This is a genomic window from Streptomyces millisiae (genome assembly GCF_031845425.1).
GTDB classification, from domain to species: Bacteria; Actinomycetota; Actinomycetes; order Streptomycetales; family Streptomycetaceae; genus Streptomyces; species Streptomyces millisiae.
In genome coordinates, this window is sequence record NZ_JAVREM010000009.1 from 1 (window position 1) to 169,252 (window position 169,252).

Here is a 169,252-nt window from a genome sequence, read left to right on the forward strand (position 1 = left end):
GCACCCGTTCCCGGGCCTGTTGCCCCTTCGGCGTCAGCCCGCCTCCCTGCGCATACCTCATGAACACGGCATACCGCAGGGATCACGAGCCGTCACGACCAGCCGCTATCGCGAGTTCAACCTCAGTGATTGAACGCACGATGTCCTGGCTGTCCGGCTACCGCCGCCTCTCACCCCGCTACGAACGCCATTCCCGCAACTACCTGGCCTTTCTCGGCCTCGCCGCCGCCCTCACCTGCTACAAACGCCTCCGCCGACTCACCATGTAGGACACGGTCTTAGCCTGGTTCGCCCGAGCTGCGTAGAACGCAATGCAGCACGTCCGCGTTCCAGTTCATTCTCCTCCATAGCCTGACCCGTCGTTGTCCTGATCGTGACGGCAGGAAGTGGAACATTACTCCGCTTTGGTGGTGGAATGGCGTCTACTGAGTACTCGGCCGATACGCGAGATGCAGGTCATCCTGCAGCAACGATGTCGTTGATGGCTTCCATGCGATGGCGATGTTCAGTGAGGGCGTCCTGAAGTTCACCTTCGTGCTCAGCGATCTGATCGGTTTGATAGCGGCTCTCTGTTCGTGACCAGATACCGATGAGGTCCGTCTCCTCCTTACAGTTGACGTCAGCCATTGCCATGTCGATCTCCGCTTCGGAAACGCGGGGATCATTTAGATCGAACGCGGGGTCTTCACCGACAGGTACGGAAACTTCGTAACCCGCCTCTGCCATGCACTGGGCCCATTCGGCGAATGCCGATATGACGTCGGCGTCAGTCCTGGATCTCTCGTAGGAGTCGGCTTTGATCTCGGCGGCCACCTGGGAGTAAGAGAAACCGCCGATTTCCTCGACTTCCGTAGTGGCTTCCTGTCCGCACCCGCCGGGAGGAACTTCCTCACCGTTCACTGTCAATCTCTCCCCGTCCGGCCCGCCGGCGAGTACGGTTCGAAATTCCTCCGATTCATGCATCCGGTCTTCCTCGGCGCCCGATGTCGCGCCTGAACGGGTGCCGGCCACCATGGACGGAAGATGGTAACCGTAACGTTGCGCGACAGACGCGTCGCTCACGCCATAGCGGCGCTTGTTGCCGTAGACTCCCACATCTAACACTCTGGCGTCGCTCAGATTAGCGGGCGGCCGCGGGAACGATAAACCGAATCGCCGCATACAGCGGTCGATGAGGATGGCCCTGGCTTGGGCGATGGCGTTTTCTTCAGCTGTGGTCGGTATGTAGATGTTAATGGGGAGCACCACCTCCCCAGCAGCCGGCGGCGCGGAAGCTCCAGCATCCACCTCGCTCTCAAGTGTGGAACAAGCCGATGCGGGCACGAGGATCAAGAGAATGACTACGACGAGTAACCCGTTGCGGGAAGCCATGTAAGCCCTCGGAATGCGTTCGACCTTCTGGTGCCTGCGAAGCGTGGGGGGGGGGGCCCCCGGGGCCCCCCCCCCACGCCGAGCCTTCACTACCTTGACTCGATGTAGACGGACGCGTTGTCGTTCCACGTGTAGTAGAGCTCGCCGTACTCGCCGCCCCAGAGCCAGTCGTAGTTGCCCTGCCAGCCGGGTGAGTAGTAGCTGAAGCAGCGGTTGGCCCAGGAGTCGCACTGGATCTTCCGGGCGTTGTTGCGGACCACCTGCCCGGCCCCTGAACCGCTGCCGGAGAAGAAGTAGTTGTTCCCCAGATCGCCGTCGTCCTGATTACCGCCCCAGTACGCCGCGGTCCAGGTGCTGTAGTAGTAACACACCCGGTAGCCTCGGCTCTGGCAGCGTGACTCGTTTCCGTAGGTACCGACGTGCTGCGACGCAGCCTGCGCCGGTGAGGCCGTGAGCGGAACGACCGATACGGCCATCCCCATCGCGAGTAAGGCGCCCATCAGCAGCCTTGTGAACCTCATCCACCTCTCCCGAAGTCGACTCGCCCCTTCCCCACCGCAGGGCGAGTGCCCTAGTGATGACGGGGCAAGTCTTTCGTGGTTCAACCCCTTCGTCATTGCTCCTCAGCGCCATCGGCTTAGCAGTGGGCGCCAACATGACGGCCCTCTGCTCCGAGGGATGACACTGCCATCCCCCGGGGATTGAAGGTCAAGGATTGAACGACCTGGTCATTTCGTGCCGGTATGCGCGGGGTGTCGCGCCGTAGGCTGTTCTGAAGGAGCGGGTGAAGTCGGCAGGGCGGAGAAAGCCGGCACGCTGGGCGATGGCGGCGATGGGCAGGTGTGCGAGGCGGGGGTCTTTGAGGTCGCGGCGGGCCCGTTCCAGGCGTTGGCGTCTGATGAAGGCGGCCACGGTGGTGTCCTGCCGCTCGAACAGTCGGTGCAGCGTCCGGGTGGAGATGTGGTGCGCGGCGGCGACCTTGGGCGGGGTGAGTTCGGGGTCGCCGAGGTTCCGTTGGATGAACTCCCGGACGCGCAGCGCGAGCACTCGTGGTTGGCTCTCGGGTGGCAGCGGGCGGTCGACGTGGTGGGCGAGGAGGGCGGCGATCAGGTCGACGGCGATGGTGCCAAGCGGCGTGGTGTCCGAATGGCCGTACTCCTCCGCGTCGGTGAGGACGTGCGTGAGGAACCGCACGAGCAGCGCCGCGAGCCCGCCGGTGGTCGGAAGGCTCAGGGTGAGGGTGTGGCTGGCCGCGCGCAGCGCGTCGGGCAGCAGGGCCCGGGGCACGATGAACTCCTCCACGACCGCCGGCTTCCCCGCGGTCCGCACGTCGCCGCGGTAGGCGAGCGAACTGCTCATGATCATCAGGTCGCCAGCGGCGGAGGCCTCCTGGCCGTCCTGCCGGGTGACGTCGAGGCGCCCGCGCCGGGGGAGCGAGACGTACAGCACCTCGGGATCCGAGTGGCGGATCAGCTTCGGTGTGCGGGCTGAGGTGACGGGCGGGCAGGTGAACGACGAGCCCGTGACGAGGCCGAGGTCGAGCAGCCGGAGGGTGGCCCGGAAGTCGTTCACGCGCTCGGTGCGCACCTCGCAGGGGCTGTGGGCGTCAATCGCCAGCTGCCGCCACCGCTCGAAGGTCTCGGCCGGAGTCAAAGCCTCACCGGTGAAGACGGTTTCGATCACTGCTCCGCCTTCCTCGCCGACGCGTTCCGCAGCGCCGTGTCGCGGTAGGCGCGCGGTGGGACGCCGAAGGCGGCCTTGAAGGAGCGGGTGAAGTCGGCCGGTCGGACGAAGCCGAGCCGCTGCGCGATGGCGCTGACCGGGACCTCGGCCAGGAGCGGGTCCGCGAGGTCGCGGCGGGCGCGCTCGAGCCGCTCGCGGCGAACGAACGCGGCGACGGTGGTGCCGTGCCGCTGGAAGAGCCGGTGCAGCGAGCGGGTGGAGACGTGGTGCGCCACGGCGATGGCGTCGGGGGTGAGCGACGGCTCCGAAAGGTGCGCGCGGACGAAGTCCCGCACGGTGAGGTAGAGCGCGTGCGGGTGCCGGTCCGCCGACGGCTCGGTGGCCTCGTCGAGCCGCTGCCCGATGGCCGCGGCCAGGAGGTCGATGAACACGGTGGCCAACCGCGGCCCGTCGGCCGGCCCGAACTCGTCCGGCCGCGTCGTCACCTGGACCAGGAACCGCCTCAGCATCTCGCCGAACCCCCAGTCGCTGGGCAGTGCGGTGGACAGCAGTGCCGTGAGTCGGTCGGGCTGGACCGGGACGAGGCGGCGCGGCAGTTGGGCGACGATCTGCCCCACGGCCTCCTCGCGGCCGGGGAGTGCGAAGCCGTCGAAGGGGTAGGACGAGTCGTAGAGCACGAGTTGGCCGTTGCCGAAGGCGACCTCGTTCCGGGACTGGGCGAGACGCATCTGCCCCCGCACGGTCAGGGACAGCTGCAGGTACTCGGGATCGCTGCGGCGAATCATCTTCGGCGTCCGCCGGACGCTGGTGATCGACGGATAGCTCATGGCCGAGATCTGAGCCAGGCCGACGTCCACGATGGTGATCGAGGCGAGGAAGTCGTCCTGGTGATCCGTGTACATGGCCGTGGGAATCAGCGCTGACATCGTCATGTCGTGCCACCACCCGAACCGGTCGGTCTCGGGTAAGTGCTCCGTGGTGAGAGTGTTCGTGATCAACTGGTCACCCTTTGCTTGAGCGGTGGTCAGCAGCCGGGGCCTGGGGACGCCCCCGCCCTCTGTACGAGTGACGCGCCGTAGGGGTCACGAGACATATGCTCGCCGACCTCCGGCGCGGTATCCGGCCTTTTCGTCCCATCGATTCGGCCCGCTGGCGTCGTCGAAGCGCCGGCCGAGGAGGTGAGCTCCTGAGCGTGCGGTCGCCTCGTGGAGGACGCAACGGTCGTCGAGGGCATCGGAGCGTAGAGCAGGGCTGCCGATGCCTGGGCCGAGACCGGGCCTGGGGGAACGAAGCCATCGAGGACGACAGAGATGTCCGCGACGATCTGAGTCATGTCAGGGCAGACCTGATCTGCTGCCCATACTCATCGCCCACACAGCCGCCGCGCCAAGGCCGAATTCATGGACGAGAGCAGAGCCGGTCGCCGCCCTCCCGGCCTGGAAAGAGGATCACAATCGCTCCCACAAGCGGGTCCGCGCTCGCGTCGAGCACGTCTTCGCTCGCATGAAGACCTGGAAGATCCTTCGCGACTGTCGCCTCAAAGGCGACGGCGTCCACCACGCCATGCTCGGGATCGCACGGATGCACAACCTCGCCCTCGCCGGATAGCGACCAGGCCGTACGGCAGTCCACCACGCCCAAGGCTACTCAAGATCGCTTACGGGACAGCCCTAGTCGTCCCGTCGCGCCCCTACGCGGCCACTCGGCCATGTGCCGCTCCATCCCCTCGTCGCTGAACCCGGCAGGCGTCGCCCCGGACGCGAGCGCAACCGGAGGCGGGGTGAACACCTGCTGGTCCAACTACTCCAGGTCCTCAGGCTTGCGGCAGCCGGCGCGTAGCCACGCCAGGACGGCCGCGCAGATGCGGTGCGCCGGCGCCCGGGGTCGAACCCCACGGTGACGGTCCACGCCTCCCAGTCCCGCCACTGGGCGTGGGCGACGGCGCACAGCCGGCACGCGGCCCACCACGGCATCCGGTACAGGGTGTCGGCCAGGCCCGTAGTCACCCGCCAGGTCGCGCGCCACCCGATGGGCTCGGCCGGGTCGCTCGGGTGCCGCATCCAACGCGCGGCGGATCCCGCGTCGAGCAACCCGGGCACCAGACGGGGCCAGTCGCCCGCGGCCGCGATGCCTGCGAGCACCCGCCCATCGTCCGGAACGAGCAGCGTGTAGGGCTCGCCGTCGACGGTGATGGCCAGGCGGACCCGGCTGGTGGGGCCGAACCTCACCGGGCGGCCGGCTTCTTGCCGGCTTCTTGCCGGCTTCTTCCTCGGGGTCTTCTTCGCGGCGCGGCGCTCCTCCCGGTTCGCACCCGGAGCTAGGCCGATCGCCTCGCTCTGTTCCTCCAGTTGCGGGGCGAAGTGGTCGACGATGGCCGGCAGGAGGTCGTGGACGACGTACCTCAGGCCGTACCCCCGAAACGCGGGATCGAGGGCCCGGGCAGTGATCTGCTCGGCGGCGTCGACGTCGAAGAGTGCTGACAGCACCTCCGCCAGGAGGATCCGAAGCTGCTGCAGGTCCCCGCCTTCGCGGACACGGTTCTCGATGTCCATGAGCGCGAGGGCGAAGGCGTCCTTGGGGCAGTAGGCGTGATACAGGGACCGGTCCGGGAGTTGGACGGGCACCGGAGGCACGTCGTCCCGGGCATAGCTGTCGGCCGGGGTGAGCACGAAGTCGACGTCGGCGGGTTCGGTGGTGGTCACGGGGTTCCCCTCAGGCTCGGTGCGCGATTGCCGGGAGGGTAAGGGCACGGATTCCCGTCGTGTGTCGCCGACGGACAGGGGCGCTCTGCTGGTGGGAAGCCGGTCAGCGACCGCTAGGACGGTGTTACCTACGTACTCGCGGCGCCCAAGTGGCATGCAAACACTCGCCAGTTCCCCAGGCGAGCGAAGCCCAGCCCGTCCCGGATGCGTCACAGGAACAATGCCGCCGACGACACGTCGATCAGCGAGACCAGCCTCGGACCACCTCACGCCGACGCGAGGGACCACCCTCGCGTCGGCCGGGGTCTGACACGCTCTCTCGGAACACCCCCGCCCGCGCGGGGACCACTGAGTCGGCCGGTTCAGCCCTTCGGGTTAGGTGCTTCGGCACCAACTCAGGGGGACCGACCGCGGACGTCCTGACGCCCGGGTCAGGTTCGGCCACGCGAGTGTCATGCGGTGATCGCGACGGGCTCGTCGGCGGGGACGGTGTGGCGGCGGCGGGTCGGGAGCATCAAGGTCGGGTGGGACATGCTCCAGGCCGCGCTCCTGCAGATGAACTCCTTGATGCGGGCGGCCATCGTGCCGGTGACCGCGGACGGTTTGGGCTCGTCGTCCGGGGTCACCCACTGCACGACGGCGTCGCGGCGGCCGAGGCTGATGCACTGCGCGGTGTAGCCGATCTTGTTCTGGGGGAGCTGGCGCCCGGTCAGCCGGGCGGCGATCGCGTCGGCCGCCTGATACGCGCTGGGGACGCCCGAGGCGCAGGACATCCGCAGCGGCGAGCCGCTCGCGCCCGGGGCGAGCGCGGCGTCACCGACGGCGTAGACGTCGGGGTGCGAGACCGACCGCATCGTGTCGTCGACGACGATCTGTCCCCGTGCGGAAACCCGCAGGGTCGTGGCCGCGGCGATGGGGTGGACGGCGAAGCCGGCCGTCCAGACGGTCACCTGGGCCGGGATCGTGCTGCCGTCGGTGGTGAGCGCGCCGGTCGGGTCGACGCTCGCGATGTCGGTGTGCTCGTGCAGCGTGATGCCGAGCCGGTCGAAGGCCGCGCGCAGGTGGCCCTTGGCCTTCTCGCTCAGCCAGTCGCCGAGGCTGCCGTGGGTGGCGAGCGAGACCCGCAGGTCCGGCCGGGCTTCGGCGATCTCGGTGCTGGCCTCGATGCCGGTGAGGCCGCCTCCGACGACGAGCAGGGGCGCGCCCGCGGCGAGGTCGGCCAGCCGTGCGCGCAGCCGCAGTGCGGACTCTTTGCCGGCGACGAAGTGAGCGTGCTCGGCCACACCAGGGACGCCGTGGTCGGCGGCGGTGCTGCCGAGGGCGTAGACGAGCGTGTCGTAGGCGATCCGGGCGGGGCCGTCGGCGTCGACGACCGCGACGGTCCTGTGTTCGGCGTCGACGGCGGTGACCCGTGCCTGCCGCACCCGCACGCCCGTGCCCGCGAAGACGTCGGTCAGTGCGCGGGGCTTCAGGTCCTGGCCGGTCGCGAGCTGGTGCATGCGGACCCGCTCGACGAACTCGGCGTCGGCGTTGACGAGGGTGATCTCGGTGTCGGCGGGGTGCAGTCGCTTGGCCAGGCGTGCGGCGGCGTTGGCTCCGGCGTATCCGGCCCCGAGTACGACGATCTGGTGCTTCATGGTTTCTCTCACTTCTGTCCGGCTGGTGTTGCTCCCTGAACCGGACAGCGGCGCGAAACCTGACAGCAGAAACCTGTGATCCAGGTCACCAGTTGTCGGCGAGCGGTTCTCCGTGCTCGATCGTCGCCCACTGGCGCGTCGCGCGGTCGAGCTTGGCGGGGTTCGCCTGGGTGTGGAAGGCCGCGATGCCGTCGGTGGTCACGTCCAGCGAGACGACGGTGGCGACCCGGTCGCCGACCACCAGCACCAGCGCCGGCATGCCGTTGGCGACCGAGGCGAACAGGACCGGCTGGCCGCCGATCATCGCCCACTTGGCCTCGCTTGGCTCGACCAGACCACGCAGGAACCTCGCCACCCGCAGCGCACCGGCGATCGGCGACGGCAGCGAGAAGACCACGCCGCCACCGTCACCGATATGGACCGCGTCGTCGGTCAGCATCCGCACCAGCGCGTCCGTCCGGCCGCTGAGTGCCGCGGCGAGGAACTCCTCGACGATCTTGCGTGCCGCGGCCGCGTCGACCTCCACCCGACGCCGGTCGGCGGCCAGGTGCTGCTTGGCCCGCCGGTAGATCTGCTGGCAGTTCGACTCGGTGAGGTCGAGCACCTCGGCGATCTCGCCGTGCGAGTAACCGAACGCCTCACGCAGCACGTACACGACACGTTCCTTGGCCGAGAGCCGCTCCATCAACGTGAGCATCGCGATCGAGACCGACTCACGCTGCTCGACCGTGTCGGACGGGCCAAGCATCCGGTCCCCGGCGAACACCGGCTCGGGCAGCCACTGGCCAACATAGGTCTCCCGCCTGGCCCGCGCCGAGGTGAGCCGGTTGAGGCAGATGTTGGTAAGCGCCTTCGTCAACCACGCCTCAGGCGTCTCGATCAGCTCCCGGTCAGCGGCCTGCCAACGCAGGAACGTGTCCTGCACGACGTCCTCGGCATCGTTCGCGGACCCCAACAGCCGGTAGGCGATCGCCTCCAACCGTGCCCTGGCCCCCTCGAACACCTCGACGTCACGTGCACCGATCAGCATGGTGGGAAAGTCAATCATCCCCATACGGCGATCACGTCGGTGGGCTGCCAGTACCCGCCGGAGATCAAGCGCCGGGGCGCGCGGCCGGCGCGGGACGCATTCGGAACGCGACGACCAGCGTCGCGGCGACGATGACGGCCATGGCGAGGAACACGGAGGTGACAGTCGACAGGAACAGGGCGAACAGCCCCATGGTCGTGAGGCCGGCCAGCACCAGCGGCCGGGTGCCGACACGGTCGGCGAGGCGACCGATCAGCGGCGAGAGGAGCGCGACGGCGACCCCGCCGGGATCATGACCAGGGCACCCGCCCCCGGGCTGAGGCCGTTGACGTCGACCACCAGCAGCGGCACGAACACCAGCCCGCCGAGGTTGACGGCCATGGCCAGGAACGCGCCGACGACCGCGACCCGGTAGACCCGGTTGGTGAACAGGGCAGGCGGGACGAACGGGTGCGCGACACGGACCGTGCGCCGCAGGAAGAGCGCGATCGCCACGACCGCCACCGCCAGGTTGCCCCAGGCCGAGAGCGCGGCGAAGCCGGCCACCTGGGCCTGGGTGACGCCGAACAACACCAGCCCGGAACCCGGGCCCAGCAGGACACCGCCGGGGAGGTCGAAGCGTCCCGCGCCCGCCGGAGGCTCGTCCGGCAGCACGCGCCACGCCGCGGGAAGCAGTGCCAACGCGACGACGAGCATGAGCCGGAACAGCGCGGGCCAGCCCGGGAAGACGACCGGTCCTCTGTGGATGACGCGACCGGCGGCCGGGCCATGTCGGTGCCAGGCACGGGCGATCAGCTGTCTGCGGAGTGGGCGTCGACGAGAAGTCGTGCCGTGAGTTCCATGCAGCGCATCCGGGCGGGAGAGAAGTCGTAGGGCATCTTGGTGGTCGCTGCGGAGGCGCTCATCTGCGTGTCTTCCTCCCCTCGCAGGTCAGCGTCGTAGATCTCGAAGAGCTTCTCCTCAGCCGTGTCGAGACCAGCTGCCTCGATGGCCTGTTCCAGGGCCATTTGTTGGGCGCATCGCTGTACGGCGAGCTCTTCGACGCGCGGGTCGTCGGGTTCGACGCCGTCGTCGAGGGCGGCCTCGGCGGCGTCGAGACGGTCCTGTTCGGCCCGCAGGTCTGGGTGGGTGGCCAGCACGATGAACACGCTGGCCTGGATGGCGGCGCCCAGCGGCCCGAAGATCCGTTCCGTGACCAGCAGCGCTTCCACGTCCGACGGTCGCAGTGCGCCCGGGGGCAGGTGGCTGAGCCGGTCCGTGACCAGTTCGGAGAGCAGCCCCAGCGGACTACCCACCGCCTGCAGGCGCTGGACAGCCGCGCGCCGACGCTTGATGGCGGCCTCCTGCGCCGCCAAGGCTTCCTCCAGCCTGCTCAGGATCTCCTCGATGTCCCGGGCCTCGTCGAAGGCGGCCCGCATGTCGTCCAGGCCGATGCCGGCCGCTGCCATCTTGCGGATCCACAGCAGGCGGATCATGTCGTCGTAGCCGTAGCGGCGGCGGCCGTCCCCGCCGCGCTCGGGCTCCGGCAGCAGACCGATCTCGTGGTAGTGGCGGATGGCGCGAGGCGTGGTCCCGGCGAAGGCGGCAGCATCACCGATCTTGACCTGGCGGGGAGGCATGACGGAGGGGTGCATCGCAGACAGAGCCTTTCGTGCTGTGGTGCCTCGACCACACCACATGCCGCTACGGCAGGTGCAACAACACCGTCTAGGTGTCACCGGAGCCAGGCCCTGGCGGCCGACGGAACCGATCGAGAACGACGAGACGTCCGGAACGCGGAGTGACCACCGGCGGCCAGACAGCTCCCCACCAAGTGGCCGCCGCTGGGGAATTCCAACGGGCCGCCGGCCCAAGTTCGGGATCGAGCCCGTCGACGCGCTGCTTGACCCGTTCGGTGATCGGGTCGTGGCCCATTCCGATCAAAAGCTGTGGCTGGGCCTCCGCCTCCTGGGCACCTTCGACCAGCTCGCCATGACCCAAACGACCCGGGCCCGAGCCGATCCAGAACCCTGGTGGCGCGCCCGCCTCGGCGTAGTAGCGGGTCAGCGGTGTGCGGAGACTCCGGTCGCCGGCCGGCATCACACGCATCGAAACCGGCATGGCCCGCATCCACGTGCCACGGCTCGGCCCTGGCCGGCCCGGACCCGGACCGCGCCTGCTCCTCCCGCGCGATCGGTGGAGTCCAGGAGGCGGGGTTCGGGGAACCAGGGTGCGCAGACCGGGCAGCAGGCGGGTGAGGACCAGGGAGTTCGCTCCCCCTGGCGGGAAGGGACGTTCGCTCCGTGGTGGTGGTCTCACTCGCCGGAGGGCGCGGTGAGTTGGACTCCCAGGGGTACCGGGATGCCGAAGTTGGGGGTGCCGTCGGCGTTCCAGGTGAAGCGTTGGGCGCGGGTCGAGCGGTTCATGTCGCAGCCGCCGGAGGCGGAGTCGTTGGCGTGGTAGACGATCCAGTCCTCGGTGCCGTCGGGCGACGTGAAGAAGCCGTTGTGGCCCGGGGCGAAGACGCTGCCCGCGTCGTCGCGTTGGAAGACCGGGTTCGGGTGTTTGGTCCAGTGCGAGCGGTTGAGCGGGTCGGTGCCGGTGAGGGTGAGCAGGCCGAGCTTGTAGTCGGGGCCCCAGCAGGCGCTCGCCGAGTACACGATCATGGTCCGGCCGTTGCGGTACAGCGGCTCGGCGCCCTCGTTCACCGCGCCGGTCTGCTGTTCCCAGGCCAGCGTGGGGGCGCTGATGGTGCGGCGGGAGCCGGAGAGGGTCCAGGGGTTGCTGAGCGGGGTGATGCACACGCTCTGGTAGCCGTCCATGTGGCTGCCCAGCAGGTACAGCCGGCCGCCCACGGTCAGGATGCTGGCGTCGAGTTGCCAGACGGTGTCCAGGTCCGCCCTGAAGGTGTACGGGCCCATGGGGTCGGTGCCGGCGCTCTCCAGGACGTGCAGCCGTTGGGTCGGGTTGTAGTCGGGGACGTTCTGCCCGGCCACGTAGTAGAGGTACCACCGGCGGCCGTTGGGGCCGTCGAGCAGGTGGAACTCCGGGGCCCACATGTTGCAGCAGCCGTTCGGCCGGCCGGAGAGGTCGAACACGGTGGTGTCGGTCGCGGAGGCCAGTCCCGCGAGGGTCCTGGACCGTCGCATGGTGATGGTGGAGTTCCAGGTGGTGGTGGCGAGGTAGTAGTAGCCGTTGTGGTACTGGAGCCACGGGTCGGGGCCGTTGCGCTTGACGGGGTTGCTGAAGGTGCCGGAGCCGAGCCGCACGAGTTGCCACTGCTGGTTGGCGCCGCCCAGGTCGGGCCACTGGACGACGCGGCCGCCGGGCTCGGGGGCGAAGTTGTAGACGTCCAGCGCCTTGCCGCTGTTGCGGTTGATCAGCCGGACGTGGCCGTCGGGCGAGTCGGCGAGCCGCCACTGCTGGCTGGCGCGGTTGGTGTCGGTCCACTGCACGACGGTGGCGCCGTCGGCGGTGGAGGAGTCCGCCACGTCGAGCACCTTGCCGCTGTGCCGGGACCGCAGCCGGTACCAGCCGCCGCCCGAGTCGAGGAACTGCCACTGCTGCCAGGCGCCGTCGTTGCGGGTCCACTGTCGGATCTCCGCGCCGTCCCCGGTCGCGAGGTTGTAGACGTCGAGCGCCCGGCCGCTGTGCCGGTTGACGAGGACGTAGGACGCGTTGGGGTCGATCACCGGGGCCGCCGCGGCGAACCGCGCGCCCGCGATGGTGACGCCGCCGAGCGCGGCGGCGGTGAGGCCGACGCGCAGAGCCTGCCGGCGGGAAGGCCGGCTGGAGGAGCTGCCGTTCATGGCCATGGTCCCTCCTGGGTGCGGGTGAGGTGTTAGGCGTCGCGCGCGAGGCGCCAGCGGTTGTCGGCGCTGCCGTCGTCCGGGGCCTGGACGGCGAACGCGCCGACGGCGGTGGAGTCGTTCTGGATGCCGAGCAGCTTGCCGCTGTGCTCGTTGCGGATCCGGTACGTGCCGTCTCCCTGGTCGAGCAGCGTCCACCGGTGGTCGGCGGTGCCGTTGTCGGACCACTGCAGGACGGTGGCGTTGTCCGCCGTCGACATGTCCTGGACGCCCAGCACCTTGCCGCTGTGGGCGTTGCGGATCCGGACGGCGGCGCCGTCCGGGACCAGCTCCCAGTCGTGGTCGGCGGTGCCCGAGTCGTGCCACTGGAGGGCGCGGCCGCCGTCGGCCGTGGACATGTCCTGGATGCCGAGCACCAGGCCGCTGGCCACGTTGACGAGGCGGACGGTGCCGCCGCCCTGGCCGCCGGTGTTCCAGTAGACGGTGTAGTTGTGGCCGTGCGCGTCGTGGAACGGGCCCAGGTTGACGGTCGAGCCGTTGGCGGTGGCGGTGAAGGCGAGCGAGCTGGTGCCGGTCCTGGTGATCGAGGAGGTGTTCAGGGTGGGGAGAGCCGCGAGGGTGGTGTTGCCGTAGTTGCCGGAGAGCACCACCGGGCCGTAGGTGATCGCGGCGACGTTCGGGTTGTCGTTGGCGGCGCGCAGGACGACCCGCATGGGCAGGCGGACGGTGACGGTGTCGCCGGAGGTCCAGGCGCGGGTCAGGGTGGCGTAGCCGCCGGGTGGGGTGGCGATGTTCTGCGGCGTGCCGTTGACGCTGAGGGTGGCGCCGGTGGTCCAGCCGGGGATGCGGACGCGCATGGTCCAGGTGCCGCCGACGTCGCCGGTGACCCGCAGGCTCGTGGTGTCGCCGACCGGGTAGGTGGTGGTCTGGGTGACCGTGATGCCGCGCTGCGACCAGTCGAGCACCGAGGGGACGAACAGGTTGACGGTCAGCGTGGTGGTGTCGCCGCCGAAGCCGTGGAAGTAGATCGAGTCCATCAGCCTGGTGTGCATCTCAAGACCCGTGCCCTGGCAGCACCAGAAGCTGTCGTAGTCGGTGCTCCAGGTGCCGCCGCCCCAGGCCGGCCCCACGCCCCGGCGGCCGCCGGGGTTGAGGGGGGTGAAGTAGGTGACGTGGCCGTGGGGGTCGGCCGGGTTCTGCTGGCCGATCATCTGGTTCAGCCAGGCCCGCTCGTAGTAGTCGAACAGCGCGGCGCGGCTCGGATCCAGGGTGTACAGCTCGCGGGTGAGGGCGAGCATGTTGAAGGTGTTGCAGCTCTCGCAGGTGTCCTGGGCGAGGTAGCCGGCGATGGCGTGGGGCGGGCGGAAGTGCTCGGCCTGGCTGTTGCCGCCGATGACGTAGGTGTGCGCGTCGACGCAGATGTTCCAGGCGTTGGTGGCGATGTCCCGGTAGCGGGTGGTGCCGGTGGCCTTGTACTCGCGGACGGCGCCGATCCACTTGGGCACCTGGGTGTTGGCGTGCAGCCCGTTCAGCCGGTCCTGGCCGGCGGCCAGCGGGTCGAGGACGGCGGCGTGGTCGAACCGCCTGGCGGCGGTGAGCCAGCGCGCGTCGCCGGTCGCCAGGTGGATGTCGGTCAGGACGGCGGTCATGCCGCCGAACTCGGTGCCGAGCATGGTCTGCATCTGCTGGGTGGTCAGCCGGCCGGTGCGCCAGTCGACCCAGCCCGCGAGGGCCAGGAGCACGTCGCGCGCCTGGGTGCTGCCCAGGTGGCGCCAGACGTCGAGGAGGCCGGCCAGGGTCTTGTGGATCGCGTAGTACGGCACGTTGCCGTTGGTGAGCGTGCGGTTCTCCAGGGCGGTGAACTCGGACTCGGGGAAGCCCGAGAGGTAGCCGCTGTTGAAGCCGGCGGTCCCGTTGTTCGCCTGGCACCTGGCCAGCTCCGCGACCATGCGCTCGGCCTTGTCGCGGCAGGTGGTGTCGCCGGTCACGGCGTAGGCCTGTGCCCATGCGGTGAGGAAGTGGCCCTGCACGTGGGTGCGGAAGGGGAACGTCGGCGCGTCCCAGCCGCCGCCGGGTGCGGCGCCGTTGGTGGACAGGCGGTGGTTGGCCCGGAAGTTGTACAGCAGCCGGTCGACGTCGACGAACCGCAGGTAGGCCCGGGTGCGGTTCTCGTTGTCCAGCCATCGGCTGGCGGTCAGGCGGACCCGGCCGAGTTCGAAGGGGTGGGCGGACACCCCGATCTCGGCGCGGGCCTGGGTGGTCGCCGCCCGGGCTGGCGGGGCGCCGACGGCGGTCCCGGCGGCGGAGGTGACGGCCGCGGCACCGGCGGCCTTGAGTAACCGGCGCCGACTGACTGATGAGGACATCTCGCACCCTTCCGTGGCGGAGGAAAGTGCCGTGCCGAACCGATCCGGCGGCGTTCGACATGCCGAACGTCGACCCGTAAATCGAACAGAAGATAGGGTCGGGCCAGGGGCATGTCAATAGACCGCGTCCGCGGCGGTCACTGGGCCGTGCCGGCCAACAGCCAGCGACGGACCGGCACTTCCAGCAGCGCCCGGCCGGCACCCGCGCGGTAGGGGGCGGTGACGTCCCAGCCGTCGTACTTGGCGGCGAACGCGGCGACGACGTCGGCGGGGAACCGGCCCTCGTGGACCCGCGCCTCACCCTCGGCCACGACCGGCGCCCAGCCGTCCTCCAGCGCGAGCGACACCCGCGGGTCACGGCGGACGTTGCGGACCTTCACGGCCCCGTCGTCGGTCCCGATCCACCACCTGTCGCGCAGGAACACGAACCACACGGGCGTCATGTGCGGCGATCCGTCGGGGCGCAGCGTGCACAGCCAGACGTTCCGATCCCGCGCCAGGCGGTCCAGGACGGCTGAGGCGGGCGGCGGCGGTAGCTCGTTCATCCGACCATCTCACTCGCACCACCCGCCGCCCGGCCTCGGCCGGTCGGTCGGACCTTCGACCTAGGGCCTGTCCGGGGTGCTCTTTCCGCCAAAGCGCGGGCGGCGGCCGGGCGCGGATTGAACGGAACCGGGCGGGCCTCCGTGTCATCCGGTGACCCCGATGAGCGGCCGGCGCGCCCGTGGACCGAGAGGACCAGTCGTGAGTGACTCCGTCAGCAGCAACCTTCCCATCCAGGCCCTGCCGAGCGGTGAGGCGGAGCTGCGCCTGGTGCTGCGGCTGAGCTGGGAGGACGTGGCCGCGCTCGGTGCCGAGGCCGGTCGGCTCGCCGCCCAGGCGCAGCGGCCGGTGAGCCTGGACGAGGCGGCCAGCCACCGGTTGCGGGCCAGGGCCGCCGCGCACGCCAGGCCGGCCGCGGACCCGACGCAGGGCCAGGCGCCGGCTCAGCCGCCGGCGCAGGCGCAGACGCAGGTACAGCGCCCGCCCCAGGCGACGGCCTCGGTCTCCCAGTTGGCCGGACGTTCGCCGCGGGAGCAGGCGCAGCAGGCGATCGACGAGATCAACAGCCGGGCGGCCGGGCTCGGCGGCGCCACGGCGCGCGGCTGACGCGACGCGCCCCCTCGCGATCCTTCAAGCACCCAGGTGTTTTCGGCCATCTCTCCGCGCCCGGACGCCCCGTCTGGGCGGAGGTGAGGGTGTTGCGGGTGTTCGTGGCGTGCCCGGACGGGTTGGCCGGTTAACGCCCGTTATCGCCGGGAGGTCCCCGCATGATGGATCTCAGTATGTTGGCGCCGCCGGCCCGTCCGGTCGGCGGCATGGGGGAGCCCGGGGGGGCTGCACGTGAAAGACGACAACACGACCAACGACAGATCCGGCACGGACGGGGAGCGCTTCGGGGGGCTCACGCCGTTCCTCGACCCCCTGCGGGTGCCACCGGTGCTGCGCCCGGGGCGCGGCGGGCACGGCGCCGAGGTCACGGTGGAGCTCGAGGCGGCCTGGGTGCGTCTGCACTCGCAGATGGCGCCGACCCTGGTCTGGGCGTACGACGGCCACTACCCGGGGCCGACCTTCGAGGTGCGGCGCGGCCAGCGGATCCGGGTGGCCTGGACCAACCGGCTGACCGGCGAGTTCCCGGTGCTGGCCGGTACGGCGCCGCTCACGGTGTCGCAGGACGGGGTGACCGTGCCGTCCACCGCGGTGCCCGGCACGGGGGACGGCTTCGAGGAGGTCAAGGAGGTCGCCGACCTGCCCGGCTGGTCGGTCACCCACCTGCACGGCGCGGTGACCGGCGGCGGCAACGACGGCTGGACGGAGAACGCGGTGTCCTTCGGCGACGCGCAGCTCTCCGAGTATCCGAACGACCAGCGGGCGGCGACCCTCTGGTACCACGACCACGCGATGCACATCACCCGGTGGAACGTCTTCGCGGGCCTGGCCGGAATGTACCTGGTCCGGGACGACGAGGAGGCGGCGCTGCGGCTGCCCGCCGGCCGCTACGAGATCCCGCTGGTGCTCAGCGACCGGAACTTCGCGCTCGACGCGGACGGCCGGCCCACCGGCGAACCGCTGCACAAGGTGGGGCGGCTGCCCAATCCGGACCCGGAGACGGGCCAGCAGGTCACCATCCCGTTCACCGGGCCCTACACGCTGGTCAACGGGGTGGTGTGGCCGCACCTCGCGGTGGAGCCGCGCTGGTACCGGTTCCGCCTGCTGAACGCGGCCAACGCCCGGATCTTCCAGCTCGCGCTCGTCGACGAGTCGGGGCAGCCGGTGCGTGGCGCGATCCAGCAGATCGGCACGGACGCCGGGCTGCTGCCCCGGCCGGTGCCGGTGGACTTCGACGAGGCGCAGCCGCGGCTGGCCATCGCCCCGGCCGAGCGGATGGACCTGCTGATCGACTTCGCCGCGCTGCGCGGCCGCCGGGTGCGGCTGGTCAACGTGGGTGGCAAGGCGCCGGGTGCGGCCGACCCGGCGGGGAACGTGCCGTTCCCACAGGTGATGGAGTTCCGGGTGGACGGCCGCCCGGTGCGTGACCGGTTCACCCTGCCGAAGGTGATCTCGGCGTCCTTCCGCGAGCTGTCCCACGACACCCCGCACGGGCACCGCCTGGTCGTGCTGACCCCGCCCGGCACCGTCGGCGGCGGGGGGCACCCGGAGATCTGGGAGATGGTGGAGGTCGACCCGGCGTCGGTCGAGATCCCCTCGGACGGCGTCATCCAGCTCACCGACGCCGAGGGCGAGACCACGACCTACCGGCGGGTGGCCCGGCGCTACGACGACACCCTCAACTTCAAGGTCGAGCACGGCGACTACGAGCAGTGGTCCTTCCTCAACCTGGGCGGGCCCACGCATCCGATGCACATCCACCTGACGGCGTTCCAGCTGATGGGGCGTGACCCGTACGTCACCACGGGCTTCGACCGTGCCCTGGGCGGCACGCGGGCGCCGGTGGCCTTCGACACCGACCCGGGCGCGGCGATCCCGCTGGCCCCCGGGGAGCGGGGGTGGAAGGACGTGGTCACCGTGCCGGCCGGCCAGCTGGTGCGGGTGCTCGGCCCCTACGAGGGGGCGCAGGGCCGGTTCATGTACCACTGCCACCTGCTGGAGCACGAGGACATGGGGATGATGCGGGCCTTCACGGTGGTGCCGCCCGAGGTGATGGTCTTCGACCACCACCGGGGGGACCACGGCGACCACTGACGCCCCGCGCCGAGATGCGGCCGGGCGCGCGCCGCCCGAGTATCGGTGGCATGAGCGAATGGCTGCCGGTGTTCGTGGTGCTCGGCGTGGCGCTCGCCGGGGTGGCGGCGCTGTACGGGGTCGGCCGCTGGCTGGCCGGCCCCGCACCGCCGGTGCCGGTGGGCGCCTTCGCGGGCGGGCTCGCCCCGCGGGAGCACGCCGTGTCCCGCTTCCATGTGCGGTGGTACGCGGTGGCGATGGTCTTCCTCGCCTTCGACATGGAGATGCTCTTCATGTACCCGTGGGCCGTCGTGGTGGCCGAGGTCGGCGCGGCGGCGGTCGTCGAGATGTTCGTGTTCCTGGGGATCCTGCTCGCCGGGGTGGCCTACGCCTGGCGTGAGGGGACCTTCCGGTGGGCGTGACGGCCACCGTCCGGCGGTGGGCGGCGGCCCGTCCCGCGGTGCTGCTCGTCCCGCTGCCCGGGGGCACGCCCAGCAGGCTCGCGGTGGAGCGGGAGCTGCGGGCCGCCGGGTGGCCGCTGGCCGAAGGGCCCGCGGCGGCGGATCTGCTGGTGGTGGCCGGGCGACCGGTGGCGGGGTCGACCGAGTGGCTCGACGAGCTCTACGCGCTGCTGCCCGGGCCGCGTGCCCGGGTCACCGTGGCCACGCCCGAGCGGGCGGCCCGGGAGCTGCGCGCCGGGCGCGCGTTGCTGCGGGCCGGCGGGGATCGGGCGAGCCACGGCGGGCCGGTGGCCGGGCTGTCGTTGGCCGAGCGCGGCGACGACCGGGACGGGCTGCGGCTCGACGTGCTGCGGCTGTCGCTCGGACCCGCGCTGCCGGACTGGCCGGCCGGTCTGGTGCTGCGTCTCGCGCTCCAGGGGGACGTGGTGGTCTCGGCCGCCGTGGCTCCTCCCCCGGCGGGCGCCGGCCCGCTGCCGTTCTGGAACGAGCCCTGGCTGCGGGCGGGGACGGTCGACCGCGCGGCGGCCGCGCGCCGGTCATGCGCGGCGCACCTGGACAGCGTGGCGCGGCTGCTCGGGGTCGCCGGGTGGCCGCAGCTCGCCCATCTGGCGCGCCGGTCGCGGGACGCGCTGCTCGCGGGGGCCGACCCCGCCGCCGTCCGGCATGGGCTGCGGACGCTGCTGCGGCGTGGCGAGCGGTCCCTGACGGCGCGTTCGATGCTGCGGGGCCTCGGCCCGTTGTCGGCCGCCGAGGCCGCCGGGGTCGGCGTCACGTGCCCGGTGGTGGCGCCGGGTGGCGACGCCTACGACCGGTTCCGCCGTCGGCTGGCGGAGATCGAGCGGACGGCGGGGCTGCTCGACGCGCCCGGCGTGCTGTCGCCGGGTGACGCGGTCGGGCCGCGCGGCCGGGTGGACGGTCCGCGACCGCCGTCCGCGGCGCTGCTCGACGTGCTGCCCGGGCTGCTCGTCGGGGCCGAGTTCGCGGCGGCCAGGCTCGTCGTGGCCGGCCTCGATCCCGACCTCGACGAGCTGTCCCGGACGGCGGTCGGGTCGGGGCATGGCTGAGCCGGCCCCGCTGTGGTGGGCGGTCGCGCTGCCGCCGGCGCTGGCGTTGGCGGCCGGGGTCACGGCGGCGCTGGCCGGGGCGGGGGCGGGGCGTCGTCCCGCGCCGCTGCGGGAGTTGGCGCGTCGGCGGCGGCACCCGGTGGCCGCCGACACGGGGCTGCGGACGCTGGGCGCGGTGCTGTTGCCGGTGGCCGCCGTGGCGGCGGCCGTGGTGCTGCCGTTCGGCTTCCGGTCCGTGAGCGACCTCGCGGTGGGCGTGGTGTGGTTCAACGCCATGGGGGCGCTGGCCTGGGCGGCGGTCTGGCTGGCCGGCTGGGGGGCGAACTCGGCGCTGTCGCTGATCGGTGGCTACCGGTTCCTGGCGCAGGGGCTGGCCTACGAGGTGCCGCACATGCTGGCCCTGACCACGGCCGCGCTCGGCGCCGGGTCGTTGCGGGTGGGCGCGGTGGTGGAGGCGCAGCGCGGGCTGTGGTTCGTGGTGTGGATGCCGGTGGCGTTCGCCGTCTTCCTGCTGAGCGCGGTGGCGATGGCGTTCCAGGGGCCCTTCGACCAGCCGGTGGGGCGGGACGTGGCGGGCGGCGCGGCGGGCGAGTGGGGGGGCGTGGACCGGTTGTTGTTCCTCGGCGGCCGGTGGCTGCTGCTCGTGGTGGCGGCCGGGATGGCGGTCCCGCTGTTCCTGGGCGGCGGGCACGGCCCGTGGCTGCCCGCCTGGTGCTGGACGCTGGGCAAGACGGCGGCGGTGCTGGGCGCGCTGCTGTGGCTGCGCCGCCTGCTGCCGGCGGTGCGGATGGACCGCTTCACCACCGTGGCCTGGACGGTGGTGACGCCGCTGGCGGTGGTGCAGGCGCTGTGGGTGTCCTTCGTCGTGCTGGGGCGCTGAGATGGCGGGGGATCTGCTGTTCTGGGCGCTGGCCGGCGTGGCGGTCGGCGGGGGCGCGCTGGTCTTCCGGTGCGACTCGATGGCCAGGGCGACCTACGCGCTGTTGGCCGCGCTGCTGGCGGTCGGGGGCGAGGTGGTGCTGCTCGGCCTCGACTACCTGGGCGTGGTCATCCTGCTGATGATGACCCTGGAGATGGCCCTGATGGCCGTCTTCATGATCATGTTCATGATGTCGCCGGGCGGGTTGACGCCGATGTCGATGACGCACGGCACGCGCAGCGCGGCGCTGGTGAGCGGTGGCGTCTTCCTGCTGCTGGCCGCCGGCGTGCTGCTCGCGCCGTGGCCGGGCCGCGCGGGTCGGGCGCCGGCCGATCCGACCAGGGCGCTCGGCCTGGCCCTGATGGGTCCGCAGATGCTCACCATGGCGGTCCTCGGCATGGTGCTGTTCGCCACCATCGTGGCGGTGGTGGTGCTCGCCACCCGGCGCGGCCGCTACGACCGGGGCGGGGAGGCCGGATGAGTCTGGAGGCGGTCCTGCTGGTGGCGGCGGCACTGTTCGCCGTGGGCCTGTTCGGGGTGCTCGGCCAGCAGTCCGTCGTGATGCTGATGATGGGTCTGGAACTGATGCTGGGCGGCGTGGTGCTGGCGGCGGCCGCCGTCCGGCACTTCGTGGCGCCGGCGGCGGACGAGGGCCAGGTGCTCGTGGTGCTGCTGGTGACGGCCATGGCGGTGGAGATGGCCGTGGGCTTCGCGGTGGTCACCGCCCTGTTCCGGGCCCGGGAGGTCGACACCGTCGACGAGGCGGCGGAGCTGCGGGAATGAGCGGGGCGGCCGGCTGGGTGCTGTGGGCGCTGGTCGGGCTGCCCCTCGCGGGTGGCGCGCTGCTCGCCCTGGCCGGGCGGGCGGCCGACCGGGTCGCGGCCCCGCTCGCGGTCGGGACCGCCGGGCTCGTGACCGGGCTGGCGGCGCTGGCCGCGGTGGGCCGGCCGCGGGTCGAGGCGCCGCTGCTCGCCGGGCTGCCGGTGCGGCTCGCGGTCGACGGGCTCTCGGCGTTCCTGGTGGTCACGGTGGCGGCGGTGACCTGGCTGATCCTGGGGTTCTGCGCCGGGGAGTTCGCGCGGGGGGCGGCGCGCGCCCGGTTCTTCGGGCTGATGCTGCTGTTCTCCGGGGCGATGATGACGACGGTCACGGCCGGCTCGCTGCCGGTGCTGCTGATGGCCTGGGAGGTGATGGGCGCCGCGTCCTGGGCCCTGATCGGCTACTGGTGGCACGACGCCGACCGGGTGCGGGCCGCCGGCACCGCGTTCCTCACCACCAGGGCCGCGGATCTCGGGCTCTATCTGGCGGCCGGCGCGGCGTTCGCCGGCGCCCCGACCGCCTCGCTCGCGCTGGCCGACCTGCCGGCCGCCGCCGAGCCCTGGCGGTCGCTCGCGACGGCCGGGGTGGTGCTGGCCGCGCTCGGCAAGTCGGCCCAACTGCCGTTCAGCTTCTGGCTGTCGCACGCCATGCGCGGCCCGGCGCCGGTCTCCGCGTTGCTGCACTCGGCGACCATGGTGGCGGCCGGCGGCTATCTGCTGCTGCGCGCCGGGCCGCTGCTCGACGCCTCGGGCTGGGGCGGGCCGCTGGTGGCCTGGACGGGCGCGGTCACCGCCGTCGCGCTCGGCCTGGTCGCGCTGGCGCAGACCGATCTGAAGCAGCTGCTCGCCGCCTCGTCCTGCGCCCAGCTGGGGCTGCTGGTGCTGGCCGCGGGCGTCGGCTCCCGGGCCGGCGGCGTCCTGCAGCTGATGGCCCACGCCGCGGCCAAGTCCCTGGCGTTCCTGGTCGCGGGGGCGTGGCTGGCCGCGCTCGGCGGCCAGGCGCTGTCCGGACTGCGCGGCGCGGCCCGCCGCGGGCCGCCGGGCACCGGGGTGGCCTTCACCGTGGCGCTCGCCGCGCTGGCCGGGCTGCCGCCGCTGGCGCTGTGGGCGGCCAAGGACGTGCTGCTCGCGGCGGCGCTCGCCGACTCGCCGTGGCTGTACGCGGTGGGTCTGGTCGCGACGGCGCTGGCGGCGGGGTACGGCGCGCGGGCGCTGTGGTTCGTGTGGCGGGACGCGGGCGACGCCACCGTCGGGCGCCTCTCGCGGCCCGCCGGAGCCACCCTGGCGCTGCTCGCGCTGGCCTGTTTCGGCCTGACCTTCGCCGCGCTGCCGCCGCTGGCCGGCGGGGTCGAGGCGGTGCTCGGCGGCGCGGAGACCGGCGCCGTGCGCGTCTGGGAGTGGGTGGTGTCCGGGGCGGTGGCGGTGGCGGGCGCGTCCGCCGCCTGGGCGTGGGGGGACCGGGCGCCGCCGGTGCCCGCCGGGGCGCGGCGTCGGCTGCTCGACTGGCTGGGGCTCGAACGGGCGGCGCGCGCCGTGCTGGTGGCGCCGGTGTCGCGGCTCGCCGACGCGCTGGCCCGCTTCGACGACCTGGTGCTGCACCGGGCGGTGACCGGCGCGGCGCGGGCCACCGGGCGGCTGGCCCTGGCCACCGAACGGGTCGGGGAGCGGCGGCTGTTCGGCGCGGCGGTGGCGGGGGTGGCCGCCGGCTGCGCCGGGCTCGGCCGGCTGGCCAGGCGCCCGCAGACCGGGCTGCTGCACCACTACCTCGCGCAGGCGGTCGCGGTCCTGGCCGCCGCCGCGGTCGTGCTGCTGCTGGTGAGGTGACCCGTGCTGCTCACCGTGCTGCTCTTCCTGCCGCTGGCGGTGGCGGTCGCGCTGCTCGCGCTGCCGGCCGCCGTCGCGCGCCGGGCCGCCTGGTGGGCGTGGACGGCGACGGCCACGGCGGAGACGGTGCTGGTGGTCGTGGTGTGGGCGGGGTACGAGCCGGGCGGCGGTGTCCAGTACGAGGCGCGGGCCCGGTGGATCCCGAGCGCCGGGGTCGGCTACCACGTCGGCGTCGACGGGCTCTCGCTGCCGCTGCTCGCCGTCAGCTGCGTGCTCTTCCTGGCCTGCGCCGGCTACTCGCGGCGCGAGACCCGGCGGGCCAGGGAGTTCGCGGCGCTGTTCCTGTTCCTCCAGACCACCTGCCTGGGCGTGTTCGCGGCGCTCGACCTGATCCTGTTCTTCGTCTTCTTCGACCTGTCGATCGTCGGCATGTACGTGGTGGTCGCCGGCTGGGGGCGCCGGCCGGCGGCGGCGCGCGCCGCGTTGACGTTCTTCCTCTACACCTTCCTGGGCTCGCTGGCGCTGCTGCTCGGCTTCATCGGCCTCTACCTGGCCGCGGAGCCGCACACCTTCGACATGACCGAGCTGACCGACCGGCCGCCCCTCCAGGGGCGGGCCGCGCCCGCGGCGCTGGTGTTGCTGGCGATCGGTCTCGGGCTCGCGATCAAGACACCGACCGTGCCGTTCCACACCTGGCTGCCGCCGGCCCACACGGAGGCGCCGGCCGCCGGCTCGGCGATCCTGGCCGGAATCCTGCTGAAGATGGGCACCTACGGCCTGCTGCGGATCGCCATGCCGATGCTGCCCGAGGCATGGCGCCGATTCGCGCTGGTGTTCGTGGTCCTCGGGGTGGTCTCGGTGCTCCACGGCGCGCTGGTGGCGCTCGCCCAGCGCGACGTCAAGCGGATGATCGCCTACACCTCGGTCAACCACATGGGCTACGTCCTGCTGGCGGCCGGCGCCGCGGCCACCGCGGGCGAGCGGGCCGGGCGGCTCGCGGTGGACGGCGCGGTCACCCAGATGGTGAGCCACGCGCTGATCACCGGCGCGCTGTTCCTCCTCGCCGGCGTGCTGTACGACCGGGGGCGCACCCACGCGATGGCCGACTGGGGCGGGCTCGCCGGTCCAGCGCCGGTCTTCGCGGCGCTGACCGGGATCGCCGCGTTCGCCTCGCTCGGCCTGCCCGGGTTCTCCGGCTTCATCGCCGAGTTCCAGATCTTCGCCGGCAGCCTGCCGGCGCGCCCGGTCGCCACCGGTCTCGCGCTGCTCGGGGTGCTGCTCACCGCCGGCCTCTTCCTGCGCGCCCTGCACCGGATCCTGCTCGGCCCGCCGCGGCTGCCGCCCGGGGTGGGCGCCTTCGCCGACCTGCGCGCCCACGAGGCGGCGGCGATCGTGCCGCTGCTGGCGCTCGCGACGCTGATCGGGGTGGCGCCCCGGTTCCTCCTCGACGTGGTGGAGCCGGCGGCGCGCGAGCTCGTCGGCCTGGTGGCCGGATGACGAGGGTCGACGAGAACCCGCTGGCGCTGCTGCCCGAGCTGCTGCTCGCCGGCTCCGCGGTCCTGGGGCTGCTGCTCGGCGCCTGGCTGCCGCGCGCGCGGCAGTGGCTGGTCGGCCTGCTGGCCACCGGCGCCTGCCTGGCCGGGGTCGTCGCCGCGGCCGTCCAGGCCGGGCTCGCCGCGCCGACGACCGCCTTCGGCGGCGCGTTCGCGGTCGACGCGGTGACCACCACCGCAAGGATCGTGGTCCTCGGCGCCGCCGTGCCCCTGCTGGTACTGGTCGCCGGGGCGAGCCGGGGCCACCGGCGGGAGACGGAGTACTACGTGCTGCTCCAACTCGCGGCCCTCGGCGCGCTGATGCTCGCCGGCGCCGCCGACCTGCTGACGCTGGCCGCCGCCTACCTGCTGGCCGGCGTCCCCGGCTACGCCCTGGCCGGCTTCGCGCGGGACGCCAGGGGCACCGAGGCCGCGCTCAAGTACTTCGTGGTCGGCGCGCTGCTCGGCGTCGTGCTGTTCACCGGCGTCACGCTGCTGCTGGCGGCCGGGCGGGCCACCGGCTACCCGGCGCTGCGCGCGGCGCTCCCGGAGGCGCCGGGCGCGCTGGTGACGGTGGGGCTTGTCGCGCTGCTGGCCGGCCCGCTGTTCAAGTCGGGCGCGGTGCCCGGGCACTTCTGGGTGCCGGACGCCGTGCAGGGCGCCGCGCCGCCGGTGGCGGCGCTGCTCACCACGCTGCCCAAGGTGGGCGCGTTCGCGGCGCTGTTCCGGCTGGTGTCCGGGCCGTTCGCCGGCCTGCCGACCGACTCGGTGCCCTGGCCCGGGCTGCTCGCGGTGCTGTCCGCCGCCACCATGACGCTGGGCAACCTGGCGGCGTTCTTCCAGGACGACGTCCGCCGGCTGCTCGCCTACTCGACGATCAGCCAGGCGGGCTATCTGCTGATCCCGGTCGCCATGGCGGGCCGCTCCGAGCTGTCCCAGCGGGCGCTGCTCTTCTACCTGGCCGGCTACGCGATCACCAACCTGGGCGCGTTCGCCGTGGTCTGCGCCCTGCCGGGCGCCCGGCGGCTCGGCGACTACCGCGGCCTGGCCAGGCGCCGGCCGGCGCTGGTGGGCGCGCTCCTCGTCTGCCTGCTCGGCCTCGTGGGCACCCCGCCGACAGCGGTGTTCCTCGGCAAGCTGGAGGCGTTCGGCGCGGCCGTCGACGGCGGCCACGCCTGGCTGGCCGCATTGGCCGTGGCCAACACGGTCGCCTCGCTCTTCTACTACCTGCGCTGGCTGGCCCCGGCCCTCCTCGGCCCGGCACGGCCGGGCGCCGGCCCGGATCCCGGCCGGCCGGCGGCGCTGACCGCGTACGCGGCGGCGCTCGGCTCGCTCGCCCTCGGCCTGGCCGGCGGCCCGGCGCTCGCGCTGCTCGACGGCTGAGCCGCACGGGTCGGGCGCCGATGGTGACAGAGGGTGGTAGGAGACCCGCCGCACTACGTGTACCGGCTCGATCGACCGAGCGTGACGGGTCAGCGGAGGCCGGCTCGGGCTTACCGTTCTAGGCTCGAAGGCGGAAGGGCGAGGAACCGCCGGAAGGGGTCCGCCATGGCCGAGCGACCCGAGTCGCGCTATCTGCCCATCGCCGACCACGGGCTGATCGGCGACCTGCGCAGCATCGCGCTGGTCGGCATCGACGGCACCATCGACTGGTACTGCTGTCCCCGCTTCGACTCGGCCAGCGTCTTCGCGTCGATCCTGGACGCCGACCGGGGCGGCAGCTTCCAGCTGGCGGCGGACGTGCCGGCGCGCACCAAGCAGTTCTACTTCCCCGACACCAACGTGCTGATCACCCGGTTCTTCGCCGGCGACGGGGTGGGCGAGGTGCAGGACTTCATGCCGATCAACGGCAGCTCGGACGGCCACGACGACCGGCACCGGCTGCTCCGGCGGGTGGTCTGCGTGCGCGGCACGGTGCCGTTCCGGGCGCGGGTGGCGCCCAGATTCGGCTACGGCGCGCAGCCGCACACGGCGCGCATCGAGGACGGGCAGGCGGTCTTCGCCTCCCCCGACCTGACGCTGGCGCTCACCTCCACGGCCCCGCTGGAGGGCGACGACCGCGACGTCTGGTCGCGGTTCACGCTGCTGGAGGGCCAGTCCGAGGTGTTCGCGCTGGACCGGATCGAGGACGGCCAGCTGCCCCGCGCCTGCCCGCGCGCCGAGGCCGAGGAGGAGTTCGCGGCGACCGTGGACTTCTGGCGGCGCTGGCTCCACGCCTCCCGCTACCGGGGTCGGTGGCGGGAGATGGTGCACCGCTCGGCGCTGACGTTGAAGCTGCTGACGTACGCGCCGACCGGGGCGATCGTGGCGGCCCCCACCACCAGCCTGCCGGAGCAGGTGGGCGGCGAGCGCAACTGGGACTACCGCTACGTGTGGATCAGGGACGCGGCGTTCGCGGTGTACGCGCTGCTGCGGCTCGGCTTCACGGAGGAGGCCGACGGGTTCATGGCCTTTCTCTCCCGGCAGATGGGCCTGTCCCGGCGGACGGGGCAGCAGGCGGTCGGCCCGGCGGGGCCGAAAGGGCCGCTGCAGATCATGTACGCCATCGACGGGCGGGCCGAGCTGCCGGAGCGTGAACTCTCCCATCTGGAGGGCTATCTGGGCTCGGCCCCGGTGCGGGTCGGCAACGCGGCGGCCGAGCAGTTGCAGTTGGACATCTACGGCGCGCTGATCGACTCGATCTACCTGTACGACAAGTGGGGCCAGCCGATCTCCAGCGACCGCTGGGACGAGGTCTGCGCGCTGGTGGAGTGGGTGTGCGGCAACTGGGAGCAGGCGGACGACGGCGTCTGGGAGACCAGGGGCGGCCCCAAGCGGTTCCTGTACTCGCGGCTGATGTGCTGGGTGGCGATCGAGCGGGCGATGCGGATGGCCATCCGCCGGGGGCTGCCGGCCGACATCCCGCGCTGGCGCGAGACGCGGGACACCATCTACCGGCGGATCATGAGCCACTGCTGGTCGGAGCGGCGGCAGGCGTTCGTCCAGCAGGAGGAGGGGGACGTGCTCGACGCCTCGGTGCTGATGATGCCGCTGGCCAAGTTCATCTCCCCCACCGACCCCAAGTGGCTGTCCACGCTCGACGCGTTGACGGACGAGCTGGTGTCCGACTCGCTGGTGTACCGCTACGACCCACGGGTCAGCCCGGACGGACTGCGGGGCGAGGAGGGCACGTTCTCCATCTGCTCCTTCTGGTACGTGGAGGCGCTGGTGCGGGCCGGCCGTCCGGAGGAGGCGAGGCTGGCGTTCGAGAAGATGCTGACCTACGCCAACCACCTCGGCCTGTACGCCGAGGAGATCGGCCACACCGGCGAGCAGCGCGGCAACTTCCCGCAGGCCTTCACCCACTTCGCCCTGATCAGCGCCGCGTTCAACCTGGACCGGGTCCTGGGGTGACGGGACTCGGCGCGGGCGCCGGTTCGTCGAACTCCTCGACGGCGTCGATCTCCAGCCCCATCGGGACGTTGGTGACCCGCTCCAGGACGACCTCCACCACCACCGGCACCCGGTACTCGGCGGCGAGCTCCCTGGCCTGCTCCAACGCCGGCCGGATCAGCTCGGGTTCGACCACCCGGACGGCCTTGCAGCCCAGACCCTCGGCCACCTTGACGTGGTCGACGCCGTAGCCGCCGAGTTCCGGGGCGTTGACGTTGTCGAACGAGAGCTGGACGCAGTAGTCCATGTCGAAGGCGCGCTGGGCCTGCCGGATCAGACCGAGGTAGGCGTTGTTGACCACGACGTGGATGTAGGGGATGCGGAACTGCGCCCCGACCGCCAGCTCCTCGATCATGAACTGGAAGTCGTAGTCGCCGGAGAGCGCCACCACGGTGGCGTCCGGGTCCGCGGTGGCCACGCCCAGCGCGGCCGGCACGGTCCAGCCGAGCGGGCCCGCCTGGCCGGCGTTGATCCAGTGCCGGGGGCGGTGGACGGCGAGCAGCTGGGCGGCCTGGATCTGGGAGAGGCCGATGGTGCTGACGTACCTGGTGTCCCTGCCGAAGACGCGGTTCATCTCCTGGTAGACCCGCTGGGGCTTGATCGGGACGTCGGTGTAGTGGGTGCGGCGGAGCATGGTGGCCTTGCGGTGGGCGCACTCGACGGCCCACCGGGTGCGGTCGGGGAGCGTGCCGGCGGCCTTCCGTTCCCTGGCCGCCTCGACGAACAGGTCGAGGGCCGCCCCGGCGTCCGAGACGATGCCGTAGTCGGGGGCGAACACCCGCCCGATCTGGGTGGGTTCGATGTCCACGTGGACGAAGGTGCGGCCGCGCGTGTAGACGTCGAGGCCACCGGTGTGGCGGTTGGCCCAGCGGTTGCCGACGCCGAGCACGAAGTCGGCCGCCAGCATGCTGGCGTTGCCGTGCCGGTGCGAGGTCTGGAGGCCCACCATGCCGGCGCACAGCGGGTGGTCGTCGGGGATGGTGCCCCAGCCCATCAGGGTCGGCACCACGGGCACGCCGGTCAGCTCGGCGAACTCGACGAGCTGTTCGGCGGCGTCGGCGTTGACGACGCCGCCGCCGGCCACGATCAGGGGGCGTCGCGCGGCGCCGAGCAGGTCGAGCGCGCGCTCGATCTGGGCGCGGCCGGCGGCCGGCCGGTGGACGGGCAGCGGCTGGTAGGTGTCGGGGTCGAAGGGGATCTCGGCCTGCTGGACGTCCACGGGCAGGTCGATCAGCACCGGCCCGGGGCGCCCGGACCGCATCAGGTGGAACGCCTGCTGGAAGGCGCCCGGCACCTGGGCGGGTTCCAGCACCGTCATGGCCATCTTGGTGAGCGGCCGGGCGACGGCGGCGATGTCGACGGCCTGGAAGTCCTCCTTGTGGAGCCTGGCCACCGGCGCCTGCCCGGTGACGCAGAGGATGGGAACGGAGTCGGCGGCGGCCGAGTAGATGCCGGTGATCATGTCGGTGCCCGCGGGGCCGCTGGTGCCGACGCAGACGCCGATGTTGCCGGCCCTGGCGCGGGTGTAGCCCTCGGCCATGTGCGAGGCGCCCTCGACGTGCCGGGCGAGTACGTGGGTGAGGCCGCCGTCGCGGCGCATGGCGGCGTAGAAGGGGTTGATCGCGGCGCCGGGCACTCCGAAGACGTGCCTGGTGCCCTCGCGTTTCAGGATCTCCACCGCCACCTGGGCAGCCGTCATCCGGGGCATGGGGTACTCCCGTCGGGGGTCGTGGGAAGGGGGTGGGCCGGGCCTGGGCGGAGCTCGGCGGCTCAGCCGCCGGCCAGCCGTTCGACGCCGCGCAGCAGCGCGGCGTGGTCCAGGCCGCCGTCGCCGTTGGCGCGGGCCGAGGCGACCAGTTGGGCGGCCAGCGCGCCGAGTGGCAGCGGCACGCCCAGGGCGCGGGCGGCCTCGGTGACGATGCCCATGTCCTTGTGGTGCAGGTCGATGCGGAAGCCGGGCCGGAAGTCGTGGTGCTCCATGGCGGCGCGTTTGCGGGCGAGGACCGTGGATCCGGCGAGGCCGCCGCCCAGCACGTCGAGCGCCGAGCCGAGGTCGACGCCGGCCCGCCGCAGGAACACCACGGCCTCGGCGAGGGCCTGGAGGTGCACGGCGACGATCAGCTGGTTGGCCGCCTTGACGGTCTGTCCGGCGCCGGTGGGGCCGACGTGCACCACGGTGGAGCCGAGCCGGTCCAACAGCGGCCTGGCGGCGGCGAAGTCGGCGGCCTCCCCGCCGACCATGATGGAGAGCGCGGCCTCGACGGCGCCGGCCTCGCCGCCGGAGACCGGGGCGTCCAGGACGCGGACGTCGAGCGGGGCCGCGGCGGCGGCGATCTCCAGGGCGATGCCGGGGGTGACGCTGCTCATGTCGATCAGCAGGGTGCCGGGGGCGGCGTGCGTCAGCACGCCGCCCTCCTCCAGCACGACGGACCTGACGTGTGGGTCGGCGGGCAGCATGGTGATGACCACCTCGGCGCCGGTGACGGCCTCGGCGAGGCTCTCGGCGGCCCGGCCGCCCTGGGCGGCGAGGCGTTCGACGGCGGCGTCGACGAGATCGTAGCCGGTGACCGCGTGGCCGGCCTTGACGAGGTGGCCGGCCATCGGGGCGCCCATGATGCCGAGGCCGACGAAGCCGATGGCGGTCACCGGAGTGCCTCCCGCCGGTCGGCGCGTTCCCCGCGCGGCAGCCAGTCGAGGCTGGCGGCGCTCGGTCCCGTCGGCCGGTACTCGAGGCCGATCAGGCCCGGGTAGCCGTGTGCCGCCAGCCGGTCGAGGAGGGCGGGCAGGTCGAGGGAGCCGGTGCCCGGCTGGTTGCGTCCTGGGACGTCGGCGATCTGGACGTGGCCGATGCGGTCGGCGTGCGCGTCGACGACCGCGAGCGGGTCCTCGCCCATCCGGGAGAGGTGGTAGACGTCGCACAGGAAGCGGGCGTTGCCGAGGCCCGTGACCTCGTTGACCCGGTCGACCACCGCCACCGCCGCCCGCGCCGAGACCAGCGGGTAGCGCGGCGACTCGTGCGCGTTGAGCGCCTCGACCAGCAGCACGGCGCCGATGTCGTGGGCGGCGCGGGCGGCCAGGGCCAGGTTCTCCAGGGCGAGTTCGTCCTGGTCGGCCGGGTCGAGGCCGGGTACCCGGTTGCCGTAGAGGGCGTTCAGGGCGGTGCAGCCGAGCTCCTCGGCGAGGCCGACGGCGACGGGCAGGTTCGCCCGGAACCGGTCGGTCTGGGCGGGGTCGGAGAGGGTGCCGCGCTCGCCGCGGCCGAGGTCGTCGAGCAGGTTGAGGCCGCTCAGCCGGATCCCGGCGTCGGTGAAGGCGCGGCGCAGCGCCGCGACGTCGGAGTCGGCGGGGCTCGGGTCGTCGTCGAAGGGCCACCACAGTTCGGCGGCGGTGAATCCGGCGGCGGCGGCCGCGGCGGGGCGGTCGAGCAGCGGGAGCTCGGTGAAGAGGATGGACAGGTTGACGGTCCACCGGGGGGCGGCGGCAGTGGTCATCTCGGGCACTTCCGGGACGAGGTCAGGTGGGCGGGTAGAGCGTGTACTCGGCGAAGTTGCCGGGCAGGCGTTCGCCGGGCGGCCCCTGGGTGACGGCTCGCACCAGGAGTTCGCCGCCGACGAAGGCGCCGTGCCAGGAGGCCCCTCGGCCGCCGAACGGTTCGGCGCGGTCGCCGCGCGAGCGGGGCGCGTTGATCCCCACCTTGAACGCCCGCAGCTGTGCCGCGAGTCGGCTCGCGGTGGCCGGGTCGTCGCAGGCCAGGGAGGCGACGAGGGCGCCGTTGCTGGCGTTCATGGCGGCCAGCAGCTCGGCCTCGGTGTCGACCAGCACGATGGTGTCGACGGGGCCGAAGGGTTCCTGGTGGTGCAGGGGTGAGGAGGGTGGTGGGGAGAGCACGGCCGCGGGCGGCAGATAGGCGGCGGTGTTCTGGCCGGGCAGGAAGCGGCCGTCGGCGAGCCGGCCGCGGTGCAGCGGGATCCCGCCGCGGGCCACCGCCTCGGCCACCACGCCGGCCAGTTCCTTGGCCTTGGCGTCGTTGATCAGCGGGCCGAAGGCCAGCTCGGGCGGCTCGTCGTCCGGGTGCGCGACGGCCAGCGGGTGGCCGAACTCCACGGCGCGGACCGCCGGCAGGTAGGCGGCGAGGAAGGCGTCGAAGAGGTCGCGCTGGACGACGTAGCGGGGGTAGGCGGTGCAGCGCTGCTTGCCGTACTCGAAGGCGCGGCGCACGTGTCCGGCCAGCAGCTCCCAGTCGCTGAACTCCCACACGCCCCAGCAGTTGAGGCCCTCCTGTTCCAGGATGTGCCGGGTGCGGGTGGCGGCCAGGGCGGCGGCGACCCGGCCGCCGGCGCCGCGCCCGCCGACGAAGTTGACGCAGCCCACGGCCGGGTCGCCGACCAGCGCCGGGGAGAGTTCGGAGCCGCTGCCGCTGACCAGGGTGAGGGGCAGGCCGTGCCGGGCGGCGAGGGCGCAGGCCAGCGTGAGGCAGGCGGTGCCGCCGTCGGTGGGGGTCTTGGCGACGGCCGCGTTGCCGGCGAGCACCTGGACCAGCATGGCGTGCATGAGCACGCTCATCGGGTAGTTCCAGCTGGCGATGTTGGAGACGGGCCCGGACAGCGGGGCGCGGTCGCCCAGCATGGGCCCGATCTCGTCGAGGTACCAGCGCACGCCGTCCAGGCAGCGGTCCACGTCGGCCCGGGCGAGCCGCCAGGGCTTGCCGATCTCCCAGACCAGGAGCAGTGCCAACAGGTCGCGGTGGGCGGCGAGTTCGTCGACCGCGCCGGCGACGCGGGCGCGCCGCTCGGCGAGCGGCAGCCGGCCCCAGGCGCGGTGCTGGTCGAGGGCGCCGCGGACGGCGGCGCGGGCGGTGGTCGGGTCGAGGGCGGGTGGGCCGACGATCGGGCGGCCGTCGACCGGGCTGGTGGCGGGGGCCGGGATGCCGTCCTCGTGCCAGCCGCCGCCGTGCAGGTTGAGCACCCGGTCCGCGCGGAACGCCTCGGGCGCGGCGGTCAGGCAACGGGTGAGGGCGTCGCTCCAGTCGGTGCCCGGCTTGAGCCGGTAGCCCGTCACAGCTCGACCTCCTCGACGTCCTGGATGGGCGGCCCGGTGCGCTGCACGTGCTGCCAGCCGAAGCGGCCCTTGATGCAGAGGTTGCCGTGGGTGACCGAACTGTCGTGTGGGGAGGTGACCTTGACGATCTGCTCGGCGCCGTCCGGGAGTTCCTGGACGTGCAGGGTGAGCGAGCAGCCGGTGCCGCAGAAGGTGCACAGCGTGGTGGTCTCGGTCTGCGCCGACTCGTCCCAGGTGCCGGCCTCGCGGTGGTCGTACTCGGCCTTGAAGCTGAGGGCGCCGGTGGGGCAGACCTCGATGCAGTTGCCGCAGTAGACGCAGGCGGAGTCGGGCAGCGGGGCCGCGTACTCGGTGGATATGCCGGCGTCGAAGCCGCGTCCGGCGACGGTCAGGGCGAAGGTGTTCTGCCACTGGTCGCCGCAGGCGTCGACGCACTTGTAGCACAGGATGCACTTGCCGTAGTCGCGGACGTAGAGGTCGTTGTCGACCTTGGCGGGCTGGGCGACGGTGGCCGCGGCGGCGCCGTCGGTCTCCTCGTGCTCGCCGGGCCTGGCCGGGCCGGTCCTGGGCGGTGCCGCGGGGCCGAAGCGCTCGGGGTCCGCGTCGTACTCGGCCATCCAGTCGGCGACCTTCGGGGTGGTGGACAGGTCGGTGGCCGAGCCGAGGAGTTCGAGGACCAGCTTGCGGCTGTGCCGGGCGCGCTCGGTGGCGGTGCGCACCACCATGCCGGGCTCGGCCCGGCGCGAGCAGGAGGGCACCAGGGTGCGGGAGCCCTCGACCTCGACCATGCAGAGCCGGCAGACGTTGGCCGGGGTGAGCGTGTCGCCGTGGCAGAGGGTGGGCAGGTCGCCGCCGGTGGCCCGGACGGCGTCCAGGATGGTGGCGCCCTCCGGGACCAGCACGGTGGTGCCGTCCAGGGTGAACTCCACCATGCGGCGAGGCAGTCCGAGGTCGATGGCGGTCATGCGGTTCCCTCCGTGCTGGTGAGCAGGCCGAGGCGGTCGAGGGCGGACTCGATGGCGTTCCAGGCGGTCTGGCCGAGGCCGCAGATGGAGGAGTCGCGCATCACCTGGCCGACCTCGCGCAGCAGCGCGGTGTCGGCGGGGTCGCCGCGGCGCACCAGGCGTTGCAGGGCCTCCTCCTGGCGGACGGTGCCGATCCGGCAGGGGACGCACTGGCCGCAGGACTCGTCGCGGAAGAACGCGGCGATGCGCAGCAGGATGCCGGCCAGGTCGGCCTGGTCGTCGAGGGCGAGCACAACGCCCGAGCCGAGGGTGGTGCCGGCGGCGCGGGCGTCCTCCAGGGTGAGGGGCAGGTCGAGCTCGTCGGCGCGGACGAAGCCGCCGGCGGCGCCGCCGAGCAGCACGGCGCGCAGGGTGCGGCCCTCGGCCACTCCCCCGGCCAGGTCGAGGAGTTCGCCGAGGGTGGTGCCGAAGGGCACCTCGTAGACGCCGGGCCGGCGGACGCTTCCGGAGAGGCAGAACAGCTTGCTGCCGGTGGAGCGTTCGGTGCCGAGGCGGGCGTAGGCGGCGGCGCCCTCTTCGAGGATCAGCGGGATGTTGGCCAGGGTCTCGATGTTGTTGACGGTGGTGGGCTTGCCGAACAGGCCCTTCTCCACGGGGAACGGCGGCTTGCTGCGGGGCTCGCCGCGGTAGCCCTCGATGGAGTTGAAGATCGCGGTCTCCTCGCCGCAGATGTAGGCGCCGGCGCCGCGTCTGATCTCGATGTCGAAGTGGAAGCCGGGGTGGCCCATGACGTCGCGGCCGAGGTAGCCGCGGTGCCTGGCCTCCGCGATGGCGTGCCTGATCCGGTGCAGCGCGCGCGGGTACTCGCCGCGCAGGTAGAGGTAGCCGCGGCGGGCGCCGACGGCGAGCCCCGCGATGGTCATGGCCTCGACGACGGCGAACGGGTCGCCCTCCAGCAGCACGCGGTCCTTGAAGGTGCCGGGCTCGCTCTCGTCGGCGTTGCAGACCAGGTAGTGCGGGGTCTCGGGCTGTCGGGCGGTGGCGTCCCACTTGCGGCCGGTGGGGAAGGCGGCGCCGCCGCGGCCGGTGAGCCCGGAGTCGGTGACCTCCCGGATGACGGCGCCGGGGCCGATGGAGATGGCCCGGCGCAGCGCCGTGTAGCCGCCGCTGGCCCGGTACGCCGCCAGGCTGGTGGGGTCCACGGTGCCGACCCGGCGCAGCAGGCGCAGCCCCGGCCGCCCGGCCTGGGGCACGGACTCGACGACGGGCGGCTCCGACGCGGTGGGGTCGGGCTCGGTGGCCGGCCCGGTGCGGGCCGCGGCCAGCAGTTCGGTGGCACCGGTGGGGGCCAGCACCTGCTCGGCCGCGACCTCGCCGGCCTCGAAGACCAGGGCCGCCGGGGCGCGTTCGCAGACGCCCAGGCAGGGGCTGCGCAGCCACTGGACGTCGCCCTCCGGCTGCCCCGGCGGGCCGAGTTCGCGTTCGGCCGCCGCGGCGAGCGCGTCGCCGCCCGCGGTCTTGCACGCCAGGTCGGTGCAGACGTGGAGCACCCGGCGGGGGCGGGGGGTGAGCGAGAACAGCGAGTAGAAGCTGGCGACGCCGTAGGCGCTGGCGGGCGGGATCTCCAGGCGGCGGCAGAGGTGTTCCAACGCGCCGGGGCTGATCCAGCCGATCCGCTCGTGCACCGCGTGCAGGGCCGGCAGCAGCAGGTCGCGGCGGTGCGCGGGGGCCTCCGGGTCGTCGGCCTGGGCGGCGAGCGCGGCGTCGACGGCGTCCCGTTCCTGCTCGGTCGCCGTGGCGCCGGAGAAGTGCAGTTCCATGGTGCGCTCCTTGGCGGGGGCGGCGGCTAGGGCCTGTCTTTGGGGTCTTCGTGGATCAGCGAGCGGCGGATGGCGCCCGGCTGGCAAGGCGCCTCACGCGGCGGAGCCGCATGTCGGCCGCAGCGCAGCTCGTACTTGGCCGTACTCGCGCGATTCGGCAACGCAGCCAGCCGGGATGCCTGGGGGCACCTCCCAGCCGCCAGGCTGGGGGCTCGTCGCGAGCCCACGAAGATCCGGAAGACAGGCCCCTAGCGAGCCGGGGTGGGGTCGAGGCGCTCGACGCGGATGGCGGCGGCCTTGTACTCGGCGGTGCCGGCGATCGGGCAGGTGGCCTCGATGGTGATGGTGTTGACGTCCACCTCGTCGGGGAAGTGGAAGGTCATGAAGGCGAGCCCCGGGCTGAGCGCGGCGTCCAGCCGGACCGGGGCGACGATGGAGCCGCGGCGGGAGCTGATCCGCACCTCCTCGCCGTCGGCGACGCCGAGCGCCTCCGCGTCGACCGGGTGCAGGTCCAGGGTCTCGCCGCGGCGCAGCGGGGAGTCGAAACCGCCGGACTGGACGCCGGTGTTGTAGGAGTCGAGGCGGCGGCCCGTGGTGAGCCGCAGCGGGAACTCCTCGGTGAGCTCGTCCACCGGCGGGCGGTGTTCGAGCACGGTGAACGGGGCGGGGCGGCCGCGCCGTTCCGGGTCCGCCTCCCACAACCTGCCGTGCAGGTAGGAGGGTTCGAGGGTGTCCTCGCTGTAGCAGGGCCACTGGATGCCGCCCGCCTCCAGACGGGCCCAGGAGATGCCGGCGTGGTTGGGGGCCAGGGAGCGCATCTCGTCCCAGGCCTGCTCGGGCGTGTAGTGCCAGTCGTGGCCGAGCCGGCGGGCCATGTCGCAGAGGATCGCGATGTCGTCGCGGGCGCCGGCCGGCGGTTTGAGGGCCTTGCGGACCCGCTGCACCCGCCGCTCGCTGTTGGTGAAGGTGCCGTCGGTCTCGCACCAGGCGGCGGTGGCGGGCAGCACGACGTCGGCGAGCTGCGCGGTCTTGGTGAGGAAGATGTCCTGGACGACGAGGTGGTCGAGGTTGGAGAGCCGCTTGACGGTGTGCTGGGCGTCGGCCTCCGACTGGACCGGGTTCTCGCCGATGATGTAGCAGGTGGTGAGGTCGCCGCGCTCGATGTGGTCGAGCATCTGGGTGAGGTTCCAGCCGTAGCGCGGCTGGATGGCGCGGCCCCAGGCGAGGCCGAACTTCTCGCGCACGGCGGGGTCGAGGATGTCCTGGAAGCCGGGGAGCCGGTTGGGGATGGCGCCCATGTCGCCGCCGCCCTGGACGTTGTTCTGGCCGCGCAGCGGGTTGAGTCCCGCGCCGTGGCGGCCGACGTGTCCGGTGAGCAGGCCCAGGTTGATGAGGGCGAGGACGTTGTCGGTGCCGTTGTGGTGCTCGGTGATGCCGAGGGTCCAGCAGAGTTGGGCGCGGTCGGCGCGGGCGTAGACGTGGGCGAGTTCGCGGATCAGGTGGGCGGGGACGCCGGTGACCTCCTCGGTGCGGGCCAGCGTCCAGGGCTCGGCGGCGGCCGCGTAGGCGGCGTGGTTCTCGGTGCCGCGCTCGATGAAGGTGCGGTTGGCGAGGCCGGCGTGGATGATCTCGCGGGCGATCCCGTAGGCGAGTGGGATGTCGGTGCCGACGTTCAACGGCAGGTGCCGCTCGGCGAACTGGGCGGTCGAGGTGCGGCGGGGGTCGACGACGAAGAGTCGGGCGCCGTTGCGCATGCCGCGCAGCACGTGCTGGAAGAAGATGGGGTGCGCCTCGCGGGCGTTGGAGCCCCAGAGCACGATGACGTCGGTGTCCTCGATCTCCTGGTAGGAGGAGGTGCCGCCGCCGCTGCCGAAGACGTGGGCGAGGCCGGCGACGCTGGGCGCGTGGCAGGTGCGGTTGCAGGAGTCGACGTTGTTGGTGCCGACGACGACCCGGGTGAACTTCTGCGCCAGGTAGTTCATCTCGTTGGTGGAGCGGGCGCAGGAGAACATGCCGAAGGCGTCCGGGCCGTGCTGCTCGGTGTTGCGCCAGAAGCCCTCGGCGGCCCGGCTCATCGCCTCCTCCCAGGTGGCGGGGCGCAGCACGCCGGAGTCGCGGACCAGTGGCTGGGTGAGGCGGGTGTAGTGCTCGCGGCGGCGCTTCCGGTCCTGCCGGGTGCGCTGGCCTGGGGAGTTGGCGGTCATGCTGGCTCGACCTTCCGTGCTGGGGGTTGGGGGTCGGGTGCGGCGGTGGGGCGGCCGGCGGCGGTGCCGGCGTGCGGGCGGGTGCTGGTGCGGGCGAGGAGGTCGACGGCGGCGTGCACGTCGCGCAGGGTGGGGGCCGGGACGCCGGTCAGCTCGGCGAGCTCGACCACCGCGCCGAGGATGGCGCCGGTCTCCATCTCCTTGCCGGCTTCCAGGTCCTGGAGCATCGAGGTCCTGTGGTGGCCGACGCGTTCGGCGCCGGCGAGCCTGCGGTCGATGGACACGCCGGGCGTGCTGCCGGTGGCCCGCGCCACCGCCAGGGTCTCGGCCATCATCGAGCCGACGAGGCGGCGGGCGCCCGGGTGGGTGGCGATCTGCACCATGGTGGCGCGGGTCAGGGCGCTGAGCGGGTTGAAGGCGACGTTGCCCATCAGCTTGACCCAGATGTCGTTGCGCAGGTCGGACTCCACGGGGCACTTGAGGCCGCCGGCCACCATGGCCGCGCTGAAGTCGAGGCAGCGGCGGGAGACGCTGCCGTCCGGCTCGCCGATGGCGAACCTGGTGCCCTCCAGATGGCGGATCACCCCGGGTTCGGCGATCTCGGTCGAGCAGTAGACGACGCAGCCGATGGCCCGGCGCACCGGGATCACGGAGCTGACGGTGCCCTCCGGGTCGACGGCCTCGATGCGGCGGCCCTCCAGGGCGTGCCCGGCCAGGCCGTGGAAGTACCACCAGGGGATGCCGTTCTGCGCGGCGATCACCGCGGTGTCGGGGCCGAGCAGCGGCTCCAGCAGGGCGCCGCAGGTGGCGTACTGCTGTGCCTTGAGGCCGAGGAAGACATAGTCGACGGGGCCCACCTCGGCGGGGTCGCCGGTGGCGGGCGGGCGGGCCAGGAAGTCGCCGCGCGGGCTGAGCACCGTGACGCCGCGCTCGCGCAGCGCGGCCAACTGGGCGCCGCGCGCGATCAGATGGACGTCGGTGCCGCCGCGGTGCAGCGCCGCTCCGACGTAGGCGCCGATGGCTCCGGCGCCGAGCACTGCCACTCTCATTCACTGCCCCCGATCTCGGTCGGGTGTGGGCCCCTGAGGGGCAGGGATTGCATACAGTATTCCAGTGATCGCCGCGCCGGGACAGGGGCGTGACACCTCGGACCGCCGTTCCGCTCAGATCACGCCGCTCGCCCGCAGCCCGGCCAACTGGCGGGCGCCGTATCCCAGTTCCGCGTACACCTCCGCGTTGTGCTCGCCGAGCAGCGGCGGCCTGCCGACCTCGACCGGGGAGTCGGAGAGCCGGAGCGGGGAGCCGACGGTGCGGAAGCCGCCGCGTTCCGGGTGCTCGACCTCGACGATCGCGCCGAGCGCGGCGAGCGTCGGGTCGTCGAGCAGCTCCCTGGTGGACATCACCGGGGCGCAGGGGACGCCATGCTCGGTGAGGATGTCCAACACCCGCCACTTCTCGTGCCGTTCGGTCCACTCCTCGACCAGCGCGAACATCTTGTCCAGTTTGGCGCGCCTGGCCTCCTGGCCCGCCCAGCCGGCGTCGTCGGCGAGTTCGGGCCGGCCGAGCAGCCGGGTCAGCGCCTTCCAGCCCTGCGGCTGCACGATCACGTACACGTAGTCGTTGGGGCCGCCGGGCGCGCAGCGCAGCGCCCAGCCGGGCTGCCCGCCGCCCGAGGCGTTGCCGGCACGCGGCACCTCGGGGCCCCGGGGGCGGCTCGGGTACTCGGCCAACGGGCCGTGGGCCAGACGCTGTTGGTCGCGGAGCTTGACCCGGCAGAGGTTGAGCACGGCCTCCTGCATGGTGACCTGGACCCGCTGGCCGCGCCGGGTGACGGTGCGCTGGTAGAGCGCGGCCAACACGGCCGCGACCAGGTGGACGCCGGCCCCCGCGTCGCCGATCTGGGCGCCGCTGGCGGTGGGCGGCCCGTCGGGGAAGCCCGTGGTGGCCATCGCGCCGCCCATCGCCTGGGCGAACACCTCGTAGCCCTTGAGCTCGGCGTGCGGCCCGGGCCCGAAGCCCCTGATGCTGGCGTAGACCAGGCGGGGGTTGAGCCGGCGCAGCACCGGCCAGGGGAAGCCGAGCCGGTCGAGCACGCCGGGGTCGCGGTTCTCGACCAGCACGTCGGCCGTGGCGACGAGCCGGCGGAACATCCGTTTGCCCTGTCGGGCCTTGAGGTTGAGGGTGATGCTGCGCTTGTTGCAGTTGAGCATCGCGAAGTAGAGGCTGTCGACGCCGGGCCGGTCGCGCAGTTGGGAGCGCGCGACGTCACCCCTGCCCGGCGGCTCCAGCTTGATCACGTCCGCGCCCAGCCAGGCGAGCAACTGGGTGGCGGAGGGCCCCGACTGGACGTGCGTCAGGTCGAGCACCCGCACGCCCGCCAGGGCCTTGGGGGCGTGGGTGCCGGCTGCCTCGGTCATGTGGACGTCCCCTCGTTGGTCCGGCCTGCCCCTGGGGGCACTGAACACGATCGGAGATTGCATACCGTATGCAGTAGCCCATATAGTCGCGGCATCCGCCGCGATGTGTCCAGGGGCGGGCGAGGGGTTTTCCCGCGCCTCCGGGGTCAGTTCGGGACGTCGATCCCGTTCCGGCCCACCCGGATCCGGTCGCCAGGCGCCGGATCCACCGCGATGGGCGGCACGTTGGCCGGGGTGAGCTCGGGCGCCCGACCCGGTTCGCCGCCGCGCGGGACGGTGCGGACGACCTGGCTCGGCGGCAGCCCGCGCCCGGTGGTCAGGTGGTCCCACATCAGGTCGAGGGCCTGCTGGTAGTAGTGGCCGAGCGGGACGTAGCGGTTGTCGAACCCGGCGGCGGTGCTGTCGCTGTGGTGGGCGTTGGTGACCTCCACATAGGACAGCCGGCCGGCCTCGCCCTCCGCCCGGGCGTTGAGCGCCAGGTAGGGGCGGGCGCTGTGGTTGACGGGCACCCGGGCGTCGTCCCGGCCCTGCACGATCAGCGCGGGCCGGCCGCCCAGGTCGCCGTCCCGCCGGGTCTCGTCGAGCCCCCGCGCCAACCGGTTCGCCCAGGCCCGCTCGGCGGCGGTCGCCGGCTCGCCGAACGCCAGCCGGTGGACGCAGCGTTCGCCGGCCAGGTTGTAGTCGGGTCGCCCGTCGGGGCCGAGGGAGCGGCGGTCGGCGACGGGGCCGCCGTGCGAGCGGTCGTTGATCAGCGTGCCAGGCGCCGGTGCCCGGCCGCCGCTGGTGGCGAAGGCGGCGGCCAACTGGGCCGCCGTGTAGGGGGCCGGCCGTCCCTCCGCGTCGGTGGCGGCCCAGCTGTAGCCGCACAGCGCGTCGGCGGCGGAGGCGCGGGCGAAGCTCATCGCATAGGAGACGGGCGTCTGCGGGTCGTAGTGACTGGCCTGGAGATAGCCGGACGCCGGCTGGAACCCGGCCCGCACCAGGGCCCGTTGGGCGAGCTCGGGCAGCCCGGAGGGGCCGGCGGCCGCCGCGTCCGCGCGGGAGATCAGCCGCGGGTCGTCGCCGACCAGCGCGGCGCAGCGGCGCTCCGCCGCCGCCTCGTCGAAGGAGTCGCGGCCCGGCGCCGCCGGCTCGGCGAGGATCGCGCAGGGCTGGAGCAGCGCGGCCAGCGCCCCGTAACGCACCAGCGGCGTGCCGGCCGCCGGCACCGGCGCGCCGCCCTGCCGGACCGAGACGCCGAGCGGCGACACGAGGTTGAGCTGCGGCGCGGCGGCGACCACGGCGTCGATCAGGCCGCGCCGGTCCTGCTCACCCGCGGCCAGCACGGCGCCGCCGCCGTTGGACACGCCGGCCGCGATCACCGTGGTGTTCTCCGGGGTGTAGCCGGCGTCCTGGCCGCCGGCGCGGTGGTCGCGGTCGAGCAGCGCCAGCGCGAGTTCGACGGCGCGCAGCGTGTCCCGCCCCCAGGTGGCCTGCGGATTGCGCCCCGAGTGGGCCTGTTTGAACGCGACCCGATAGGGGCTGCGGGCGTTGTACCGCTCGCGGGCCGGGTCGCTCAGACCGGCGTCGAACATGGCCCGGTCGCCGAGTTCGGCGCGCGGCCCGGTGGTGCCGTCGGCGGCCATCACGGTGTCGGAGGCGAGGTCGTGGAAGCCGGGGCCCATCCCCTTGTCGGTGTAGGCGACCGCGCAGCCCCGGTGCAGCGCCCAGGCGCCCGCGCCGCCGACCGCCTGGTAGACGCCGAGCAGCCCGGCGGCGGGTGCCGCGACCACGCAGGGCCGGGCCCGGTCGAGATCGTCCGGCACCTGCACGACGAAGGTGACCGAGTCGGCCCCGGCACCCGCGGTCGCGGTGTACTCGGTGCCCGAGATCCGGCCGTCGCCCGGCACCGGCCGGCCGTCCGGCCCGATGTCGGGCCCGTAGAGCCGGCCGAGGCCGCCGGAGTCGTCGCCGTACAGGCCGACCGCGCCCCAGATCGCCAACCGGCGCAGCTCGGCCGGGGTGGGGTGCTCGGGATCCGCGAGGCGTGGGGGCCGCGGGTCGCGCAGCCCTTCGAAGCCGAGCCCCGCGGTCAGCAGGTCGTCGGCGGTCCCGTCGAGGTGGCGGGCGGTCAGGGAGGTGACATATCCCGGAAGCCGGGGCGCGGCCGGCGGGGCGGCGCCCGAAGCCGGCGCGGCCGGCAGCAGGGCCGCCACGCAGAGGGCCAGGGCGGCGGATGCGCCGTAACGGCGGGGGCGGGCACGTACGTTCAACATGGCTGGGCTCCACTTCACGGCGCGGAAGCGCCGGAGACGGTCGCCCGCGCGGCTGGTGCCGCTCGCGCGGTGCGGGGCAGAGAGGGCGACGGGCCCTCAAGGAGATGCGAGGCATGCCGGCGCGCGGCGGGCCGGCTCACTGGCGAGAGCCCTCGTCAGAGGGCGAACGCGCCGGTCAGCAGGGCGCCCGCGGTCATCACCAGGGTGGTGGCGAAGGCCCAGCGGAAGATGAAGCGCTGGTGCTCGCCGAGGGACACCCCGCTCATGCCGACCAGGATGAACGTGGAGGCGGTGAGCGGGCTGAGCGGGAAGCCGGTGGTCATCTGGCCGAGGAGGGCGGCCCGGCCGACCTCCGCCGGGTCGCCGCCGGATCCGGCGGCGGTCTCCGCGAGCACCGGGAGCACGCCGAAGTAGTAGGCGTCCGGGGTGAAGACGAGGCTGAGCGGCATGCCGGTGACGGCGACCAGCACCGGCAGGCGGTCGGAGAGCGCGCCGGGTATCGCGTCGACCAGCGCCCTGGCCATCTCGTCGATCATCCCGGTGCCGGTGAGGATGCCGGTCAGCACCCCGGCCGCGAAGATCATCGTGGTGACCAGGACGACGTTCTTGCCGTGCCGCTCCAGGAGTTCCTGCTGGCGCTCCCAGGTCGGGTGGTTGAAGACCAGCGCCACCGTGAAGCCGAGCACGAAGAGCACCGGAAGCGGCATGACCTCGGCGATCAGCGCCATCAGCAGGGTGACGGTGAGGACCAGGTTGACGGCGGTGAGCCAGCGCGGCGTGCTGGGTTCGGGCAGCCGCAGCGTCCCCGGCCCCTCCCCCACCACCGCCGGCTCCCCGGCCGACTCCCCCGGCTCCACGGGGAGTTCGCCCGGGCCGAGCGCGGCGATCCGGCGCCGCTCACGGCGGCCGATCAGCCAGGACGCCACCAGCACCCAGCAGATGCCCATGACCATCGCGGGCAGCACCGGCGTGAACAGGTCGGAGCTCTCCAGGTCCAGCGCGGCCATGGCCCGCACCGTGGGCCCACCCCAGGGCACGATGTTCATCACCCCGGCGCCCAGACAGACCACGCCGGAGAGCACCAACGGGCTCATCCCCAGCCGCTGGTAGACGGGCAGCAGCGCGGAGACGGTGATCAGGAAGGTGGAGGCGCCGTCGCCGTCCAGGGCCACGCACATGGTGAGCACGGCCGTGCCGACGGTGATCCGCAGCGGATCGCCCTGCGCGAACCGCAGGATGGCCCGGATCAGCGGGTCGACGAGGCCGGCGTCCACCATCAGGCTGAAGTAGAGGACCGCGAAGGCGATCATGACGCCCGTGGGGGCCACCGTGGTCAGCCCGTCCAGGACCAGGTCGCCGAGTTCGCCCGCGTGCCCGCCGACGAGCGCCGCCACCACCGGCACCAGGACCAGGGCGACCAGCACGGAGACGCGCTTGGTCATGGTCAGCAGCAGGAAGACGGCGATGGTGGCGAAGCCCAGGGTTGCCAGCATGGGTGGCTCGCTTTCTCGGGGAACGGCCCCCGGCGGCACGCGGGGAGGCGGCCCGGGGCGGGCTGGCCCCGGCGCGTTGCAGGAGAGTTTCCGAGCCACCACAGATCGGCGTCCAGCATCAAACCGAGATTCTTTTATGCGATCTACGCATCACTGCGGCGTCGCGTGCCTATGCTCCCTGGCCATGGATGCCACCCTGCGCCAGCTCACGGCCTACGCCGCCGTCGCCCGCGCCGCCAGCTTCACCGCGGCGGCCGCCGAGTTGCACGTCTCGCAGTCCTCGCTCAGCCGGGTGGTCGCCGACCTCGAGCGGCTGCTCGGCACCCAGCTGCTGGAACGCAACACGCGCAACGTCCGGTTGACCCCGGCCGGCGTGGAGGCGCTGCGCATAGCGGAGCAGATCATCACCGCGCACCGCGCCGGCATGACCGAGCTGCGGCGCTTCCTGCAGGGCGAGTCCGGCACCGTCACCGTCGCCACCCTGCCCTCGGTCGCGGCCGTGCTGCTGCCTCGGGCGATCTCCGGCTTCCGCGCGGCGCATCCGCGGGTCTCGGTGCGGCTGCTCGACGGTCTCGAACGCGCCGTGCTGGCGCGGGTGTCGGCCGGGAACGCGGACTTCGCCATCACCACCATGGGCCGCCCCACCGACCAGCTGACGGGCCAACCGCTGATCAGGGACCGGTTCGTGGCCGTGCTGCCGGCCGGGGACCCGCTGGCCGAGCGGGCGGAGGTCCGCTGGGGCGACCTGGCGGGACGGCCGTTCCTCGCCGTGGGGCGGGACTCCAGCGTGCGCCGGCTCACCGACGCCGCCTTCGCCCAGATCGACGCCACGGCGGCGCCGGCCGCCGAGGCCGTCAGCGTCGCCACGGTCGGCGGCCTGGTCGCGGCCGGGCTCGGCGTCACGGCCCTGCCGGCGCTCGTGCTGCCGCTGCTCGGCGCCGGGCCCGTCGTCTGCCGACCGCTGGTGGAGCCCGTGGTCGACCGGCGGCTCGACCTCGTGCTGCGCACCCGGCGCTCGCTGCCGCAGGCCGCCGAGCGGTTCCTCGCCACCCTCGGCGAGTTCAGGACCTCGGGCGGGGAACTGCCGACCGGCGTCTCCTGGGCCGCCTGACGGAGCACCGCCCACCCCGCCCCGACTCATGCGAAAACCGCATGGCTTAAGGACCGTCTTTTGCTGGACGGGCATCGGTCGGGGTGGGCACGCTGAAGGCTCGACGACGGCGGTGAGGAGCGAGGCGTGCCGGACGGACAGCACGAACGGCGGGAAGTGCTCGACGGGCCCCGGCGGGGGCAGCTGCGCGGGCTGAAGGTGGTGGAGTTCGCCCACGTGGTGGCCGGGCCGCTGGCCGGCTCGATGCTCGCGGACCAGGGCGCGGACGTCGTGCACGTCGAACCGCCGGGCGCCGGCGACCCGGCGCGTGCGATGGGACCGCGCCGGGACGGGGTGCCGCTGTGGTTCAAGGTCGCCGGGCGCAACAAGCGGTCGGTGACGCTCGACCTGCACCACGAGGCGGGCCGGGCCGTGGCGCGCCGCCTGGTCGCCTGGGCCGACGTCGTCATCGTCACCATGCGGGCCGGCCGGCTGCGGAGCTGGGGCCTCGACTGGGAGTCGGTACACCGCCTCAACCCCCGGGCGGTGCTGCTCCAGATATCCGGCTACGGCGCCACCTCGTCGCGGGCGGACGCCCCCGGCTTCGGCAAGATGGGCGAGGCGCGCAGCGGCGTCGTGCACCTGACCGGCTTCCCGGACGGGCCGCCCGTGCACACCGGCTTCTCGCACGGCGACGCGGTGACCGGGCTGATGGGCGCGTACGCGGTGCTCGCCGCGCTGCACCGCCGGGCCACGGACCCGGAGTTCGACGGCGAGTGGATCGACCTCGCCCTGTTCGAGCCGCTGTTCCGGCTGGTCGAGTGGCAGGTGATCGTGCACGACCAGCTGGGCGAGGTGCCGGAGCGCTCGGGCAACCAGCTGGCCGTCGCCCCGGCGGCGGTGATCAACACCTACCGGTCGCGGGACGGCGAGTGGCTCACGGTCACCTCGGCCACGGTGCGCTCGGTGCGCAACGTGGCGCGGCTGCTGGGGCTGCCCGACGAGGAGTTCGCCACGGTCGAGCGGCAACACGCCGGCCGGGCCCGGCTGGACGCGGGGCTGCGGGAGTGGGTGGCCGAGCGGGGCACCGACGAGTGCCTGGCGGCGTTCGCCGAGGCCGAGGTGGTCGCCTCCCGGGTGTTCAGCGCGGCCGACATCGCGGCCGACCCGGTCTACGCGGAGCGGGAGGACATCGTCACCGTGCCCGACCCGGACCTCGGGCCGGTGCGGATGCAGGCGGTGATCCCGCACTTCAGGCGGCGCCCGGGCGAGGTGTGGCGCTCAGGACCCGCGCTCGGCCAGGACAACGAGCTCGTCTACCGGGAGTGGTTGGGGCTCGCCGAGGACGAGGTGGCGAGCCTGGCGGAGAGCGGGGTCATCTGATGGCGTCCGGGATCGCGCGGCCGCCGCTGCGCTCGATGCTGTTCGTGCCGGGCAACCGGACGGAGTGGCTGCCGAAGGCCGCCGCGGCCGGCGCCGACGCCGTCGTCCTCGACCTGGAGGACGCGGTCGCGGAGGCCGACCGGCCGGCCGCGACCGAGCGGGTCGCGGCGGCGGTGGCCGCGGCGGCCGAGCCGGCGACGGCGCTGTTCGTCCGGATCCCCCCGCTGGACGGCTGGCCGGCGGCGGCCCGGCTGCGGGCGGTGGCGAGGACCGGGCTCGCCGGCGTGGTGCTGCCCAAGGTGAGTGACGCCGAACAGGTGCGGCTGGCGGACCGGCTGCTCGGCTGGTGCGAGCAGGAACACGGCCTTGCCCCGGGCACCTTCGCGCTGGTGCCACTGCTGGAGACCGCGCGCGGGCTGCGGTCGGCCTTCGAGATCGCCGGGGCCGTCCCGCGCGTCGGCTACGCGGGCGCGCTCACCGCGCCCGGCGGCGACGTGGCGCGGGCCGTCGGCTACCGCTGGAGCCCGGAGGGCACCGAGACGCGCGAGCTGCGCTCCCGGGTGCTGCTCGACGTGCGGGCGGCCGGGGTGGCCCACCCGGTGGGCGGCCTGTGGACGCGGATCGCCGACCTGACCGGGCTGCGGGCCTTCGCCGAGCAGAACCGGGCGCTGGGCTACGCCGGCATGATGGCGATCCATCCCTCGCACGTGCCGGTGATCAACGAGGTGTTCTCGCCGAGCGCGGCGGAACTCGCGCGCTGCGCCCGGCTGGTGGCGGCCGTGGCGGCCGGCCGGGCGGCCGGCTCGGGGGCGGTCGTCTTCGAGGGCGAGATGGTGGACGAGGCGATGGCGGCCACGGCCCGCGCGCTGCTGGCCCGCTACGGGGACAGCGCCTGATCGGCCGGCAAGGCGTCGTGCAGGATCCGCTGGAAGAGCCGGTGGTCGCGCCAGGCGCCGTCGATGTGCAGGTAGTGCGGGGCGACGCCGATCGGCTCGAAGCCGTTCCTGGCCAGCACCCGCTGGGACGCGGCGTTGTGCAGCAGCGTGGCCGCCGCGACCCGGTGCAGGCCGAGCCGGTCCCCGGCGTCGGCGCAGACGTGCGCGACCGCCCGGCCGGCGAGGCCGCGGCCCGTGCGGTCGGCGGCCACCCAGTACCCCAGGTCCGCGCTCTGGAAGGGGCCGCGCACCACGTTGGAGAGTGTGACGGCGCCCACCACCCGGTCGCCTTCCACCAGCAGCCAGGGCACGAGCCGCCCGGCCGCCGCCTCCTCGGCTCCCGCGCGGATCCTGGCGGCCTGGCCCTCCGCCGTGTAGAAGCTCTCGGGCCGGCGGGGGCTCCAGGGCGCCAGGTGGGTCCGGTTGCGCCGTTGGGCGTCGGCCAGGGCGGTGTGGTCGCCCTCCTCGGTGAGGCGGAGCAGGACACCGCCCCCGAGATCGAAGATCAGGTCATCCGAAGTGCTCACGGCCGTAGCTTCGCACGGCCGCGGCCGCTCACCCCTTGCGGGCGACGCCGCCGACCATCAGCCGCTGGGCTATGGACAGCGGGGTGCCGACGGGGCCGTCGGGGCGCCACATCGGCAGCGCCACCACGCCGGGCTCCAGCAGCTCGTACCCGTCGAAGTAGGCCGTTATCTCCTCCAGGGTGCGGAAGCGGCCGGTGCCGAGGAACTCCAGCATGGTCTCCTGGACGGCGCGGGCCTCGGGCCCGGTGTCGCAGAAGGCGGTGATCATCAGGTGGCTGCCGGCCGGCACCGCGTCCATGTAGGCGTCGACGATGGCCTTCGGGCCCTCGTCGTCGTGCAGGTGGTGCAGGATCCCGACCAGCAGCACGCCCACCGGCCTGGAGAAGTCGATCAGCCGCCGCACGCTCGGGTGCGCGAGCACCTTCTCCGGCTCACGCAGGTCGGCGGTGACCACCGCGGTGTTCTCGTTCTCCTCCAGCAGCGCCCGGCCGTGCGCCAGCACGATCGGGTCGATGTCGACGTAGACCACCCGCGCGTCGGGGTTGTACCGCTGGGCCACCTGGTGGGTGTTCTCCAACGTCGGCAGTCCCGCGCCGAGGTCGATGAACTGGTCGATGCCGGCCTGCTCCGCCAGGAAGCGCACACCCCGGCCGAGCACGGCCCGGTTGAACCAGCCCACGTCGCTGATGTGCGGCATGTCGAGACGCACCTGGTCGGCGACCACCCGGTCGACCTCGTAGTTGTCCTTGCCCCCGAGCACCGCGTCGTAGACGCGGGCGATGCTCGGCCTGCTCAGATCGATGTCCGCCGACTGGACGTCCGCCGAGCCGCCATCCTGCTCCACCACCGAAGCTCCGTCCCTCAAGTTGCCACTGTTACCCGTGAGTTCATGCCGGGTCAGACTAACCCGGACGGGTGGTTCCCCGACCGAGGACCACGCGGGTCCTGGTAACCGTAACCTCCTTTGTTTCACAGCGGGTTACGGCCTCCAGCCTGGCCGGTTCACGACGGGGGTTCCGCCCGTGATCCGGATACCTTCCCAGGGAGCGAGAACCATGCGGGATCGACGCGGAGTCACGGCAACGGCCCGTGACACACCGGCCGAGGAAGGGCGGTCAGGCCATGACGCAGGAGGTACGGGGTGTCGTCGCACCCGGCAGGAACGAGCCGGTGCGGGTGGCGAGGGTGCTGGTGCCCGACCCGGGTCCCGGCGAGGCGGTGGTGCGGGTGCTGGCCTGCGGGGTCTGCCACACCGACCTGCACTACCGGGAGGGCGGCATCACCGACGACTTCCCCTTCCTGCTGGGGCACGAGGCGGCCGGCACGGTGGACGCGGTGGGGCCCGGGGTCACCGAGGTGGCGCCGGGCGACTTCGTCATCCTCAACTGGCGGGCGGTGTGCGGCCGTTGCCGGGCCTGCCGGCGCGGCAGGCCCTGGTACTGCTTCGACACGCACAACGCGCGGCAGCGGATGACGCTGGCCGAGGACGGCACCGAGCTGACGCCGGCGCTCGGCATCGGCGCGTTCGCCGAGAAGACGCTGGTGGCCGCGGGCCAGTGCACCAGGGTGGACGGCGCGGTGTCGCCCGCGGTGGCCGGACTGCTGGGGTGCGGCGTGATGGCCGGGATCGGTGCCGCCATCAACACGGGCGGCGTGGGCCGCGGGGACAGCGTGGCGGTCATCGGCTGCGGCGGGGTGGGGAGCGCGGCGGTGCTCGGCTCCCGGCTCGCGGGCGCGGCGCGGATCGTCGCGGTGGACATCGACGACCGGAAGCTGGCGGCGGCGAGCCGGCTGGGCGCCACCCACACGGTGAACTCCCGGGAGCAGGACCCGGTCGAGGCGATCAGGGAGCTGACCGGCGGGTTCGGGGCCGACGTGGTGATCGAGGCCGTGGGCCGCCCGGAGACCTACCGGCAGGCGTTCTACGCCCGCGACCTGGCCGGCACGGTGGTGCTGGTGGGCGTGCCGACGCCGGAGATGACGATCGAGCTGCCGCTGCTCGACGTGTTCGGCCGGGGCGGGGCGCTGAAGTCGTCGTGGTACGGCGACTGCCTGCCGTCCCGGGACTTCCCGATGCTGGTCGACCTGCACCTGCAGGGCCGCCTCGATCTGGACGCCTTCGTCAGCGAGACGATCGCGCTCGACGAGGTGGAGTCGGCCTTCGGCCGGATGGGCACCGGCGAGGTGCTGCGCTCGGTGGTGGTGCTGTGAGGTGGGGCGGGCCGGCGGCCGGCCGGGGGCGGGCCGCCGGCGGGTGGCCTCAGTCCAGGTAGGTCGCGGGCGCCCGGGCGGCGAGCGCGCCGCCGAAGGCGCTCTCGACGCGGGAGCGTTCGCTGCTGTTGGGGTAGGGGTTGGTGCAGGAGACGCCGGCGGTCGAGCCGGACATCAGGCTGCTGCAGGGCCCCGGCTTGATGTCCGGGAGGCCGAGGATGTGGCCGAGCTCGTGGGCGGCGATCCGGATGGTGTTGTACCCCTCGTTCACGGCCTGGCGCCCCATCCAGACGGTGCCGTTGCCCAGGCTGGTGGTCTGGGCGCGCGGCCAGCCGTCGTCGGCGACGACCCGGATGTTGGCGCGCTGGCCGGCCTGCACGGGCACCAGGTCGACGCTGCTGACGCTCTCGTTCCAGATGGCGGCGCCGCGGGCCACCGCGGCGGCGAACTCGGCGCTGCCGCTGGCGTCGTAGGTCAGCACCCGGGCGGCGAGCGGTCGCCCGTCCGCCTCCTGGGGCGCGGCCACCGCCTGGCCGCCGGTCCACAGCAGGGCCGCGAGCAGCGTGGTCAGCAGCAGCCTGGCAGCCTTGGCCAAGGTCACGATCAGCCTCCCGGAGGGACGAGACGAGATGGGGTCATGCGCATGACATTTCTCATGCCATCTCGGGTCTGCCCGCGCCCGGCTCCTTCCATGCGTGCGGCCGCCGGCTCCGGCCGGCGGCCGCACGCGCCGCCGATCAGACGGCGTCGGCCAACTCGGCGAACTCCGCGTCGCTGAGGACGATTCCGGCCGCGCCCACGTTCTCCTCGGCGTGCGACACCCGGGAGGTGCCGGGGATCGGCAGCATCACCGGGGAGCGGCGCAGCAGCCAGGCGAGCGCCAGCTGGGACGGGCTCGAGCCGTGCCGCCTGGCGATCCCGTCCAACGGGCCGCCCGGCCTCGCCAGCTCGCCGGTGGCCATCGGGAACCAGGGGATGAACGCCAACTGCTCGCGCTCGGCGTACTCCAGCACGTCCTCGGCCTGCCGGGTGGCGAGGTTGTACAGGTTCTGCACGGAGACGACGCGGGCGGTGCGCCGGGCCCGCTCGATCTCCTCGACGCTCACCTCGGAGAGCCCGATGTGCCGGATCTTGCCCTCCCGCTGGAGCAGCACCAGCTCACCCAGCTGGTCCTCCAGCGGCACCTTCGGGTCGACGCGGTGCAGCTGGAGCAGGTCGATCCGCTCGACCCCGAGGTGGCGCAGGCTCAACTCGACCTGCTGACGCAGGTACTCGGGACGGCCCACCGGGCGCCAGTCGTCGGGGCCGGCGCGGGTGAGGCCGGCCTTGGTGGCGATGACCAGGTCCTCCGGGTAGGGGGCGAGCGCCTTGTGGATCAGCTGCTCGCTGACGAACGGGCCGTAGGAGTCGGCGGTGTCGATGAAGGTGACGCCGAGCTCGACCACCCGGCGCAGCACCCGGACCGCCTCGTCCGGGTCGCGCGGCTGGCCCCAGACACCGGGCCCGGTCAGCTGCATGGCGCCGAAGCCGAGGCGGTTGACGACGAGGTCGCCGCCGATGGTCAGCGTGCCGGAGGCACCTGCTGGTCGGTCGTCGGGGTGCGTGCTCATGCTGCTCCCTGTCTCCCTTTCTCGGTTCAGCTCTCTCGGTGCGGCGTTCCCGGTGCCCACCCGGGGCGGCCGCCACGCCGTCAGCCGCTCGGGGTGAGGACCACGAAGTCGGCGCCGGCCGGGTCGACGCAGACGGCGAGGCGGCCCACGCCCTCGGCGTCCTCGGGGCCCATCTGCACCCGGCCGCCGTGCCCCGTGACCCGACCGAGCGCGGCGTCGCAGTCCGTCACATGGAACACCGGGTGCCAGTACGGCCGGCCGTCGGTGAGGGTGAGCAGGTCCGTGCTGACCTGCATGACGCCGCCCTGCATCCGCCCCTGGCCCCCGCCCTGGGGGCTGATCAGCCCGTAGCTGCCGCCGCCGCCCGGCAGCGTCATGTCCTGCGTCTCCCAGCCGAAGAGGCGGCCGTAGAACTCCTTGGCAGCGGCCGCGTCCGTCGTGTACAGCTCGGTCCACATCAGGGCGCCCGGGTCGTCCACCTTCTCCAGGCCCTGGTTGGCGCCCGGCTCCCAGACGGCGAACTGCGCCCCCTGGGGGTCGGTGAACTGGGCCATCCGGCCGGCGTCCCCGGCCGCCACCGGCGGGGTGCGCACGGCGCCGCCGGCGTCCTCGACCGCCCGCACCGCGGTGTCCGCGTCGTGCACGCGGAAGTAGATCATCCAGGCCGAGCGGGCCCCCTCCTCGGTGAGCCGACCGGCGGCCGCGACCGACCTGCCCTCGTGCCGGAAGACGCCGTAGCCGCCGGCGTCGGGGCCGAAGGACTCGAACTGCCAGTCGAACACGGCGCCGTAGAAGGTGGCGGCGGCCGCCACGTCCGGCGCGCCGAGATCGAGCCAGCAGGGTGAGCCGGTGACATAGTCGGTCGTGATCATGGGCCTTCCTTCCACCGCCCGAGGTCGGGTTCCCCGCAAGCCAGCGTTACACCCGGCACTGACAATCGCCCGCCGGCGGGGCCAGCCGGGGCACGGGGACTTGTGCCGCACTATTGCCAGCACCACGACCGCCGGGCTTAAATGCTGGGCAAACTTCTTGCATAGAGTGCAAGAACTAGGTCGGCCTGAACCGAGCGGACACCAGGGGCGCGCATGCGAGTGGAGAACAGCCACCAGCCACGCATCCTGGCCCTGCTGCGCACCGAGGGCCCGCTGCCGCCGGCCGGCCTCGGCGCGCGGGTGGGGCTCTCCCGGTCCAAGATCGGCCAGGAGCTCGGCCGGCTGGAGGAGTTGGGCTTCATCGAGAAGGCCGGGCACGCCGCGTCGAGCGGTGGCCGCCCCTCGGGCCTGGTCCGGCTCTCCTCGCGGCTGCGCTTCGTGGGCGTGGACGTCGGCGCCACCTCGCTCGACGTGGCCGTGACCGACGGTCGGCTGTCGGTGCTCGAGCACCTGGCCGAACCCTGCGACGTGCGGGCCGGCCCGGAGGCGGTGCTCGACCGGGTGGTCGAGCTCGTCGACCGGCTGCGCGCCTCGGGCACGGTGCCCGAGCTGCACGGCGCGGGCGTCGGCATCCCGGCCCCGGTCAGCTTCCTGCACGGCTGCGCCGTCACCCCGCCGATCATGCCGGGCTGGGACCGCTACCCGGTCCGGGACGCGCTGGCGGAGCGGCTCGGCTGCCCGGTGCTGGTGGACAACGACGCCAACACCATGGCGCTGGCCGAGAGCCAGGTGGGCCTGGCCCGGGCGGTGCCCGACTTCCTCTTCGTCAAGCTCGGCACGGGCATCGGCTGCGGCGTGGTCGCCGGCCGCCAGGTGCACCGCGGCGGCACCGGCAGCGCGGGCGACATCGGCCACATCGCGCTGGAGGACGCGGGCCCCGTCTGCGCCTGCGGCAGGACCGGCTGCCTGGAGGCGTGGTTCGGCGGCGCGGCCCTGGCCAGGGACGCGCACGCGCTGGCCGCGGACGGCGGCTCGCGGCTGCTGGCCGACCGGCTGGCCCAGCACGGCGAGCTCTCGGCCCGCGACGTGTCCTGGGCGTTGGCCTCGGGCGATCCCGCCGCCCTCGAACTCGTCAGGCGCGGCGGGCAGCGGCTCGGCCGGGTCCTGTCGGGCCTGGTCAACTTCTTCAACCCGTCCATGATCGTGGTCGGCGGCGGCGTCGCCGGGCTCGGCCACACCCTGCTCGCCGAGGTGCGCAGCGAGCTCTACCGCCGCTCGACACCCCTGGCCACCAGCGACTTGCCGGTGGTGCTCTCCGAACTCGGCGGCGCGGCCGGGGTGGTGGGCGCCGCCGGCCTCATCAGTGACCGGGTGTTCGCCTACCGGCACCCGGATTCCGCCACTCCCTGACCACCCCCGACCAATCGATCGGACTTCACGATGCAAGCTCTCGGTGTCGCACTCATCGGCCACGCCTTCATGGGCCGCGTGCACTCCCACGCCTGGCGTTCGGTGGGGGCCTTCTTCGAGCCCTCGCTCGAGCCGCGGATGACCATCGTGGCGGGCACCGACCGGGCCAGGACCGAGGAGGCCGCCGCCCGGCTCGGATGGCAACACGCCACGGACAACTGGCAGCAGGCCGTGCACCGGGACGACGTCCAGATCGTGGACATCTGCTCCCCCGGGGACAGTCACGCGGAGATCGCGATCGCCGCGCTGGAGGCCGGCAAGCACGTGCTGTGCGAGAAGCCGCTGGCCAACACGGTCGCCGAGGCCGAGGCGATGGTCGCCGCCGCCCGGCGGGCCAGGGAGCGCGGGGTGCGCTCGATGGTCGGCTTCACCTACCGCCGCACCCCGGCGCTCAGCCTGGCCAGGCGGATGGTGGCCGAGGGCAGGATCGGCCGGGTGTACCAGGTGCGCGCCGCCTACCTGCAGGACTGGCTGCACGATCCGGACGCGCCGTTCACCTGGCGTCTCGACCGGGCACGCGCCGGCTCCGGGGCGCTCGGCGACATCGGCTCGCACATCACCGACCTGGCGGAGCACCTGATCGGCGACCGTCTCGACGGGGTGTCGGGCCAGACCGCGACCTTCGTCGAGAGCCGACCGCTGCCCGGCGCCCCCGAGGGCACCAGGGGCGAGGTCACCGTGGACGACGCGGCCGTGTTCACCGGCCGGTTCACCGGCGGGGCGCTCGGCGTCTTCGAGGCCACCAGGTTCGCCGCCGGGCGCAAGAACGCGCTGCGCATCGAGCTCAACGGCACCGCCGGCAGCCTGGCCTTCGACTTCGAGTCGATGAACGAGCTGTGGTTCCACGACGCCACCGAGCCGGCCGCCGGCGCCGGCTTCCGGCGGATCGTGGTGACCGAGCCGGAGCACCCCTACGTGGCGGCCTGGTGGCCGCCGGGCCACGGCCTCGGCTACGAGCACGCCTTCACCCACCAGGCGCGCGACTTCCTCGAGGCCGTCGCGGCCGGCACCGACCCGGAGCCGGCCTTCGAGGACGGGCTGCACGTGCAGCGCGTGCTGGCCGCCGTGGAGGAGAGCGCCGCGAACGAGAGCCGCTACACCAGGATCGAACCTGACACTTCGTCCTCACAACCCGTAAGGAGTTGAGCCGCGATGTCGCGTCCCGTCACTCTGTTCACCGGTCAGTGGGCCGACCTGCCCTTCGAGGAGGTGTGCCGGCTGGCCGCCGGCTGGGGCTACGACGGTCTGGAGATCGCCTGTTCCGGCGACCATCTGGACATCGCCCGGGCGGTCGCCGAGCCGGACTACCTGCCCGCCAAGAAGGCGCTGTTGGAGAGCCACGGCCTGAAGGTGTTCACCATCTCGCACCACCTGGTCGGTCAGGCCGTGTGCGACCACCCGATAGACGAGCGGCACCGGGGCATCCTGCCGGGCCGGATCTGGGGTGACGGCGAACCCGAGGGCGTGCGCCAGCGCGCAGCCGAGGAGATCAAGAACACGGCCCGGGTGGCGGCCGCGCTCGGCGTGAACACCGTGGTCGGCTTCACCGGTTCGTCGATCTGGCACACGGTCGCCATGTTCCCGCCGGTGCCGGCCTCGATGGTGGAGGCCGGCTACCAGGACTTCGCGGACCGTTGGAACCCCATCCTCGACGTCTTCGACGCCGAGGGCGTCCGGTTCGCCCACGAGGTGCACCCGAGCGAGATCGCCTACGACTACTGGACGACGCAGCGCGCCCTGGCGGCCGTCGACAACCGTCCGGCCTTCGGGTTGAACTACGACCCGTCGCACATGGTGTGGCAGGACCTGGACTATCTGGGATTCATCTCGGACTTCGCCGACCGGATCTACCACGTGGACCTGAAGGACACCAAGAAGCGGCTCAACGGCCGTAACGGGCGCATGGGTTCGCACCTGCCGTGGGCCGACCCGCGGCGTGGTTGGGACTTCGTCTCGCTCGGCCACGGCGACGTGGACTTCGAGGGCATCGTGCGGGCGCTCAACGCGATCGGCTACGACGGGCCCATCTCGGTGGAGTGGGAGGACGCCGGCATGGACCGCCTCATCGGCGCGCCCGACGCGCTGGCGCGCGTCCGGGAACTGGTGGCCATCGAGCCGCCGACGGCCGCCTTCGACGCGGCGTTCAACACCGGCGACTGATTGACAGATACCACGGTAATATCGCATTACATCCCTGCGGTATTACCGTGGTTCGCCGGACACGGATTCCCGCCCAGCAAGTCTGAGCGGATCACTTCTCTCCTCCCGCCCCATCCATTCTGTTATCCGCGGAATCGGTTTCCCCGATCTCGAGAGCCGGGATAAGCACCCCTGCCAGGAAATCCTGGAACGAAAGGGGTATCCCATGTCCGTGTTTCGCGATGTCGTCCCGTTGACCCCGGTGGTGCCGACGGACGGAGAGCGGATCGACGTCGAGCGACTGATCGGCGAAGGCGAGGTGTCGACCAGCCACGGCGCCGGCTCCGCCCGGAACCTCGCCCTGCTGCTGCTCGCGGCCGCCGCCCTGCTGTCGGCCAACCCGCGCAAGAACGAGCCCGTCGAGGACTCGTTCCACGGCGCGGTCCAGAACCTCGCCTGCGCCGCGGTGTTCTGAGGTCCCAGCCCATGTCTCTCACGCATCAGCCGACACCGGGCTCCGTCGAGGAGGCCACCGGTGCCCTGGCCGGCTCACTGGCCAGGGCGCTGCGGAGCACGGGCGACGGCGTCGGAGTTCGCTCCTGCCTCGGCTCCTGGGACCAGCGGGCCAGCGGCCTGGCCGCGATCCGGGTGTTGGGCGCCGACGTACTCGCCCCCTTCCTGCTGACGGGCCAGCCCCTGCGGCAGGAGGAGGCGTCGCTGGTGCGGGCTGCGGTGCGGGCCTACCCCGCACCGCAGGTCCACGCGCCCGAGGCCACGCTGTGGGGCGTGCGGGACGCCGCCCTGTCCGCGGCGCTCGCCCGACTCGGCGTCGACACCGCCGGCTGGGAGGGTCTTGCCGCGACCTGCTCGGCGGGGCCCCTGGCCGCGGACTGGGTGACGCTCGCCGCCTACCTGGTCCGACTCTCCACGGCCGCCCACCCCCTGCTCGACCCGGAACTCAGCCGGAGCCTGGTGTCCCGCCGCCTGGACATCGAGCGCGGACTGGTGCGCGCGCTGCTCCGCCGCGACCTGCTGAGCTCGGCCCGCCTGGCCCGCTGGCTGCTGGCACTCGCCGCCGAGGGGCGGCCACCGCTGTCCCTTCCGCCGATGCTCGACCACCTGGAGGTCGTCGGCGCGCCCGATCCCCGGGTGCGGTTCGAGACCGCCATCGCCCGTCGACTGAGCGACTCGCGCTGAGACCACCGGAGGAGAAACGACATGGATGCCACGGCGGTGCGCCTGGCCCAACACGTCGGTGAGCGTGCCGTGGGCTGGCTGGGGCGGCTGCGCGCCAGCTTCGCGCTCGACCGCGACGTGCCGGACTACGACATCAACGGGGAGGGTCTGAAGTCACTCGGCGAACTCGCCCTGGCCGCCGGCGTGGTGGTCCGCGAAGCGGTTGCCGGGCCGCGCTGCGCCGAGACGGCGCGTTCGCTGCTCGACTTCGCCTGGTCCGAGTTCGACGAGGGGGCGCTGCTCCACCGGCTCCAGGCGCACACCCCAGCCGCCACCCACCCCATGGAGCTCTACTCGCACTTCATCCCCGCCGGCTACCGGCATCCGCCGCTCGACCGGCTCGCCGGCCACGTGCTCGGACTGCGCGCCGCCCCGGTGATCGAGCACGTGCCCAACCGGCGGCTGGCCGTCTACGCCGCCGCTCGGCGGATCGGGGTGGAGCCACCGGGCGAACTGTCCGAGCTGATCGACGCGACGTGGCTCGGCGGCACTCCTGAGCCCTGGATGATGGACGCCAACAACGCCTACGGCGTCACCCACACCGTCTTCCACCTGACCGACTGGGGCGCCGACCCGGCCGGCCTGCCCGAGCCGCTCCAGGACTACCTCCGGCTCTGGTTGCCGGTCTGGGTCGAGGTGTTCCGCGAGACCCGGTTCTGGGACCTGCTGCTCGAGTTCCTGATCGTCGGGGCCTGCCTCCCGGAGCCGATGTTCTTCCCCGCCGTCTGGGAGCGGGTCGCCGAGGCGCAGCGACCGGACGGCATGATGCCCAACGGCCTGACCGCGCCGCCGGCCGAGCCGGAGGACGCCTGGCTCAACCACCACCACCCCACCATCGTGGCCGCGGTCGCCGGCACCCTCACCGTCTCCCGGGCCCTGTCCACCGCGAGCACGGCCGGGAGTCGGGTATGAGCGCCACGGCCACCATCACGGGGCTGCTGAACAGGCACATCGGCGACATCGTCGCCGATCAGCACGCCCCGGCCGCGGTCGGCGCCGCGATCCGCGGCGCCGACCAGTCGGTCGCGGTCGCCGGTGACCGGCTGCGGCCGGCTCGCGCCCACCGGGACCGCGACCGGCGACCGGTCGGCCCCGACACGCTGTTCGCCCTCGGCTCCCTCACCAAGACCTTCACCACGCTGCTGCTCGCCGAACTCACGGCGCGCGGCGAGGTCTCCTACGACGACCCGATCGACACCCACCTGCCTTCCGGTGCCACCACCCGCCCCGGGCCCGACGCCCCGCGCACCCTGGTGGACCTGGCCACCCACACCGCGGGGCTACCCAGGCTGCCCCGCAACCTCTACCTCAGGGGCCTGCGCCATTGGTGGACCGACCCCTACGCCGCCTACCGCCCCGTCGACCTCTACCGGGCCACCGCCCGGCTGCCCCGCCACCGGAGGCGCACCACGATCCGCTACTCGACGTTCGGCGTGGGCCTGCTCGGCCAGCTGCTGGCCAACGCCACCGGCACCGGCTACGCCGAGCTGCTCGCCGAGCGGGTGCTGCGCCCCCTCGGCATGCGGGACACCCTGGTGCCCGACGAGGCGACGCTGGCCGAGCGCGCCGCCCACGGCCACCGGTACGGACGGCCGTTCCCGCACTGGCACTTCGACGCGCTCGCGCCCTCGGGCGCGCTCTACTCGACCGCCGCCGACATGCTGCGCTACCTGCGCGCCCAGCTCCATCCCGCGACCCTGGCCTCGGCCTCGCTCGCCTCCGCGGTCGTCGACTCGCAGTGGCCGCGGCGCGCCCATCCGCGCGGCCAGAAGGTCGTCGGCCTCGGCTGGGACATCCGGGTGGTGGAGGGCCGCACCCTGCTCTGGCACACCGGCGCCGCCGGCGGGTTCACCGCGTTCGCCGGCTTCAGCCCGGACGCCGACGCCGGCGTGGTGGTGCTGGCCAACACCACGCCCACCCACCGGCAGCCCGTGATCCGGGCCGGCCGTCGGCTGTTCAGGGCCCTGGCCCTGCCCTGACGGTCACCGCTCGGGACGCTCCAGCCGCCGCCCCTCGATGTCGGGGTCAGGTACCACCCGGCCGAACCAGGCCGGGTGGTACCAGATCCGGGAACCGGCGATGGCCATCACCGCGGGCACCAGGGTCAGCCTGACCACGAACGCGTCGAGCAGCACGCCGACCGCGAAGGCGAAGCCGATGGCCTTGATGGTCGGGTCGCTGGTCGCCATGAACGCCACGAAGATCGAGAACATGATCAGCGCGGCCGCGGTCACCACCCGGGCGGCGAGGGCCGTGCCGACCGCCACCGCGCGCCGCGGGTCGTCCGTCTCGCCGTGCACCTCCTTGATCCGGGAGACGACGAACACCTCGTAGTCGCTGGAGAGTCCGAAGATGATGGCGAGCATGATGATCGGCAGGAAGCTGATGGTCTCGGTCGGCGTGATGCCGAACAGGTGCTCGCCCCAGCCCCACTGGAACATGGCCACCTCGGCGCCGAAGGCGGCGGCCACCGAGAGCAGGAAGCCGACGATCGACTTCAGTGGCACCAGCAGGGTGCGGAAGGCGAACGTCAGCAGCACGAAGGCGAGTCCGACCACCACCAGGAGGAAGACCGGCAGCGCGCCGGAGAGCTTGGCCGAGACGTCGATGTTGGAGGCGGTGGTCCCGCCGACCGTGACATGGGCCCCGGTGCCGGCCGCGACCTGCTCCCGGTGGTCCCTGATGTGGTGCACCAGGTCGGCGGTGGCCGGGTCGTTGGGTCCGGTCACCGGCACCGCCTGGATCACCACCACGTCGTCCCGGGCGCCGATCGGCCGGGCCGAGACCACCCCCGGCTGGTCGCCGACCTCCTTCGCGATCCGGTCCGCGTCCCCCTCACCGTGGGCCCCGTCGGCCACCACCAGCAGCGGCCCGTTGGCGCCCACGCCGAAGCCCGCGGAGATCAGGTCGTAGGCGCGGCGCTGGGTGTCCGAGGTGGGCTTGGCGGAGCCGCTCGGCAGCCCGAGTTCCAACTGGGTGGCCGGCAGCGCGAGCACGCCGAGCAGCAGCACGCCGCAGAGCAGGGCCGGCCAGCGGTGCCGCACCACGAACCGCGCCCAGGCCGCGCCCCTGGTGCGTTCGGGCTCGGCGGCCGCCGTCCTGGCCACCCGCTCGGTCCAGCCGGGGCGCCCCGGGAGCCGCAGGAAGCGCACGACCCGCTCCCCCGCGAAGCCGAGCACGGCGGGCAACAGGGTGAGCGCGATCGCCATGGCCATCAGCACGGCGACCGCGGCGCACAGGCCCATCACGGTCAGGAAGGGGATGCCGACCACCGAGAGGCCGCAGAGCGCGATGATCACGGTGAGCGCGGCGAAGACCACGGCGCCGCCCGCGGTGCCCACGGCCATGCCGACCGAGTCCTCGCCCGCCATCCCGGCGAGCAGGTTGTTGCGGTGCCGGTAGAGGATGAAGAGGCCGTAGTCGATGCCGCAGGACAGGCCCAGCATGATGGCGACCGTGGTGGAGGCGGAGGCGATGTCGACCACCGCCGCCACGGCCGTGACGCCCATGATGGTGATCAGCACCCCGAGCACCGCGGTCACGATCGGCACCCCGGCCGCCACCACCGCGCCGAAGGTGATCAGCAGGATGATCGAGGCGATGACCAGGCCGACGAGTTCGGGCAGTTCGGAGACCTCGGTGCGCCATCCCGGGTAGACGCTGCCGGAGTACTCGACCTGGACGTCCGCGTCCTGGGCCGGCCGCACGGCGCGTTCGACGTCGTCGAGCGTGGACTCCTCGACGTTCCCCGGCTCGGCGGTGAAGTCCACGCTCCCGAGGGCGACCCGCTGGTCCGGCGAGACGGCCTCGGCCTGGAACGGGTCGGAGACCGCGCCGACCTGCGGCACGTCGCCGAGCCGCCGCATGGTCTCCTCGATGGCGGCGCGCTGGCGGTGGTCGGTCACCCTGGTCCCCCCGTGGGTGGCGAAGACCACCTGCGCCGAACCGCCGCCGAAGGCCGGCAGCTTGCGCTTGAGCAGGTCCGTCGTGCGCTGCGACTCGGTGCCGGGGATGGTGAAGACGTCGTTGGTCTGGCCGCCGCTGCCGATCGCCGACGCCACCGCGACCACGGCGAGCAGCAGCCAGCCGCCGAGCACCAGGCGGCGCCGACGGTGGGCCCAGCGGCCGAGCCTGAACAGTACGTGGGACATCGCGCTTCCTCCTGGCCGGCCGCGGACGACGTGACCGACCGCGCCCGCCCGGTCACCGGTCGATCCTTCACCGGAGGCACCGAGCGCGAGCTCCGCGACACGCGTGGGTGGCGCGTGGGAGAATCCGCCCAATTGTCATGCCCATGAATCTCCGTTCGGAGGACCGCATGCGCAAGCCCCGCACCACCCCACTCCTCAGACGCCTCGTCATCGCGCTGACCGTGCCACTGCTGGCGCTCATCGGCCCGGCGCTGCCCGCCCGGGCCGAGCCCGCCCCCGCCGCGTTCACCGCCGCCCAGCTGACCGCCGCCGGCGACGCCGTGCGCGCCGCCGACGTCGCGGGCACGGCGTGGGCCGTGGACCACGCCACGGGCACCGTCCTGGTCACCGTGGACGACACCGTCTCCGCCGCCGACCTCGCCCACCTCCGCCGCACGGCGGGCCCACTCGCCGACGCCCTGACCGTCGAGCGCACCCCCGGCACCCTCACCCCCCGGCTCCGCGGCGGCGAGTTCGTCTACGGCGGCGGGGCGCGCTGCGCGGTGGGCTTCAACGCCCGCTCCGGCTCCACCCGCCACTTCATCACCGCCGGGCACTGCACCGCGCTGGCCGGCACCTGGTACGCCGACCCGGGCCAGACCACCGCCGTCGGCCAGACCGTCGGCACCAGCTTCCCGAACAACGACTACGGCGTGGTCCGCTACCTCACCGCCCCGTCCCCCTGGCCGCCCGGCGTGGTCTGCAACGGCGTGCCGGTCGACATCATCGGGGTCGGCACGCCCACCGTGGGCATGAGCGCCGTCTTCGCCGGCCCGGTCAGCGGCTGCCGCTCGGGCACCGTCCTGGCCCTCAACGCCACCGTCAACTACGGCGGCGGCGACATCGTCTCCGGGCTGATCCGCACCAACATCTGCGTCGAGGCGGGGGAGAGCGGCGCGCCGCTGTACACCCCGGGCCGGCTCGCGCTCGGCATCCTCTCCGGTGGCACCGGCAACTGCGCCACCGGCGGCACCAGCTACTTCCAACCCGTCGGAGAGGTGCTCAGCGCCTACGGGCTGACCCTCCCGTAACGTGGCGGCATGCCCGAACTGCCCGATGTGGAGGAATTCCGGCGGATCCTGGCCTCCTGCGCCACCGGCCGCCGGGTCGAGCGGGTCGAGGTGGCCGACGCCGGCGTGCTGCGCGGGGTCACGGCGCGCCGGCTGCGCCAGCGGCTCACGGGCCGGACGTTCACCGAACCGCGCCGGCACGGCAAGTGGCTGCTCGCCCCCACCGAGGGACCCACCGTGCTCTTCCACTTCGGCATGACGGGCCGCCTGCGCTGCGACCCGGCCGACTCCTCACCCGCGCCCCACGACCGGGTCACCCTCGTCCTGGACGACGGCCACCGGCTCCGCTACCGCGACCAGCGCAAGCTGCGCGGCATCTGGTTCGCCGCCACGGCGGCCGACGCGGACCGGCTGCTCGCCGACCAGGGCCCCGACGCGCTGGCCCTCGCCCCCGGCGAGCTGGCCGAGCTGCTCGCCGGTCAGCGCCGCCGCGTCAAGGCGGCGCTGCTCGACCAGTCGACCGTGGCCGGGCTCGGGAACCTGCTGGCAGACGAGATCCTCTGGCACGCCAGGGTCCACCCGGCCCGCCGCGCCGTCGACCTGGGGGACGACGAGCGGCGCCGCGTCGACTCGGCGACCCGGCAGGTGCTGCGCGCGGCCGTGCCGACCGGCCACGTGCCCGCCAAGCGCTCCTGGCTGACGGCCAGGCGGGACACGCCGGCGCCGCACTGTCCGCGCTGCGACACCCCGCTCCGGCAGAGCCGGGTCGCCGGCCGTACCACCCTGTGGTGCCCCGCCTGCCAACCGGAGTGATCCCGGCGCGCGCCCTCGGCGCGGCGACCCGGTCGCGCTTCCGCACGCCTCCTTGCCATCCCTGACGTGCGGGCATCCCCCAGCTGTAGGGTTCACGGAGCCGGGAGGGCGCGATGGGTGGTAAACACAGCGACGGCAAGAACGGCGAGGAGGGGGACAGGAAGCAGTCCCCGCGCGAGAGCGACGGTCAGTGGCCGGGTCCGGTCACACCACCGTCACCTCCGTCTCCTCCCTCTCCTCCTTCGTCGCCGTCGCCGCCGGGCCCGCCGGAAGGGCAGTAGGCGGAAAGGACTCCTTCGTATGACCACGATGCGGCGGCTCGTGGCGGCCCTGCGGGACGCCGGTTCGCTCCCACCCCGGTGGGAGGACGCGGTCGCCGCCGTGGACCGCGCCGACTTCGTCCCCGACGTCTGCCCGGGCCTCGACCGGGCGGCGGACGAGGCGGCGTGGCTGGCGGCCGTCTACAGCGACCGGCCCGTGGTCACCCAGGTGGACGAGGGCGTGGCGGGCGGGCGCGGGATCCCCACCTCCTCCTCGTCCCAACCGTCGCAGATGCTGGAGATGTTGGAGCTGCTCGACGTCCACGAGGGACAGCGGGTGCTGGAGATCGGCACGGCCACCGGCTACCACGCCGCGTGGCTGTGCCACCGGCTCGGCTCCGAGCACGTCACCTCGGTCGAGATCGACCGGCGGCTGCACGAGGCCGCCAGGAAGAACCTGGCGGCCGCCGGGTACGCGCCGTGCCTGGTCCTCGGGGACGGCACCAGGGGCCACCCGGCCGGCGCCCCCTACGACCGGATCATCAGCACCTGCACCCTGCGCGAGATCACGCCCGAGCTGCTGGCCCAGACCCGCGACGGCGGGCGGATCGTCACCCCGTTCGGCAGCAGCCTCCACTCGTACTCGTACCTGACGCTCGACGTCCACGGCGGCGTCGGCGAGGGCCGGTTCTCCGGCCGCCCCGCGTTCATGTGGTCGCGCACCCAGGCCGGGCGGGGCGCGGACCTCTCCGACGTGTACCACGGCGAGCGCGGCGAGCGCGGCACCACCGACCTCGACCCGGCCCAGCTCAACGACCCCGACGCGATGTTCGCGATCTCGCTGCGCGTGCGGGACGCCTGGCCCCAGATCGACTGGGAGGACGACGGATCCGGCGAGTGGACGTACTGGCTGCTCTCCGACGACCGCCGCTCCTGGGCCAGGACGGAGTTCGTCCCGGGCCGCGCCGAGTTCACGACGGAGCAGCACGGCCCGCGGCGCCTCTGGGACGAGGTGGCGGCGGCCTACCGCCACTGGCGGGCGCTCGGCGCGCCCGGGCGTTCGCGCCACCGCCTGCGGGTCACGCCCGAGGGCTGGTCGGTCGACGTGGCGGGGGGTTCCTGACCTCGTCGAGCAGCAGCTTCGCGGCCACCGTCGCGCCGTCGGGGCGGATCGCGGCGGCCACGGCGCTCGTCCGTGCCCGGGTCTCGGGGGTCAGGGCGGTGGCGAGCGCGGCGGACAGGGAGTCGAGGGTCGGCGTCGGGCCGTCGTGAGCCGCGCCGATGCCCAGCTCGGACACCCGCGCCGCCCAGTACGGCTGGTCCGCGATCCGGGGGACCACCACCTGGGGCGCGCCGGCCCGGCCGGCCGTCGTCGTGGTGCCCGCGCCGCCGTGGTGCACGACGGCGGCCACCCGGCGGAACAGCGCCTGCTGGTTGACCTCGCCGACGACGAGGCAGTCCTCGGCGTCGTCGATCGGGGCCAGGCCGGCCCAGCCGCGGGCGAGGACCACGCGGCGTCCCCGCGCTCGGCTCGCCTCGATGGCCACCCGGGCGATGTCCTTCGAGACGTGCGCGGCCATGCTGCCCAGGCCCACGTACACCGGTGGCGCGCCGGCGGCCAGGAACGCCTCCAGCGCTGCCGGGAGCGGGCGTTCGTCGGGCAGGATCCACGCCCCGGTCTGCACCACGTCGAGGTCCGTCATGCCCCGCGCCGGGCACAGCGTCGGGTCCGCCGCCAGCCACGGCCGGTCGGTGAGGACGTGGTCGCGGACGTTGTCCACCGGGGGCAGGCCGACGGCCGCCCGCTGGCCGTTGAGCGCCTCGCCGTACAACGCGTTCACCCGCTGGGCGTCCTGCTCCCACAGCACCCGGTTGTCGGTCTCCTCCCGCGGCGACTGCCTGCCGGGACGCCGCCCCGGAGGGAAGTGCCGCGAGGGCAGTCCCAGGGTGTGGAAGCAGGCGAGCACGTAGTGGATGCCCAGTCTCTCGGCCACGTCCCGGGCGCCGGCCGGCATCAGTCCGGTCGCCAGCAGCGCGTCACATCCCTCCGCCGCCGCGGTGAGTGTCTCGAACCGCGTGGCGACCAACTCGCGGGCGAGCCGGAACGCGTCCTCCACGGTCGGCGGCCTGGTGCCGGCGACCACCGAGCGCACCGCGGGGCCCAACGGCACCAGCTCCACGCCGGCACGCGCCAGCAGCGCCACGAACTCCTCGTCCGGCGGCGCGCACACCCGCGCCTCGGCGCCGAGCCCCCGCAACGCCACCGCCAGCCCCACCAGCGGTTCGACGTCCCCGCGCGATCCCCATGTCGTCAGCAGCACACGCACGTCGCGACTCCCCGTTCTCGGCCATGAGCCGCCGATTCTGCGGCACGACCCGGGCCTTGCCGCAAGCCCCCCGGTGCGCTATAGGTTGAAAGTGGCAGGGAGTGCGCTCTCCTTGCCTTTGCTTTTTGTGCTGTCACCGGTGGACGGACAGCCTCCTCGCGAACCGGCGAACCGGCGGACCCCGGCCGGCGACGTGGCGAAGGGGGCGAGGCCGGTGCGGGCCGAGTGGGCGGAGCGGCTGTTACGGGAGGCGGGGCGGCAGGCGGCGCTCGACGCGGCTCCCGACGTGGGCGAGGTGCTGGAGTGGCTGGGGCGGCGGACCGGGGCCGAGGTCGCCCTGGTCGGTCCCGGGGGCGGCGTGGAGGTGGCGACCGGCGGGTTCCCCGCGCGGCTGCCGAAGGCGCTCGGGCCGGTGCTCGGGCGGCTGTCCGGCGGGGAGATGGCGGCCGCGGCCACCGAGGTGGACGGGGTGCGGGTGCGGTGCGAGGCGCTCGGCCCCGGCCGGCAGCGCCGGGTGTTGGTGGTGGCGGGGGCGGCCACGCGGAGCGGGGACGCCGCGTGGCTCGCGACGCGGGCCGGCGGGCTGATCGCGTTGCTGTGCCGCCTCGCGGACACGGAGGCCGCGGCGCGCGCCTACCACGCCAAGGCGGGCCAGGTGCGGCTCGCCGTCTTCATGGCGCTGATGGCCGGGGACCCGACGCTCGCCAGGCGGCTGACCACGGGTGCCGTGCCGCCGGTGCTGAACGCCGGGCCGCTGCGGGTCCTGCTGTTGCGCTGTCCCCCGGCCGACCGCGAGCCGCTGGCCAGGCGCTACCAGGACGCGGCCGGCTTCCACGGCCGGGGGCTGCTGGTGCGTTGCCCGGTGTACGAGGAGCACCTGATCTGCCTGGTGCCCGAGGGCGACGAACTCGCCGACCGGCTGCACGCCCTGGTGGCCGAGCGGCCCGGGTACGCGCTCGGCGTCAGCGCGCCCCGGCCGGCGCGGGCCACGGCCGAGGCGTATGACCAGGCCAGGCACGCGCTGGCCATGGCCCGCAACACGCCGGAGCGGGTGGCCGGTTACCGGGGCCAGGGCCCGTTGGAGCGTCTGCTGCCGCAGCCGGCGGCCCGGGCCTGGGCGCGCGCCTTCCTGCGGCCGCTCGGCACGGTTCCCGAGCAGACCGTCCACGTCACCCGGCTGGCGTTGAGCTTCCCCCGCGCGGGCGTGGCGCGGCTGCTCGGCATCGGCCGGAACACGGTCACCGCGCGCCTCGGGGAGGTCGAGCGCGCCCTCGGCCTCGATCTGCGGGACGTCGGCGCCCGGGCCTCGCTCGCGCTGGCGCTGGCGGTCGCCGCGTCGCCGGCCGGCGACGCGCGGGGGTCACCGGCCCCGACGCTGGACGAGCTGCTGCGGACCCCGGCGGCGACCGCGTGGGCCACGGCGCTGCTCGCGCCGCTGCGGCGGCCCGAGCACCGCGAGCTGTTCGCGACCCTGCGGGCCTGGATCGACGAGAACGCGGACGCGCGCCGTGCCGCGCACCGCCTCGGGATCAGCAGGAACACGGTGCGGGCGCGGCTCAGGGTGGCCGAACGGCTGCTGGGCCGCGACCTGTTGAGCACCGGGGCCGGGATCCACGACCTCGTGCACGCGCTGCGCTCGACGGGGGCGACCTGACCCGGCGCCGGGTGCGGCGTGCACGGTCGCCGGCGGCGGCAGGGCGGCGTGCACGGTGGTGGGGGTCTTTCGCACCTTCTAGCTTTGTGGTGCGACGGCGCCGCTCAGCTCACACCTCGGGGGAGGGCTGAGCGCGCCGGCCAGGGGGAAGACGCCCGGGCGCGGCCTGCGGGCGCGCCCGGGCAGGCGAGCCCGCCCACCGACCGGAGGGCCGTGGCGCCCCGGCGCGGGAGACCGCGCGGCGGCCCCTTCAGCCCGCCAGGGTTGAAACCGCGTCGACGAGCCGGGTGACGTGCTCCCGCGGGGTGCCGGCGCCGAAGCTGACGCGGAGCGCCTGGAGCGGTCCGTCGCACTCCTCGGTGGACTCCGCCGAGGCGCCGAGCAGCCTGCGGACCAGTGGCTGGGCGCAGAACATCCCGGAGCGCACGCCGATGCCGAAGCGCTCGGAGAGCTCCACCGCGAGCTGCCCGTTGTCGTGGCCGGCCACCGTGAAGGAGGAGACGGCGACGCGGTCCGCCGCCGGCCCGAACAGGGACAGTTCCCTGACCGCCGGGATCTCCGCCAGCCCCTCGCGGAGCACGGCGAGCAGCTCCTGCTCGTGGGCGACCAGCGTCTCGTGGCCGGCCTCGGTGAGGGCACGACAGGCGGCGGCGATGGCGAAGGCGCCGATGACGTTGGGCGAGCCGGCCTCGTGCCTGGCCTCGTCCTCGGCCCACTGGACGTGCACGCCGCCGTCGGTGCGCCGGTTGACGACGCGGGTGGCGCCGCCGCCGGCCAGGTAGGGCGCGGCGGTGGTGAGCCAGTCGGCGCGGCCGGCCAACACGCCGGCGCCGAAGGGGGCGTAGAGCTTGTGCCCGGAGAACGCCACCCAGTCCACGTCGAGTCGTCGCACGCTGACCGGCCGGTGCGGGGCCAGTTGGGCGGCGTCGAGCACGATCCTGGCCCCGTGGCGGTGCGCGGCGGCGGCGAGTTCGGCGACCGGCCACAGCTCGCCGGTGACGTTGGAGGCGCCGGTGACGCACAGCAGCGCCGGTCCCCCGGCCTCGGGGCGGGCCGCGAGCGCCGACTCGGCGATCTCGACGGCGTGGCGGGGCGAGTGCGGGGCGTCGAGGTAGGTGACCTGGTGGCCGTGGCGGGCCCACGGCAGCAGCGCCGCGTGGTGCTCGGTCTCGAAGACGAACACCCGGGTGCCGGCGGGCAGTGCGGCGGCCAGCAGGTTGAGCGAGTCGGTGGTGGAGCGGGTGAAGACCACCTGGTCGGCCGGGCGACAGTCGAGGAACGCGGCGACGGTCTCCCGGCTGCGCTCGAAGAGCTCGGTGGAGAGCCGCGAGAGGTGCCCGGTGCCCCGGTGCACGCTGCCGTAGTACGGCGCGTACTCGGCCACCTCCTCCCAGACGCGGCGCAGCACGGGCGCGGACGCCGCGTAGTCGAGCGCGGCGTACTCGACGTCGCCGCCGCCGGCGAGCGGGGCGCGGACGCCGGCGCTGAGCACCTCAAGGCTGGCGGGGACGGCGGTGGTGCTGGGGGCGGCGGGGGCGACGGGGGCACAGCTGGTGGTCATGAGCACGTCTCCGTGGGCAGGCGCGCCCGACGGCCTCGCGGGTGGCCGACGGCGCGAGAAGGCGGGTAACGAGAGAAAGGGAGGGTGAAGGGAAGGAAGACGAGGGGGGGGGGAGCGTGACGCTCTACCGCATTCGCATTCGCACGAGGGAGCTCCTTCTGGGCCGCACTTGCCGCGAGCCCTGCTGCTCGCGACCCGGTCATCACCCGGGGCACCCCGCCACGACGGAGGGTTGCCGGACAGCGGGCCGGGGCCGTGGTCGCTGTCACTCGTGACCTCGCCGAGGATTCTGGCACAGGGTTCGCCCGCCCGCCCGGGGTGTCTCACTCCTCGGACGAGCCCCCGCCACGCGGCCCTCGGGGGAAACCCGGTGGTCAGGCCCCCGCCAGGGCGCGGGCGGCCACCTTCAGGTCGGCCACGAGACCGGCGTAGGCGGCCTCGCGCTCCGCGTCGTCGGCGCGCAGCACGGCCGACGGGTGGATGGTGGCGACCACCGTGTCCGCGCCCTCGCCCGACCACGGCAGCCGTGTTCCGCGCTGCCTGGTCACCCGGAACGAGGAGCCGAGCAGCGCCTTGCCCGCGGTGGCGCCGAGCGCCACGATCACCTCGGGTTCGATCAGGCGGAGTTCGGCGGTGAGCCAGGGCCGGCAGGCGGCCGCCTCGCGCAGCGTCGGCGGCTTGTGGATGCGGCGCTTGCCCCGGGGCGCGAACTTGAAGTGCTTGACGGCGTTGGTGAGGTACGCGTCGTCCGGGTCGATGCCGGCGTCGACGAGCGCCCGGTCGAGCACCCGGCCGGCCGGACCGACGAACGGCGCGCCCCGCCGGTCCTCCTGGTCGCCGGGCTCCTCGCCGACCAGTACCAGGCGGGCCGTCGGCTCGCCGGCGCCGAACACGGTCTGGGTGGCGTCGCGGTAGAGCGGGCAGCCGTGGCAGTCGGCGGCGGCGCTGCGCAGCTCGGGCAGCCCGGCGCCTTCCGGGACGTAGGGGCCGGCGTCATAGGACTCGGGTTCCGACACGGCCCGCGAGTACCCGGCCGGCGGCGAGCCATCCCCCGGTCCACCCCTCGTTTCGGCGGTGTGTCCTCGGGCGCCGCCGGACGGCCGGCGTGTTACCTGCGGGTAAGAAGCATGGGTCGATCACGCACAGCCGCCGATGAGGGCCCGAAGCTCACCTAGGGTGACGGCTGGCCCGGGGCGGACCGCTCGTGCCCGGGCGGAACAGGAGCCCCACCATGAGCACCCCAGAAGAGCACGCCGCCACCGCCCGGGACACGCTGATCGCGGCCCTCGGCCGCCGCCGCTTCCTGCAGGCCGCCGGCGCCGTGACCGCGGCCGGCACCGCCACCGGCCTCACGGCCGCCGCCCCGGCCGCGGCGGCGACGCGCGACGCGGGCGCCGGATCGCGCGCCGACCACCCGCGCGAGATCCTGCAGCCCCACCGCGGCCCCATCCACGGCCGGCACTACCTGCCGTCGCTCCCCGACCAGGTCCGCTGGGGCTACACGCCGGCCGTGGACAGCGAGCCGGTGCTGCGGATCCGCTCGGGCGAGACGGTGACCGTGGACTCGCTCTCGCACGAGGGCCTCCTGGAGGATCAGGGCCGCGACCCGGTGGCCTTCTTCGGCGGCCACGACGTGCCCCGCGGCCAGGTGCTGAGCGACGCGATCGCCATCGCCGCCGAGTACGACCGCACCGAGCGCGACTTCGACGCCGACGGCCCGCACGTCATCACCGGCCCGATCCAGGTGGCCGGCGCCGAGCCCGGGGACGTGCTGAAGGTGGAGCCGCTCTCGCTGCTCCCCCGTGTGCCGTACGGCGTGATATCGAGCCGGCACGGCAAGGGCGCGCTCGGCCGCCGCCCCGACGGCTCGGCGCCGGACGGGATCACGCTCGACGAGGTGATGCCGCCGGTGGCCACGGACGGCCGCCCCGGCGGCGACCCGGCCGAGTACGGCAACGTCTCGGTGTTCACGCCGGTGCGGCGCGGCCGGGACGGCGCGCTGAACGGGGTGCTGCCGCGCGGCTCGCGGCGCGGCCGCGAGGTCACGTTCCCGCTGCGGCCGCACATGGGCACGATGGGCGTGGCCTTCGCCGAGGCCGCCGCGCTCGACGACCCGGCGCTCAACTCCATCCCGCCCACGCTCGGCGGCGGCAACATCGACATCAACCTGCTGCGCGAGGGCGCCACGCTCTACCTGCCGGTCTTCGCCGAGGGCGCCCTCTTCTACACCGGCGACCCGCACTTCGCCATGGCCGACGGCGAGGTGGCGCTGACCGCCGTGGAGGGTTCGCTGCGCTCGACGTTCCGGCTCACCGTCTGCAAGCCGGGCTCGGGCGACGCGCCCTCGGTCGCCTTCCGCTATCCCTTCGGCGAGACCGAGGACGCGTGGCTGCCGGTGGGTCTCTCCGACCCGGACGGCAGCCAGGGCGGCCAGATCGGCGACCTGGACACCGCCATGCGCCGGGCCGTGGTCAACGCGCTCGACTTCCTCGAACACGACCTGGGCATGGACCGCGCCACGGCCTACGCCTACCTCTCGGCGGCGGCCGACTTCCACATCTCCCAGGTGGTCGACCGCACGGTCGGCGTCCACGGCGTGATCCCCAAGGACCACTTCGGCGAGTGAGCGGGAGCCGCCCGGCCTACCCCGCGGTGGACGGCTGCTCGGCGAGAGCCCTGGCGTAGTTGGCCATGGACCGCTGGTAGCGCGGCAGGTGGGGGGCCAGGGCGGTGAGGGCGACGGAGACGGCCTCGCGTTCGCGGCCGACGTCGGTGAGGGCCAGCGCGAGGGTCGCGCGGACGGCGCCGTCCATGAGGTCGGAGGTGCGGGCCAGCTCCGCGGTCAGCAGTTCCACGCTCTCCTCGGGGCGGCCGAGGTTCCGCAGCGAGCTGGCCAGTTGGCAGACCGCGCGGCGCCGCCGCACCCCGGTCAGGCCGAGTTCGAGCGCCCGCCGGTACTCCGGCACGGCGCGCTCCGGCTGGCCGGTGGAGTCGTGGGCGCAGCCGCGCTCGAACGCGGCGAGCGCGCTGTCCTCGGGAAGCTCCGCCGCCAGGCTCTCGATCAGCGCCCGGAACTCTGCCTCGTCGTGCTCGTCGATCGAGAGCCACGCCTGGGCCACCCGGCGCTCCCAGTTCGGCTCGCCATGGAAGGCCCGGTGCAACTCGCGTACCTCCTCGGCCAGTTCGGGCACCGGGCCCTCGACCGTCACGCCCGGCGCCACCTCGGGGATCGGCAGCGTCCGCACCGGCGGCGCCGGGACGCCCAACGCGCCCAGCCACTCCCCCAGTTGTTCGGACGAGCTGGCGTAGACGACCCGCCCGAGACCGACCCAGGCGTGTGCGGCCGCGCACATCGGGCAGTGCTCGCCCGAGGTGTAGACCGTCGCGGCCGCCCGCTCGGCCGGGCTCAGGTTGGCCGCCGCCCAGCGGGCCAGCGCGAACTCCGGGTGCCGGGTGTGGTCGCCGCCGGCCACCCGGTTGTGGTCCTCGGCCAGCGCCGTCCCGTCGCCGGCCACCAGCACGGAGCCGAACGGCTCGTCACCCGCCGCCAACGCCTCGGCGGCCAGCTCGACGCAGCGTCGCAGATGCCGCAGGTCGGCCTCGTTCACCATCGTGTCCTCCCGCTTCCTACCCCGCGCCTGCGGGCGCGCGGCGGTCAGGATACGTCGCCGCCCTGCGCCGTTCGAACGGAAAACGGGCAGCTCGGCGGCGTCCCGGCGGCCGGGCCCGCGCCCCGCCCGCCTCTACTGGGGGCATGGAACGGGAGCGGAGCCCGCTGGCGGGCGTGCCGGACGCGGTGGAGCCGATACTGGCGGTCGACGGCGAGCCGCCGACCGGGCCCTGGGGCTACGAGTTCAAGTGGGACGGCTACCGCTGCTGCCTGTGCGCGGGACCCGCCGGCCGCACCCGGCTCACCAGTCGCAACGGCCACGACCTCGGCGCCACCTACCCGGAGCTCGCCGGCGTCGTGCCGGAGGCGCTCGGCGCGCGGGGCGGCCTGGTGCTCGACGGCGAGATCGTCGCCCTCGACGAGGCGGGCCGCCCGGACTTCGGGCTGCTCCAGCGCCGCCACCAGCGGCGACCGGCCGCCGGCCTGCTGGCCCGGGTGCCGGTGACGTACTTCGCCTTCGACGTGCTGCGGGTCGATGGGCGGCCCCTGCTGGACGAGCCCTACCGCGTCCGGCGGGAGCGACTCGCCGACCTCGGCCTCGACACCGCGCCCGGGATCGCGGTGCCGCCGCACTACACGGGCGAGGAGATCGAGCCGGCGCGGCTGGTGGACGTCGCCCGCGAGCACGGCCTGGAGGGGGTGATCGCCAAGCGGCTCGACTCCCGCTACCTGCCGGGGCGGCGCTCCCGGCTGTGGGTGAAGAAGGCGCTGTTCACGGCCAGGGAGGTGGTGCTCGGCGGCTGGCAGCCGGGCGAGGGCAGGCGCGGCGGCACCATCGGCTCGCTGCTGCTCGGCGCGCACGACGCCACGGGCGCACTGCGGTACCTCGGCCGGGTGGGCACCGGCTTCAGCGAGGCGGTGCTGGCCGACCTGGGCACCCGCCTGGCGCCGCTGGCACGCGCCACGAGCCCGTTCGACGAGCCGGTGCCACGCCCGCACGCGCGCCGCGCGCACTGGGTCGAGCCCCGGCTGGTCGGCGAGGTGGCGCACCGCACCTGGACCGCCGACGGCCGGCTGCGGCACCCGGTGTGGCGCGGGCTGCGCCCCGACCGTGAACCGGCCGAGGTCACGCTGCCGGCGCGGCCAGGTGAAGATCGGGAAGCGAGCGCCTAGCGTGGAACGGTTGAACGAGACGGGAGTTGAAGATGAGTGACGACGCCAACGCCGCCCACGACACCTACGACGTGATCGTGATCGGCGCCGGGCCGACCGGCGAGAACGTCGCGGACCGCACGGCCGCGGCCGGGCTGCGCACCGTGATCGTGGAGAGCGAGCTGGTGGGCGGCGAGTGCTCCTACTGGGCGTGCATCCCGAGCAAGGCGCTGCTGCGGCCGGCGGCCGCGCTGCGGGCCGCCAGGTCCGTGGAGGGCGCCCGCCAGGTGGCGGGCGAGCGGCCGGTGGACGCGGCGGCGGTGCTGGCGCGGCGCGACTCCTTCGTGGGCGACTGGCGGGACGACGGGCAGGTCTCCTGGCTGGACTCGGTCGGCGTCGAACTGGTCCGCGGCCACGCCCGGTTGGACGGCCCGCGCCGGGTCGTGGTAGGCGAGCGGCGGCTGACCGCGCGGCACGCGGTGGTGGTCTGCACCGGCAGCCGGGCGGTCGTCCCCGAACTACCCGGGGTGGCGGCGGCCCGGCCCTGGACCAGCCGGGAGGCGACGGCGGCGAAGCAGGTGCCGGGGCGGCTGGCCATCGTCGGCGGCGGCGTGGTGGGCGCCGAGATGGCGGCGGCGTGGAGCTCGCTCGGCTCGCGCGTGACGCTGCTGATGCGCGGGGAGCGGCCGCTGCCCCGGATGGAGCCGTTCGCCGGCGACCTGGTGGCCGACGGGCTGCGGGAGGCGGGCGTCGACGTGCGGCCCGGGGTCTCGGTGACCGGCCTGTCCAGGGGCGACGGGCCGGTGGAGGTCGCGCTCGACAGCGGCGACTCCGTGACGGCTGACGAGGTGCTCTTCGCCACCGGCCGGGCGCCGCGCACCGACGACCTGGGGCTCGAGACGGTCGGCCTGGAGTCGGGTTCCTGGCTGGACGTGGACGACAGCCTGCGGGTGACGGGGGTCCCCGACGGCTGGCTCTACTGCGTCGGCGACCCCAACCACCGGGCGCTGCTGACCCATCAGGGCAAGTACCAGGCGCGGATCGCCGGGGCGGCGATCGCGGCCCGGGCCGCCGGCGAGCCGGTGGACGACACGGCCTGGGGCCCGTTCGCGGCCACGGCGGACCACGCGGCGGTGCCGCAGGTGGTGTTCACCGAGCCCGAGGTGGCCTCGGTCGGCCTGACCGCCGCCGCGGCCGAGGCGGCCGGCCGTCGCTACCGGGCGGTCGACTACGACCTCGGCTCGGTCTCGGGCGCCGCGCTGTACGCGGACGGCTACCGGGGGCAGGCGCGGATGGTGGTGGACCTGGCCGACGAGCGCCTGCTGGGCGCCACCTTCGTCGGCCCGGGCGCCGGCGAACTGCTGCACGCCGCCACCATCGCGGTCACGGCGCGGGTCCCGGTCTCCCGCCTCTGGCACGCGGTCCCCGCGTTCCCCACGGTCAACGAGATCTGGCTGCGGCTGCTCGAGACCTACCGGGACCAGCCCGCTGCCTAACGCCTAGCCGCCCGCGTAGGGGGCGCAGAGGTCGCGCATCTGGTCGTCCCAGAACTCGCTCCACTCCTCGGCGGCCTCACAGAACGCCGTCATGGCCTCGTCCTCGGGGTCGGCGGGCTCGGTCGCGGGCGGGGGCTCGGCGGTGGTGGGGTCGGGCTCGGGCTCCGGTTCGGCGGTCGGCTCCTCCTGCCGCGGCTCGGGGACGGTGGTCGTCAGCCCCTCGTCCGGCAGGGGGTCGGTGATCTCCTGGTCCGGCTCGGGCGCCTCGGGGGTGGCGTCCGTGGTGAAGGCGGGGCGCGGTCCCCGGTCGGGTTCGAGCGAGTCGGCCGTGCCGCACCCTGCCGCGCCCACGAGCGCCGCAGCCACTATTCCCAACGTCCTCTGCCGAGCCCGCACTTGTTCCCTCCGCACTGATCGTCCGGCGTGTGGTGCGGACCACTCTGTCAGACGCTCAGCCGGGGGTCGGCGGCAGCCTGGAGAACGTCGGCGAGGGCGTTGGCCACGATATACACCGCTCCCAGGACAAAGGTGACGCCGGCCACCGCGGGGAAGTCGGAGACCGGCACCGACGCCCCCAGGTAGCTGCCGAGCCCCGGCCAGCTGAAGACGCTCTCCACCACCAGCACCCCGGCGAACATGAAGCCGATCTGCAGACCGCTCATGGACAGCGCCGCGTTGACCGAGTTGCGCACCACGTGCCGCAGCACGACGGCCCGTTCGGTCAGCCCCTTGGATCGGGCGGTGCGCACGTACTCGGCGTCCAGCGTGGTCAGCAGGCTGGAGCGGAAGACCCGGCCGATGGCCAGCGCCGGCCCCACCGCCAGGGCGAGCCCCGGCAGCACCAGGTGCCGCAGCGCGTCACCGGCCAGCGCGGGGTCGCCGGTCAACAGGCCGTCGAGCACCAGCAGTCCGGTGGGGCCGCCGTCCGGGGAGGACCCGGTGACCCGGCCGTTGGCCGGCAGCCAGCCCAACTCCCGGTAGAAGAGGATCAGGCTGAGGATGCCGAGCAGGAACGTGGGTGCGGTGGAGGAGAGGAACAGCAGGCCGCGGAAGGGCGCGGCGGCACGCCAGCGCAGCACGCTGGAGAGCGCGAACAGCACCGCCATGACCAGGGCCAGCAGGAGGGCGAAGAGGACGAGTTCCAGGGTGGCCGGCAGGTAGACGCCGATGTCGTCGGTGACCGGCCGGTGGGTGCGGAAGGAGGTGCCGAGGTCGCCGGTGAGCAGCCCACCGAGGTAGCCGAGGTAGCGCTGGGGGGCCGGGTCGTCGAGACCGAGGCGGGCGCGTTCGGCGGCGACGGCCTCGGGGGACGCGGTGGGGCCGAGCGTGGCGGCCACCGCGTCGGCGGCGGAGATCTCCTGCAGCACGAACAGCAGCAGGGAGAGCACCAGCAGCAGCGTGACGAGCGAGAGGAGGCGGGAGAGGGCGAAGCGGATCGTCATGGCGTCTGACCTGTGTCTCTCAACGGTTCTCAACGGCCGCGGCGGGCGAGGATGTTGCGTACGGCGTCGCCACCGAGGTTGGCGATCAGGCTCAGCAGCATCACGGTGAGCCCGGGGATCACGGGGATCCACCAGTGCGGGAGGAGTTCGGCGAGGTTGCGCGCGGTGTCGGCGCCGAGCTCCGGCGCCGGGGCCGACTGTCCGAGGCCCAGGAACGAGAGGCTGGCCAGGACGAGGACGACGCTGCCGACGTCCAGGCTCGCGGTCACGACCGCCGAGGGGACGACGCCCGGCAGCAGGTGCCGCAGCACGAGCCGGGTCCGGCCGACGCCGGCCATCCTGGCCGCCTCGACGTGGGGGCGCACCGCCAGGGCCCGCACCTCGCCGCGCACGATGCGGGCGTAGTAGGGCCACCAGACGACGGAGACCGCCAGGAAGGTGTTCCAGAGACCCGAGCCGAGCGCGGCGGCCACGGCGACCGCGACCAGCATGGCGGGCAGCGCGAGGAACAGGTCGGTGACCCGCATCAGCAGGGAGTCGAGCCAGCCGCCGAAGGCGCCGGCGAGCAGGCCGACGGTGCCGCCGACGAGGAGGCCGACGGCCACCACGACGAGCGCCATCAGCCAGCTGGTGCGCAGCCCGAGCAGGGTGCGGGAGAGCAGGTCGCGACCGATGCCGTCGGTGCCGAGCAGGTTCCCCTCGCTGCCGACCGGGGCGTAGAGCTGTCCCGCGGCCCGCACCGGGTCCTCGGGCGCGAGGAAGGGGGCGAACAGGGCCACCAGGGTGACGACGGCGACCAGGCCGAGGACGGCGTGGTCCACGACCGGTCCTCCGGAGAGGCGCGGGCGCGGGGTGGGGACGAGGGCCGCCTCGGCGGCGGTTGCTGACATCAGGACTCCCCTCGGTGGACGCAGGCGAGGCTGCGGCGGGCGGACGGCGGGGCGGTGCGGGCCGGCCCGGGCGGGCGGGGGCCGATGGGCACGAGCTGGACCCCGGTGAGGGTGCTCGCGCACTCGTCGCGCGCGACGGCGCAGCGCGGGTGGTAGGCGCAGCCGCTCGGCGGGGCCAGCGGGCTCGCGGGTTCGCCGACGATCTCGGGCAGGGTGACGCCGAGCCCGGGTACGGCCGAGATGAGCGCCCTGGTGTAGGGGTGCCGTGGGTCGGTGACGATCTCGTCGGCCGAGCCGATCTCGACGAGCCGCCCGAGGTACATGACGGCGATGCGGTCGGCGATGACGCGGGCCACGGAGAGGTCGTGGGTGACGAAGACGACGGTCATGCCCAGGTCGCGGCGGAGTTCGCGGATGAGGTTGAGCACGTTGGCCGCGAGCGAGACGTCGAGGGCGCTGGTCGGCTCGTCGCACAGCAGCACGCGGGGCGGCACGATGGTGGCCCTGGCGAGGGCGACGCGCTGCCGCTGGCCGCCGGAGAGTTCGGCGGGCCTGGCGTCGACGACGGACTCGGGGAGTCCGACGGCGCGCAGCGCCTCGGCGACCCGCTCGCGGGGGCGCCTGGTGGCGCGGTCGAGCCTGGCGAGGCGTTCGGTGAGGAGCTCGCGGACGGTGAGCCAGGGGGTGAGGGAGGCGCCGGCGTCCTGGAACACCATCTGGATGTCGGCCCGGTCGGGCCCAGCGACGGTGCCGTTGGTCGGCTTCTGCAGCCCGGCGAGGATCCGCAGCAGGGTGGACTTGCCGGAGCCGGACTCCCCGACCAGCGCGATCGACTCGCCCGCCTCGATGTCGACGGTGACCCCGCGCAACGCGGCGAGCCTGCCCTTCCGCCCGCGCTGGTCCCGGACGGTGAAGTCGCAGGTCAGTTCCGTGGTCTGGAGCACGACGTCCGGCACGGGTGGCCGCCCCCGGTCGGCGGGTCCTGGCCGCTCGCCGGCGGGCGTCGCGGGGGTGCCGGCCTGGTCGGCCAGGAGGCGGGCGGCCTCCGGGGCGCGGTGGCAGGCCGCGTGGTGGAGGGCGGTGCCCGGTACCGGCGACAGGGCCGGGCGCTCCTCGGCGCAGCCGGCGGCGGCGATCCCGCAGCGGGGGCGGTAGGCGCAGCCGGCGTCGGTGGGCCGGTGGGCGGTCGGATCCGCGAGAAGGGTACGCAGCGGCGCGTGGCGGTCGGTGGTGAAGTCGAGCCGGGAGGCGAGGAGCCCGATGGTGTAGGGGTGGCGCGGGTCGGTGAGGACCTGCTCGGTGGGGCCGGTCTCGACGAGCCGGCCGCCGTACATCACGGCGACGCGGTCGGCGATCTGGCCCGCGACGCCCAGGTCGTGGGTGATCATCAGCACCCCGCAGCCGACCTCGTCGGTCAGTCCGCGCAGCACCCGCAGCACCTGGGACTGGACGGTGACGTCGAGGGCCGTGGTGGGCTCGTCGGCGACGATCAGCCGGGGGCCGCCCGCGATGGCCATCGCGATCATGACCCGCTGGCGCAGTCCACCGGAGAGCTCGTGGGGGTAGGCGCGCATGCGTCGTTCCGGTTCCGGGACGCCGACCGCGCGCAGCAGCCGCACGGCCTCGGCGGCGCTGCCGGCGGCCTCCACGACCTGGCGGCCGACCCGCATGGTGGGGTTGAGCGAGGTCATCGGGTCCTGGAAGACGACGCCGAGGTCGCGGGCGCGGGCCAGCCGGCGGCGCTCCTGGTCGCCGCGCACCATGTCGGTGCCGCCCACGGTGAGGGTGCCGGTCACGCGCGGCTCGGCGGCGCGGGGCAGCAGGTCCATGAGGGCGAGGCTGAGCACGCTCTTGCCGGAGCCCGACTCGCCGACCAGGCCGAGGATCTCGCCGGGGGCGATGTCCAGGTCGATGCCGTGCAGCACGGTGGTGCGGGTGCCGTTGCGGACCAGGCTGAGTTCGAGTCCGCGGATGCTGGCGGCGGGTGTGACGGGGGTGGCGGTCTGTTCGTCGAGGGTGCGGAGCACTTCGGTTACCTCGCTTTCTGGACGGTCTCGTCCACCGGGCGCGCGCCGTCCGGCTCGTCCGTGTCCTGGGCGCCGTCGGCGCCCTCGGAGCGGGCGACGCGGTCCTCGCGGGAGCGGGCGGTGGCGGTCAGGAAGGCGGCGATCAGGACGCAGGCGGCGGCGCAGCCGAGCCAGAGGGCGGCGCTGCCCAGGTACTGGATGACGCCGCCGCCGACGAGGGGGGCGACCATGGTGGCGGTGGAGAACGCGAGGGCGTAGACGCCGAGGTAGCGGCCGCGGGCCCGCCGGTGGGACATGTCGGCGGCGATGGACTGGGCGGCGGGGTGGGCGCCCATCTCGCCCAGGGTCCACACGCCGACGGCGACCGCGTACCAGGCCCAGCTGGTGGCGAACGCCTGGAGCCCGACGCCGACGGCGGTGACGCAGAGCGCGACGGCGAGGATCGCCTCCCGCCGCCAGCGCGCGACGAGGCTCGCCGAGGGGATCCCCAGGGCGCACAGCAGCACGCCGTTGAGGGTGAGCAGCAGCCCGTACTGCTGGCTGGTGAAGCCCTCGTCCAGCATGGTGACGGGGAGGGAGACGGTGGACTGCACATAGACGACGGAGTAGACGAACATCCCGGCCACGAACGTCAGGAAGACGCGGTCGCGCAGCACCTCGCCGAGGCTGCCGGTGTCCACCGCGCGGTCGGCTCGCCGAGCCCGCCCGCCGAGCCCGGGTGGCGTGTAGGGGTCGCGGACGCCGCCGAGCACGATGGCGGCGGCGATCACCAGGACGCCGGCCTGGGCGTAGAAGAGGTACTCGAAGGCGCGCTCGGCGATGAAGCCGGCGAGCAGCGGGCCGATCGCGTAACCCAGGTTGACGGCCCAGTACTTGTAGGCGAACGCGGTCCGCCGGTGGGCGGGGGCCACCAGGTCGGTGACCAGGGCCGTGATGGCCGGCTGGGCGGCGCCGTTGACCAGGCCGAAGACGAACAGCAGCCCGGCCGTCGCGGCGGGGTGTGTGAAGGACGGGATCACGCCCATGGCCACGGCGGACAGCAGCATGCTGCCGAGGAGGGTGCGGCGGCGTCCGACGAGGTCGCACAGGACGCCGCCGCCCAGCGTGGAGACCACCACTCCCCCGCCGTACCCGGCGACGATCAGCCCGGCCTGGGAGGTGGTCAGGCCGGCGTCGCGGGTGAGGAAGAGGGTCATGAACGGGACGACGAAGCGTCCCGTCCAGGTGACCAGCACGGCGAGCCAGAGCCACCAGAAGCCGGTGGGGAGGTCCCGGGCGCGGGTGCGTGGTGCGGTCACCGACCGTCCTGGATGGTCAGGGTGTTGAAGTCGAGCGTGTAGGGCTCGGCGATGGAGTGCGACTCGGCGACGCCGCCGAGCCAGGGCTGGGTGACGACGAAGTCGTTGACGTAGGACCAGGCCGGGGTGCAGGCCGCCTCGGTGATGGCCCGTCCGGCGGCGGCGTAGGTGTCGGTGTCGCCGGTGCGCAGGGCCTCGGCCAGCAGGTCGCTGGTTGCCTGGTCGGAGCACTGGAGGTGGTTGAGGCCGCCGTCCTGGTCCCAGAACACGTGCCCGTACATGTAGGCGTTGCTGGAGTCTGGCCAGGTGCCGGAGGCGACGTAGAGGTCGGGGGCGTTCACCGGGTCGGCGGCGAAGGTTCCGAAGACCTGGGAGGTCTGGTAGGCCGAGACGGTGGTTTCCAGGCCGAGTTCCTGGAGTTGGGCGGCGACGATGGTGGCGATCTGCTGGTCGTCGGCGCTGCCGCCGTTGTGGCCGATCACGACGGACCGCTGGGCGGCCGGGAGGCCGGCGACGTACTCCTCCAACGGCGCGGTGTCGTAGGTGATCTCGCGGGCGTCGGCGCCGTCGGGTATCGCGCCGCGCGAGTAGGTGCCGGTGGCCAGCTCTGCCTTGTGGGTGACGACCTGGTCGATGATGGTGGCCCAGTCGACGGCCTGGAAGGTGGCGCGGCGGGCCGCGGCGTCGGCCAGCAGCGGCCGGTTGGGGTTCATGTAGAGGACGCCGACCTGGAAGGACGGCAGGCTGAGCGCCTGGAGGCTGTCGTCCGCCATGTACCGCTCCTGGGAGGCGGAGGGGACGGCGCCGATGATCGCGGACAGGTCGCCGTTGTCGAGCGCGAGCTGCATGGCCGAGGTGTCGGTGTAGACGGGGAGTTCGACCGTGGTGAAGGTGGGCTCCCCGCCCCAGTAGCCGTCGTGGGCGGTCAGCTCGTAGCGCTCGCCGACCCGGGCGGCGCTGAGCTGGTAGGGGCCGGTGCCGGCCGAGTGGGTGGCGAGGTAGGTCTGGGCGTGGTCGTCGCCGGCCTGTTCGCTCAGCACCTCGGGGCTGATCACGCGCGGGCCGTAGGGCGAGGCGAGGTAGTCGAGGAAGGCGGAGTTGGGCTCGTCGAGCGTGATGACGACGTGGGTGTCGTCGGGGGTCTCGACGGACGCGACCCCGTCGACCATGTAGGCGGGGCCGGCCGCGACGGCGGCGCGGCGGTCGAAGGACGGCTCGACGGCGGCCGAGGTGAAGGGCGTTCCGTCGTGGAAGGTCACGCCCTCCCTGAGGGTGAAGGTGAAGGTCGTGTTGTCCTCCGACACCTCCCACTCGGTGGCCAGGCTCGGGCCGATGACGGACTCCTCGGTGCCCGGCTCATAACGCACCAGGCCCTCGTACATGTTGGTGGTGAGGGCCAGACCGTTGCCCGCGTAGTAGACGTCGGGGTCCGGCGGTTGGCCGATGTCGTTCAGCAGGCCGACGCGGAGGACGCCGTCCGTGGGGGCGGCGGAGCCCGCCGTGCCGGCCGCTCCCCCGCCGCAGGCACCGACGGCCAGCGTCAGGGCCAGGGTGCCGGCGGCCAGGGCCGCGGCGCGCGCTCTCTTCATGGGGACGCTCCTTGCTTGCGTGCCGGGGTCACTGCGCCGGCTGGTCGGTTTCGCGGTCGCGCAGCGCGCGGGAGTGGCCGGGGCCGAGGGCGTGCGGGTGCAGGTAGTCGGGCTCGGTGATGCCCTTGCGGCGCATCGCGATGCCGGTCAGCGCCTCGCGGACGGCGCGGTTGGCGAGCAGCGCGGTGATCTCGCCGCGGTCGTCGTAGGGCGGGCTGACCTCGACGACGTCCATGCCGACGACGCCGACCTCCGCGCACAACCGGCGGACGGCGGTGAGGACGTCGGTGCTGGTGAGCCCGCCGGGTTCCGGGGTGCCGGTGCCGGGGGCGTAGGCGGGGTCGGCGACGTCGATGTCGAGCGAGATGTAGAGGTGGTCCGCCTGGTCGAGGGCCTCGTCGACGGCGCGTTCCAGGACGGTGGCGAAGCCGTACCGGTTGATCTCGGCCATGAAGTGGGTGCGCATCTCGCGCTCGTCCATCCAGTCGAGGATCTCCTGGTCGGGCCAGTAGCCGCGCAGTCCGACCTGGACGAAGTTCCGGCCGGGCACGGCGCCGCTCTCGATGAGCTTGCGCATGGGCGTGCCGTGGCTGGCGAGGCTCCCCGGGGTGTCGGGTCCCGTGTCGGCGTGGGCGTCGAAGTGGACGATGCCGACCTTGCCGTAGCCGTAGTGGTCGGCGACGGCGGTGGCGGACGGCCAGGTGGTGGCGTGGTCGCCGCCGAGGATGATGGGGATCGCGCCGGAGTCGACGATGGTGCCCACGAACTTCCGGATGCCTTCGAAGGTGTTCCAGGTGTTGCCGACCTTGATCGGGGCGTCGCCGTAGTCGCAGACCCTGAGGACCTCCAGGGCGTCGACATGGGTGTCGAGGGAGAAGTGGGCGCGGCCGTAACCGCCCTTGTAGTCACAGGCGCGGATGGCGAGCGGGCCGTGGTTGGTGCCGCTGCGTCCGGTGGCGGTGGCGTCCCAGGGGACCCCGCAGATGGCCACGTCCATCTCGCCGGCGACCAGGTCCTCGGGGGTGAGGCAGATGGGCAGCTTGGCGAAGGTCTGGATGCCGGCGAAGCCGCCCTCGCCCTTGCGGTTGACGAAGATCGGGCCCGGCGGGCGGCCGGTGTTGAAGTCGTCGACCGCGCCGTGCCCTTCGAGCCCCCTGCCGAGCCGGGGCGGCTGCTCGAAGAACCCCTCGGGGAAGTCGTGGTGGTGGTGACCGTGGTCGTGTTCGTGGTGGTGCGCTGTCAAGGAACCCTCTCAGACCCTCAGAACGGGGTTGGCAGGCAGCGAACCTAAGAACTGCCGAATCGATTCGTCAATGCGTTCCGGCCCTCCCGAGGCGGGTGTTTACACATCGCTCCCGGGGCGCCGCCGTCCGAAGCGCCGCCGACTCACGGCCGTAACACCGCCTCGTCGCGCGGCCGATGCGACCACGGCCCGGCGACAGGCCGTCCGTATGATGTGCGACATGAGGCGCCAGGCAGTCACGCTCAAGGACGTGGCCCGAGCCGCGAAGGTCTCCCCGAGCACCGCGTCCGAGGCCCTCTCCGGCACGGGGCGGATGACCGAGGCGACCAGGGAGGCCGTGATCCGGGCGGCCAGGGCACTCGACTACCGGCCCAACGCCGTCGCCCGCGGCCTGCGGACGGGGATCCTGCGCAGCATCGCGCTGCACCACGTGCACGCCGGCGACCGCTTCGCCTCCGACTACTTCAGGGAGTTCGTCACGGGCGTGCTGGACGGCACCCAGGCCCAGGACTACGACCTGACCCTGCTGTCCAGCAACCCGGCCGTGCCGCGCAACCGCGTGCCGCGCGTGGACGGCGTGATCATCGCCGACCCCATCGCCGACGACCTGCGCGCCCACGAACTGCTGCGCTCCGGCCTCCCGGTGGTCGCCGGCGAGCACTTCCCGCCCGGCATGCCCACCTGCCCCGTGGTGGCGGCGGACCACGGCGCCGCGCTGCGGGAGATCCTGGACCACGCGCTGCGCGAGGGCGCCAGGCGACCTGCCTTCGTCGGCCCGGACGCCAACAGCGGCTGGGGCGTGCTGCTGCGGGCCGAGTTCCTCGCCTGGTGCGAGGAGCACGACCTGCCCGGCATCACCCGGGAGAGCCGGTTCCTCAACCTCTCGGTGGCGGAGCACACGGCGATGCTCACCGAACTGCTGCTGGGTGAGCCCGAGATCGATCTGCTGGTGGTGTCCTCCGAGGCCATCGCCCTGGGCGCGCTCGACGCGCTGCGCGCCCTCGGGCGCGCGCCGGGGGCCGACGTGCTGCTGGCCTGCTGCGGCGAGGGCCGCACGCTGTCCGCCGTGACGCCGACCGTCACCGGCGTGGACATGCGGCCTCGGGAGCTGGGGCTGCGGTGCGCCCAGCTGCTGATCCGGCTGATCGAGGAGGACGAGTCGCCCGCGGAGCGGACGACCGTACTGCCGGCCCGGGTGCGCTGGCGCGAGTCCACGGCGCGGCGCGAGGCGGTCCGGGCGGGTTAGGCTCGGCCGCATGGCTTCCGAGGAGGAGAGCGGCAGCGTCCGGGTGGACAGCTGGATCTGGTCCGTGCGGCTCGCGAAGACCCGCTCGGCCGCCGCCAGCGCGTGCCGCGCGGGGCACGTGCGGGTGAACGGGGAGCGGGCGAAGCCGGCGCAGCCGGTGCGGGCCGGCGACGAGATCCGGGTGCGGCAGGAGGGCTGGGAGCGGGTCGTGGTGGTGCGCAAGCTGATCCGCAAGCGGGTCGGCGCGCCGGTCGCGGTCGAGTGCTACCAGGACAACAGCCCGCCGCCGCCTCCGCGCGAGGAGTGGGCCGCGATCCCCCGCCGCGACCGCGGCACCGGCCGCCCGACAAAACGCGAACGCCGCGAGACGGAACGCCTCCGCGGCCTCCGCTGACGCCGCCGAAGGCGGCGACCGGCGCCGCTGCGCGGCGGCCACGGCCGGGAACCCCAGCCCGCGGAGCCGAGCCGCCGCATGCGCCGGGCCGACCACACGACGGGTCACCGCCGACCGGTACCGCCGCGCAGCGCCCCAGGCGGAACCACGGCCACGGCCCGACCCGGCCCAGAGCCACGAACACCGCGCGGCCACGCCCGGCCAAGCCGATCACCTGGCCCCCGGCGAGCCGCCACAGGCGCCGGCCCGAACGGCCCGACCGCCGCCGGCCGCCCGACGGGTCACCGCCGACCGGTACCGCCGCGCGGCGGCCCCGCGGGCGGAACACACGGCCACGGCCGGGAGCTCCAGGCCAGCGCCAACGCCCGGCCAAGCCGACCGCCGGCCCGGTCGCACCCGCCACCGTCAGCCGGTCAGGCCGCGCAGCGGCAACGGCACAGCCAGGCCGCAGGCCACCCGGCAGGCCGCCCGGCCGGGCACCGGGCCCGGTTTGGCCCGCCCGGCCAGGGCTACGGCTGGGAGCCGCGGTCGGCCAGCATGTCGGTCATGAGGCGGATCTCGGACTCCTGGGCCTCGACCATGCCGGCGGCCAGGTTCCTGATCTCCTCGGTATCGGCCTCCCGCGCGGCCGCCTCGGCCATGAGCACGCCACCCTCGTGGTGCGCCGTCATCAGGCGCAGATAGCGGATCTCGGCGTCCTCGCCCTCGGCCGCGGAGAGTTCGTCGAGCTCCTCGTCCGTTGCCATGCCGGGCATCCCGCCCTCGTGGCCACCGCCGTGGCCGCCCTCCGCCATCCAGGACATCGGCGGCTCGCCCGAGCTCTTGTTGCGACCCCAGACCTCGAGCCAGCCGAGCATCATGCCCCGCTGGTTGGCCTGGGTGTTGATGATGTCGTAGGCGAGCCTGCGCACATCCTCGTCGTCGGTGCGGTCGCGGACGATGAAGGACATCTCCACCGCCTGCTGGTGGTGGACGGACATGTCCCGGGCGAAGCCGACGTCCGCCGAGTCCTCCGCGGGCGCGGCCGGCGGGGACTCGGCGGGGGCCAGGGCGGTCAGCCCGATCAGCACCGCGGCGACCACGGCGATCGCGCCGCTCGCCGCCAGCAGCCACCGCCGGACACTGGCTGTCATTCCGTGAGCCCCCCGGTGCAGGCGGCGCCCGGCTCAGGGGTCTGGGCGCCCTGGACGAAGGTGTTGAAGAAGGTCTCGACGCGCGGGTCGTCGGCGGTGTCGAGGGCCAGCTGGTTGCCCCAGGCGGTGAGCACGATCGGGGACTCCTGGTCGGGCTTGGGGCTCATCAGGGTGTAGCTGGTGGCGGAGACCCGCTCCGAGAGGGTCGCTATGTCGGCCTCGGCGGCCGCGTCGTTGTAGGTGACCCAGACCGCGCCGTGCTCGAGCGAGTGCACCGCGTTCTCGTTGGCTATCTCGGTCTCGTAGACGTCGGCGTCGCAGTTCATCCAGGCCTGCGCGTGGTCGCCGCCGGCCGGCGGGTTCATCGGGTAGTCGACCTGGCCCTCGACGTGGTTGCGCCCCAGCTCGTCCCAGGTCTGCACGCCCTCGATCTCGCTGGCCTCGCCGGCCGGCGGCGTCGCCGGGTCGTCGCCGTCGGTGCTGGCCCACAGCCACCAACCGCCGCCGACGGTGGCGGCGAGCACCACCATGCAGGCGGCGATGGTGAGGATGCGGTTGCGGCGGTCACGGGCGCGTTCCTTGCGGCGGGCCTCCTCGATCTTGGCCCGGCGCTCGGCGGCCGCGTTCCGCTTGCCCGACTTCCCTCCGGGCTTGTTGGTGGCCTTGCTGTTGGTCCTGTTGGTTGCCATGGTGTCCTCTTCCGGCAAACGGGATGGTCCGATCTGGGATTGCGGGGTGGGACTTTCCCGTCACGTTCGCTGGATCCGCAGCCGATGCAGGTCGACCTCCCCGACCCGGTCGTTCGCCGGGCCGCTGATGCCGGCGATGGCGACGACGCGGGCGGCGGGCGGGGCCGGGTCGGTCGGCGGAACGTGGAGCGCGAGCGGGGCCGGGAGCAGCGGATCGGCCGGCGTGCCCGGGCCGCCATGGCAGGTGCTGCCCGGGTCGAGGGAATCCGCCGGCTGCTGGGCGTGCGGGTGCCGCCCGGGATCCGACTGCGCGGCGTGCTGACCCGGGGACACGGCGTGGCTCGCGGCCAGGGCGTCGGCCTCGGCGCCGGCCGCGCAGAGGCCGAGGGCGCACAGCACCACGACGAGCGCGAGCAGCAGGCTCCGCAGTGGTGGCGTGCCCGAGGCAGCCCCGCCGTACCGGGCGGGGCTGACGTCTGTGCCGCCGGTCCGGCCGGCTGTTCGGGTCATCGACGGTCATCGTACTCATGGCCGATCGGTGATGGACCGGTGCCGTCATGACCACGGATCGTCGCGAACGGCAGGGTAGCGTGGGAAACGGCCTTGCGCCGCACGGTTGTTGGGGCCGCGGCCGCGCGGATTCCATACGTATGGGATCTTCAGGATCTATCCGACTTATCAGACTCTCAGATTCGAAGGAGAACGCCGAGATGGTGTTCAAACGGCTGCTCGGGGCGATCGGCGTGGGCGGTCCCTCGGTGGACACGATCCTGGACGGTGGTGCGGTCGTTCCCGGCAGCACCCTGACGGGGCGGGTCATGGTGCGCGGCGGCTCCATGGACGTCGAGATCACCGGCATCCACCTCGACTTCGTGGCCCGGGTCGAGGCCGAGGGGCACGACTCGGAGACCGACGGCCAGGTCGCCTTCCACCGGGTCACGGTGGGCGGCGGCTTCCGGCTCGCGGAGGAGCAGGAGTTCAGCGTGCCCTTCCAGGTGCCGGTGCCCTGGGAGACGCCGATCACCGAGATCTACGGCCAGCCGCTCGGCATCGTGCTCGGGGTGCGCACCGAGCTGGCGGTGGCGGAAGCGGTGGACAAGGGCGACCTCGACCCCCTGCTGGTGCGGCCGCTGCCGGTGGCGGAGGCCGTGCTTGAGGCGTTCGGCCAGCTCGGCTTCGGGTTCAAGTCGGCCGACCTGGAGTTGGGGCGGATCGGCGGCACCGGGCAGACGCTGCCGTTCTACCAGGAGATCGAGATGTACCCGCCGGAGCGGTACGCGCACGCGATGCGGGAGGTCGAGATCTCCCTGCTGGCCTCTCCCGGCGGGCTCGAGGTGGTGCTGGAGGCCGACAAGCCGGGCGGCTTCCTCTCCTCCGGGCACGACGTGATCAACCGGTTCTTCGTGAGCCACCAGGACGTCGGGCAGACCGACTTCAACGCCCTGGTGGACTCCTGGGTCCAGCAGCTCGCCCAACGGCACGGCGGGCACGGCGGCGGCTTCTTCGGCGGCGGCCACGGCCACCACGAGCACCACGAGGAGGAGCGCTCGGGCTTCGGCGCCGGGGCGATGGTCGCGGGCGTGGCGGCCGGTGTGGTCGGCGGGCTCGTGATGGGCGAGATCATCGACGAGATCGGCGACGCCTTCGAGGGCGACGAGGAATGACGCGCTGAACCACCGGCTCACTCGCCCGAGTTCCCCGGTTCACTCGGGCGAGTGAGCCTTCGCTCGTTATCCACGGCCGGCAACGGGTCTTGCCCCGGCGGCGCGGTGAGTCTGGTGTAAGAACGACCCTGAAATCGATCTTCCTCCTTCTCATCCCCGTTGGTGTTGGGCCTCGTTCGCCATGAAACTGCTTCGGAAAATCAACGCCGCGCTCGGCTCGGCGACCGGCTTCCAGGTGCGCCGCGCCGGCCCTCGGATCGTCGCCCGCCCGGCGGTCACCCAGCGCCCGCCCGGCACCCGGGGCGCGATCGAGCCGCGGCCGCCGGCCGATCCGACCGTCGACCGGCTGCTGCGCCGGCCCGTCTTCGTCATCGCGCCGGTGCGCTCGGGTTCCACCCTGCTGCGGTTGACCCTCAACGCGCACTCCCGGCTGCACGCGCCGCACGAACTGCACTTCCGCCGCCTCGAGGTGGCGCACGCCACCCGGCTGGCCGACCGCTCGCTCAGCCTGCTCGGGCTGGACCGCACCGAGCTCGAACACCTGCTGTGGGACCGGGTGTTGCACCGGGAGCTGGTGCGCTCGGGCAAGCAGACGCTGGTCGAGAAGACCCCGGGCAACGCCTTCGTGTTCCGGCGGATCGCCGCCTGCTGGCCGGACGCGAGGTTCCTGTTCCTGCTGCGTCACCCGGCCGCCGTCGCCCGGTCCTGGCACGAGGCGGACCCGGTGAAGCGCAACCCCGAGCACGCCGCGCACGACGCGCTGCGCTATCTGAACGCGGTGGAGCGCGCCCGCCGGGCGCTGCCGGGACACACCGTGCGCTACGAGGAGTTGACGGCCGAGCCCGAGACCGCGCTGCGCGCCGTCTGCGACTTCCTGGAGGTCGACTTCGAGCCGGGGATGGTGGAGTACGGGCGGGCACCCGGCGGGACGGCCGGCCTGGAGAAGGGGCTCGGCGACTGGCGCGAGAAGGTCAGGTCGGGCCGGGTCCAGCCGGGCCGCGAACTGCCGCCGCCGGAGGCGGTGCCGGCGGTGCTGCGGGAGATCTGCGAAACCTGGGGGTACGCGGAGGCGGAGCCGGCTGCCGGCCGGCTGGTCCCCAGCGGACGGTCGTCGTGAGCGGCCACGCGGAACTGGCCCAGGTGTGGCCGCGGGACGGCGCGCTGCGGCTGGTCGGCCGGCTGCACGACCACGAACCCGAGCCGGCGACGGCCGCCGCCTGGACGCTGCGGCTGACCCCGCGCGGCGCGGCGGGCGAGCGCGCGCTGTGCTATCCGGCGCCGCTCGACGGGATGGCCTTCGACGCCTCGCTGCCGGTGGCCGACCTGGTGCCCGAGGGCCCGTTCGAACCGCCGGCGCTGTGGGACGTGTGGCTGGCGCCCCCGGAGGACAGCGGCGCCGGGCTACGGGTGGGGCGGCTGCTGGACGACATCAGGGGCAAGAAGAAGATCATGGTCTTCCCCGGCCAACAGGTCACCAGGGGCGACCTGACGATGCTGGTGCGGCCGTACTACACGATCAAGGAAAATCTCTCCGTCGAGGTGCTACCCGGGCGATGAAGATCCGCTATCTGCTGCTGCACGCCTACGGGATGGGCGGCACCATCCGGACGGTGTTCACCCAGGCCGGGGCGCTGGCCGCGGCGGGCCACGACGTGCGGGTGGTCAGCGTGCTGCGGCGCGCCGACCGGCCGTACTTCCCGCTGGATCCCCGGGTGCGGCTGTTCGCCCTCTGCGACCTGCGAGCGGGCCACGAGGGGCCGGGGAGCGAGCCCCGCGGGTGGCTCGGCCGGCTCGCGGCGCGCCGGGCCGGGCTGCCGCCCCGCCACGTGCCGCGCGGCGAGGGCAGCCACTCGGCGCTCACCCGGCGGATCGAGCGCCAGATCATCGACTACCTCGGCGAGTTGCGGGACGGGGTGCTGGTGACCACCAGGCCCTCGCTGAACCTGCTCGCGGCCCGCTTCGCCACCCGGGGGGTGCTGCGGGTGGCCCAGGAGCACATGAACCTGGCGGTGCACCAACCGGACGTCCAGGCGGCGATCTCCCGCTGGTACGGGCGGTTCGACGCGATCGCGGTGCTGACCCAGCGGGATCGCCGCGACTATCTCCGGATCGCGCCGGGCGCCCGGGTGGAGTGGATCCCCAACGCCGTCCACTCGCTGAAGCAGAAGCCGTCGACGTGTGCCAGCCGGATCGCCGTGGCGGCCGGGCGGCTGCGCCCGCAGAAGGGCTTCGACCTGCTGATCAAGGCGTTCTCCCAGGTGGTCGACGAGTTCCCCGACTGGCAGCTGCGCATCTACGGCACCGGGGACCGCAGGCACCAGCTGCGCAGGATGATCGACGAGCGTCACCTCTACAACCACGTCTTCCTGATGGGCCGCACCGACCAGATGGACGAGGAGCTCGCCAAGGCCTCGCTGTACGTGCTGAGTTCGCGGGCCGAGGGCCTGCCGATGGTGATGATCGAGGCGATGACGCACGCGCTGCCGGTGGTCAGCTTCGACTGCCCGACGGGCCCGGCGGACGTGATCACGGACGGCAAGGAGGGGCTGCTGGTCCCGCCGGAGGACGTGGCAGGGCTGGCCGGGGCGATGCGCACGCTGATGGCCGACGAGGGCCTGCGGGCGCAGATGGGCGACGCGGCCCTGACCACCGTGCAGGCGTACTCCCCGGAGGCGATCCGGGACAGGTGGACCGAGCTCTTCGAGTCCCTGTCGGCCTCCCGGGCGCGGACCGGCTGACGGTCGGCCGCCCCCCGCGCTCGCGCCGCCCACCGTCAGACCTGGAGGTAGGCCAGCACGGCGAGCACCCGACGGTGGTCGTCCGGGGCCGGCGGGAGGTCCAACTTGGCCAGGATGCTGGCGATGTGCTTCGCGACCGCCGCCTCGGTCACCACCAGACGTCGGGCGATCGCCGCGTTGGACCGGCCCTCGGCCATCAACGCCAGCACCTCGTGCTCGCGTGGGGTGAGGCGGCTCAACGGGTCCCGGCGCCGGGCCAGCAGCTGACGCACCACCTCGGGATCCACGACCGTCGCCCCGGCCGCGACCCGGTCGACCGCGTCGGCGAACTCCTCGACGTCGCCGATCCGCTCCTTGAGGAGATATCCCATCCCCGCGCCGCCCCGGCGGTCCTGGAGCAGCTCGTCGGCGAAGGTCTGCTCGACGTACTGGCTGAGCACCAGGACCGCGAGCTCCGGCTGCTCCGCCTGGAGACTGCGGGCGGCGCGGAGGCCCTCGTCACGGTAGTCCGGCGGCATCCGGACGTCGGCGACGACGAGGTCGGGCTTCTGCCGCCGGGCGGCGGCGAGCAGTGAGGGGCCGTCGCCCACGGCGCCCAGCACCTCGTGGCCGAAGCGGCGCAACAGGTGCACCATGCCCTCGCGCAGCAGCACGGCGTCCTCGGCGATCAGGATGCGGAGGGCTGGTGGCACGGGATCTCCGCTCTGATCAGGGTGGGTCCGCCGGGCGGGCTGGAGAGGAACATTCTGCCGTCGGCCGCCGCGACCCGGTCGGCCAGGCCGATCAGGCCGCTGCCCCGCGCGGTGTCGGCACCGCCCACGCCGTCGTCCTCGATCTCCAGGCGCAGTACGCCCTGGGTGCTGCGGGCCGCGATGCGGCACCGGCCGGCGCCGCTGTGTTTGGCGATGTTGGTCAGCGCCTCGGTGACCACGAAGTAGGCCGTCGCCTCGACGCCCGGCGGCAGTCGGTCGGGGAGGTCGAGGTCGGTGTCGACCGGGACCGGGGAGCGCCCGGCTATATCCCGGACGGCGGCCGGGATTCCGCGTTCGGTGAGCACCTGGGGGTGCACTCCCCTGATCAGCTCGCGCAGCTCGGCGAGCGCCTCCTTGGCGAGCGTGTGGGCCTCGCCGACCTCCTTGGCCGCGACGCTGCCCGGCGGCAGGTCGAGCGCCGCGATGCCCAGCTTCAGGTGGAGTGCCACCAGGCGCTGCTGGGCTCCGTCGTGCAGGTCCCGCTCGATGCGCCGGCGCTCCGTCTCGAAGGCGTCGACGAGCCGTGCCCGGGAGCGGATCACCTCGCGCAGCTCGCGGTCCCTCGGGGCGAGCACGGCGCGGGCCAGGGCGCCGCGAGCCCCGGCCCAGGCGCCGATGGGGTAGGCGGCCACGGGCAGCAGGACCGCTCCGGCGACCGGTCCCGCGACGGCCTGCCAGGGCGCGGCGGTGGGTTGCAACGGGGCGCACAGCAGGAAGCCGGGGATGCCGATCGAGACCAGGACGACGGCGAGGTCCGCCCAGCCCACGGCCACGATCGAGACGGCGCCGTAGCCCACGGTCCGCCAGCCGTCGAGCGGCCGCAGCGGCTCGCGGTCTATCAGCGTGAGCCGCCACCTCTCGAACGGCCCCGCCATCAGCACGGCGAAGGCCAGGATGTGGACGGCGGCGAACACACCGGCCACCCGGCCGAAGGGGGCGGTCAGCACGCCGAGCACCGCGAGACCGAGCGTGGTGCTGAAGAACCCGCCGGTCAGGAGGTACGTCAGCGCCCGCAGGGGCCAGCCGCTACGGAGATACCCCAGAGGCCGGTAGCTGAGGGCCTCCAGGACGTTACGGGGAAACACGCGACCGACCGTACCGAGTGGACGGCGGCCGGTCGGTAGTGCCAGGTGGAGTATTCGTTCTCGCCCAGGCACCAATGTGCCGGTGGGTCACCATGTCGTTGCCTTGAGCCATGAACGTTACCCAGACCGCCCTCGCTCCCCCTCCCGTCCGGCTCCGCGCCGTACACAAGCGCCACGGCGCGGGGGAGCACGCCGTCGCCGCCCTGGCCGGCGTCACCGTCGACTTCTCCCCCGGCACGATGACGGCCGTGATGGGCCCCTCGGGCTCCGGCAAGTCCACCCTGCTCCACTGCGCGGCCGGCATCGACCGCCCGTCCGCCGGCGAGGTGTGGATCGACGGCACCGAGCTCGGCGGCCTCGACGAGGACGCCCTCACCCTGCTGCGCCGGGAGCGGGTGGGCTTCGTCTTCCAGGCTTTCAACCTGGTCTCGGCCCTGACCGCCGAGCAGAACGTCGAGTTGCCCCTGCGGCTCGCCGGCCGACGCCCGGCGGCCGGTGCGGCGCGCGACGCCCTGGCCCGGGTCGGTCTCGCGGACCGGTCGGGGCACCGGCCGAGCGAGCTGTCCGGGGGCCAGCAACAGCGCGTCGCGATCGCCAGGGCCCTGATGGCGCGTCCCGCGGTGCTCTTCGCCGACGAGCCGACCGGGGCGTTGGACAGCGCCGCCTCACGCCTGGTGCTCGGGCTGCTGCGGCAGTTGGTCGACGCCGAAGGGCAGACGGTGGTCATGGTGACCCACGACCCGGCGGCGGCCGCGTTCGCCGACCGCGTCCTGCTGCTGGCGGACGGCCGGCTGGCGGAGGAGCTGCCCGGCGGCGCGGGGGCCGAGGCGATAGCCGCGAGGACGGCGGCGCTGGAGGTGCGGTCGTGATCGGGTGGGCGATGGTCAGGGAGCGTTGGGCCTCCTTCCTGGGCTCCTTCGTCGCGGTCGCGGTGGGCGTCGCCGTGCTGACGATGAGCTCGTTGATCCTGCTCTCGGGCGGCACGGGCGTGCCCGAGCGGCTCGCCGGTGCCCCGGTGCTGGTAGCGAGCCCGGAGGGGGCGCGGGTCAGCGGGGTGTTCACCCAGCCACCGCCCTGGGCGCCCGAGCGGGCGGAGCGGCTTCGGGCGTCGCTGGCCGCTCTTCCCGGGGTCGAGTCGGCGGTGCCGGTGCGCGACTTCTACGCGCAGGCGGTCGGCACCGAGCAGCGCGCCGGCGAGCGGCAGGGCCGGGGCTGGTCCACCGCGGCGCTGGCCTCGTACGGACTGACGGCCGGCGGCCCGCCGGTCGCCAGCGACGACATCGTCGTGGACCGGGCGCTCGGCGTTCCGCCGGGTGAGCGGGTCGCGATCCTGACGGCGGACGGTCCGGTGGACTTCACGGTCACCGGGACGATGGCCGGCCCCGGCTACTACGTCACGGACGAGCGGGCCGGTGAACTGGCGGGCGGCGTCCGCGTCATCGGTCTCACCCTCGCGCCCGACGCCGATCCGGCGCGGGTGGCCGGGGCGGCGCGGGAGGTCGTCGGCTCCGAGGGCCGGGTGCTGTCCGGTGCGGCCCGGGACGCGCTCGCCCCGGAGCAGGACGAGATGACGCGGTGGATCGGCGCCCAGGTGGTCACCGCCATGACGGTGCTCTCCGCCTTCGTCACCGTCTTCGTCGTGTCGTCGGCCTTCGCCTTCACGGTCGCCAGGCGCCGCCGCGAGTTCGGCCTGCTGCGGGCCGTCGGCGCGACGCCGCGGCAGTTGCGGCGGGTGCTGTACGGGGAGGCGCTGGCGGTGGGCGGGCTCGCGGCGGGCGTCGGGACGGTGCTCGGGGTGCCGCTCGCGCCCGTGATGGCCGGGCTGCTGGTCGACGGCGGCCTGCAACCGGTGGGCTTCACCGTGCGGTTCACCTGGTGGGTGCCGGCGGCGGCCTTCGCCCTCGGGCTCCTGGTGGCCCTGGCCGGGGTGTGGGTCGCGTCCCGGCGGGCGGCCCGGGTGGCTCCGTTGGACGCGATGCGGGAGGCGGTGGTCGACAGCCGGCCGATGACGCGGGGGCGGTGGCTGGCGGGGCTCGGGCTGACGGGCGCCGGCCTGGCCTGCGCCGTGGGCACGGCCGCCGCCGGGCCTGACGCCATGGTCCTGTTGGGGCTCGGCGCCGCGATGGGGCTGACCGCCGGGCTCACCGTCCTCGGCCCGGCCCTCACCCGGCCCGTCGTGAGCGCCCTGACCCGGCCGCTCGCGTCACGTCCCGGGGCGACGGCCATGCTGGTGCGCGAGAGCATGCGCACGGCGGTGCGCCGTACCTCGGCGACGATCGCGCCGGTGCTGGCCACGGTGGCGTTCGCCGTGCTGATCACCAGCACGGTGGAGACCACCGCCGGCGCGGACGCCGCGAGCGAGGCCGCGGCCGTGCGGGCGGAGGCCGCCATCGTCCCGCGGGGCACCCCCGGGCTCTCGGCCGCGGCCGCCGACGGTGTCGAGGGCACCGCGGTGCTGTCGACCACCGTCTACGCGGGGGCGGACGGGTCCGCCTTGCTGGCGGCCGGCGTCTCCCCGGGGTTCGAGGCGGTCCACGCCGCGCCCGCGCCGGCCGAGGGCACCGTCGTGGTGAGCGCCGCGGTGGCCACGGCGCATGGCTGGTCGGAGGGTGCGAACGCCGACCTCGTCTTCGAGGACGGCCGGCTGGAGCGTCCCCGGGTGGCGGCGGTGATCGGCGACGACCTGCCCTACCAGCTGCTGTTGCCGGCCGAGGTCGTTCGGGAGCGTGACCCCTCGGCGCTGGCCGACGTCGTCTTCCGCACCGGTGGCTCTCCGGCCCGTCCTCCGGTGGAGCTGGGGGCCCAGGAGGTCTCGGTCCTGGAACAGGCGCGGGCCGGCGACGCGGAGGAGGATCGTCTGATACGTCTCTTCACGCTGATCCTGGTGGCCATGACGGCCGGGTACACGGCGATCGCCGTCGGCTCCACCCTGCTGGCGGCCACCTCGGACCGGGTACGTGACTTCCGGGTGCTCCGGCTGTCCGGCGCCTCCCGCCGTCAGGTCCAGCTGGCCGTCGCCGGGGAGACCTGCTGTGTCGTGGCGATCGGCGCCGCGCTGGGCCTGGCCGCGGCCGCTCCGGCCCTGCTGGGCATGAGCCGGGGGCTGCGGGAGAACCTGGGCGTTCCGGTGGAGCCGGTGGTGGCGTGGTCCTGGGTGGTGGGCGCGGTGGTCGGGTGCCTGCTGCTCGGCCTGGCCGCCAGCGTGCTGCCCGCCCGCCGCGCCCTGCGCCGGCAGGCGGCACCCGGTCCGGCTCAGGAGACGATGTCCTTGGTGCGGAAGCCGCGGAAGGCCAGGGCGAAAAGCACCAGGGCGTAGCTCGTGGAGATGGCCGCGCCGCGGATCATGCCGCCCCACTCCAGCTGTGGCTGGAAGACGTCGGCCCAGGCGAACTGCCAGTGGGCGGGCAGGAAGTCCCGCCAGTCGCCGAGCGCGGTGATGGCGTCGAGGATGTTGCCGACGATGGTGAGCCCGAGGGCGCCGCCCACCGCGCCGAGCGGCGCGTCGGTGGCGGTGGACAGCCAGAACGCCAGGCCGGCGGTGACGAGTTGGGCCACCAGCACGTAGCCGACGGCGATGGCGAGCCGGCGCACCGACTCGCCGGCCGGCAGGGTGCCGCCCGTGGGCAGTTCGAGCGGGCCCCAGCCGTAGGCGGCGGTGCCCACGCCGAGCGCCACCAGCGGCAGCAGGGCCATGGCCGCGGCGCTGAACAGCAGCGCCACGCCCAGTTTGCTGAGCAGCAGCCTGGTGCGCGGCACGGGGGCGGCCAGCAGGTAGCGCAGCGAGGACCAGCCGGCCTCGGCGGCCACGGTGTCGCCGAAGAACAGCGCGACGGGCACCACGAGGAGGAAACCGGCGGAGAGGAAAAGGCAGGTGGCGGCGAAGTTGACGCCGGAGACGGTGGCGGTGTCGAGCAGGGTGAGCTCGCCCCCGCCGCCGCCCGGCTGGCCGCCGACCTCGAAGGCCACGGCCACCACGGCCGGCAGCAGGGCGAGCAGCGCGCCGAGCACGAGGGTGCGGCGGCGGCGCAGTTGGCGGACGGCCTCGACGCGCAGCGGCAGGGTGCGGCGCGCGGCGTAGCCGGGCGCCGCGTCGAGGGCCGTGGTGCCGGCGGCGGCCGTGGTGGCGGGGGTGCTCGCGGTGGTGTCGGGCGCGGCCATCAGGCGCCTCCGATCAGGGTGAGAAAGGCGTCCTCGAGACGGCGGTGCGGGCCGACGGAGTGCACGGGGATCTCCAACCGCACGAGCTCCGCGAGGAGTTCGGCGGCGGTCAGGCCGTCGAGCCGGACGAGCAGCCCGGTCTCGGCGCGGCCCACCGAGGCCACGCCGGGCAGCGCGGCGATCCGCTCCAGCACGGCGTCGGTGGCCTCGATGTCGATGCCGACCAGCAGGGTGTCGCCGGATCCGGTGATCTCGCCGACCGGCCCGGAGCGCACCAGGCGGCCGCCGTCCATCACCACCAGGTGGGTGCAGGTCTGTTCGACCTCGGCCAGCAGGTGGCTGGAGACGATCACGGTGCGGCCCTCGGCCGCGTACCCCGTCATCACGTCGCGCATGGCGCGGATCTGGGGCGGGTCGAGGCCGTTGGTCGGCTCGTCGAGGATCAGCAGCTCCGGCAGGCCGAGCATGGCCTGGGCGATGGCGAGCCGCTGCCGCATGCCCTGCGAGTAGGTGCGCACGGCGCGGTCGACGGCCGGGCCGAGGCCGGCGATCTCCAGCGCCTCCGCCAGGTGGGCGTCGGCGGCGGGCCGGCCGGTGGCGGCCCAGTAGAGCTCCAGGTTGGCGCGGCCGCTGAGGTGCGGCAGGAAGCCGGCGCCCTCGACGAAGGCGCCGACCCGGGAGAGCACCGGGGCGCCCGGGGTGACCAGGTGGCCGAAGAGCCTGATCTCGCCCGCGTCCGGGCGGATCAGGCCCATCAGCATGCGCAGCGTGGTGGTCTTGCCGGCGCCGTTGGGGCCGAGCAGGCCCAGCACCTGGCCGCGCCTGACCTGGAAGGAGAGGTCGCGGACGGCGTACCGGTCGCCCGCTCCCGCGTAGCGCTTGGTGAGGCCCTCGATCCGCAGCGGCATGTCGGCGAGCCGGGGGTCGGGCGCGGGGTCGGCCGGGCCTGCCGCGGCGGCCGGGGTGCGGCGCCGGCCGGTGAGCAGCAGGGCGGTGGCGACGACGACGGCGGCCAGCGGCAGGCCCCAGGTCCACCAGGGCAGCGGCGACGCGCCGCCGGCGAGGTCGGGGGCGGTGGGGAGGGTGAGCCCGGGGTCGGCGAGCGAGACGGTGTGGGTGGCGGGCTCGTCCGGCGAGGCGTAGCCGATGTCGGTGCTGGAGAGGACGAGGCGCAGCCGGTGGCCGGCCTCGAAGGGGTAGTCGATGGTGGGGAGGCGGACGTCGACGACGCGCCCCTCGCCGATGTCGTCGACGCGGAGCGGGGCGACCAGCTGGGCGGGCAGGCTTTGGCTGCCGCCGTCCGGCGCGACGTCGTAGAGCTTGGCGAACAGCACGGCGCTGTCGGCGTCCGAGTCGAGCTGGATTCGGACGGTGGGGGCGCCGGTGACACGCACCGTCTCGGTCAGCGGCGCGGAGTCGAACGCGGCGTACTGGCCGGGGAAGTCGAGGGCGAGTCCGAGACCGAGGGTGGAGATCCGGGCGAGGGCGCCGAGCCCCGGCACGGCGGAGACCCCCGGCGGGGAGCCGCCGGGCGGGTTGACGAAGCTCTGCTCGCCGCCCTCGAGGTCGATGGTGGTGGGCTCGCCCGTGAGCCCCGGATAGGTGTCGCCGGACGCGCCGCGCAGCAGCGTGGAGCCGTTGGTGGAGTCGAAGCCGCTGATCCGGGTGACGCGGAAGCCGGGTCCGGTGTCGGCGGCCGGGTCCTCGCGCAGGTAGCGGTCGAACCAGTCGAGGGTGCGGGCCTCGGTCCGGCCGGCCTCGGAGATGCCGCCGTCGTGGCCGGCCCAGACCCAGTCGACGCTGACGGGTGCGCCGTTGGCCTCGATGGCGCCGGCCATGGCGTCGGCGTGGTCGAGGGGGAAGAGCGAGTCGTGCTGGCCCTGGGTGATGAGGGTCGGCACGTCGATGCGGTCGGCGACGGCGGCGGGGCTGCGGGCCTGCAGCAGGTGGCGGGCGGCCTCGTCGGGCTCGCCGGCGACGGCCACCCGCTCGTAGAGCTCGCACAGTTCGGGCAGGAACCGGCCGCAGCCCGGGTCGTCGCCGGACGAGCCGGTGGCCTCGGTGGATCCGGTGGTGAACAGGATGCCGGTCCACAGGCGCTTGAAGACGCCGTCGGGGAAGAGCGCCTGGCCGAGGTCCCAGTAGGTGACGCGGGGGGCGATGGCGTCCACCCGGTCGTCGTGCCCCGCGGCGAGCAGCGCGACGGCGCCGCCGTAGGAGGAGCCGGCGATGCCGACCCTGGGGTCGCCGTCGCCGTCGAGCCGGATGTCGGGGCGCTCGGCGAGCCAGTCGATCAGCCGGGAGACGTCGGCGATCTCGCGCTCCGGGTCGTTGAGGCCGATGCGCCCGGTGGAGCCGCCGAAGCCGCGGGCCGACCAGCTCAGCACGGCGTAGCCGGCGCGGGCCAGCCGCTCGGCCTCCGGCCTGACGTCGTCCTTGCTGCCGCCGAAGCCGTGGGCGAGGAGCACGGCGGGGCGCGGCTCGGCGGCGTCGCCCGTGGTGAAGAACGAGGTGTCGATCCGCACGGTCTGCCGGCTGCCCGGCTCCTCCGGCATCTCGAAGACCCGGTCGTCCCGCACCACCTCGGGACCCTCGCCGCCGGCCGCCACCCAGGTGCCGGCGCCGGCGAGCACGGCCAGGGCGGCGAGGGCCCCGGCCAACCGGCGGCCCCGCAGGGGCCATCGCGTTCTCATGTGCCGGGGTTCCCCCTTCGAGGTGACGGACAGCACCTCAACGCTACTTCGTCGGGAGCGCGAAGTGGCGGTCGGGTGAGCCGGGAACCGGCCTATTCGAGGGTCAGGGGCACCCCCGGAGTGAGCAGCCCGGCGAACCGCAACTGGCGGCGGGCGAAGCGCCAGCGGCCGTCCTCCTTGCGGAGGACGTCGGCGTAGCCGCCGGTCCTGCGCACCTCGTGACGGCCGTCCTCGTAGGCGAAGGTGACCGTGAGCAGCGAGCGGGTCTCGGCGGTCGCGTCCCGGTGGCGGAGCACGACGATGTTCGTGGTGACGTGTCGCTGGTAGGCGCCGAGGGTGTTCCTGTTGTGACGCCACTGCTCGACGAGGGCCCGCATCACGTCCTCGCGCCCGGCGACCCGGCCGGGGAACGGCGGCGTCTCGGGGACGAACTCGTAGCGCACGTCCTCGGTGAACAGCTCCCGCAGCCCGTCGAAGTCGCCGGAGTCGTAGTAGTGACCGTAGGCGGCCGTCACGTCCTTGATGGCGGCGTGGTCGGCCAGGGTCTCCACGTCGAGGTGGGCGGTCGACCCCGGTCGCATGAGCGGGCCGACCGTCACCGGTGACTCGTCAGACGACTTGCCTCTCGCGGGAGAGCGGAACGGAGGGATCGGGATGCGAGCCATCGGTGTATCACCTCAGCTGTCGTGTCGGAGTGATCGGCGACCATGGTGCAGTGATCCCCCGGCACCTCGACCAGTTCGTGGTCCAGGGGCCAGGTGGCGCGCCACTCGTCGTAGCCGGTGGTGGGCTCCTCCGGGGAGCCGGGGACGCACTCCGCCGGACGTACGAACAGCGTCGGCGCCTTGACGGGCCCGGGCCGCCAGCCACGGTGCAGGGCGCGGTAGGTACCGAGGGCGGTCAGCGCGGTGTAGTCGAGGGTGGAGAACTGCCTTCTGCGTTCGATGAGTTCGTAGTTCATGGCTTTGCGCAGCCGGGGTGTCATGCCGTCCGGCGGATAGGTGTCGAGCAGGATGACGCCGGCCGGGTGGGCGCCGTCGGCCTCGAGTTCGGCGACCACCTGGTGGGCGAACCATCCTCCCGACGAGTAGCCGAGCAGCGCGAAGGGCCGGTCGCCGGCGTGCCGGCGGGCGGCATCGGCGAGGACGCGGGCCAGGACGTCCGTCGACGCGGGGAGCGGCTCGCCGTCCCGCCAGCCGGGGACGGGGACGACGGAAAGGTCGACCAGCCCGCGAAGGTGGGACGAGAGCCTGGCGTACTGGACGGTGGGCTCCACGGGGGCGATCGGCGGAAAGGCGATCACCAGCGGGTTGTCGCGGCCGCCGGAGGCGAGTCGGGTGGCCCCGTCGCGGGACCAGTCGGAGGCGGCGAGCGCCTCGGGGACGTCGAACGTGTCGCGCAGTTCCGCGGCCGCGGCGAGCATGGTCTCCGCCTGGTAGGACCGTCCCAGCAGGGCGATTCTCCGGTACACCGAGGCGAGGGTCTCGTCCTCCGCGGAGCCCGCCGTCGGTTCGTGCCTGGTCTCCAACCTGCCGGCGAGGTACCCGGCGAGCGCGCTCGGCGTCTCGTTCTCGTAGACCAGGCCCGCCGTGAGCGGCAGGCCCGTCCGGCGGCTCAGCCGGTCGCGGAGCCCGATGGCGGCCATCGAGTCGGTCCCCAGGTCGCGGAAGAGTTGATCGGCGCCGATGGACTCGGGGGTGAGATGGCCGAGCTCCGCGGCGACCTCCTCGCGCACCAGGTTGAGGAGCAGGGCGTGACGTTCGGCCTCGGAGCGGCCGGCGAGCCGCTCGCTCAGCGTGTCGGCGGGTTCGGTTCCCTCGGGTCGGTCCAGACCGTCGGCGGGGCGGGTGACCAACGGGGTGATGAGGCGCCTGGGCCTGGCCATGCGGTAGTTGTCCGCGAAGCGCGCCCAGTCGACGTCCGCCACCGTGACCTGCGTGTCGTCCGCCGCCAGTGCCTGGCGCAGCGCCACGATCGCCTTCTGGGGGGGCATGGCCCGCATCCCGAGGCGGTCGATGGCGCGCCCGTCGACGTCCCGGGCCATGCCGTCGCCGGCCCAGACCCCCCAGGAGATCGACGTCGCGGGCCGGCCGGCGGCGCGCCGGCGCCACGCCAGGGCGTCCAGCAGGGCGTTGGCCGCGGCGTAGGGGCCCTGGCCCGCCCCGCCCCAGACGCCGGCCGCCGAGGAGAAGAGCACGAAGGCGTCGAGCGGTTCCCCGGCCAGCAGCTCGTCGAGCAGCAGGGCTCCGCCGGCCTTGGCGTGGACGGTCTCGGAGAGCTGGCTCAGGTCGGTCTCGGTGACGGGTTGGACGGGGTTGTGTAGCCCCGCGGCGTGCACCACGGTCCGGAAGCGGTGCCCTGCGGCGCGCAGGCGGTCGAGGGCGGAGGACAGGGCGGCGCGGTCGGCGATGTCGCAGGCCAGCATGGTGACCGCGGCGCCGGCCTCCTCCAGGTCGGCGCGCAGCCGGTCGGCCCCGGGTGCGTGGGGCCCTCGGCGGCTGAGCAGCACCAGGTGCTCCGCGCCCTCCCGCGCGAGCCAGCGCGCGACATGGCCGCCGAGGCCGCCCGTGCCCCCGGTGATCAGCGTGGTGCCGACGGGACGGCGGGGTGCCGGGTTCGGGGTGGGGCCGGCGGCGCGGGTGAGTCGGCGCGCGTGGGCGCCGTCCGCCCTGATGGCGACCAGGTCCTCGTCGCCGCCGGCGCCGAGGAGCCCGGCGAGGGCGTCGAGGGCGGCCTCGTCGACCACGGCGGGCAGGTCGACGAGACCGCCCCACTCCTCGGGACGTTCGAGGCCGACGACGCGGCCCAGGCCGGCGGAGGCCGCGCCCGCCGTGCTGGTGACGGCCTCGTCGGCGACCGAGACGGCCCCCCTGGTCACCCACCACAGCGGAGCTCCGACCTCGGCGTCGGCCAGGGTCTGGGCGAGAACGAGGTCGCGGCGGAGGACACCGACCACGCCGGCCGGGTCCACGCCGTGGTCGTCGTGGTCGTCGGGCGCCCGGTCCTGGGCCCGGTCCTGGGCGGCGAGCAGGGACACCACTCCGGTCAGGCCGGTGCGCCCGTCCGCGACGCGGGCCACGCTCGTCGCGAGCCGGGAGGCCAGTTCCTTCCTGCTCGTGTCGGTGACCTCGGCCGTTCCGCTCACGCGGAGGGGGACGACGCGGGCGCCGCGCCGCCGCATCGCCTCGGCGACGCGGGCGGTCAGCGGGTCGTCCTCGGGGGCCACCAGCAGCCAGTTCCCCGACAGCACGGGCCCCGGCGCGATCGCCAGCGGCTCCCAGCTCACGCGGTAGCGCCAACCCGCCACCTCGGACTCCGCGGCCTCGTGCTCGTGCCGGCTCCGGGGCGCGGGGGTCGGCCAGTAGGTGTCGCGCTGGAACGGATAGGTGGGCAGTTCGGCGAGCGCGTCCGGCGTGCGGTCGCCCGCGGCGAAGGCGGTGCCCCAGTCGATCGGCTGGCCGTGCAGGTAGGCGGTGGTCAGGGCGCCCACGAAGGTCTCGGCCTCGGGGCCGCGACGCCGCTGGGTCGCGAGGGCCACCGTGCCCGACTCGCCCGACAGGCTCTCGCGAACGGCGGCGGTCAGCACGGCGTCGGGACCGATCTCCACGAAGTGGGTGACGCCCTCGTCCCGCAGGGTACGGACGCCGTCGTGGAACCGGACGGCACGCCGGACCTGGTCGAGCCAGTAGTCGGGCGTGGTCAGCTGGCCGCCGCCGGCGAGGTGCCCGGTGACGTTGGTGACGACGGGGATCTCGGGCTCGTGGAACGTCAGCGTCCCGAGGATCTCGGCGAACCGGTCGAGCATCGGCTCCATCAGTGGGGAGTGGAAGGCGTGCGAGACGCGCAGCCGGTTGGTCCTGCGGCCACGGTCGGCGAACACCCTGGCGACCCGCGACACGGCGGTCTCCTCGCCCGAGACGACCACGGACGACGGCCCGTTGACGGCGGCGATCACGGCCGGTCCCCCGCCGCCCGGCTCCTGGCCGAGTTCCTTGGCCACCTCCTCCTCGGTCGCGCCGATCGCCACCATCGCGCCGCCGGCCGGCAGGGCGCGCATCAGCGCGGCGCGGGAGGCCACGAGGGTGGCCGCGTCCTCCAGGGAGAGAACCCCCGCGACGTGGGCGGCGGTGATCTCACCGAGCGAGTGGCCCATGAGGTGGTCGGGCTCGGCGGGCGACCAGGACCGCCACAGCCGGTACAGCGCGGTCTCGTAGGCGAACAGTGCCGGCTGGGCGAGCCCGGTGTCGTGCAGCGCCTCGGCGGCGGGCGTGCCCTCGGCGGCGAACACGGCGTCGCGCAACGGTGTCGGCAGCAGGGTGTCGAACGCGGCACAGGCCTGGTCGAACGCCTCGGCGAACACCGGGAAGATGTCGTGGAGTTCGCGCCCCATGCCGGGCCGCTGGGCGCCCTGGCCGGTGAAGAGCAGCGCGGTCCTGCCGGACGCGGGCAGGACGCTGCCCGTGGTGAGCGCGGGTGAGGGCTTGCCGGTGGCCAGCGCGGCCAGACCTTCGAGGAGTTCCGAGCGGTCCCGGCCGCGGAGGACGGCCCGGTGCTCGAAGGCGGTCCTCGTGGTGGCCAGCGCGAGGCCGATCTCCGCCGCGTCGGGCGCCGGATCGCGCCCCAGGCGGTCCAGCAGTTGGCGGGCCTGTGCGCCGAGCGCGCGCGGGTCGCGGGCGCTCAGCACCCAGGGGACGGGCAGGCGCGGGTCGGCCGGCGCCGCCGGGGTCCGGCGCTCTCGCGGCTCCTCCTGGGCCTGTTCGAGTATCAGGTGGGCGTTGGTGCCGCTGATGCCGAAGGCGGAGACGGCCACCCGACGTGGGCGGTCCGTTTCGGGCCAGGGCCGGGGCTCGGTGACCAGGGCCACGGCGCCCGAGTCCCAGTCCACGAGCGGCGTCGGCCGGTCGGCGTGCAGCGTGGCGGGAACGGTGCCGTGCCGCATGGCCAGCACCGACTTGATCACGCCCGCCACCCCGGCCGCCGCCTGGGTGTGCCCGATGTTGGACTTCAACGACCCGAGGAGCAGAGGTCGTTCGGCGGGACGGTCGGTGCCGTAGGTGGCGAGGAGCGCCTGGGCCTCGATCGGGTCGCCGAGCCTGGTGCCCGTGCCGTGCGCCTCGACCACGTCCACGTCGGCGGCGGTCAGCCCCGCGGCGTCCAGCGCCTGCTGGATCACCCGCTGCTGCGAGGGGCCGTTGGGGGCGGTGAGACCGTTGGAGGCCCCGTCCTGGTTGACCGCGCTGCCGCGCACCAGGGCGAGGATCCGGTGACCGTTGCGCCGTGCGTCGGAGAGCCGCTCGAGCAGGACGAGCCCGGCGCCCTCGGCCCAGCCCGTGCCGTCGGCGTCGGCGGAGAACGACTTGCACCTGCCGTCGCGCGCCAGCCCGCCCTGCCGGGAGAACTCCGCGAACCCGACGGGGCGGCTCATCACGGCGACCCCGCCGGCCAGTGCCAGGTCGCACTCACCCGCGCGCAGCGCCTGGGCGGCGAGGTGCATGGCCACCAGCGAGGAGGAGCAGGCCGTGTCCACCGTCACGGCCGGCCCTTCGAGGCCCAGCGCGTAGGCGACGCGCCCGGAGAGCACGGCCATCGACGCACCGGTCAGCCCGTAACCGGCGGACTCGGGGGTGTCGGACACGTCGGGTCCCGGGGCGGTGTCCGAGCTGGCCCCGGCGTAGACCCCGGTCCGGGTGGCACGCAGCGTCTCGGGCCTGATGCCGGCCCGCTCCAGGGTCTCCCAGGCGGTTTCGAGCAGCAGCCGCTGCTGCGGGTCCATGGCCAGCGCCTCGCGTGGCGAGATGCCGAAGAAGGCCGCGTCGAACTCGCCCGCACCGGCGACGAAGCCGCCCTCCCGGGGGGTGGCCCGCCCCTGGCGTTCGGCATCGGCTCCGTAGATCGCGGCCGGGTCCCAACCACGGTCGGCGGGAAACGGCCCGATGGCGTCGGTTCCGCCGGCGACCAGCTCCCACAGCTCCTCGGGACCGGCGACGCCGCCCGGGAGTCGGCATCCCATGCCGACGACGGCGACGGGTTCCGCCTGCCCCGACTCGACGATGGCCAGCCGTTCCCTGACCGTCCGGAGGTCGGCCATCGTCTTCTTGAGGAAGTGGCGCAGTTTTTCCTCGTTCGCGGCACTCGGCATGCCGATCAACCCCTATCCCCCTGCGGAACGCCGTCCGTCAGGAAATCCCAAACTCGTCGCCGAGCATCTGGAAGAGCTCGTCATCGGACGCCTCGTCGAGGTCGGCCGCGAGGTCGCCGTCGCGGGCCGGGTCCGAATCGGTCACGGTGGTCTGTGTCTGCCAGGTCGCCAGCAGTCGCGTCAGCCGGGCGGCCACCTGGGCCCGGACGGCGGGCGTGTCGTCGACCGCGCCCAGCGCCCGCTCCAGTTGGTCGAGCTCACGGAAGACCGAGGGCTCCGCCGGGTCCGTGCCTCCGGTGATCTCCTCGTGCAGCCGGTCGGCCAGGGCCTCGGCGCTCGGGTGGTCGTAGGCGAGGGTGGCCGACAGCCGGAGCCCGGTGGCCTTCCCCAACCGGTCGCGCAGCGCCAGCGCGGTCAGCGAGTCGAAGCCCAGGTCCTTGAACGACCGGGCCGCGGGGACCTCCTGGGCCGACTCGTGTCCGAGCACGGCCGCCACCTGCCCGCGCACGAGGTCGAGCAGCGCGGCGCGGCGCTCGGGTTCGGCGAGTGTGGCGAGCCGGTCGACCGGCGAGGTGCCGGTGGCGTTCCCGGGCTCCTCGTCGGCGTCCCGCCGGCCGGCCTCCGCCATCAGCCGGCGTGCCTCGGGGACGCCCGAGAACAGCGGGCTCGGCCTCAGCGCGGTGAAGGAGCGCACGAACGGCTCCCAGTCGAGGTCGGCGACGGTCAGCGTGGTGTCGCCGCCCGCCACGGCCTCCGCCATGATCTCGACGGCCAGCTCGGGCGACATCGCGCGCACCCCGCGCCTGCTGAGGAACGCCTGGGTGTGCTCCTCGGTGGCGAGGCCGGACCCGGCCCAGGCGCCCCAGGCGATGGCGGTCGCGGGCAGGCCCGCGGCACGTCGCCGCCTGGCCAACGCGTCCAGGTGGGCGTTGCCGGCGCCGTAGGCGGCCTGGCCCGCGCTGCCCCAGGTGCCGGAGACGGAGGAGAACAGCACGAAGGCGTCCAGGGGGGCGGTGCCGAGGAGTTCGTCGAGGTGGGTGGCCCCCATGACCTTTCCGGAGAGCACGGCGGCGAACTCGGCCAGGTCGCCCTCGGCGACGCGGCGGTCGGCGGCCACCCCGGCGGCATGCACGACGGAGCGCAGCGGGTAGGCCGCCGGCACCTCGGCGAGCAGCCGGGCGAGGGCGTCGCGGTCGGCGGTGTCGCAGGCCGCCACCGTGACACGGGAGCCCAGGGCGCGCAGTTCGGCGGCGAGGGCGGTGGCGCCTTCGGCCTCGGGGCCGCGACGGCTCACCAGCAGCAGGTGTTCCGCCCCGCGCCCCGCCAGCCAGCGGGCCACTCGGCCGCCGAGCGCTCCGGTGCCGCCGGTGATCAGCGTGGTGCCACGTGGTCGCCAAGCGCCGACGGACGCGGCGTCGTCGGCCGCGGGGGCCCGGTGCGGCGCCCGGACCAGGCGGCGGACATGGAGGCCGCTGGCCCGGATGGCAAGCTGGTCCTCGCCGTCGGTGGCCGCGAGCGCCGCGCAGAGCAGTGCGACGCTCCGCTCGTCGGGCGCGGCGGGCAGGTCGACGAGGCCGCCCCAACGCTCTGGGTGCTCCAGCGCGATGGCCCGCCCGGCGCCCCACGTCTGCGCCTGCGCCGGACTCACGCCGCCCTGCGTGAGGGCTTCGGGTACGGCGCCGCTGGTCGCGCACCAGAGTGGTGCGGTGTGCCCGAGTTCGCCGAGCGCCCTGACGAGCGCGAGGTTGAGGGCGAGGCCGGCCGGCAGGGCCGGCCAGTCCGGGTGCGGCCGCTCGTCGAGCGCCAGCAGGGACAGCAGTCCGGCCGGCCGACCGCCGCCGTCCTCGGTGACGGCGTCCCCCAGCAGCTCGACCAGTCGGTCGGGGGCGGCCGCGGCGAGGTCGACGTGGAGCCTGCGGGGCTTGGCGCCACGGTCGGCGAGGCCGGTCTCGGCCGCTGCCACCCAGGGGTGGTCCGCCAGGTGCTCGGGCACGACCAGCAGCCAGCTGCCGGCGGGCGCGGCGGCCTCGGGGGCACGGTGGGGCAGCCAGGTCTCGCGGTAGCGCCAGGCGTCGCGCCGGGCGCGGTCGGCCCCGCGCCTGCGGAGGTCGGCGAGCGCCGGCAGCAGCGCGGCGGCCTGCTCCCCGTCGTCGAGGCTGAGCACCCCGGCCAGGGCCCGCGTATCCGACCGCTCGACCGCCTCCCAGAGCAGTCGCTCGGAACCGCCGGTGGCGGCGGGAGCGCCGTCGGGGGTCGCCCCGACCGGCTCCTCGTACCAGTAGCGCCTCCGCTGGAAGGGATAGGTGGGCAGCGCGGGCGCGGGGCGGGCCGGCCGGCCGAGGACGGCGTTCCAGTCCGGCTCGACGCCGTGGACGTGCAGTTCCGCCAGCGCCGCGAGCAGGGCGGCGGGCTCGCTCAGGTCCCGCCGCAGGACCGGCACGACTGCCGGTGTCGGGGCGGGGGTCCGGTCGCGACGGTCCGGCGCCTGGTCCCGCGGCGCGTCCAGGTTCTCGCGTGCCAGTTGGCTGAGAACGGCGTCGGGCCCGAGTTCGAGGAACGCGGTGACGCCCAGCTCCTCCAGGGTGCGGACGCCGTCCCGGAACCGGACGGGGCGCCTGATGTGCTCGGTCCAGTAGTCGGGGCTCGTCAACCGCGCGGCGTCGGCGAGCCGGCCGGTGACGTTGGAGACGACGGGAACCGTGGGCAGGTGGTAGTCGATGGTCGCGGCGACGGTCCTGAACTCGTCGAGGACGCCGTCCATGTGGGGTGAGTGGAAGGCGTGCGAGACCCGGAGTCGGCGCGGGCGCCCGCCACGTGCCGCGAAGTGCGCGGCGACGCGCTCGGCGGCCTCGGCGTCCCCCGCGATCACCGTGCCACGCGGCGTGTTCACGGCGGCGACGGCGACGCGGTCCGCCAGCCCCTCCAGGGCGGCGGCGACCTCGTCCTCCGGTGCCTGGACGGCGATCATCAGCCCGCCGGGGGTGGCGCGTTGCATGAGTCGGGCCCGGGCGGCCACCAGCTTCGCGGCGTCCGGCAGCGAGAACACCCCGGCCAGATGGGCCGCCGTGAGCTCGCCGACGGAGTGGCCGATCAGCACGTCCGGGGTGATCCCCGCCTCCCTGACCAGGCGGTGGAGCGCCACCTGGAGGGCGAACAGCGCGGGTTGGGCGAACCGGGTCTCGTGGACGAGCGCCGCCTCCCCGGACGCCGGGTCGGCGAACAGCACCTCGGTGAGCGGACGTTCGAGGTGGTCGGCGAAGTGGCCACAGACCTCGTCCAGGGCCTCGGCGAACAGCGGGAAGGCGGCGTGGAGTTCGCGGCCCATGCCCGGTCGCTGGCTGCCCTGGCCGGTCAGGAGCAGGGCCGTCCGGCCGGGGGTGCCCGCCACGCCGGTGACCAGACCGGCGGCCTCCTGCCCCGCGGCGAGCGCGGCGAGCCCGGCCCTGAAGTCCGCGTGGGTGGTGCCGACGAGCACGGCCCGGTGGTCGAAGGTGGCGCGGGTCGCGGCCAGCGCGCGGCCGGTGGCGGCGGGCGTGGGCTCGGGGTGCGTGGCCAGGTGGTCCAGCATCCGCAGGGCCTGGGCGCGCAGCGCCGGGCCGCTCCTGGCCGACAGCGGCCAGGCCACCACCTGGGCGTCCTGGTCGCCGCCGGCTTCGGCCTCCTCGAACTCCGGCTCGACGGGCGGCTGTTCGAGGATCACATGGGCGTTGGTGCCGCTGATGCCGAACGCGGACACGGCGGCACGGCGCGGCCGGCCGGTGTCGGGCCAGGGGGTGTTCTCGGTCAGCAGCCGTACCGCGCCGGCGTTCCAGTCGACCTCGCTGGTGGGCGCGTCCACGTGCAGCGTGGCGGGCAGCAGCCCGTGCCGCATGGCCTCCACCATCTTGATCACGCCGGCCGCCCCGGCCGCGAGTTGGGCGTGGCCGATGTTCGACTTCACCGAGCCGATGAGCACCGGACGCTCGGCGGGCCGCTGTTGGCCGTAGGTGGCGAGGAGCGCCTGGGCCTCGATCGGGTCGCCGAGGCGGGTGCCCGTGCCATGGGCCTCCACGGCGTCGACGTCGGCCGGGGTCAGTCCGGCGCCGCGCAGCGCCTGCCGGATCACCCGCTGCTGCGAGGGGCCGTTGGGCGCGGTGAGGCCGTTGGAGGCGCCGTCCTGGTTGGTGGCGGTCGACCGGACGACGGCCAGCACGGGGTGCCCGTGTCGGCGCGCGTCGGACAGCCGCTCCACCAGCAGCAGGCCCACGCCCTCCGACCAGGCCGTGCCGTCGGCGGCCTCGGCGAACGGCTTGATCCGACCGTCCCTGGCCAGCCCGCGTTGGCGGCTGAACTCGACGAACATGCCGGGGGTCGCCATCACCGTGACGCCACCGGCCAGCGCGAGGTCGCATTCCCCCGAGCGCAGCGCCTGGACCGCCAGGTGCAGTGCGACCAGGGAGGCGGAGCACGCGGTGTCGACGGTCACGGCGGGCCCCTCAAGGCCCAGAGAATAGGCGATCCGGCCGGAGACCACGCTCGTGGTGTTGCCCGTCAGCATCGATCCGCCGAGTTCGGCGGGCGCCTGCGCCAGCCTGGGTCCGTACTCCTGCCCCGCCGCGCCGACGAACACCCCGGTGCGGCTGCCACGCAGCGTGGTCGGGTCGATCCCGGCGCGTTCGATCGTCTCCCACGCCGTCTCCAACAGCAGCCGCTGCTGCGGGTCCATCGCCAGCGCCTCACGCGGCGAGATCCCGAAGAAGTCGGCGTCGAACTCGGCCGCGTCGGTCAGGAAGCCGCCGTGCGCCACGTAGGAGGTGCCGGGTCGGTCCGGGTCGGGGTCGAACAGGTGGTCCAGGTCCCAGCCGCGGTCGACGGGGAACGAGGTGATGGCGTCGGTGCCCGACACCACCATCCGCCACAGGTCCTCGGGGCCGCGCACGCCGCCCGGGTAGCGGCAGCCGATCGCGGTGATGACGACGGGGTCGTCCCCGCCCCCGGGGCCGGTCTCCTCGGTGGTGACGGGGGCCTCCGGCTCCTGCTGGCCCGTGAGGCGGGTCGTCAACTCCCCGGCCAGCGCCCGCGGAGTGGGGTGGTCGAAGGCCAGCGTGGCCGGAAGCCGCAGGCCGGTGAGGGAGTTGAGCCGGTTGCGCAGCTCCACGGAGGTCAGGGAGTCGAAGCCGATGGACTTGAAAGACCCCCGCGGGTCGATCGTCTCGCCTGGCGGGTGGCCCAGGATCGTCGCGATCTGCTCGGTCAGCAGGGCGAGCACGGTGGTCTCGCGCTCCGACCGCGGCAGTCGGAGCAGGCGCTGAGCCAGCCCCTCCTCGGCGGCACCGACGGCGGTGGTCAGGGCCGTGCGGCGAGGCTCGGCGTCCACCAGTCCGCGGAGCGGCGCCGGCGGGTGCTCCAGGGCGCGCACCGCGGCCCGGTCGATCCCGCTCGGCAGCATGGCGGGCCGGTCGGCGCGGCGGGCCGCGTCGAGGAGCGTCAGGCCGTGTTCGTCCGGGATCGGGACCAGGCCGAGACGCGCGATCCGGTCCAGGTCCACCTGTTCGAGGTGGCCGGTCATGCCGGTGGCCTGGGCCCACCGCCCCCAGGCGAGGGAGATGGCCGGGAGCCCCTGGGCCCGCCGGTGGGCGGCGAGCGCGTCGAGGAAGACGTTGCCGGCGGCGTAGTTGGCCTGTCCCGGGGTGCCCAGGGTGCCGGCGGCCGACGAGAAGAGGACGAACTCCGCGAGTTCGAGGTCCCTGGTCAGCTCGTGGAGGTGCCAGGCCGCGTCGATCTTCGGCCGCAGCACGGCGTCGAGGCGTCGCGGCGTCTGGCTGAGCAGTACGCCGTCGTCCAGCACGCCGGCGGCGTGTACGACGGCGGTCAGCGGGTGTTCGTCCGGAACGCCGTCCAACAGGCGGGCCACCGCCGCCCGGTCGGCCGTGTCGCCCGCCACGACGGTCGCGGTCACGCCCGACTCGGTGAGCTCGGCGACGAGTTCGGCCGCGCCGGGGCTGTCGGGGCCGCGGCGGCTGGCGAGCAGCACGTGGCCCACTCGTCCCGAGGCCGCGTAGTGGCGGGCCACCAGCCGGCCGAGGGTGCCGGTGCCTCCGGTGATCAGCACCGTGCCCCGGGCCTCGTGCCGCGGGGCCGGGTGGACGGTGGGCGGGATGGTCAGGACGACCTTGCCGGTGTGCCGGGCGAGAGCCAGGTGCCGCAACGCCCGGTTCGCGTGCCTGATGTCCCAGGTGGTGGCGGGCAGCGGCCGCAGGACGCCGTTCTCGCAGTCGGCCCGCAGCGCCCGGAGGAGTTCCTGGACGCGGTCCTCGCCGGCCTCCATCAGGTCGAAGGCCCGGTAGCTTCCGCCCTCGGGGAGGTGGGTCTCGCCGGCGCCGCGGATGTCGGTCTTGCCCATCTCCACGAACCGCCCGCCGGGGGCGAGCAGCCGCATCGAGGCGTCCGTGTACTCACCGGCCAGGGAGTTGAGGACGACGTCGACGCCGCGGCCGCCGGTCGCGGCGCGGAAGGTCTCCTCGAACTCCAGCGTCCGGGAGCTGGCGATGTGGTCGTCGGCGACCCCCTGGCCCCGCAGGGTGGCCCACTTGCCCGGGCTGGCCGTGCCGTACACCTCGGCGCCCAGTTCCTGGGCGAGGCGCACGGCGGCCATGCCGACGCCGCCGGTGGCGGCGTGGACGAGGAGGGTCTCGCCGGGGCGGAGCGCGGCCAGGTCGGTGAGCGCGTAGGCGGCCGTGAGGAAGGCCACGGGGATGGTCGCGGCCTCGGCGAAGGACCAGCCGGTGGGCATGCGGACCATCAACCGCTGGTCGGCGACGACGATCGGGCCCGTGCCGTCCATGAAGACGCCCATCACCCGGTCGCCGGGCCGCAGTCCCGTCACTCCGGGACCGGTCTCGAGCACCACCCCGGCGCCCTCGCCTCCGGGCGGGCGGGTGTCGGCGACCCGGTCGAGGGCCGTCATCACGTCCCGGAAGTTGAGGCCGGCCGCCCGGAGGGCGACCCGGACCTGACCGGCGCCGAGCGGCTGGTCGTAGGCGGGGTGCGGCAGGAACGCGAGGTGGTCCACCGAGCCACGGGAGGTGAAGTCCAGCCGCCAGGCGCCTGACGACGGCGGGACCAGTTCGCTCTCCGACGCGGTGGCGACCAGTCTGGGCACGGTGACCGAGCCGTCGCGCAGCGCCAGTTGTGGCTCATCGGTGGCGAGCGCGGTCGGCAGCGCGCGGAGCGAGGCGACCGTGCCGTCGTGGTCGACGAGGGTGACGAGTCCCGGGTTCTCGGTCTGGGCGGAGCGGCCCAGACCCCAGACGGGGGCGGTCGCCAGGCCCGGTACGTCCTCGCCGTCGCGGGCGGCCACCGCCCGCCGGGTGACCAGGACGAGCCTGGTGCCGGCGAGGTCCGCCCGGTCGGTGCCGGAGGGCGAGCCCGGTGCGGAGAGCCAGTCCCGCAGCAGTTCCAGTGCCCGCCGGGTGACCTCGTGGGCCGCCCGCACCGCGTCGCCGGGGTCGTCCGGCGTCTCGCACGGCGCCAGCACCGCGTCGGGCGGGGGCGCGCCGGCGGCGCGCCAGGCCGCCAGGTCCCGATGCCCGGTGACCTCGTGGCCCGCGGCGCCGAGGGCGGCGGCCAACTCGGCGGCCTCGGGGTGCTGTCCGAGCACCACCAGGCGGGCGGGTGCCGAGCGTTCGGTCGGCGGCGCGGGTCGCCAGACGACGTGGTGTAGGTCCTGTGCGGTGGCGGCCCGGTCGGCGTCCCCCAACGCCCGCAGTACCAGTGCGCCCACGTCGAGCACGGGTACGCCCGCCGGGTCGCTGAGGGACACCCGCACCGTCTCCTGGTCGCCGGTGTCGACGCGCACCCGCAGGGCGCGCGCGCCCGTGGCGTGCAGCCTGACGTCCCGCCAGGAGAACGGCACCCGGATCTCCCCGGAGTCGGGCAGGGCGATGTGCAGGGCGGCGTCGAACAGGGCCGGGTGGAGGCCGAACCCGTCGGGTTCGCCCGCCTCGTCGGGGAGGGTCGCCTCGGCGTAGAGGCTGGTGCCGAGCCGCCAGGCGGCGGTGAGGCCGCGGAACGCCGGGCCGTAGGCGTAACCGCGGGCGGCCAGTCGGTCGTGGAGGTCCGCGGGATCCAGCGGGACGGCGCCGGCCGGGGGCCAGACGGTCTCCTCGCCGGTCGGTTCGGGGAGCCGGGGTGGTTCGGGTGTGAGGGTGCCCGTGGCATGCCTGGTCCACGGTTCGGCCGCGGAGGACGCCGCGGGGCGGGCGTGCACGGTGAGGGTGCGCCGCCCCTGCTCGTCGGGGGCGCCGACGTGGACCTGGACGGCCGTGGCGCCGTCGGCGGGCAGCACCAGGGGGGTGCCGATAATGAGTTCTTCCAGGTGGCCGCATCCGACCTGGTCGCCGGCCCGGACGGCGAGTTCGACCATCGCGGTGGCCGGCAGCAGCACGCTGCCCCGGATCTGGTGGTCGGCGAGCCAACGGTGGGTGTGGCGGGAGAGGCTGCCGGTGAGGACGTGTTCGTCCGCCTCGGCCAACGAGAGGGAGGCGCCCAGCAACGGGTGGTCGCCTTCGGCGAGGCCGAGTGCCGCGGGGGCGCCCGCGGATCGTGTGTTCTCCAGCCAGTAGGCGCGGTGTTGGAAGGGGTAGGTGGGCAGTGTGGTGGCGTCGATCGGCCCTTCGCCGAGCACGGCGGACCAGTCGGGGCTCACCCCGCCGTGGACGTGCGCGGTGGCGAGCGAGGTCAGCAGCCGGGGCCAGCCGCCGTCGTTCCGCCGCAGGGTGCCGGTGACGACGGCGCCGGACTCGGGGGCGTACGCGGCGATGGACTCCTCGACACCGATGGTCAACACCGGATGCGGGCTGGTCTCCACGAAGAGGGTGCGGCCGTCGGCGAGCAGGCTTCGGGTCGCGGTCTCGAACTCGACGGTCCGACGCAGGTTCTCGTACCAGTAGGCGGCGTCCAGCCGCGCGTCGTCGGGCAACGGCCCGCCCGCCAGGCCGGCGACCGTGGAGTAGAACGGCACGCGGCCCGTGCGTGGCTCGATCGGGGCCAGCACGTCGAGGAGCTCGTCCCTGATCGCCGCCACGTGCGGTGAGTGCGAGGCGTAGTCCACGGCGATCCGCCGGGCGCCGACGCCCTGCCTCCCGCAACGGGCCAACAGCTCGTCCAACGCCGCCGCCTCGCCCGAAACAACCGTGCTGGTGGGGCCGTTGACCGTGGCGACCGATATCCGCCCGGCCCACGCGCCGACCAGCTCACGCGCCGCCTCCGCGCCCAGCGGCAACGACACCATCCCGCCCCGGCCCGCGATCGACCGCAACGCCCGCGACCGCAACGCCACCACCCGCGCCGCGTCCGACAACGACAACATCCCCGCCACCTGAGCCGCGGCGATCTCCCCCTGGGAATGCCCCACCACCGCATCCGGCCGCACCCCCAGCGACTCCCACAACCGGGCCAGCGACACCATCACCGCCCACAACGCCGGCTGCACCACCTCCACCCGCTCCAGCGACGGCGCCCCCGCCTCACCACGCAACACCGCCAGCAGATCCCACCCGGTGAACGGCGCCAAAGCCTCCGCACAGGCCGACAGATGCTCCGCGAACACGGACGACGAGTCGAGGAGCTCCAACCCCATCCCCAACCACTGCGAGCCCTGACCCGGAAACACGAACACCGTCCCACCCGACCGGCCGGGAGCCTCACCGGCGACCAGACCGACAGCCTCCCGGCCAGCGGCCAGGGCCGAGAGACCGGCGTGGAGTTCGGACGCGTCCCGGGCCACTACCACCGCGCGCTTCCCGAAGGACGCGCGCCCCAGGGCCAGCGCACGTGCCGGTGCGGTGGGCTCGCTCAGGTCGGTTTCCCGCAGGCGGCCGGCCTGCTCGCGCAGCGCCTCGACGGTCCTCGCGGACAGCACGAGCGGCAGCGTTCCGTCCGTCGCCACCGGGACGACGGTGGAGGCCTCCTCCGGCGCCTGCTCCAGGATCACGTGCGCGTTGGTGCCACTGATGCCGAACGAGGACACGCCGGCCCGACGAGGACGCCCGGTCTCCGGCCAGTCCGTCGCCGCGGTCACCAGCTCGACGGCCCCCGAGGACCAGTCCACATGTGGCGTCGGCTCGTCCACGTGCAGCGTCGCGGGCACCACACCATGCCGCAACGCCAGCACCATCTTGATCACACCGGCCACCCCGGCGGCCGCCTGGGTGTGTCCGATATTCGACTTCAACGAGCCCAGCAACAGCGGCCGTTCACGGTCCTGCCCGTAGGTGGCCAGCAGCGCCCCCGCCTCGATCGGGTCGCCCAGCGCGGTGCCGGTGCCGTGCGCCTCGACGGCGTCGACGTCGGCGGCGGTGAGGCGGGCGTTGGCCAGCGCCTGTCGGATCACCCGTTGCTGGGAAGGACCGTTGGGGGCGGTGAGGCCGTTGGAGGCGCCGTCCTGGTTGACGGCCGAGCCCCGGAGCGTGGCGAGCACCCGGTGCCCGTTGCGCCGCGCGTCGGAAAGGCGCTCCAGCAGCAGCAGTCCGACGCCCTCGCCCCAGGCCGTGCCGTCGGCGGCGGCGGCGAACGGCTTGACGCGTCCGTCGGCGGCGAGGCCACGCTGCCGGCCGAACTCGGTGAAGATCTCCGGGGTGGCCAGCACGGTGACGCCGCCGGCCAGGGCCAGATCGCACTCGCCGGAGCGCAGTGCCTGGGCGGCGAGGTGGAGCGCGACCAGCGACGAGGAGCAGGCCGTGTCGACGGTGAGGGCAGGGCCCTCGAAGCCGAGGGTGTAGGCGACCCGCCCCGACGCGACGCTGCCCGTCGTGCCGGTGCTGAGGTAGCCGGCGAGGTCGTCGGGGACGGCGTCCGGGGTGGCGCGCAGCCCGAGCGCGTAGTCGCCGTACATCACGCCGGCGAAGACGCCGGTGCGGCTGCCGCGCAGGGAGGTCGGGTCGATCCCAGCGCGCTCCAGCGTCTCCCAGGACGTCTCCAGCAGCAGCCGCTGCTGCGGGTCCATCGCCAGCGCCTCACGCGGCGAGATCCCGAAGAACGCCGCGTCGAACGCGTCGGCGTCGTTGAGGAAGAAGCCGCGGCGGGTGTAGGTCCGACCCGGCTTGCCGGGTTCCGGATCGTAGAGGGCGTCCAGGTCCCAGCCGCGGGTGGTGGGGAAGTCGCCGATGGCGTCGGCACCTTCGCCGAGCAGCCGCCACAGGTCCTCGGGCGAGCGGACTCCGCCGGGGTAGCGGCAGCCCATCGAGACGACGGCGATCGGCTCGTCGTCGGCGGCCCGGCGCTCCGCCGGCGCGGTGGCGCGGGCGGCGCCGGGGCCGATGCCCAGGCGGTCCTCCAGGTGGGCGATGAGCGCGCCGGGGGTCGGGTGGTCGTAGATCAGGGCCGTGGGCAGCCGCAGCCCGGTGGCGCGGGCCAGACGCCTGTGCAGTTCGACGCCGGTGAGTGAGTCGAAGCCGAGGGACTTGAAGGTGGCGTCGGCGTCCACGGAGTCGCCGGTGCCGTGGCCGAGCACCGCCGCGACATGGCCGCGGACGAGCTGGGCGAGGTCTCGGGAGGCGCTCGGGGCGACGGTGGCGGCCGGCTCGTCGCCGCCCGACCGGGCGGCGCGACGGGCGCGGTCGGGCAGCAGACCGCGCAGCACGGCCGGCAGGGTGCCTCCCTCGGCGTGCTGGCGCAGGGCGGCGCGGTCGACCCCGGCCGCCAGCCGGGCGTCGGCGTCCGCTGACCGGTCGAGCAGGGCCAACGCTCTTTCCGTAGGGGGCGGTACGAGGCCGAGCTCGGCGTCGCCTTCGAGCACGAGGTGCGGCGCGGCGGCGGGCAGCCCGGTGGCGCGGCGGTGTGCGGCGAGGGCCGCGAGGAAGGTGTCGGTGTCGGCGCCGTTGCGTCCTTCGGTGGCGCCGAGGAGGCCGGCGGTCGAGGCGAGCAGCGTGAACTCGGTGAGCGCGGGGGCCCGGTCGCGGGTGAGGACGTGCAGGTGCCAGGCGGCCGCGATGGTCCGGTGGATGCCGTCGTCCTCGGCTCCCGCGCCGTGCACCACGCCCGTCAGCGGGTGCGCGGCCGGTATGTTCGCCAGCACCCCGGCGAGCGCCTCGGGGTCGGCGATGTCGCAGGGCGTGACGGTCACCTCGGCGCCCAGGTCGGCGAGTTCGGCGCGGAGCTGGGCCATGCCGGGGGCGTCGGCGCCGCGCCGGCCGAGCAGCAGCAGTCGGGCGCCGGGGCGGGTGGCGGCCAGGTGCCTGGCGAAGGCGGCGGCCCGCGGCCCGGGCGCGCCGGTGATCAGGGTGGTGCCATCGGCCGGGCCCCCGGTTCCGGCGAGGTCCGGAGCACGGGGGTCGCGTCGCAGCCGGGGCACGTACAGGCCGCCGTCGACGACGGCGAGTTGTGGTTCGCCGGCGGCGACGGCGGCGGCCAGCGCGGTGTCGGTCCGGCTTTCCGCGTCGAGGTCGACGATGGTGACGCGGCCGGGGTGTTCGCGCTGCACCGAGCGCACCAGCCCCCAGACGGCCGCGTCGGCGAGCCCGTCGACGGCCTGGCTGGGGCGGGCTGCCACGGCGCCGCGCGAGACGATCACCAGCCGGGAGTTCGTGCTCAGCCGCTCGTCGCCGAGCCAGCCGCGGAGCAGGGTCGCCACCCGCCGAACGGCGCGGCGTGCGGCGGCCGGCGGGAGTTCGCCGGCTCCCCGGGCCTCGTGCGGGACGGCGGCGGTGACGACCACCTCGGGCGGTGGTCCTTCTCCCTGCGCGACGGTGGACAGCCTGGGATGGTGGGGCAGGTCGAGACCGAGATCGTCCTCGCCGACGACCGCCCAGGTCCCGGGGCGGGGGTCCGAGGTCGTGGCCGGCAGCGGCAGCCAGTCGAGGCGCAGGGCGGGCTCGGCTTCCGCGCCGCGCGGTGGGGGTAGCTCCTCCTGGGCGAGTCGGCTGATCGTCACGGACTCGGCGGTGAGGACGGTGGCGCCGGTCGGGTCGACGAGCAGCAGCGTGACGCGCCCGTCGGCGCCGCGGGTGACGCGGGCCCGCAGGGTGCGGGCGCCGGTCGCGTGGAGACGGGTCCCGGCCCATCGACGGGCCACCTGTGGCCGGTCGGAGTCGGCCTCGGCGAAGGCGAGGTGGAGGGCACCGTCGAGCAGCGCGGGGTGGAGGGCGTAGCGGTCGGCGTCGGTGATCGCGGCCGGTACCGCGAGTTCGGCGAGCAGTTGGTTCTCGTGCCGCCAAGCGGCGCGGAGTGTCTGGAAGGTGGGACCGTACTGGTGGCCGCGGTCCGCGAGCCGGTCCCGCAGCTGTCCGAGGTCGAGGGGAACGGCGCCGGTGGGCGGCCAGGCGGCGGCTTCGGGGGCGTGGTCGGGTGGCGCGGCGGCGGAGTCGGCTGGGCGGAAGGCGCCGGTGGCGTGCCGGGTCCAGTCGGGCTCCCCCGCGACGCGTGAGCTGATGCTGAGCGCGCGCCGACCGTTCGCGTCCGGACCGCCGATCCGCACCTGGAGCTGCGCGGCGGCCGACTCCGGAAGCCGGAGCTGGGTGCCGAGGCGCAGTTCGTGTAGCTCGCCGGCCCCGGCGGAATCGCCGGCGGCGAGGGCGAGTTCGACGAGGGCGGCGGCCGGGAGCAGCGCCGTGTCGTCGAGGGTGTGGTCGGCGAGCCACGGATGGCGGAGGGTGGCGAGGGCGCAGGTGAAGAGGTGTCCTTCGCCGTCGGCGAGGGCGGTGCTGGCGCCGAGCAGCGGGTGTTCCGGCGTGTCGAGGCCGGCGGCGTCCAGGCGGTCCCCCGGGCCGTTGTCGGCCCAGTAGGTCTGGCGTTGGAAGGGGTAGGTGGGCAGTGTGGTGGCGTCGATCGGTCCCTCGCCGAGCACGGCGGTCCAGTCCGGGGTCACTCCGCCGTGGACGTGCGCGGTGGCGAGCGAGGTCAGCAGCCGGGGCCAGCCGCCGTCGTCGCGGCGCAGCGTGCCGGTGACGACGGCGCCGGACTCGGGGGCGTGCGCCGCGATGGTCTCCTCGACGCCGACGGTGAGCACCGGGTGCGGGCTGGTCTCCACGAAGAGGGTGTGGCCGTCGGCGAGCAGCCCACGGGTCGCGGTCTCGAACTCGACGGTCTGGCGCAGGTTCTCGTACCAGTAGGCGGCGTCCAGCCGCGCGTCCGACGGCAGCGGCCCTCCGGCGTGTCCGGCGACGGTGGAGTAGAACGGCACGGTGCCGGGGCGGGGGGTGATCGGGGCGAGCAGTTCGAGCAACTCGTCGCGGATCGCCGTCACCTGTGGCGAGTGGGAGGCGTAGTCCACGGCGATCCTTCGAGCGCTGATACCCTGCCTCTCACAACGGGCCAACAGCTCGTCCAACGCCGCCGCCTCGCCCGAAACAACCGTGCTGGTGGGGCCGTTGACCGTGGCGACCGATATTCGCCCGGCCCAGGGAGCGATCAGCTCACGCGCCGCCTCCGCGCCCAGCGGCAGCGAGACCATCCCGCCCCGTCCGGCGATCGACCGCAACGCCTTCGATCGCAGGGCCACGACCCGCGCGGCGTCCGACAACGACAATTTCCCCGCGACGTGCGCCGCGGCGATCTCTCCCTGGGAGTGCCCCATCACCGCGTCGGGCCGCACCCCGAACGACTCCCACAGCCGGGCGAGCGACACCATCACCGCGAACAACGCCGGCTGCACCACGTCCACCCGATCGAGCGGCGGCGCGCCGTCGGTCCCGGTCAGCACCTCGAAGAGGTCCCAGTCGACGAACGGAGCCAACGCCTCGGCGCAGGCGGTCAGGTGCTGGGCGAACACAGGCGAGGAGGCCAGCAGTTCCGCTCCCATGGCACGCCACTGGGACCCCTGCCCGGGGAACACGAACACGGTCCCGCCGGGATCGGCGGCGGGACGACCCACGATCAGCCGCGCCGACTCCTCGCCCGCGGCCAGAGCCGACAGGCCGTCCCGCAGTTCACCGCCGTCCCGGCCGAGGACCACGGCGCGGTGGTCGAGCGCGGCCCGGCCGGCCGCCAGCGCGCGGGCCACCGCCGCCGGCTCCGCGAGCGGGTGCTCCGCCAGCCGTCCGGCCTGCTCGCGCAGCGCCTCGACGGTCCTCGCGGACAGCACGAGCGGCAGCGTTCCGTCCGTCGCCACCGGGACGGCGGCGGGGGTCTCCTCCTCCGGCGCCTGCTCCAGGATCACGTGCGCGTTGGTGCCACTGATGCCGAACGAGGACACGCCGGCCCGACGAGGACGCCGCGTCTCCGGCCAGTCCGTCGCCGCGGTCACCAGCTCGACGGCCCCCGAGGACCAGTCCACGTGCGGGGTCGGCTCGTCCACGTGCAGCGTCGCGGGCACCACACCGTTCCGCAACGCCAACACCATCTTGATCACACCGGCCACACCCGCGGCCGCCTGCGCATGACCGATATTCGACTTCAACGAGCCCAGCAACAGCGGCCGTTCACGGTCCTGGCCGTAGGTGGCCAGCAACGCCCCCGCCTCGATCGGGTCGCCCAGCGGCGTCCCGGTCCCGTGCGCCTCCACGACGTCCACGTCGGCGGTGGTGAGCCCGGCGTCGGCGAGGGCCGACCTGATGAGTCGCTCCTGGGCGGGCCCGCTCGGCGCGGTGAACCGGTCGGAGGCGCCGTCCTGGTTGACGGCGCTGCCGCGGATCACGGCGAGCACCCGGTGCCCGTTGCGCCGCGCGTCGGAGAGCCGTTCCAGCAGCAGCAGTCCGGCACCCTCGCCCCAGACGGTGCCCTCGGCGGCGGCCGCGAACGGCCGGGCGCGACCGCCGGGCGCGAGGCCGCGCTGCCGGCTGTACTCGATGAACAGGCCGAGGCTGCTCATCACGGTGACGCCACCGGCCAGCGCCAGTCCGCACTCGCCCGCGCGGAGCGAACGGACGGCGAGGTGGAGCGCGACCAGGGAGGCGGAGGAGGCCGTGTCGACCGTGAGGGCGGGGCCCTCGAGGCCGAGGGTGTAGGCGACGCGGCCCGAGGCCGCGCCGCCGGTGGTGCCGGTCAGGATGTGGCCTTCGAGCGGCGAGCCCTCGTCCATGCGGGGCCCGTAGTCCCCCGCCATGGCGCCGACGAAGACGCCGGTGTCGCTGCCGCGCAGGCTGGTCGGGTCGATCCCGGCGCGCTCCAGCGTCTCCCAGGCGGTCTCCAGCAGGATCCGCTGCTGGGGGTCCATGGCCAGCGCCTCACGCGGCGAGATCCCGAAGAACGCCGCGTCGAATCGATTCGCGTCGTGGATGAAGCCGGCCTGGTGCTGGTAGTTGTGGCCGGGCGAGTTCGGGTCGGTGGCCGCCGCGCCGGCGACGTCCCAGCCGCGGTCCTCGGGGAACGGGCCGATGGCGTCCCGCCCGTCGGCCAGCAGTCGCCACAGCGCGTCGGGACCGTCGACCCCGCCGGGGAGGCGGCAGCCCATGGCCACCACGGCCACGGGCTCGTGCGATCCGCTCAACGGTGACGCCGGTCCGTTAGTTTCACGCACCATACAGTCTCAGAACCCCTCAAGAGCAGCAGAGCCGACATCCAGGCCAAAGATTATCCGGCCACCCGGCCGAGGAAACGACACAGGCGTACTAATTCAGCACCACACCAAGCCCCTCACAAAACCCGCAGCAGCTCCCCTCGGGAACGTCGCAGTTGCGATTCGACACAACCCGCAGAGTGTAGATCATCATGGGAACCCGCAGGTGGGAGCCGCGAAACTCACACCGGAACCCCCTTGCAGGCCCGGTCGCGTCGTGACAGAATCCCGTGAGCCAGCGACCCGACAGGGATAATTCCACATTCTCGAATTCCTGTCACCGCGCCGCCGGGAAGGAAATCCGCAAAGACCTTCTTCGCGCCTCTCCGAGATCTCCGGAAATTCCGGCGAAATGGCCTCGCCACCCCTTCCGCCCGTTTTTCCGCGCGCCGCAGAAAAGGGTCGCCCACGCGCGCCCGGGCGCCACGCCGCCCCGTTCTCGCTGGCCAGCACGGTGACAGGGGCACCCCGTACACACCTTCGGTAGTCGTTCAGACACTGGATATGACGGCGAGATAGTACGAGTGGCACCTGCCGGCGGAACATCATTCCGGCCATCACAACGGGAGGCGAGCCGTCCGGTTTTGACGGCCCCTTGAATGTTTGAATGCCCGATATCGGCGCGGAGGAGGAGCGGTCATGGGCAAGGGTGTGCACGTGCAGGATCTGCCGGGCGTGGGGAAGCGGTACGACATCGACCTGGGCCGGCCCGACCAGCGGATCTCGGTCATCATGAGGTCGGGCGGCGTGCGCGACCTCTACGTCTTCGCGACGGCCTCGGCCGAGCCGACGGCCGTGATCGAGCTGACGGAGGAGCAGGCCCGCAAGGTGAGCGCCGTGCTCTCGGCGACCTTCTTCGAGGCCTGAGGGAGCGCGCCCGGCATGCCGCACGCCGACCTCCTGGGCATCGGCGCCACGGTGCTGGTCGCCGGGGTGCTGGCGCGGTTCGCCCGGCGGTTCGGGCTGCCGTCCATCCCCTGCTACATGCTGGTCGGCATCGCCTTCGGGCCCGGCACCCCCGGTCCCGAGCTGGTGCGCCACCCGGGGGACCTGACGGTGGTCGCGGCGTTCGGTCTGGTGCTGCTGCTGTTCCACCTGGGTGTCGAGTTCCCGGTCGACCAGGTCGTCGGCGGCGGTCGCCGGCTGTTCCTCGCCGCGGTGGTCTGCATCGGCATCAACGTCCTGGCCGGCCTGCTGTTCGGCCTCGTCCTCGGCTGGGGCGGCTCCGAGGCGCTGGTGATCGCGGGCGCGCTCGGCATCTCGTCCTCCGCGATCGTCACCAAGCTGCTGATCGAGCTGCACCGGCTGACCAACGCCGAGACCCCGGTGATCCTGGGGATCGTCGTGATCGAGGACCTGTTCCTCGCCCTCTACCTGGCGCTCCTCTCCCCCGTGCTCTCCCAGGCCGGTTCCGCGACCGGCCTGGCGGCCGACGTGGCGGCGAGCTTCGGGTTCCTGCTGCTGCTCTTCCTGGTGGCGAGGTTCGGCGCGCGGGCGGCGGCGGCGCTGGTCGACAGCAGGGAGGACGAGCTGTTCGCCGTGCTGACGATCGGGCTCGTCGTGCTGGTGGCCGGGGTCTCGGACCGGCTCGGCGTCTCGGACGCGATCGGCGCGCTGATGACCGGTCTGGTGCTCTCCAGGACGGACATCAGGGAGCGGGTGGTGCGCCTGGTGCTGCCGCTGCGGGACGTGTTCGCCGCCATCTTCTTCGTCACCTTCGGGCTGACCATCGACGTCGCCCACCTGGGCGCGGTGGCCCTGCCCGTGGTGATCGCGGTCGCGGTGACGCTGGTGTGCAACCTGGCCGCCGGCGTGGTCGCGGCCCGGCTCTTCGGGTTCAACCAGCGGGGGGCGGTGAACGTCGGCCTGACGATGCTGGGGCGCGGCGAGTTCTCACTGATCCTGGCCAGCCTGGCGCTCGCGGCGGGGCTCGACGGCCGGATCGGCCCGTTCGTCGCCGTCTACGTGCTGGCGCTCGCGGTGCTCAGCCCGCTGCTGGCCACGCACTCGCGCCGCGCGGCCCGGCTGATGCCGGACTGGCTGCTGCGTCCCGGCTGGCGGTACGTGCGGGAGGAGACGATCAGCACCTCCTGCACCCACCTGGACCGGATCCGGGTGACCGAGACCGACACCGAGGTGTGTCCGCGGTGCGTGGCGGAGGGCAGCAGCTGGGTGGAGCTTCGGCTGTGCGTCACCTGTGGCGAGGTGGGCTGCTGTGACGACTCCCCACGGCGGCACGCCAGCGAGCACGCGCGCGAGTCGGGGCATCCGATCATCCAGTCGGCCGAGCCGGGCGAGGACTGGCGCTGGTGCTTCCCCGACGAGACCCTGGTGCAGGCGCCACTTGGCCGGAAACGGACCTCCACGGTCGACTCATAGCCAGCTAAAGATTTCGCCAATTCGTTTATATGTAGTAAGCATCTTGTCGTAGGGTCGCCAGCGGGACAGCAACCGATGGGAAGACCGTGACGACACAGAGTAAGGAAGACCTGACCGCCGCCGACCCGGCGGACCCGACCGCGGCGGCGGCGGAGCCACCCGCGCCGGCGATGACCCATCCACAGATCATGCGGGCGCTGTCCGGGCTGCTGCTCGGCATGTTCGCGGCGATCCTGTCCTCGACGATCGTCACCAACGCGCTGCCGCACATCATCACCGACCTGGGCGCCGGGCAGTCCGCCTACACCTGGGTGGTGACGGCGACCCTGCTGTCGATGACGGCCTCGATGCCGCTGTGGGGCAAGCTCGCCGACCTGTTCAGCAAGAAGCTGCTCATCCAGATCGCGCTGCTCGTCTACGTGGTCGGCTCCCTCATAGCCGGCCTCTCGCAGAACGCGGCGATGCTGATCACCGTCCGCGTGGTGCAGGGTCTCGGCGTCGGCGGCCTGGTCGGCCTCTCGCAGATCGTCCTGGCCGCGATGATCCCGCCACGGGAGCGGGGCCGCTACAGCGGCTACCTGGGCGCGACCTTCGCCGTGGCCACCGTCAGCGGCCCGCTGGTCGGTGGCGTGATCACCGACACCCCGGGCCTCGGCTGGCGCTGGTGCTTCTACATCGGCGTCCCGTTCGCGCTGGCCTCGCTGCTCGTGCTCCAGCGCACGCTGCACCTGCCGGTGGTCAGGCGCCGGGTGCGGATCGACTGGGCCGGCGCGCTGCTGGTGAGCGCCGCCGTCTCGCTGCTGCTGATCTGGGTGACGCTGGCCGGCGACAGCTACCCGTGGGCGTCCTGGCAGACCGCGGCCATGGTCGGCGGCTCGCTGCTGCTCGGCGTGCTCTTCGTCCTGGTCGAGCTGCGGGCCGACGACCCGATCATCCCGCTGCGCCTCTTCCGCGACAAGACGATCACGCTGACCTCGGTCGCCTCGCTCTTCGTGGGCATCGCGATGTTCGCCGGCACGGTCTTCTTCAGCCAGTTCTTCCAGCTGGCGAGGGGACAGAGCGCCACCGTCTCCGGGCTGATGACCATCCCGATGATCGCCGGCATGTTCCTGTCCTCCACGGTCTCGGGGCAGTTCATCACCAGGACCGGGCGCTGGAAGCGCTGGCTGGTGGCGGGCGGCGTGCTGGTGAGCGCGGGCACGGGGCTGCTGGGCACCATGCGCTACGACACCCCCTACTGGCGGATCGCCACCTTCATGGCCCTGATGGGCCTCGGCCTCGGGATGCTGATGCAGAACCTGGTGCTCGCCACGCAGAACCAGGTGGAGCCGAAGGACCTGGGCGTGGCCAGCTCCGTCGTCGCCTTCTTCCGCTCGTTCGGCGGCGCGATCGGCGTCTCGGCGCTCGGCGCGCTGCTCGCCAACCGCGTCACCGACTACACCCGCGAGGGGCTCGCCGACCTCGGCATCCCCGCGGAGAGCGCCAGCGGCGGCGGCATCCCCGACCTGGACACGCTGCCGGCGCCGCTGCGCACGGTGGTCGAGAGCGCCTACGGGCACGGTGTCGCCGACATCTTCCTGTTCGCCGCGCCGGCGGCGGTGGTGGCGCTGCTGCTCACGCTCTTCGTCAAGGAGACCGCGCTCAGGACCCGGCAGTAGCGGCCCGGGCCCGCCGCGCGACGCGCGGGGGCCCGGCCGTCAGGCCAGCAGGAAGTCCGCCTCCCCCTGCTTGGCGCCGCGGATGAAGGTCTCGATCTCGTGCGGGGTGTAGATCAGTGCCGGCCCGTCGGGGTCGGTGGACTGGCGCAGGGCCACCCGGCCGTCGGCCAGCTTCATGGCCTCGACGCAGTTGCCGCCGTTCGTCCCGCTCCAGGGCTTGCGCCAGCCCTCGGTTCCCAACTCCCTGGCCGGCATCCCGTTGTATATGCGTTCCGTGGTGCGCGCCCGGGGGCACGTCTCGTCACCCATGCGGTGTCAGAGCTCCTTGCGAATGTCACCGAGGATCGCCGCGGTGTCCTGAACGGGTGCGGCCTGCGCGCCCATGCGGTCGAGCACCTCGAGGTAGGCCACGGTGTCGGGCCGTTCGTCCAGGTAGGCCGCGCCGGTCAGCCCCTCGGCGTAGATGATGTCCGGCAGTTCCGGGATCTCGAATCTGAAGAGCTGGAACGGCCCGAACATGCCGGGGTGCGGCCCGGCGCTGAGCGGCATGATCTGCAGCGTGACGTTCGGCAGCGACGTCGCCTCGATCAGCCGGTCGACCTGCGCGCGCATCACGGCCGGTGACCCGACCCTGCGCCGCAGCACGTGCTCCTCGACCACGGCCCACAGCAGCGGGGCGCGCGGCCGGCGAAGCAACTCCTGACGCGCCATGCGCAGGTCCACCCTGCGCTCGATCTCCTCGGCCGGGGCGCCCGGAAAACCTGTTCTGAACAGGACTCTGGCATAGTCCGGGGTTTGCAGAAGCCCCGGGACGCAGTGCGGTTCATAGGCCCTGATCAGGCTGGCCTCGCCCTCCAGGCTCACATAGAGGGAGAACCAGTCGGGGGTGACATCGCGGAACCGCTGCCACCAGCCGGGGCGGTTGGCCTCCTCGACCAGCTCCATGAAGGAGGCCACCTCGGCGCCCTCGACGCCGTAGAGCTCCAACAGGGCCTTGACGTACAGCGGCTTGAGGCCGACCTCGGCCTTCTCCATGCGGCGCACGGTGGTGGCGTTGACGCTGAGCGCGCGGGCGGCGTCGGCGAAGCTGCGGCCGGCCCGCTCCCGCAGGTCGCGCAGCCGCATGCCGAGGACGATCTGCCCAACGGTCGGCCCAGAACGCGCCTCTGCCACGTCGCCCTCCTCCGGCCTCGCCAAGTCCCCCGACCCCGGCAGAAGTTTGCCACACCCCGTAGCGGCATCGACAGAGATCCTCTGGCTTTCTGCAAATTGCAGAACTCCTCTTGCGCTTGCGTAGCGTCGTTGCCCATAGTTATCAAGTGACCCGGCTCACGATGGCTCAGGCCCCATGGAAGGCGACCCCGCACGTGTCCCCACTTCACGGCACGACGCGCATTCCCCAGCCCCGTCGCGCGGATCGCCGCCCGCCGAGCCCGCCGGGCGAGCGGATCGACCTGCCGGCGGTCGCCACCTCCGTGGCCGCGGCGCGCAGCCGCGTGCGGACCCGCCTCGATCACTGGGGGCTGCCGGATTCGGTCACGGACACCGCGCAGCTGGTCGTCTCCGAGCTGGTGACCAACGCCATCCTGCACACGCGCAGTGACCGGGTGGTGTGCTGGCTGGTCTCGCAGAGCTCCGGGGTGCGGATCGAGGTCACCGACCAGGGCCACGGCATGGCCCCCCGGGTGCCGCGCCAGGCGAGCTCGGAGGCGGAGGGCGGCCGGGGCCTCGTGCTGCTCGACTCGCTGGCGGTGCGCTGGGGGGTCATCCCGCCGGGACATGTGTCGGGTTGCACCGTGTGGGCCGAGATACGCCCCTGAGGGCCGGCGGTTCGGGACCCGTCGCGCGCCGAGATCAAAATTGGATAACTTCCGCCACGCCCGCCACAACCTTTTACGAGTTGGTTTCCGGAGTGCACACGTCCGGTCACGGCGCGCTATGGTGCGCGCGTGTCGCGCATCCCCCCTCTTCCGCGTCCACCCCGCCCGGTCCTCATCGGCGGCGTGCTGGCGCTCGGTCTCGGCGGTCTGTCCCTCGGCTGGATCCTGCTCTTCGGCCCGCTCGGCGGGGAGATAGCGCGGGGCACCAGCGTCCAGGGCGTGGACATCGGCGGTCTCTCACCCGAGGAGGCGGAGGACCGGCTGTCGGTCGAGCTCGCCGACTCGTGGGCCGCCCCGCTCCCGGTCCTGCTGGGCGGTGAGCAGACCGAACAGCACGCCGTCGAGCCGGCCACCGCCGGCCTCCGCGTCGACGTCGGGGCGACCGTCGCCCAGGCCGACCGCCCCGGCCTGCTGCGCCGCCTCCTCGGCGCCGGCGGCGGCGAGTTGGAGCCCGTGGTCACCCAGGACACGGCCGCCGCCAGGACCGGTCTCACCGCGCTCGCCAACTCCTGGCAGAGCGCCGTCCAGGAGGGCGCGGTGGCCTTCGTGGACGGCGAGGTCGAGGTCACCGAGCCGGCGGCGGGCATCGTGCTCGACGTGACCGGCTCCCTCGGTCCGCTGCGGGACGCCTACCCCTTCGACGCCGACGCGGGTCCGGTGCGGCTGCCGGTCTGGCAGGCCGAGCCGCGCACCGACCAGCGCGAGGTGGAGCGGGCCCTCGCCGAGTTCGCCGAGCCGGCGATGTCGGGCCCCGTCACCCTCACCGCCGGCGACCGCCGCATCCCGATCCCGCCGGCCGTGATCGGCGACCACCTGGCGCTCACCGCCGACCAAGTCGGCACGCTCCGCCCGGAGTTGGACGGCGAGGCGCTGGCCGGGGACGAGCGCCTCGCCGAGGCGTTCGCCGCGGCCGCCGTCGAGCCCGTCGAGGGCACCCTGCGGCTCGACAGCGACCGGGTGGTCTTCGACGAACCGGGCGAGCCCGGCAGCCGGGTGGCCCCCGAGGCCGTCGGCGAGGCCGTGTTACCGCTGCTGACCAGGGTCGGCGACGCGGCCCGCACCGGCCCCGTGGACACCGAGCCGGTCGAGCCCACGCTCAGCCGCGACACCTACCGGGAGCTGGGCCTGGTCGAGGAGATGTCCTCGTTCACCGTCGAGTTCGAGCCCGCCGACTACCGCACCACCAACATCGGCCGCGCCGCCGAGCTGATCGACGGCTCGCTGGTGCTGCCGGACGACACCTGGAGCTTCAACGAACGGGTCGGCGAGCGCACCGAGGAGAACGGCTTCGTCGAGGGCGTCATCATCCTCGACGACCGGTACCAACGCGCCCAGGGCGGCGGCGTCTCGGCCGTGGCCACCACCGTCTACAACGCGATCTTCTTCGCCGGCGTCAAGCCGCTCGAACACGGCGCGCACTCCTTCTACATCGAGCGCTACCCGGAGGGCCGCGAGGCCACCGTCGCCTGGGGCAGCCTCGACCTGAGCTTCCTCAACGACTCGGGCAACGCCGTCTACATCCTGGCCGACGCCACCGACACCTCGGTCACCGTCACCTTCCTCGGCACCAGGAAGTACGACCAGGTCCGCGCCGACACCGGCCCGCGCGAGAACGTCCGGGAACCCGAGACCCGCAGGGGCGAGGGCGAGGACTGCGTGCCGCAGCCCCCGCTCGAGGGCTTCGACGTGGAGGTCCAGCGGGTCTTCGTCGACGACGGCGAGGAGGTCGGCCGGGAGAGCTACACCACCAGCTACGTGCCGCGCGACGAGATCCTGTGCCCCGTCACGGCGTCCGGCTCCGTCTCGGCGCGGGAGGCCGAACCCGACCCGGCCCCGGCGCAGGACCCACCCGTCCCCGGCGGCGGCTGGCCCTGGTGGTTCGGGGGCCCGCCCTACTGACCCCGGCGCCCCGGGGGCCTCAGGCCGGGGTGAGGACGTCGATGAAGCTGAACGCGGGGACGTCCAGGAGGCGGCGGTCGACGATCCGCCAGCCGCTCTCCTCGATGGCGGTCGACCACTCGTCGATGGTCGGCACGAGCTGCCCCATCACGCTGTGCACGGTCTCGAACCCCAGCGTGAACATGGGGTGTTCGGGACCGTCGAGGCCCGTGGAGCGGCAGGTGTCGCCGAGGATCAGGTTCCTGACCGAGGGGAAGACGGTCCGCAACCGACGCAGCGTGCGCACGCAGTTCTGCCTGGGCCACAGGTCGTGCCCCATCAGGAAGCAGGTCACCGTGTCGACCTGCCCGTACTCGGGCCGGGGGCCCATGGTGACGAGGTCGTCCTGGAGCAGCGTGACCCGGTCGGCGAAACCGGCCTCGCGCACCGCCTCCCTGGCGAGGCTGATCGCGCTCGCCGACCTGTCGACGCCGATCAGCCGCAGCTCGGGCCTGAGCGCCGCGAGCATGCGCAGCCGCTCCCCGCCGCCGCAGCCCAGGTCGGCGACGGTGCCGAGCTCCAGCTTCTCGAGCATGTCGCAGAGCGGCGGGTCGAAGTAGGTCTGGGTGATGTTGCGGCAGGCCACGCTGAGGGCCCGGGCGTCCCGCCGCACGAAGCCGCCCTGCCGCAGGCTGTTGACCACCTTGACCGGCAGCGTGGTGAGCAGCTCGCCGCAGCCCCGGGTCAGCCAGTAGAAGAAGGCGCGGGCCCGGAACGCGTCGTCGAAGCCGATGTCGGTCTCGGCCACCCTCCGCTCCGCGTCGAGCGTGACGATGCGGCGGCTGGAGAGGGCGACCAGGATGGCCCGCACCGTGTGCGGGTGCGCGTCCCGCCGTTCGGCGAAGTCGACTATGTCGACACGTCGCTTCTGGTCCAGCTCGTCGAGCAGCCCGATCTCCCACGCGGCGCTCAGCGCGGCCGAGGCGATGGCCCCGTTGAACGTGTCGGCGCAGTAGCGCGCCCCCTCCGGCAGCCGCTGCTGGGATGTCGTCATCGCATGCCCCTGTTTTCTGTGTTTCCTAGGGTTTCGGCGTTGTCCCCAGCCTGTGGCGGGGCCGCGACACGCGCATGCGGGGCCGGGCGAAATGCGACCGTTCGGGTGAGGGGTAGGGCCTGTTGCGAAAGTCGCGTCGGATCAGCCCGCGGCGTCAGATGCGGTGCATCGCAAGGCGCCGGATCGCAGCTCATACTTGGTCGTATTCGCGCGATTCGGTAACGCAGCGAGGTGCCGTAGCTGGCGTCGCGGGCCCGGCGGGGCTTTCGCAACAGGCCCTAGGCGGGCGCGCAGGGCGTGCCGGTGACCAGGGCGGTGGTGGCCCGGTCGATGGTGGCGTCAAGACGGTCGCGGGCCCGCGTCAACTCGCCGATCCTGGCGGTGATCCGGTCCCGCTCGGCGGCCAGCAGCGCCAGCACCCCGGGCGCCGACTCGCCGGTGGAGATGCACGGCAACAGGGCGAGGATCGCCCGGCTCGTGAGCCCGGCGGCGTACAGCTCCTGGATCATCAGCACCCGGTCCACGGCGCGCTCCGGGTAGTGCCGCTGCCCCGCCGGGCTGCGCTCGGGCACCAGCAGCCGCTGCTCCTCGTAGTAGCGCAGCGCCCGCACGCTGACGCCCGTCCGTGCGGCGAGCTCGCCGATCCGCATCGCGCCTCCCCGGTGATCCCGGTCACTCCGACTTGCCTCTGACGTCAACGTGAGCTTTTAGCGTAGCCGTCGCGCGCGCAGTTCGGTCCATCCCTTCCACCCACGCGGAGGAAACACCCGTGACCAGCCTCTTCGACGGCTACCGCCTCGGCGACCTGCGCCTTCCCAACCGCCTCGTGCTGGCCCCGATGACCCGGGCCCGCGCCACCGCCGACGGCCTCGCCACCCCCTCGATGGCCACCTACTACGCCCAGCGCGCCACCGCGGGACTGATCGTCAGCGAGGGCGTGGCGCCCAGCCACCCCGGCCAGTCCAACCCGAACATGCCGGGACTGCGGAACGCCGCCGAGGTCGCCGCCTGGCGCCCGGTGACGCACGCCGTGCACGCCAACGGGGGCCGGATCTTCGCCCAGCTCATGCACGGCGGCCGGGTCGGCCACCCGGCGGTCTCGGGCCACCAGCCGGTCGGTCCCTCCGCGGTCGCGCTGCGGGGCGAGGTGTTCGTGAGGTTCGGGGAGAAGACGCTGCCAGGACCGGTGCCCCGCGCCCTGACGACGGCCGAGGTGGGGGCCGAGGCCCAGGTATACGCGGACGCCGCCCGCCGCGCGGTCGAGGCCGGCTTCGACGGCGTCGAACTGCACGGCGCCAACGGCTATCTGATCCAGCAGTTCCTCTCCAGCAACGCCAACCTGCGCACCGACCGCTACGGCGGCTCGATCGCCGGCCGCATCGCCTTCGCCGTGGAGGCGGTCACGGCGACGGCCGACGCGATCGGCGCGGAGCGCGTCGGCATCCGCCTCTCCCCCGGCGGCCGGGTGTGGGACGTCGTCGAGGAGGACGTGCCGGAGCTCTACGCGGCGCTGTTCGGCGCGCTCGCCCCGCTCGGCCTGGCCTACGTCCACCTGCTGGCCCCGCCCGACGGCGACGAGCTGATGGACGGCCTGCGCCGGGCGTGGCCCGGGACCCTCGTCGTCAACCCGGGCGGGCAGATCGGCCCGCACGAGACCGACCGGGCCGACGGCGAGAAGTGGCTGGCGCGCGGCGCCGACCTGATCAGCTACGGCCGGGCGTTCCTCGCCAACCCCGACCTGGTCGAACGCTTCCGCACCGGTGCCCCGGTGCGGCCCACCCCGGACCATGCCACCTGGTACGGGGGCGGCGACGCCGGCTTCATCGACTACCCGAGTCACCAGTACTGACGGTCACAGCCGGTCGTAGACCAGCAGCCCGTCCGCGCGCAGCCGGGCGCCGGCCGACGGGCGGTGCTCGGTGAGCCGGCCGTCGTGCGCCAGGTGAGCCACCCGGACGTGGCGCGCCAGGACGGCGTGGTCGGCGATGATCCGCCGGTGGCAGCGCCACCACAGGGCCTCGCCGCACATCACGGCCGTGCGGACGTCGGCGGCCTGCCGCAGCAGTTCGTCGACGGCCGCCAGGAAGTCGGGGTGGCGGGCGTGCCCCGCGTACCCCCGGAAGGAGGCGTTCTCCCAGAAGACATCGGGGGAGTCAGGGGCCGCCCGCCGAAAGCCCCCGAGGCGTGGCTCCCACCGGTAGTCGATGCCCTCCTCCGGGAGCCACCGCCGGAGCGCCTCCCGGCTCACGTCGGGGTTGCGCCGGCTGCCGGGCGCGGTGCGCACGTCGACCACGGCCCGGACGCCGGCGCCGTGCAGCAGCGCGGCCAGCGGCTCGCGCCCGGCCGTGCCGTGCCCGAACGTCAGCAGTGTCACCTGCCTCGTCCGGGCGCCTTGGGGCCGCTCGTCGGGTCTCGGACCTCTCTCGGACATCGCTGGGAATCGTAGCGAGGAGGGCCGGCGGGGCCGGTCGGCCGACCCGCCGGGCCGTGCCACGCGATCTCTACTCCCCCGTTTTCCCGTCCACCGCCTCGCGCAGCAGATCGGCGTGGCCGTTGTGCCGCGCGTACTCCTCGATCATGTGCACCAGGATCCAGCGCAGGCTGGGCGACCGCCCGTCCCGCCAGGCCCGCCGGGCCAGTTGGTCGAGCCCGCCGCCCCCGGCCAGCGCCTCCTCGACCGCCCGGCGGGACCGCGTCACGCTCTCCTCCCACAGCGCCCACAGCTCCTCGGGGCTGTCCTCGGCGGCCGAGTGCCAGTCCCAGTCCGGGTCGGCGCCCCAGTCCACGCCGTCCCACGGCGGCTGCCGGTCCCGTCCGTGCAGGAAGTGCGAGAACCAGCCGTCCTCGACGTAGGCCAGGTGCTTGAGCATCCCGCCGAGCGTCATGGTCGAGGCCCCGACCGTGGCCGCGAGGCCGGCCGCGTCGAGCCCCTCGCACTTCCACGCCAGGGTGGCCCGGTGGAACTCCAGGAAGCCCAGCAGGGTCGCCAACTCGTCCCCCGCCACGGGCGGCTCGGGCCGCCCGTGCTCATCGATGTCGGTCATGGGCGGAGTGTAGGCGGCGGCTCTGACAACCCCGCCAGCGGTTTTCCACGGCCCGCCCGCTACTGCGCGGTCAGGCCGCCGTCGACGACGTGCTCCGTGCCCGTGACATAGGAGGACTCGTCGCTCGCGAGGAACAGCACGAGCCCCGACACCTCCGCCGGGTCGGCCAGCCGGCGCAGCGGCACGGTGTCCCCGATGCCGCCGCCCTCCTCGTCGGTGGCCTCCACCATCATCGGCGTCCTGATGTAGCCGGGGTGCACGGAGTTGACCCGGATGTTGTCCGGTCCGTACTCGACGGCGGCGTGCTTGGTCATGCCGCGCGAGGCGAACTTGCTGGCCACGTAGGCCAGACTGGGCGAGCCCACGATCGACACCATGCCGGCGGCGGAGGAGACGTTGACGATGGAGCCGCCGCCGGCCCGCCGCATGCCGGGCACGACCGTCTTCATCCCGTAGTACTGCGAGTGCTGGTTGACGGCGCAGACCCTGAGGTAGGCGTCCTCGTCGAGGTCGACGGTGTCGACGACGGGCCCGAGGATCCCCGCGTTGTTGACCAGGACGGTCACCGGGCCGAAGGTCCGCTCGGCCTCCCGGACGACGCGGCGCCAGTCGGCGAGGGAGGCGACGTCGTGCCGCAGGAAGCGGGCGTTGCCGCCCAGCTCGTCGGCGACCCGCCGGCCCCCGTCCTCGTTGACGTCGGTGACGACCACCCTGGCCCCCTCGGCCACGAACCGTCGCGCGTGGGCCGCCCCCATGCCCCGCGCGGCGCCGGTGATGACGGCCACCTTGCCGTCGAGCCTGCCCATGCTGCCCGCCTTTCGCGATGACGCCCGTCACCACATGGTGCCGAAACGTCCGCACCGCCGCGGTTCACGCCGTGCCCGGCGTTTCGCGGGTCAGTCGGCGGCGAGCAGGATCCGGGCGACCTCCCGGGCCTGCCGGGCCGGCTCCCGACTGGCGGTGATCCCGGCGGTGGCCATGGCCCCGTTGGCCAGCACGGCGAGCTGGTCGGCGCGCTCGGCGGGCAGGCCGGCCGCGTCCACCAGCTCGCGGAGCTGGTCACGGAAGGCCCGCTTGTGCACCCGCGCCACCTCGGTGACCCGTGGGGAGACGGCGCCCAGCTCCCCCACCGTGTTGATGAACAGGCAGCCGCGGAAGTCCGGCTGACCGAACCACTCGTCGAGGTAGTCGAAGACCGCCAGGATCCGCTCGCGCGGGGTGTCCGCGTGCTCCTCGACATAGGCGGCGAGGGTCTCGCGGACCTCCAGGTCGCGCTCCTGGAGCACGGCCTGGAGCAGGTCCTCCTTGGCCGGGAAGGCCCGGTAGAGCCGCTTGAGCGGCACCCCGGAGGCGGTGCGTATGGCGTCCATGCCCACCGTCTGGACGCCGGACTCGTTGAACAGCCGCCGCGCCGCCGCCAGGATCCGGCTCCGGTCGCTCTCGACGTCGGCGCCGTCGCGGGTGCTCCCTCGCACGCTCCTCCTCCTCGCTTGCCTGAGAACCAACGTTCTCATAGGCTACCCGAGCGGCCAGAGAACGACCGTTCTCAACCGCGAGGTGCATGTCATGACGCTGCGCCCACCCGCCTACCGACTGAGCGCCGGCCCGACGACCACCGCACATCTCCGAAAGGCATGACCATGGCACAGCCGACAGGCTTCGACGTCCGCCACCACACGGCGACGGTCGACGGCCTCGACGTCTTCTACCGGGAGGCCGGCGACCCGGCCCGGCCCACCCTGGTGCTGCTGCACGGGTTCCCCACCAGCTCGCACATGTACCGCGGCCTGATCGGCGCGCTCGCCGACGAGTTCCACCTGGTCGCGCCGGACCACATCGGCTTCGGGAACTCGGCGATGCCCGCCGTCGACGCGTTCGACTACGGCTTCGAGAGCCTGACCGCCGTCACCCTCGCCCTGCTCGACCAGCTCGGCATCGACCGCTTCGCCCTCTTCATCCAGGACTACGGCGCCCCCATCGGCCTGCGAATCGCCAGCCGCCACCCGGAGCGGGTCACCGCGCTGGTCAGCCAGAGCGGCAACGCCTACCAGGAGGGCTTCACGCCCTTCTGGGACGTGCTCTTCGCCCACGCCGAGGACCGGGCCGCCAACGAGGCGAAGGCGCGGGAGCTGCTGACGCCGGAGGCCACCCGCTGGCAGTACACGCACGGCGTGCCCGCCGACCGGCTGGACCGCCTCGCCCCGGAGACCTGGCTGCTCGACCAGGCGGGGCTCGACCGGCCGGGCAACGACGCGATCCAGCTCCAGCTCTTCTGGGACTACCAGTTCAACCTGGAGGCGTACCCGGACTTCCAGCGGTACTTCCGCACCCACCGGCCGCCGACGCTGCTGACCTGGGGCCGCAACGACGAGATCTTCGGCCCGGCCGGCGCCGAGGCGTTCCTGCGCGACCTGCCCGACGCGGAGCTCCACCTGCTGGACGCCGGGCACTTCGCCCTGGAGACCCACGGCCCGGAGATCACCGCGCTGGTGCGGGACTTCCTGCGCCGCGTCCACGACACCGGCGAGTGCCGGCAGTACGGCTGACCGCCGGCTACCCTGACCGGGTGATCGAGGACGGCGCCACCGACAGGGGCAGCGTGACCACCGTGCGGCGGGTCGGCGAGACGATCCGCCGACCGGTCGGCGGGTGGACGCCCGCGGTGCACGCCCTGCTGACCCACCTGGAGTCGGTCGGCTTCACCCGCGCCCCACGGGTACTCGGCACCGACGGCACCGAGGAGATGCTGTCGCTGCTGCACGGCGAACCGGCGCTCTCCCCCTGGCCGCCGCCCCTGCGGTCGACCGCCGGCATCGGCGAGCTGGGGTCCTGGCTGCGCGACTACCACGACGCCGTCCGGGACTTCCGGCCGCCGGCCGACGCCCGCTGGCAGGGGCAGGAGGTCGAGTGGCGGCCCGGCCTGGTCATCCGGCACGGCGACCTCGGCCCCTGGAACTCCATCTGGGACGGCGACCGCCTGGCCGGCTTCATCGACTGGGACTTCGCGGCACCCGGCCACCCCATCGACGACCTCGCGCAACTCGCCTGGTACGCCGTGCCGCTGCGGCCCGTCGAGCAGCAGCGAAGGGCGGGCGTCACCGGGGAGCGCACCCTGCGGAGCCGCCTCGACGCCCTGTGCGCCGCCTACGGGGCGCCCGCCGCGGCGGTCCTCGACGCGCTGGACGACCTCCAGTCCCGCGAGGCCGCCCGCATCGAACGGCTCGGCCGGCGAGGCCACGAGCCGTGGGCCACGTTCCTCGCCCGCGGCGACGCGGCCGAGATGGCGGCGGAGCGAGCCTGGCTCCGCTCGGAACGCGCTGCTTTTCTCGGCGGTTCGGGCGGCTGAGCACGGCGCGCCGGGCTGGTGCGCGGAAACAGGACGGAGGAGACATGGATCTGCTGGTGACCACCGCCGAGCAACGGCCCGACCTGCTGCCCCTGTTGGGCGACTTCCACGACTGGCCCACCTTCATGGACCGGGATCCGGTCGCGCCGCTGTACTACAGCGACGTCGAAGCGGCGTTCCCCGAGTTCGTGCTGATCGCCGTCGACCGGGATCATCCGGACCGACTGGTCGCCAAGGGCTACAGCGTGCCGTTCACCTGGGACGGCGACCCGGACGAGTCGCTGCCGGCCGGCGGCTGGGACGAGGTCATCCTCACCGCGACGCGCGACCGTCTGGCGGGCCGCCGGGGCACGATGGTCTCCGCCCTGGAGATCTCGGTCCGGCCGGAGCTCAGGGGCACCGGCCTGTCGTCGGTCATGCTCGACGCGATGCGCCGCAACGCCGCCGACCGCGGCTACGCCAGCCTCGTCGCGCCCGTCAGGCCCAGTGCCAAGCACCGCCATCCGGAGCTGTCGATGGCCGACTACGCGGACGCGCGCCGGGACGACGGACTGCCGGTGGATCCCTGGCTGCGGGTCCACATCCGGGCCGGCGGCCGCATCGTCGGGGTCTCGGTCCGGGCGATGACCATCGCGGGCAGCCTCGCGGAGTGGCGCCAGTGGACCGGACTCCCCTTCGACACCACCGGCGACGTGAACGTCCCGGGCGCGCTGGTCCCCGTTCACTGCGACACCGTGCACGATCGCGCCGTGTACTGCGAGCCGTGCGTCTGGGTGCACCACCGGCTGTCCTGACAGGGCTACGCCGGCGGCAGCGCTCCGGTGCCGCGACGGTCGGCGGCCCAGCCCTGGAGCTCGACGGCCGCCGCCGACTCGACCTGCTCCAGCAGGAGTTGGCGCACCGTCTCGTCGCGTTCCGCCTCCGGCACGAGTTGGTAGCGCTGGATCGCCGTCCGCAGCCTCGACCAGGCTTCAGCGGCCAGCACATGGCGCTCCGTGTCGTTGAAGAGCTGACGGAAGCCGCCGATGAAGACGGACGCCCCGGCCAGCGAGGCGGTCACCGCCGGGGCCGCCTGCAGCCCCGCGGCGACGACGGTGGCGGCGCCGACGACCAGCGCGCTCAGCTCCGTGACCAGCCGCCGCCTGCGGGCACGGTCACGGACACGCGCGTACCAGGCCAGGTCGGCACGGGCGTACTCCAGCACGGGGTCATCAGGTGTCGGCATGCCATAGCGAACGCACGGTCGCGTTCAGGAGTTTCACGTCCACGAACGGCGCCGCCTCGGTGGGCACCGAGCGCCAGACCAACGGCCACGTCGCGCTGCCGGCGCGCAGCGCCGGGACGCCGACGTAGGAGTAACGCGCGCCGCTCCGGCTGAACGCCTCGGCCGGATACGGCCACCGGTAGCCACGGACGCTTCCGGGCGGCACGAGGAAGTACATCCGCGACTCCCCGATGGCCTGATGCACGATGGGCCCCGCCGCGTGCCCCAGCGCGTCGGCCACCTCGGGGCCGCGCTCGCCGACGACCCGGACGGCGTCGAAGACGACGCCGACCATGCGGAGCGTGGTGCCGGTCAGGGGGACCCAGTCAGGACGATAGGGAGATACCACCGGTTCGAGTTCATTTTCACCGATCATGCGGCCATCCTTGCGACCGGCGCCTACCGTGACCAGTGGTGACGGGCCGACATCACTGCGTGTGCCTCGCCACCTGGCCGGTGTGTGCGGCTGTGTGAAACCTCGGGAGGGCGAGATGGCCGGGAAGAAGAACCAAAGCCTCGACGGACGCCAGGTGTTCGGCGCGCTCCTGCGGGCGCTCCGCGAGTTCAACGACGTGACGCCCGGGCAGGCGGCGCTGATCGTTGGCTATTCGGAGTCCATGCTGGAGAAGATCGAACGGGGAGAACGGAACGCGAGCCCGGAGTTCATCGACGAGTTGGAGAAGCTGCTGGGCCTGACGGGGGTCCTGGCCCCCACGGCGACGCGGCTGCGCGAGCAGCGACACCCGGACTGGTTCGGCGAGTACGCGGACCGGGAAGGCGAGGCGGTGAGTCTGTGGTCGTACACAACGAACGCCGTGCATGGCCTGCTCCAGACCCGTGAGTACGCACACGCTGTACTCAGCGCCTACGCACCGACCCTCGACGACGAGGAAGTTGAGCGCCGCGTAGAAGCTCGGCTGGAGCGCCAAGAACTACTCACTCGCAAGCCGGCGGTCAACCTTTCCCAGGTCATCCTGGAGTCAGTGCTACGGCAGCCGACAGGCGGCCCCACCGTGATGAAGGCACAGCTGGCGCGTTTGCTGGATGTCTCGGCTATGCGAAACGTCTCCTTGCAGGTCATGCCGCTCTCGCACGGCGCCCATCCCGGGATGGATGGGCCGTTCACGTTGATGGAGACCCCGAGTCAGGACTGGGTTGCCTATGTCGAGGGTCCCGACATCGGCCATGTCATCGACAGCCGCAAACAGGTCAGCCAGTTCCAGGTCAGGTATGGCATGATCCGCACGCAGGCGCTCAACGAAGCCGATTCCCGCAAGCTGATCGAGGAGATGATCCGCGAACTATGAGTCGTTCCTCCCTCGTCTGGTTCAAGAGCAGCTACAGCGGCAACCAAGGCGGCGAATGCCTCGAAGTCGCCCTGGACTGGCACAAGTCCAGCCACAGCGGCAGCGCGGGCGGCGACTGCCTGGAGGTTGCCACACAGTGGCACACCTCGTCGCACAGCGGCGACGCTGGCGGTGAGTGCGTCGAGGTGGCCACCGACCCCGTCACCGTGCACGTCCGGGACTCCAAGAACCGCGCCGGAGGCGCGACGCTCGCCGTGTCGGCGCCGGCATGGCGGAGCATGGTCCGTCACGTGGCGCGTTAGGTTCACCGTCCCGTCGGAATAAGAGGTTGAGTCTCCACCCACTGGAGGGTCGACGCTTGGTGCCGTGAGCGACCACACCGAACTGTTCACCATCGGCGAGCTCGCCCGTCGCACCGGGCTGCCGGTGCGGACGATCCGCTTCTGGTCGGACGGCGGCATCGTCACGCCGACCGACCGGTCGCGGGGCGGGTACCGGCTCTACGACGCGGAGGCCGTCGCCCGCCTCGACCTGGTCCGCACCCTTCGGGAACTGGGCCTGGGCCTGGAGACGGTCCGTCGGGTGCTGACCAGGCAGACCACGGTGCGCGACGTGGCGGCGGCACACCTGGACGCGCTGGACGCGGAGATCCGCGTGTTGCAGGTGCGGCGCGCGGTGTTGCGGTGGGCCGCTCGTGGTGTCGGCACGACCGAGGAGATGAGACTCATGCACCGACTGGCCCAGATGTCCGCCGAGGAACGACAGCGGATCATCGACGACTTCGTCCGTCGCGCCTTCGACGGCGTCGATCCGGAGGCGCCCGGCGCGCACCTCGCGCAGGCGATGCGCTCCCTGCCGGCGGAGTTGCCCGCCGACCCCACCTCCGAGCAGGTGGAGGCCTGGGTGGAGCTTGCCGAGTTGGTCGGCGACGACGGCTTCGCGCGACGGGTGCGGGAGATGGCGGTGGCCGGCGCGCGGTCGCCGTCGGAGCCGGCGGGCGCCGACCCGGCACGCGTCCTGGAGCACGCCGGCGGGGCGGTGCGGGAGGGCGTGGCGCCGGAGTCGGCGGCGGGCCGGGAGATCCTGGCCCGCGTCGTCGATCCGGGCCTCGCCGTGGCGGAACGCCTGCGGCTGGCCGACGAGTTGGCCACCTTCACCGACCGCAGGGTGGAGCGGTACTGGCAGTTGCTGGGCAAGCTCAACGGCTGGCCGCCGGCGCCGGCGCAGGTGCCGGCGTTCGAGTGGCTGATCGCCGCGCTCCGGGCGCACGCCGACGCGCCCTGAGCGCGACCGCGTCCTAGCGACCGCCCCGCAGCGTGGCCAGCAACCGCCAGAACGCGGACCGGCGTACCGGCGGAGCCGGCAGCGGCTCGACGGCCGCCGCCGGCTCCGGCGCGGGCCGCCTCGTGAGGTCGTAGCGGACCGGGAGGGACCGCAGGCCGGTCACCAACGGGGTGACGCGCCACGGGAGTTGGTCGGGCGGCAGGGCCAGCCTGAGCTCTCCGAAGCGCGCGCGGACCCGTTCGATGCCGATGGCGACGATTGTCTCGGCCAGCGGGCGGGCCGGGCAGGCGTGGGGTCCCGCGCCGAAGGCGAGGTGGGGCGCGTCGTCGGAGCCGGTGAAGTGCGGGCAGGCGTGGGCGGCGGCCGGGGAGACCATCACGGGGTCGCCGGCGGCGACGGTGACGCCGCCGAGCGGGGTGTCCGCCGCCGCGAAGCGCAGCGACAGGTTCTGCATGGGCGGGTTGGCGACGGCGGTGCGCTCGATGAGCTCGCGCGGGTCGGCCTCGTCGAGGGTGCCCGTGGCGAGCGCGTGGACCAGGCTGGCGGCGAGCAGGGCGCCGGTGGACTCGGCCGTGGTCACCAGGATCATGTTCAGGTGGAGGGCGTGTTCGTCGGTGCTCGCGTCGGGGGCGTGGGCGAGCAGCCGGGACGGGATGTCGGCGCCGGGGTGGCGTCGCTTCTCCTCGACCAGCTCGCGCAGGCCGCCCAGGAGGCGGTGCACGGCCATCGGCGCCTCGGGGCCGGCGTCCAGGACCCGCCAGACGTCCATCAGCACGTCGTCGCCCTCGGCGTCCGGGAGACCGAGCAGGTGGTTGGCGACCATGAGCGGCAGCGGGCGCGCGTACTGGCCGCAGAGGTCGGCCATGCCCTGTCCGCCGCCGCCCGCGCTGAGGAAGCTGATGAGCTGGTCGGCGTGGGCCGTGATCAGCTCGCGCAAGCGTCCGGCCTCGGCGCCGTCCCCCTGGTAGGGGGCGATGGCGGCGTCGATGGCGGCCCGGGCGGCCGCGTGACGTTCGTCGTCGAAGAAGGTCACCATCTCGCTGTCCACGACGAACCGCAGCGGCCAGTCCCGGGGGACGGCGCCCTCCCGGTAGGCGCGCCAGTGGGCGGGGGCCTTCTTCCAGTGCGCCTCGTCGGTCAGGACGCGCAGTGCCTCCGTGTGGTCCAGAACCAGCCAGACCGGCTGGCCCAGCAGGTCGACGGGGGCGACGGCGCCGTGGCGCTCGCGCAGCGCGGCGAGCACGGCCGGGCGGTTCCGCTCGTACTCGTGCGTGATCAGCGGTTCGGCGGGCAGGTCGGCCAGCCGAGCGGCCGTGGGGAGAGGGGACGACACCGGGGCTCCGCTCGGTCGTGCTCAAGATCGACAGGTGCGTGATCGTAGGGAACACCCGGGTTTCGTTCAATGGCTGGAACTCGACTGTTTCTGTGACCGGACGACTACGGCAGATGGTCACTTTGCGTCGACGACCGGGCGATCCAGCGTAAGAACCGCATAAAGGTTGTGAGATTTTTCGCCGCCGCACACACCACCAGAGAGTCACGAACAATCGACTCATGGCGATAACCGCAGGTCAACGTGTTTTAGTTGCGTGGCATGGTTGGAGCGAATTCGGGTAGCCGCTCGCGCATGCAGATTGTTGCCCGGTACAGGTACAGCGGCTGATCCCAGCTACGAGACCGGGTGGGAAGGAAAGGTTCGGCGTGCCAAGCGATAAACACGGTTCGGTGACGGCTAAGGACAGGCCTCCTCGGCTGTCGCTGACGAAACCACGGACGGATCCGGTGGTGTTCGGCGTCTCCGCCGTGCTGACGCTGGCTTTCGTCGTCTGGGGCGCGATGTCCTCGGACTCCCTCGCCGAGGCGTCCTCCGACGCGCTCGGCAAGATCATCCACAACGCCGGCTGGGGCTTCGTGCTCGCGGCCTCCGGGTTCGTGGTGTTCGCGCTCTGGCTGGCGATGAGCCGGTACGGGCGGATCACCCTGGGCAAGGAGGGCGAGAAGCCCGAGTTCAGGACGATCTCCTGGATCGCCATGATGTTCAGCGCCGGCATGGGCATCGGCCTGATGTTCTGGGGCGTGAGCGAGCCCCTGGCGCACTTCGGCACCCCGCCGCCCGGCACCTCGCCGGCCGACGACGGTGAGCGGATGACCACGGCGATGTCCACCACCCTCTTCCACTGGACGCTGCACCCGTGGGCGATCTACGCGGTGGTCGGCATGGCCATCGCCTACAGCGTCTACCGGCGCGGCCGGCGGCAGACGATCAGCGCCGTGTTCACGCCGCTGATCGGCGAGAAGCGCGCCAACGGCTCGTGGGGCCGGGTGATCGACATCCTGGCGATCATCGCGACCCTGTTCGGCTCGGCCGCCTCGCTCGGCCTGGGCGCGCTGCAGATCGGCAGCGGCGTCGAGGAACTGGGCTGGATGAGCAACGTCGGCACCGGGCTGCTGGTGCTGGTGATCGCCGGCCTCACCGCCGCGTTCGTGCTGTCGGCGGTGTCCGGCGTGGCCAAGGGCATCCAGTGGCTGTCCAACATCAACATGGTGCTCGCCCTGGTGCTGGTGGTCTTCCTGTTCCTGGTGGGCCCGACGGTGCTGATGCTGGACCTGATCCCGTCGTCGGTGGGTTCCTTCATCGGTGACCTGCCGGACATGGCGGCCCGCACCGAGGCCAGCGGCGGCGAGGGCGTCGCCGAGTGGCTGTCGGGCTGGACGGTCTTCTACTGGGCCTGGTGGATCTCGTGGACGCCGTTCGTCGGCATGTTCATCGCGCGGATCAGCCGGGGCCGGACCATCCGGCAGTTCGTCGGCGGCGTGATCCTGGTGCCGAGCGTGGTCAGCCTGATCTGGTTCGCGATCTTCGGCGGCACGGCGATGCGTCTCGAGGAGCAGGGCGCCGGCCTGACCGGCCAGGCCACCACCGAGGGCCAGCTGTTCGCGGTGCTCCAGGAGTACCCGCTGGCCAGCGTCACCGCGCTGCTGGTGATGATCCTGGTCGGGATCTTCTTCGTGTCCGGTGCCGACGCGGCGTCCATCGTGATGGGCACCCTGTCGCAGCGCGGCACGCTGGAGCCCGGCCGTCTCGTGGTGGTGTTCTGGGGCGCGCTGACCGGCGCCGTGGCGGCCGTGATGCTGATGATCGGCGGCGGCGGTTCGACGGCGTTGGACGGCCTGCAGAACCTGACGATCCTGGCGGCCGTGCCGTTCACGCTGGTCATGATCGGGCTGTGCGTGGCCCTGATGCGCGACCTGCGGCGTGACTCGCTGATCCTGCGTGAGGAGAAGGGCGTCGAGGCCGTGGAGATGGCCGTGATCGCCGGACACCAGAAGTACGACGGCGACTTCGAGCTGCGGATCGGTCCGGGCAACGGCAACGGCGACGGGCCCGGGCAGGCCAACGGCAACGGGAACGGCAACGGGAAGGGCACGTCAGGCGACGTCGACGTGGTCGTCCTGGCCGACTGACCCGGCCGGCCGGAACCTCTCGCGGCCCGGGTCGTGGCCGGCGCGTGTGCGCGCCGCCGCGGCCCGGGCCGCGGCACGTCCGGATCCGGGCGCTCCGGGCGCTCCGGGCGCTACGCCGCGCGCCGCGCGGTCAGCGGCAACAGCAGCACGGTCCAGCCGGTGAAGACGGTGAGCGCGGCGGTCATGGGGACGGCCGTCAGCAGCAGGCCCATGCCGAGCACCGGGACCGCCAGGCCGCTGTAGGCGGCCGTGAACACCGCGCCGGCGGCGTGCGCGGTGGCCAGCGCCGTGGCCAGCGCGCCGCGGAAGAGCAGGCCGCCGCCCGCGCCGGCCAGCACGCCGCCGGCCACGAAGCAGGGGGCCGCGCCCAGGGCGACGGCCAGCCACACCCCGGCGAGGCCGAGCACCACGGCCACCGCGCCCGCCCGAATCTGCCGGGCCGGCGGGACGCGGCGCAGCGCGGCGGGGGCCGCCGCGCCCGCCGCGAAGACCGCGAAGACCGCGGTGCCCACGGCCGCCGGGGACGGGTGCGGGTCGATGGTGGCCAGCATCTCGGGGGCGAGCGCGCCGAAGAGACCGGTGACGGAGAACCCGCCGAAGGCGGCGAGCAGCACGCCCGGCGGCGGCAAGGAGGCACCGGGCCCGGTCCGGTGGGCGGGGGCGCCGGTCTCGGGGGCCAGGGCCAGCGGCACCAGCAGCGCGGCCAGTGCCGCGCCGAGCGTGATGTAGGGCGTGGTGAGCGGGCGGGAGGTCGTCGCGGCGAGCCAGCCGGCGAGCAGCGGGCCGAGGCTGAGCCCGGCCAGGCTGAGCGCCGGGGTCAGCGTGGCCCAGCGGCGTCGGCCGTCCTCGCCCCAGGCGCGGGCGACGAGCTCGGTGATCCAGACGGTGGCCACCGGGGCGGCCGTGCCGACCGCGACGCCGCTCAGCGCCCGGCCGACGAGCAGGCCGGGCGGTCCCCAGGGCAGCGCCAGCACGGCGTCGGCCGCCAGCGCGCAGCCGACGGCGCCGAGCAGCGCCGGGCGGCGGCCGTACCGGTCGCCGGCCCGGCCGAGGGTCGGCAGCGCGGCGAGCACGCCGGCGACGAAGACGCTGAACACGACGGTGACGCCGAACGGGCCGAGGCCGTCGCGGGCGGCGTAGCCCGGGTAGAGCGGGGTGGGGGCGGTGGACAGGGCCATGATGGCGAGCAGCGCCCCCGTCACCGCCAACGCGGCCGGCCCGGGGCCCAGGGGGCGTGGCCTCATCGCGCGGCGGCGCGGGCCGTCGCCCCGTCCCAGGCGGCGAGCACGTCGGCGGCGTCGGCGACCACGCCCACGTGCAGCGAGACGATGTCGAGCGCGGCCTGCTCCAGCGCGGCGTCGGTGCCGCGCACCAGGTCGCGGGCGACCGTCACCCGGTAGCTCAGGTTGGCGGCGTCGAAGGCGGTGTTGAGGACGCAGCAGTCGGCCATGATGCCGTCCAGCACCAGGTGCGTGACGCCCATCTGCCGCAGCAGGAAGTCGAGGTCGGTCGGGTAGAAGGCGGAGAGCCGCTTCTTGCCGGTCACCACCTCGTCGCCCGGCGCCACCTCCGTCACGAAGCGGGTCCACCGGCTGCCGGCGAGCGCGTGGTCGCCGGCGCCCGGGATGGGGCCCACGTGCAGCGGGAAGGTGGTGCGCCAGGCGCTGGGTATGCCCCGGACGTCGTCGACCCCCGAGGCGCGGACCTCGGAGCGCACGTGGATGACGGGGACGCCGCGTTCCCTGGCGGCCCGGTGGAAGGCGTCGATCGGCTCGACGATCTCCCGGCCGCGCGGGGCCGGGCAAGGGCAGGCCGGGTCCTCGGAGAGGTGCCCCTCGTGCATGTCGATGGAGACGACGGCGGCGTGCGTCGGGTCGAGGAAGTCGGCGAGCTCGCCGGTGGCGGGCAGGGGGCGGCGGGTGCCGTAGACGTGGTGGTGCGCGGGCATGCGGTGCCTTCGGGGTTCGGGGTTCGGGGTTCGGTGCGGGGCGCGGGTCAGTGGGCGGCCGGGGCCGGGACGGCGGCCTCGTCGGTCGCGGTGGCGGCGCGCCGCTCCAGGACGGGGCGAAGCAGGATGTTGACCAGCAGGTGCAGCACCAGCAGCAGGATGACGGCGACCATCATCGGGCTGGTGAGGATGCTGGCGGCCGAGTCGGGCAGCGACTCGGTGATCTCGGGGGGCAGGAACTGCACGCCGAGGGCGATGATGAACGCCGGTGCGGCGACGGCCAGGTTGAGGTCGTCCCAGCGGACGGTGGAGAGCAGCTGGACGCCGCTCATCGCGATGATGCCGAAGAGGACGGTGGAGGCGGCCGAGAGCACAGGGCCCGGCAGGCCGGCGATGAACAGGCCGACCGGTGGCACGAAGGCGAGCACGATGGCGAACCCGCCGGCCGTCATCGTGACGAACCGGCTGCCGATGCCGGTGACGCGGACGATGGCCGCGTTCTCCGGGTAGGAGGTGGTGCCGATGCCGCCGAAGGCGGCGCCGACCGTGGAGCCGAGGAACTCGGCGAACAGGCCGCGGTTGGTGCGGTCCAGGGTCATGCGCTGCCCGCCCCAGCCGCCCACCAGGCTGTACATGCCCATGGCCTCGGTGCCGGCCTGGAGGAAGGCCATCACCATCAGCAGCACCACGGGCCAGGAGACGCCGAAACCGAACGGCAGGTACTCGGGCGCCGCGACGGCCCCGGAGCCCGACAGCTCCGGCACGCTCCACAGGCCGGTGGCGGCGGCGGTGAGGCTGCCCACCACGATGCCCCACACGATCGCGCCGTGCTTGACCAGGCCGCGCCCGCCGAAGACCAGGCAGGCCAGCACGGTGAGGACGGTGACGCAGGCGACGGCGAAGTTGGGGCCGCCGAACCCCTCGGTGCCGGGGACCCCGAACCAGCCGCTGACGCCGATGCCGGCGAGTTGGGCGCCGATGACGACGAAGAGGGTGCCGAAGACCAGCGGGGAGGTGGCGATCCTGGCTATGTGGCCGAACAGGCCGAGCCGCCTGGCGGGGATGGTCAGCGCCATGAAGATCACGCCGGCGACCATCATGGAGCCGAACGCGGTGCCGAGCCCCTCCGAGCCGCCGGCCGCGATGAGCGCGACGAGGAAGGCCGCGGTGGGCCCCTGGACGATGGGCAACCGCAGCATCCGGCCCGACTGGAGCACGGTGACGATGCCGGTGAGCAGGAAGCACGCCTGGACGATCCGGCCCACGTCCCCCTGGGAGAGGGACAGGGCCGAGCCGAGGGCGGCGGGGAAGATCCAGATTCCGGTGAGGGCGAGCAGGTGCTGTATGCCGAAGAGGGCCGTCCTGCCCGGGGGCAGCCGGTCCTCGAACCCGACCCTGAGGACGCCGTGCGTGGGTGCGTTGTCGCTCGCGTTGTCGCTGACCACCGTTGACCGCCGTTCCGTTCACGCGCTGGTGGGACAGGGATGGGCAGCGCCTTCGCAGACCGGGGATTTCACCAGCAGCGACATTTTTACGATGGGGTTGTTGCTCGGATGTTGCGCGGAGGTTGCGCGGGCGTCATCGAGGAACCGCCGGTTCGGGGCGGAATCCGGGGTGGCGGGCAACGCCCTTACAGGCGGCGGAGGTTGACCCAGACGGCGTGCGCGGGCGCGTCGGAGGGATTCCGGATGAGGTGCGGCTGCTGGGCCGCGTACTGGATGGCGTCCCCTTCGGCGAGGTCGTAGACCCCGCCGTTGACCTCGACCTCCAGGCTGCCCGCGACGACCACGCCGAACTCGTGCCCCGGGTGGTGCGAGGGCCGCACCGCGTGGCTGGCGCCCGCCGGGTACTCGTCGACATAGACCTCGACGTCCTGGTCGCGGCGGAACAGCGCGAGCCGGCGGACGGCCCCGCCCGCGGTCCGGTCGGTCACCTGGTCGGCGCGGCGGGAGACGGGCGAGTCGCCCGAGCCGTCCCGCACGAACAGCGAGGCCATCCGCACCCCGAGGGCCTCCGCGATCCGGTGCAGGGTGCCGAGCGACGGGCTGGTCCTGCCGCGCTCCACGGTGCTGAGCATGGAGGCGCTCAGCCCTGTCTCGGTGGCCAGCTCCAGGAGGGTCATGCCCTTCTTGATGCGCAGCGAACGGACCCGCTCGCCGATGCCGGTGACCACCTCGTCCAGGGAGTCACCGGGGTCCGAGGCGCCGCCCACTCTCTCCCCCTGGATGCGTCCTGTTGCCGTCCGATGCCGTCCGGATGCCGTCGAGCCGGATGTCGCTCCGAGGCTACACGGCCCCGGCGGCGGCCCGGCCGGCCGAGCGCCCCGAGAAGAGACAGCCGCCGAGGAAGGTGCCCTCCAGCGACCGGTAGCCGTGCACCCCGCCGCCGCCGAAGCCGGCCGCCTCGCCGGCCGCGTAGACGCCGGGCAGCGGCTCGCCGCCGGCCGTCAGCACCCGGGACGACAGGTCGGTCTCCAGGCCGCCGAGGGTCTTGCGGGTGAGGACGGAGAGGCGGGCGGCGATCAGCGGCCCCGCCTTGGGGTCGAGCAGCGCGTGCGGCGGCACCACCCGCGCCAGGCGCTCACCGCGGAAGCCGCGCGCGTGGCGGATGGTGAGCGCCTGCGGGTCGCTCCCCGCCGGGTCGGTGATCTCGCGGTCCCTGGCCTCGATGGTGCGACGCAGCTCGGCCGCGTCGATCGCCTCGTCGCCCGCCACCCGGTTCATGCCGGCGGCCAGTTCCTCGACGTCCCGCGCGACGACGAAGTCGGCGCCCCGGTCGAGGAACGCCCGCACCGGGCCCGGCACGCCGGCGCGTATCCGGCCCAGCACCTCCAGCACGTGCTTGCCGGTGAGGTCCGGGTTCTGCTCGGAGCCCGACAGCGCGAACTCCTTCTCGATCACCCGGCGGTTGAGCACGAACCAGGTGTGGGCGTGGCCGGCGCGGGTGATGTGCTCCAGGGCCCCGAGCGTGTCGGCGCCCGGCACGTGGCCGGCCGGCAGCCGGCGTCCCGCGGGGTCGAGCCAGAGCGAGGAGGGCCCCGGCAGGACCCGGATGCCGTGCCCTGGCCAGATCGGGTCCCAGTTGGTGATGCCCTCGGTGTAGTGCCACATCCGGTCCCGATTGATCAGCCGGGCGCCGGCGCGCTCGGCGACGCCCAGCATCAGGCCGTCGACGTGCGCGGGCACGCCGGTCAACAGCCGCTCGGGCGGGGCGCCGAGCCGTTCCGGCCAGTTGGCGCGGACGAGCTCGGCGTTGCCGCCGATGCCGCCCGAGGTGATGACCACGGCCTGGGCGCGCAGCTCGAAGGTGCCGGCGGCCTCCCGCGAACTGGCGGTGCCGCGCGGCGCCGAACTCGGCACCAGCACCTCGCCGGTGACGGTGTCCACGACGCCGGCGGTCCGGCCGAGCCCGGTGACGCGGTGCCGGAACCGGGTCTCGACCAGGCCGCGCGCGACGCCTTCCCGCAGGCGCCGGACGAAGGGCGCGAGGACGCCGGGGCCCGTGCCCCAGGTGATGTGGAAGCGGGGCACCGAGTTGCCCGGCCCCGCCCCGTCGGCGGCGCCGCGCTCGGCCCAGCCGACGACGGGGAAGATCTTGATCCCGTGCGCCCGCAGCCAGGACCGCTTCTCGCCGGCGGCGAAGTCCACGTACGCCTCGGCCCAACGACGCGGCCAGCGGTCCTCGTCCCGGTCGAACCCGGCGGTGGCGAACCAGTCCGCCAGCGCGAGTTCACGACTGTCGCGGACGCCGAGCCGACGCTGCTCCGGGCTGTCGACGAGGAAGAGCCCACCGAACGACCAGTGCGCCTGCCCCCCGAGGGACGCCTCGGGCTCCTGGTCGACCAGGACGACCCGCCGCCCCGCCTCCACCAACTCGGCCACGGCCACCAGCCCGGCAAGACCGGCCCCGATCACGATGACATCCGCGTCATAACCCATGCGGCTCAATCTACGGGGTGAGCCTGGCGGCTCCCGCCCCGAAGTGGCACCGGGGCCTGGCGGCCCCGTGCCGGCAGCCGCCCCTCTCTCGGGGCTCCGCCCCGGACCCCGGTGCCGGTCGTACGGACAGCCCTGTTCCTTCGGGGCTCCCGCCCCGACCCTCGTACCGAGCCGGCGGCCAACCACCTTCCCCGGCGCCCGCCCACGGAGCGCACCGTCCCAGCGGACAGCTACCGCCCTCCCGAGCTCCACCCCGGAGGGCCTGAGCCGATGCGGACCGGCCCCTACTCCCTCGGGGCACCGCCGCAGCGGACAACCATCTCCCCCCGGGGCCCCGCCGGATCCCGGCGCCCGCCCACTGAGCGCACCGTCCCAGCGGGCAGCTACCGCCCTCCCGGGCTCCGCCGCGGAGGGCCTGAGCCGATGCGGACCGGCCTCTACTCCCCCTGGGGCACCGCCGCAGATGGCGGTGCCGCGGAACACCGTCCGTGCCGGCAGACGCATCGTCGGGCCGGGGCCGGGCTCCGGCCCGGCCGGGGGCACGCCCCGGGTCCGTGCGGTAGAGGCCGACAGGACCCGGCGGCCGGGGCGTCGCCGCAGGCCGGCGTTTGCCGTGCCCGGTGCCGACCCCCGGCCGGCCGGGCCCGCGGCTACGGCTCGGGGCCGCCAGGCCCCGGTGCCCCTTCGAGGCGCTGCCGCCGCCAGGCGGATCCCGCCCCTTCGGGGCGCTCACGCCGCCAGGCGGATCCGTTTGAGTCGCCGGGCGAACACCCGGTGCAGTACCGGGGTGACGGCGCTGCCGAGGTGGGCCAGGGCCCAGGTCGTGGGGTCGGGGCAGATGAGGAAGCGGCGGCGGTGGATGCCGGTGAGGATGGCGCGGGCGACCCGGGCCGGTGGGAGGGGTTTGACGGTGCCGGCGATGGCTCGGGTCTCGGCCGGTTTGTGGCGGTTCTCCTCGGCCAGTTGGGGGGTGTCGACGTCCGGGGGGAGGACGAGCCCGGTGTGGACGCCGTGTCGGGCCAGTTCGGCCCTGGCCGCCTCCATGAGGCCGCGCACCGCGCACTTGGCGGGGCCGTAGGCGGTGTAGCCGAAGACGCCCACCAGCGCGGCGGCCGAGGAGACGGCGACGACGCTGCCGTGGCCGCGTTTCACCATGCCGGGGGCCAGCCGCCGCATCGCGTTGAGGGTGCCGAAGTAGTTGACCTCCATCATCGTGCGGAAGGTCGCGTCGTCCAGGTCGAGGAAGTGGCCGGGGACGACGGCGCCCGCGGAGTGCAGCAGGATGTCGCAGGGGCCCTGGGCGGACTCCAGCTCGTCGAGGGCGGCCGCCAGGCCGTGGGCGTCGGTCACGTCGGCCGGCCGGGCGGCCACGGTCGCGCCGGCGGCGCGCAGCCGGGCGGTGGCGCGGGCGAGCCGGTCGGGGTCCCTGGCGAGCAGGGAGACGCGGGCGCCGCGGGCGGCGAGCAGTTCGGCGGTGGCGAGTCCGATGCCGCTCGACCCGCCGGTGACGATCGCGTGGCGGTGTCGGACGTCCATGCGCCCACGGTAGGCACGGCGGGCCCGGCCGGCCCGGGGCCACGACCATACGGCAGACTTTTCGCATGATCGGGCGAATGGTGCGGGCGGTGCGGTTGTGGTTCGCGCCATGGCGGGTCAGGGAGGAGGGGACGACGCCGGACTACCGGTTCTCGTTGGCGAACGAGCGGACCTTCCTGGCCTGGTTGCGGACCGCGCTCGCGCTGCTCGCGGGCGGCATCGCCGTCGATCAGTTCCTGACGGACATCGGCTGGGGGCCGCGGGTGGCGGTGGCCGTGCTGTTGCTGGCCGGCGGGGCGACGTGCGCGGTGCGGGCGGTGAACCACTGGGTGCGGTCGGAGCGGGCGATGCGGCGCGGCGAGGACCTGCCGATGAGTCGGTTCCCGGCGGTGCTGGCGGTGGGGACCGTGGTCACGGCGGTGGTGGTGATCGTGGCCGTGGCGGTCGGTTGATGGCCGGGGAGCGGGATCCGGGCGCGCAGCCGGAGCGCACCCGGCTCGCGTGGCGGCGGACCACGTTGGCGTTCGCGCTGGTGGTGGCGCTCGCCGGCCGGTCGCTCGTGGTCGCGGACGAAGGGCGCCCGGTCGCGCTGGTGGCGGTGGCGGTGGCCGCGCTGCTGTGGGTGGGGTTCCTGGTGCTGGCGCACCGGCGGCTTGGGGAGCTGACCGACCGGCGGCCCGGCGCGGCGGGTGGCGGGACGGTGCTGGCCGCCGCCGGGGCCGTGCTGGCCACGGCGGCGGCGCTGGCGCTGACGCTCAGCGGAGGGTGACGCGGTGGACGGCGTCCCGCCCGGCGGGGGCGCCGGGGCTGTCGGAGTTGCTGGTGGACAGCCACAGCGCGGTGCCGCCGGGTTCGGTGGCGACGGTGCGGAGGCGGCCGAGCTGGTTCTGGTAGTACGCCTGCGGGGTGCCGGCCTCGGTACCGTTCAGCGGGATGCGCCACAGGCGTTGGCCGCGCAGGGCGGCCAGGTAGAGGGCGCCGTCGGCGTAGGCGAGGCCGCTGGGTGACGCCTCGGCGGTGCTCCAGGTGCGCCTGGGGTCGGTCATGCCGGGGCGGCCACAGGTGCCCTCGCAGGTGGGCCAGCCGTAGTTGGCGCCCTGCTGGATGAGGTTGAGCTCGTCCCAGGTGTTCTGGCCGAGTTCGGCGGCCCACAGTCGGCCCGCGGCGTCCCAGGCGAGGCCCTGGGGGTTGCGGTGGCCCAGGGAGTAGACGTGGTTGCCGAACGGGTTGCCGGGGGCCGGGGCGCCGGTGGTGGTGATCCTCAGGATCTTGCCGTTGAGCGACTGGGTGTTCTGCGCGAGGGCGGTCTGCTGGGCGTCGCCGGTGGTGGCGTAGAGGTAGCCGTCGGGGCCGAACGCGAGGCGGCCGCCGTTGTGGTAGGTGGCCCTGGCGATGCCGGTGAGGATGGGCTGGTAGCCGCCGATCGCGGTGCCGTCGAAGGTGAGGCGGGCGACGCGGTTGTCGTTCGCGGCGGTGTGGAAGACGTAGAAGGCCCGGTCGGTGGCGAAGTTCGGCGAGACGGCGAGGCCGAGCAGTCCGCCCTCGCCGCCGCTGACCACGTTGGGGACGGTGCCGACCACGGTGCGGGTGCCGTTCGGGGCGAGGCGGACGACGCGGTGGGTGTCGCGCTCGGCGTAGAGCGCGGAGCCGTCGGGCAGCCAGTCCATGCCCCAGGGCACGGACCAGCCGGCGGAGAGCTGGCTGATGCCGGCCGGCGCGGACAGCGGCGTCGGTCCGCCGGGCGCGGCGCCGAGTAACGCGGTGACCAGGCCGGCCGAGGCCAGGGCCCGGACGGCGCGGCGGAGGGTGCGGGCGTGCATGGGACCTCCCGGTGTCGAGGGACGGTGGTGCGGTGCCAGCCCCCACGCGTCGTCGAGGGACGCGCCACCGATCCCACCATTTTGACGATGGACCGTCAACAAGGCGGCGGGCGGCTCGGTATCCTGCCGGCATGGTGCAGGAGCCGCGGATCTTTGCCTCGCCCGACGCCCTGCTGGCCGCCGTCGGCGAGGAGTTGGGTCCTGGCCCCTGGTTGGCCGTCGAGCAGCGGGCGATCGACCTGTTCGCCGAGGCGACCGGCGACCACCAGTGGATCCACACCGACCGGGAGCGGGCGGCCGCCGGGCCCTTCGGGTCGACCATCGCGCACGGCTATCTGACCCTGGCCCTGCTGCCGGTGCTGGTACCCGGCCTGTTGCGGGTCGAGGGGGTGCGGCTGGCCCTCAACTACGGCGTGAACCGGGTGCGTTTCCCGGCGCCGCTGCCCGCCGGCTCCCGGGTGCGGGCCACCGCCAGGATCGCCGCGGTCGAGCGGGTGCCGGGCGGCGTGCAGTCGACGCTGGCCGCCACGATCGGGCGGGAGGGCGGCGAGAAGCCGGTCTGCGTCGCGGAGACCGTGACCCGCTACCTCGGCTGAGCGCCGCCGCCGGCCGGCCGTGGCGCGGCGGGGGCGTGCGGGCTGGCCGTTGGGGCGGGCGGGTGTGCGCCGGGGCGCCCGGGGCGAGGACGGCGGCGTAGAGGCTGGGGTCGTTCATGACACCAACGTCAACGCGCGCCACACGGCTTTCGCGCATGGCCGACCGAACGCCCCCCAAAGCAACCCGATCGGGTGATCGTGGGGCAGTTCGGTCGACGTGGATGCCCCCGTGCGCCCTGTCGGGCCGCCGCGCGACGTGAGACCACAGGACCATGACGAACCGGCGCGGCCCCAACCACCGGCTGCGGGCCATGCTCACCGAGGCCGGCTGGACCCAGGAGGCCCTGGCCAGGGCCGTGAACACGCTGGGCGGCGAGATCGGCACCGTGCTCCGCTACGACCGCACCTCCGTGGCGCACTGGCTCGCCGGCACCCAGCCCCGGCATCCGGCCCCGCACCTGGCCGCCGAGGCGCTGTCCCGCCGTCTTGGCCGGGCGGTCACCCCCGAGGCCGCCGGGTTCTCGGCCGGCGTCCGCGAGGCGCCGCCCCTCGACCCGGTCACCGGCTTCACCACCCTGTGCCGCGCGGACAGCGACACGAGCCGGCGCCGGCCGCTGCACCAGCGGCCCTACCGGGTGGCCGAGGCGGTGGTGCCGGGGCCGCCGCCGGCCGAGCGGCCGGCGGTGCCCGGGCCACGCGGCGAGGGCACCGCCGCGCTGCACGACGCGGTGAGCTTCTTCGCCGCCTCCATCGACACCCACGGCGGCCGGCACGCCCGCAGCGCGCTCGCCGCCTACCTCGCCGACGACGTGACGCCGCTGCTGGCCCAGCGGCGCTCGGGCCGGGCCCGCCGCGAGCTGTTCGTGCTGGCCTCCCGGCTGGCGTTCCTGCTGGCCCGGATGTACGAGGACGGGCTGCTGCACGGCGCGGCGCAGCGGTACTACGCCTTCGCCCACCAGTTGGCCGGCGAGGTGGGCGACCGCACCGCGTGGAGCGTGGTGCTCAGGGCGATGAGCGGGCAGGCCCAGCGGCTCGGCCACCTGGCGCCCGCGATCCAGCTCGCGGAGGCCGCCCGGGAGGGGGTCAGGGACGCGCCGCCCGCCCAGCAGGCGTATGTGCAGGCGCAGTTGGCGGTGGTGCTGGGGCTCGGCGGGGACCGCAGGGGCGCGCTCGCCGCGCTGCGCCTGGCCGAGCGGGCCGCCGACCGGGCCACCTGCGCGGCGGCGCCGTTCGACGCCTATCCGGTGGCCGCGCTGCACTTCCAGACCTCGGCGGTGCTGGAGGCCCTCGGCGACCTGCCGGGCGCGCTGGCCGCGCTGCGCCGGGCGGCGGGCGAGCGGTCGGCGAGCGATGTCAGGGGCCGGGCGCTCACCCAGGCCAGGTTCGGCCAACTGCTGCTGCGCACCGGCCACCTGGACGAGGCGTGCGCGGCCTGGGAGTCCTTCGTCCACGCGCAGGAACGATTGCGCTCGGGGGACGCGGAGCGCGCCCTGCGGCAGATGCGGCAGGCACTGCGCCCGTACCGCAACCGCGGCCGAGCGGCGGAACTGCTGGCCAGGACCGTGCAGGCCCGTTGACTTCGCGGCACCCCCATTCCTACGGTCGAACACAGGAATGGCGGGTTCGCTCGGCGGCGGGAGTGCGGGATGAGCACGGTCGGCAACGTGGCAGGCGGCGGCGGAGAGCGGTATCTCACGGGCTTCGGCAACCAGCATCGGAGCGAGGCCGTGCCCGGCGCGCTCCCCGAGGGGCGCAACTCGCCGCAGCGCGCGCCGCTCGGGCTCTACGCCGAGCAGCTGAGCGGCAGCGCGTTCACCGAGCCGCGCGCCGACAACCGGCGCTCCTGGCTCTACCGGATCCGGCCCTCGGCGGCCCACCCGCCGTTCCGCAGGACGGCGAACGGCGGGCTGCGCGCGGCGCCGTTCGAGGAGACCGTGCCCGACCCCAACCGGCTGCGCTGGGACCCGCTGCCGGTCCCGCCGGCCGGCACCGACTTCGTCGCCGGCCTGTGGACGCTCGGCGGCAACGGCGACGCGCGCCGCCGCGAGGGCATGGCGATCCACCTCTACGCCGCCGACACCCCCATGGTCGACCGGGTGTTCGGGAACGCGGACGGCGAGCTGCTGATCGTGCCGCAGCGCGGCGCGCTGCTGCTGGTCACCGAGTTCGGTCCGCTGCGAGTCGGCCCCGGGCAGGTGGCGCTGGTCCCGCGCGGGGTGCGGTTCCGGGTCGAGCTGCCGGACGGGTCGGCGGCCGGCTACGTGTGCGAGAACTACGGCCGGCCGTTCGTGCTGCCCGAGTTGGGCCCGATCGGCGCCAACGGCCTCGCGGCGGCACGGGACTTCGAGGCCCCCACCGCCGCCTTCGAGGACGGCGACCGGCCGGTCGAGGTGGTCGTCAAGTTCTGCGGCAACCTGTGGGCGGCCGGCTACGACCACTCACCGCTCGACGTGGTGGCCTGGCACGGCAACCACCTGCCCTACCGCTACGACCTGCGGCGGTTCAACGTGCTGGGCTCCATCAGCTACGACCACCCGGACCCGTCGATCTTCACCGTGCTGACCTCGCCCTCCACCCAACCGGGCCTGGCCAACGTGGACTTCGTGGTCTTCGCGCCGCGCTGGCTGGTCGGCGAGGACACCTTCAGGCCGCCGTACTTCCACCGCAACGTGATGAGCGAGTACATGGGCCTGATCGAGGGCGCCTACGACGCCAAGGCACGCGGCTTCGTGCCGGGCGGCGGCTCGCTGCACAACATGCTCTCCGCCCACGGGCCCGACCGGGAGACCTTCGAGCGGGCCAGCGGAGCCGAGTTGGTGCCGCAGAAGGTGGACGACGGTCTTGCCTTCATGTTCGAGACCCGCTGGCCGGTGACCCTCACCGGCCAGGCGGCCGACTGTGAGCATCTCCAGCGCGACTACGACGACGTGTGGCAGGGTCTTGAACGGCACTTCCCCCACTAGAAGCCGCCGTCAAGCCCCTCCCGTGGACCGGATGCCCGGAGCGACCGCCGTGACCGTCTTCGCCCCCGACCCGCTCGAGCTCAACCGCAAGCTCCCGCTGTGGTACCAGGTGACGCAGTCGCTCCGCGCCTCGATACTCGGCCGGGCCCCGGAGGCGCCGCTGCGGCTGCCCACCGAGGAGCAGCTGGCCGGGCACTACGGGGTGAGCGTGCTGACGATGCGCCAGGCGCTCAAGGAGCTGGAGCGGGAGGGGCTGATCAGCCGGCACCGGCGGCGCGGCACCTTCATCGAGCCGGCGGCAGGGCCTGCCGCGCCGGTGCGGCTGCTGGGCACGCTGGACGCGATCGTGGCGCAGCAGTCGGGCGAGACGACGACGCTGCTCGACCACGGCCCGGTGCCGGTGCCCCCGGAGCTGGTCGGGCACTTCCCCGACCTCGCCGAGGTGGTGCGCTTCCGCCGGCTGCGCCGGGAGCGGGCGAGCGGCGAGCCGGTGAACTGGGTGGAGAACCTGCTGCGGCCCGAGGTGGCGGCCCGCGTCGCCCCGGCCGCGCTGGCGCGGTGGCCGATGACGCGGGTGCTGCGGGACGTGGCCGGGGTGGCGGTCGGCCGGATCACCAACACCGTGCAGGCGAGGCTCGCCGATCCGGAGACCGCCCGACTCCTCGCGGTGCCGCTGCTGAGCCCGATCCTGCACATCACCGGGGTGGTGTTCGACGAGTGCGGGCGCGTCGTCGACGTGGCGCGGATCCACTACCGGGGGGACCGGTTCTCGTTCGCCGTGACGGTGGACGCCGTGCCGAACGACGCCGTGACCGTGGACTCCGGGACGTTGGACGCGGTACCGGGCGACGCGCCCCCCGAACTCCCCCCGGCCGACGGCTGAGGGCCCCCGGCCGGGTGGTCGGGGGCTTCAGGGGATCAGCCGCGGCCGCCGAAGAGCGTGCGCCGCAGCCGCCGCAGGGGGGCGAACAGCGAGACGCGCGCCCCCTTGCTGGTGTGCGCGGCGCGCTCGTCGCGCTTGGTCAACTCCCGCATCAGCGTGGTGGCTTCCTCGGCCTCCCGCGACGACACGGCGGGGCCGGAGAGCACGCTCAAGTGGCGATCGAGGCGGGCGCTGCTGGCGCCGCTCCCGCAGTTGATGGCAGGCACTCGAGGCGGCCTGCTCCGCACTGTTATCCGCTCCATGACTCTCCCACCCGTACAACGGCACCCGGTCCGGGCAGGGTAACCCTAACGCCCCACAAGTGCGCATGGGTATCCCGGTCCCTCGTTTCACCTTTCCCCGCAACGGGGTTGACGAACACGACAAGACATCCGTTCCCTCGGAAACCCGTGCGCGTCACGCCGGCCGCGCGATCGTGACGATCTCGTGGCTCGCCGGGGTGAGCGGCGAACCGTCGAAGTCGCCGTACCGCTCGGCCACTTCGAGGCCCGCCTCGGCCAGCGCGGCGTCGAGCCCGGCGGCGTCCAGGAAGCGCAGCGTGCCCCGGGTGACCAGGCCGCCGGGCCAGGCGGGGCCGGTCATGCGGGTGGTGGTGTGGACGACGTCCCCGCGGGCCTCGGGGCGGCCCTCGATGGTCATCCGCACCACGCCGCCCGAGCCGGCCGGGTCCTGGATCGCCAGGCCGTACTCCAGGCCCCAGTTCTCCCAGCCGCGCACCGCCGGGTTGCGGGTCTCGAAGCCGAACGCGCCGTCCTCGGCGAGGACGGCGCGCACCGCGGCCAGGGTGTCCCGCAGCTCCTCGTCGGTCACCAGCTCCTGGAAGGCGTGGCCGGCCATCACCACGAGGTCGAAGGGGCCGTCGAGGGAGACGGAGCGCAGGTCGCCCCTGATCCACTCCACGTCGGCGCGCCGTCTGGCGCGGGCCAGCATGCCCTCGGCCGGGTCGAGGCCCACGAGCCGGCCGGTGTGGCCGGCCTCGCGGGCGTGGTGCAGCAGCATCCCGGTGCCGCAGCCGAGGTCGAGCACGGAGCCGGCCGCCATGACGCGCGGCAGGTAGAAGTGGAAGTCCTCCCGCTCCTTCCAGGGGAAGAAGGCGTCGTAGCAGGCGGCGTAGTGCGGGTCGGCGAACGGGGCGTGCGAGTCGTTGGTCACCGGTCAAGACTGGTGAGCGAACGGCGGGCACGCCACCAGTTTTAACCCGATCGATGCAGCTAACCCGATCGATGCAGCTAACCCGATCGACGCAGCTCACCCGATCGGCGCAGTCACTCAGTCGGCGCAGTCATCCGACCGGTGGAGCCGGAGCACGGTGCCCTCGCCGTTGGCCGACAGCAGCAGCGAGCCGTCGGGCGCGAGCGCGAGCCCGGCGAAGAGGGGCGGCGGCGCCACCACCCCCGGCGGGCCCGCCGGCTCGGCGCGGCGGGCGCCGGGCGGCTCGCCGACCGGCAGCCGCTCGGCGACGACCCGCCGCTCCCCCGTGGTCAGCGAGATCGCCGTCAGCCTGCGGTGCGCGGTCTCCACGGTGTACAGCGCGTCGCCGTCGACCACCAGGCCCTGCGGGGCGCCGAGGCCGTCCGCCACGGTGGTGGCCGCGCCGTCCTCGTCGAGCCGCAGCACGGCGCCGGTCCGGTCGTCGCTGACCAGGCAGCGCCCGGCCGCGTCCAGGGCCACGTCCACGGGGTGTTCGAGCCCCTCGGCGAGCACGGTGAGGCCGCCGCCCTCGTGGATCCTGACCACCCGGCCGGCGCCCGCCTCGGCGACCAGCAGCGTGCCGTCGGGCGCGGCGACGATGCCGACCGGCTCCCGCAGTCCGGTGGCCCGCACCCGGGTGGTGTCGGCGGCCGGGTCGTGGGTGTGCACCTCGCCGAGCCTGGTGGTGACGTGCAGCAGGCCGCCCTCGGCGGTCACGCCGTGTGCGAAGATGATCAGGCGACGGGTCAACGCCTCGTCCGGCCAGGCCGGTTGGGACGCGGCCGGCGTTCCCGGGTCGGGCAGCGGGGCGCTGGTGAGGCTGAAGTGGTCGGCGGCGTGCACCCGGCCGCCGAGGTCCACGGTGATCCCGAACGGGCCGTTGAGGCCGCGGGGCACGACCTCCCTGGTGCGGCCGTCGGGGCGGACCTCGGTGAGGCCGCCGCTGGCGTAGCTGGAGACGAACATCCGGTTCTCGGCGTCGAAGGCGGCGTTGTCGAGCCCGGTGACGCCGGTGGCCAGCGTGGTGCGCCGCCCGCCGTCGGGGTCGATCCGGGTGAGCACGCCGGCCGGGCCGCGCGAGAGGACCACCAGCGCGCCTCCCCGGTCGAAGCGGACCGCGACCGGTTCGTCCACCCGGTCGGCGAACAGCTCGGGCGGGCCGCCGTCGGGGTGCACCCGCCACACCTGGCCGGTGAGCATGTGCGGGTAGTAGAGCCGGCCGTCGGGGCCGCGCTGCATGGCGTTGCCGAAGGCCAGGTCGTCGGCGAGCACCACCGGGTCGCGGCCGTCGGGGAAGAGCTCGACCAGCCGGCCCTCGACCCGCATCTCGTTGACGAAGAGCCGGTCGCCGACGCAGGTGATGCCGTTGGGCTGGGCGACCGCGTCGCTGACCAGCGTGTAGCTGCCGGCCGGGTCGCGCCGCCAGACGCGGCCCGGGGTGAGGTCGGCGATGTACATGGCGCCGTCCGCGCCGAACGCCAGGTCGTCGGGGGCCTGGACGGGGCTGCCCGGGCCGACCACGGTCTCCACGTCGCCGGTGGCGGGGTCGAGGGCGCTGATCCGGCCCGCGAGGAACTGGGCGACGTACAGGCGGCCGTCGGGGCCGAACGCGACGCCGTTGGAACCCCACAGCGGATTGGGGTGGTTGAGGCGCGCGGCCCGCCAACCCTCACCGGTGTGCGGGCGCCAGGCGCCGGTGGGGTCGAAGCGGCTGCTCCTGGTGTCAGTCGACGAGGACACCGTCGATGCCTCCCTCCGCGCGCCAGCGCCTGATCAACCGGTGGAAGGCGGCGGGGCCCGCGCCGTAGCCGTGCACGCTCGGGCCGCGCCTGACCCGGCCCTCGTTGTTGTAGTAGCCGGGGGTGCACTGCTCGTGGAACGCCGAGTTGTCGCGGGCGTGTTCGCGGAGCGTGGCGGCCCACTCCTCCTCCGCCTCGGCGGTGGGCTCCACGACGGCGCCTGGGCGCTTGGCGGCCGCGGCGACGACCTCGGCGATGTGGACGGCCTGTTCGTCGAGGAGGTGGGTGAAGTTCACCGAGGTGGCGTTCTGCAGCGAGCCGAGGTGGAACAGGTTGGGGAAGCCGTGGCTGTAGAAGCCGTGCAGGGTGCGCGGCCCTCGGCTCCAGTGCTCGGCGAGGGTGCGGCCGTCCCGTCCCCGCACGGGGAAGCCGGTGCGGGCGCCGGTGGGCAGCGTGAGGTCGAAGCCGGTGGCGAAGATCACGCAGTCGACCTCGTAGGGGACGCCGTCGACGACCACGGCGGTCTCGGTGAGGCGCTCGACGCCGTGGTTCCCGGCGTCGACGAGCGTCGTGCCCGGCCGGTTGAAGGCCTGCAGGTAGCTGTCGCTGAAGGTCGGGCGCTTGCAGGCGTACCGGTACCAGGGCTTGAGCGCCTCGGCCGTCGCCGGGTCGCGCACGAGCCGGTCGACGCGGGCGCGGATCTCGTTCATCTTGCGGAAGTCGGCGAGTTCGGCGGCGAGTTCGCGTTCCTCCGCGGACAGCTGCGCCTGGTCGGGCACGGGGTCGACGCCGCCCATCAGGGTGCCGAGCAGCCGGGCGCTCGCGGTCCAGCCGTCGCCGACGAGGTCCTCCTCGGCGGCGCCGCCGAGCACGGCGAGGAAGTTCTCGCGGCGGCGGTGGTGCCAGCCCGGGGTGAGGGCGGCGGCCCAGTCGGGGTCGGTGGGGCGGTTGTCGCGGACGTCGACGGAGGACGGGGTGCGCTGGAAGACGTAGAGCCGGTGGGCGGCCTCGGCCAGGTGCGGCACGCACTGGACGGCGGTGGCGCCGGTGCCGATGACGCCGACCCGCTTGTCGGCCAGCCGGTGCAGGCCGCCGTCCGGGCCGCCGCCGGTGTAGCCGTAGTCCCAGCGGCTGGTGTGGAAGGTGTGGCCGGTGAACGTCTCGATGCCGGGGATGCCGGGGAGCTTGGGGCGGCCGAACGGGCCGCCGGAGAGCACCACGTGGCGGGCCCTGACGCGGTCGCCGCGGTCGGTCTCCACGGTCCACTCGCGCTCCGTGTCGTCCCAGCGGAGGCCGGTGACCTCGGTCTGGAAGCAGGCCTCCGCGTAGAGGTCGTAGTGGCGGCCGATGGCGCGCGCGTGCTGCCTGATCTCCTCCCCCGGCGCGTACCGCCACTTCGGGATGTGGCCGACCTCCTCCAGCAGCGGCATGTACACATAGGACTCGATGTCGCAGTGGACGCCCGGGTAGCGATTCCAGTACCAGGTGCCGCCGAAGTCGCCGCCCCTCTCGACCACCCGGACGCGGGCGAGTCCGGCCTCGCGCAGCCGGGCGGCGGCGAGCAGCCCGCCGAAGCCGCCGCCGACGACCACGGCGTCGACCCGGTCGAGCAGCGGCTCCCGGAGGGCGGCGGGGGCGGTGTAGGGGTCGTCGACGTAGTAGCCGAAGTCGCCGGCGGCGGGCCGGTACCGGCGGCCGCTGTCGGGTCCTGTGCGGCGCTCGCGCTCGGCGCGGTAGCGGGCGCGCAGGGCCTCGGGATCGAAGCCGAGCGCGTCGGGGTCGGGAAGGCGGGTGTCGGATACCGGCATTCCGGTCCTCTCCGTGGGGGTCGGTGAGTGCGGTGCGGGGGGTGGGGCGTGAGGTCAGACCGCGGACCAGCCGTTGTCCACCGGCAGCACGACGCCGTTGATGTTGCTGGCCGCGTCGGAGGCGAGGAAGACGATGGCGGCGGCCAGTTCCTCGGGCTCGGCGACCCGGCCGACGGCGGCGGCGTGCGCCGCGAACACCTCGGGGCCGCGCCCGGGGCCCGGGGTCACGCTGATGTTGGTGCGGGTGCCGCCGGGGGCCACGGCGTTGACCCGGATCCCGGTGCCGCGGTACATGACGGCGGTGGAGAGGGTCAGCCCCGCGAGGCCCCACTTGGAGACGGTGTAGGCGGTGCCGGCCGCGCTGCCGCGCAGCGCGGCCTCGGAGGCGGTGTTCACGATCGCGCCGCGCCCCTGGGCGAGCATGACGGGCAGGGCGGCGCGGGTGAGGCGGAACGGCGCGGTGAGGTTGACGGCGAGCAGCCGCTCCCACGCCTCGTCGGTGACGTCCGCGGTGGCGGCGAGGTCGTCCATCACGCCGGCGTTGTTGACCAGCACGTCCAGCGTGCCGAACTCCGTGACGGCGGTGGCGATCACCGCGTCGACGACGGCCTGGTCGCCGAGGTCGCCGACGACCGTGACGGCGGTGCCGCCGGCGGACTCGATCGCCGCGCGGACCCGCTCGGCCGCCGGTCCTTCCAAGTCGGCGACGACGACGCGGGCGCCGGACGCGGCCAGCGCCAGGGCGGTGGCCCGGCCGATGCCGGAGCCGCCGCCGGTGACGACGGCCGCGGCGTTCCTCAGTCCCGGGTACTCGCTCACGGTCGTGCCTCCCGCTCGTCGTCGGCGCCGGCCGGCTGGTGGCGGCGCCTCGTCCTGTGGTCCGGGTGCCCAGGTAAGCGGTCGGTGCTGACGGCTTCCGGCCGGCTGCCTGACGGCGAGCTGACGTGACGGGGATCACGCCCTGCCGAGCCAGTAGCCGAAGCCGCGGCGGGTGTGGATGAGGGCGGGTTCGTGCTGGTTGACCTTGCGGCGGAGGCGGGAGACCAGCTTCTCGATGGCGTTGTCGCCGCGGAACTCGCCCCAGACGTGGTAGCGGATCTGTTCCTTGGTGATCACCTGTTCGGCGTTGGCCAGCAGGTAGCGCAGCAACCGGTACTCGGCTGGGGTGAGGTCGAGGGCCCGGCCGCCGCGGCGGGCCCGGCAGGTGACGTCGTCGAGCGTCAGGTCGGCGTAGCCGGGTGGCGGTTCGGCCCGCGTCGGGCCGCCCCGCCGGAGTAACACATGGGCCCTGGCCAGCACTTCGGCGACCCGGAACGGCTTGGTGACATAGTCGTCCACGCCGTCGCCGAGCCGGGGGACGACGCTGGAGAGCGTCTCGTGGGCGGTCAACAGCAGCACCCGGGGACGGCCACGGGCGCGGTGGCGGAAGACGGTGAAGTCGGTGCCGTCCGGCAGGACGACGTCGACCACCACCAGGTCGAAGCGGTGCTCGGCGACCCGGGCCAGGGCCTCGGCGCGGGTGCCGGCGGTCCCGACGCGGTAGCCGGCGAGGTGCAGGGTGGTCGCGAGGAGCTCGTGGGTGCCGGGGTCGGGGGCGACGACCAGCACGTGCTGGCCGGCTCCGCGGGTCGGCGGTGGCGTGCCGCCGTCCCGCGCGAGAGCGCCCGTCCGGCGTGGCTCATGCGTCATGTCCGGCAGGAGATCGCGAGGGCTCCTGGGACTCGTTGGCGGCGGCGTAGTCGAGAAAGTCGTCGACCATCCGCTGGAAGAGGCCGGCAAGCCGCCGCAGGTCCTCCGTGTCCCAGTGGGACAGGGCGGCCCACATGCCGCGCCGCGAGGTCTCGCGGATCCGGTCGACGGCGTCCCGGCCGGTGGGGGTGAGGCGGATCAACTGGGCACGGCCGTCGTCCGGATCGGGGACCCGCTCCACATAGCCGGCCCGCTCCAGACGCTGGGCCTGGCGGGTGACGTGCGGCGCCTCCACGTTGAGCCGGGAGGCCAACTCCCCCACCCGCAACCGCTCGACGTCGGCGAGGGCGCGCAGCAGCGACACGGCGGCCCGGTCGAGCGGCACGCCGGCCAGGGCCATCATCCGATCGTGCTGTCTGGCTCGGCTGCTCAGATAGGAGATGCGATGCAACTCGCGCTCGATCTGGATCACTTCGGCCGGGACGGGGGCGTCCGGCTGCTGCGGTGTGGCCATGGACCCATTTTACCAGCTCATTGCCTAAGTCAAGTAAGCTACTATTTTCCTGAGTTAAGTAAAGCGTGGAAGAACAGGAAACAGGAGCTCCCCTGTGACAGACACCACCATCACGGCGGCCTCGCCGGATCGCGTCGACCGCGCGACGACGACCCGACCCGGCCTGACGATGCTGGCGCTCGCCGTCTGCGGCCTCGTCGTCTCACTGCAGCAGACCCTGGTGCTCCCGCTGTTGCCCCGGCTGGCACAGACCTTCGACGCCACCGTGACGTCGGTCGCCTGGGTCTTCACCGCCACGCTGCTGGCGGGCGCGGTCGCCACCCCGCTCCTCTCCCGCTTCGGCGACATGTACGGCAAGAAGCGGATGATCACGCTGACCATGGCCCTGCTGGTGGCCGGCTCGGTGGTCTGCGCGCTCTCCGACTCGCTCGCCGTGATGATCGCGGGACGCGCGCTCCAGGGCGCGGCCGCCGCCGTGATCCCGCTGGCCATCGGCATGATCAGGGACACCTTCCCGCGCGAGCGGGTCACCACCGCGATCGGCGTGGTCAGCGCCACGATGGGCGTGGGCGGCGCCGCCGGCATGCTGGTCACCGGCGTGATCGCCGACAACACCGACACCCACCACCCGGTGTTCTGGATCTCGGCCGCGATGGGCGCCGTCGGCCTGGGCTTCGTGGTGGTCTGCACCGCCGAGTCCGCCTCGCGCACCGGCGGCCGCCCCGACCTCCCCGGCGCCCTGCTGCTCGCCGGCTTCCTGGTGAGCCTGCTGCTGGGCATCAGCCAGGGCAACGCCTGGGGTTGGACCGACGGCCGCATCCTCGGCCTGTTCGCGGCGGCGGTCGTGCTGTGCGTGGTCTGGGTCCTGGTGCAACTGCGGGTCGCCGAACCGCTGGTGCGGCTGCGGCTGCTGGTCGGCCCGAAGTCGCTGTCGGCCAACCTGGCCTCGCTGCTGCTCGGCTTCGCGATGTTCGCGGCCTTCCAGCTGGTGTCCAACTTCATCCAGACGCCCGAGGAGGCCGTCGGCTACGGCCTGTCAGGATCGGTGCTCGACGTCGGCCTCTACATGCTGCCGTCCACCTTCACCATGCTGTTCTTCTCCGCCCTCGCCGGCCGCTTCGAGGCCAAGCTCGGCGCCGCCAGGACGCTGGCGATCGGCTCGGCCTTCGCCGCCCTCGCCTACCTGTGGCTCGCGCTCCGGCACGGCTCGGTCGGCGACTTCCTCGTCTTCAGCGGGATCCAGGGCGTCGGCTTCGGCATCGCCTACGCGGCGCTCGGCACCCTCGCCGTGCAGCACGTGCCGATGGAGTCGAGCGGCATCGCCAGCGGCGTCAACTCGCTGGTGCGGACGGCCGGCGGCAGCCTGGCCAGCGCGGCGACCGCGGCCATCCTGGTCGGCGACGTCATCCCGGGCACCGAGGTGCCGAGCGTCGACGCCTACGTGACCTGCTTTGTCATCGCCTCCATAGCGGCGGCGGCCACCGCGGTCATCGCCGCCGTGCACGGTGTCCGGCACCGCGCCACGGCCTGACGTCACCCGCCGTGGCCGCGCTCCCAGCGCTGCTCGGTGTACTCGTAGCCGTAGACGTCCCCTGGGGCGGTCACCCCGCTGGTGCGGAACGGGCGACCGGCGTCGTCGATCCGCGCCATGCCGCTGTCGGCGCCGCTGGCCCAGTCCACCTCGACGTACCAGTCGCAGTCGCAGTCGACGGCGGTCGCCCCCACCCGCAGCACCAGCGGCTCGTCCTCGGTGACGAGGAACGGCGGCTCGGGGGCCGGCAGTTCGGCCTCCGCCTCGCCGTCGTAGCCGTCCCGCGGGTGGGCCACCGGGCGGTCGGCGTCCAGGTCGACGGTGAACGCGGCCGGGGTGAGGGCGCCGCCACAGCCGGGGGACATGTCGAACGCCGGCCACGCGAGCGGCGCGCGCCGCTCGACGACGCGGATGTGCACGGCCTCGACGACGACGGCCTGCCGGCCGCCGGTTCGAAGGGTGGTCTCCACGATGGTGGATCCGCCGTGCACGGCGTCGAGTTCGCCGGCCCACCGGTCCGCGTCCTGCGCGACCGGCGGGGCCGGCACCTCGGCCGGGTCACGGTCGACCAGATAACGGTGCCCGCAGCCACCGGCCCACACGTGCGAGCGCGTGTCCCACGTCAACGGCGCGATCTCGGCGCCGCCCTCCGGCGGCGCGTCGTCCGCCACGGGCGACTCACCGCCGTCGCGCAGCGCGCTGAGCGTGAGCGCGGCGAGCGCGAGCGCCGCGAGAGCGGCGACCGCACCGAGCGCCAGCGCGGCGCCACGCACGCCTGCCCGGCGCGGGCCACGCCGGCCGGTGGGCCACGGGCCCGTGACCGCGCCACCGCCTCCGGCGGCTGGCCCGCCAGGGCCGACCCCCGCACGACCACCGGAACCGGACGGCCCGCCAGGGCCGACCCACCGCGGCTCACCAGCCGAATCCTCGCCACCGGCAGCCGGCGAACGGCCTGGCCCGCCAGAGCCAACTCCCCGCGAGCCCCCGGCCGAACGAGAACCGACCGCGGGCCCACCGGGACCAACCCGCCCCGAGCCCCCGGCCACACCGCCGCCGCCCGCGGTGCGCGCACCGACTGATCCGCCAGGGCCAACTCCCTCCCGAGAACCGACCCCCGCACGACCACCGGAACCGGACGGCCCGCCAGGGCCGACCCACCGCGGCTCACCAGCCGAATCCTCGCCGCCGGCAGCCGGCGAACGGCCTGGCCCACCAGGGC

At 73.9% G+C, this 169,252-nt stretch carries 132 protein-coding genes, 6 pseudogenes and 1 riboswitch; of the genes and pseudogenes, 59 read left to right on the forward strand and 79 right to left on the reverse strand.

Annotated elements, in window-relative coordinates; all coding sequences use genetic code 11:
* Positions 1-125: 125 nt before the first annotated feature.
* A pseudogene (locus RNC47_RS10785) lies at positions 126-269 on the forward strand (IS5/IS1182 family transposase); the annotation flags it as partial.
* 187 nt (positions 270-456) lie between these two features.
* Here the strand turns inward: RNC47_RS10785 and RNC47_RS10790 are convergent.
* The 5 genes and pseudogenes from RNC47_RS10790 to RNC47_RS37610 form a co-directional block, all read right to left on the reverse strand.
* Positions 457-1,371 (reverse strand): hypothetical protein, encoded by a 915-nt coding sequence (locus tag RNC47_RS10790; RefSeq protein WP_311597741.1) that lies wholly within the window; start codon positions 1,369-1,371, stop codon positions 457-459.
* A gap of 89 nt (positions 1,372-1,460) precedes the next feature.
* Positions 1,461-1,892, reverse strand: coding sequence for a hypothetical protein (locus RNC47_RS10795; protein ID WP_311597743.1), 432 nt, complete (start codon positions 1,890-1,892; stop codon positions 1,461-1,463).
* Positions 1,893-2,079: 187 nt separating this feature from the next.
* Positions 2,080-3,054 carry a helix-turn-helix domain-containing protein gene (locus tag RNC47_RS10800; RefSeq protein WP_311597745.1) on the reverse strand — a complete coding sequence of 325 codons (975 nt, stop codon included), beginning with the start codon at positions 3,052-3,054 and terminating at the stop codon, positions 2,080-2,082.
* A complete protein-coding gene (locus RNC47_RS10805; RefSeq protein ID WP_311597746.1) occupies positions 3,051-3,986 on the reverse strand; it encodes a helix-turn-helix domain-containing protein in 936 nt (311 codons plus the stop codon). The genes RNC47_RS10800 and RNC47_RS10805 overlap by 4 nt, the downstream gene beginning before the upstream one ends.
* 156 nt (positions 3,987-4,142) lie before the next feature.
* Positions 4,143-4,387, reverse strand: a pseudogene (locus RNC47_RS37610) (dihydrofolate reductase family protein); the annotation flags it as partial.
* Between the two features lie 95 nt (positions 4,388-4,482).
* On the opposite strand from RNC47_RS37610, the pseudogene RNC47_RS10810 reads away from it, so the two are divergent.
* Positions 4,483-4,662: pseudogene (locus RNC47_RS10810) on the forward strand (transposase); the annotation flags it as partial.
* 62 nt (positions 4,663-4,724) lie between these two features.
* Here the strand turns inward: RNC47_RS10810 and RNC47_RS10815 are convergent.
* The 9 genes from RNC47_RS10815 to RNC47_RS10855 all read right to left on the reverse strand — a co-directional run bounded on the left by RNC47_RS10815 (position 4,725) and on the right by RNC47_RS10855 (position 15,122).
* On the reverse strand, positions 4,725-5,756 hold the full coding sequence (locus RNC47_RS10815) for a hypothetical protein (RefSeq protein ID WP_311597748.1): 1,032 nt from the start codon (positions 5,754-5,756) through the stop codon (positions 4,725-4,727).
* 452 nt (positions 5,757-6,208) lie between these two features.
* Complete coding sequence (locus tag RNC47_RS10820; RefSeq protein WP_311597750.1) at positions 6,209-7,393, reverse strand: NAD(P)/FAD-dependent oxidoreductase; 1,185 nt, start codon at positions 7,391-7,393, stop codon at positions 6,209-6,211.
* 85 nt (positions 7,394-7,478) lie between these two features.
* Entirely contained in the window at positions 7,479-8,423 is a 945-nt protein-coding gene (gene sigJ / locus RNC47_RS10825; protein WP_311597751.1) for an RNA polymerase sigma factor SigJ, read from the reverse strand.
* 64 nt (positions 8,424-8,487) lie between these two features.
* Positions 8,488-8,637, reverse strand: coding sequence for a hypothetical protein (locus RNC47_RS10830; protein ID WP_311597753.1), 150 nt, complete (start codon positions 8,635-8,637; stop codon positions 8,488-8,490).
* 38 nt (positions 8,638-8,675) lie between these two features.
* Positions 8,676-9,104: a hypothetical protein gene (locus RNC47_RS10835; RefSeq protein ID WP_311597755.1), complete on the reverse strand. Its 429-nt coding sequence runs from the start codon at positions 9,102-9,104 to the stop codon at positions 8,676-8,678.
* Positions 9,105-9,214: 110 nt separating this feature from the next.
* A complete protein-coding gene (locus RNC47_RS10840; protein ID WP_311597757.1) occupies positions 9,215-10,057 on the reverse strand; it encodes a MerR family transcriptional regulator in 843 nt (280 codons plus the stop codon).
* Positions 10,058-10,717: 660 nt separating this feature from the next.
* On the reverse strand, positions 10,718-12,217 hold the full coding sequence (locus RNC47_RS10845; protein ID WP_311597759.1) for a family 43 glycosylhydrolase: 1,500 nt from the start codon (positions 12,215-12,217) through the stop codon (positions 10,718-10,720).
* A gap of 26 nt (positions 12,218-12,243) precedes the next feature.
* Positions 12,244-14,577 carry a beta-L-arabinofuranosidase domain-containing protein gene (locus RNC47_RS10850; protein ID WP_311597760.1) on the reverse strand — a complete coding sequence of 778 codons (2,334 nt, stop codon included), beginning with the start codon at positions 14,575-14,577 and terminating at the stop codon, positions 12,244-12,246.
* 137 nt (positions 14,578-14,714) lie between these two features.
* The gene (locus tag RNC47_RS10855) at positions 14,715-15,122 is read right to left on the reverse strand and encodes a TIGR03618 family F420-dependent PPOX class oxidoreductase (RefSeq protein ID WP_311597762.1); all 408 of its coding nucleotides are present in this window, start codon (positions 15,120-15,122) and stop codon (positions 14,715-14,717) included.
* 199 nt (positions 15,123-15,321) lie between these two features.
* Between RNC47_RS10855 and RNC47_RS10860 the strand changes: the two genes are divergently transcribed.
* The 11 genes from RNC47_RS10860 to RNC47_RS10910 all read left to right on the forward strand — a co-directional run bounded on the left by RNC47_RS10860 (position 15,322) and on the right by RNC47_RS10910 (position 27,810).
* The gene (locus RNC47_RS10860; protein WP_311597764.1) at positions 15,322-15,726 is read left to right on the forward strand and encodes a hypothetical protein; all 405 of its coding nucleotides are present in this window, start codon (positions 15,322-15,324) and stop codon (positions 15,724-15,726) included.
* A 234-nt stretch (positions 15,727-15,960) separates the two neighbouring features.
* Positions 15,961-17,820, forward strand: coding sequence for an O-aminophenol oxidase PhsA (phsA, locus tag RNC47_RS10865; RefSeq protein ID WP_311597766.1), 1,860 nt, complete (start codon positions 15,961-15,963; stop codon positions 17,818-17,820).
* Positions 17,821-17,870: 50 nt separating this feature from the next.
* Positions 17,871-18,221, forward strand: coding sequence for an NADH-quinone oxidoreductase subunit A (locus RNC47_RS10870; RefSeq protein ID WP_311597768.1), 351 nt, complete (start codon positions 17,871-17,873; stop codon positions 18,219-18,221).
* Positions 18,218-19,324: a hypothetical protein gene (locus RNC47_RS10875; RefSeq protein WP_311597769.1), complete on the forward strand. Its 1,107-nt coding sequence runs from the start codon at positions 18,218-18,220 to the stop codon at positions 19,322-19,324. Before RNC47_RS10870 ends, RNC47_RS10875 begins: the two co-directional genes overlap by 4 nt.
* Entirely contained in the window at positions 19,317-20,204 is an 888-nt protein-coding gene (locus RNC47_RS10880; protein WP_311597770.1) for an NADH-quinone oxidoreductase subunit H, read from the forward strand. The genes RNC47_RS10875 and RNC47_RS10880 overlap by 8 nt, the downstream gene beginning before the upstream one ends.
* Position 20,205: 1 nt before the next feature.
* Complete coding sequence (locus RNC47_RS10885) at positions 20,206-20,724, forward strand: NADH-quinone oxidoreductase subunit J (RefSeq protein ID WP_311597772.1); 519 nt, start codon at positions 20,206-20,208, stop codon at positions 20,722-20,724.
* Positions 20,721-21,026 (forward strand): NADH-quinone oxidoreductase subunit NuoK, encoded by a 306-nt coding sequence (gene nuoK / locus RNC47_RS10890; RefSeq protein ID WP_311597773.1) that lies wholly within the window; start codon positions 20,721-20,723, stop codon positions 21,024-21,026. Before RNC47_RS10885 ends, nuoK begins: the two co-directional genes overlap by 4 nt.
* Positions 21,023-22,885: an NADH-quinone oxidoreductase subunit 5 family protein gene (locus RNC47_RS10895; protein WP_311597775.1), complete on the forward strand. Its 1,863-nt coding sequence runs from the start codon at positions 21,023-21,025 to the stop codon at positions 22,883-22,885. Before nuoK ends, RNC47_RS10895 begins: the two co-directional genes overlap by 4 nt.
* Before the next feature lie 6 nt (positions 22,886-22,891).
* Complete coding sequence (locus RNC47_RS10900) at positions 22,892-24,382, forward strand: complex I subunit 4 family protein (protein WP_311597949.1); 1,491 nt, start codon at positions 22,892-22,894, stop codon at positions 24,380-24,382.
* The gene (locus RNC47_RS10905) at positions 24,379-25,800 is read left to right on the forward strand and encodes an NADH-quinone oxidoreductase subunit N (RefSeq protein ID WP_311597776.1); all 1,422 of its coding nucleotides are present in this window, start codon (positions 24,379-24,381) and stop codon (positions 25,798-25,800) included. The genes RNC47_RS10900 and RNC47_RS10905 overlap by 4 nt, the downstream gene beginning before the upstream one ends.
* 165 nt (positions 25,801-25,965) lie before the next feature.
* Positions 25,966-27,810: a glycoside hydrolase family 15 protein gene (locus tag RNC47_RS10910; protein WP_311597777.1), complete on the forward strand. Its 1,845-nt coding sequence runs from the start codon at positions 25,966-25,968 to the stop codon at positions 27,808-27,810.
* On the opposite strand, the gene gcl is transcribed toward RNC47_RS10910, so the two are convergent.
* The 11 genes from gcl to RNC47_RS10965 form a co-directional block, all read right to left on the reverse strand.
* Complete coding sequence (gene gcl, locus RNC47_RS10915; protein ID WP_311597778.1) at positions 27,785-29,557, reverse strand: glyoxylate carboligase; 1,773 nt, start codon at positions 29,555-29,557, stop codon at positions 27,785-27,787. The two genes, RNC47_RS10910 and gcl, sit on opposite strands and share 26 nt — an antisense overlap.
* 62 nt (positions 29,558-29,619) lie before the next feature.
* Positions 29,620-30,495 (reverse strand): 2-hydroxy-3-oxopropionate reductase, encoded by an 876-nt coding sequence (locus tag RNC47_RS10920; RefSeq protein ID WP_311597780.1) that lies wholly within the window; start codon positions 30,493-30,495, stop codon positions 29,620-29,622.
* Positions 30,492-31,340 carry a TIM barrel protein gene (locus tag RNC47_RS10925; RefSeq protein WP_311597781.1) on the reverse strand — a complete coding sequence of 283 codons (849 nt, stop codon included), beginning with the start codon at positions 31,338-31,340 and terminating at the stop codon, positions 30,492-30,494. Before RNC47_RS10925 ends, RNC47_RS10920 begins: the two co-directional genes overlap by 4 nt.
* Before the next feature lie 22 nt (positions 31,341-31,362).
* A complete protein-coding gene (locus RNC47_RS10930; RefSeq protein ID WP_311597783.1) occupies positions 31,363-32,907 on the reverse strand; it encodes an aldehyde dehydrogenase family protein in 1,545 nt (514 codons plus the stop codon).
* Positions 32,904-33,872, reverse strand: coding sequence for a 2Fe-2S iron-sulfur cluster-binding protein (locus tag RNC47_RS10935; protein ID WP_311597785.1), 969 nt, complete (start codon positions 33,870-33,872; stop codon positions 32,904-32,906). Before RNC47_RS10935 ends, RNC47_RS10930 begins: the two co-directional genes overlap by 4 nt.
* Complete coding sequence (locus tag RNC47_RS10940; protein WP_311597787.1) at positions 33,869-35,692, reverse strand: NAD(P)H-dependent oxidoreductase subunit E; 1,824 nt, start codon at positions 35,690-35,692, stop codon at positions 33,869-33,871. Before RNC47_RS10940 ends, RNC47_RS10935 begins: the two co-directional genes overlap by 4 nt.
* A gap of 248 nt (positions 35,693-35,940) precedes the next feature.
* Positions 35,941-37,896, reverse strand: a complete 1,956-nt coding sequence (locus tag RNC47_RS10945; RefSeq protein WP_311597789.1) for a molybdopterin oxidoreductase family protein — start codon at positions 37,894-37,896, stop codon at positions 35,941-35,943.
* Positions 37,893-38,945: a 2-dehydropantoate 2-reductase gene (locus RNC47_RS10950; RefSeq protein WP_311597791.1), complete on the reverse strand. Its 1,053-nt coding sequence runs from the start codon at positions 38,943-38,945 to the stop codon at positions 37,893-37,895. The genes RNC47_RS10945 and RNC47_RS10950 overlap by 4 nt, the downstream gene beginning before the upstream one ends.
* A gap of 114 nt (positions 38,946-39,059) precedes the next feature.
* Positions 39,060-40,313 (reverse strand): formyl-CoA transferase, encoded by a 1,254-nt coding sequence (frc, locus tag RNC47_RS10955; RefSeq protein ID WP_311597793.1) that lies wholly within the window; start codon positions 40,311-40,313, stop codon positions 39,060-39,062.
* A 146-nt stretch (positions 40,314-40,459) separates the two neighbouring features.
* A complete protein-coding gene (locus tag RNC47_RS10960; RefSeq protein WP_311597796.1) occupies positions 40,460-42,568 on the reverse strand; it encodes a 3-hydroxybutyrate oligomer hydrolase family protein in 2,109 nt (702 codons plus the stop codon).
* A 155-nt stretch (positions 42,569-42,723) separates the two neighbouring features.
* Positions 42,724-44,061: a CitMHS family transporter gene (locus tag RNC47_RS10965; protein WP_311597798.1), complete on the reverse strand. Its 1,338-nt coding sequence runs from the start codon at positions 44,059-44,061 to the stop codon at positions 42,724-42,726.
* Positions 44,062-44,245: 184 nt separating this feature from the next.
* Between RNC47_RS10965 and RNC47_RS10970 the strand changes: the two genes are divergently transcribed.
* The 3 genes from RNC47_RS10970 to RNC47_RS10980 all read left to right on the forward strand — a co-directional run bounded on the left by RNC47_RS10970 (position 44,246) and on the right by RNC47_RS10980 (position 47,430).
* On the forward strand, positions 44,246-45,172 hold the full coding sequence (locus tag RNC47_RS10970) for a LysR family transcriptional regulator (RefSeq protein ID WP_311597800.1): 927 nt from the start codon (positions 44,246-44,248) through the stop codon (positions 45,170-45,172).
* Between the two features lie 126 nt (positions 45,173-45,298).
* Positions 45,299-46,534, forward strand: coding sequence for a CaiB/BaiF CoA transferase family protein (locus RNC47_RS10975; protein WP_311597802.1), 1,236 nt, complete (start codon positions 45,299-45,301; stop codon positions 46,532-46,534).
* The gene (locus tag RNC47_RS10980; RefSeq protein ID WP_311597803.1) at positions 46,534-47,430 is read left to right on the forward strand and encodes an HpcH/HpaI aldolase/citrate lyase family protein; all 897 of its coding nucleotides are present in this window, start codon (positions 46,534-46,536) and stop codon (positions 47,428-47,430) included. Before RNC47_RS10975 ends, RNC47_RS10980 begins: the two co-directional genes overlap by 1 nt.
* Here the strand turns inward: RNC47_RS10980 and RNC47_RS10985 are convergent.
* Together RNC47_RS10985 and RNC47_RS10990 are read right to left on the reverse strand one after the other, a co-directional pair.
* Positions 47,412-47,996, reverse strand: coding sequence for a GNAT family N-acetyltransferase (locus RNC47_RS10985; RefSeq protein WP_311597804.1), 585 nt, complete (start codon positions 47,994-47,996; stop codon positions 47,412-47,414). The two genes, RNC47_RS10980 and RNC47_RS10985, sit on opposite strands and share 19 nt — an antisense overlap.
* A gap of 28 nt (positions 47,997-48,024) precedes the next feature.
* Positions 48,025-48,843 carry an SAM-dependent methyltransferase gene (locus RNC47_RS10990; RefSeq protein ID WP_311597806.1) on the reverse strand — a complete coding sequence of 273 codons (819 nt, stop codon included), beginning with the start codon at positions 48,841-48,843 and terminating at the stop codon, positions 48,025-48,027.
* A gap of 275 nt (positions 48,844-49,118) precedes the next feature.
* Here RNC47_RS10990 and RNC47_RS10995 point away from each other — a divergent pair, with 275 nt between their 5' ends.
* On the forward strand, positions 49,119-50,207 hold the full coding sequence (locus RNC47_RS10995; protein WP_311597808.1) for an S-(hydroxymethyl)mycothiol dehydrogenase: 1,089 nt from the start codon (positions 49,119-49,121) through the stop codon (positions 50,205-50,207).
* Between the two features lie 49 nt (positions 50,208-50,256).
* Here RNC47_RS10995 and RNC47_RS11000 read toward each other — a convergent pair whose 3' ends face one another.
* The 3 genes from RNC47_RS11000 to RNC47_RS11010 all read right to left on the reverse strand — a co-directional run bounded on the left by RNC47_RS11000 (position 50,257) and on the right by RNC47_RS11010 (position 52,689).
* Complete coding sequence (locus RNC47_RS11000; RefSeq protein ID WP_394814755.1) at positions 50,257-50,808, reverse strand: snapalysin family zinc-dependent metalloprotease; 552 nt, start codon at positions 50,806-50,808, stop codon at positions 50,257-50,259.
* A 136-nt stretch (positions 50,809-50,944) separates the two neighbouring features.
* A complete protein-coding gene (locus RNC47_RS11005; RefSeq protein WP_311597810.1) occupies positions 50,945-51,817 on the reverse strand; it encodes an aldo/keto reductase in 873 nt (290 codons plus the stop codon).
* Between the two features lie 80 nt (positions 51,818-51,897).
* Positions 51,898-52,689 (reverse strand): VOC family protein, encoded by a 792-nt coding sequence (locus RNC47_RS11010; protein ID WP_311597812.1) that lies wholly within the window; start codon positions 52,687-52,689, stop codon positions 51,898-51,900.
* Positions 52,690-52,902: 213 nt separating this feature from the next.
* Between RNC47_RS11010 and RNC47_RS11015 the strand changes: the two genes are divergently transcribed.
* The 7 genes from RNC47_RS11015 (at position 52,903) to RNC47_RS11045 (ending at position 59,513) form a co-directional block, all read left to right on the forward strand.
* Complete coding sequence (locus RNC47_RS11015) at positions 52,903-54,099, forward strand: ROK family transcriptional regulator (RefSeq protein WP_311597814.1); 1,197 nt, start codon at positions 52,903-52,905, stop codon at positions 54,097-54,099.
* 30 nt (positions 54,100-54,129) lie between these two features.
* Positions 54,130-55,305 carry a Gfo/Idh/MocA family protein gene (locus RNC47_RS11020; RefSeq protein ID WP_311597815.1) on the forward strand — a complete coding sequence of 392 codons (1,176 nt, stop codon included), beginning with the start codon at positions 54,130-54,132 and terminating at the stop codon, positions 55,303-55,305.
* Between the two features lie 6 nt (positions 55,306-55,311).
* A complete protein-coding gene (locus tag RNC47_RS11025) occupies positions 55,312-56,319 on the forward strand; it encodes a sugar phosphate isomerase/epimerase family protein (protein ID WP_311597816.1) in 1,008 nt (335 codons plus the stop codon).
* A gap of 205 nt (positions 56,320-56,524) precedes the next feature.
* A complete protein-coding gene (locus RNC47_RS11030; RefSeq protein WP_311597817.1) occupies positions 56,525-56,773 on the forward strand; it encodes a hypothetical protein in 249 nt (82 codons plus the stop codon).
* Between the two features lie 11 nt (positions 56,774-56,784).
* Positions 56,785-57,495: a hypothetical protein gene (locus RNC47_RS11035; RefSeq protein WP_311597819.1), complete on the forward strand. Its 711-nt coding sequence runs from the start codon at positions 56,785-56,787 to the stop codon at positions 57,493-57,495.
* 21 nt (positions 57,496-57,516) lie between these two features.
* Positions 57,517-58,446, forward strand: coding sequence for a DUF6895 family protein (locus RNC47_RS11040; protein WP_311597821.1), 930 nt, complete (start codon positions 57,517-57,519; stop codon positions 58,444-58,446).
* A complete protein-coding gene (locus RNC47_RS11045) occupies positions 58,443-59,513 on the forward strand; it encodes a serine hydrolase domain-containing protein (RefSeq protein WP_311597822.1) in 1,071 nt (356 codons plus the stop codon). The genes RNC47_RS11040 and RNC47_RS11045 overlap by 4 nt, the downstream gene beginning before the upstream one ends.
* Before the next feature lie 3 nt (positions 59,514-59,516).
* Here RNC47_RS11045 and RNC47_RS11050 read toward each other — a convergent pair whose 3' ends face one another.
* Positions 59,517-61,685 carry an MMPL family transporter gene (locus tag RNC47_RS11050; RefSeq protein ID WP_311597824.1) on the reverse strand — a complete coding sequence of 723 codons (2,169 nt, stop codon included), beginning with the start codon at positions 61,683-61,685 and terminating at the stop codon, positions 59,517-59,519.
* A 167-nt stretch (positions 61,686-61,852) separates the two neighbouring features.
* On the opposite strand from RNC47_RS11050, the gene RNC47_RS11055 reads away from it, so the two are divergent.
* From RNC47_RS11055 to RNC47_RS11065, 3 genes are all read left to right on the forward strand, one after another.
* A complete protein-coding gene (locus RNC47_RS11055; RefSeq protein WP_394814757.1) occupies positions 61,853-62,755 on the forward strand; it encodes a S1 family peptidase in 903 nt (300 codons plus the stop codon).
* Positions 62,756-62,764: 9 nt separating this feature from the next.
* Positions 62,765-63,547, forward strand: coding sequence for an Fpg/Nei family DNA glycosylase (locus RNC47_RS11060; protein ID WP_311597827.1), 783 nt, complete (start codon positions 62,765-62,767; stop codon positions 63,545-63,547).
* Between the two features lie 300 nt (positions 63,548-63,847).
* Entirely contained in the window at positions 63,848-64,930 is a 1,083-nt protein-coding gene (locus RNC47_RS11065; protein WP_311597829.1) for a methyltransferase domain-containing protein, read from the forward strand.
* Here the strand turns inward: RNC47_RS11065 and RNC47_RS11070 are convergent.
* Positions 64,887-66,134, reverse strand: coding sequence for a glycosyltransferase (locus RNC47_RS11070; protein ID WP_311597830.1), 1,248 nt, complete (start codon positions 66,132-66,134; stop codon positions 64,887-64,889). The genes RNC47_RS11065 and RNC47_RS11070 overlap by 44 nt on opposite strands.
* 214 nt (positions 66,135-66,348) lie before the next feature.
* Between RNC47_RS11070 and RNC47_RS11075 the strand changes: the two genes are divergently transcribed.
* Positions 66,349-67,788, forward strand: a complete 1,440-nt coding sequence (locus RNC47_RS11075) for a helix-turn-helix domain-containing protein (protein ID WP_311597832.1) — start codon at positions 66,349-66,351, stop codon at positions 67,786-67,788.
* Between the two features lie 250 nt (positions 67,789-68,038).
* Here the strand turns inward: RNC47_RS11075 and RNC47_RS11080 are convergent, their stop codons facing one another.
* Together RNC47_RS11080 and RNC47_RS11085 are read right to left on the reverse strand one after the other, a co-directional pair.
* Positions 68,039-69,349 (reverse strand): aminotransferase class V-fold PLP-dependent enzyme, encoded by a 1,311-nt coding sequence (locus RNC47_RS11080; protein WP_311597833.1) that lies wholly within the window; start codon positions 69,347-69,349, stop codon positions 68,039-68,041.
* A gap of 160 nt (positions 69,350-69,509) precedes the next feature.
* Positions 69,510-69,626, reverse strand: a riboswitch (SAM riboswitch).
* A 97-nt stretch (positions 69,627-69,723) separates the two neighbouring features.
* Complete coding sequence (locus tag RNC47_RS11085; RefSeq protein ID WP_311597834.1) at positions 69,724-70,365, reverse strand: UdgX family uracil-DNA binding protein; 642 nt, start codon at positions 70,363-70,365, stop codon at positions 69,724-69,726.
* A 215-nt stretch (positions 70,366-70,580) separates the two neighbouring features.
* On the opposite strand from RNC47_RS11085, the gene RNC47_RS11090 reads away from it, so the two are divergent.
* Positions 70,581-71,975, forward strand: coding sequence for an acetamidase/formamidase family protein (locus tag RNC47_RS11090; RefSeq protein ID WP_311597836.1), 1,395 nt, complete (start codon positions 70,581-70,583; stop codon positions 71,973-71,975).
* A 16-nt stretch (positions 71,976-71,991) separates the two neighbouring features.
* On the opposite strand, the gene RNC47_RS11095 is transcribed toward RNC47_RS11090, so the two are convergent.
* Both RNC47_RS11095 and RNC47_RS11100 read right to left on the reverse strand, forming a co-directional pair.
* Entirely contained in the window at positions 71,992-72,510 is a 519-nt protein-coding gene (locus tag RNC47_RS11095) for a tetratricopeptide repeat protein (RefSeq protein ID WP_311597953.1), read from the reverse strand.
* A pseudogene (locus tag RNC47_RS11100) lies at positions 72,493-72,960 on the reverse strand (nucleoside deaminase); the annotation flags it as partial. The gene RNC47_RS11095 and the pseudogene RNC47_RS11100, both read right to left, overlap by 18 nt.
* A gap of 143 nt (positions 72,961-73,103) precedes the next feature.
* On the opposite strand from RNC47_RS11100, the gene ligD reads away from it, so the two are divergent.
* Together ligD and RNC47_RS11110 are read left to right on the forward strand one after the other, a co-directional pair.
* Positions 73,104-74,132 carry a non-homologous end-joining DNA ligase gene (gene ligD / locus RNC47_RS11105; RefSeq protein WP_311597837.1) on the forward strand — a complete coding sequence of 343 codons (1,029 nt, stop codon included), beginning with the start codon at positions 73,104-73,106 and terminating at the stop codon, positions 74,130-74,132.
* A 32-nt stretch (positions 74,133-74,164) separates the two neighbouring features.
* Positions 74,165-75,607, forward strand: a complete 1,443-nt coding sequence (locus RNC47_RS11110; RefSeq protein WP_311597838.1) for a dihydrolipoyl dehydrogenase family protein — start codon at positions 74,165-74,167, stop codon at positions 75,605-75,607.
* 3 nt (positions 75,608-75,610) lie between these two features.
* Here RNC47_RS11110 and RNC47_RS11115 read toward each other — a convergent pair whose 3' ends face one another.
* From RNC47_RS11115 to speB, 7 genes are all read right to left on the reverse strand, one after another.
* Positions 75,611-75,973: a hypothetical protein gene (locus tag RNC47_RS11115; RefSeq protein WP_311597840.1), complete on the reverse strand. Its 363-nt coding sequence runs from the start codon at positions 75,971-75,973 to the stop codon at positions 75,611-75,613.
* A 77-nt stretch (positions 75,974-76,050) separates the two neighbouring features.
* Positions 76,051-77,049: an ABC transporter permease gene (locus RNC47_RS11120; protein ID WP_311597841.1), complete on the reverse strand. Its 999-nt coding sequence runs from the start codon at positions 77,047-77,049 to the stop codon at positions 76,051-76,053.
* Between the two features lie 29 nt (positions 77,050-77,078).
* Positions 77,079-77,939 (reverse strand): ABC transporter permease, encoded by an 861-nt coding sequence (locus RNC47_RS11125; protein ID WP_311597842.1) that lies wholly within the window; start codon positions 77,937-77,939, stop codon positions 77,079-77,081.
* Entirely contained in the window at positions 77,939-79,966 is a 2,028-nt protein-coding gene (locus RNC47_RS11130) for an ABC transporter ATP-binding protein (RefSeq protein ID WP_311597843.1), read from the reverse strand. The genes RNC47_RS11125 and RNC47_RS11130 overlap by 1 nt, the downstream gene beginning before the upstream one ends.
* A gap of 5 nt (positions 79,967-79,971) precedes the next feature.
* Positions 79,972-81,264, reverse strand: a complete 1,293-nt coding sequence (locus RNC47_RS11135) for an MDR family MFS transporter (protein ID WP_311597845.1) — start codon at positions 81,262-81,264, stop codon at positions 79,972-79,974.
* A complete protein-coding gene (locus RNC47_RS11140; protein ID WP_311597846.1) occupies positions 81,261-82,853 on the reverse strand; it encodes an ABC transporter substrate-binding protein in 1,593 nt (530 codons plus the stop codon). Before RNC47_RS11140 ends, RNC47_RS11135 begins: the two co-directional genes overlap by 4 nt.
* A gap of 28 nt (positions 82,854-82,881) precedes the next feature.
* Entirely contained in the window at positions 82,882-84,096 is a 1,215-nt protein-coding gene (gene speB / locus RNC47_RS11145; RefSeq protein WP_311597847.1) for an agmatinase, read from the reverse strand.
* Between the two features lie 220 nt (positions 84,097-84,316).
* On the opposite strand from speB, the gene RNC47_RS11150 reads away from it, so the two are divergent.
* Together RNC47_RS11150 and RNC47_RS11155 are read left to right on the forward strand one after the other, a co-directional pair.
* Entirely contained in the window at positions 84,317-85,342 is a 1,026-nt protein-coding gene (locus tag RNC47_RS11150) for a LacI family DNA-binding transcriptional regulator (RefSeq protein WP_311597849.1), read from the forward strand.
* A 10-nt stretch (positions 85,343-85,352) separates the two neighbouring features.
* On the forward strand, positions 85,353-85,736 hold the full coding sequence (locus RNC47_RS11155; protein WP_311597851.1) for an RNA-binding S4 domain-containing protein: 384 nt from the start codon (positions 85,353-85,355) through the stop codon (positions 85,734-85,736).
* A gap of 509 nt (positions 85,737-86,245) precedes the next feature.
* Here RNC47_RS11155 and RNC47_RS11160 read toward each other — a convergent pair.
* Genes RNC47_RS11160 through RNC47_RS11170 form a run of 3 tightly spaced genes read right to left on the reverse strand, consistent with a single transcriptional unit; the run spans position 86,246 to position 88,068 of the window.
* On the reverse strand, positions 86,246-86,869 hold the full coding sequence (locus RNC47_RS11160) for a DUF305 domain-containing protein (RefSeq protein ID WP_311597853.1): 624 nt from the start codon (positions 86,867-86,869) through the stop codon (positions 86,246-86,248).
* Positions 86,866-87,558: a DUF3105 domain-containing protein gene (locus RNC47_RS11165; protein WP_311597854.1), complete on the reverse strand. Its 693-nt coding sequence runs from the start codon at positions 87,556-87,558 to the stop codon at positions 86,866-86,868. The genes RNC47_RS11160 and RNC47_RS11165 overlap by 4 nt, the downstream gene beginning before the upstream one ends.
* 60 nt (positions 87,559-87,618) lie before the next feature.
* Positions 87,619-88,068 carry a hypothetical protein gene (locus RNC47_RS11170; RefSeq protein ID WP_311597855.1) on the reverse strand — a complete coding sequence of 150 codons (450 nt, stop codon included), beginning with the start codon at positions 88,066-88,068 and terminating at the stop codon, positions 87,619-87,621.
* 200 nt (positions 88,069-88,268) lie between these two features.
* Here RNC47_RS11170 and RNC47_RS11175 point away from each other — a divergent pair, with 200 nt between their 5' ends.
* The 4 genes from RNC47_RS11175 (at position 88,269) to RNC47_RS11190 (ending at position 91,960) form a co-directional block, all read left to right on the forward strand.
* A complete protein-coding gene (locus tag RNC47_RS11175; RefSeq protein WP_311597856.1) occupies positions 88,269-89,222 on the forward strand; it encodes a sporulation protein in 954 nt (317 codons plus the stop codon).
* Positions 89,223-89,403: 181 nt separating this feature from the next.
* Positions 89,404-90,339 (forward strand): sulfotransferase family protein, encoded by a 936-nt coding sequence (locus tag RNC47_RS11180; protein ID WP_311597857.1) that lies wholly within the window; start codon positions 89,404-89,406, stop codon positions 90,337-90,339.
* Positions 90,336-90,779: a hypothetical protein gene (locus RNC47_RS11185; protein ID WP_311597858.1), complete on the forward strand. Its 444-nt coding sequence runs from the start codon at positions 90,336-90,338 to the stop codon at positions 90,777-90,779. Before RNC47_RS11180 ends, RNC47_RS11185 begins: the two co-directional genes overlap by 4 nt.
* The gene (locus RNC47_RS11190; RefSeq protein ID WP_311597859.1) at positions 90,776-91,960 is read left to right on the forward strand and encodes a glycosyltransferase family 4 protein; all 1,185 of its coding nucleotides are present in this window, start codon (positions 90,776-90,778) and stop codon (positions 91,958-91,960) included. The genes RNC47_RS11185 and RNC47_RS11190 overlap by 4 nt, the downstream gene beginning before the upstream one ends.
* Before the next feature lie 35 nt (positions 91,961-91,995).
* On the opposite strand, the gene RNC47_RS11195 is transcribed toward RNC47_RS11190, so the two are convergent.
* Positions 91,996-92,652, reverse strand: coding sequence for a response regulator transcription factor (locus tag RNC47_RS11195; protein WP_311597861.1), 657 nt, complete (start codon positions 92,650-92,652; stop codon positions 91,996-91,998).
* The gene (locus RNC47_RS11200) at positions 92,628-93,797 is read right to left on the reverse strand and encodes a sensor histidine kinase (RefSeq protein WP_311597862.1); all 1,170 of its coding nucleotides are present in this window, start codon (positions 93,795-93,797) and stop codon (positions 92,628-92,630) included. Before RNC47_RS11200 ends, RNC47_RS11195 begins: the two co-directional genes overlap by 25 nt.
* Positions 93,798-93,907: 110 nt before the next feature.
* Here RNC47_RS11200 and RNC47_RS11205 point away from each other — a divergent pair, with 110 nt between their 5' ends.
* Both RNC47_RS11205 and RNC47_RS11210 read left to right on the forward strand, forming a co-directional pair.
* Positions 93,908-94,666: an ABC transporter ATP-binding protein gene (locus RNC47_RS11205; protein ID WP_311597863.1), complete on the forward strand. Its 759-nt coding sequence runs from the start codon at positions 93,908-93,910 to the stop codon at positions 94,664-94,666.
* Positions 94,663-97,113, forward strand: coding sequence for an ABC transporter permease (locus RNC47_RS11210; RefSeq protein WP_311597865.1), 2,451 nt, complete (start codon positions 94,663-94,665; stop codon positions 97,111-97,113). Before RNC47_RS11205 ends, RNC47_RS11210 begins: the two co-directional genes overlap by 4 nt.
* Here the strand turns inward: RNC47_RS11210 and RNC47_RS11215 are convergent.
* The 5 genes and pseudogenes from RNC47_RS11215 to RNC47_RS11235 form a co-directional block, all read right to left on the reverse strand.
* Positions 97,050-97,955, reverse strand: a complete 906-nt coding sequence (locus RNC47_RS11215) for an ABC transporter permease (protein WP_311597867.1) — start codon at positions 97,953-97,955, stop codon at positions 97,050-97,052. The two genes, RNC47_RS11210 and RNC47_RS11215, sit on opposite strands and share 64 nt — an antisense overlap.
* Positions 97,955-100,648 carry an alpha/beta fold hydrolase gene (locus RNC47_RS11220; protein WP_311597869.1) on the reverse strand — a complete coding sequence of 898 codons (2,694 nt, stop codon included), beginning with the start codon at positions 100,646-100,648 and terminating at the stop codon, positions 97,955-97,957. The genes RNC47_RS11215 and RNC47_RS11220 overlap by 1 nt, the downstream gene beginning before the upstream one ends.
* A 92-nt stretch (positions 100,649-100,740) precedes the next feature.
* Positions 100,741-101,229, reverse strand: a complete 489-nt coding sequence (locus RNC47_RS11225) for a nuclear transport factor 2 family protein (RefSeq protein ID WP_311597871.1) — start codon at positions 101,227-101,229, stop codon at positions 100,741-100,743.
* A gap of 14 nt (positions 101,230-101,243) precedes the next feature.
* Positions 101,244-106,703: pseudogene (locus tag RNC47_RS11230) on the reverse strand (SDR family NAD(P)-dependent oxidoreductase); the annotation flags it as partial.
* Between the two features lie 121 nt (positions 106,704-106,824).
* Positions 106,825-123,213 (reverse strand): annotated as a pseudogene (locus tag RNC47_RS11235) (type I polyketide synthase); the annotation flags it as partial.
* A gap of 684 nt (positions 123,214-123,897) precedes the next feature.
* Here RNC47_RS11235 and RNC47_RS11240 point away from each other — a divergent pair.
* From RNC47_RS11240 to RNC47_RS11250, 3 genes are all read left to right on the forward strand, one after another.
* On the forward strand, positions 123,898-124,125 hold the full coding sequence (locus RNC47_RS11240; protein ID WP_311597876.1) for a potassium transporter TrkA: 228 nt from the start codon (positions 123,898-123,900) through the stop codon (positions 124,123-124,125).
* A gap of 15 nt (positions 124,126-124,140) precedes the next feature.
* Positions 124,141-125,637 (forward strand): cation:proton antiporter domain-containing protein, encoded by a 1,497-nt coding sequence (locus RNC47_RS11245; protein WP_311597878.1) that lies wholly within the window; start codon positions 124,141-124,143, stop codon positions 125,635-125,637.
* A gap of 170 nt (positions 125,638-125,807) precedes the next feature.
* Positions 125,808-127,295 (forward strand): DHA2 family efflux MFS transporter permease subunit, encoded by a 1,488-nt coding sequence (locus tag RNC47_RS11250; RefSeq protein WP_394814758.1) that lies wholly within the window; start codon positions 125,808-125,810, stop codon positions 127,293-127,295.
* 39 nt (positions 127,296-127,334) lie between these two features.
* Here RNC47_RS11250 and RNC47_RS11255 read toward each other — a convergent pair whose 3' ends face one another.
* Together RNC47_RS11255 and RNC47_RS11260 are read right to left on the reverse strand one after the other, a co-directional pair.
* Positions 127,335-127,604: a DUF397 domain-containing protein gene (locus RNC47_RS11255; RefSeq protein ID WP_311597880.1), complete on the reverse strand. Its 270-nt coding sequence runs from the start codon at positions 127,602-127,604 to the stop codon at positions 127,335-127,337.
* Between the two features lie 6 nt (positions 127,605-127,610).
* Entirely contained in the window at positions 127,611-128,468 is an 858-nt protein-coding gene (locus RNC47_RS11260) for a helix-turn-helix domain-containing protein (protein ID WP_311597881.1), read from the reverse strand.
* Positions 128,469-128,662: 194 nt separating this feature from the next.
* Here RNC47_RS11260 and RNC47_RS11265 point away from each other — a divergent pair, with 194 nt between their 5' ends.
* On the forward strand, positions 128,663-129,115 hold the full coding sequence (locus tag RNC47_RS11265) for an ATP-binding protein (RefSeq protein WP_311597883.1): 453 nt from the start codon (positions 128,663-128,665) through the stop codon (positions 129,113-129,115).
* 129 nt (positions 129,116-129,244) lie between these two features.
* The gene (locus RNC47_RS11270; protein ID WP_311597884.1) at positions 129,245-131,074 is read left to right on the forward strand and encodes a VanW family protein; all 1,830 of its coding nucleotides are present in this window, start codon (positions 129,245-129,247) and stop codon (positions 131,072-131,074) included.
* 19 nt (positions 131,075-131,093) lie between these two features.
* Here the strand turns inward: RNC47_RS11270 and RNC47_RS11275 are convergent, their stop codons facing one another.
* Positions 131,094-132,107 carry a class I SAM-dependent methyltransferase gene (locus tag RNC47_RS11275; protein WP_311597886.1) on the reverse strand — a complete coding sequence of 338 codons (1,014 nt, stop codon included), beginning with the start codon at positions 132,105-132,107 and terminating at the stop codon, positions 131,094-131,096.
* 278 nt (positions 132,108-132,385) lie between these two features.
* The gene (locus RNC47_RS11280; protein WP_311597888.1) at positions 132,386-132,757 is read right to left on the reverse strand and encodes a MerR family transcriptional regulator; all 372 of its coding nucleotides are present in this window, start codon (positions 132,755-132,757) and stop codon (positions 132,386-132,388) included.
* A 119-nt stretch (positions 132,758-132,876) separates the two neighbouring features.
* On the opposite strand from RNC47_RS11280, the gene RNC47_RS11285 reads away from it, so the two are divergent.
* Entirely contained in the window at positions 132,877-133,956 is a 1,080-nt protein-coding gene (locus tag RNC47_RS11285) for an alkene reductase (protein ID WP_311597890.1), read from the forward strand.
* A gap of 3 nt (positions 133,957-133,959) precedes the next feature.
* On the opposite strand, the gene RNC47_RS11290 is transcribed toward RNC47_RS11285, so the two are convergent.
* The 4 genes from RNC47_RS11290 to RNC47_RS11305 all read right to left on the reverse strand — a co-directional run bounded on the left by RNC47_RS11290 (position 133,960) and on the right by RNC47_RS11305 (position 136,626).
* The gene (locus tag RNC47_RS11290) at positions 133,960-134,538 is read right to left on the reverse strand and encodes a DUF488 domain-containing protein (RefSeq protein ID WP_394814756.1); all 579 of its coding nucleotides are present in this window, start codon (positions 134,536-134,538) and stop codon (positions 133,960-133,962) included.
* A gap of 70 nt (positions 134,539-134,608) precedes the next feature.
* Complete coding sequence (locus RNC47_RS11295; protein WP_311597894.1) at positions 134,609-135,151, reverse strand: DinB family protein; 543 nt, start codon at positions 135,149-135,151, stop codon at positions 134,609-134,611.
* A gap of 59 nt (positions 135,152-135,210) precedes the next feature.
* On the reverse strand, positions 135,211-135,957 hold the full coding sequence (locus RNC47_RS11300; RefSeq protein ID WP_311597896.1) for a glucose 1-dehydrogenase: 747 nt from the start codon (positions 135,955-135,957) through the stop codon (positions 135,211-135,213).
* A gap of 90 nt (positions 135,958-136,047) precedes the next feature.
* Positions 136,048-136,626 carry a TetR/AcrR family transcriptional regulator gene (locus RNC47_RS11305; RefSeq protein ID WP_311597898.1) on the reverse strand — a complete coding sequence of 193 codons (579 nt, stop codon included), beginning with the start codon at positions 136,624-136,626 and terminating at the stop codon, positions 136,048-136,050.
* 165 nt (positions 136,627-136,791) lie between these two features.
* On the opposite strand from RNC47_RS11305, the gene RNC47_RS11310 reads away from it, so the two are divergent.
* Genes RNC47_RS11310 through RNC47_RS11320 form a run of 3 tightly spaced genes read left to right on the forward strand, consistent with a single transcriptional unit; the run spans position 136,792 to position 139,291 of the window.
* On the forward strand, positions 136,792-137,697 hold the full coding sequence (locus RNC47_RS11310; RefSeq protein ID WP_311597900.1) for an alpha/beta fold hydrolase: 906 nt from the start codon (positions 136,792-136,794) through the stop codon (positions 137,695-137,697).
* A gap of 20 nt (positions 137,698-137,717) precedes the next feature.
* Entirely contained in the window at positions 137,718-138,497 is a 780-nt protein-coding gene (locus RNC47_RS11315; RefSeq protein ID WP_311597902.1) for a phosphotransferase, read from the forward strand.
* 44 nt (positions 138,498-138,541) lie between these two features.
* Entirely contained in the window at positions 138,542-139,291 is a 750-nt protein-coding gene (locus tag RNC47_RS11320; RefSeq protein WP_311597904.1) for an N-acetyltransferase, read from the forward strand.
* 5 nt (positions 139,292-139,296) lie between these two features.
* On the opposite strand, the gene RNC47_RS11325 is transcribed toward RNC47_RS11320, so the two are convergent.
* Both RNC47_RS11325 and RNC47_RS11330 read right to left on the reverse strand, forming a co-directional pair.
* Entirely contained in the window at positions 139,297-139,722 is a 426-nt protein-coding gene (locus tag RNC47_RS11325) for an SLATT domain-containing protein (protein WP_311597905.1), read from the reverse strand.
* Positions 139,709-140,137, reverse strand: a complete 429-nt coding sequence (locus RNC47_RS11330; protein WP_311597906.1) for a hypothetical protein — start codon at positions 140,135-140,137, stop codon at positions 139,709-139,711. The genes RNC47_RS11325 and RNC47_RS11330 overlap by 14 nt, the downstream gene beginning before the upstream one ends.
* Positions 140,138-140,252: 115 nt before the next feature.
* Here RNC47_RS11330 and RNC47_RS11335 point away from each other — a divergent pair, with 115 nt between their 5' ends.
* The 3 genes from RNC47_RS11335 to RNC47_RS11345 all read left to right on the forward strand — a co-directional run bounded on the left by RNC47_RS11335 (position 140,253) and on the right by RNC47_RS11345 (position 142,352).
* Positions 140,253-141,068: a helix-turn-helix domain-containing protein gene (locus RNC47_RS11335; RefSeq protein ID WP_311597908.1), complete on the forward strand. Its 816-nt coding sequence runs from the start codon at positions 140,253-140,255 to the stop codon at positions 141,066-141,068.
* Positions 141,065-141,370 (forward strand): DUF397 domain-containing protein, encoded by a 306-nt coding sequence (locus tag RNC47_RS11340; protein ID WP_311597909.1) that lies wholly within the window; start codon positions 141,065-141,067, stop codon positions 141,368-141,370. Before RNC47_RS11335 ends, RNC47_RS11340 begins: the two co-directional genes overlap by 4 nt.
* A gap of 64 nt (positions 141,371-141,434) precedes the next feature.
* A complete protein-coding gene (locus tag RNC47_RS11345; RefSeq protein ID WP_311597910.1) occupies positions 141,435-142,352 on the forward strand; it encodes a helix-turn-helix domain-containing protein in 918 nt (305 codons plus the stop codon).
* A 13-nt stretch (positions 142,353-142,365) separates the two neighbouring features.
* Here RNC47_RS11345 and RNC47_RS11350 read toward each other — a convergent pair whose 3' ends face one another.
* Complete coding sequence (locus tag RNC47_RS11350) at positions 142,366-143,685, reverse strand: cytochrome P450 family protein (RefSeq protein WP_311597912.1); 1,320 nt, start codon at positions 143,683-143,685, stop codon at positions 142,366-142,368.
* 392 nt (positions 143,686-144,077) lie between these two features.
* Here RNC47_RS11350 and RNC47_RS11355 point away from each other — a divergent pair, with 392 nt between their 5' ends.
* Positions 144,078-145,817 (forward strand): BCCT family transporter, encoded by a 1,740-nt coding sequence (locus tag RNC47_RS11355; protein WP_311597913.1) that lies wholly within the window; start codon positions 144,078-144,080, stop codon positions 145,815-145,817.
* Between the two features lie 110 nt (positions 145,818-145,927).
* On the opposite strand, the gene RNC47_RS11360 is transcribed toward RNC47_RS11355, so the two are convergent.
* From RNC47_RS11360 to RNC47_RS11385, 6 genes are all read right to left on the reverse strand, one after another.
* On the reverse strand, positions 145,928-147,061 hold the full coding sequence (locus RNC47_RS11360) for an MFS transporter (protein WP_311597914.1): 1,134 nt from the start codon (positions 147,059-147,061) through the stop codon (positions 145,928-145,930).
* Positions 147,058-147,765, reverse strand: coding sequence for an isochorismatase family cysteine hydrolase (locus tag RNC47_RS11365; protein WP_311597916.1), 708 nt, complete (start codon positions 147,763-147,765; stop codon positions 147,058-147,060). Before RNC47_RS11365 ends, RNC47_RS11360 begins: the two co-directional genes overlap by 4 nt.
* Before the next feature lie 47 nt (positions 147,766-147,812).
* Complete coding sequence (locus RNC47_RS11370; RefSeq protein ID WP_311597918.1) at positions 147,813-149,210, reverse strand: uracil-xanthine permease family protein; 1,398 nt, start codon at positions 149,208-149,210, stop codon at positions 147,813-147,815.
* A gap of 185 nt (positions 149,211-149,395) precedes the next feature.
* Positions 149,396-149,977, reverse strand: coding sequence for a helix-turn-helix domain-containing protein (locus tag RNC47_RS11375; protein ID WP_311597919.1), 582 nt, complete (start codon positions 149,975-149,977; stop codon positions 149,396-149,398).
* A 73-nt stretch (positions 149,978-150,050) separates the two neighbouring features.
* Complete coding sequence (locus RNC47_RS11380) at positions 150,051-151,703, reverse strand: FAD-binding dehydrogenase (RefSeq protein WP_311597921.1); 1,653 nt, start codon at positions 151,701-151,703, stop codon at positions 150,051-150,053.
* 729 nt (positions 151,704-152,432) lie between these two features.
* Positions 152,433-153,239: an SDR family NAD(P)-dependent oxidoreductase gene (locus tag RNC47_RS11385; protein ID WP_311597923.1), complete on the reverse strand. Its 807-nt coding sequence runs from the start codon at positions 153,237-153,239 to the stop codon at positions 152,433-152,435.
* 68 nt (positions 153,240-153,307) lie between these two features.
* Between RNC47_RS11385 and RNC47_RS11390 the strand changes: the two genes are divergently transcribed.
* Together RNC47_RS11390 and RNC47_RS11395 are read left to right on the forward strand one after the other, a co-directional pair.
* Positions 153,308-153,691, forward strand: coding sequence for a YidH family protein (locus RNC47_RS11390; protein ID WP_394814759.1), 384 nt, complete (start codon positions 153,308-153,310; stop codon positions 153,689-153,691).
* The gene (locus tag RNC47_RS11395; protein ID WP_311597927.1) at positions 153,691-154,008 is read left to right on the forward strand and encodes a DUF202 domain-containing protein; all 318 of its coding nucleotides are present in this window, start codon (positions 153,691-153,693) and stop codon (positions 154,006-154,008) included. Before RNC47_RS11390 ends, RNC47_RS11395 begins: the two co-directional genes overlap by 1 nt.
* Here the strand turns inward: RNC47_RS11395 and RNC47_RS11400 are convergent.
* Complete coding sequence (locus RNC47_RS11400; protein WP_311597929.1) at positions 153,995-155,059, reverse strand: PQQ-dependent sugar dehydrogenase; 1,065 nt, start codon at positions 155,057-155,059, stop codon at positions 153,995-153,997. The genes RNC47_RS11395 and RNC47_RS11400 overlap by 14 nt on opposite strands.
* Before the next feature lie 134 nt (positions 155,060-155,193).
* Here RNC47_RS11400 and RNC47_RS11405 point away from each other — a divergent pair, with 134 nt between their 5' ends.
* From RNC47_RS11405 to RNC47_RS11420, 4 genes are all read left to right on the forward strand, one after another.
* Positions 155,194-155,655, forward strand: coding sequence for a MaoC family dehydratase (locus tag RNC47_RS11405; RefSeq protein ID WP_311597957.1), 462 nt, complete (start codon positions 155,194-155,196; stop codon positions 155,653-155,655).
* A 272-nt stretch (positions 155,656-155,927) separates the two neighbouring features.
* On the forward strand, positions 155,928-157,232 hold the full coding sequence (locus tag RNC47_RS11410; RefSeq protein ID WP_311597930.1) for a hypothetical protein: 1,305 nt from the start codon (positions 155,928-155,930) through the stop codon (positions 157,230-157,232).
* Positions 157,233-157,301: 69 nt separating this feature from the next.
* Positions 157,302-158,618 carry a homogentisate 1,2-dioxygenase gene (gene hmgA / locus RNC47_RS11415; protein WP_311597932.1) on the forward strand — a complete coding sequence of 439 codons (1,317 nt, stop codon included), beginning with the start codon at positions 157,302-157,304 and terminating at the stop codon, positions 158,616-158,618.
* 31 nt (positions 158,619-158,649) lie between these two features.
* A complete protein-coding gene (locus RNC47_RS11420) occupies positions 158,650-159,501 on the forward strand; it encodes a GntR family transcriptional regulator (protein ID WP_311597933.1) in 852 nt (283 codons plus the stop codon).
* Between the two features lie 35 nt (positions 159,502-159,536).
* Here RNC47_RS11420 and RNC47_RS11425 read toward each other — a convergent pair whose 3' ends face one another.
* The 7 genes from RNC47_RS11425 to RNC47_RS11455 form a co-directional block, all read right to left on the reverse strand.
* The gene (locus tag RNC47_RS11425) at positions 159,537-159,803 is read right to left on the reverse strand and encodes a hypothetical protein (RefSeq protein ID WP_311597934.1); all 267 of its coding nucleotides are present in this window, start codon (positions 159,801-159,803) and stop codon (positions 159,537-159,539) included.
* Between the two features lie 154 nt (positions 159,804-159,957).
* Positions 159,958-160,713 carry a class I SAM-dependent methyltransferase gene (locus tag RNC47_RS11430; RefSeq protein WP_311597936.1) on the reverse strand — a complete coding sequence of 252 codons (756 nt, stop codon included), beginning with the start codon at positions 160,711-160,713 and terminating at the stop codon, positions 159,958-159,960.
* A gap of 117 nt (positions 160,714-160,830) precedes the next feature.
* Entirely contained in the window at positions 160,831-162,492 is a 1,662-nt protein-coding gene (locus RNC47_RS11435; protein WP_311597938.1) for an SMP-30/gluconolactonase/LRE family protein, read from the reverse strand.
* On the reverse strand, positions 162,476-164,299 hold the full coding sequence (locus RNC47_RS11440) for a flavin-containing monooxygenase (RefSeq protein WP_311597940.1): 1,824 nt from the start codon (positions 164,297-164,299) through the stop codon (positions 162,476-162,478). The genes RNC47_RS11435 and RNC47_RS11440 overlap by 17 nt, the downstream gene beginning before the upstream one ends.
* A 54-nt stretch (positions 164,300-164,353) precedes the next feature.
* Positions 164,354-165,118: an SDR family NAD(P)-dependent oxidoreductase gene (locus RNC47_RS11445; protein ID WP_311597942.1), complete on the reverse strand. Its 765-nt coding sequence runs from the start codon at positions 165,116-165,118 to the stop codon at positions 164,354-164,356.
* Positions 165,119-165,253: 135 nt separating this feature from the next.
* Positions 165,254-165,988: a response regulator transcription factor gene (locus RNC47_RS11450; protein ID WP_311597943.1), complete on the reverse strand. Its 735-nt coding sequence runs from the start codon at positions 165,986-165,988 to the stop codon at positions 165,254-165,256.
* Positions 165,978-166,502, reverse strand: coding sequence for a MarR family winged helix-turn-helix transcriptional regulator (locus RNC47_RS11455; protein WP_311597944.1), 525 nt, complete (start codon positions 166,500-166,502; stop codon positions 165,978-165,980). The genes RNC47_RS11450 and RNC47_RS11455 overlap by 11 nt, the downstream gene beginning before the upstream one ends.
* 94 nt (positions 166,503-166,596) lie before the next feature.
* Here RNC47_RS11455 and RNC47_RS11460 point away from each other — a divergent pair, with 94 nt between their 5' ends.
* Positions 166,597-168,033, forward strand: coding sequence for an MFS transporter (locus RNC47_RS11460; RefSeq protein WP_311597945.1), 1,437 nt, complete (start codon positions 166,597-166,599; stop codon positions 168,031-168,033).
* A gap of 2 nt (positions 168,034-168,035) precedes the next feature.
* On the opposite strand, the gene RNC47_RS11465 is transcribed toward RNC47_RS11460, so the two are convergent.
* Entirely contained in the window at positions 168,036-168,806 is a 771-nt protein-coding gene (locus RNC47_RS11465) for a hypothetical protein (protein WP_311597947.1), read from the reverse strand.
* Positions 168,807-169,252 lie beyond the last annotated feature (446 nt).

Bases quoted from the DNA above. Each gene is read 5' to 3' on its own strand.
- RNC47_RS10790 (WP_311597741.1), bottom strand. From the start codon at position 1,371: ATGGCTTCCCGCAACGGGTTACTCGTCGTAGTCATTCTCTTGATCCTC.
- RNC47_RS10795 (WP_311597743.1), bottom strand. From the start codon at position 1,892: ATGAGGTTCACAAGGCTGCTGATGGGCGCCTTACTCGCGATGGGGATG.
- RNC47_RS10805 (WP_311597746.1), bottom strand. From the start codon at position 3,986: ATGACGATGTCAGCGCTGATTCCCACGGCCATGTACACGGATCACCAG.
- RNC47_RS10820 (WP_311597750.1), bottom strand. From the start codon at position 7,393: ATGAAGCACCAGATCGTCGTACTCGGGGCCGGATACGCCGGAGCCAAC.
- sigJ (WP_311597751.1), bottom strand. From the start codon at position 8,423: ATGCTGATCGGTGCACGTGACGTCGAGGTGTTCGAGGGGGCCAGGGCA.
- RNC47_RS10840 (WP_311597757.1), bottom strand. From the start codon at position 10,057: ATGCACCCCTCCGTCATGCCTCCCCGCCAGGTCAAGATCGGTGATGCT.
- RNC47_RS10845 (WP_311597759.1), bottom strand. From the start codon at position 12,217: ATGGCCATGAACGGCAGCTCCTCCAGCCGGCCTTCCCGCCGGCAGGCT.
- RNC47_RS10850 (WP_311597760.1), bottom strand. From the start codon at position 14,577: ATGTCCTCATCAGTCAGTCGGCGCCGGTTACTCAAGGCCGCCGGTGCC.
- RNC47_RS10855 (WP_311597762.1), bottom strand. From the start codon at position 15,122: ATGAACGAGCTACCGCCGCCGCCCGCCTCAGCCGTCCTGGACCGCCTG.
- RNC47_RS10870 (WP_311597768.1), top strand. From the start codon at position 17,871: ATGAGCGAATGGCTGCCGGTGTTCGTGGTGCTCGGCGTGGCGCTCGCC.
- RNC47_RS10880 (WP_311597770.1), top strand. From the start codon at position 19,317: ATGGCTGAGCCGGCCCCGCTGTGGTGGGCGGTCGCGCTGCCGCCGGCG.
- RNC47_RS10885 (WP_311597772.1), top strand. From the start codon at position 20,206: ATGGCGGGGGATCTGCTGTTCTGGGCGCTGGCCGGCGTGGCGGTCGGC.
- nuoK (WP_311597773.1), top strand. From the start codon at position 20,721: ATGAGTCTGGAGGCGGTCCTGCTGGTGGCGGCGGCACTGTTCGCCGTG.
- RNC47_RS10895 (WP_311597775.1), top strand. From the start codon at position 21,023: ATGAGCGGGGCGGCCGGCTGGGTGCTGTGGGCGCTGGTCGGGCTGCCC.
- RNC47_RS10905 (WP_311597776.1), top strand. From the start codon at position 24,379: ATGACGAGGGTCGACGAGAACCCGCTGGCGCTGCTGCCCGAGCTGCTG.
- RNC47_RS10910 (WP_311597777.1), top strand. From the start codon at position 25,966: ATGGCCGAGCGACCCGAGTCGCGCTATCTGCCCATCGCCGACCACGGG.
- gcl (WP_311597778.1), bottom strand. From the start codon at position 29,557: ATGCCCCGGATGACGGCTGCCCAGGTGGCGGTGGAGATCCTGAAACGC.
- RNC47_RS10925 (WP_311597781.1), bottom strand. From the start codon at position 31,340: ATGACCACTGCCGCCGCCCCCCGGTGGACCGTCAACCTGTCCATCCTC.
- RNC47_RS10935 (WP_311597785.1), bottom strand. From the start codon at position 33,872: ATGACCGCCATCGACCTCGGACTGCCTCGCCGCATGGTGGAGTTCACC.
- RNC47_RS10940 (WP_311597787.1), bottom strand. From the start codon at position 35,692: ATGGAACTGCACTTCTCCGGCGCCACGGCGACCGAGCAGGAACGGGAC.
- RNC47_RS10945 (WP_311597789.1), bottom strand. From the start codon at position 37,896: ATGACCGCCAACTCCCCAGGCCAGCGCACCCGGCAGGACCGGAAGCGC.
- RNC47_RS10950 (WP_311597791.1), bottom strand. From the start codon at position 38,945: ATGAGAGTGGCAGTGCTCGGCGCCGGAGCCATCGGCGCCTACGTCGGA.
- frc (WP_311597793.1), bottom strand. From the start codon at position 40,313: ATGACCGAGGCAGCCGGCACCCACGCCCCCAAGGCCCTGGCGGGCGTG.
- RNC47_RS10960 (WP_311597796.1), bottom strand. From the start codon at position 42,568: ATGTTGAACGTACGTGCCCGCCCCCGCCGTTACGGCGCATCCGCCGCC.
- RNC47_RS10965 (WP_311597798.1), bottom strand. From the start codon at position 44,061: ATGCTGGCAACCCTGGGCTTCGCCACCATCGCCGTCTTCCTGCTGCTG.
- RNC47_RS10970 (WP_311597800.1), top strand. From the start codon at position 44,246: ATGGATGCCACCCTGCGCCAGCTCACGGCCTACGCCGCCGTCGCCCGC.
- RNC47_RS10980 (WP_311597803.1), top strand. From the start codon at position 46,534: ATGGCGTCCGGGATCGCGCGGCCGCCGCTGCGCTCGATGCTGTTCGTG.
- RNC47_RS10995 (WP_311597808.1), top strand. From the start codon at position 49,119: ATGACGCAGGAGGTACGGGGTGTCGTCGCACCCGGCAGGAACGAGCCG.
- RNC47_RS11005 (WP_311597810.1), bottom strand. From the start codon at position 51,817: ATGAGCACGCACCCCGACGACCGACCAGCAGGTGCCTCCGGCACGCTG.
- RNC47_RS11010 (WP_311597812.1), bottom strand. From the start codon at position 52,689: ATGATCACGACCGACTATGTCACCGGCTCACCCTGCTGGCTCGATCTC.
- RNC47_RS11015 (WP_311597814.1), top strand. From the start codon at position 52,903: ATGCGAGTGGAGAACAGCCACCAGCCACGCATCCTGGCCCTGCTGCGC.
- RNC47_RS11020 (WP_311597815.1), top strand. From the start codon at position 54,130: ATGCAAGCTCTCGGTGTCGCACTCATCGGCCACGCCTTCATGGGCCGC.
- RNC47_RS11025 (WP_311597816.1), top strand. From the start codon at position 55,312: ATGTCGCGTCCCGTCACTCTGTTCACCGGTCAGTGGGCCGACCTGCCC.
- RNC47_RS11030 (WP_311597817.1), top strand. From the start codon at position 56,525: ATGTCCGTGTTTCGCGATGTCGTCCCGTTGACCCCGGTGGTGCCGACG.
- RNC47_RS11035 (WP_311597819.1), top strand. From the start codon at position 56,785: ATGTCTCTCACGCATCAGCCGACACCGGGCTCCGTCGAGGAGGCCACC.
- RNC47_RS11040 (WP_311597821.1), top strand. From the start codon at position 57,517: ATGGATGCCACGGCGGTGCGCCTGGCCCAACACGTCGGTGAGCGTGCC.
- RNC47_RS11045 (WP_311597822.1), top strand. From the start codon at position 58,443: ATGAGCGCCACGGCCACCATCACGGGGCTGCTGAACAGGCACATCGGC.
- RNC47_RS11050 (WP_311597824.1), bottom strand. From the start codon at position 61,685: ATGTCCCACGTACTGTTCAGGCTCGGCCGCTGGGCCCACCGTCGGCGC.
- RNC47_RS11055 (WP_394814757.1), top strand. From the start codon at position 61,853: ATGCGCAAGCCCCGCACCACCCCACTCCTCAGACGCCTCGTCATCGCG.
- RNC47_RS11060 (WP_311597827.1), top strand. From the start codon at position 62,765: ATGCCCGAACTGCCCGATGTGGAGGAATTCCGGCGGATCCTGGCCTCC.
- RNC47_RS11065 (WP_311597829.1), top strand. From the start codon at position 63,848: ATGACCACGATGCGGCGGCTCGTGGCGGCCCTGCGGGACGCCGGTTCG.
- RNC47_RS11080 (WP_311597833.1), bottom strand. From the start codon at position 69,349: ATGACCACCAGCTGTGCCCCCGTCGCCCCCGCCGCCCCCAGCACCACC.
- RNC47_RS11090 (WP_311597836.1), top strand. From the start codon at position 70,581: ATGAGCACCCCAGAAGAGCACGCCGCCACCGCCCGGGACACGCTGATC.
- ligD (WP_311597837.1), top strand. From the start codon at position 73,104: ATGGAACGGGAGCGGAGCCCGCTGGCGGGCGTGCCGGACGCGGTGGAG.
- RNC47_RS11110 (WP_311597838.1), top strand. From the start codon at position 74,165: ATGAGTGACGACGCCAACGCCGCCCACGACACCTACGACGTGATCGTG.
- RNC47_RS11120 (WP_311597841.1), bottom strand. From the start codon at position 77,049: ATGACGATCCGCTTCGCCCTCTCCCGCCTCCTCTCGCTCGTCACGCTG.
- RNC47_RS11125 (WP_311597842.1), bottom strand. From the start codon at position 77,939: ATGTCAGCAACCGCCGCCGAGGCGGCCCTCGTCCCCACCCCGCGCCCG.
- RNC47_RS11140 (WP_311597846.1), bottom strand. From the start codon at position 82,853: ATGAAGAGAGCGCGCGCCGCGGCCCTGGCCGCCGGCACCCTGGCCCTG.
- RNC47_RS11150 (WP_311597849.1), top strand. From the start codon at position 84,317: ATGAGGCGCCAGGCAGTCACGCTCAAGGACGTGGCCCGAGCCGCGAAG.
- RNC47_RS11155 (WP_311597851.1), top strand. From the start codon at position 85,353: ATGGCTTCCGAGGAGGAGAGCGGCAGCGTCCGGGTGGACAGCTGGATC.
- RNC47_RS11160 (WP_311597853.1), bottom strand. From the start codon at position 86,869: ATGACAGCCAGTGTCCGGCGGTGGCTGCTGGCGGCGAGCGGCGCGATC.
- RNC47_RS11165 (WP_311597854.1), bottom strand. From the start codon at position 87,558: ATGGCAACCAACAGGACCAACAGCAAGGCCACCAACAAGCCCGGAGGG.
- RNC47_RS11170 (WP_311597855.1), bottom strand. From the start codon at position 88,068: ATGACCCGAACAGCCGGCCGGACCGGCGGCACAGACGTCAGCCCCGCC.
- RNC47_RS11175 (WP_311597856.1), top strand. From the start codon at position 88,269: ATGGTGTTCAAACGGCTGCTCGGGGCGATCGGCGTGGGCGGTCCCTCG.
- RNC47_RS11180 (WP_311597857.1), top strand. From the start codon at position 89,404: ATGAAACTGCTTCGGAAAATCAACGCCGCGCTCGGCTCGGCGACCGGC.
- RNC47_RS11190 (WP_311597859.1), top strand. From the start codon at position 90,776: ATGAAGATCCGCTATCTGCTGCTGCACGCCTACGGGATGGGCGGCACC.
- RNC47_RS11205 (WP_311597863.1), top strand. From the start codon at position 93,908: ATGAACGTTACCCAGACCGCCCTCGCTCCCCCTCCCGTCCGGCTCCGC.
- RNC47_RS11215 (WP_311597867.1), bottom strand. From the start codon at position 97,955: ATGGCCGCGCCCGACACCACCGCGAGCACCCCCGCCACCACGGCCGCC.
- RNC47_RS11220 (WP_311597869.1), bottom strand. From the start codon at position 100,648: ATGAGAACGCGATGGCCCCTGCGGGGCCGCCGGTTGGCCGGGGCCCTC.
- RNC47_RS11225 (WP_311597871.1), bottom strand. From the start codon at position 101,229: ATGCGACCGGGGTCGACCGCCCACCTCGACGTGGAGACCCTGGCCGAC.
- RNC47_RS11240 (WP_311597876.1), top strand. From the start codon at position 123,898: ATGGGCAAGGGTGTGCACGTGCAGGATCTGCCGGGCGTGGGGAAGCGG.
- RNC47_RS11245 (WP_311597878.1), top strand. From the start codon at position 124,141: ATGCCGCACGCCGACCTCCTGGGCATCGGCGCCACGGTGCTGGTCGCC.
- RNC47_RS11250 (WP_394814758.1), top strand. From the start codon at position 125,808: ATGACCCATCCACAGATCATGCGGGCGCTGTCCGGGCTGCTGCTCGGC.
- RNC47_RS11255 (WP_311597880.1), bottom strand. From the start codon at position 127,604: ATGGGTGACGAGACGTGCCCCCGGGCGCGCACCACGGAACGCATATAC.
- RNC47_RS11275 (WP_311597886.1), bottom strand. From the start codon at position 132,107: ATGACGACATCCCAGCAGCGGCTGCCGGAGGGGGCGCGCTACTGCGCC.
- RNC47_RS11280 (WP_311597888.1), bottom strand. From the start codon at position 132,757: ATGCGGATCGGCGAGCTCGCCGCACGGACGGGCGTCAGCGTGCGGGCG.
- RNC47_RS11290 (WP_394814756.1), bottom strand. From the start codon at position 134,538: ATGTCCGAGAGAGGTCCGAGACCCGACGAGCGGCCCCAAGGCGCCCGG.
- RNC47_RS11295 (WP_311597894.1), bottom strand. From the start codon at position 135,151: ATGACCGACATCGATGAGCACGGGCGGCCCGAGCCGCCCGTGGCGGGG.
- RNC47_RS11300 (WP_311597896.1), bottom strand. From the start codon at position 135,957: ATGGGCAGGCTCGACGGCAAGGTGGCCGTCATCACCGGCGCCGCGCGG.
- RNC47_RS11310 (WP_311597900.1), top strand. From the start codon at position 136,792: ATGGCACAGCCGACAGGCTTCGACGTCCGCCACCACACGGCGACGGTC.
- RNC47_RS11320 (WP_311597904.1), top strand. From the start codon at position 138,542: ATGGATCTGCTGGTGACCACCGCCGAGCAACGGCCCGACCTGCTGCCC.
- RNC47_RS11325 (WP_311597905.1), bottom strand. From the start codon at position 139,722: ATGCCGACACCTGATGACCCCGTGCTGGAGTACGCCCGTGCCGACCTG.
- RNC47_RS11330 (WP_311597906.1), bottom strand. From the start codon at position 140,137: ATGATCGGTGAAAATGAACTCGAACCGGTGGTATCTCCCTATCGTCCT.
- RNC47_RS11335 (WP_311597908.1), top strand. From the start codon at position 140,253: ATGGCCGGGAAGAAGAACCAAAGCCTCGACGGACGCCAGGTGTTCGGC.
- RNC47_RS11340 (WP_311597909.1), top strand. From the start codon at position 141,065: ATGAGTCGTTCCTCCCTCGTCTGGTTCAAGAGCAGCTACAGCGGCAAC.
- RNC47_RS11360 (WP_311597914.1), bottom strand. From the start codon at position 147,061: ATGAGGCCACGCCCCCTGGGCCCCGGGCCGGCCGCGTTGGCGGTGACG.
- RNC47_RS11365 (WP_311597916.1), bottom strand. From the start codon at position 147,765: ATGCCCGCGCACCACCACGTCTACGGCACCCGCCGCCCCCTGCCCGCC.
- RNC47_RS11380 (WP_311597921.1), bottom strand. From the start codon at position 151,703: ATGGGTTATGACGCGGATGTCATCGTGATCGGGGCCGGTCTTGCCGGG.
- RNC47_RS11385 (WP_311597923.1), bottom strand. From the start codon at position 153,239: ATGGACGTCCGACACCGCCACGCGATCGTCACCGGCGGGTCGAGCGGC.
- RNC47_RS11395 (WP_311597927.1), top strand. From the start codon at position 153,691: ATGGCCGGGGAGCGGGATCCGGGCGCGCAGCCGGAGCGCACCCGGCTC.
- RNC47_RS11400 (WP_311597929.1), bottom strand. From the start codon at position 155,059: ATGCACGCCCGCACCCTCCGCCGCGCCGTCCGGGCCCTGGCCTCGGCC.
- RNC47_RS11410 (WP_311597930.1), top strand. From the start codon at position 155,928: ATGACGAACCGGCGCGGCCCCAACCACCGGCTGCGGGCCATGCTCACC.
- hmgA (WP_311597932.1), top strand. From the start codon at position 157,302: ATGAGCACGGTCGGCAACGTGGCAGGCGGCGGCGGAGAGCGGTATCTC.
- RNC47_RS11420 (WP_311597933.1), top strand. From the start codon at position 158,650: ATGCCCGGAGCGACCGCCGTGACCGTCTTCGCCCCCGACCCGCTCGAG.
- RNC47_RS11425 (WP_311597934.1), bottom strand. From the start codon at position 159,803: ATGGAGCGGATAACAGTGCGGAGCAGGCCGCCTCGAGTGCCTGCCATC.
- RNC47_RS11440 (WP_311597940.1), bottom strand. From the start codon at position 164,299: ATGCCGGTATCCGACACCCGCCTTCCCGACCCCGACGCGCTCGGCTTC.
- RNC47_RS11450 (WP_311597943.1), bottom strand. From the start codon at position 165,988: ATGACGCATGAGCCACGCCGGACGGGCGCTCTCGCGCGGGACGGCGGC.
- RNC47_RS11455 (WP_311597944.1), bottom strand. From the start codon at position 166,502: ATGGCCACACCGCAGCAGCCGGACGCCCCCGTCCCGGCCGAAGTGATC.